Below are 230,686 nucleotides of genomic sequence, written 5' to 3'. Positions count from 1 at the left end.
GGCGCGCTCATCCCGTTGCCGATCTGGCGCGCGGTCTCGAGCAGCTCCGACGACACGATGGCGTCGAGCGCGCCCGGCACCGGGCTCAGGCTGAACACCGGGCGCCGGCCGGCCAGCTGCGCGAGCGGCACCGGGAACACCTCGATGTAGTAGGTGGTGGCGCCGGTGCGCTGCGCCACGCCGGGAATCGACGTGCTCTGCGCGGCATGGCCGGCATGGCGGGCGATGTCGACCAGCCATTCGGTGAGCACGCCGCCGCCTTCGCCGCCAAGGGCGCAGACGAGCAGGGTCGTGGGACGGTTCTGTTCCATGTGGTCGTCTCTCATGCGGGTTGCAGCACGCGCACCACGGCGCCGCGCAGCGCGTGCAGCAGGCGCTCGTGCCACTTCGGGTTCTGCACCACCTCGGCGCGGTAGAAGCTCGGGCACAGCGTGGCCGCATGCGCGTTCTCGCCGCACAGGCCGCAGCCCACGCAGCCGTCGATCACGGTGGCCACCGGGTCGACCTTGAGCGGGTCGGGGTTGTCCCTGAGCGTGAGCGTGGGACAGCCCGACAGCCGGATGCAGGCATGGTCGCCGTTGCACACGTCTTCGTCGACGCCGTACTTCACGCGCACCACGCGCTCGCCGCGCTGAAGGAGGCCGGCAATCCAGGGCTTGATGCGGCGCTGGCGCTCGAGCTGGCATTCGCCCTCGGCAATCACCACCTTGAGGCCGTTGAAGTCGCTGGTGAGCGCTTCGGTCAGCGTCTTGCGCATGCGCTCCACCTCGTAGGTGGTGACGGTGCGCATCCACTGCACGCCCAGGCCTTTCAGCGTGGCCTCGATGGTCTGGTTCTTGTCGACCAGGCTCTGCTGCTTGTCGACGGCGCGTTCCTTCATCTCGTCGTCGGGCGTGGAGATGATGTCCTGCGTGCCGGTGGCCGAGGTGTAGCCGTTCTTGAAGATCAGCAGCACCGCGTCGTCGCCGTTGAAGAGCGCGCTCTGCACGCCCGTGAGCAGGCCGTTGTGCCAGAAGCCGCCGTCGCCCATGATCGACAGCGTGCGGCGGTTCATCATGGGCGCCACGCCCGCGCGGCTCGCCAGGCTCATGCCGTAGCCGAGGATCGAATGCCCCATCGAGAAGGGCTCGAAGGTGCCGAAGGCATGGCAGCCGATGTCGGCCGCGATGTGCACCGGCCCCGTCTCCTGCTGCGCGAGCTTCAGGGCCGAGAACACCGGGCGCTCGGGGCAGCCGATGCAGAAGCTCGGCGGCCGGTTGGGCAGCAGCGTCTCGAGCTGGCGCGCCACGGCCTCGCGGCGCTCGCAGTTGCCGGCCAGCCAGGCCTTTGCGGAAGACGAAGCCTCGCCGCTCTCGATGTACTTCGCGGCGAAGGCGCCGAGGCCGCCTGCGAGCACCTCGACGCCGTATTCGCCGGCTGCGGGCAGCATGTCCTTGCCGTGCAGCGGCGTCTGGATGTCGCGCCGGCGCAGCAGGGTGGCGATGTCCTGCTCGATGTATTCGGGCTGGCCTTCCTCCACCACCAGCACGGCGCGCTTGCCCAGGCAGAAGTCGGCCACCTGTTCGGGCACCAGCGGGTAGGTCACGTTGAGCACCAGGATCGGAATGTCCGTCTCGCCGAAGGCATCGGCCAGGCCTTGCTGCTGCAGGCTGCGGATGAGCGCGTTGTAGAGCCCGCCCTGCACCACGATGCCGAGATCGGCATGCCGGCCGCCCGGAATCAGCTCGTTGAGTCCGTGCTCCACGATGTAGCGCCGCGCGGCCGGAATGCGCTCGTCGCCCTTGAGCTTCTCGTGGCGGAAGGTAACGGGCGGATGCGCGAGCCGCATGTAGTCGAAGCCCGCGGGCTCGCTCATCAGCGCGCGGGTCGAGACGGCGGGTGCGATGTTGTCCTTGCACTCGAAGCTGCCGCGCACGTGGCAGGTGCGGATGCGCAGCTCCATCAGGCAGGGCATGTTCGAAGTCTCGGACAGGCGAAAGCCTTCTTCCACCATGCGCACCATCACGCCCAGCTCGGGCCGCGGATCGAGCAGGCACATGCTCGACTTGAGCGCATAGGCGTGCGTGCGCTCCTGGATCACGCTCGCGCCTTCGCCGTAGTCCTCGCCCACCACCACCAGCACACCGCCGGTCACGCCGGGCGACGACAGGTTGGAGAGCGCATCGGCCGCCACGTTGGTGCCGACGATTGACTTCCAGGTGACGGCGCCGCGCAGCGGGTAATGGATGGACGCGCCGAGCATGGCCGCGGCCGAGGCTTCGTTGGAGCAGGCCTCCACGTGCACGCCGAGCTCGTCCATGTAGGCCTTGCCCTGCACCATCACGTCGAGCAGGTGCGACACCGGCGCGCCCTGGTAGCCGCCCACGTAGGCCACGCCCGACTGCAGCAGGCCCTTGGTGATTGCGAGGATGCCCTCGCCGTGGAAGGTGTCGCCGGCGCCCAGGCGCAGCATCTCCACTTCCTTGCTGAATGAAACTTCCAAGAGATTCGACTCCGTTGATGGATGGGTTGAGTGATGGCGATGGCGCGATGCGGCAAGCGCTCTGCCCGCGCCGCGCTTCGCCGGCGCCATGCCGTGGTGGCGGTCTGCTTACTTGCCGGGCGGCCTCGCGGCTGCGCCGGGAAAGCGCGCCACGTAGTAGGCAAGGGTGTCCAGGTCCTCCGGCGGGATGCCGCTCAGCGCTTCGGTCATGGCCTGCGTGTAGCCCGGGCGCTTGCCCGTGCGAAAGCCGTGCAGGGTCAGCTGCAGATAGTCTTCGCGCTGCTGCGCGATGCGCGGAACCTGCTGGCCGCCGCTCAGGTCGGCGCCGTGGCAGATCACGCAGCGATGCGTTTGCGCCAGCGCCTGCCCGCGTGCCATGCGCGCCGCATCGGGCGGCGCGGCCGGCGGCGCGGCGGGCACTGGTGGCAGCGTGGCGATGAATTCCGAGAAGCCGCGCAGGTCCTCGTCCTTCATGGTCTTTGCCACCGCCGACATTGCGGGGTTGTCGCGCCGGCCTTCGCGGAACAGGAACAGCTGCGTGATCGCGTAGAACGAATGCTGGCCCGCGAGCACCGGCGTTCCCGCCATGTCGCTGCGCCCGTTCGCGCCGTGGCACGAGGCGCACACGGCCGCATAGCGCTGCGCATAGCCGCCCTGCGCCGGCTGCGTGCCCTGCGCACCGGCAGGCGGTGCCGCTGAAGCGAGGAGCGTCATGGCGATGCCCGCAATGGCCTGCGCGATGAAGAGAAAGCCCTTGCTCATCGGCCGCCGTAGCTGATGCGGTAGATCGCGCCGGCGTGGTCGTCGCTCACGAGCATGGAGCCGTCCTTCAGCACCAGGAAGTCCACCGGCCGGCCCAGGTAGTTGTTGTTCTCGACGAAGCCCGTCATGAAGGGCTCGACCTTCGCGCCGCCCTTGCCGTCGGGCCAGGCCACGGCGATGTCGGCGTACTTGGTGGTGCGGTTCCACGGACCGTGGCGGGCGATGAACATCGCGCCGCGGTACTTGGTGGGGAACATCTTGCCGTTGTAGAAGGCCAGGCCCAGCGAGGCGGCGTGCGGGCCGAGCAGCGCGGCGGGCCTGGTGTATTCGCCGCAGTTCTTGCCCCAGCCGAACTCGGGGTCGGCGATGTTGCCCTGGTGGCAGTACGGGTAGCCGAAATGCTGGTCGGGCTTGGTCACCACGTTCAGCTCGTCGTTGGGCAGGTCTTCGCTGAGCCAGTCGCGGCCGTTGTCGGTGAACCAGAGGTTGCCGGTCTTGGGGTCGAAGTCGAAGCCCACCGTGTTGCGCACGCCGCGCGCCACGGTCTCGATGCCGCTGCCGTCCAGGTTCATGCGGAAGATGCGCGCATGCGCCTCGTCGGGGTCGCAGATGTTGCAGGGCGCGCCCACGGCGTAGTAGAGCTTGCCGCCGTGCACGCGCAGGTAGCGCCAGCTGTGGTCCTGCCCGCCGGGCAGCTTGTCGTGAAGCACCGCGGGCGTGCCGGGGTTGTCGAGCTTGTCCTCGATGCCGTCGTAGCGAACGATCTGCTTGTGGGTGGCCAGATAGAGCGCGCCCTTGTGATATTCGATGCCGGTGGCGAACTCGGTCTTGTCGACGATGGTCTTCGGCTTGCGGTCGCCTTTCTCCGCAATGGCATAGACCTTGTTGCCCACGAACAGCGTGCTCACGAAGACCGTGCCCTTGTCGCCCTGGCGCAGCGAGCGCGCATCGAGCACGCCCGAGGCCCAGGTCTCCACCTTGAAGCCCGGCGGCAGCTTGAACTTGGCGGTGGGCAGCTGGTCGGGCGCGGTCGGAATCGGGAAGGAGGGCACCGGCGCCATGCGCGTGGCGGCTTCGGTCTTGGGGCGGCCCTTGGCCCAGCCCGGCTCGTCGGCCGGTGGCTGCTGTGCCCAGGCGGCGGTGGCGGCAATGCAAAGCAGGGCGGCTGTTGCCGCATGCGCACGGAGTCTGGCCATGTCTTGTCTCCTTCTCGTTGTGGGGTGCTCTTCTTGTGTTCACCGAACGGAGCGCGATCGGCGACGGCGGCCAGTGTGCGAGCCCGGCGCCCGGTCTTCAATAAAATAATCGAGCTAAGTAATATGCATGCCATGCATATACAGACGATGGACCTCAACCTGCTGCGCCTTTTCGACGCGGTCTACCGCGCCCGCAGCGTGAGCCGCGCGGCCGAGGCGCTGGGGCTCACGCAGCCGGCGGCGAGCCACGGCCTCGGCCGCCTGCGCCTGCTGCTGAAGGACGCGCTCTTCACGCGCGCGCCGGGCGGCGTGGCACCCACACCGCGCGCCGAGCGGCTGGCCAGCGCGGTGCAGGCTGCGCTCAACACGCTCGAAGAAGCGCTGCAGGAGCCCGGCCGCTTCGAGCCGCAGGCCTCGCGCAAGACCTTCCGCATCCACATGAGCGACATCGGCGAGGGCCGCTTCCTGCCTCCGCTCATGGCGCGGCTCGGCGAGCTGGCGCCCAACGTTCACATCGAGACCCTGCCGTTGCAGCCGACGGAAATCGCGCCCGCGCTCGACAGCGGCCGCATCGACTTTGCCTTCGGCTTCCTGCCCAAGGTGCGCGACACGCAGCGCAAGCACCTGCTGAAGGACCGCTACATCGTGCTGCTGCGCAAGGGCCATCCGTTCGCGCGCGGGCGGCGCAGCAGCCAGGCGCTGATCGAGGCGCTGCAGACGCTCGAGTACGTGGCGGTGCGCACGCATGCGGAGACGCTGCGCATCCTGCAGCTGCTCAACCTAGAGGAGCGCGTGCGGCTCACCACCGAGCACTTCATGGTGCTGCCGGCCATCGTGCGCGCCACCGACCTGGCCGTGGTGATGCCGCGCAACATCGCGCGCGGGTTTGCCGAGGAGGGCGGCTACGCCATCGTGGAGCCGGCCTTTCCGCTGCGCGACTTCACGGTCTCGCTGCACTGGAGCAAGCGCTTCGAGGCCGACCCGGCCAACCAGTGGCTGCGGCAGGTGATCACGGCGCTGTTCTCGGAGCGCACGTAGAAGAAGAAAGCTCGCACGGCACAACCAAAGTACGCGGTCCTGCGCGGATGGATTCCCCTACGGAAAATAGCCCAAGTTGCTGCGGCGCAACATGGAAATCCGTGGGTTTTCCGTCGAAATACGATGAAAGCCTTCGCATTTGGCGATCGCGAATAGCGCGTGCTCTCCGCGATGAATTCTTTCGCGCTCAGTGCTTCGCGCGAGGGCTTCCTGCGCCAAAAAACCGTCATCGAAATTGTTGCAACCACTTGTAGAGTGGCTTGGCCATGTGAACGGTTTGTCGCCGCGGGCCGCCGGCATTTCTCCTTGAACGGCGGGTGCATCACGCGTCCATTCACGCGCACATGCATCGTTGCCGAATTCATTCAAGACCCTGGAGAAATGCATGACTACCGCCGATCAGCCGGGCCGCACCGCGCCCCTTACCTCGGGTCAGATGGCGATGTGGCTCGGCGCAAAGTTCGCGTCGCCCGACACCAATTTCAATCTTGCCGAAGCCATCGAGATCGATGGCCCCATCGACCCCGCCATCTTCCTTGCCGCCATGCGCCAGGTGGCCGATGAAGCCGAAGCCACGCGGCTCGGTTTTGTCGACACGGGCGAAGGGCCGCGCCAGGTCGTCGCGCCCACCTTCACCGGCGAGATCCCCTACCTCGACCTGAGCGGCCGCAGCGACGCGCAGGCCGAGGCCGAGCGCTGGATGCGCGCCGACTTCACGCGCAACATCGACCTGGCGACCGGGCCGCTGTGGCTGTCCGCGCTGATCCGGCTCTCGCCCGCGCGCCACATCTGGTACCACCGCAGCCACCACATCGTGCTCGACGGCTTTGGCGGCGGGCTCATTGCGCGCCGATTCGCGGACGTCTACAGCGCCATGGCCAAAGGCAGCGCCGTAGTGCCCGACGAATCGCGCCTGGCGCCGATCTCGCAGCTGGCCGAGGAAGACAACGCCTACCGCGCATCGGGCCGCTTTCCGCGCGACCGCCAGTACTGGGTCGAGCGCTTCGGCGATGCGCCGGATCCGCTGAGCCTGGCCTCGCAGCGTTCGGTCAACATCGGTGGCCTGCTGCGCCAGACGGTGCACCTGCCGGCCGCCAGCGTGCAGGCCTTGCAGGCCATTGCGCAAGAGCTCGGGACCACGCTGCCGCAGATCCTCATTGCCACCACCGCGGCCTACCTGTACCGCGCCACCGGCATCGAGGACATGGTGATCGGCATTCCCGTGACGGCGCGCCACAACGACCGCATGCGGCGCGTGCCGGCGATGGTGGCCAACGCGCTGCCGCTGCGCCTGGCGATGCGCGCGGACCTGCCGATCCCGGAACTGATCCGCGAGGTCGGCCGGCAGATGCGGCAGATCCTCAGGCACCAGAGCTATCGCTACGAGCACCTGCGCAGCGACCTCAACATGCTGGTTGCCAACCGGCAGCTGTTCACCACGGTGGTCAACGTCGAGCCCTTCGACTACGACTTCCGGTTTGCGGGCCATGCCGCGAAGCCGCGCAACCTGTCGAACGGCACGGCCGAGGACCTGGGCATCTTCCTGTACGAGCGCGGCAACGGGCAGGACCTGCAGATCGACTTCGACGCCAACCCCGCAGTGCACACCGCGCAAGGCTTGGCAGATCACCAGCGCCGGCTGCTCACCTTCATGGCCGCGGTGATCCGCGAGCCGGACCAGGCCATCGGCCATGTCGACCTGCTCCGGGCCGACGAGCGCAGGCAGCTGCTGGTGGCGTGGAACGACACGGCGCACCCGGTGCCCGCCACCCATCTCACCGCATTGATCGAAGCGCAGCTTGCAGCCAGCCCGCAAGGCATCGCGCTGCGCTTCGACGGTGAGTCGATGCGCAACGACGAACTGAACCGCCGCGCCAACCGCCTCGCGCACCTGCTGCGCGCACGCGGCGCCGGGCCGGAGCGCACCGTGGCCCTGGCCATTCCGCGCTCGATGGAACTCATGGTGGCGCTGCTCGCCACGCTGAAGACGGGCGCCGCCTACCTGCCGGTCGACCCGGACTTTCCGCAGGACCGCATCGCCTTCATGCTCGGCGACGCGCAGCCGGTGTGCCTGGTCACGACCACCGCGCTCGCAGAGACGCTGCCGGGCGGCGCAGGGCAATTGCTGCTCGACCTGCCGCAAACGATTGCCGAACTGGGGAGTTGTCCGGACACCGATCCCGCCGTGGCGATCGATCCCGACCGTCCGGCCTATGTGATCTACACCTCGGGCTCCACCGGAACGCCGAAGGGTGCGGTGGTGTCGCACCGCGCCATCGTCAACCGCCTGCGCTGGATGCAGCACCGCTACGGCCTGCGTGCCGACGACCGCGTGCTGCAGAAGACGCCGTCGAGCTTCGACGTGTCGGTCTGGGAATTCTTCTGGCCGCTGATCGACGGCGCCACGCTGGTGCTCGCAAAGCCGGGCGGCCACAAGGACGCGGCCTACCTGGCCGGTCTGATTGCCAGCGAAGGCATCACCACGATCCACTTCGTGCCCTCGATGCTCGAGGTCTTCCTGCTCGAGCCCGCCGCCTTCGCCTGCAGCACGCTGCGGCGCGTGATCTGCAGCGGCGAAGCGCTGTCGCCCGCGCTGGTGTCGCAGTTCCAGCAGCGCCTGCCCTGCGAACTGCACAACCTCTACGGACCGACCGAGGCCGCCGTCGACGTGACCTCGTGGGAATGCCCGCGCGAGCCGCAGGCCGCAGCGGCACTGGCGAGCGTTCCCATCGGCCGCCCGATCTGGAACACGCAGATGCATGTGCTGGACAGCGGCCTGCAGCCCGTGCCGCCGGGCGTGACTGGCGAGCTCTACATCGCGGGCGTCGGCCTGGCGCGCGGCTACCTGAAGCGGCCGCTGCTGAGCGCCGAGCGCTTCATTGCCAACCCGTATGGCGAGCCCGGCAGCCGCATGTACCGGACCGGCGACCTCGCGCGCTGGCGCAGCGACGGCAGCCTCGACTTCCTGGGCCGCGCCGACCAGCAGGTGAAGATCCGGGGCCTGCGCATCGAGCCGGGCGAAATCGAATCGGTGCTGCTGAAGCACCCGCAGGTGGCGCAGGCCGCGGTGCTTGCACGCGAGGACGTGCCGGGCGAGAAGCGCCTGGTGGCCTACGTGGTGGCCGCCGATGCGGCCGACCCGCAGGCCGCCGAGCTGCGCACGCACCTGGCGCAGGCCTTGCCCGAGTACATGGTGCCCTCGGCCTTCGTGAGCCTGCCGGCGCTGCCGCTGGGCCCGAGCGGCAAGCTCGACCGCAAGGCGCTGCCGGCGCCCGAGCTGCAGGCCGCCACGCCGTATGCGGCGCCGCGCACACCCACCGAAAGGATATTGGCCGGCCTCTGGGCCGAGACGCTGCACCTGCCGCGCGTGGGCATCCACGACAACTTCTTCGAGCTGGGCGGGCACTCGCTGATGATCGTGCAGCTGATCTCGATGATCCGGCAGCAGTTCATGATCGACCTGCCGCTGGACACGCTGTTCCAGGTCTCCACCATCGCCGGCCTCGCGGAGCTGCTCGACCAGGAGACGGTGGCGCGTCCCAGCCTCGTGCCGATGCCGCGCCCGGCGCGCATTCCGCTGTCGTTCGCGCAGCGCCGCCTGTGGCTGATGAACCAGCTAGCGGACGCCGACCCGGCCTACAACATGCCGCTCGCGCTGCGGCTTTCCGGCCTGCTGGACCGCGCGGCGCTGCACGAGGCGCTGGGCGACCTGGTGAAGCGCCACGAGAGCCTGCGAACCATCTACCCGAACGAGGACGGGCTGCCCTACCAGCACATCCTCGATGGTGCCGAGGCGCGGCCGGCGGTGATCGAAGCCGACAGCAGCGAGGAAGACATCGCCGCGCAGCTGCACGCGGCTGCGCACCGCGGCTTCGCGCTCGGCATCACGCCGCCCCTGCGCACGCACCTGTTCAGGCTGGCCGCCGACGAGCACGTGTTGCTGCTCTTGACGCACCACATCGTCGGCGACGGCGCCTCGCTGCTGCCGCTGGCGCGCGACCTGAGCGTGGCCTATGCCGCACGCTGCGAAGGCAAGGCGCCAGGCTGGGCGCCGCTGCCGCTGCAATATGCCGACTACGCGCTGTGGCAGCAGGAGCTGCTCGGCAGCGAAGACGACCCCGAGAGCATGGCCGGCCGGCAGCGCGAGTTCTGGCGCGAGACCTTGCACGGCCTGCCCGAGCGGCTGAGCCTGCCGGTCGACCGCCCGCATCCGGCGGTGCCCAGCTACCGCGGCGACGTGGTGCCGATGCAGATCGCGCCGCGCGTGCACGAGCGCATGCTGCAGCTGGCGCGCGACGGCCAGGCCAGCGTCTTCATGGTGCTGCAGGCCGCGCTCGCGGGGCTGCTGCAGCGGCTGGGTGCCGGCGACGACATCGCCATCGGCACGCCGGTGGCCGGGCGCAGCGACCACGCGCTGGACGAGCTGATCGGCTGCTTCGTCAATGCGCTGGTGCTGCGCACCGACCTTTCGGGGCAGCCGAGCCTGCGCGAGCTGATCGCGCGGGTGCGCACCACCAACCTGGCGGCCTACGCCAACCAGGAACTCCCGTACGACCGCATCGTGGAGCTGCTGCGGCCGGGCCGCTCTGGCGCCAACCTGCCGCTGTTCCAGGTCATGCTGGGCTTCCAGCAGGGCGGCAACCGGCTGTCCTTCAGCCTGCCGGGCCTGTCGATCACGCCGCAGCCGGTGGCCGTGGACACCGCGAAGTTCGACCTGTCCTTCATCCTCGACGAGCAGCGCGGCGCCGACGGCCTGCCGGGCGGCATTGCCGGCGGCATCCAGTACAGCACCGACCTGTTCGACCGCGGCACGGTCGAGGCCATCGCCATGCGGCTCGCGCGCCTGCTCGAAGAGGCCTGCGATGCGCCCGACGAACCCATCGGCAGCCTGGCCATCCTGAGCGCCGAGGAAAACCGCCGTGTGCTGGAAGACTGGAGCGGCCGCACGCGCGAGCTGGCGCCGCTCACACTGGCCGCCATGGTGCAGGCCCACGCCGCCGAGCGCCCGCATGCGCCGGCGGTGGTGCTCGACGATGCGACGGTGAGCTATGCCGAGCTCGACCTGCGCGCCAACCGGCTCGCGCACCTGCTGCGCGACCGGGGCATCGGCGCCGGCGCCATCGTGGCGACAGTGCTGCCGCGTTCACTCGACCTCGTGGTGGCGCACCTCGCCATCGTCAAGGCCGGCGCAGCGTACCTGCCGATCGACCCGGGCCACATGGCCGGGCGCAGCGCCTTCGTGTTCGAGGAAGCCGCGCCCGCCGCCGTGCTGACACACGCCGCGCTCCTGCCGCAATTGGCCGGCGTGCCGCACTGCATGGCGCTCGACGGCGACGAGACGGCCGCCGCGCTGGCGATCCAGCCGGACGGCCTTCCGGTGCCGACGCAAGCTGCCGATCCCCAGCAGGCCGCCTACGTCATCTACACCTCGGGCTCCACCGGCGTGCCCAAGGGCGTGGTGGTGCCGCATGCGGGCCTCGCCAGCCTGGGCGCCGCGATGATGGAGCGGCTTGCGATCACGCCGGATTCGCGCGTGCTGCAGTTCTCTTCCAGCGGCTTCGATGCTTCGGTGATGGACCAGTTGATGGCCTTCTACGCCGGCGCCGCGCTGGTGGTGCCCGCGGCGCAGCAGCTGCTGGGCACGGACCTGGCCGAGCTGCTCGAAAGGCAGGCCGTCAGCCACGCGCTGATTCCGCCCGCCGCGCTGGCCACCGTGCCGCCCGGCGAATTTCCGAACCTGCAAACGCTGGTGGTCGGCGGCGACGCCTGCCCCGCCGCGCTCGCCGCGCGCTGGTCGCAGGGCCGCCGCATGATCAACGCCTACGGCCCGACCGAGATCACCATCTGCGCGAGCATGAGCGCGCCGATGAATGCGACGGAGCCGCCCTCCATCGGCCAGCCGATCTGGAACACGCGCATGTACGTGCTCGACGACAGCCTGCGGCCGGTGCCGCCCGGTGTCGCGGGCGAGCTCTATATCGCCGGCACCGGCGTGGCGCGCGGCTACCTGAAGCGGCCCGTGCTGAGTGCCGAACGCTTCATCGCCAATCCGTATGGCGAGCCCGGCAGCCGCATGTACCGCAGCGGCGACCTCGCGCGCTGGCGCAGCGACGGCAGCCTCGACTTCCTGGGCCGTGCCGACCAGCAGGTGAAGATCCGCGGCTTCCGCATCGAGCCCGGGGAGATCGAGTCGGTGCTGCTGAAGCATCCGCAGGTGACGCAGGCCGCCGTGGTCGTGCGCGAGGACCTGCCGGGCGACAAGCGCCTGGTGGCCTACTTTGCCGCCGCGCCCGATCCGCAGCCGGTCGAGCTGCGTGCGCACATGGCGAAGGCGCTGCCCGACTACATGGTGCCCTCGGCCTTCGTGCACCTGCCGTCGCTGCCGCTGACGCCAAGCGGCAAGCTCGACCGCAAGGCATTGCCTGCGCCCGAGCAGCCGCAGGCCGGCGCGCAGTACGTGGAACCGCGCACGCCCACCGAGAAGCTGCTCGCGGGCCTGTGGGCCGAGACGCTGCAACTGGAGCGCATCGGCATCCACGACAACTTCTTCGAGATCGGCGGGCATTCGCTGATGGCCATTCAGCTGGGCATGCGCATCCGCCAGCAGGTGCGCGCGGACTTTCCGCATGCCGAGGTCTACAACCGCCCCTCGATTGCCGAGCTGGCCGCATGGATCGACGACAACGCGGGCGGTGGGGCCGAGGCGCTGGACCTGTCGCGCGAACTCGAGCTGCCCGCGCACATCCGCCCGCAGGGCACCGCGCCGGCGCTGGCACCGAAGCGCGTGTTCCTCACCGGCGCGAGCGGCTTCGTCGGCAGCCACCTGCTGGCCGCATTGCTGCGCGACACCGCGGCCTGCGTGGTGTGCCACGTGCGTGCCGAGGACGCGCAGGCCGGCGCGCTGCGCCTCAAGCGCACGCTGGCCCAGCGCCGGCTGGGCGCGGTGTGGGACGAAGCGCGCATCCAGGTCGTGACCGGCGACCTCGGCAAGCCGCGCCTGGGCCTGGACGAGCGCGCCGTGCAACTGGTGCAGGACGGCTGCGACGCCATCTACCACTGCGCCGCACAGGTCGACTTCCTGCATCCCTATGCGAGCCTCAAGCCCGCGAACGTCGACAGCGTGGTCACGCTGCTCGAATGGACAGCGCAAGGCTGCGCGAAGAGCATGCACTACGTCTCCACGCTCGCAGTGATCGACCAGAACAACAAGGAAGACACCATCACCGAGCAATCGGCGCTGGCTTCCTGGAGCGGGCTGGTCGACGGCTACAGCCAGAGCAAGTGGGTCGGCGATGCGCTGGCCCGCGAGGCGCAGGCGCGCGGCATGCCGGTGGCGATCTACCGGTTGGGCGCAGTCACCGGCGACCACGCGCATGCGATCTGCAATGCCGACGACCTGATCTGGCGCGTGGCGCACCTCTATGCCGACCTGGAAGCGATTCCCGACATGGACCTGCCGCTCAACCTGACGCCGGTCGACGACGTGGCGCGCGCCATCCTCGGCCTGGCGGGACAGCAGGCCTCCTGGGGCCAGGTGTTCCACCTGACGAGCCAGGAGGCGCTGCGGGTGCGCGACATTCCGCCGGTCTTCGAACGCATGGGCATGCGGCTGGAGCCCGTGGGACTCGAGCCCTGGCTGCAGCGCGCGCACCAGAGGCTGGCCACCGTGCAGGACCGCGACCTGGCCGCGGTGCTCGCGATTCTCGACCGCTACGACACCACGGCCACGCCGCCGCAGGTGAGCGGCGCGGCCACGCATGCGCAGCTCGAAGCCATCGGCGTGCCGATCCGCCCCGTGGACCGCGAGCTGCTGCAGCGCTACTTCGTCGACCTGGGCATCGACACCAAGGCGCGCCGCGCCGCGGAAACCACCACTTCATAGGAAGGAGCAAGAACGCAAATGGCAAGCTATCTCATCGCCGCCACCGCCTTGCCGGGGCACGTGTTGCCCATGCTGGCAATCGCGCAGCACCTCGTGGGCCTCGGGCACGAGGTGCGGGTGCACACCGCGAGCCAGTTCAGGGCGCAGGCCGAGGCCACCGGCGCCAGCTTCACGCCCTTCGCACCCGCGATCGACTACGACTACCGCGACCTCGACCAGCGCTTTCCCGAGCGCCAGCGCCTGTCGTCCGCGCATGCGCAGCTGTGCTTCGGCCTCAAGCATTTCTTTGCCGATGCCATGGCCGCGCAGCACGCGGGGCTGCGTTCGATCCTCGAGGAGTTCGAGGCCGATGCCATCGTGGTCGACACCATGTTCTGCGGCACCTTCCCGCTGCTGCTGGGCCCGCGCGACAAGCGCCCGGCTGTCGTCGCCATCGGCATCTCGGCGCTGCCGCTGTCGAGCTGCGACACCGCCTTCTTCGGCACCGCGCTGCCGCCGTCGAGCACGCCGGAAGGGCGCGCGCGCAACCGGGCGATGAACGCCAACCTCAAGCAGGCGATGTTCGGCGAGGTGCAGCGCCACTTCGACGGCTTGCTGGCGCGCTCGGGCTCGCCCGCGCTGCCGGAGTTCTTCGTCGATGCGATGGTCAAGCTGCCGGACCTGTACCTGCAGCTCACCGCGCCTTCCTTCGAATACCCGCGCAGCGACCTGCCCGCATCGGTGCGCTTCGTCGGGCCGCTGCTCGCGCCCGCGAGCCGCGGCTTCACCCCGCCCGACTGGTGGCCCGAGCTGGACGACGGCCGCTCGGTCGTGCTGGTGACGCAGGGCACGCTGGCCAACCAGAACCCCGCGCAGCTGATCGGCCCGACCCTGCAGGCACTGGCGGGCGACGGCAAGCTGCTCGTCATTGCCACCACCGGCGGCCCGGTGCCGCCCGCGCTGGCTGCGAACCTGCCCGCCAATGCCCGCGTGCTGCCGTTCCTGCCCTACGACCGGCTGCTGCCCAAGGTGCATGCGATGGTCACCAACGGCGGCTACGGCTCGGTCAACCATGCGCTGAGCCTCGGCGTGCCGCTGGTGGTGGCCGGCACCAGCGAAGAGAAGCCCGAGATCGCCGCGCGCGTGGCCTGGTCGGGCGCGGGCATCAACCTGGGCAGCGGCCAGCCGGGCGCGCGCCAGATCGGCGACGCCGTGCGCAAGGTGCTGGGCGAGTCCAGCTACCGGCAGCGTGCGGCCGCATTGCGCGAGGACTTCGCGCGCCACCAGGCGCTCGCCGGCGTCGCCGAGGCGCTGGCGGCGCTGCGACGCACCACCACCTCCGCATCCGCAGCAATGGCCTGAACTCCCGAGGAAATACAGACATGAGCAATCCCTTCGACGACAAGAACGCCAGCTTCCTGGTGCTGGTGAACCACGAGGGCCAGCACTCGCTGTGGCCCGCCTTCATCGCCGTGCCCGCCGGCTGGCAGGTGGCGCTGGCAGCGACCGACCGGGCCGCCTGCGATGCATTCATCGAGGCGAACTGGGTCGACATGCGGCCGCGCTCGCTGGCGGCGGCCGGCGGCGGCTGACGGCACCCGGCGCTTGCCACCATGGGCGCGCTCACGCCCATGGCCCGGGAATTGCTCTCGCTCTCCAGGGTTTCCCCTTAGGCCGCATACCCGCGTCCACATACGCAATATGGCTCCTGCGGTATGTGGGCACCGGCACAAGCGGCTAACGTCCAGGCTTGGCCGGGAAACCGAGCCGCCCACGAGGCCAAAGAGCATGAGCACAGAGAGCAGCAGCAACAACAACACGCAACCCGTCCGCTTCTTCCACCGCGGCAGGATCGTCGACGTCAGCGGCGTCCATCCGACCCGTTCGGTGCTCGACTGGCTGCGCGAGGACGCGCACTGCACCGGCACCAAGGAAGGCTGCAACGAGGGCGACTGCGGCGCCTGCACGGTGGTGATCGGCGAGCTGGCCAGCGACGCCAACGCGCCGGGCACGGTCGGCGGGCTGCAGCTGCAGACGGTCAACGCCTGCATCCAGTTCCTGCCCACGCTGCACGGCAAGGCGCTGTTCACGGTCGAAGACCTGAAGGCGCAGTGCGCGGCGGCCCAGCCGCAGGACAGCGGCAAGAAGCACGCCGTCCACACGCTGCACCCGGTGCAGCAGGCGATGGTCGATTGCCACGGCTCGCAGTGCGGCTTCTGCACGCCGGGCTTCGTGATGTCGCTGTGGTCCGCCTACGAGCACCACCAGGCCGAGGGCACGCAGCCCACGCGCCAGCAGCTGGCCGACGAGCTCTCGGGCAACCTGTGCCGCTGCACCGGCTACCGGCCGATCCTCGATGCGGGGCAGCGCATGTTCGACCTGCCGGCCGTGCGGCTCGACACGAAACCCGTGGTGGCGGCGCTCACCGCCTTGCAGAACGATGGCCTGGACTACGCCGCGCCGCTCGGTGCCCGTATCGACCACTTCCACGCCCCCAGGACCATCGCCCAGCTCGCCGCGCTGCGCGAGCAGAAGCCGCGCGCCCAGCTGCTGGCCGGCTCGACCGATGTCGGCCTCTGGGTCAACAAGCAGTTCCGCGACCTCGGCGACATCATCTACGTGGGCGACGTGGCCGAGATGAAGACCATTGAAACGCGTGCCGATGAGCTCTACATCGGCGCCGGCGCCTCGCTCGAAGCCGCCTTCGAAGCGCTGGTGCAGCGCGTGCCCAGCCTCGCGGACGTGTGGCTGCGCTTCGCCTCGCCGCCGATCCGCCATGCCGGCACCATGGGCGGCAACGTGGCCAACGGCTCGCCCATCGGCGATTCGCCGCCGGTGCTGATGTCGCTCGACGCCGAGATCGAGCTGCGCCGCGGCGACGCGGTGCGCCGCATGCCGCTGCCCGATTTCTACATCGACTACATGAAGAACCAGCTGCAGCTTGGCGAGTTCGTGCAGGGGCTCGCGGTTCCATTGGCCGCGATGCGCCGCCAGGTGCGCGCCTACAAGATCAGCAAGCGCTTCGACTGCGACATCTCGGCGCTTTGCGCGGGCTTTGCCGTCGAACTGGAAGAGGGCAGCGACACGGTGAAGGCCGTGCGCCTGGCCTTCGGCGGCATGGCCGCCATCGTGAAGCGCGCCGCAAATGCCGAAGCGGCGCTGGTCGGCAAGCCGTGGACGCAGGCCAGCGTCGCCGCCGCCAAGCTCGCGCTCGCGCAGGATTTCAAGCCGCTGTCGGACATGCGCGCGTCGGCCGACTACCGGCTGCAGGTGGCGCAGAACCTGATCCAGCGCCTCTGGCTCGAAACGCGCACCGAAGACGCGCTGTCGCTCGAAGAGACCAGCGTCTGGAGCGTGATGCCTCATGCCGTCGTCAAAGCCGCGGCCGAAGGAGCCTGACCATGAACAAACCCATCGACGCCCGCCTGCTGCAGCCCGCCGAGGCCTTTGCCGATTACCTGAAGAACACCGCCGCGCGCATCGACCCCGTGGCCGAAGCGATCGCGCACGACCTCGGCGCACGTGTCGGCATCAGCCGGCCGCATGAATCGGCGCACCTGCACGTGGCCGGTGAAGCGACCTACATCGACGACATTCCCGAAATCACCGGCACGCTGCATTGCGCGCTCGGCCTTTCGCCCGCTGCCAACGGCCGCGTGACGGCGCTGTCGCTCGACGCGATTCGCGCCATGCCCGGCGTGGTGGCGGTCATCACCGCTGACGACATTCCCGGCACCAACGACTGCGGCTCGATCGTTCACGACGACCCGATCCTGCTGCCCGTGAAAGACGGCGGCGAGATCCGCTACCTCGGCCAGCCCGTGTTCGCGGTGATCGCCGAGACGCGCGAAGCCGCGCGCCGCGCCGCTTCCAGGGCGAAGGACGCGATGACCATCGAGGCGCAGCCGCCCGTGCTCACGCCGCAGGACGCGCATGCGCGCGGCCAGTACGTGGTGCCGCCGATGCACATCGTGCGCAGCGGCGGCGCGGCCAACGAGGGTGACGAGGCCGCCGTGCGCGCGGCCATCGCGAAGGCGCCGAACCGACACGCCGCCACGCTCGACGTCGGCGGGCAGGAGCAGTTCTACCTCGAAGGCCAGATCAGCTACGCCATTCCCAAGGAAGGCGGCGCGCTGCACATCCATTGCTCGACGCAGCACCCGAGCGAGATGCAGCACCTGGTGGCGCATGCGCTGCACCTGCAGTCGAACGAAGTGCATGTGGAATGCCGGCGCATGGGCGGCGGCTTCGGCGGCAAGGAATCGCAGTCGGCGCTGTTCGCCTGCGTGGCGGCCATCGCGGCGCGCCAGCTGCAGCGCCCGGTCAAGCTCAGGCTCGACCGCGACGACGACTTCATGATCACCGGCCGCCGCCACTGCTTCTGGTACGAGTACGAGGTGGGCTACGACGACGAGGGCCGCATCCTCGGCGCGGAGATCACGATGGTCTCGCGCGCCGGCCACTCGGCCGACCTCTCGGGCCCGGTCATGACGCGCGCGCTGTGCCACTTCGACAACGCCTACTGGCTGCCCAACGTGGCCATGCACGGCTACTCGGGCAAGACCAACACGCAGAGCAACACCGCGTTCCGCGGCTTCGGCGGGCCGCAGGGCGCGATTGCCGTCGAGAACATCATGGACTCGGTGGCGCGCGCGCTGGGCCGCGATCCGCTCGATGTGCGCCGCATCAACTTCTACGGCACGACGCAGAACAACGTCACGCCCTATCGCCAGACCGTAACCGACAACATCGTCCACGAACTGGTGGCCGACCTGGAAACCAGCAGCGGCTACCGCGCACGGCGCGAAGAGATCGCAGCGTTCAACGCAAAGAGCGTGGTGCTCAAGCGCGGCCTCGCGCTCGCGCCGCTCAAGTTCGGCATCTCGTTCAACGTCAAGCATTTCAACCAGGCCGGCGCGCTGGTGCATGTGTACACCGACGGCTCGATCCTCGTGAACCACGGCGGTACCGAGATGGGGCAGGGCCTCAACACCAAGGTGGCGCAGGTGGTGGCGCACGAGCTGGGCGTGAGCTTCGAGCGCGTGCGCGTGACGGCGACCGACACCACCAAGGTGGCCAACACCTCGGCCACGGCCGCATCGACGGGCGCCGACCTGAACGGCAAGGCCGCGCAGGATGCCGCGCGCCAGATCCGCGAGCGCCTGGCCGAGAGCGCGGCCGAGCGCCATGGCGGGAAGGCGAGCGAGGTGCGCTTTGCCAACGACAAGGTCGAGGTCAACGGCCGCTCGCTGGCCTTCAGCACCGTGGTGGGCGAGGCCTACCTCGACCGCAAGCAGCTCTGGTCCGACGGCTTCTACGCCACGCCCGGCCTCAGCTGGGACAAGGACAAAATGCAGGGCCGCCCGTTCTACTACTACGCCTACGGCGCGGCGGTGAGCGAGGTGATCATCGATACGCTCACCGGCGAATGGAAGCTCTTGCGCGCCGACATCCTGCACGACGCGGGCAAGTCGCTGAACCCGGCCGTGGACATCGGCCAGGTCGAAGGCGCCTTCATCCAGGGCATGGGCTGGCTCACCACCGAGGAGCTGGTGTGGCATCCGCAAAGCGGCAAGCTCACCACGCATGCCCCCAGCACCTACAAGATCCCGACCGCCAACGACTGCCCGCCCGTCTTCAACGTGCGCCTGTTCGAAGGCCAGAACTTCGAGGACTCGATTCACCGCAGCAAGGCCGTGGGCGAGCCGCCGCTGCTGTTGCCGTTCTCGGTGTTCTTCGCGATCCGCGACGCGGTGTCGGCGGCCGGCGGCCACAGGGTCGATCCGCCGCTGAAGGCGCCGGCCACGAGCGAGTCGATCCTTCGCGCCATCACGGCCGTCCAGTCCGCCTAGCCACTCGTAGACTTTGGCGCATGTCCAAAGTTTCCTTAATGCCCTACTCCCTGAATTCCTTCGCGAAACACCGCGGAACCGGCTTTGCCGGGCCGCTGGTGTTGCCCCCGGTAGGGGGTTGGCGAAGCGACACGCAGTGCGCGAAGACTGGGGGCGAGCCCAGTTTTCGCCGCGGAACCGGCCTCACCGCCGTGGTGGGAGAACGCCATGCGTGATCAGGCGCTGTTCGACAAGATCGACTTGCACCTCATCCGGGTGTTGCACACCGTGCTGACCGACCGCAGCGTCTCGCGCGCCGCCATTCGCCTGGGCATGTACCAGCCGGCCGTCTCGGCCGCGCTGAAGCGCCTGCGCGAACTCTCGGGCGATCCGCTGCTGGTGCGATCGGGTTCGGGCATGGTGCCGACCGATGCGGGGCTGCGGATGATCGAGCCGGCCGCGAGCATCCTGCGCGCGGCCGAGATGCTGTTCTCCGATGCGCGCGGCTTCGAGCCGCAGTCGGCGGCCACCACCTTCCGCATCGCCGCAAGCGACTACATGGACCCGCTGTTCCTGCCGATGCTGGTGGCGCATGTGAAGCGCGAGGCGCCGCTGTGCCAGATCGAGATCCATGCGCTCACGCCCGATTCCGACTACCACGGCCACCTCGCGCTCGGCCAGGTCGACCTCGTGATCGGCAACTGGCTCAAGCCGCCGGAAGACCTGCACATGGCGCGGCTCTTCGGCGACGAGGTGGTGTCGCTGGTCAACCAGGACCATCCGGCCGTGCGCCGCGGCTGGGACCTGGAGACCTGGCTCGCGGCCGAGCACATCGCGCCCACGCCCATGCACCCGGGCGGGCGCGGCATCATCGACCAGATGCTCGACGAGCTGGGCCGGCAGCGCAACATCACGGCGCGCTGCGCGCACTTCAGCCTGATCCCGGACATGGTCGCGTCGAGCTTGCTGGTGCTCACCACCGGCCGCCAGTACTGCGAGCGTTTTGCCGCGCGGCTGCCGGTGAAGATCCTCGAGTGCCCGGTGGCGCTGCCGCGCCTCATGTACTACCAGCTCTGGCACGAGCGCACCCATTCGTCGAGTTCCGCGCGCTGGCTGCGCGAATGCATCAAGGAGGTGGCGGCGTCGCTGCGGCCCGCCTTCACCACGCCGGCCTCGCGGGCCGTCGCGGCCGAGGCGCCCGACCCGCCTTGACGAATCCTCCGGCCGCGCCGGCGTCGCGGCCGAGGCCACGTTTGAACGAACCGCCAAATACAACAGCTGGAGACAAGCGACATGAACAGGTTTGAAGAGGTGCCCAAGGTCACCGATCCCCACGCCTCGGGGACAGCCGCGCACGTCGCGCCGCAGGGCGCGAACTGGCTTGAACGCATGTTCAAGCTGACCGAGCACAACACCACCGTGCGCACCGAAGTCATCGCAGGGCTCACCACCTTCCTGACGATGGCCTACATCATCTTCGTGAACCCGTCGATCCTCGGCGACGCGGGCATGCCCAAGGGCGCGGTCTTCGTGGCCACCTGCCTGATCGCGGCGATCGGCACGCTGATCATGGGCCTGTATGCCAACTACCCGATCGCGATGGCGCCGGGCATGGGCCTGAACGCCTACTTCGCCTACGTGGTGGTGCTGGGCATGGGCTACACGTGGCAGGTGGCGCTGGGCGCGGTGTTCATCTCGGGCTGCCTGTTCCTGGTCGTCACGGTCACGGGATTGCGGGAGCTGTTCATCCGGGGCATACCGCAGTCGCTGCGAACGGCGATCACCGTGGGCATCGGCATGTTCCTGGCGCTCATCGCGCTCAAGAGCGCGGGCGTGGTGGCCGCCTCGCCGGCCACCTTCGTCACGCTGGGCGACCTGCACTCGGCACCGGTGGTGCTGGCGACGCTGGGCTTCCTGGTGATCGTGGCGCTCGACCGGCTCAAGGTGCGCGGCGCCATATTGATCGGCATCCTGCTGGTGACGGTGCTGTCGTTCTTCTTCGGCGGCAACAAGTTCCACGGCGTGTTCGACGCGCCGCCGTCGATCGCGCCCACCTTCATGCAGCTCGACATCATGGGCGCGCTCAAGGGCGGCATCCTGAACGTGGTGCTGGTGTTCTTCCTGGTCGAGATGTTCGACGCCACCGGCACGCTGATGGGCGTGGCCAAGCGCGCGGGCCTGCTGGTGCCCGGCAAGATGGAGCGCATGAACAAGGCACTCTTGGCCGACAGCGGCGCGATCTTCGCGGGCTCGCTGCTCGGCACCTCGAGCACCACGGCCTACGTGGAAAGCGCAGCCGGCGTGCAGGCCGGCGGTCGCACCGGCCTCACGGCGGTGGTGGTGGCGGCGCTGTTTCTCGCCTGCCTGATGATCTCGCCGCTCGCGAGCTCGGTGCCGGCCTATGCCACCGCACCGGCGCTGCTCTTCGTGGGCTGCCTGATGCTGCGCGACCTCGTCGAGCTCGACTGGGAAGACACCACCGAGGTGATCCCCGCGGCCGTGACCGCGCTGGCCATGCCTTTCACCTACTCGATCGCCAATGGCCTGGCCTTCGGCTTCATCACCTACGCGGTGCTCAAGCTCTTCACCGGCCGGGCACGGGAAGTGCATGCGATGGTCTGGGTGATCGCGGCGATTTTCCTGTTCAAGTTCGCCTACATCGGCGGACACTGAGGGGCGCGCCGTCGGGCGCCGATGGTCGCGGAAGCCGCTATTAAACTCATAGCTGCCTCCGCTTGTTGCTGTTGAACGAGACAAACCCACGAAACCCGGCATGACAACCCCCAGACTCCAGCTCGCGAACATCACCAAGCGCTACCCCGCGGTGGTGGCGAACAGCGACATCTCGCTGGCCGTGGCGCCCGGCGAAATCCATGCCGTGCTCGGCGAGAACGGCGCCGGCAAATCGACCCTGATGAAGATCATCTACGGCTCGGTCAAGCCCGACGAAGGCACGGTGGTCTTCGACGGCCAGGCCGTCAGCCTGCGCAACCCGCAGCAGGCGAGGGCGCTGGGCATCAGCATGGTGTTCCAGCACTTCAGCCTGTTCGACACGCTGACCGTGGCCGAGAACGTGTGGCTGGGCCTGGACAAGTCGCTGCAGCTGGCCGAGGTGGCGCGCAGCATCACCGCCAAGGCCAGCGAATACGGCCTGGACATCGATCCCTCGCGGCCGGTGCACACGCTGTCGGTGGGCGAAATGCAGCGCGTGGAGATCATCCGCGCACTGCTCACCAACCCCAAGCTGCTGATCCTCGACGAGCCGACCTCGGTGCTCACGCCGCAGGCCGTCATCAAGCTCTTCGGCGTGCTCAACAAGCTGGCGTCGGAGGGCTGCAGCATCCTCTACATCAGCCACAAGCTGCACGAGATCCGCGAGCTGTGCACGGCCTGCACGGTGCTGCGCGGCGGCAAGGTGACGGGCGTGTGCAATCCGCAGAACGAAAGCAATGAGTCGCTCTCGCGGCTGATGATCGGCAGCGAGCCGCCGCCGCTGCAGCACCGGCCGGTGCATGCGGGCGCGGTGGCGCTGCGCGTGAACGGGCTCACGCTGGCGCGCGAGGACCAGTTCGGCGTCGATCTCGACGGCATCTCGTTCGAGGTGCGCGCCGGCGAGGTGGTCGGCATTGCGGGCGTGTCCGGCAACGGGCAGAAGGAACTGCTCTACACGCTCTCTGGGGAGGACGTGCGCGCCGAGTCCGCCATGGTGCAGGTGTTCGGCAAGCCGGCCGGCCGGCTGCGGCCGCGTGCGCGGCGCGCAATGGGCCTGCACTTCGTTCCCGAGGAGCGGCTGGGCCGCGGTGCGGTGCCCACGCTCGGGCTCGCGCACAACCTGCTGCTCACGCGCGGCAATGCGGTGGGCAAGGGCGGGTGGATCCGCACGGCGGCGCTCGAAAAGCATGCCAGGGCCATCATCGAGCGCTTCAACGTCAAGGCCGGCGGCCCGAATGCCGCGGCGCGCTCGCTCTCGGGCGGCAACCTGCAGAAATACATCGTCGGCCGCGAGATCGACGCCAACCCCAAGCTCTTCATCGTCTCGCAGCCGACCTGGGGCGTGGACGTGGGCGCGGCCGCGCTGATCCGCGGCGAGATCCTTGCGCTGCGCGATGCCGGCTGCGCGGTGCTGGTGGTGAGCGAGGAGCTCGACGAGCTGTTCGACATCAGCGACCGGCTGCACGTGATCGCCAAGGGCCGGCTGTCGCCTTCCGTCGACCGCGCGGCCGCCACGCTGCCGCAGATCGGCGAATGGATGAGCGGCCTCTGGGAGAAGAAGAACAACAACATCAAGGAGGCGACCCATGCTTAAGCTCGAACCGCGCCCGGAGCTGTCGCGCTTCTGGACCTTTGCCTCGCCGATCCTCGCGCTGCTGATCACCGTGCTGATCGGCGTGGCGCTGTTCGCCGCGCTCGGCAAGGACCCGGTCAAGGGCCTGCTGGTGTTCTTCTACGAACCGATCAAGAGCGGCTACGCGATCGGCGAGCTCACGATCAAGGCGACACCGCTGCTCATCATCGCGCTCGGGCTGGCGGTGTGCTTCCGCTCCAACGTCTGGAACATCGGCGCCGAAGGCCAGTTCGTGTTCGGTGCCATTGCCGCGGGCGGCGTCGCGCTGATGGCCGACAAGACCACGGGCTCGTGGATCGTGGTGGCCATCCTGGTCGCGGGCACCGTCGGCGGCATGGTGTGGGCGGGCATCGTGGCCTTTCTGCGCGACCGGTTCAACGCCAACGAAATTCTCGTGAGCCTGATGCTGGTGTATGTGGCCACGCTGCTGCTGGGCTACATGGTGTTCGGTCCGTGGAAGGATCCGCAGGGCTACAACTTTCCGCAATCAAAGACCTTCGAGGCCGTGACGCAGATTCCGCGGCTCTTCAAGGGTTCGCGCGTGAGCATCGGGCTGATCATCGCGCTGCTGGGGGTGGGCGCGCTCTGGGTGTTCCTGTTCCGCACGCGCGCTGGCTTTGCGCAGCAGGTAGGCGGGCTCGCACCCGCAGCCGCGCGCTATGCGGGCTTCTCGGCACGCCGCGCGATCTGGATCGCGCTGCTGACCTCGGGCGGTGCGGCGGGCCTGGCCGGCGCGCTAGAAGTGGCGGGACCGCTCGGCCAGCTCACGCCCTACGTGCCGGCGGGCTACGGCTTCGCGGCCATCATCGTGGCCTTCGTCGGCCGGCTGCATCCGGTGGGCATGGTGTTCTCGGCCATCCTCATGAGCATGTTCTACATCGGCGGCGAGCTCGCGCAGTCGCGCCTGGGCCTGCCGAAGTCGCTGACCGGTGTGTTCCAGGGGCTGCTGCTCTTCACGCTGCTGGCCTGCGACACCTTGATCGCCTACCGCATCCGCCGCAAGGCCGCTGCAAAGGCCACCACTCTCTCGACGAGTTCGCTGCAGGTCAGCACGCCGTTGACTGCGCCCGTTGCGCGATCGAACGAAGGAGCGCTCTAGGATGACCTCTTGCTTTTCTTTTTGTCGTGTCGTCCGTCGTTCAGGGCGCGCTCCCGCCGACGGGGTACCTTGCTCCGCGAATGTCCCCCGGCCTGCGGCCTCCTCCTTTATTTCGCTGCGCAAGGCACCCCATCAGCGGGAGCGTCGGACAGAGCGGTCGTTGATCAGCGATGCACAACGAGCGTGCCCAGGTGCACAGGACATCGGGTACTCCCCGCAGCGAAATAAAGGAGGAGCCGAAGGCGGGGGACATTCGCGGAGGGGAGTACCCGGTGGCCTGTGCACACGCCCTGAACAACAACGCCCGAAAACAGCCGAACAACGAAACGCACGGGGAAGCCACTGACATGGACAGCTACGCACTCCTGCTCGGCTCGACGCTGAGCGCCGGCACCGTGCTTGCAATCGCCGCATTGGGCCTGCTCATCAACGAGAAAGCCGGCATCGTCAACCTCGGCGCCGAAGGCCTGATGCTCTGCGCCGCCATCGCCGGCTTTGCGACGGTCGTCATCACTCACAACCCCTGGCTCGGCTTCCTGGCCGGCATGGCGGCCGGCGCCTTGCTCGCCGCCTTCTTCGGCGTGCTGGTGATCTGGCTCAACACCAACCAGTACGCCACCGGCCTCGCGCTCAGCCTCTTCGGCGTCGGCTTCTCCGCCTTCGTGGGCATCAACTTCGTGCAGGCCAGGCTGCCCGAAAGCGTGTCGTACGCGGTGCCGGTGCTCGGCGACATTCCACTCGTCGGGCCCGCGCTTTTCCGCCACCACCCCATGGTGTATTTCGCGGTTGTCCTGACCTTCGGCCTCATCTGGTTTCTCTACCGCACCCGCGCCGGGCTCGTGCTGCGCTCGGTGGGCGAGTCGCCCGAGTCGGCGCATGCGCTCGGCTATCCAGTGCGGCGCATCCGCTTCATGGCTGTGATCGCGGGCGGCGCGCTCTGCGGGCTGGCGGGGGCGTACCTCTCCACCGTCTACACGCCCCTGTGGGTCGAGGGCATGGTCGCGGGCCGCGGCTGGATCGCGCTGGCGCTCACCACCTTCGCCACCTGGCGGCCGATCCGCGTGCTGCTGGGCGCCTACCTGTTCGGCGGCGTGTCGATGCTGGGCTTCCACCTGCAGAGCAGCGGCGTCGATGTGCCGCCGCAGTTCCTCAGCATGCTGCAGTACATCGCGCCCATCGTGGTGCTGGCGCTGATCTCGCGCAACCCGGCATTCATTCGCATCAACATGCCCGCTTCGATCGGAAAACCGTTCTACCCCGGCTCATAATCTCGCTTCTCGATTTCCGCCAACCTGTCCTTTTTGAGGATTTCCGACAATGAATGATCTGAACAAGCGCTCCCTGCTCAAGCTGGCCGCCCTCACGGCGGTCGCTTCGGCGGCCCTGATCGGCTGCGGCAAGAAAGAGGAAGCGGCTGCACCGGCTGCAACCCCCGCACCGGCGCCGGCACCCGCTGCCGCCGCACCGGCACCGGCTGCGCCGCTCAACATCGCATTCGCATACATCGGCCCGGTGGGCGACGGCGGCTGGACCTTCGCGCACGACAACGGCCGCAAGGCGCTCGAGAAGGAATTCGGCGACAAGATCAAGACCACCTTCGTCGAGAGCGTGCCCGAGGGCGCCGACGCCGAGCGCGTGTTCCGCGACATGGTCGGCCAGGGCAACAAGCTGATCTTCGGCACCACCTTCGGCTACATGGAGCCGATGCTCAAGGTGGCCACCGACAGCAAGGACGTGAAGTTCGAGCATGCCACCGGCTACAAGACCGCCGAGAACATGCGCACCTACGACAGCCGCACCTACGAAGGCGCCTACATGGCCGGCATCATTGCCGGTGCCATGACCAAGAGCAACACGCTCGGCGTGGTCGGCTCGGTGCCGATTCCCGAGGTGCTGCGCAACATCAACAGCTTCACGCTGGGCGCGCAGTCGGTCAACCCGAAGATCACCACCAAGGTGGTCTGGGTGAACGAATGGTTCAGCCCGCCGAAGGAAACCGAAGCCGCCACCGCCCTCATCAACGGCGGCGCCGACGTGCTGTTCCAGAACACCGACTCGCCGGCCGTGCTCAAGACCGCGCAGGAAAAGGGCAAGCGCGCCTTCGGCTGGGATTCCGACATGACCGCCTACGGTCCCAAGGCCCACTTGGCCTCGGCCACCATCAACTGGGCGCCGTACTACATCAAGGCCACGCAGGACGCGCTCGACGGCAAGTGGGCCACGGGCCAGAGCTGGTGGGGCGTGAAGGAAGGCGCCATCGACATCGTCTCGATCGCCGAGGACGTGCCGGCCGAAACCAAGGCCAAGGTCGAGGAAGTGAAGAAGGGCCTGAAGGACGGCAGCTTCGCGATCTGGAAGGGCCCGATCCTGGGCCAGGACGGCAAGGAAGTGGTCGCCAAGGATGCGGTGGCCGACGACAAGTTTCTCTCGGGCGTGAACTTCTACGTCAAGGGCGTGGAAGGCAAAGTTCCGGGCGGCGACAAGAAGTAAAGCGCTGCGCCCTTGCGCGTATGAAAGGGTCGCCTGCAGGCGACCCTTTTCATTTGTGGTTCGTGCCGCGCGGCTTTCCTTCGGTCACCATCCGCGCGCTGTCGACAAAGCCCTGGATCAACCGCAGGCGCGGCGATGCGCGCTGCCACAGGACGCCGAAGCGCCGCGGTTCCGAAGGCAGCGGCAGCGCGATCTTCACCACGCGCTGGCCGTCGAGCAGCGGCGAAGCGATGTCGGGCACCAGTGAGACGCCCAGGCCGCGGTCGACCATCATGGCAATGGCCAGCAGCGAGCTGAGTTCGAAGCGCTCCTGCGGCACGATGCCCGCGGCGCGCAGGTAGCGGTCGGCCTGCTTGCCGCCGCCCAGGTTGCGGTCGTAGCGGATCAGCGGCGAGGTGCGCAGCAGCTCGTGCGGATCGCGGCGCGCGAGGCGGCTGGGCGCCAGCAGCACCAGCGGCTCCTCGCGCAGCAGCGACCAGTCGAAAGTCTTGGCAAGCACATACGGTGGATAGAGGCACACGGCCGCGTCGAGATCGCCCTGCTGCACCGCCTTGTAGAGCGTGGCCGTGGTGCCCGACTGCAGGAACACCTTGACGCCGGGATGCGTCTTCACGAAGCGCGCGAGGATGTCGGGCAGCAGGCTGTGGATGGCCGTGTTGATGGTGCCGACCAGCAACTCGCCGCCGGCCGCGTCGCTGCCGAGCAGCGCCTTGATGTCGCTCACCTCGCGCAGCAGGTTGCGGGCCCGCTGCACCAGCTGGTGCCCGGCCTCGGTGGGCTGCACCGTGCGGCCGGCGCGCGCCAGCAGCGGGGCGCCAAGTTCGCGCTCCAGCGTGCGGATCTGCTGCGCCACGGCCGCGGGCGTCAGGTCGAGGCGGCGCGCGGCCTCCGACATGGAGCCCGACTCCACCACCAGAAGAAAGCTTTGCAGATAGGCTGTTTCCATGAAAGACAGATTTTCTATCATCTGATCATAGGAGGCATGTGTTTTTCCGATCTCGTGAACCGCACACACTGCGGCGCATGAGAAGCAAACTCTTCGTTCCCGGCACGCGCCCCGAGCTGTTCGCCAAGGCGCTGGGCAGCGCGGCGGACGGCGTCTGTCTCGACCTGGAAGATGCGGTGTCCGAACCGCGCAAGGGCGAGGCACGCGACGCCGTGCGGCAGCTGCTGCAAAGCGGCGGCACGGTTGCGTCGGGCAAGACGGTGATCGTTCGCGTCAACGCGATGGACACACTGCATTTTGCGGACGACATCGCGGCGGTGGCCCAGCCCGGCGTGCACCTGATCAATATCCCGAAGCCCGAGAGCCCGGCCCACGTGCGCAGCGCGGTCGAGGCGATCGAACGTGCCGAACGCGCCAACGGCGTGGGCACGCCGATCGGCCTGCTGCTGAACATCGAGGCGCCCGCGGCCTTGCGCACTGCGGCCGAGCTTGCGCTCGCGCATCCGCGCGTGGCGGGCCTGCAGCTGGGCCTGGGCGACCTGTTCGAACCGCTGGGCATTGCGCGGCGCGAGCCGGCCGCGATCCAGCAGGCGATGTTCGCGGTGCGCATGGCGGCAGGCGAAGCGGGCGTCTATGCCTACGACGGCGCGTTCGCGGACATCCGCGACGCCGAGGGATTCCGCGCCGAAGCCATGCTGGCGCGCAACCTCGGCTTCCTCGGCAAGACCTGCATCCACCCGAGCCAGATCGCGATCGCCAACGAGGTGTTCCGTCCCACCGACGAGGAGATCGCGCACGCATGCAAGGTGGTCGAGGCCGCCCGCACGGCCGATGCCGGCGGCGTGGGCGCCTATGTGGTGGACGGAAAGATGATCGACATTCCCTTCGTGATCCGCGCGCGCGCCATCGTCGCGAGCGCGCGCAGCCTCGGCCTGCTGCCGGGCTGAGCCTTCTTCAAACAAGACCAGGAGACAAGACAGATGCACATTCACTCTCACTCGCCCCTTCGCCTGCGCGCGCTCGCCGTGGCCGCCTTTGCCGGCGGCCTGCTGTCGAGCGGCGGCGCGTTCGCGCAGGCCGCGGCCTACCCGAGCAAGCCCGTCACCATCGTGGTGCCCTATCCGGCGGGCGGCTCGAACGACACCTTCGCGCGCCAGGTGGCCAAGGAGCTGGGCGACGAGCTCAAGCAGCCGGTGATCATCGACAACCGCCCCGGCGCCAGCGGCAACACCGGCACCGGCCAGGTCGCCAAGGCCGCGCCCGACGGCTACACGCTGGTGGCCGTGTCCTCGAGCATGACGACCAACGCGGCCGTGCAGTCGAAGCTGCCCTTCGATCCGATCAATGGGCTGGCACCCGTGGCCATGTTCGCCAAGGGCCCCTTCATCGTCGCGGTGAACAACGAGTTTCCCGCCAGGACGCCCACCGAGCTGATCGCCGCCATCAAGGCGAAGCCGGGGCAGTACAACTATGCGTCGTCGGGCTCGGGCAGCGTCAACCAGTTCGGCACCGAGCTGCTCAAGGCCAAGGTCGGCGACATGCAGATCACGCACATCCCGTACAAAGGCATGGGCCCGGCCGTGACCGACCTGGTCGGCAACCAGACGCAGCTGCTGATCTCCAGTGGTCCCTCGCTGCTGCCGATGGTGCGCGCGGGCAAGCTGCGCGCCGTGGGCATCACGAGCCTGAAGCCGAGCCCGATCGCGCCCGAGCTCATCCCGATGTCCACCGCCGTGCCGGGCTACGAGTTCGAGCTCTGGTGGGGCCTGCTGGCACCGGCCGGCACGCCGTCCGACGTGGTCGCCAAGCTCAACGCCACCGTCAACAGGATCCTGGCCAAGCCCGAGATCGCGGCCAACTTCCTGCGCGAAGGGGCCATCGCCACGCCGCTTGCGCCAAAGCAGTTCGCCGCCGTCATCGCCGAGGACGTGGAGCGCTGGAAGAAGCTCGCCAAGCAGCAGAACATCACCGCAGACTGAGGAAGAAAGAAAGATCCATGAGCTTCGACGCCCCGAACGACGACGCACGCCTGCCCGCACGCAGCGGCCCCACCGGCCCGCTCAGCGGCCTGCGCGTGCTCGACCTCAGTGCCTACATCGCGGGCCCGTACGGCTGCTCGCTGCTGGCGGATCAGGGGGCAGAAGTCATCAAGATCGAGCCGCCCACGGGCGACAACCTGCGCAAGTACCCGTCGACGCTCGAGGCCGAGAGCCGCGCCTTCATCGGCGTGAACCGCAGCAAGCTCGGCGTGGTGCTCGATCTGAAGAAGGCCGACGATCTTGCCGCGCTGATGGCGCTGGTGCGCACGGCCGACGTGCTGGTGCACAACTTCCGGCCCAGCGTGCCGCCGCGGCTGGGCATTGCCTACGAGCAGCTGAAGGCCGTCAATCCGCGCCTGATCTATTGCAGCCTCACGGGCTATGGCGAAACCGGTCCGCTGCGCGAGAAGGCGGGCTACGACCAGGTGCTGCAGACCATGACCGGCATGTGTGCACTGCAGGGCAAGCGCGGCGAGCCGCCCGAGATCATCTACGGCTCGGTGGTCGACTACTACGCGGCCGCGCTGGTGGCCGCGGGCGTGGCCTCCGCGCTGTACGAGCGCGAGAAAAGCGGCCAGGGGCAGTTCGTCGGCGTGTCGCTGCTGCGCTCCGCGCTCACGATGCAGTCGGCCCGCATGGTGTGGGCCGAAGGCGAGCCCAAGGACGTGGGGCGCGACATGCGCTCGGGCGGCATCACGGGCATCCACCCGACACGCGAAGGCCATCTCTACATCTCGGCCAACACGCCGCATTTCTGGCGCGCGCTGTGCGACAAGGTGGGCCTGCCCGAACTCGCGGCCGACGAGCGCTACGACTCGGTGCGCAAGCGCGCGCAGCATTTTTCCGAGATCGTGCCTCGGCTGCGCGAGGCGCTGGCCGCGCGCAGCGCGCTCGAATGGGAGGAACTGTTCGGCGAGGACGTGCCCTGCGCCGCGGCCCGCACGGTCGAGGACATGTTCGACAACGAGCAGGTGCTGGCCGAGGACATGGTGGCGACCTTCGCGCATCCCACGCTCGGCGCCTACCGCGGCTTCACGCGGCCGGTGCAGTTCGGCCGCACGCCGGGCCCCGAGCCCTTTGCGGCACCCACGCTGGGGCAGCACACGCAGGCGGTGCTGGCGGCGCGCAAGGCCGCGGACGCGGCCGGCTGAGCAACGCGCATGCAAGTCCCCCACAGCAGCGGCACGCGCAAGCCCGCCAGCGTGGCACCGGAAGGCGCCTGCGATGCGCACATGCATGTCTACGATCGCCGCTTCGCGCTCCACGGATCGCCCGATGCGATGGTCGACGACGCCACGGCCGCCGACTATCGCCTGCTGCAGCAACGCATCGGCACCGAGCGCACGGTCGTCGTGCAGCCGCGCGTGCACGGCACCGACAACAGCGTGACGCTCGATGCCATCCGCACGCTCGGCGCGGCGCGCACCCGAGGTGTCGCGGTGGTCCGGCCCGACGTGAGCGATGCCGAGCTCGAGCGCCTGCATGCGGGCGGCATTCGCGGCATCCGCTTCACGCTCTACACGGCAGCCAACGCGGCGACCGGCTTCGAAATGGTCGAGCCGCTCGCGCAGCGCGTGCATGCGCTGGGCTGGCATGTGCAGCTGCACTGGAACGCCGACCAGATCGCCGGGCATGCGGCCCTGCTCGCGCGGCTGCCCTGCACGATCGTGTTCGACCATCTCGCGCGGCTGCCGCTGCCCGATGCGCAGGCGCATCCCGCATTCGGCGTCGTGAGCCGGCTGCGCGACAAGGGCCGCACCTGGATCAAGCTCTCCGGTGCCTACCTCGACTCGAGGACGGGCGCCGCTGGCGGCTATGCAGACACGAGCGCCATCGCGCAGGCCTGGGTCTGCCAGGCGCTGGAGCGCGTGGTGTGGGGCAGCGACTGGCCGCACCCGACCGAGCCTACGGCCGCCAAGCCCGACGACGCGGTGCTGTTCGACCTGCTGGGCCAATGGGTTCCTGACGAGGCCCAGCGCCGCCGCGTGCTCGTCGACAACCCCGCGCTGCTCTACGACTTTCCTGAAACGACAAAGACCGAGACGACCGAATGACGAAAAGACCTGTCCTGAAATCACTGGCCGCACTGGCCGCCTGCGTTCCGCTGCTGGGCTGGGCCGCATGGCCCGAGAGGCCGATCCGCATGGTGGTTCCGTATGCCGCGGGCGGCGGCGCCGACAACACCGCGCGCGTCGTCGCGCAGCAGATGAGCATCGCGCTCGGCCAGCAGATCGTCATCGACAACCGGCCGGGCGCGGGCGGCGTGATCGGCGAGGACAACGTGGCCAAGGCGCCCGCCGACGGCTACACCGTGCTCTACGACGCCTCGGCGTTCTCGGTGAACCCGTCGCTGCGCAAGCTGCCTTTCGATGCCGCGAAAGACTTCATCCCGGTGTCGCTGGTGGCCACCGCGCCGCAGATCCTCGTGGTGCCCGCCACGGCGCCGTACCAGACGGTGGCGCAGTTCCTGGACTTCGCGCGCAAGAACCCCGGCAAGCTGAGCTTTGCCTCGGCGGGCGGCGGCACCGGCTCGCACCTGGCCGGCGAGGCGCTGAACGAGCAGGCCAGGCTCAGCCTCATGCACGTGCCCTACAAGGGCGGCGCGCCCGCGCTGACCGATGTGATGGGCGAGCAGGTGTCGGCCTACTTCGGCAACGTGGCGTCGACGCTCGGCTACGTGCAGTCGGGCAAGCTGCGCGCGCTGGCCGTGAGTTCCGCCAAGCGCGTGCCCGGCCTGCCCGGCACGCCGACGCTCGCTGAGTCGGGCCTGCCGGGCTATAACGTGGTCGAGTGGAACGGCGTGTTCCTTCCCAAGGGCACGCCGCCCGACATCGTGCAGCGGCTCGGCAAGGCGGTACAGGCGGCCGTCAACGAACCCCAGGTCAAGCAGAAGCTGCTGCAGCTCGGCCTGGAACCCGCCGGCACCACGCCGGAGGTCTTCGCGAAATTCGTGCAGAACGAGACGGGGCGCGTGGGCGCGCTGGTGAAGGCGCGCAACATCCGGGTCGATTGAATCCGGGCCTTCACGCAGCCGGCCGGTCAGCCCGTACAGGCTGCCGCAACCGGCCCGGGATATTCCATCTCCAGCATGACCCAGTCGCGCCGCGCCGCGCCATAGCGTTCGCCGATCTCGCACAGCGTGCGGTCCAGCTGCGGCACCGGCTTCAGCGAAGAAGAGAGCGGCAGGCGCTCCGCTCCTTCGCGGGGCGGCTGCGCCAGCAGCACCAGCCCGCTGCGCAGCCTGACCGGGCCCGAGGCCGATGCGGCATCGACCGCGATGTGCCCGGTGCGCGTCCACGCGTCGACGGCCAGTGCAAGGGCGATGTCGTCGGCGCCGTCCTGCACGTCCACGCGCCAGCGCTCGCCGCGCCAGAACGCGGCCTTGTTGAGCAGGAAACCCGCCCTGCGGCCGGTGTCCAGGTAGAACGGCGAACTGTCGTGCACCGGCGTCCATGAGGCCACGCCGAGTTCCGTTGCAAGGGCCCTGGCTTTCTCCTGCCCGCCGATCGCCTCCACCAGCGCCAGCATCGCCGGTACCGAGGCGGTGATGCCGGTGGTGGTGGCGACGCCGCGGTCCGCCACGTAGCGCTGGTGCGGCACGTAACTGGCGCCGGGGTGGCGCGCGAGCAGCGTGCCGCGGTCGTACCAGTGGCCCGCGAAGCGCCGGCCGTCGAGCAGGCCGGCGCGGCCGACCACGCGTGCGCCCGAGCAGACGCCGATCACCTGCGCGCCGCGCGCCGCCTGCTGCTTGAGCCAGGCCGCCACCTGCGGGTTGTCGTCGGCGATCATCGCCGGCACGATCACGTAGTCGGCGCCTGCGGGATGAAGCCTGTCGAAGCCGGCGAAGTCCTGCGCGCCATCGACCTCGAGTGCGGGATACAGGCTCACCCGCCCCGCGCGCGGCGCCACGATCCGCACCTCGGCCACATCGGCACGCCGGAGCACCGCATGCGGCAGCAGCAGGTCGGTCATCTCGGTGCCTTCGTTCAGCGCGAGCACCGCCACCACGGGCCGGCCCGCGCGATGCGGCTTCAGCGCCTCGACAAAAGCCTGCTTCTCGCGCTCGCTGCGCGCCGCATCGGCCTGCGCGGTCGGCAGCGGCGGCGCGCCCCCCGTGCAGCCCGCCAGCGCAAAGGCTGCAATACTTGCGCCGATCAGCGCTCCTATCGATCTCCACATGGACGGTCCCCTGTCGACTTGATGATGACGATGCCCAGAGACTACGAATGCCCACCCTGACCCGCAAGGACGAAGAAACCGCGGTTTCTGCCAGCGACGTGGTGCTGGTGGTGTTCGACGGCGTCGAGGTGATCGACGTCGCCGGCCCGGCCAGCGTGTTCAGCAAGGCCGAGCAGATGCATCCCGGCAGCTACCGCCTGCACATCGCATCGCCGGCCGGCGGCACCGTGTCGACGAACGGCGGCCTGAGCTTTTCGGGCACCTGCAGCCTGCAGCAGCTGCCCGCGTCGATCGACACGCTGATCGTCGCCGGCGGCGACGAGCCGGCGGTGCGCGCGGCCATCCTCGAACAGCATATCGGCGCCTGGCTCAGGCAAGCGGCGCCGCGCACGCGCCGCATGGCGAGCGTGTGCAGCGGCGCCTTCGCGCTGGCCGCGGCCGGCCTGCTCGACGGCCGCGAGGCCACCACGCACTGGCGCGTGTGCGACCAGCTGCAGGCGCTGCGGCCGCAGGTGCGGGTGCAGCGCGAGCGCATCTACGTGCGCGACGGGCCGGTGTGGACCTCGGCCGGCGTCACCACCGGCATCGAGCTTGCGCTTGCGCTGGTGGAGGACGATCTTGGCCACGCCGTGTCGATGGAAATTGCCCGCACGCTGGCGCTGCCGATGCTGCGGGGCGGGGCGCAGCCGCAGCTGACGCAGGCGCTCCAGGCGCAGGCCTCGGCCAGCCACCGGCTGCGCGAGCTGGTGGCGTGGATCGGCACGCATCCGCAGGACGACCTGTCGGTCGAGGCCCTGGCCGAGCGCGTGCAGATGAGCCCCAGAAACTTCGCGCGCGCCTTCGCGGCCGAGACCGGCTGCACGCCGGCGCGCTTTGTCGAACAGGTCCGCGTGGCCGCCGCCGCGCAGCTGCTGCGCCAGACGCGGTGGCCGCAGGACCGCATCGCGAGCCGCAGCGGCTTCCGCTCGGTGGACGCGCTGCAGCGCGCCTTCGCGCGGCAGCACGGCCTCACGCCGCAAGCCTATCGAACCCATGACGACACCTGATGCCACTTCCCTTGCACTGATCGACGACTGTTCCCAGGCTTCGCTGCAACTGCTCGAACGCAACCTCACGCCGCACGGCATCCTGGCCGCCACCCGCACCGAAGCGGCCGTTGCGCGGCGCTACACGCGCATCTTCGGGCGCGACGCGGCCATCTGCGTGATGGCCATGTGCGGCAGCGGCGTGCCCGCGCTGGAGCAGGGCGCCGTCGCCAGCCTCGACGCGCTGGCCGCGCAGCAGGCGGCCAACGGCCAGATCCCCAAGTACGTCGACCCCGACGGCCAGGATGCCGACTTCTGGTACCTGGGGTGCATCGACGCCACGCTGTGGTGGCTGATCGCGGTGGACCACGTGCGCCGCCACGGCCAGGTCGGCACCACGCACTGGCGCGCCGAGGTGCAGCGCGCGATCGGCTGGCTGCTGGCGCAGGAGCACCAGCACTTCAGGCTGCTGCAGCAGAACGAGGCCAGCGACTGGGCCGACATCATGCCGCGCTCGGGCTATGTGCTCTACACCAACGCGCTCTGGTACGAGGTGAAGCGCCGCTTCGCGCTGGACGATGCCGAGGCGACGCAGCACCACTTCAACCACCTGTTCAATCCGTTCCAGCAGGACCTGCCCGAATACCACCGCGCCCGGTTGCTGCGGCACTACGCGCGCCGCGGCCGGACCGATCCGGGCCTGTACCTGAGCTTCGTCAACCTGTCCTTCGTCGGCAACGAGGGCGACGTGTTCGGCAACGTGCTGGCCATACAGGGCGGGCTGGCCGATTCGGAGATGGCGAACCGCATTGTCCGCACCATTGCCGCGGCGCGCGCCTGCGAGCCGTACCCGGTGCGCGTGGTACTGCATCCGCTGACGCGCGAGCATGCGCTCTGGCGGCCGTACATGGCGCGCCACCAGCAGAACGTGGTGCACCAGTACCACAACGGTGGCATCTGGCCTTTCGTGGGCGGCTTCTGGGTGATGGCGCTGGCCCGCCTCGGGCTGCATGACATGGCCTGGCCCGAGCTCGCCCGCCTTGCGCATGTGAACCAGCTCGGCGGTTGGCGCTTCACCGAGTGGTTCCACGGCCGCACGCTGGCGCCGATGGGCATGGCGGGCCAGAGCTGGAATGCCGCGGCCTTTCTGCTGGCCCGGCGTGCGCTGGAGGGCAGCGAGGCGGCCTGGTGACGGCTTGCGCTCTGGTTTGATCGATCAGACCGTGAGCACGATCTTGCCGATGTGTCCGGCGCGTTCGAGGTACTCATGGGCTTGCACCACCTCGTCGAACGCAAAGCGGCGGTCGATGCGCATCTGCAGGGCACCGCTGGCCAGGCCTTCATCGACGAAGGCCAGCGCGCGGCCCAGCGCAGCTTTGTCGCGCGGCAAGCCCATGGTGGCCGAGCCGGTGAATTCCAGCACCGTGTAGACGTGGAAGCGCCAGCTCTTGCGGAACTGCGCAAGCACGGGGTAGCTGAACGCCGCGCCGCCGGAGAGCCCGTACAGCACGTACCAGCCGCGCTGTGCGACGGCGCCGCCGAGCTGCTCCAGCTGCGGCCCGCCCACGCCGTCGTACACCAGGTCGGCGCCGCGGCCACCGGTCAGCGCCAGGACGCGCTCCACCACGTCTTCGTCTTGCGTTACCACCACATGCGATGCGCCTGCGTCCAGCAACGCCTGGCGCTTGGCTGCCGTGCGTGTGGTGGCGATGGCGAGGAGGCCCGCCGCGCGCGCCATCTGCAGCGCCGCAATGCCCGTGCTGGATGACGCACCCGTCACCAGCACCGTCTGGCCGCGCTGCAGGCGGGCCATCTCGAACATCGGGAAATAGCCCGTCAGGTAGGCCATGTAGGCACCGGCGGCCTGCTCGGCCGAAAGCTTGCCGGGGTAGCGCACCACATGCGAGGCGGGAAACAGAATGCTCTCGCCATAGGTGGGGTACAGGCCCTGGTTGGCGCCGGGCAGCAGCGCGACGCGGTCGCCCACGCTCAGGCTATCGACACCCGCGCCCACCGCTTCGATGAGGCCGGCGGCCTCGTTGCCCAGGCCGGCCGGCAGCGTCGCGTCCTCGATGTACTGGTTCTGGCGCCACAGTGCGTCGGCCCGGTTCAGACCGATCGCCTGCACCGCGATGCGCACTTCGCCGGCGCCAGGCTCCGGCGTCGCAACCTGTTCGACCTTCAGAACATCGGCGCCGCCGAAGCGGTGAAAGCGAACCATCCTGCCCATACAAGAATCTCCTTGGAAAAAAGCCGGCAGCCCCGGAATGAAGCGGCCCAAGGCATCAATCTAGAAGCCGCAGGGCCATCAAGGAAATCGATTCATACGATATTCGCTATGCATGGAATCGATGACTTCAAGGCGCGTGGATGAAACCGATCGAACTCAGCCGGATTGACCTCAACCTGCTCACCGTGCTGGCGGCCCTCATGCGCGAGCGGCACGTCAGCCGGGCTGCGCAGCGGCTGCACCTGGGACAGCCGGCGGTGAGCCACGCGCTGGCGCGGCTGCGGGAGCTCACGGGCGATCCGCTGCTGGTGCGGCAGGGGCGGGTGATGGAACCGACCGAACGGGCACTCGCGCTGATGCAGGGACTGGGTCCGGCGCTCGAGCAGATCGAGGCCACGTTCCGGGCGCAGGCGGATTTCGAGCCCGCGCGCGCCGCGCCGGTGTTTCGCATCGGGCTCACCGACGACCTGCAGATCGCGATGCTGCCGCGGCTGCTTCGCGCGCTCAGCGTGGAAGCACCCCGCGCCCGACTGGTGACCTTGACGGTCTGCTACCGCAACGCCACGCGCTATCTCGACGAAGGGCGGGTCAGCGCGGTCATGACCTTCCTGAAGGACCTGCCGGCAGGCGCCAAGATGCGCAAGGTCCGCACGGCACGCTTTGCGCTGCTGCGTGCCGACACCGCAACCGCAAGACTGACGCTCGACGACTATTGCCGGCGGCGGCACGTGCTCGTGACCTACGCGGGCGACCTGTGCGGCACTGTCGATGAAACATTGAACGAGCTCGGCCGGCAGCGCGAGGTGGCCTTCTCGGTGCCGCAGTTTGGCAGCCTGCCGGCCGTGCTCGCGGGCACCGAGCTGCTGGCCACGGTGCCGGAGCATGTGGCGCTGGCGCTGTCGGCGCAGGGCGGGCTTCGCTGTGAGGCGCTGCCGTTCGAGAGTCCGAGCTACCAGATCAAGCTGGCCTGGCGCGCCGTGACCGACAAGGACGCGGCAGAGACATGGCTTCGCAGGGCGATGCTGCGGGCCTTCAACGACTGACGCGCTGCTTCATGGCGGCGGCTGCGAAAGAACCCACCCGGCCAGGGCCTTCGCCTCTTCATCGCTCAGCTGCGGCTGGCGGGGCATGATGACGCGTCCCCAGGTGCCCACGCTGCCGCCCTGGATCTTGCCGGCCAGCCGGGAGGGCGCCGCCGCGTCGCTGCGGTAGCGCTCGGCGATCTGCGCGAAGCCGGGGCCGACCTGCTTTCGGAGCATGCCGTGGCAGGCGAGGCAGCCGTGGTCGCGGGCCAGTGCCTGCGCCCCGTCGACAGCGGCAGCGCCAGCGAATGCCGGAGCGGACATCAGCAGCGAGACCCGCAGCGCGAGCGACAGAAGTTTCCGTCCGTTGCGCGATGGCCGTTTTGAAATGAGAGGCATGGGCCCTATACGTTCTGGCGCATCTCCCACGGGGCGGCTGCGCTTATGCTGTGCGGAAATCACAACGCCGATTTTCCCACCATGACCGACTACCGCCCCGTCTTCGACCAGAGCTTCGTCAAGATCGCCGCCGAGCGCCTGCCCGAACTGCTGCGCGCCATGCCCAAGGCCGAGCTGCACATGCACATCGAGGGCTCGCTCGAACCCGAGCTGATCTTCGCGCTCGCGCAGCGCAACGGCGTGGCCATTCCCTATGCCAGCGTCGAAGAGCTGCGCCGTGCCTACGCCTTCACCAACCTGCAGAGCTTCCTCGACATCTACTACGCCGGCGCCAGCGTGCTGCTGAAGGAGCAGGACTTCTACGACATGGCCTGGGCCTACCTGGAGCGCGCCGCGGCCGACAGCGTGGTGCGCACCGAAATGTTCTTCGACCCGCAGACGCACACCGCGCGCGGCGTGCCGATGGAGACGGTCGTCCACGGCCTGCACCGCGCGTGCGCGGATGCCGAGGGGAAGCTCGGCGTGAGCGCGGCGCTCATCCTGTGCTTCCTGCGCCACCTGAGCGAGGAAGATGCCTTCGAAACGCTGGAGCAGGCGCTGCCCTTCCGTGACAAGTTCATCGGCGTGGGCCTCGATTCGAGCGAGGTCGGCCATCCGCCCGAGAAGTTCGCGCGCGTGTTCGCGCGCTGCCGCGAGCTGGGCTTCCACCTTGTCGCACACGCGGGCGAGGAGGGGCCGCCGGCCTACGTGTGGAGCGCGCTCGACGTGCTCAAGGTCGAGCGCGTCGACCACGGCGTGCAGAGCGCAAAGGACCCGGCGCTGATGAAGCGGCTCGCGCAAGACCGCATTCCGCTCACCGTGTGCCCGCTGTCCAACCTCAAGCTCTGCGTGTTCCCCGACCTGGCGCAGCACAACCTGGGCGCGCTGCTCGACGCAGGGCTGGTGGCCACCGTCAACTCGGACGACCCGGCCTATTTCGGCGGCTACATGAACCAGAACTTCACGCAGACCTTCGGCGCCACCGGCCTTGGTGTGCAGCAGGCCTGGCAGCTCGCGGCCAACAGCTTCGAAGGCAGCTTCATCGACGCGGCCGCCAAGCGCGCCTACGTCGATCGGCTCAACGCCGTCTTCGCGAGCTTCTGACCGGCCGCGGGGCCTCGCGGCACCAGCAGCAGCATCGCCACCAGCGCGCAGGCGCTGGCCGCAAGCCACACCAGCGGCCAGCCCTGCAGCGCGAGCAGGTGCGGGATGGAGAAGGGCGTGATGAAGCACACCAGGAACACGCTGGTGTTCGCCATGCCGAGCGCGGTGCCCGCGCGCGCCGCGCCGGCCAGCGTGGCCAGCTCCGTGTAGGCCACGCCGTGCCATGCCGACACGCAGACACCGCTGGCCGCGAGCAGCGCCACCAGTGCCATGCGCAGCGCCGCTGAATCGGCCGCGTGCGTGCCCGCCGCCATCACCAGCATCGCGAGCCCTGCGAACAGCAGCACGCTGAGGGCGCTGCAGGCGCGCAGGTAGGCGGGGCGGTTGCGGCGGCGGTCGGTCCAGCGGCCGCTCCACACGCGCATCACCATCGCGCCGACCTGCACGAACACCATGGTGGCCGTGATGGTTGCGAGGCCCGCATGGCCGAAGTCGTGCAGGAACACCGTGCCGAAGGACAGCACCGCGAACTGCGGCGCGCAGAGGATGCCGATGCCCAGCACGATGCGCCAGACCCGGGCATCGCGCAGCGGGCCGCTCTTCGATGCGATCGCCGACTCGGCGACGTTGGCCCTGGTGCGCGGCGTGTCCGGCGCAACAGGCGGCTCGTGCACCCAGGCCCAGCTCATGGCCGCGCTCAGCGCGCACAGCAGTGCCAGCAGGCCGTAGAGCGCGGCAAAGCCGAAGTGCAATGCGACGAACGGCAGCACCAGCGCGCCAATGCCGCCGCCCAGCGGCACCGCGGTCTGGCGGATGCTCATCGCGAGCCCGCGCTCGCCGGCATCGAACCACGTCATCACCGCGCGGCCGCTCGCGCCGTTGACGCTGCCGCCCAGCAGGCCCACCAGCAGCAGGCCGGCGCCGAGCCAGCCGAGGCCGGGGATGTGCTGCGCGCTGGGCGCGGCCCAGAGCGCCATCGCCACGAGCGCGATCGCCGTGCTGCCAAGGCCCGTGAGCAGCACCGGCCGGTCGCCCCAGCGATCGGTCAGCAGGCCCCACGGCAGTTCGCTGACCGCGATGCCCAGGCCCATGAGGCCAAGCACCAGGCCGAGCGTGGCGTTGTCGAGCTGGTAGCCGGTGCGCATCAGCACCGCGGTCATCGGGATGCCGCTGAAGGCCACGGAAAACGCCGCATTGGCGGCCACCCCGGCGGCCAGCACCTTCCAGCGGTGGCGCGGAGAACAGGAAGGGGAGGAGGTCGAATGGATCATGTTACGGCGCAGTGTCCGCCGTTGCAAAGCTTTTGAAAATCAGAAAATAATGAGCCAATCGTCCCGAAAATCAGGACGATCAACGAAGGATGGATCCATGTCCCAGGTGATGTTCGATCTCGACGTGCTGCGCAGTTTTTCCACCGGCATCGCGCTGGGCAGCTATGCCCGCGCGGCCGACCGGCTGGGCCGCTCCACGTCAGCCGTGAGCGCGCAGCTCAAGAAGCTGGAGGCGCAAGCCGGCACCGCGCTGTTCCGCAAGGCCGGCCGCGGGCTGGAGCTCACCGACGCGGGCGAAACGCTGCTGGCCTACGCCCACCGCATGCTCGAACTCAACGAGGAAGCGAGCGCCGCCATGCGCGGTGCGGACCTGCAGGGCTGGGTGCGGCTCGGCCTGCAGGAAGACTTCGGTGAAACGCTGCTGCCCGCCGTGCTCGGCCGCTTTGCGCGCGCGCATCCCAAGGTGCGCATCGAGGCCTGCGTGGCGCGCAGCGCCGAACTGCGCGAACGGCTCGAGCTGCGGCAGCTCGACCTGGCGCTGGTGTGGGACACCGGCGAGCAGATGACGCCGCACGGCGAGCGCGTGGCGCGCCTGCCGCTGCAATGGATCGGCCCGAGGTCGCCCGATGCGCTCGACGCGGCCTGGTGGAAGGAGCGCGAGCGCCGCGGCAATAGCGCGCGCAAGTCGAAGGAGCCGCTGCCGCTGGTGCTGCTCGATGCGCCATGCCCGCTGCGCGAGATCGTCGTTGCCGCGCTCGACCGCGCCGGCACGCCGTGGCGGCATGCGTTCACCAGTGCCAGTCTGGCCGCGCTGTGGGCCGCCACCTCGGCCGGCCTGGGCCTGTCGGTGCGTACGCCCTTCGGCCTGCCCGCGCATGTGCGTGCCATCGACCGCACGGCCATCGGCCTGCCGGCGCTGCCGCAGATGTCGCTCATGCTCTATCGCGCGCAGGCCGTGGCCGAGGCGCCGGTCGCACGGCTCGACGCGCTGCTGCTGGAGGCCGTGCGCGAGCATGTGCAGGCGGAGTCCGCGCAGCTTCATTGAGCCGCACCGGGCACAATCCCGTAGCCCCTGCGCCGTGCCGATGCCTGAGAATCCGTCGCCGTAGACAAGACAAAAAAAGAGACACGGCATGACCTCGCAGCAAAACTTCCTGCACCTCTGGGACGACAGGTTTCTCTACATCACGCCGGCGATCCAGTCGGGGCTCACGGCACGCTCGTCGGCGACGCTGCTGGCGTCGGTCAGCGGCCATCCGTTCATGCTCGAGGCGCTCGACGGCACGCGCGTGCACTGCACCGCCGCGCTGGTGGCCCCACATGTGTCGCGCCGGCTCGACGTCGATGGCTGCGGGCTGCTGTCGCTCAACCTCGATCCGGCATCGGGCGCCTACCGCATGCTCGCGCGGTGCATGGGCGGCCACGGCATCCAGCCGATAGATGCGCGCTGCTTCGGCAAGCTGCGCGACGACTTCGACCCGGCGCAGCGCGGGCTGCTCGACGATGGCCGGCTGCAGTCGCTCAGCGCGAAGATGGTCGAGGCGATCACCGGATGCCCGGAACTCGCGCCGCCGATCGACCGGCGCATCGAACGCGTGCTGCAGGCCATCCGCGAACACGCCGGCCAGATCCCGCTGAAGAAACTCTCGGCCGTGGCCTGCCTATCGCCCGACCGGCTGACGCATCTCTTCGCCGAGCAGGTGGGTGTGTCGGTCAAGCGCTATGCGTTGTGGACCAAGGTGCGGCGCACGGTGCAGCAGTTCACCGGCCACCGGCCGCTCACCGACGTGGCGCTGGTCAGCGGCTTCACCGATGCGGCGCACATGAGCCGCACCTTCCAGCGCTACTTCGGGTTGCCTCCGTCGTTTCTCGCGAGCCGGGTGCATGTGACGGCCGACGCGCAGGCGTCGCACGCCTGGGGCCACGCGACCGTCCACTGAGCCGCCCGCATGACAGCGGCTGCGTTCAAGCCGCGGCCTGTCTCCCTGCGTAGGCTGCAAGGTGCTCCATCAAGAGAGCATCAACCGGAGACATCCATGAGACAGACATCCTCGCGCGGCGCCGTGCCGCTGTCCCTGCTCGCGTTGGCCACCGCGGCCGCGCTCACCGCCTGTGGCGGCGGCAGCGGTGGAGGCGGCACCGGCTTCTCGTTCCCGCCCGTCGCGGGCAATCCGCCCGGCAGCCCGCCGGCCGAAGGCGCCTACAAGGCCGAGATCCGCCGCACCGCGATGGGCGTGCCGCACATCAAGGCCGACACCTGGTCCGGCGCGGGCTACGGCTACGGCTACGCGCAGGCCGAGGACAACCTCTGCACCATGGCCGACTCGTTCCTGACCTACCGCGGCGAGCGTTCGCAGCATCTCGGCGGCGACGCGCAGCTGGTGGCCAGCAGCACCATCGGGCGGCCGAAGAACATCGACTCCGACTTCTTCCACCGGCACGTGATCTCGGCCGACGTGCTCGAGAAGATGATCGCCGCGCAGCCCGACAACCTCCGGCAGCTGGTCGAGGGCTTTGCCGCGGGCTACAACCGCTATGTGCGCGACCTGAAGGCCGGCGGCGCGGCGCACGAGGCCTGCCGCAACGAGGCCTGGGTGAAGCCCATCGCGGCCGAGGACATCTACCGCCGCATGTACGCGGCCAATCTCGCGGGCGGCTACAGCAACTTCCTGCCGAACATCGCCAACGCGATCGCTCCGGCCCCGGCGGCGGCCACCAAGACCGCCGCACGCGGCAAGCTCGGCAAGGCCAGGCTGCAACTCGCGGCAGCCGGCATGCGCGTGCCCGAGCTGCAGGTGGGCGGGCACGAAGGCGTCGGCAGCAACATGATCGGCTTCGGCACCGCGGCCACCGGCGACGCGAGCCCGCTGCTCTTCGGCAACCCGCACTGGTACTGGCGCGGGCCCGACCGCTTCTACCAGGCGCAGCTCACGATCCCGGGCCAGCTCAACATCAGCGGCACCTCGTTCCTGGGCATTCCGGTGATCCTGATCGGCTTCAACGACAACATCGCATGGAGCCACACGGTGTCGACCGCGCGCCGCTTCGGCTTCTTCGAACTCAAGCTCGCGGCGGGCGACCCGACCCGCTACATGCGCGACGGCAGCGCCGTGAAGATGCAGGCGCTCGACATCACGGTCGACGTGAAGCAGGCCGACGGCAGCGTGGCGCCGGTGACGCGCACGCTCTACAAGTCGGAGTACGGGCCGATGGTCAACCTGGCGCCGCTGAATGCCGCGCTGGCATGGAGCCAGACCACGGCCTTCGCGATCCGCGACATCAACGGCGAGAACTACCGCACCTTCCGCAACTGGCTGCGCTGGAACCAGGCGAAGTCGCTCGACGAGTTCATCGCCATCCAGCGCGAGGAGTCGGCCATTCCGTGGGTCAACACCGTGGCCGTGGGCCGCGGCGCGCCCAAGGCCTGGTATGCCGACATCGGCGCGGTCCCCAATGTGTCGCCCACCCAGGTGGCGAGCTGCACGACGCCGCTGGGCGCGGCGATCGGCACCTCGCTGCCGCGCGTGCCGGTCTTCGACGGCTCCAGGAGTGCGTGCGACTGGCAGACCGATGCCGATTCGGCCCAGCAGGGCGCGCTCGGCGCCTCCCGCATGCCGAGCCTGATGCGCGAGGACTACGTCGAGAATTCGAACGACAGCTACTGGCTCGCGAACCCCAAGGCGCCGATGACTGGCTACCCGGACATCATGGGTCCCGCGGGCACGGAGGCCGTGAGCTTCCGCACGCGCCTGGGCAACCTGATGGCGCAGGGGCGGATCGACGGCACCGACAACTACGCCGGCAAGGTGGCCACGGCCGACACCGTCAAGCAGATGGTGCTCAACAGCCGGGTTTTGACGGCCGAGCTGTTCAAGGACCAGGCGCTGGCCATGGTGTGCGCGGCGCCGACGATCAGCGTGGCGACCGATCCGCAAGGCGGCGCCGCCATCGGACGCGACGTGGACACCGGCCCGGCCTGCGCGGCGCTCCAGGCCTGGAACAACACCGGCGTGACCGGTGCGCGCGGCGCCCACGTCTGGGACGAGTTCTGGAGCCGCGCTGCACTGCTGCCGTCGGCCACGCTCTACAACCTGCCCTTCAGCGCGAGCGACCCGATCCACACGCCGCGCGACCTGAAGGCGGGTGCCGCGAGTGCCTTGCAGCAGGCCTTCGGCGCGGCCGTCGCGCGCGTGGAGGCCAGCGGCTTCGCGCTCGATGCGCAGCGCGGCGACTACCTGTTCGCCACGCGCGGCGGCCAGAAGATTCCGCTGTATGGCGGCTGCCACGGCCCGGGCTACTTCACCATCGCCTGCTCGGAGAACCGGCTCGACAAGGGCGGCTACACGATGGACCGCAACCCGAACGGCAACAGCTACATGCAGGTGGTGCGGTTCCCCGAAGGCGGCGTGGAGGCGCACACCTTCCTCACGTTCTCGCAGTCGGACGACCCGGCCTCGGCGCACAACGCCGACTACACGCGTGCCTACAGCGCGGGGCAGTGGCTCCGGGTGCCGTTCTCCGAAGCCGAGATCAAGGCCGACGCGGCCTACCGCAGCGCGGTGGTCAGCGAGTAGCCGGAAAACCGCCGCATTAGAATCCGCACCCCGCAGCCGGGCGTCCCGGCCGGCTGCGGGTTCTTGCTTTTCCGGGGCCATGTAGAGGACCACCATGTACAAAAACCTCGCGGGCCGCGCCGTTCTGGCGTGGGCGGCCGCCTGTTTTCTATCTCCCGCCGTTGCACAGGCACCGCCACCGAAGCCGCCACTCGCCAAGGACACGCTGAAGATCGGCTTCGTCTACGTCACGCCGGTCACCGATGCCGGCTGGGTGCGCCAGCACGAGGAAGGCCGCAAGGCGGTCGACGCGGCGCTGGGCCCCCGCGTGAACACCACCTTCGTCGAGAACGTGCCCGAGGGCGCCGACGCCGAGCGCGTGATCCGCGACCTCGCGCAGCAGGGCTGCCAGCTGATCTTCACGCCCAGCTTCGGCTACATGGAGCCGACGATGAAGGTCGCGAAGGACTTCCCCGGCGTGAAGTTCGAATCCATCACCGGCTACAAGACCGCGCCCAATGTCGCCACCGCCAACGCCCGCTACTACGAAGGCCGCTATCTCGCGGGCATCGCGGCCGGCCGCATGACCAGGACGAACATCGCAGGCTACGTGGCGGGCTTTCCGATTCCGGAGGTGCTGCAGGGCATCAACGCCTTCACGCTCGGCATGCGTTCGGTGAACCCGGATGCAAAGGTGGCCGTGGTGTGGCTCAACGAGTGGTTCGATCCGCCGAAGGAGCGCGACGCGGCCATGGCGCTGTTCAACCAGAACGCCGACGTCGTCGCCTTCCATACCGGCTCCACGGCCGTCATGGCCGCGGCGCAGGAACGCGGCAAGCTGGCCGTGGCCTACCACTCCGACATGCGCAAGATCGCGCCCGACGCGCAGATCGTCGCCGTCACGCACCAGTGGGGCGGCTACTACACCGAACGTGCACGGGCGGTGCTCGACGGCAACTGGAAAAGCGGCAATGTGTGGGGCGGCGTGAAGGAAGGAATGATCCGCGTCGGCGACTTCGGCAGCAAGGTGCCCAAGGCGGTGCAGCAGGAAGTTCTGGCGCGGCAGAAGGACATCGCGGAAGGCAGGCTGCAGCCGTTCCGCGCGGTGGCCGGCGACGTGCGCGACAACGAAGGCCGCACCGTCATCGCCAAGGGTGCGCAGCTGAACGATGAGCAGATCCTGAAGATGAACTGGCTGGTCGAGGGCGTGCAGGGGCGTGTGACGCGCTAACCGGCCGGGCGCTCGCCGAGTGGCTTGGGCATATAGCACTCATACGCACATGGAAATTGCGGCGGCCCGGGCCTGGATTACCCTCGGCAGCCACGATGAAAAAAGCCTACCGCGCCTCCCTCCTGCGATTCGACGACGCCGGCCTGCCCGTTTTCGATGAAGACGGCCTCTTGGTCGTCGCGCCCGACAGTGCCGGCCGCCAGCGCGTGCTCGATGCCGGCAGCCATGCCGCCGTGTCGCCGCGCCACCCGGATGCCGAGCTGACGCACCTGCCGGGCCGCATCCTCGCGCCGGGCTTCGTGGACATGCACATCCACTTTCCGCAGACCGACATCATCGGCTCGCCCTCGCCGGGCCTGCTGCCCTGGCTCGAGAACTACACCTTCCCGGCCGAAGCCAGGTTTGCCGACCCCGCGCATTCGAACGAAGTGGCCGACGTGTTCTTCGGCGAGCTGCTGCGCAACGGCGTCACCACCGCGCTGGCCTTCGCGACTTCGCACGTGGCCTCGGTCGATGCCTTCTTCGAGGGCGCCCAGCGCCGCGGCCTGCGCATGATCAGCGGCAAGGTGCTGCAGGACCGGCATTCGCCCGACGGCGTGCGCGATGAAACCGAGCAGAGCCTCATCGACTCCGAGGCGCTGATCCGCAAGTGGCACAACACCGGCCGCCTGGGCTACGCCATCACCCCGCGCTTCGCGCCCGCGAGCACCGACGCCCAGATGCGCGGCGCGGGCGAGCTGGCCGCGAAGTACGCCGACACCTGGATCCAGTCGCACGTGGCCGAGAACCGCGACGAGGTGGCGTGGGTGCGCGAGCTCTATCCCCAGGCGCGCTCCTACCTCGACGTGTACGCCGGCTTCGGGTTGATGCGAGAGCGCGCCGTGTACGCGCATTGCATCTACCTGGACGACACCGACCGCGCGCTGCTGCGCGACACGAAGACGGCCGCGGCCGTGAGCCCGACCAGCAACCTGTTTTTGGGCAGCGGCTTCTTCGACTTTGGCGCGGCCGACCGCGTGGGCTACCCCTACGGCCTGGCCAGCGATGTGGGCGGCGGCACCAGCTTCAGCCCCTTCCACACGATGATGGCGGCGTACTACGTGGGCCGCGAGGGCCAGACCAAGGCCGGCCTGAGCATCGCGCCTTCCGAGCTCTGGTGGCGCCATACCGGCGGCGCGGCGCGCGCGCTGGGGCTGGATGGCGTGGTCGGCAACCTGCAGCCCGGCTGCGAGGCCGACTTCCTCGTGCTCAACCCCCAGGCCACGCCCCTGCTGGCGCGCAAGGCCGCGCGCGCGAACAGCCTCGAGGAGCTGCTGTTCGCGATGATCGTGCTGGGCGACGACCGGCTGGTCGAGCGCGCGGTGATCTCGCAGGCGGGATAGCCGCAGCTGAGGGGCGAGGCATGGCGCGTGCCACAATTCGCGCCATTCCTCCCCGCAGCAGCATCAGCGACCGCATATGAGCATCAAGAGCGACAAATGGATCCGGCGCATGGCCGAGCAGAACGGCATGATCGAGCCCTTCGAGCCCGGACAGGTGCGCGAGGCCGCCGGCCACAAGATCATCAGCTACGGCACCTCGAGCTACGGCTACGACATCCGGTGCGCGCCTGAATTCAAGGTTTTCACCAACATCCACAGCACCGTGGTCGACCCGAAGAACTTCGACGAGAAGAGCTTCGTCGACATGCACGGCGACTACTGCATCATCCCGCCCAACAGCTTCGCGCTGGCGCGCACGGTCGAGTACTTCCGCATTCCGCGCAACGTGCTCACCATCTGCCTGGGCAAGAGCACCTATGCGCGCTGCGGCATCATCGTCAACGTGACGCCCTTCGAACCCGAATGGGAAGGCTACGTGACGCTCGAATTCAGCAACACCACGCCGCTGCCCGCCAAGATCTATGCGGGCGAGGGCTGCGCGCAGGTGCTGTTCTTCGAGAGCGACGAAGTCTGCGAGACCAGCTACAAGGACCGCGGCGGCAAATACCAGGGGCAACGCGGCGTCACGCTGCCCAAGACCTGATCCGCGCATTCTGCTGACCGCCGGTTACGCAGCCGGCGGCCGGGCCAAGTACCATCCAGAGGCGATCCGGCAAACCCGCAAGGCCGGCAAGGAGACTGCGATGAGATGGGAAGGCAACGAACAATCAGAGAACGTCGAAGACCGCCGCGGTGAAGGTGGTGGTGGCCGTGGCGGCGGCGGTTTCATCGGCGGGCGGGGCATCGGCATCGGCACCATCGCCGTCGCGCTGATCGCAGGCTGGATTTTCGGCATCAATCCGCTGACCGTGCTCAGCCTCCTGAGCGGCGGCGGTGGCGAACAGGTCCAGGTGCAGCAGCAACAGCAGGGCCCCGCACCCAAGCCGCCCTCGGGCGACCGCGAGGCGGCCTTCGTCTCGACCGTGCTGCGCAATACCGAGGTGGTCTGGACGAACATCTTCCGGCAGAACGGCGGCACCTACCAGCCGCCGCGGCTCGTGCTGTTCCGCGGTGCCACGCCCACGGCATGCGGCACCGGCCAGGCGGCCATGGGGCCGTTCTACTGCCCCGGCGACAAGAAGGTCTACATCGACCTCGCCTTCTACGACACGCTCAAGAACCAGCTCGGCGCGCCCGGCGAATTCGCGCAGGCCTACGTCATCGCGCACGAGGTCGGCCACCACGTGCAGGACGAGCTCGGCGTGACCGCTAAGGTCGACGGCATGCGCGGGCGCCTGAGCCAATCGCAGAACAACGCGCTGAGCGTTCGCGTCGAGCTGCAGGCCGACTGCTTTGCCGGCATCTGGGCGCACCATTCGCAGGAGTCGAAGAAGTGGCTCGACCCGGGCGACATCGAGGCCGCGATGAACGCCGCGCAGAAGATCGGCGACGACGCCCTGCAGCGTTCCGCGGGCCGCGCCGTGGTGCCCGACAGCTTCACCCACGGATCGAGCGCGCAGCGCCAGCGCTGGTTCGGCGCGGGCTATCAAAGCGGCGATGTCAAGTCCTGCGACACCTTCAATGCACGCAATCTTTGAGCACTGATGGCGTACGGGCCGCGCGAACATTGAGTTCGTTGCTATAAAATAAATAGCAATACCGTCGGCACGGAGTTTGTCGCGCCGCTGTCACTGCCATTTTTTGCGGCAGTGCGACAATAGAAGGCTTAATGACAAGCTCCTTCTCCAATCTATCGCTGGCGGAACCGCTGGCGCGCGCCGTAGCCGAAATGGGCTACGAGACCATGACTCCCATCCAGGAGCAGGCCATTCCGGTCGTGCTTTCGGGGCAGGACGTGATGGGGGCCGCGCAGACCGGCACCGGCAAGACCGCGGCGTTTTCGCTGCCGCTGCTGCAGCGCATGCTCAAGCACGAGAACGCCTCCACTTCGCCCGCGCGGCATCCGGTGCGTGCGCTGGTGCTGCTGCCCACGCGCGAACTGGCCGACCAGGTGGCCCAGCAGGTCAAGCTGTACGCCAAGTACACCAACCTGCGCAGCACGGTGGTGTTCGGCGGCATCGACATGAAGCCTCAGACGCTCGAGCTCAAGAAGGGCGTCGAAGTGCTGGTGGCCACGCCGGGCCGGTTGCTCGATCACATCGAGGCCAAGAACGCGGTGCTCAACCAGGTGGAGTACGTGGTGCTCGACGAGGCCGACCGCATGCTCGACATCGGCTTTTTGCCCGACCTGCAGCGCATCCTGAGCTACCTGCCCAAGCAGCGCACCACGCTCCTGTTCTCGGCCACCTTCTCGCCTGAGATCAAGCGGCTTGCTGGCAGCTACCTGCAGAACCCGGTCACCATCGAGGTGGCGCGGCCGAACGAAACGGCTTCCACCGTCGAGCAGCACTTCTACAGCGTGACCGACGACGACAAGCGCCGCGCGCTCAAGCAGATCGTGAAGCAGCGCGGCATCACGCAGGCCTTCGTGTTCGTCAACAGCAAGCTCGGCTGTGCGCGCCTGGCGCGTTCGCTCGAGCGCGACGGCCTTCGCACCACTGCGCTGCACGGCGACAAGAGCCAGGACGAACGCCTGAAGGCGCTCGCCTCGTTCAAGGCCGGCGAGGTCGACCTGCTGGTGTGCACCGACGTCGCGGCCCGCGGTCTCGACATCAAGGACGTGCCCGCGGTCTTCAACTTCGACATTCCGTTCAACGCCGAAGATTACGTGCACCGCATCGGCCGCACCGGCCGCGCCGGCGCCTCGGGCCTGGCCGTGAGCTTTGCGAGCGGCGGCAACGACGCGCGCCTGGTGGCCGACATCGAGAAGCTGATCAAGAAGAAGATCGAGCTCGAACCCGTCGAGTTCGAGGAAGACCGCCCGCGCGGCCGCATCAACGACGGACGCCGCCACTGGCGCGAAGAAGGCGAAGCCGGCGACGCACGCGACGTGCTCGACCAGCCGCGCGAGCGCCGCGAGACCGAAGCCCGGCGCGGCGGCGGACGCCCGCACCGCGCACCCTCCGCACCGCGCGATCCCTTCTTCGACAAGCCCTACGAACCGGGCCAGGCCGACGCCACGCCGGCCTGGGAAGCTGCTGCCAAGGCAACGCCTTCGCGCGGCATCTCGAGCAACATCAAGACCAAGCGCAAGGTCGCGGCCCTCTTCAAGAGCGCTGAAACGAACTGACCGGCGCGCAGGCTTCGCCTTGGCGAGGCCCGGGTTTCAGGCAAGGCCGGGGGACCCCCGGCCTTTTCTTTTGGCGGGGCGCCGGGCGCTCAGATCACGCTGAAGTGATGCGTGCCGTCGCGCGCCAGTTGCGCCACCAGTCCGAACTCCCAGTCCAGGTAGGCCTGCATGGCCTCCGCCGGTGCATCCGTGCCTTCGTAGGGCCTGCGGTAGCGGTCGGTGCGCGGTGTCGCGAGCCGCGTCTCGCCCGATTCGGCGTCGAGGCCTTCAGCGAACCATGCCGCATTGCCGCCGGCCAGCACCAGCACTTCGGCGTCGCGCTGGCCGCGCGCATCGAGCAGCAGGCGCAGGTCGGCCGCGGCGTAGCGTGCGAGCAGGCTGCTGCCGCAGGTCAGCACATAGCGCTGCGATGCAGGAATGACCGCATCGATCGCACCCGCGAGCTGCGCACGGATGGCGTACCAGGCACCCGGGATGTGGCGCTTCACGTAGTTGGCGCTGGTGGTCACGTCGATCACCGCCGTGCCGATCTGCTGCTTCAGCAAGGTCGCCAGTTCCGTGGGCGAGATCTCTGCCACGGCGGCCGCGGCGGGCGGATGGGCGGGCGGCGGCGGAGCCGTCTCGGTGAAGGCCGAAGCGGGCGGCACCGTGTCGGGCACATAGACCTCCCAGCCCATCTGCGCGAGCCAGGACGCGCTCATCCACGCCCGCACGCCGTCGTCGTCAGCCAGCACGATGCGCGCGCCGCGCACCGGCACCTGGTGATCGGTTTCCTGCACCAGCTGCCCGCCGGGCGCGCTCGCAAAGCCGGGCAGGTGGCCGGCCACGTATTCCTCGGGCGTGCGCACGTCGAAGCGGTACACGGTGCGACCTGGGGCTTCCAGCGCGTGCAGCGCATCGAGCGCGATGCGGCGCACGCCGGCCTGGTCGGCCACGCGCCGCGCATCGGCCTGGGCCTGCGCGCGGTGCGCATCGGACACCGTGGCCGGCGCCTTCCGGCCCGCGCCGTGGTCGAGCACCTGCCCCGCGAGCTTCCAGCCGATGGTGCCGTTGCGCAGCGCCGCCACCGGGTTCGGAATGCCCGCATTCACCAGCGATTGCGTGCCGATGATGCTGCGCGTGCGGCCCGCGCAATTGACGATCACCTGCGTGGCCGGATCGGGTGCCAGCTCGCGCACGCGCAGCACCAGCTCCGCGCCGGGCACGCTGGTGGCCGAGGGAATGCTCATGGTGCGGTATTCGTCGAAGCGGCGCGCGTCGAGCACCACCACATTGGCCTTGCCATCGACCAGCGCCTTCACCTCGGGCGCGGAGAGCGAGGGCGTGTGCCGCTCGTGCTCGACCAGCTCGCCGAAGGCCTTGCTCGGCACGTTCACGTCGCGGAACAGCTCGCCGCCGGCCGCGCGCCAGCCCTCGAGGCCGTCTTCGAGCAGGTGCAGGTTCGTGTAGCCGAGTGCAGCCAGCATGCGCGCGGCGAGCGGCGCCAGGTCGATGCCGTCATGCGTGCCGTACAGCACGATGAAGGTGTCGCGCCGCGGAATGCGCCGCCAGGCCTCGATCTCGATGCGCGAGAGCGGCAGATTGGCGGCCCACAGCGGATGCTCCTGCGCGAAGGGGTCTTCCTCGCGCACGTCGAGCAGCGCGGTTTCCTCGCGTGCGAGCAGGCGCGCGCGCACGGCGGCAATGGGCAGCAGGGGGAAGGTGGTGGTCGTCATGCGGATGTCGTCGTCGATCTGGGTTCGGATGAGCGGTCCCACAGGTTGGGAAGCAGCGTGTTGGAGTAGCCCGAGACAAAGGGCTTGCGTGCGCCCTCGGCCGGGTAAGTATGCCGCCGCACGGCGCCGATGTTGGCGCCGTACACGTGGATGCTGATCGATACGCGGTCCGCATGCGCGTTGTGCACGCGATGCAGGTCGCCGATGGCGGGCGACACGGCCTCCACGTCGCTGGCGTCCAGCCGCACTGCTTCGCCTTGCGGCCGAGCCAGTCCGTCGCTGCCGACGGCGTAGGCCTGGCTGTATTCGGCGCCGCGCAGCATGCCGACCAGGCCCCACACCGTGTGGTCGTGCACCGGCGTCGCCTGCCCCGGTCCCCAGACAAAACTCACGACCGAGAAGCGTTCGGTGCTGTCGGCATGCAGCAGGAACTGCTGGTAGCGCGCCGGGTCGGGTTGGGCAAAGGCATCGGGCAGCCAGTCGTCCTGCGCCACCAACCGGCGGAGCAGCGCGCCGCCTTCGGAAAGAATGCGCGGCTCGCCGGGGCCGCTGTCGAGCAGGCGGCCGAATGCAACGACGAGTTCGCGCAGCGGTGCGATGGCGTCAAACGCGCGGCTCACGCGGGACGCTTCCACAGCTGCGCATCGGTGATGGCGCGCACGTCCACGCGCAGCGGCAGGATGCCGTCGCGCGCCGAGCGGTCGGCCACCGTCTGCAATGCGGCAATGTCGGCCTCGGACACCGGCCGGCCCGTGACCGAGGCGCGCGCCGTGATGATGCGGGCCGATTCGATCGGCAGGCGCGTGAGCTGGCTGTAGGCTTGGGCATAGGCCTCGGGATTGGCCAGCGCCCATTCGCCCGCGCGCGCCAGCCGGTCCAGAAACTGCACGATGGCGGCGCGCTTGGCGGGATCGGCCAGCGAAGGCTCGCTCGCGGTGATGAAGCCCAGCGCCGTGTTGATGCCGCGCCCGTCGCGCAGGATGCGCCCGCCCTGCTGCAGCGCGATCGTGTAGTAGGGGTCGAACACGGCCCAGGCATCGATCTGCCTCGACGCGAAGGCCGCGGCCGCATCGGTCGGCATCACGAACTTCACCGTGACCTCGTCGCGCCGCACGCCGGCTTCTTCGAGCGCGCCGTAGAGCTGGTATTGCGAGATGCTGCCGCGCGCGGACGACACGATCACGGTCTTGCCGCGCAGCTCGGCCACCTTGCGCAACGGCGAATCGGGCTGCACCACGATGCCCAGCGCATCGGCCTTGCCGACGCGCGTGGCGACGATCTTCAGCGGCGTCCGGCCGACCGCTGCCGCCAGCACCGGCAGGTCGCCGGCCACCGCGGTATCGACGGCCGCGCTGCGCTGCGCCTCGAACAGCGGCGCCGCGCCCTGGAAGTTGGCCCAGCGGTAGGCGAAGGGCGCACCCTCGAGGGCCTTCGAGGCTTCGAACAGCGCGCGCAGGCCGCCGGCCTGGTCGCCGAGCACCAGCGTGGCTTGCGGCTGGGCCCATGCGCGCAGCGGCGCGGCGGCTGCGAGCGAAAGCGCCGCGCCCTGCTTGAGCCAATGGCGGCGCGAGGCTTTGGAGAACAGCAGGTCGGTCATGCGGCGGCTCCCTCGGAAGCCAATGCGCGCCTGCCCGCCGCGACCAGGACCGCGTCGTTCTGCGGCGTGTGGATGCGGCTGCACAGCACGTCGCGGTAGTGCCGCTCCAGCGGGTTCTGCCGCGCGAGGCCGTGGTTGCCGCTCAGCTGCAGTGCGAGTTCGACCGCGCGGATGGCGTTGCCCGTCACGCTGTACTTGAGCAGGCCGCTGTCGGCGGCTGGCTGTGCGCGACCTTCGTCGACGGCACGCGTCGCATCGTCGAGTAGCACGCGGTTGGTGCGCAGCAGCGCCTCGATTTCTCCCACATGCTCCTGCACGCGCGCAAGGCTTGCGAGCGGCGCGCCCAGGCTGCCGGGCGCACGATGGTTCAGGAAGTCCACCAACCAGCCGCGCGCGGCCTGCGCCACCGCGTCGTAGAGGCTGCCGAGCAGCACCGTCATCCAGGCCTGCTGCGCGGCGTGGGCGTCGATGTCGGTCTGACTGCCGGCATCGGGTGCCCAGTCGGCCGGTGCGCGAAGGTCGACCGCGTGGTCGAGCTCGATCGCCACGTTCTCGAACACCACTTCGTGGCTGCCCGAGGCGCGCAGGCCCAGGTGGTCCCAGCTTGCGATCACGCGCACGCCGGGCGCATTGCGAGGCACCAGGAACGTGCCGGTGCGTGGTGTGGTCTCGTCGGTGCGGGCCCACACGGCGAGCCACGACAGGCCTTCGATGCCTGTCGTGTAGAGCTTGTGGCCGTCGATCTTCCAGCCGCTGCCTTCGCGGCGCGCGACCGTCGCGGGCAGCCCGCCGCGCGCGGGCGAACCGAGCGCGGGCTCGACGCGCAGTGCATTGATGAGCGCGCCGCGTTCCACCGCACTGCGCAGCACTTGTTCGCGCAGGTGCGGCGGCCACCGGCTGTCGCTGCGTGCGAGTGCGTGGTGCTGCAGGTAGGTCATCGTGAGGATCAGCGCGGTGGCCGGCTCGCCGCGCGCCACGGCCGCGATCACGCGCCGCGCCGTGGCCAGCGTGGCGCCGCCGCCGCCGTGCGCCGCGGGCGCCACCAGGCCGACGAGGCCGTGCGACTGCAAGGCCGCGAAGTTCGGATGCGGAAAGGCGCCGCTGCGGTCGTGGTCGGCCGCGGTGGCGGCGAACTGTGCCGACAGATGCGCGAGCAATGCGGCATCGACGGTGGCAGGCGTGGGGTCTTCATTCGTGGCCGGCGGGCGGCGCAAGGGGAGTGCACTCATGGTTGCGCACGGTACCGGGGCCGGGCCGCGCCGGAAACGACGCATCCCGCATATGCAAACTCGTTTTTCTGCGTTCGCTTTTCCCGCCGGCCTCGGTACGGTCCGGTGCATGACATCTGACTTCCCCATCGACAGGCGACGCCTGCTCCAGGCCGCCGCGGGCTGGAGCGCCCTGGCCGCGGCCGGCGCGGCACCGGCACGCGACCTCTCTGGCGTCACGCTGCGCGTGGGCACCTACAAGGGCCTCTGGCGGCCGCTGCTGCAGGCGTCCGGCCAGGCCAATACGCCGTACAAAATCGACTGGCGCGAGCTCAACAACGGCGTGCTGCACATCGAGGCCATCAACGGCGATGCGCTCGACCTGGGCTCGGGCAGCGAGATCCCGCCGGTGTTCGCGGCGCGCCAGAAATCCAGCGTGCGGCTGGTGGCCGTGACGCATGAAGACCTCAACAACCAGGCCACGCTGGCGCGCAAGGATTCGCCGATCCGCCGCATCGCCGACTTCAAGGGCAAGCGCGTGGGCTACGTGCGCGCCACCACTTCGCACTACTACCTGGCCAGGCAGCTGGCCGAGGCGGGCCTGTCGTTCAGCGACATCCAGGCCGTGAGCCTCACGCCCTCGGACGGCCTCTCGGCCTTCGCGCGCGGCGACCTCGATGCCTGGGCCATCTACGGCTACAACGGCCAGCTGGCGCGCACGCAGTACGGCGCGCGCACCATCAAGACCGGCGTGGGCTACCTTTCGGGCAACTTCCCCATCTACGCCAACCCGCGCGCGCTCGACGACGAACTGCGCCGCGCGGCGCTGGGCGACCTGCTGCAGCGCCTGCAGCGCGCCTTTGCATGGATCAACGGCAACTTCCTGGCCTATGCGCGGGCGCAATCGGCCGAGACGCGTGTGCCGGTCGGCGACCTGGTCGAGCTCTTCAACGGCCGCAGCGGCGACTACAGCCTGGGCCCGGTCAGCGATGCGGTGGTGCGCAGCCACCAGGAGGTGGCCGACACCTTCCTGAAGATCGGCGTGCTCGACGGACCCGCCGACGTGAAGCCCCTGTGGGACCGCCGCTTCGAGAGCGTGCTGCGCCTGCCCGCCGCCTGAACAACACACACATCACCCTGAAAACACGAGGACACCATGAGCCAGAACGACATCGAATTCATCGGCATGATCCAGGGCCAGAAGGTCTCGGAGATCCACGCGGCCAAGGGCCCGGCCATCGACCGCGACTACGTGCGCGCCTTTGCGCAGGCGCATGAGAACGCGGGCTTCGACCGCGTGCTGGTGCCGCACCATTCGACCGGGCCCGACGCCACGCTGACCGTGGCCCATGCCGCCTCGGTCACCGAGCGCATCCACTTCATGCTTGCGCACCGCCCCGGTTTCGTCGCACCCACGCTGGCGGCGCGGCAGTTCGCCTCGCTCGACCAGTTCAGCGGCGGCCGGCTCGGCGTGCACTACATCTCTGGCGGTTCCGACGAGGAACAGCGCCGCGACGGCGACTGGCTCGGCCACGACCAGCGCTATGCGCGCACCGACGAATACCTCGACGTGCTGCACAAGGTGTGGACCGCCGACAAGCCCTTCGACCACGAAGGCGCGCACTACCGCTTCCAGAACGCTTTCTCCGAAGTGAAGCCGGTGCAGACGCGCAATGGCAAGCCGCATGTGCCGGTGTACTTTGGCGGTGCCTCGGAGGCGGCGATTCCCGTGGCCGGCAAGTACGCCGACGTGTATGCGCTGTGGGGCGAGTCGCTCGACCAGGCGCGAGAGCTCACGGCGCGCGTTCGCGCCGAGGCCGCGAAGCACGGGCGCAGCGTGCGCTTCTCGGTGTCGTTCCGCCCGATCCTCGCGCAGACCGAAGAGGCCGCATGGGCGCGCGCCGACAGCATCCTGGCCGAAACCCGGCGCCTGCGCGTGGTGCAGGGCTACAACCGCGGCGGCCCGCAGCAGAGCGAGGGCGCGAAGCGCCTGCTCGCCGCGGCCGAGAAGGGCACGCGGCTCGACAAACGGCTGTGGACGGCGGTGGCGCAGGAGATCGGCGGCCGTTCCAACAGCACCGCGCTGGTCGGCACGCCCGAGCAGGTCGCCGATGCGCTGCTCGACTACTACGACCTGGGCGTGACCACCTTCCTGATCCGCGGCTTCGATCCGCTGGAAGACGCGATCGACTATGGACGCGAGCTGATTCCGTGCACGCGCGAGCTGGTCGCGCGGCGTGCGGCTTCGATTCGCAAAGCAGCGTGACTTGACTTGCTCCCTCCCCTTCCGGGGGAGGGCAGGGGTGGGGGCAAGCGGCCTCGAACACCGCCACTGCATTTGAAGCCGTCGTGCCCCCATCCCAGCCTTCCCCCGGGAGGGGAAGGAGCAATACCCAATACCCCGAGAGATCTCCGATGAATGCCGTACTTTCCATCGACCGCAACGCGGTCCAGCCGCTCAAGCTCAACCCCAACCCGCAGCAGAAGTACTGGTTCGACCCCATCCCCCCGCGCACCAGCGTGCAGGCCGAGCGCCGGCACCGGCAGGAGCGCCTCGCAGGTGCATTCCGCCTGTTCGCCCGCTTCGATTTTGCCCAAGGCTTGGCCGGCCACATCACCGCGCGCGACCCGGAGCTCAATGATCATTTCTGGGTCAACCCGCTCGGCATCCACTTCTCGCGCATCAAGGTCTCCGACCTGCTGCTCGTCAACGCGAAGGGCGAGACGGTGATCGGCGACCGGCCGCTCAACAAGGCCGCGTTCGCGATCCACGCCGCGATCCACGAGCACAACCCGAAGATCGTTGCCGCCGCCCACACGCATTCGACCTACGGCAAGGCCTGGTCGACGCTCGGCCGCAAGCTCGACACGATCACGCAGGACAGCTGCGTGTTCCACGGCGACGTGGCACTGTTCGACGACTTCACCGGCATGGTGGTCGACACCAGCGAGGGCGAGCGCATCGCGCGGGCGCTGGGCGACAAGAAGGGCGCGATCCTCAAGAACCACGGCATCCTGACCGCGGGCCCCACGGTCGAGGCCGCCGCCTGGTGGTACATCGCGCTCGACAACGCCTGCCACACGCAACTCCTCGCCGAGGCCGCCGGCAAGCCGCAGCCCATCGACGAGGACACCGCGCGCCACACACACAGCCAGATCGGCGGCCCGGAGGGGGCCATCCATTCCTTCGACAGCCTTTATCAAGGCCTGGTCGAAGCGGAACCCGAACTGCTGCTCTGAAGAAAAACCACTGGAGTTCTCGATGACCGCTTCTTTCTCCCGCCCCGTATCGCGCCGGGGTGTCCTGCGCGCAGGCGGCGCCGCCGCCGTGGTCGCCTCGGGCGGCCTGATCGCCTCGCAGGCCTTCTCGCAGCAGGCACGCAAGCTCACCTTCGCATGGAACGCCGCCGCGTTCTGCCTCTCGCCCGTCGTCGTCGCGCAGGAGCGCGGCTACTTCGAGCGCAACGGCTTGCAGGTGGACCTGATCAACTACACCGGTTCCACCGACCAGCTGCTGGAGTCGCTGGCCACGGCCAAGGCCGATGCGGCGGTGGGCATGATCCACCGCTGGCTCAAGCCGCTGGAGTCGGGCTTCGACGTGAAGATCGTCGGCAGCTCGCACGGCGGCTGCGTGCGGCTGGTGGGTGCGAGGAGCGCGGGTGCGACCAGTCTTGCGAGCCTCAAGGGCAAGATCATCGGCGTGTCGGACATCGCGAGCCCGGGCAAGAACTTCTTCTCGATCCTGCTCGCGAAGAACGGCATCGACGCCGACAGGGACGTGACCTGGCGCCAGTACCCGGCCGACCTGCTCGACATCGCGGTGCAGAAGGGCGAGATCCATGCGATTGCCGATGGCGACCCGAACATCTACCTGATCGAGAAGCGCAACAAGGGCGCCTTCGTGGAGATTGCGAGCAACCTCTCGGGCGAATACAAGGATAAGGTCTGCTGCATCGTCGGCGCGCGCGGCGAACTCGTTCGCAAGGACAAGCCGACCGTCGCGGCCCTCGTGCGCGCCATCGCGCAGGCCTCCGACTACGTGGCCGAGAACCCGAACGAATCGGCCAAGCTGTTTGCGAAGTATTCGCCCAAGGTGCCGATCGAGGACCTGCGCGCACTGCTGGGCACGCTCACGCACAACCACCATCCGCTCGGCAAGAACCTGCGCGACGAGGTGGAGTTTTATGCGCGCGATTTCCGCGGCGTCGGCGTGCTCAAGAAGACCACCGATCCGGTGCGCTTTGCCGAGCACGTCTCTTTCGATCCACTCGCATGAGCACCCCCGACCCCGCATTGGGCTTCGATTCCCTCCCCTTCCGGGGGAGGGCCAGGGTGGGGGCCGCGGCGCCCGAACGCGCCACGGCTCCCGCCTCGACACCGGCCCGCATTCCAGCAGCTGCGCCCCCATGGCGCATCGGCTTCGCCGCCGCAGCCGCATGGTTCGCCCTGGGCCTGCTCACGCTCTACTGGCCGAACAAGGCCGTCGGCTTCAGCGACTGGGCCTACACCGACGAGTTCGGCATTGCCGCCATCGCGGTGGGCACACTGCTGCTGGCCGTTGCATCGCTCGGGCCGCGCGCCGGCCGCGTCGCGCTTGCACTGCGGCCCGCTGGCCCGTGGCTCGTCGCGCTGCCCGTGCTGTTCGCGATCTGGGAGATCGCGACCGCCAAGCTCGCGCTGCTGCCCACGCCGTTCTTCGCGCCGCCGCAAAGCCTGGTCGAGACCTATATCGACGACTGGCGCCGTCTCGGAGAAAGCCTGCTGCATTCGACCCGGCTGCTCGCACACGGCTTCGTGCTGGGCGCGCTCGCGGGCTTTCTCACGGGCGTGACCATCGGCTGGTCGCGCACTGCGGGCTACTGGGTGCATCCGGTGCTGCGCTTCGTGGGGCCGGTGCCGGCTTCGGCGCTGCTGCCGCTGGCGTTCTTCTTCTTTCCATCGAGCTATGCGGCCGCGGTGTTCCTGATTGCGCTGGCGACCGGATTTCCGGTGGCGGTGCTCACCTGGTCGGGCGTGGCAGGCGTCAACCGCAACTACTACGACGTGGCGCGCACCATGGGTGCGAGCGAGCGCTTCCTGGTGCTGCGCGTGGCCATTCCGGCTGCCTTGCCGCAGGTGTTCGTGGGCCTTTTCATGGGGCTGGGCGCGGCCTTCTCGGTGCTTGTCACGGCCGAGATGATGGGCGTGAAGGCCGGGCTGGGCTTCTATCTTTCGTGGGCGCAGGGCTGGGCCTCGTACTCGAACATGTATGCCGCGCTGATCGTGATGGCGGTGCTGTGCTCGGGCCTGATCACGCTGCTCTTCAAGGTGCGCGACCGCGTGCTGTCGTGGCAGAAGGGGACCGTGAAATGGTAGCCGCCGCAACAACGGCAGACGCAGGCGTGCGCCAGGCCGGCGCGCACATCGGCATCCGCGGCGTGAGCCACTGGTTCGACGTGCCCGCGGGGCCGCTGCAGGTGCTCGACGACATCGACCTCACGGTGAAGCCCGGCGAGTTCGTCGCGCTGCTGGGGCCGAGCGGCTGCGGCAAATCGACGCTGCTGCGCCTGGTGGCCGGGCTCGAGCCCGCCACGGCCGGCCGCATCACGCAGGACGATGCGCCCATCACGCGGCCCGACCCGTCGCGCATCGTCGTGTTCCAGGACCCGACGCTCTACCCCTGGCGCAGCGTGTGGGACAACGTGGCGCTGGGCCTGCAGGCGCGCGGCGTGCTCAAGGCGCAGCGCGGGCGCGTCGACGAGGCGCTGAAGCTTGTCGGCCTCAGCGACTTTGCCAAGGCCTTTCCGCACCAGCTCTCGGGCGGCATGGCGCAGCGTGTGGCGCTGGCGCGTGCGCTGGTCAACGATCCGCAGCTGCTGGTGCTAGACGAACCGCTCGGCAAACTCGACTCGCTCACGCGCATTGCGATGCAGAGCGAGCTCGTCAACCTCTGGCAGCGCGCGGGCTTCTCGGCGCTGCTGGTGACGCACGATGTGGAAGAGGCGCTGTTCCTCGCCAACCGAGTGATCGTGCTGAGCGACCGGCCGGCGCGCATTGCGGCGGAGATCGTGGTCGACCTGCCGTATCCGCGGCACCGCGGCCATGCGCGCTTGGCGGAATTGCGGCACGAGGCGTTGAGGCACCTGGGGCTCGACGCCACCTGGTGAGATGAACAGCACGCCCGAGGCCGATTGGCTCAACCTGCTGATCGGCCTGCTGCAAGGCGCCCAGCTGCAACTGCTGCGCGTGCTTGATGCGCTCGGCCTCGCGCAGCATGTGCACGGCCAGCCGGCGTGGCCATGGGCACGGCGGCTGTCGGGCGAGAACCTGCTGATCGACCTGGGGCAGGCGCGCAGCCTCGCGTGGACGCTGGTGTTCGTCGCCGTGGCGGTGCTCGCGTTGCTGCTGGCCCTCTTGTGGCGGCGGCCGCGCTACTACCTGCTGGCGCTGGTGCCGATGCTGCTGATCGCCGCGCCCTGGCCCGAGTCGCGCGTGGTGCTGGTGCCCGCGACGCCCGCGAGCTTCCACGCATCGCCGACCGGTTTCACGGCCGAATCCATCGCCCAGGGCCGCGTGCTCTACCAGCAGAACTGCGCGGCCTGCCACGGCGCTGACGGCAAGGGCGAAGGCCCGCTCGCCGCCTCGCTGGCGGTGTGGCCGCCGGACCTCAGCGGCCCGCTGCTGTGGCGGCGCGCCGATGGCGATCTGCTCTGGCGCATCCTCCACGGCACGCGCGATGCGCAGCAGGGCGGCCAATCCACGATGCCCGGCTTTGCCGGAAAGCTCGGCGAGGCCGATGCCTGGGCGCTGGTCGACTACATGAAGGCGCAGGGCGCAGGCCAGAGCCTGCGTGTGCTCGGCAACTGGCCGCAGCCCATCGGCCTGCCCGGAATGACGGTGCGCTGCGGTTCACAGCCGCCGCGCTTGCTTGCGAGCTGGCGCGGGCAGCGCGTGCGCATCGTGGCGGGCGATGCGGCGCCCACCGAAGACCCGCGCCTCGTCACCGTGCTGCTGCGGTCGCCTTCGAGCGCGGTTGCAACATCCGCCGATTGCGTGGCCGACTCCGCTGCCGCATGGGAGGCGCTGTCGCTCATCGCCGGCACCGATCAACTCGCCGGCACCCAGCTGATTGCCGACCGCGACGGCTGGCTGCGCGCACGCGGTGCGCCCGGCAAGGCAGGCTGGTCGGACGACGACCTGCTGTGCCGCAGCGAGCGTGCGCCTGCTGCGACGGCGGTGGAGCAGGGCGTTGCCGCACTGCCTGCCGATGGCCTGGGCGCGCTGATCGCCCGCATGGACGCGCAGCCGGTGCGCTTCGTCAAGGGCGGCTTCATCCATTGACCTATTTTTTGAACAAGGAGAACCCATGAACCCACACCACAACCCATCACGCCGACAGCTCCTCGCGCGCGGCCTCGCCGCCGCCGTGGCCTTGCCCGCGTTCTCATTGCAGGCCCGCGCACAGGGCCGCCCCGTTCTCAAGGCCGGCGACCAGAAGGGCGGACTGCGTGCGCTGCTCGAAGCAGCCGGCGGACTCGAGGGCCTGGGCTACGACATCCAGTGGTCCGAATTCCCTGCGGCTGCGCCGTTGGCCGAAGCGCTGAATGCCGCGGCCGTCGACTCCGGCCCCATCGGCGATGCGCCGCTCATCTTTGCGCTTGCGGCCGGCACGCGCGTCAAGGCCATCGGCGCGAACCGTTCGGATTCGTACGGCACGGCCGTGCTGGTGCGGCCCGACTCGCCGCTCAAGACCGCGGCCGACCTCAAGGGCAGGAGCATTGCCACCAACCGTGGCTCCATCGGCCACTACGTGACGCTCAAGGCCATCACCGCGGCGGGCCTCAAGCCCGAGGAGGTGAACATCCGATTCCTTGCGCCGGCCGATGCCAAGCTCGCGCTCACGCAGGGCTCGGTCGATGCCTGGGCCACCTGGGAGCCCTACACCGCGCTGGCCGAGGTCAGCCGCCACGCGCGCGTGCTCGTGAGCGGACGCGGGCTGCTGCCGGGCCTCAGCTACCTCGCGGCCACCGACGCCGCCATTGCCGCCAAGCGGCCGGTGCTGCAGGACTTTCTGCAGCGCGTGGTGAAGGCCCAGCTCTGGTCGTACCGCAACGTCGATGCCTACTCGGCCGCACTGGCCCGCATCATCGGCATTCCCCCCGAAGCGGCCAAGCTGCAGTTCGAGCGCCGCCAGCAGAGGTGGATACCCATCGATGCGCTAGTCATCGCTGACCAGCAGGGCACGGCGGATTTCTACCGCCAGGTGGGGCTCATCAGGCAGCCGCTGGATGTGAAGGGGACCTTCGACACGGGGTTTGGTGTGGCGGGTTGAGTGATGGCGCGGCCATAGACCGACGCCCGCTATCGGCTATGGCTCACGAGGCAGGTGATTCAGGGTCGCTGCAGCCAATGGTCGCGGCGTTGCGACGTGCCTTTGCCTTCACGATGGCCGCCTTGATCTTCACGCCGAGCCATATCGCCACTCCCAGCAAGAAGAGAATGGGTCCACCGAGCAGGAAACCCATCATCATTGGCTCCGGGAGCAGGTCATGCCCTCCGCCTCCACCAGAGATCGAAGCGGCAGCCCCTAGAAAGACGACAAAGCCGATTTTCGCCAGGATGGCGCCAATGACAGCGAGAACGATCCCGACGGTAGACAAACGCATAACGATAGATTCCTCACATTCAGGTTTCCGTATGGCCCACATTGGCCTGCTGCGACATCGTTTCTTGCACCGCCTTGGCCGTTCCCCAGTGCTGCAGAAATTCGATCTCGTCGGCCTTGCTCAGCTTGCCCTGTGACCGGTAGACGAGAGCCGTCATCACAGCGCCCGTCTGCACAGGCCTGTCTTCCGGTTCGCCCATCCCTGAATCGCTTTGCCATTCCTTCGGGAATGCCGGCCATGAGCAGGTGACTTGGCTGATCATGTGGAAGCTCGTCTCCATGAAGCCCGGCTTCTGTTCCAACCCGTACTGGCGCGCGCCGGGCTTGCCGCAATAGGTCGTGTAGTCCGGATGCAGGTAGCGGGCGATGCCCTTGTAGGTGGAAGAAGCATCGGCGGGCACGTGATCGACGGTGGGGCCGACTTCCATGTATTGGCGGATGTACTCCCACAGGAACGCCGCCTCCTGCGGACCCGACAGCCCCGGGCCGACGAAGATGCAGTCTTCGCCCTTGGCGCTCGGATCGGTCCGGTCGAACGGCGGGTGGTAAAGCGCCAGCGCCTTGATGGTCTGCTTGGCGCCTGCGCTGGAGCCTTCGGGTTCGAACAGCGCCACCAGGCGCTCCCAGTCCAGCACCACGTTGCCTCCGCAGCAGCCAGGACGCAGCACATACACCTTGCGGGTGAGCCGGTTGAAGCGGATGCGGCCCCGGGCAAGGGTGAAGAAGCAGGTGCGCATGCCCATGTAGTGGAACCACGCGAAGATCATGAAGGCGCTGGCTAACGCAAGGGGAAATAGCAGGAGCCAGCCAAAGGCGACATAGGGCCAGTCGTCCTGCCCATGGGGCATGGTCGGCCAGAAGAAGATGATCGTTTCGAAGAGAAGAGGATGGACCGCGAATCCGTACCACATCCATATCAGCACGAGAGCCGGCAGCACAACATAGAGATTCCCCATTCCGGCACGCCACTGCAAATCCCACCCCGGGTTGCACAGTTCCAGGTACGCATCGTTCTGCGCATAGGCAGCCCGACTCGGAATCTCGACACCGCGCGCACCGGAGCGCTGGGTGGGCCAGTGTTTTTGCCCTTCCAGGTTGATGTGGACGCGGCCTTTTTCGGGGGAGCGGCGCCAGGCCAGCCGGTAGCTGTTTTCGCGAACGAACATGAGTCCTCAGGCTGATCGCAGTTCGACCTGCAAAGCCGAAGCCGTGAGTACACTCGCGGGCCTTCGGCTGCTGGTGGTGGTACTCATGCCTTGCGCGACATCGCTTCTTGCACCGCCTCGGCCGTTCCCCAGTGTTGCAGGAATTTGATCTCGTCGGCCTTGCTCAGCTTGCCTTGTGCCCGGTAAACGAGGGCTGTCATTACGGCCCCGGCCCGCACCGGTTTGTCCTCGGGCTCTCCAACACCTGAATCGCTTTGCCATTCCTTCGGGAACGCCGGCCACGAGCAGGTGACTTGACTCATCATGTGGAAGCTTGTTTCCATGAAGCCCGGCTTCTGCTCCAACTGGTACTGGCGTCGGCTCGGCTTGCCGCAATAGGTGGAGTAGTCCGGATGCAGGTAGCGTGCGATGCCCTTGTAGGTGGAAGAAGCATCGGCTGGCACGTGATCGACGGTGGGTCCGACCTCCATGTACTGGCGGATGTACTCCCACAGAGACGCCGCCTCTTGCGGTCCCGACAAGCCTGGGCCCACGAAGATGCAGTCTTCACCTTTGGCTGTTTGATCCGAAGGATCGAAGGGAGGGTGGTAAAGCGCGAGCATGGCGATGCTTTGTTTGTCCCATCGACTGGTGCTTTGCGGATCGAAAAGGGCGACGAGTCGCTCCCAGTCCAACACAACATTGCCGCCGCAGTAATCAGGGCGCAACACGTACACCTTACGAGTCAGTCGATTGAACCGGATACGGCCTCTTGCATAGGAAAAAAAGCATGTGCGCATTCCCATTCGATAGAACCACATATAGATCAAGAATGCGCTACCTATCGCCAACGGAAACAGCAGTAGCCAGCCCATCAACAGGAAAGGCCAGTCCCTTGGCCGATAGTCGACTACAGGAAAGAAAAAAATAATCTTTCCAAACAACACAGGGTGAACTGCGAATCCGTACCAACACCAGATAACCAGAATAGCTGGCAAGATGACGTAGAGATTGCCGATCCCTGCACGCCACTGCAAATCCCACCCGGGATTGCACAGTTCCAGGTACGCGTCGTTCTGGGCATAGGCAGCTCGACTCGGCATTTCGATGCCGCGCGCTCCGGAACGGTCAGTCGGCCAGTGTTTCTGGCCTTCCAGATTGATGTGTGCTCGACTCTTGCTTATTTCCGAGCGACGCAGTCGCGCATAACCTTCTTCTCGTATGAACACATCCGTTCCTTTATGCAGGCTGCAGCTCAGCTTGCACGTTGCTTAGCGTTTGCAGTGTTTCCTGCAGGTTGTCGTGAATAGGTTTTTGTCCTTTGCGATCCTTGTTCAAGGGAATGTCACGAAGCCATGTGATCCAACTGTCCTCACTCAGCAGAAGAATTGCAATGGCTGCTCCAATGACAAGCACTGCGCCGATAAGTCCAAACACCGTAGCTGCGATGGCCCATCCAGCAGCGCCAGCACCCGTTCCAACTGCAAATACGGCTGCCGCTGTTCCCGCGATTGTGAATAGAGTACCGACTGCGCTGGCAACTTGAAACGCTGCCAAGCCAATTTGCCCCCTCTCTCTCGACTTCCACGCATCCAGAGCATCCAGCACCGCCGACACCGCCGCTGCTGGCCCCAGAAACTTGAAAGCCGCCAGCCGCAGGCTCGTCAGATGCGCGGCATTGATCGAGTCGAGCCCTTTTTCCAATGCCTTGTATTTGTAGATATTTGCACCCTTCACACCGTTGAAGATCGTGTCCTCGTAGGCTTTGGCTCGCCAGTCGTACAGGCTGCCGATGCCTTGAAGGATCTGTCCCATCAGGTCGGCGCCGCTGCGCGCATCCAGCTTGGTGCCGAACTGATTGCCCTTGATGATGGCGCTGGCCACATCGAACAGTCCACCCAGCATGGCAGCGCGTGTGCCGGGTGCAGCCTTGCGAGCGCGGCGCAGCGCCTCTGCTTTGCCTGCGCGGGTGGTTGGTGCGGCGAGACCCTGCAGCTTTTTGGCCCGCAGCTCGATTCGTTTGGCGTTGTCGGCGACGTCGCTCCTGAGCTGTGCGACTTCATTCTGCACGGTGCTGCCCATGGTGCTCATGCCTGCAAGTGCCAAATGCTGTGTCAGCCGGGCGCCGACAGCCGAGGAGGGCAGAGCGTTGATACCGGTCATCGCTCGCGCGCTCAGCAGAGAGAACACGTGGCCGACCCAGGCCGATTTGCGCAGCAAGGCCGGCGCATCGGGTCGGTTCGCTTGGTCGATGAAAGCCAATGCCTTGTCTCCCAGCGCCAAACGACCTGCGACGAGCTTGAGGGCATTGGCCAGCCCGTCGGCGAGCGCGGTTTCGGGGTCCGGTGCCGGCAGAGGCTTCGGGGCACTGTCGATTTCCTTGTAGGTGGCCTTGAGCGTGGCATTGTTGAATGACAGCATGCGAGACAGCGCGTGATCGTCCCATAGAGCGATCTTCTGAAGCCACGTTCGTCCCCAGGTGTGGCTCTCCAGGTTGCCCATGCATTGGGCAAGCTGCAGACTCAAGCTGGCGCCACCGCCCTGCTTGTCGATCTTGTTGTCCTTGCCGCTGTAGCGGTCCATTGCCTTCTTGATTTCCGCGCTGGCGAGCCAATTGCCGTGATCGTGACCAAGCCGGTCGCGCAAGGCTGAAAGTCGGTCGTATGCTTGCTTGTGCGTGCGCTCCAAGAAGGTCTCGGCTGTGGCGGCATCGAAAAGCTCCGTGAACTTTCCGTCGATTTCCTTGATGGATTCAGCCAACGCTCTCGTTCTGTTGTACTCCCGGTTCTTGTTGCGCGTAGCAAGTGCCGCCTCCCGCTCGCGTGGGTCGCGCGGCAACGGGGCGTGGAACATCTTCGATTCTTCGTAGCCCCTGTTCACGGATATGGCTGCCCCTTTCTTGATCAGGTCGCGCAGGCTTTGCGCACCGATCGCCGTCTGGAGCACCCATTCGTTCGTGACGTCCGCGGCAAATCCTTCCGCTTGGTGCACTTGCCAATGGGTGTAGGTGACCTGCACTTCGGATTGCAATTGCCCCAACTCCTGGCAGATGCCAATCGCATCGCTGCAGGCCACCACCGCTCCCTTGTGGGTCTGCAGGAACTCGGCCATCTTCCTCAGCCGCTTGCCATGGGCTTTGTCGTAAGTTGGACCGATGCGTTTGCGGGTGTCGTAGGACACGTCCTCAGTCCCGGTGAAGTCGCCCATGGCCGTTACCGCCGGCGTCCGGACTTCCACCTGTTCCTCGTAGTCTCCCCACCCCCGCTCTTGCGCATTGCTGCCCATCAAGCCGTACATGAGGGGTTCGCACGCATCGCGGACCGCCTCGCTGCTCAATGCGCTGAACTCCACCACCTGCCCATTCAACTGCCCAGGCTGCAGCGTGTCCTTCTGGCTCGTGCTCCCGCCCGCCCATCCCGCAACGTCGAAGCCCTGCATGTACTTGCCCAGGTTCGGCTCGATCTCTTTCTTCAAGTGTTCGTAGTCGATCGGGTCGGGATGGAACATGTAGTCGAGTTTGGTGACGTTCTTTGCGTCACCCACCCACACCATCGAGCTGTTGGCCCCGCGGAACTCCATCTCGCACGCCGGATGGGAAGCCGCCGCTTGAGGCAATCCCACCGGGAATTCGCCGAGGTAGCCATGCGGATGCACGATGTAGCCCTGCCACTCGGGGCCGACGCCTTTGCGCTCGATGCGCAGGTAGAGGTAGCCCGCGCGCAGCATGCGCACGTTGTACAGCGCCGTCTGCATTGCGACGCCCCCGGGCCGGGCTTGCAACTGGCCCATGGGTTGCAGCGGCTTCAGGGCGTTCATGCCTTTGGCCTGCGCGCTGTAGGCCGCCGCATAGCGGACGAACAGGATGGGCAGGCCTTTGCGGTCGCAGTTCTTGCACGGTGTGGCGCAGGGCATCGGAGCTTTCTTTCTTCCTATCTTTCCGAAGGCTGGGCTTCGGCGTAGAGGGTGCCGAAACGCGCTTCAGGCTGTTGACGCAACGCGCCCAGGATTCGAGCGAGCAGGTCGGCTTCGCGCGCCGACTGCCAGAAGCCGTCGCGGCTCATGCCTGCGGATGCGTGTGCCCTCCAGGTGACGGCCACGAAGTCCTCCAGGTTGTCGTCGTTCAAGCCCAGGCTCTGGCCCAGAGCCAGCATGCGGCTCATGGCAGCGCCATCGGGCTGCCGGTCGGGCGGCACATCGTTGCCAGCAAGGCGTGCCCAGACACGGTGGCCCGCGGGAGCGGAATGGGCAGCGTGCCATTGGGCAAGCTCGAAGCTCAGGCGGCCCGCAGCCGATGACGAGAGCGCTTCGGCGTTGTCCGGCCGGACGAACGCACGGAACCATTCAGGTTCGCGGGATGTGGCGGTGACGTCCTGCTGCACCAGGTCGGCAAAGGACCATGGTCCCCATGGCTGCTCGAGCGCCCACCATTGGCGCACGGGGCCCAGCCATGCCTGGCGCTGCGCGTCGGACAGCAGGGGCCATGCGCGCTGCATCACGCGCGCGTCCTGGTACCGGAAGAGGCGCGCTCTGCCATCCGCGGGCGACACTTGATCGCCCAGGCCGGCCCAGTGGTCGGCAATGGCGATGGGGCTGGCTTCGCTGAAGAGCACGCCGCACAAAGGTTGCCGCATCTGGCGTTGTTCGGCATGCAGCCAGGCTTGCGTCAACCATTCGGGAAGATCGTTTGCGATCAGGCCGACAACCACAGGGTCCGTGGACGGCGTGGTCCAGTCCTCCGGCAGCGGCACAAGGCAGGGCGCATCGTCTTCGCGGTGTTTGAAATGGCGATCGGGCACGGCCACGCGTTGTTCCGCCATGGCGGGGTAGCGTTGCTCGATGGCGGCGGTCAACGCATTGGCGTGCCAGTGTTCGAGCGCGAGGCAGGCGCGCAGGGGGCGCCCTCCGGCGGCGGCGAGCACATGAGCCGCCGCGTTGAATGCCGCGCTCAGTTGTCGAACCAGTGCGGCGCAGCGCGGGTCCGCAGAGGGCGCGTCGGCGTATGTCATCGGATCAGCGCGCCAGAGAGCCGGCGCCCTCGTTGGACGCGCCGCCTTCCCTGAGCTTGCAGTCCGACTCGCTGTGCGGCTTGACCGGCAGGCTGGCCGGCCCCACGAGGCTGTGAGAAGCCGCATGCGCCCGCCACACCCCATTGGTGCCGTGCTCGATGCCATTCGCATTCCACCGGGTGTAGCTGGAGCCGCCGTTGATCAGCACCTCGTCCCTGGCCGTGATGGTGATGCGGTTGGCCTCCAGCTTGATGTTGAGCTTGGCCAGCGCATTGATGCTGGCCTTCATGGCCGTGATGTCGATGTCGTCCTTCGCGGCGGTCATGCGGATGCCGGCGTTGGCCGCGGACAGGCGCACCGCGTTCTTGGCGCTCACCAGGAAGCTGTTGCCGGTGGCCACGCTGGTGTGCGCGCCGCTGGTGATGGCGGTGTGTTCGCCGCTCACGATGTGGGTCGAGCCCTGCGCGGTCGTCTGGATGCCCGCGGGACTGGCCAGCGTGAGGTGCGGCTCCTGGAATTCGGGGAAGAGGCCGTGCGCCTTGTCTCCGCCGCTGCCCTTGATGGCGTCGTTCTGCGCCTTCAGCGCCTTGGTCACTTCGTCCTGGTCGCCGGGCTCGTGCGCCTTCGCCGCCTGGGCGGCCTGGCTCAGGCTTTCGTGCAGGTCGCGTCCTTGCGTGAGCCGGGCGACCGTCTCGGGCATGTCGGTGATGTGGCCCTGGGCGTTGGGGCGTGCCTCGGTGCTCAGCAGCAGGCCCTGGCCGGCCCGCAGGGCGCCGTGGCCATCGGTGCGCAGTTCGGCGCCCTGGCCCCGGTCGTCCCGGCGGCCGGAGACATCGTCGATGCGCCCGATGTGGCCCAGGCTCAGGCTGGTGCTCTGGTGGTCGCTCTTGAGCTGGGCTTGTACCTTGCCGCTCGAATCATCGAGAGCGAGGTGGTTGCTCTTGCCACCACCGAGCTCGCGGCTGCGCAGGCCTGACAACTGCTTCTGATGCGGCAGTTCCCACGCGGGCATTTCGTCGGCGTTGTGTACCCGGCCGGTGACGATCGGGTGGTCGGGGTCGCCGTTCAGAAAATCGACGATGACTTCCTGCCCGATGCGCGGCAGCGCGGCCGCGCCGAAGGTGGCGCCGGCCCAGGCCGTGGACACGCGCACCCAGCAGCTCGAGTTCTCGTTGCGTTCGCCGATGCGGTCCCAGAAGAACTGCACCTTGACGCGGCCATACTGGTCAGTCCAGATTTCTTCGCCGGCCGGGCCGACCACCAACGCGGTCTGCGGGCCATCGCTCCACGGCTTGGCCGTGGTGCGCGGGGGACGCCAGGCGTAGCTCGTGGGCTGGGCCTCGAAGGCGAAGCGCTGGACCGAGCCTTCGGAGGCATTGGCGCCTTCGCTGGCCTGCAGGTTTTCCTGAAGGTCGTACTCAACAGCCAGCAGCAGATGCTCCCTGTTCTGATCTTGACGCGGATGGTGCGTGAGCGTGAAGGTGCAGCCCGGGGCCAGATCGCGCCGGTTGGCGCGGCCTGTGACCCGGCTGCGTTCGCTCAGCTGTTCCTCGGTACGGAGGCGCGCATAGGTCTCGCCGTCGTCGTGCTGGGTGAAGCCGCCGGGCCATTCGTAGCGCTCGGAGTCGTCGTGGTCGTGCCCGGGCGGCATTTGCCGCAGATGCGACAGCTCGGCCCTTGGTTTCTCGAAGTCGTAGTCGTCGTTGAAATAGTGACCTGGGCGCACTTCATCCGCGGACGCCCATTCGTAGATGCGCTCGCTGGCCTCCAGCCCGCCGGTCATGCCGGCTTTCTCGTGCGGGTGGTAGCGCACGGTCTCGCCGCCGGGCAGCGGGGCGTGCGAGCTGGCGATGTCGTCCGCGAAGACGAGCACGTGCTGCTCGGCCTCGTGGCGGAAGTAGTAATAGATGCCTTCGTGCTCGCAGAGACGGGACACGAAGGAAAAGTCGTCCTCCCGGTACTGCACGCAGTAGGTCCAGGAGCGGTAGCTGCGGCTGAGCTTCTGTTCGAGGGGATAACCGTAGTGCCCGAGCACGGCCGCAACGATCTCGGGCACCGTCTGGTCCTGGAAGATGCGGAAGTCGGAGCGGCGCGTGGCGAGCCACAGCCACGGGCGCAGCCGCATCTTGTAGAAGGCTTGGCGGTCGTCTTCGTGCGACAGGCCGAAGCGGGTGACGAGGCCGGCCAGGTAGCGCGGAGCGCCGCTCTCGGTCTCCATCACGACGGTGGCGGGCTTGCCCAGGATGGATTTGGGGTCCAGCGCATTGCTGCTGCCCAGCAATTCCAGGTCGAAGGCGTAGGCCTGGCTGAGCGCCTCGCGCCCCGCCAGCCGGTGGAATTGCAGTGCCTCGCCCAGCGGCGTCTGGATGGTGACGCGGCGCTTCATGGATGGCGTCTCCACGCGATCGGCAAGATCGCCGGGGACGCGACGGATGATGTCGCAATGGCGTGTTTCACGCGGACTCCCTGCAGTCGCTTTTGTTGATTACTTTTTGCTTAAGAGAGCGATGTGGGCCGCTCTCGATGCGTCGTCGTACGTTGCGACAAGACGTTTCAAGCGATCGCAATTATGCGATTTCAATGCATGGCGATGAACAAGTTCTCTTTCGATTTGGGGGATTTTGTTGCAGTTGCACCGGCGATTTGAATTGCCGGAAAAACGCACTCATACGACGTATGTAGTCACTGGATCCGCGATCCGGTTTTTATTCAAACAAAAGAACTCTCAAGCACGTTCCGCCGCACGCGCCAACTGCGACAGCCTTTTGACCAGCGGCTCGAAGAGCTCCGCCGAGGTGTTGCCATAGCCCAGCACCAGCCCGTTGTCCGAAGGCTGCGGCCGCATTGCAAAGCTCGACAGCGCAGTGGGCGCGAGCCGGTGGCGCAGCGCGTCGGCCGCAATGCGCTGGTCGTCGAAGCGCGGTGGCAGCCGCACCGTGAGGTGCAGTCCGCAGTGGCCGCCGTCGATCTCGTGCGGCACCTTGAAGTGCCGTGCGAGCGCCAGCCGCAGCGCCTGTTGCCGCTCGCGATAGAGGCGCCGCATGCGGCCCAGGTGGCGGCTGAACTGGCCGCTCTCGATGAAGTCGGCCATCGCAAGCTGCTCGTGGCGGTGTCCGCCGCGCAGCATTTCCTCGAGCGGCTTCTGCACCGCGGCCATGAGCGGCGCGGGCAGCACCACGAAGCCCAGCCGCAGCGACGGAAACATCGTCTTGCTGAAGGTGCCCACGTAGAGCACCGGCGCGTCGTCCACCAGCCCCTGCATTGCGCCGATGGGTTCGCCGGTGTGGCGGAACTCGCTGTCGTAGTCGTCCTCGATGATCCACGTGCCATGGCGGCGGGCCTGCGCGATCAGCGCGAGGCGGCGCGCAATGCTCAGCACCGCACCGGCCGGGTACTGGTGCGAGGGCGTCGTGTAGACCAGCCGCGGCGGGTGTTTGTGCCAGTCGCGTTCGCTCGTGCACAGGCCTTCGGCATCGACGCGCATCGGCACGATGCGCATGTCGCCGGCGTGCATGGCCGCCTTCGCGCCGCGGTAGCCCGGGTCTTCGACCCAGCCGGTGTCGCCGGGGTTCGACAGCAGCCGCACGCACAGCGCAATGGCTTCCTGCGCGCCCTCGGCGATCACGACCTGGTGCGGCTCGCAGCGCACGCCGCGCGCAATGGCCAGGTGCCGCGCGATGGCCGCGCGCAGTGGCGGTTCGCCGAGCGGATCGCCATAGCCGAGCGTGGCGGGGCTGGCGCCGCGGATCGCTCGGTCGACGGCGCGACGCCATGCGGCCGCGGGAAAGTGCGAGAGCGCGGGCATGCCGGGCCGCAGCGCGGCGTCCATCTCGGCGCGCGGCGCGCCGGGCTGGATGCGTGCGAGCCGCCGCGCCGTGGCCGGCACGGCGCCGGATCTGGCGGCGCGCATGCCCTTTGCGGGCGGTGCCAGTTCGGTCACGCGCGTGCCCTGCCGGTCGGGCTGCACATAGCCTTCGGCCGCCAGGTGCTCGTAGGCCGCGGTGACGGTGTTGCGCGAGATCGAGAGCGCCTCGGCCAGCGCGCGCGAACCGGGCAGCCGGCTGCCCGGCGCCAGGCCGCCATCGAGAATGGCGCGCTTCAGGCGCTCGTGCAGCTGGCGCTGCATCGGGCCGGCCTCGCGCTCCCTGGCGAGCGGGGATTCGAGCCATGCGGTGGCATTGCGGGTCGATGGGCTCATGGGAGAAGAGGGCGCGTGGCACCATGAAATGAACGGGCCGTGGCGCTTCCTGCGGCGCCACGCAAAAGGTACTTTAGCGCTTCCCCGGCCGTGCCGCGTCATCCATCTCCTCCCCTGAAAGCTCTTCTTCATGCCAGATCGCCACAACGCATACGGCCAGCCGGTCGGTCCGCTGCTGCCCGGTTGGACCGCGCGCCCGCTGCCGCCGCGCCGCGCCATCGAGGGCCGCCATTGCACGCTCGAACCGCTGGACGCGGCGCGGCATGCGGACGATCTGCATGCGGCCTATGCGCAGGCACCCGACGGCCGCGACTGGACCTATCTGTTCGTCGAACGGCCCGCAGACCTCGCGGGCACCCGCGCCCACATCGAGCGCGCTGCGCAAAGCACCGACCCGATGCACTTCGCGGTCGTCGACCGGCAGAGCGGCCGCGCCATAGGCACGCTCGCGCTGATGCGCATCGACCCCGCGAACGGCGCGATCGAGGTCGGCAGCGTCACTTTTTCTCCGCTGCTGAAGCAGACGCCGATGTCGACCGAAGCCCAGTACCTGCTGATGAAACTGGCCTTCGACGAACTCGGCTACCGGCGCTACGAATGGAAGTGCGACAACTTCAACGAACCATCGAAGCGCGCAGCCGCGCGCCTGGGGTTCCAGTTCGAAGGCATCTTCCGGCAGGCGCTGGTCTACAAGGGCCGCAGCCGCGACACCGCGTGGTTCTCGATCACCGATGGCGAGTGGCCGATGCTGCGCACGGCCTTCGAGCGCTGGCTCGCGCCCGCGAACTTCGATGCCGAGGGCCGGCAGCGCATGGCGCTCGACCGCTTCAGGCTGCCGCGCGGCTGAGGCCGCTCAGTCCGGCTTGCCGGGCTTTTGCGACTGCTCGCACTTCACCTGGATCAGCTCGCGCTCGTCCAAGGTGGCGCCGATGCGCACCGCGCTCAGGCAGCCGCCCCAGACGCAGCCGGTGTCGGTGGAGAGCAGGTCGGGCCGCGAGAGCCAGCCCAGCGTCGACCAGTGGCCGAAGGCGATGGTGGCATTGGCGGTCTTGCGACCGGGCACGTCGAACCAGGGCATGAAGCCTTCGGGGCCGGGCAGCATGCCGTCCTTGCTCTCGAACTCCATCACGCCCTCGGCGGTGCAAAAGCGCAGCCGCGTGAGCGCGTTCACGATGACGCGCAGCCGCGCGCTGCCGCTGAGCGTGTCGCTCCACTGCGCGGGCTCGTTGCCGTACATGCCGAGCAGGAATTCGCCCAGCGCCGGGCCGCGCAGCACCGATTCGACCTCCGACGCCAGTGCGAGCGTGTCGCCGACCGTCCACTGCGGCAGCACGCCGGCATGCACCATGAGCAGGTCGCCGCCGTCGATCTGCATGTGCAGCGCCATGTGCTGCCGGCGCACCCATTCGAGCATGGCTTCGCTGTCGGGTGCTTCGAGCAGGCCGGCCAGCGTGTCCTTGCGGCTGGACTTGCGCGCGCCGTGCGCCACGCCCAGCAGATGCAGGTCGTGGTTGCCCAGCAGGCTGAGCGCCGAGGCGCCGTAGCCCTGCACGCGCCGCAGCACGGCGGCCGAATCGGGACCCCGGTTGACCAGGTCGCCCAGCAGCACGATGGTGTCGCGGCTGGGTGAAAAACCGATCTTGTCGAGCAGTTTCTGGAGGGCGGCGTCGCAGCCCTGGATATCGCCGATCAAGTAAAGTGCCATGTCCTCATTTTCACCCCCCGTTCATGGATGTTCTCCTGCTGGCCTTGCTGACCACGCTGAATGCGTTGTTTGCGATGTCCGAAATGGCCCTTTCAACCAGCCGGCGCGCGCGCCTGGCAGCACTGGCCGAGACGGGCGATACCGGGGCGGAGGCCGCGCTGCGGCTGATGGAGGAGCCGACCCACTTCCTGTCGACCGTGCAGATCGGCATCACCTCCATCGGCATGCTCAGCGGCATCGTGGGCGAGGCCGCGTTCGCGGCGCCGCTCGCGGTCTGGATGGAGAACCTGGGGCTGGGCCGCGGCACGGCCAGCGTGGTATCCACTGCGGTGGTGGTGACCGGTATCACCTTCTTCACCATCATCTTCGGCGAGCTGGTGCCCAAGCGGATCGGCCAGCTCTACCCGGAACCCGTGGCGCGCTGGGTGTCGCGCCCGATGCGCGGGCTCGCCAAGGGAGCCAAGCCGTTCGTCTGGCTGCTGGCGGGAGCCACGGCCACCGTGCTGAAGCTGCTGCGCATCGACGCCAATGCCGCGCGCTCCATGACCGAAGAAGAAATCTCGGCCAGCCTGGAAGAGGGCGTGGACGCCGGCGTGATCGAGCAGCACGAGCACCAGATGGTGCGCAACGTGTTCCACCTGGACGACCGCCGGCTGTCCTCGCTGATGATCCCGCGCGCCGACATCGAATGGCTCGACGCCTCCGACACCGTGGCCGAAGCGCTGCAGAAGGTGGCCGACGCGGGCGCGCTCAACCTGGTGCATTCCTGGTACCCGGTGTGCCGCAACTCGCTCGACGACGTGGTCGGCGTGATCAGCGTGGCGCACCTGCTGCGCCTTGGCACCGGCCATGTCGGCGTGCTGGGCCAGGAGGCCGCGCCTGCCGTGTTCGTGCCCGAGACGCTCACCGGCATGGAGCTGCTCGAGCAGTTCCGCGAACGCGGCGGCCGGCTGGTGTTCGTGGTCGACGAATACGGCGTGGTGCAGGGCCTCATGACGCCGCGCGACATGCTCGAAGCCATCACCGGCGAACTGCAGCCCGGCACGCTGACCGACGCCTGGGCGCGCGAGCGGCCCGACGGCGTGTGGGAGCTCGACGGCCTGATGCCGGTGTCGGAACTGCGCGCCAGGCTCGGCATCCGCGAGCTGCCGGAAGAGGAGCGCGGGCGCTACAACACCGTGGCCGGCCTGCTGATGGCCGTGTCCGGCCACCTGCCCAAGACCGGCGAAGTCATCGACTGCGCGGGCTGGCATTTCGAGATCGCCGCGCTCGAGGGGCGCCGCATCGACCGGGTGCTGGCCTCGGCCGACAAGTCGGCATCGAAGAACGACTAGGGCCCGTTCACCCCATCAGAAATCAGAAGAAGTCCACACACCATGAACCCCACCGAAGACATCTACACCGAGCCCAACGCCGACCCCGACACGCTCGCCAACCTCGGGCCGCTGCGCGCCATGGCCGGCATCTGGGAGGGCAGCCGCGGCGTGGACGTCAAGCCCAAGCGCGAGGGCCCTAAGACGCAGGTCTATGTCGAGCGCTACGAACTGCAGCCGATCGATCCGCAGACCAACGGCCCGCAGCTGCTGTATGGCCTGCGCTATCACACCTACATCCACAAGCCCGGCCTCACCAAGATGTACCACGACCAGGTGGGCTACTGGCTCTGGGAGCCGGCCACCGGCACGGTGCTGCACACGCTGGCCATTCCGCGCGGGCAGGTGGCCATGGCCAGCGGCCATGCCAAGGCGGACGACACGCGCTTCACGCTCAGCGCCGAGCGCGGCAGCCTGGTGAACGGCATCGTCTCGAACCCGTTCATCGAGCAGGCCTTCACCACGCTGGCGTGGAACATCACGGTGACCATCAACGCCGACGGCACATGGTCCTACGACCAGGACACGGTGATGCAGATCCAGGGCCAGGCCGAGCCCTTCCATCACACCGACCGCAACACGCTGACGCGCGTCGAAGGGCCGGGGCGCAATCCGCTCGCAATGCCCGATGCGCCGGCCGCCGCGGCGGTGCAGCGAAAGTAGCCGCACCGCCCGCTGCGCTCACCAGCGGATCTTCAGGCCCACGCTGCCGTTCAGGCCGCTCTTCGTGCGGGCGCCGCCGCCCGATGCCCAGAACTTGCCGACCTCGCCATACAGGCTCATGTTCTGCGTGAGCTGCAGCGTGGCGCCTGCCGCCAGTTCGGTGCTCGTGCCGCCGGTGCGGGTCGTAATGTCGGTGTAGCCCGCGGGGCCGATGAAGCGCGTGACGTCCGTGCCGCTGCTGCTGCGGTAGAGGTTCAGCCGCGCATAGGGCTGCAGCGGCCCGGCGCTGGTGGTCATCTCGCCCTTGACCCGCACGCCGGCGCGCACCAGCCAGCCGCTGTGGCTGTGCTGCTGCACCACGGCGCCGATGATGCCGGCGTCGTCCAGGCTCACGCGCTGGTGCACCAGCTGCAGCTGCGGCTCGACGATCCATTCCGGCGAGATGCGAAAGCCCTGGCCCACCTCGACGGAAGCCAGCAGGCTGTGGCCCTTGCCCGAGCCGGCCGAGCCCAGCGTCGTGGCCGCGGTGTAGCGGTGGCGCCCGGCCTGCAGCACGCCGTCCACGTACAGGCCGCTGTCGTTCTTCCAGGTGGCGTAGGCGCCCAGGTACTGGCTGCGCAGGTCGCTGGAGCCGACCCCATAGCCCTGCACGCCGCGGGCAAAGCCGTTCACGCGCATGTCGCCCTCGAGCTGGCCGATATAGATGCCGACGCGCCAGTTGGGATTGGCCCACAGGTCGTTGCCGGCCTGGAAGCCCGTCAGGCGCCCCTCGCTGGTGGGGCTCACGGTGCCGCCCTGGCCGATGGTGCGGTCCATGCTGATGATGCGGGCCCAGCCCTGGCGGTAGCCCTGCTGCGGCGTGGCCGTGGCGAGGCCGGCCGCGCCGTCGTCGCCCACGCGCTGGTGGAGGTTGCCCACCATCGCCAGGTTGGACTGGCGGAACTGCTCGGGCAGCGCCGCGTACAGCGGGACCTCGGCACGGTAGGTGGGCACCGTCACGCCGGCAGGCGGGGAGCCACCGTCGCTGCTTCGCGGGGGGCCACCGTCGTCCGGCGCAGGTGCAGGTGCCGGTGGTGCAGGCGGTGCAGGCGGTGCGGGTGGTGCCGGCGGTGCAGGCGGTGCAGGCGGCCCCGGTGGTGCCGGTGGCGGAGGTGGTGGGGGCGGTGGGGGAGGAGGCGGTGGAGGAGGCGGCGGCGGCGCGACGATGATGCCGGAGCGCAGGTACCAGTTCTCGCCCGCGCCGCTCGCATCGGCGGCGTGCAGCCGGTACTCGTAGGCGCCGGCGTCGACGTGGCCGCCCGCCAGGCGGAAGGCGTCGCGCGTGGTCTGCGCCGTGGTGGTGGCGCCGTTCATCGCGGTCACCACTTCGATGCCGTTGCCGATGGTCAGCGCGCCCAGGCCGCCCAGGTTGGTGATCTGTATGTTGGTGCTGCCGCTGGCAATGGCGGTGCAGCCGCTGAGGATCAGCCGGTCGCTCAGGCTGGCGCTGGTGCCCAGCGCCGTGCCCAGGCGCAGCGTGCCGTCGTTGCCGACCCAGGGGCCCTGCACCGTGAGGGTGGCGCCGGGCGTGCCGCTCAGCAGCGAGACGATGCCGCTGTTGGCCATCGACGCGATGGTCTGGCTGTGGCCCGCCAGGTCGAGCGTGGCGCCCGCGTTGACCGTGAAGGCGCTCGCGCTGCTGAAGGTGTCGGCCGCGCCGGCGCGCAAGGTGCCGGCCGCGACGTTGGTGGCGCCGGTGTTCGTGTTGGTGCCGCTCAGGGTCAGCGTGCCTGCGCCCACCTTCACCAGGTCGCCGGCGCCCGAGATCGGGCCCGACCAGCCCATGCCGTTGCCGTTGGTGTCGATGGTGCCCGTGCCGCCCAGCAGCAGTGCGTTGTCCAGGCTCAGGCCGTCGGCTCCCGCGATCACGCTGGCGCTGGCACCGCTTTCGATGGCAATGGCGCCCAGCATCGACGAGCCCGTGTTCACGGTCAGGCCGTTGCTGCCGCCGGTGAATGCCACGGCCGATGCGCGCATGGCACCGTCGCCGCCAAGGCCGCCTGAGATGGTGCCGCTGTTGGCGATGTTCAGGTTGGCGCCCGCGATGCCGGCACCGCCGGCGCCGTGCGCACCGCTGGCGCCGCCGTTGCTGTTGGCCCCGCCGATGCCGCCCGCGCCACCGGCGATGGTGCCGCTGTTGGCAATCGTCGCGCCGCTGCCGGTGGACAGGAGGCCCGCGCCGCCGCCGCCGCCGCTGCCGGGCGCGCCGGTGCCGCCCGCGCCGCCGCCGCCCGCACCGCCAGCGCCGCCGGCGCCGCCGGTGATCTGGCCAACGTTGGTCACGGCGAGGGTGCTGCCGGCCAGCGTGGCACCGGCGCCGCCCGCACCGCCGCCACCGCCCGAGGCATTGCTTCGGGCCGGCAGCAGTTCGGACCCGCCGGCGCCGCCGGCACCGCCCGCGAGCGTGCCGCTGTTGCCGAAGCCGAGCCCGGGCGTTGCCGCGCTGATGAAGAATCCGCCGCCGCCACTGCCGCCGCCGCCGGCCTGCGAGTAGGCGTCGCCGCCCTTGCCACCGGCGCCGCCGGTGGAAATACCGGAGGCGTTGTAGTTGCCGACCAGGCCGATCAGCGTGGATCCATAGCCGCCGGCGCCGCCGCCGCCGGCCGCCCAGTAGCCGTTGCCGCCCGCACCGCCGTTGCCGCCGGTGTAGCTGCCCCAGGACGCGATGGTGCTGGAGCCCATCGGAAAGCCGTGGTAGCCGCCCCCGCCACCGCCGCCATAGCCGTTGCCGCTGCTGAGATCGCCGGTCTGCGATTCGCCCGCGCCGCCGTCGGCTCCCTGCAGCACGCCGGGAGTGACTTCGCTGTTGGAGCTGCCTGCCGCGCCGCCCGCGCCTGCCGTGGCGCCAGCGAAGGCGCCCACGTCGGCGGCGGAGCCCGCGGTAACGCCTGCATCGGTCGACGACCCGCCGTCGCCGCCGTGCGCGGCGATGGAGCTGTCATTGAGACCGCCCGCGCCGCCGCCGCCGTTGCTGCCGCCGGAACCGGCGTGCAGCGCGGCGCTGTCCACGGGCTGGCCGCCCGCGCCGCCCTCGGCCAGGGTCGGGCCGGCACCCAGGCACAGCACCGCCATGGCAACGGCATGCAGGCCGGTGGTGCGCGCATGGCCGCGTGCGATTTCGGGCGCGGCCACCCATGCGCCGAGCGCCGGATTCCAGAGGGTACGGAAGGTCTTGTTCATGGTCTTACCTTTTTCACGGCTTGTTTCCCTAGGTGATCTCCCGGGCATTTGCCCGTGAAATCACTGTAGGAATTGCGCCGCCCGCGCACATGAGCGGTGCGTCCCTTCTGCGGGGAGACAAGCGTCCCGCCCGCGCGCGCCGCAACCATGACAAAGCGCCTGCCGGCCGGGCTGCCTCTTGTCCTACAGGCAAGGCGCGGCCCAGCCGCGAGGATCGGGAGCATGAGCAAATCGAAATCGATCTTTGCGTGGGTGAGCGCGGCCGCGTGCTGCGCAGCCGCCACCGCCGCGATGGCGGAGCCGGTGAAAGTGCCCCTGGACAGCGACGACAAGGGCACCATCTACGTGGCACCCAACGTCAATTCCACCGAAACCTCGGCCTACACCAAGGGTGCGACCGTCGGCGTGCAGCGGCCCGACGGCAGCGGGAGCTACATCGGCACCGACACCTCCACGCCGCGGCCCACCTACTCGCTGGGCGCGAGCACGGGCGGCAACGTGTCGCTCACGGGCGGCGTGCTGACGGATGGCAAGAGCAACAACGGCGTGAAGGCCGGTGTGACCATCAAGTACTGATCAGCTACCGGTCTTCTTCAGCAGATGTTCAGACGAAGGTGCCGTACACGATGAAGCCGTCGTGCGTGGCCACCTTGTCATAGAGCGCGCGCCCGGCGATGTTGGTCGTGTGCGTCTGCCAGTAGACGCGGTGTGCGCCCACGCGTTTCACATGCGCGTACACGCCTTCGACCAGTTGCCGCCCCACGCCGCGCCCGCGCTCCGACGGCAGCGTGAACAGGTCCTGCAGGTAGCAGTTCGGCTCGATGCGCGTGGTGCTGCGGTGAAAGAGATAGTGGGTGAGGCCCACCAACTGGCCGTCGCGCTCGGCCACCAGCGCGTGCACCGGCTCGTAGGCATCGAAGAAGCGCTGCCAGGTGACCTGCGTGATCTCGTCGGGCAGGGCCGTGGGGCCCTCGCGCTGGTAGAAGGCGTTGTAGCCGTCCCACAGCGGCTTCCATGCCATGTAGTCGTCGGGCGTCGGAGGGCGGATCAGGAGCGAAGAAGTCGTCATGCGTCGATGGCCTGCACGTTGAAAACATGCGATTGCAACACGGCCCGGCTCAACGCGCGAAGAAATGCTCCAGTGCCTGCGTGGGCAATCGATGCCGCAGGCCGATGGCGACCACGCCGGCGCGCGCCTCCCGCGGCGGCTGGGCCTTGCGCAGCGAGCCATGGCGGCCGGCGAACTGGATCTCGGACCATTCGTCGCCGTTCGTGCCATGCCCGGTGCGCAGCAGACCCTTGAGCCGCAGCACGCCCGGCGGCATGTCGCGCAGCCACGCGCGCAGCAGTTCGGCGGGAATGGCGGCCGCGGGCTGTGCGCTCCAGGTCTGGAACATCGCGCCGTGGTCGGGGGCGTGGTGCTGGCCGTGATCGTGGCCGTGTCCGCACCCGCCCGCGCAAAGCCCGCGGCCCGCGGCCGGCAGCGGCAGGCCCGACAGCAGCGCGAGCGGCACCGCCGACTGGGTGGCTTCGATGCGCGGCGTGCCGGGCGCGGTGGCCTCGGCCCACGCGTTCGCTTGCGCGAGCGCGGCGGCGCCTGCGAGATCGGCCTTGTTGAGCACCACGAGATCGGCGGACTTCAACTGCCGAACCAGCGTGTCCGCCAGCAGCACGTCGCGCGATTGCTGCGCCACCGCGGCCGCATCGACCAGCACGATCACGCCCTCCAGGCTCAGCTCCGGCGCGGCCATGGCGATCTGCGCAATGCGCCACGGATCCGAAACGCCGCTGGCCTCGATCACCACCGCGTCGAAGGGCGTGGCCGACTCGATGACCTGCACCAGCGCGCGGCCCAGGTCGTCGCCGATCTGGCAGCAGACGCAGCCGTTGGTCAGGGCCAGCGTCTCGCCGTGCGTGGCGGCGATCAGTTCGGCATCGATGTTGAGCGCGCCGAAGTCGTTGACCAGCGCCGCGATGCGCAGGCCCTGTGCCTCGCGCAGCCAGCGGTTAAGCAGCGTGGTCTTGCCCGCGCCCAGGAAGCCGCCGATGACGGTGAGCGGCAGGCGCCTGGTCTCTTGCGTCACGCCGTGCTCAATTTCTTTGCGCCTCGAACACGCGGCCCGACAGCACCGTGCCCCAGACGCGCGCATCCTTCAGCGCCATCGGGTTCATCTCGAGCGGATCGTCTTCCAGCACGCAGAAGTCGGCGCGCTTGCCGCATTCGATGCTGCCGATCTCGCCGTCGAGCTTCAGCGTCCAGGCCGCGCCGAGCGTGATGGCATGCAGCGCCTGCGGCACCGTGATGCGCTCCGATTCGCCGAGCAGCCGGCCCTTGGGCGTGATGCGGTTCACGGCGCACCAGGCGGTGAAGAGCGGCCCGAGCGGCGTGACCGGCGCATCGGAATGGATGGCCAGCGGCACGCCGGCCGCCAGCGCGCTGCCGCAGGCGTCGAGCCGGTTCGCGCGGTCGGGGCCCATGGTCATCTCGTAGTGCTGGTCGCCCCAGTACCAGATGTGGTTGGCGAACAGGTTCGCGCTGAGGCCGAGCGATGCCATGCGCCGGAACAGCGGCGCGTCGATCATCTGGCCGTGCTGCAGCGTGTGGCGGTGATCAAGGCGCGGCGCGCGCGCCAGCACGCGCTCGATGGCGTCGATGGCCACCTCGCTCGCCTCGTCGCCGTTGGTGTGCGTGTGGATGGTGAGCCCCGCGCGGTGATAGGTCTCGAAGTCGGCTTCGTACTGCGCGGGTGCCGTCACCCAGATGCCGTTGGGCGCGCCGTTGAAATGCCCCGGCCAGCGCAGCCGCGCCGAGAAGCCCTGGATCGAACCGTCGAGCATCATCTTCACGAGGCCGTAGCGCAGCCGGTCGGTGCTGCGCGGCACCAGCGCCCTCACATGCTCGGCGCCCTGCGCCGCGCCGTGCGTGCCGTGAAAGGCCTGGAACGCCGGCAGGATGCGCACGCCAAAGCCTTCGTCGCGCGTCGCGCTCTCGAGCACGCCGCAGTCTTCGTCGCTGAGCTTGTTGACGAGGTCGGTCGCGGTCGTCACGCCCTGCATGCAGGCCAGGCGCGCGAAGGAGCGCACGCCGGCCTCGGTCATCGGCGCGAGCAGGCCGGCATTGCCGATCCTGCGCAGCACCAGGAACATCGCGGCCGGCTCCTGCAGCTCGCCGGTGGGCTCGCCCGACATCTCGCCGGCAGCGAACTTGACCACGCCCTCGACCTCGTTGTCGCGCGTGATGCCGGCGATGCGCAGCATGGCGCTGTTGACGTTCATCAGGTGCCCGTTGGCGTGGCCGATGACCACCGGCCGCGTGGCGCTGGCGCGGTCGACGTGCGCCACCGTCATGCGCTCGCCGCCGAAGTAGATGGGGTCGAAGCCCCAGGCGATCAGCGGCTCGGTGTCGGGAATGCCGTCGGCCGCCATCTGCGCGGCCACTTCGCGAAGGCGCGCCACCACCTCGTCCATCGAGCGCAGGCCGCTCCAGACCTTGCCTTCGGGGTCGCGTCGGTCGAACCAGCCGAGGTACGTCCAGTCCCACATGCTGCCTTCCTTCAGGTGGCAGTGGCCCTCGACCAGGCCCGGCATCAGCACCTTGCCGGCAAAGCGCTCGTCGAGCGTGAACGCGCCCCAGGCCTGCATGTCGGCGAGCGTGCCCACGGCGAGCACGCGGCCGCTGCGCACCGCCACGTGCGTGGCGTGCGGCTGCATCGGGTTCATCGTGATGATCCTGCGCGCGGGGTAGACGGTGGTGGTGGGCGTGCTCATGGCAGTTCAGGCATCGAAAGAGGAGGAAGGGCCACGCCGTCGGCGATGTCGACGCGCCTGCAGCGTACCCAATGATCGGGCGCCACTTCGCGCAGCGGCGGCAGCTCGGCCGCACAGGCCGGCTCGGCCACCGGGCAGCGGCCGGCAAAGCGGCAGCCGGGCGGCGGGTTGATCGGGCTCGGCGGATCGCCCGAGAGCTTGATGCGGCCGGCGGCGCGGCGGCGGCCGCCGCCCACGGTGGGCACGGCCGACATCAGCGCCACGCTGTAGGGGTGCAGCGGCCGCGCGAAGAAGCTGCGCCGCGGGGCGCGCTCCACGATCTGGCCGAGGTACATCACGGCGATGTCGTCGCAGATGTGCTCCACCACCGCCATGTCGTGCGAGATGAAGAGGTAGGTCAGCCCCAGTTCGCGCTGCAGCCGCACCAGCAGGTTCAGTATCTGCGCGCGTATCGCAATGTCCAGCGCCGACACCGGCTCGTCGCACACCACCAGCTCCGGGTTGGTGGCCAGCGCGCGCGCAATGTTGATGCGCTGGCGTTGCCCACCCGAGAACTGGTGCGGGAACAGGTGCTGCTGCTCGGGCCGCAGGCCCACTGCCTCGAACAGCTCGGCCACGCGGCGCGTGCGCTCCTCGGGCGTGCCCACCTGCATCAGCTCGAGCGGGGCGCGCACCGTGGCACCGGCGCGCTCGCGCGGATTCAGCGAGGAGAACGGGTCCTGGAAAATGATCTGCATGCGCGTGCGCGCCCGGCGCAGCGCCTCGCCCTGCAGCGCGCCCAGGTCGGTGTCGCCCAGCCGCATGCGGCCCGAGGTGACGGGCGAAAGCCGCATCACCGCGAGCGCGGTCGTGGTCTTGCCCGAGCCCGATTCGCCCACCACCGCCAGCGTGGTGCCGCGCCGGATCTCGAAGGAGACGCCGTCCACCGCCTTCACCACTTCCGCGGGCTTGCCCCAGCGCGCCTTGCCGCGCGCGAAGTGCACCTTGAGATCGTCGACCGAGAGCAGCGTGTCGGTCTTGCCGATGAATGTCATGCCGCCTCCTTCATGCGCGCCTGCGGCACCTCGGCATGCAGCCAGCAGGCGGCGCCGTGCGGTGCGCCTGCGCCTTCGCCTGCTGCAGCGCCTTCGAGCGCGAACATCGGCGGTACCTCCGCGGCGCAGCGCGCCATCGCATGCGGGCAGCGCTCGCGGAATGCGCAGCCCCGGCCCAGCTCCCAGATCGACGGCACCACGCCCGCGATCTCGGCCAGTTCCGGCCGCGCGCCGTCGCCGAAGGCCGCGCTGCTGCCGAGTTCGGGCAGGCAGTCGATCAGGCCGCGCGTGTAGGGATGGCCCGGCTGCGAAAGCACCTGTTCGGTGCTGCCCTGTTCGATCACGCGGCCCGCATACATCACCATCACGCGGTCGGCCATTTCGGCGACCGCGCCCATGTCGTGCGTGATGAGCATGATGGCCGTGCCTTTCTCGCGCTGCAGCTCGCGCAGCAGGTCGAAGATCTGGGCCTGCACCGTCACGTCGAGCGCGGTGGTGGGCTCGTCGGCAATCAGTATGTCGGGCCGGCAGGCCAGCGCCATGGCAATCATCACGCGCTGGCGCATGCCGCCCGAGAGCTGGTGCGGATATTCGTCGACGCGCCGCTCCGGCGCCGGAATGCCCACCTGCCGCAGCATCTCGATGGCGCGCTCGCGGGCCGCCTGGGCGTTCATGCCCGCATGCAGCCGCAGCGATTCGCCGATCTGGTCGCCCACGGTGAACACCGGGTTCAGCGAGGTCATCGGCTCCTGGAAGATCATCGAGATGCGGTTGCCGCGCACCTCGCGCATGCGGGCGTCGCTGGCCTGCACCAGGTCTTCGCCCTGGAACATCACGCGCCCTGCGCTGATGCGGCCCGGCGGCGAGGGAACGAGCCGCAGCAGCGCGAGCGCCGTCATGCTCTTGCCGCAGCCCGATTCGCCGACCACGCAGAGCGTCTCGCCGCTGCGGATCTCGAAGTCGACGCCGTTGAGCACCAGCGCCTGGCCGCGGCGGGTCTTGAATTCGACGTGCAGGTCCTGCACGCGCAGCAGGGGGTCGCCGCTCATCATCGCTCCCTCAGCTTGGGGTTGAGGGCATCGTTGAGCCCGTCGCCGATCAGGCTCACGGCCAGCACGGTGATGAAGATCGCCGCGCCCGGAAAGGCCACCGCCCACCAGCACGACAGCACGTACTGCCGGCTGGAGCCGATCATCAGCCCCCAGCTCATCTGGTTGGGGTCGCCCAGGCCAAGGAACGACAGCCCCGCCTCGAACAGGACCGCCGCGCCGATGGCCAGCGTGGCCGACACCACCAGCGGCGGCAGCGCGTTGGGAAGGATCACCTTCCAGATGATGCGGGCGTCGCGTGCGCCGATGGCGCGCTCGGCGCGCACGAACTCCAGGCCGCGGTACTTCATGAATTCGGCGCGCGTGAGCCGCGCGGTGCCGGTCCAGCTCACGATGCCGATGGCCAGCGTGACCGTCACCAGCGTGGGCGAGAACAGCGTGACCACCACCATTGCGAACAGCAGCGCGGGCAGCACCTGGAAGAACTCCGTCACCTTCATCAGCGCTGCGTCGACCTTGCCGCCGTAGTAGCCCGCGAAGGCGCCCAGCGTGATGCCGATCAGCACCGACAGCAGCGCGGCCACCGCGCCCACCAGCAGCGTGGCGCGCCCGCCGTAGATCAGCGTGGTGAGCACGTCGCGGCCGAGGTAGTCGGTGCCGAGCCAGGCCTCCTCGCTGAACGGCGGCGTGAGCGGCGCGGCCTTGATCTCGAAGGGGTCGGCCGGATGGAGCCAGGGCCCGGCGATGGCCACCGCCAGCATGGCGAGCAGCATCGCCATGCCCGCAATGGCCGCGGGATTGCGCAGGAACATGCGCATCGCCTCCACGCCCGGGTGCTCGACGCGCAGGGCCGGCTTCGCGGGCGAGGCAGGTGCAGCAGGTGCGGCGGAAGCGGATGGCATCGTTGCAAGCTTGTTCATGAGGCCTTGATCCGCGGATCGATGAAGCGATAGCACAGGTCGGTGAGCTGGTTCATCACCACCACCACCACCGATGAAAAGAGCAGCACGCCGAGGATGGTCGGGTAGTCGCGCCGCAGCACCGATTCAAAGGCCAGCCGGCCGAGGCCAGGCCAGTTGAACACCGTCTCCACCAGGATCGCGCCGGCCAGCACGTTGCCGAACTGCAGGCCCAGCACCGTGACCACCGGCAGCAGTGCATTGCGCAGCGCATGCTTGTAGAGCACCACGCGGTCGGCCAGGCCCTTGGCACGCGCGGTGCGGATGAAGTCGGAGCCCAGCACGTCGAGCATCGACGAGCGCGCGAGCCGGCTGTACTGCGCCAGGTACACCAGGCTCAGCGTGAGCGTGGGCAGCACCAGGTGATGCGCCACGTCGAGCACGTCCTTGAGCCCGCCGCCGGTCGAGTCGATGGAGCGCATGCCCGCCACCGGAAGAATCGGGAACACGGAGGCCAGCAGGATCACCAGCATGATCCCGAGCCAGAACACGGGCGCCGCAAAGCCCACCAGCGACAGCACCGTGATGAACTGCGACAGCCAGCCGTTCGGCTTGCGCGACGACAGCACGCCCAGCGCAGTGCCGGCAAAGAAGGCCAGCAGCACCGAGCTCAGCACCAGCAGCAGCGTGGCCGGCACGCGCTCGGCGATCATGCTCGTCACGGGCAGGTTGAAGAAGTACGAGTAGCCCAGGTCGCCCTGCGCCACCTTGCCCAGGTACACGCCCAGCTGCACCGGCAGCGGTTCGTCGAGCCCGTACTGCGTGCGCAGCTGCGCCATCAGCTCGGGCGACATGCCGCCGCTGGCGCCGGCAATGGTTTCCACCGGGTCGCCCGGCGCCGCGTGCACCAGCACGAAATTCAGCACCACCACCGCGAGCACCAGGCCCAGGGCCTGGAGCAGCCGCGAGGCGGCATAGCGCAATGTGCCCATGTCGTGCCGCCTTACTTGAGGTAGACCTCGTCCAGTGGCGACAGCGGCCCCCAGATGCTGGCCGGCACGTTGCCCACCTTCTTGCTGGTGATGGTGTGGTAGGGCACCTGGTTGATGAACTCGATCGGCAGCTCGTCGGTCACGATCTTCTGGAAGGTGGCGTAGTAGGCCTTGCGCTGGGTCGGGTCGGCCAGGCTGCCGGCGGTGTTCAGGAGCTCGTCGACCTTCGGGTTGGCATAGGACTGCGTGTTGGTCCAGACGATCGGCTTGATGTTGGTCGACAGGTAGGTGCGGTGCACGCCGATGATCGGATCGCCCCAGTTGAACACCAGGTCCATCGACATGTCGAAGTCGTGCGAGGCCAGCCGCTTGGCCCAGGCCGGGAAGTCGGCCGAGGCGCGCACCTCCACCGCGATGCCCACCTTCTTGAGTTGGCCGCGGATGTATTCGGCCACGTTCTTCTGCTGGTCGTCGGCACCGGGCAGGTAGTCGATGGTGAGCTTGAAGCGCTCGCCGTTGGCACCGGCCTTGTAGCCCGCGGCGTCGAGCATCTCGGCGGCCTTCTTGAGATCGAGCGGATAGCGCACCAGGTCGGGCACCGCGAAGGGGCTGCTCGCCACCAGCGGGCCGTCGGACACCGTGGCAAAGCCGCCCATCAGCGCCTTGGCGATGAAGTTCTTGTCGATGGCCGCGGCAATGGCCTTGCGCACCTGCACGTCAGAGAGCGGCTTCTTCGCGGTGTTGAAGGCCAGCCAGTTGAGCGCGCCGATGCCGTCGTAGCCCTTGGACGTGAGCGACACCTTCGGGTCATTGGCGAAGCGCTTGAGATCGGTGGGCAGCGTGGCGAAGGGCAGCATCTGCACATCGCCGCGTTCCAGCCCGAGCACCAGGCTGGCCATGTCGGGCGTGACGTTGACGATCACCTTGTCCAGGTACGGCTTGCCGGGCAGGAAGAACTTGTCGAAGCGCTCCAGCACGATGCGCTGTGCCGGCTTGAACTCGGTCAGCCGGAACGGGCCCGAGCCGACCACGTCGGTGGTGTTGCGCGGATGGTTCTTCAGCTCCTGCCCGTCGCCGTAGATGTGCTTGGGAAGAATGGGGCACAGCGCGGGCGACATCGCCAGCACGATGGCCGGGTGCGGCACGCTCATGCGGATGACGGCGGTGTGTGGGTCGGGCGTGTCCACCTTGTCGACCGGGCCGAGCATGGTGGTGAACGGATGGTTGGCCTTGATGGCCATGATCGAGAAGGCCACGTCGGCCGAGGTGACCGGCTTGCCGTCGTGGAACACCGCATTCTTGCGCAGGTTGAGCGTGAGCGACTTGCCGTCCTCCGACAGCTTCCATGTTTCAGCAAGGTAGGGCTGCGGGTTCCACTTGTCGTCGAAGCGCAGCGGGCTCGCGAAGATCTGCGTGGAAGGCAGCGCGGTGGCAATGCCCGATTGCACCGCGCCGTTCAGGTGCCGCGGCGTCTGCGTGCTGCCGATGACCAGCGTGCCGCCGCGCCTGGGCTCCTCGGCGGCGGAGGCGGGCAGCGCAAGCAGCGTGCTCGCGGTCATCAGCGCGGCCGAGAGCAGGGTGGCGCGGCGCGTAAGGCGGAGAAGGGGCATGGCAGGACCTCTGGAGTTCGACACAGGGCAGGCGGACGGATCGATTCGGCCGGTGGGCCTTGCGCTCGAAGATAGGCGCTTGGCCCCTGCACGCGAAGAGCCAGCCGCGCGCGACCTGCAGGGCCAGAAGCCACGGGTTTGCCCCGTTGTGTAGCGGTGCGATGCGCCACTTCGGTGAATGCGCACCGCGCGCGCACAAGCTCGCGGCCCCATCGGCCGGCCGCTGCTCCCTACTTCTCGTCGCGCAGCCAATACCACTTGTAGAGCATGCGCTGGCCGATGCGCCGGAACGGCGCGAAGGCGCGCGATTCCACCAGCCCCATCACATTGGGAAACGGCAGCGCGGACTTGTAGATGGGAAGCTCGAACACGTCCTTGCCCGTGTCCTTGCCGGCCACGCGCTCGGCCAGCCGCTTGCCGGCCCAGGTCGAGAAGGACACGCCGTTGCCGCCGTAGCCCACGGCATACCAGATCTTCCTGTCCGGCTCGGGCTGCGTGATGCGCGGCATCATGTCGTGGCTCATGTCGACCCAGCCCCACCACGAGTAGTCGATGCGGATGCCCGCGAGCGGCGGGAACTTGCGCGCGATGGCATCGGTGAGCAGCTTCAGGTGCACCGGATGCTCGGCATCGGCGCCGCTCACCGAACTGCGGCTGCCGATCTGCAGCCGGTTGCCCTTGAGCAGCCGGTAGTAGAAGCGCAGCGTGCGCGTGTCGGTCAGGAAGGTCAGCGACCTGAAGTTGGTGGCCTGCAGCTCGGCCTCGGTGAGCGGCCGCGTGACCACCGAGTTGGAGAGGATCGGCATGATGCGGTTCTTCAGCAGCGGGCTCAGTGCCTGCCCGGTGTAGCCGCCGGTGCACACCGCCACGCGGCGCGCGCGCACCACGCCGCCGGGCGTCTGCAGGTGGTGCACGCCGTCGATGGTCTGCCAGCCCTGCACGGGGCTCGAGGTGTGCACCTTCACGCCCAGCGCACGGGCCTTGCGCATCAGGCCGAAGGTGAACTTCAGCGGGTGGATGCCCACGCCTTCGGGCTCGAACATGGCGCCGGCGGCCTCGCGCTCGTCGCAGTAGTCGCGCCGCACCTCTTCGGCCGTCAGCATGCGCGTGGCGTAGCCGAACTGCTCGCGCATCACGCGCGACTCGGCTTCGAGCACCGCGAGCTTTTCGGGCCGGTGCGCCAGATAGAGATGGCCGCCGTCGAAGGCGTCGCAGTCGATCTGCGTCGTGAGCTGCTTGAAGTTCTCGAAGCCGCCGCGGATCTCGGCGTCGAGCCGCCTGGCGGTGTCCAGGCCCCAGCGCTGGATCCACTGCGAGCGCTTGAGCCGGCCACTGGCGTTCTGACCCTGGCCGCCGCTGCGGCTGGAGCAGCCCCACGACGCCTGGTTGGCCTCGAGCACCGTGGCCTGGATGCCGTGCTCCTGTGCCAGGTAAAGCGCGGTCGACATGCCGGTGGCGCCCGAGCCGATGATGGCCACGTCGACATCGATGTCGCGCACGAGCGGGCCGTCGTCCTCGGGCGGCGTGCCGGCGCTGGCCACCCACCAGGTGGGCGCGTAGGCGCGGCCGGCGCCGGGGTCGGATGCGACCAGCGGGTCGTAGCGCGGGTCGTAGGGCCGGCTCGGGGGCTGCGGCTGCGGTTGCGGGGCGGAGAAGGAGGCGGTGCCGGACAGGGTCATGATGCGGAGGCTCCGGTACGGCGGGCCTAGCGGGCCGCCGGCAGGTTGGGGCGGGCCTTGCGGAACACGTTCTTCAGGTGGATCTTTCCGCCCCTGAAGGTGAAGACGTCGATGCCATCGGTCTCGATGCGGCTGCCGTCGGAAGCGGTGCCCGTGAAGGTCCACTGCGAGGTGCCGAAATCGCCGTGCACGAAATGCCGGCCGTTGATCCATTGCGCATCGGGCACCGCCTGCCATGCCGCCGCGAAGGCCTGGCGCACCGCCTCGGTGCCCACGTGGCGGGTGCCGCAGGCGTCGGGACCGGCGGCGGTCTGGAAGATGCAGTCGGCGGTCATGAAGCCCATCAGCGCGTCGATGTCGTGGCGGTTCCAGGCGTCGCTGAACGCGGCGAGGGTGTCGGTGGTCACGGAAGTGGAGGAAGGCATTGCGGTCACGCGGAAACTCCGGAAATTGATGCGGCAAGCGTAGGCAGCCGCCTGCCGGCGCGATAGGGCCAGTTGGGAAGATTCGACCGAGCCAGAGCACCACGAACCGTGTGCGCTGCCCTAAACTGCGGCGCACCATGCCCCCGAATCCGCGAGCCACCCAGTGGGCGCAGCTCTTCGCGCTGCCCGATCAACCGGCGCTGCCGCTGCAGGCCCGTCTGCGCGCCGCCGTGGTGCAGGCCATTCTTGAAGAACACCTGTCGCCCGGCGCGCCGCTGCCTTCGTCGCGCGAGCTTGCAGCCCTGCTGGGACTGAGCCGCAACACCGTGACCTCGGCCTACCTGCAACTGATCGACGAAGGCTTTCTGGAAGCACGTCCGCGCAGCGGCGTGTTCGTGGCGCACGATGCCCGTCCGCTGTCAGCCGTGCACGCCGAGCCGCTGGTGGGCCGCAGCGGCCAGGCGAGCCAGCCGCCCGACTGGTCGAATCGCGTGCTGCGTTCGCTGGTCGACAAGCCCACGCTGTCGAAGCCCGACCGGTGGCGCGACTATCCGTACCCTTTTGTCTACGGCAACTACGACCCGCAGCTGTTTCCCACCGAAGACTTCCGCGAGTGCTGCGCCCGCAGCCTGGCGCGATCGCAGCTGCCGCACTGGACGCCGGATTTCGAGACCGACGACGTGCCCGACCTGATCGAGCAGATCCGCACGCGCCTCTTGCCCAAGCGCGGGGTATTTGCGCTCAAGGAAGAGATCCTGGTGACGATGGGCGCGCAGCATGCCTACTACCTGCTGGCGGAGGCGCTGTTCGACGAGCGGACGCGCGTGGGGCTGGAGGAGCCGGGCCATCCGCATGCGCGCAACAGCTTCTCGCTGCGGCAGCCGAAGTGGGTGGAGGTGGATGTCGATGAAGACGGGCTGGTGGTCGATGCGCTGCCGGCGGCAGACTACCTGTTCGTGACGCCCTCGCACCAAAGCCCCACCACCGCGACGCTGAGCCTCGAACGCCGGCAGTGGCTGCTGCGCAAGGCCGAGCTGCAGGACTTCGTGATCATCGAGGACGACTACGAGGCCGAGAACCTGTACGAAGGCACGCCCATGCCCGCGCTCAAGAGCCTGGACAAGACGGGGCGGGTGATCTACGTGGGGTCGGTGTCGAAGAGTTTGTCGCCGGCCTTGCGGCTGGGCTTCATCGTGGCGCCGCGTGCGTTGATCAAGGAACTGCGCGTGATCCGGCATGCGATGGTGCGGCATCCGAGCGCCTTCCTGCAGCATGCCTATGCACTGTTTCTCTCGCTGGGGCACCACGAGTCGCATGCGCGGCGGGTGAACCATGCAATGCAGGAACGCCTTGCGCTGGCCGCGCAGGCGCTGCGCGAGCACCTGCCCGATTTCGAGTTCCGGCTGCCTTCGGGCGGAGCTTCGATCTGGGTGCAGGCGCCGACGTGGGTGGATGCGACGGAGCTGTCGTTGATGGCACGCAGCCATGGGGTGCTGATCGAGGCGGGCGACGTGTTCTTTGCGAAGCCGCCTTATCCGTGTCCGTTCTTTCGGCTGCGGTTGTCGTCTATTGCGGCTTCGCAGATTCCGGCTGGGATTCAGGCCTTGGGGATGGCTGTTGAGGAGTTGGCGTTGGCTCGAGGGGAGGTTAGGGCGCATTGAGGTCGGGGGCCGGGTCTCGCCCCGGCGGGCGACCTACTTTTCTTTGCTTCGCCAAAGAAAAGTAGGCAAAAGAAAGGCGACCCCACTGTCTGCGACCCTTCGCTTCGCTGCGGGCAACCTGCGGTGCTCGCGTTTCGCGGGGTCTCGCAGAACTCGCTTCGCTCAAACAGCTGCGAGCCCTGATCCGCGAAACGCTGCGCTCCTCGGCGCATACAGAGGGGAGGGCAAACCACACGGGCCTTTGCTTCGCTCGGCCACCAGGCCACCGCGGCGCATAGCGCCGCGGTGGTTGGTATTGAGTTGGGCTTTTGGTATTGGGGCCGAGCGAGAGCGAAGGCTGCCCGCTCCCACCCCTTCTGTATGCGCCGAGGAGCGCAGATGGAGGCGGGATCAGGGCCGCAGCTGTTTGAGCGAAGCGAGTTCTGCGGACCCCCGCCGGAATCGAGCACCGCAGGTTGCCCGCAGCGAAGCGGAGGGACGCAGACAGTAGGGGTCGCCTTTCTTTGCTTACTTTCTTTGGCGAAGCAAAGAAAGTGAGTCGCCCGCCGGGGCGAGACCCGGCCCCGGAAAACAAGAAAACGCACCTCCCCCGTGCACACCAAACAGCCACCGCACCAGAACAAGGGTATTCACGGACAGGCTGGCTCCATACCCACCCCGGTGCTGGTACTTCCTGGCTGGATGCGATGAGTGCAAAGTCGCTGCGAGATTCACCTACCGGAGAAACCCGATGACCATGTCCCGCCGTCTCCCCCTGCAACTCGCCGTGCTGGCCACCACGCTGGCAGCCCTGTGCGGCACTGCTTCCGCACAGCAGGCCAAGGAACTCACCTTCGCCCACCAGGACATGCTGGTCCCCCTGCGCCTCGTCATGGAATCGGGCGAGGTCGAAAAGGCCACCGGCTACAAGATCAACTGGCGCATGTTCTCCGGCGGCGGCGACGTGATCCGGGCCATGGCGTCGGGCGACGTGCAGATGGGCGAGACCGGCTCCAGCCCGCTCACGGCCGCGGCCAGCCAGGGGCAGGACATCAAGCTGTTCTGGATCTCGGCCGACATCGCCAACGCCGAGGCGCTCATTGCGCGCAATGCCTCGGGCATCAACAGCATGAAGGACCTGGCCGGCAAGAAGGTGGCCACGCCGTTTGTCTCGACCGCGCACTACCAGCTCATGGCCGGCATGAAGATGGACGGCGTCGACCCCAGGAGCGTCAACGTGATGAACATGCGCCCGCCCGAGATCGCGGCGGCCTGGGAGCGCGGCGACATCGACGCCACCTTCATCTGGGATCCGGTGCTCTCCAAGATCAAGGGCACGGGCAAGACCATCGCCACCTCGGGCAGCATCGGCAAGCGCGGCGCGCCCACCTTCGAGGGCATCGTGGTCAACGCCAAGTGGGCCGCGGCCAACGAGCCGTTCATGATCGCCTTCGTGAAGGCGCTCAACCGCGCGAACGAGGAATACAAGGCCAGCGGCAAGAGCTGGACGCCCGATTCGCCGCAGACCAAGGCGATGGCCAAATGGACCAAGGCCGATCCAAAGGACGTGTCGGCGGCGATGTCGCTCTACACCTTCCCGACCATGGCCGAGCAGGTCTCGCCCACGTGGCTGGGCGGCGGCGCGGCCAAGGCGATGGCGGGCACGGCGGCGTTCCTGAAGGAGCAGGGCCGGGTGCAGGAGGTCAAGCCCGACTACAGCGCCTTCGTGACCACGGCCTACGTCGAGAAAGCCATGGGGAAGTAAGCCGCATGCCCACGCTCGACATCCGCGACCTCACGGTCAACTACGCCGTCAAGGGCGGCACGCTGCAGGCGCTGGCGCCGGTCAACCTCACGATGCGCGACGGCGATTTCGTCGTGGCGCTCGGCGCCTCGGGCTGCGGCAAGACCACGCTCCTCAACAGCATTGCGGGCTTCCTGCCGCCTTCCACCGGCCAGATCCTGCTCGACGGCAAACCCGTGGTCGGCCCCGGCGCCGATCGCGGCGTGGTGTTCCAGAAGCATGCGCTGATGCCCTGGCTCAACGTGCGCGACAACGTGGCGCTGGGCCTGCGCCTGGCCGGCGCCGGCAAGGCCGAGCGCGACCGCGTCGCGGAAGAAAAGCTCGGGCTGGTCGGCCTGCAGCAGTACGCGGACCGCGCGGTGTACGAACTCTCGGGCGGCATGCAGCAGCGCGTGGGCATTGCGCGCGCGCTGGCCAGCGACCCGGCCGTGCTGCTCATGGACGAGCCCATGGGCGCGCTCGACGCATTCACGCGCGAACAGGTGCAGGAGATCCTGCTCAAGGCCTGGTCCAAGTCGAACAAGATGGTGTTCTTCATCACCCATTCGGTCGAGGAGGCGCTGTTCCTGGCCACGCGGCTGATCGTGATGAGCCCGAGCCCGGGACGCATCTCGCACGTGTACGACGAGGTTCCGTTCTCGCGCCAGTTCCTGTCGCATGGCGACTCGCGCAAGGTGAAGTCGGAGCCCGAATTCATCCGCATGCGCGAAGAGGTTCTTTCGATCATTCATCATCGCGAGGCTGCACATGCCTGAGGCCACCATCGCAACGCCTGTCGCCATGACACCGCCCTCCAAGCCCGCCGCACCGCCGCCTCCACCGGCCGGCGCCAAGCTCAAGACCAGCGCCTTCAAGGTGCCGGGCGAGGGCTCGAGCGTGGCGATCAGCGTGGTCACGGTGGCAGCGCTGGTCGCGCTGTGGTTCCTGGTGACCAACATGGGCTGGGTCAAGCCGCTGTTCCTGCCGACGCCGCAGGCGGTGTTCCAGCAGTTCTACGAATACCTCACGGGGCAGGCCAACGACAAGCCGCTGTGGCAGCACTTCCTCGCGAGCATGTTCCGCGTGTTCTCGGCCTTCCTGCTGGCCTGCGCCACGGCCATCCCGGTGGGCATTGCGATGGGCATGAGCCGCTTCTGGCGCGGCATCTTCGATCCGCCGCTGGAGTTCTACCGGCCGCTGCCGCCGCTGGCCTACCTGCCGCTGATCATCATCTGGTTCGGCATCGACGAGCTGCCCAAGGTGCTGCTGATCTTTTTGAGCTGCTTCGCGCCGCTGGCGCTGGCCGCGCGCTCGGGCATGCGCAGCGCCTCGCAGGAGCAGATCAACGCCGCGTATTCGATGGGCGCCAGCTACATGCAGGTGATCCGGCACGTCATATTGCCGTCGGCGCTGCCCGACATCCTGGTGGGCATGCGCATTGCCATCGGCTTCGGCTGGACCACGCTGGTGGCGGCCGAGATGGTGGCGGCCAACATGGGCCTGGGCCAGATGGTGCTGAACGCGTCGAACTTCCTGCGCACCGACATCGTCATCATGGGCATCATCGTGATCGGCGTGGTGGCCTATCTGTTCGACCTGCTGATGCGGTGGCTCGAGCGGCGCCTGGTACCGTGGAAAGGGCGCATGTAGCAGCAGGAGCAACAGAAGAAGAAGGAGAAGCCAGCACCTGCAATGCGGGCGGCAGCGGCGGCATCGCGGGCGGGTTGCCGTGCCGGGCCATCGACTGCTCCAGAAAGTCGAGCATGGTGCGCATCGCGGCGCTGTTGTGGCGGCGCTGCGAGTAGGCGGCGTACAGCCAGTGGTCGCTCGGCATGTGCTCGCGCAGCACCGGTACCAGCGCCCCGCGCTCCAGGTGCGACTGCGCCAGCGGCTCGGGCACGTAGGCCACGCCCGCGCCGCGCAGCGCCAGCTCGATGAGCGCAACGGCGTCGTTGGCCTCCATGCGGCTGTGCACCGGCACCTCGACCGCCTTGCCGTCGGTCTCGAAGGGCAGGTGGGTGGTGGGCTTGGCCGAGTAGGTGAGCACGTCGTGGCGGCCCAGGTCTTCGGGCACCGTGGGAATGCCGCGCCGGGCCCAGTAGGCCGGGCTCGCGCAGACCACCATGTCGAACGGCACCAGCCGGCGCACGATCAGGTTCATGTCGTCGATGCGCCCGCCGGTCAGGTGGATGTCGATGCCTTCCTCGATCAGGTCGAGGTCGTCGTTGGTGAACACCAGGCTCACGTACACGTCAGGGTAGAGCTGGATGAACTCGGCGATCACGTCGGACAGCCAGCCCGCGATCAGCCCGTGCGGCGCGCTCATGCGCAGCCGCCCCTGGGGGTGCGAGCCGTGGGCCTGCAGGTCGTTGAGCGTGTTCTCGGCCATGGCCACCAGTTCGGTGCTGCGGTCGAGCAGCACCTGGCCGGCGTCCGTCAGGCTCAGCGAACGGGTGGAACGGTTGAGCAGGCGCACGCCGCTGCGGGTTTCGAGCTCGGCCACGTAGCGGCTGACCGTGGCCTTCGACATGCCGAGCGAAATGGCCGCGCGGGAGAAGCTGCGCCGGAACGCCACTTCCCGGAATGTTTTGATGAGATCGAGGCCGTCCATGGTGGCCGCATTGTTCCAGCATCGGGGTTGGGGGCGCGGGCCGTAGGGGCATCGCCCTTTTCCCCGGTTCGCGGATGCCGGCTTCCGGCGGCGCTCGAAAGCACCCGAAGGTGTTCATCGCCGCGCACGGCGGCGGCGGTGATCGGGGCCAGGCAGCCTCAGGCGGGGGTCGCCTGCGCGGGCGCCTGCAGCGGCGGCGTGCCGGTCTTGAACATGCTTGCGAGCTGCGTGCGCAATTCCGGCGTGTCGGTATGGCCGTGCACGGCCACGGCGTGCTGGACGGCGGCTTCGAGCAGTTCGCCCTCGGTGTCGGCGGTGAGCGCGACACTGCAGTTCATCGTGCTTGGAAACTCGCGGCAGTCGATGTATTGGCGTGACATGGTGGCTCCTGGAATGTCCTTTCGGACGTGATTCGAAGGTCAGGCCGGCCGGAAGAGGGCTGGCCGGGGGCTACCCATGCAGGCGTTAAGCCGTGTTTCGTCGATGGCCATGTGTATCCCCTCCGCCGGCAGGCGGCCTGCGCGCCCCCTGCCTGCCTATACTGCTTTGGTGGTAAAGGGCCTGCGAGCATCGTGCGTCTCGATGCGTGCAGGCGCCATACGCAGCAATGCGTATGCACCGTGAAAGGGGCATGCCATGACACATCTCACGCGCAACGACCGAGCGGGCGCGCTTCGCCTGCTGGAGCAGCTGGAGTCCGGGCATTCGCCGATACGGCCTCATGGCGCCGGCAGCAATGGCCTGCGCGCAAGCCTCCGCAACGCCACCAGGGCGCCGGGCCGCAGCGAGTTCCGCCGCGCCGCGTGGCAGGCCGACCGCTACCGGCGCGCGGGGCTGGAGCATGCGGTGGCAGTGGCCTTCCTGTATGGGCTCGCCTGCCGCGCTGCGCCGCCGCTGCAAGATGTGCCGCTCCCCGATGCACCGCTGGCCGGCCTCACGCCGCGCGAGGGCGATGTCATGCACTGGCTCTCGCGCGGCAAGACCGACGCCGAGATCGCCGCTTTGCTGGAGATCAGCCCGCGCACCGTCCACAAGCACCTGGAGCATGTGTACGTGAAGCTGGGCGTCGAGACGCGCACCGCGGCAGTGGTGCGCGCGCTCGCCATGGGCAGGAGCTCCTGAGAGCCTGTCTGCGGTCTGTTGGGGGGCGCGTTGTTCAGGGCGCGCTCCCGCCGACGGGGCACCTTGCTCCGCGAATGTCCTCCGGCCTGCGGCCTCCCCCTTGATTTCGCTGCGCAAGGCACCCCATCGACGGGAGCGTTGGACAGAGCACTGGTTGATCAGCGGTGCACAACGAGCGTGCCCAAGTGCACAGGGCATCGGGTGCTCCCCGCAGCGAAATCAAGGAGGAGGGGCGTAGCCCCGGGGGACATTCGCGGAGGGGAGTACCCGGTGGCCTGTGCACGCACCCTGAACTGACGACGTCAGCGCGACGCCACCGCCACCGGCGCATCCGCCGGCGACGGCGAGCGCCCGATCATCCACGCGCACGCCGCCGACACCACGCCCGCGAACAGCACGTACATGCAGATCTGCCACGGCTGGCCGCCGCCCGACTTGAGCAGCGCGGTCGCGATGATCGGCGTGATGCCCGAGGCAAAGATGCCCGAGAACTGGTAGACGAAGGAAATGCCGGTGTAGCGCACCTTGGCGTCGAACAGGTCGCAGAACAGCGCCGCCTCCGGCCCGTACACCGAGGCATACAGGATGCCGAAGGGAATGATGATCGCGAGCCACACCAGGAGCACGCTGCCGCCGCTGTTCGTCATGAGCCAGAAGCCCGGGAACGCCGACACCGCCGTGATCAGCGAACCCCACATGTAGACCTTGCCGCGCCCCATCCGGTCGGACAGGCGGCCGAAGAAGGGGATGAAGAAGATCATCACCACGGCGGCGGCCATCACGCCCAGCAGCGCGTCGGTGCGGCTGATCTTGAGGGTGCTGGTCAGGTAGTTGATGGAGAACACGCCGAAGATGTTGAAGAACACCCCGTCGATGTAGCGCGCGCCCATGCCCTTGAGCACGTTGCCCGGATAGCGCCGCAGCATGTCCATGAACGGAATGCGCAGCTCGGCGTTGCGCGCCTTCACGGCCGCGAACTCCGGCGTTTCCTGCACGTGCAGCCGGATGTACATGCCCACCCCCACCATCACGCCGGAAATCAGGAACGCGATGCGCCAGCCCCAGGAGAGAAACTGCTCGTCGGTCAGCAGCCATGACAAGAGCGCCACCACGCCCGAGGCCATGCACAGGCCGATCGCCAGCCCGATCTGCGGCAGCGACGCATAGAAGCCGCGCTTGCCCTTGGGCGCGTATTCGTAGGCCATCAGCACCGCGCCGCCCCATTCGCCGCCCAGGCCGATGCCCTGCGCAATGCGTAGCAGAAGCAGCAGCAAGGGCGCCGCGATGCCGATCTGCGCATAGGTGGGCACCAGGCCGATCAGGAAGGTGGCCACGCCCATGATCATCAGCGTGATGATGAGCATGCTCTTGCGGCCGATCTTGTCGCCGAAGTGGCCGAAGATCACGCCGCCCAGCGGCCGCGTGACAAAGCCCACTGCGAAGGTGGTGTAGGCCAGCAAGGTCGACACCACCGGGTCGCTGCCCGGGAAGTAGAGCTTGTTGAACACGATGCCGGCCACCACGCCGTACAGGAAGAAGTCGTACCACTCGATGGTGGCGCCCACCAGGGCTGAAACCACCACCCTGCGAATCGCTTTCTCGTCGCTTGTGCTCATGTCTTTGTCTCCGATGTGGTTGTCGCGGCGGCTGCCGCCCTCATGTCCTCCCTGATCATGTCGACGGCCTTCTCGGCCATCATCACGGCCGGTGCGTTGGTGTTGCCCGACACCAGCGTGGGCATGGCCGAGCAGTCGATCACGCGCAGCCCGGCCACGCCGTGCACGCGCAGGCGCGCATCGACCACCGCGAGCGGGTCGCCGCCCATGCGGCAGGTGCCCGTGGGGTGGAAGATGGTGGCGCCGTTGTTGCGGCAGAACTCCAGCAGCTCGGCATCGCTCGCGGCTTCGGGGCCGGGCTTCACCTCGCGCTTCACGTAGGGCCGCATCGCGGGCGCCTCTGCAATGGCGCGCGCTGCCTTCACGCCGGCCACGGTGGTGGCGCGGTCGAGCTCGGTGGCCAGGTAGTTGGGCTGCATCTCGGGCGGCTCGGCCGCGTCGAGCGAGCGGATGCGTACATGCCCGCGCGACTCGGGCCGCAGCTGGCACACCGACATCGTGAAGCCCGAGTACGGATGCACCTTGCCGCCCGCCATGTCGGCCGACAGCGTGGCCACGTGGAACTGGATGTCGGGCGTGGCCGCCACCGGCCGGCCGTTTGCGTCCTTCAGCGCGCGCATGAAGCAGCCGCCCTGGTTGATGCCCACCGCGAGTGGGCCAGTGCGGCGCATCAGCCATTCCAGGCCCATGCTCGCCTGACCGAACCAGGAGTTGAGCTGGTCGTTGGTGGTGATGGGCTTGCTGCACTCGTAGCCCAGCCGGATCTGCAGATGGTCCTGCAGGTTCTCGCCCACGCCCGGCAGCACCTGCACCGGCGCAATGCCCATGCGCTCGAGCAGCGTACGCGGGCCGATGCCCGAGAGCTGCAGCAGCTGCGGCGACTGGATCGAACCGGCCGACAACAGCACCTCGGCGCGGCAGCGCGCGGTCTTCATCTCGCCGCCCTGGCGGTAGCTCACGCCCACGGCGCGCCGGCCCTCGAACACCAGCCGGCTGGCCAGCGCATCGGTCTCGATGCGCAGGTTCGGCCGGTGGCGCGCCGGCACCAGGTAGGCCTTGGCGGTGCTGCAGCGCCAGCCCTTGTGCGTGGTGAGCTGGTAGTAGCCCGCGCCTTCCTGCGCGGCGCCGTTGAAGTCGTCGGTGCGCGGCACGCCGATCTGCTGCGCGCCGCCGATGAAGGCCTCGATGAGTTCGTGCTTTGCCGCGATGTCCGACACCTTCAGCGGCCCGTCGCCGCCATGGAAGGCGCTCGCACCGCGCTCGTTGCCCTCGCTGCGGATGAAGTAGGGCAGCACCTCGTCGTAGCCCCAGCCCGCATTGCCGAGCGCGGCCCAGTGGTCGTAGTCCTCGCGCTGGCCGCGAATGTAGATCAGCCCGTTGATCGAGCTCGAGCCGCCCAGCGTCTTGCCCCGGGGCCAGTAGATGCGCCGGCCGTTCATGTTGGGGTCGGGGTCGGTCTCGAAGCGCCAGTTGTAGGCCGGGCTCCACATCGTCTTGCCGTAGCCGATGGGCAGGTGGATCCAGAGCGACCGGTCCACCGGGCCCGCTTCGAGCAGCAGCACGCGCGTGGCCGGGTCTTCGCTCAGCCGGCCAGCCAGCACGCAGCCGGCCGATCCGGCGCCGACGACGATGTAGTCGAACTCTTCATCACGCATGCAGGGCACCCGGGGAGTGGAACAATCGCTTCGCTTGCTTGCATCCTAGGTTATTGTTTTTCGGAACGCAATGTTCCATTTTTAAGGTTTACCCGCATGCCACGTCCCGCGCGCCCCGCAGCCGCCGTGTCTTCGCCATCGCTTTCCGTGCCCGCCGCGGAGGAGCCAGCCTCCGCTTCGTCGGCCGAGCGCAGCCTGCGCCTGCTGGCCCTGCTGGCCAGCGAAGGCCGCGCCCTCACGCTTGCCGACCTGGCCGCGCAGCTGGGGCTGCCCAAGGGCACGGCGCACCGCATCTGCACCCAGCTGCTGGCCACCGGCTTCCTGGCGCGCGACGTGGACGAGCGCTCGTTCAGCGTCGGCCCCGCGCTGCGCAAGCTGGCCTTCGACACCCTGAACCACGGCACGGTGCGCGGCCTGCGGCACGAGGTGCTGTCCGAACTCGTGCGGCAGGTGGGCGAGACCTGCAACCTCACCACGCTCGACGGCGCCCAGGTGCTCTACCTCGACCGCGTGGAGGCGCAGTGGCCGCTGCGGCTCACGCTCGATGTCGGCTCGCACGTGCCGCTGCACTGCACCGCGAGCGGCAAGCTGTTCCTCGCGCAGATGCCGAAGAAGGAGCGCGACGCGCTCATCGACCGGCTGCCGCTTGCGCGCATGACGGCCAACACGCTCGTCAAGGCCGATGCGCTGCGCACCGAATGCGATGCGATCGCCAAGCGCGGCTACTCGCGCGACTGCGAGGAATTCATCGCGGGGCTGGTGGCCGTGGCGGTGCCGGTGCGCGACGCGGCCGGGCAGGTGCGCGCGGCGCTCGCGGTGCATGCGCCGACCGCGCGCATGTCGATGGAAGAAGCGGTGAAGCGCATCGATGCGCTCAAGGCCGCCGCGGAACGCATGGGCACGCTGCTCTGAGCGCGGGCCCTCGGCTTGCGGTGCGACGCCTCAGCGCCACTGCAGCAGAAGCGACCATGGCTGCCAGCTCATGTGGCGGTCGGTACAGCCCGCCGCGCCGATGGTGCAGCCGGCGGGCAGGTAGTAGCTGGGATCGAGGGTGCGCGTGCCGGGCGCGAAGTCGAGCCGCCTGCGCGTGACCGACTGCAGCACGTTGCCGCCGATGGTGTCGAAGCCCCGCTCGTCGACCTTCACCACCACGTCGCAATGCATCGGCAGCGGCTCGCCGCCCGTGGCCCGCGTCGTCAGCACGCCGCCGATCCTTTCGAAGCTGTCGAGCTCCGATGCCGCGCCGCGCGTGTGGCAGGCCAGGTCGCCCACGCGCGGCGGCGTGCGCGCGAGGTCGCAGGCGCGCATTGCGTAGCGTGTCTCGCGGCCGGCGGCCTCGGCCGCGCCGGCCTGCCAGGCGGCGCCTGCGTAGTCCGCATGCGCTTCCGAGAATGCGAACTCGTCCGCGCCCAGCCCCGCCTGCTGCGCGAGCCAGCTCACGAAGGCCGCCGACCATGGCGTGTCGATGGCCGCGACGCGGTTCACCGCGGTGGCCATTGCGCGCAGCTCGGCCGCGTCGAGGCCCTGGTCCGGTCCCACGCCCAGGCCCCGCAGGTGCGAGGCGCTGGCCTGGTTGAGCGCCTGCAGCAGCAGCGTGCGGTCGGCCGGCCGCAGCGCGCCGAAGCGCACCAGCGAGGGCAGCGGGGTGCGGGGCTGCGCCACCGCCTCCCAGTAGCCGAGCACGCGCTGCCACGGCGCGGGAGTGGCCAGTGTGGGGCGCGAATCCTCGCCTTCGGAACGGCCCGACTCGAGGAGACGGCCTTCGGCGTCCATCGTCGGCGCGCCGAAGGCCTCGTGCTCGCGCTGCGCGGCGGCGGCCATCGCCAGGGCGCGCGGGGGCGGCGGAATCCGCGCGGCCGCGTTGAGGCAGGCCGATTCAGCGGCGCTGCCTGCCGATGCGAACAGGAGCACCATGGCCACCGCCAGCGTGCGTGCCGGTGGCGGCGCGGCAAAGAATGAAGAAGAAGTCAGCATGACGCGCGCAGCATAGCCAGGGCGGGGCCTTGCCATGCGGAATCTTGCCGGTCAGGCCATTGCCAGCGAGGCCACCGAGCGCACCACGCTCACCGCCGCCAGCGCCACCAGCAGATTCAGCACATGCCGGCGGAACTGTGCGGGCGACACGCCCTTGAACGAGCGCTGGCCCCACCAGATGCCGGCCAGCATCGCGGGTGCGAGCCACAGCGCCCACTTCAGCGTGCCGGCCCCGAGCAGGTGGCCCGACGAGGCATGCGCGGCCGTGGGCATGAGCGCGGCGCTTGCGAGCGACACCACGTCGCTGAAGAGCAGCAGCGCGATCATGGTGGCGCGCAGGGCAGCCGGCGCCATCGCGGTGGTGCTCAGCAGCACCGCAATGGCAATGCCGCCGATGGCCGCCACGCCGTTGATGAAGCCCGAGGCCAGCCCGGCCGCGAAGCGCACCGCGCGCGTGGGCACGAGCGTGGCACGCGTGCCGGCGCGCAGCAGCAGGGCGGCGGCCATCAGCAGCGCGCCGATCAGCAGGCGCAGCGGCGTCTCGGGCAGCCAGGCCAGCAATGCGACCCCGAGCGGAATGAACAGCAGGTTGCCCAGCATCAGCCAGCCGAGCCAGGGCAGGTCGACGTCGCGCGCAATGCCGCGCAGCTGGCTCAGGCTCGCGAGGATCTCGAGCATGAAGATGGCCGGCACCACGAGCGCGGGCGACACCACCAGCGAGAGCCCCGCCACGGTGACGGCCGAGAAGCCGAAGCCCGCGAAGCCGCGCACCACGCCGGCCGCGAACACCACGCACAGGCTGTAGGCGAGCAGCGCCGGTGCCAGCGGCGGCACCAGCAGTTCCGCCAACGTCATACGTCGAAAAGCGGCAGCAGCTTCAGCCGTTGCACCTTTCCCGAAGGCCCGCGCGGCACGTCCGTGACAAAGCGGTAGTGGCCCGGCGCCTTGTAGCGGCCGAGCGCCTCGGCGCTGAAGGCGCGCAGCTCGTCTTCTGTGCAGGCGCAGCCATCGCGCAGCACGATGCACACGCCGATCTCCTGGCCGTAGTGGCGGTCGGGCACGCCCACCGCCGCGGCCTCGAGCACGGCGGGATGCCGCAGCAGCGCCTCGTCGATCTCGCGCGGGGCGATGTTCTCGCCGCCCTTGATGATCAGTTCCTTGATGCGGCCGGTCACGAAGAAGAAGCCATCGGCATCGCGGTGGCCGAGGTCGCCGGTGCGCAGCCATCCGTCGGGCGTGAAGCTGGCGCGCGTGGCTTCCTCGTTCTTGTAGTAGCCGCGCATCACGTTGGGGCCGCGGATGGCCAGCTCGCCGGTGCTGCCGTCGGGCACCTCGGCCAGTGCGGCATCGATGACGCGCGCCTCGCAGCCCGAGGCGCGGCCCACCGAGCCCAGCTTGCGCAGCGCGGGGTCGAGCGGGTTCGAAAAAGACGGCGCCGCGGTTTCGGTGAGGCCCATGGTCTCGACGATGCCGATGCCGAACTTCTGCTCGAAGGCCCGGTGGTGCTCCGGCGGCAGCGCGGCCGATGCCGAGCGGCAGAAGCGGATGGAAGCAGTTTGCGAGGGCGGCGGCTGCTCGCCTTCGAGCAGGTACGAGATCATGGTGGGCACCACGTTGATCCAGCTGCATTGCGTGTCCGCCGCCTGCTCCCAGAAGCGGCCGGCCGAGAACTTCGGCGGCATCGCGAGGCTGCCGCCGTGGGCGAGCGGCGCGAGCATGGTCACGGCGAAGGCGTTGATGTGATAGAGCGGCAGCACGGCCAGCACGCGGTCGGCGGGCTGCAGCGCATGCTCGGCGCTGATCGCATGCGCGTTGGCCGCGAGGTTGCCTTGCGTGAGCATCACGCCCTTGGGCATGCCGGTGGTGCCCGAGGTGTACATCAGCAGGGCCACGTCGCCGGCAGCGGGGGGTGCAACCTCATGCACAGGCGTTGCCTGCGCCTCGCCCGGCAGCGCATCGGCGTCGGGGCCGGCCACCAGCACCTCGACCGGCCGGCCGATGCCTTCGAGCATCGCGCGCACGCGTGCTTCCCACTCGGGTGCGACGCAGACCACGCGGCAGTCCGAATGCGCGAGCACATAGCGCATCTGCTCGGGCTGCGACAGCAGGTTGACCGGGTTCACGCACAGGCCGCCATGCATGGCGCCGAGCAGCAGGCGCAGCGTCTGCAGGCCATTGGGCATGACCACCGACACCGTGTCGCCCGGCCGCGCGCCATGCGCGTGCAGCACCGCCGCCACCGTGCGGCAGCCGCGCGCGAGCTCGCCAAAGCCGATGCTCTTGCGCGCGCCTTCGGTGGAAAGCGCATACACCGCCTGCGGCCGTGCCGCCGCCTGCAGTTCGATCAGCTCATGAACGGTGGAGGCCGCCACGTTCAGCTTGCACCGTATTCGGCGAAGAAGGCGCCGAAGATGTCGTCCTCGCTGGGCACCCGCTCCGGAATCGGCCGCGACACGCGCGTGATGTTCAGGTAGTGCCGGTAGTTCATGTTGTCGGAGAAGTTGTTCTTGCCCCAGGTGCCGCAGCCCATCGACAGCGAGAACGGCAGGCCGTTGTCGAAGCTGCCGCCGGTGGCGATGCAGTGCGCCTGGTCGACGATCACGCGCGACACCGGCAGCGTGAGGCCGAGCCTCAATGCGCGCTCGGGCACCGTGCTGTGCAGGCCGACCGAATGGCCCGCGCCTTCGTAGGCGTAGATGCGCTCGACGGTCGCGGCGGCTTCATCGAAATCGTGCGCCGAATAGATCGCGAGCACCGGGCTCAGCTTCTCGCCCGAGAACGGATGCGCGTGGCCCACGCCGTCCTCGGCCACCATGAGGATGCGCGGGTCCCTCGCCGCAATGGCCAGCCAGCCCTCGCGGTTGGCACCGTCGAGGGCCGCCGCGCGCTCGGCAATCACGCGCGCCGACTGGCCGATGACGGCAGCAGAGAGCTTGCCTTCAGGCCACATCAGCGACTGCAGCGTGGCCTTCTGCGCGGCCGCGAGCATGAACGCGCCGCGGTCCTTCAGCGCCGAGAGCATCTGCGCGCGCACCGCGTCCACGATCACCAGGCTGTTCTCCGATGAGCAGCTGGTCGCGTTGTCGAAGGTCTTCGAAAGCAGGATGCGATCGGCCGCCGCATTCACGTCGGCCGTTTCGTCGACGATGCCCGCCACGTTGCCCGCGCCCACGCCGAAGGCCGGCGTGCCGCTGGCATAGGCCGCGCGCACGTTGGCCTGCGAACCGGTGGCCACCACCAGGTCGCACAGGCGCATCAGCTCGGCCGTCGACTGCTTGTTGACCGGCGAGGGCAGCAGCTGCACCAGGTCGCGCGGCGCGCCGATGCGGTCGAACTGCGCATGGATGAATTCGATCAGCCGCGCCGCCGTCGACCAGCCCTTGGGCGAGGGCGCGACGATGACCGCGTTGCGCCCCTTGAGCGCGTTGATGATCTTGTTGGCCGGCGTGGCGCCCGGGTTGGTGGACGGCGTGACCGCGCACACCACGCCCACGGGCCGCGCAATCTCGACGATGCCGCGCGACGGGTCTTCGGAGATGACGCCCACCGAGCGCGCGCCGCGCAGGTCGCGCAGCAGGCCGAAGGTCTTGCGGTGGTTCTTGCGCACCTTGTCTTCGACGTTGCCCACGCCGGTGTCGGCCACCGCCAGCTCGGCCAGCTCGCGGTTGCGCGCCGGCTCCATGATGGCCCAGCCCGCGGCCACCACGGCGGTGTCGACCTGCGCCTGCGACCAGGTTTCGTAGATGCGCTGCGCGGCGCGGGCGCGCGCCACGAGCTCGGCGATGGGGGAAGGGGGGGCGGATGAGTTGTCCATGGATCTGTCTGTTGAGAGTCAATCGACTTTGATGCTGGCTTCCTTGGCAAGCTTCTGCCAGCGCACGAGTTCCGTCGTCACCACCTTGCCCAGCTGCTCCGGCGTGCCGCCGACGCCTTCGCTGCCTTGCGCCAGCAGCTTGTCGCGGATCTCCGGTTCCTTGACCACCGTGTTGATGACGCGGTTGAGCTTGTCGATGGTGGGCTGCGGCGTCTTCGCGGGCACGAACACCGCGTACCAGGAATCGACGTCGAAATCGGCAATGCCCGCTTCCTGCATCGTGGGCACGTCGGGGAAGGCCGCGCTGCGCTTGGTGGTCGACACGGCCAGCGCCTTGAGCTTGCCGGCCTTCACGAACTGCGCGGCCGCGGGAATCGACACCCACAGCAGCGGCACCTGCCCGCCCATCACGTCGGTCACGGCCGGGCCGCCGCCGCGGTAGGGGATGTGCGTCATCTGGGTGCCGGTGCGCAGCTTCAGCAGCTCGCCCGCCAGGTGCCCGGGCGAGCCGTTGCCCACCGAGGCGAAGGAAAGCGAGCCCGGCTTGGCCTTGGCGAGCGCCACCAGTTCGGCCACCGTGTTGGGTGCGAACTGCGTGTTGGCCACCAGGATCTGCGGCAGCGAAGCGACCAGGCCCACGGGCGCGAAGTCTTTCGCGGTGTCGAACGAGAGCTTGGTGTAGATCGCCGGGTTGATGGTGTGCGAGGACAGCGTGAACAGCACCGTGTAGCCGTCGGGTGCGGCCTTGGCCACGATCTCGGTGCCGATGGAGCCGGCCGCGCCGCCGCGGTTGTCGATGAGCACCTGCTGGCCGAGCAGCGTCGAGAAACGCTCCTGCACGATGCGCGCGATCACGTCGGTGCCGCCGCCGGGCGGGTACGGAACGATGAGCCGGATCGGCTTGTTGGGATAGTCGGTGCCGTTTTGCGCCTGCGCGGCAAAAGGCGCAGCCAGGGTGGCGGCGGCCAGCAGCGCGGCGCGCAGCCAGGGGGCGGGGAACAACAGGTTCATTCGAGTCTCCTTCTCCTTGTGGTGGATGCCGGCAGCGGCGCCGATGCCGGCACCGGGCTTGCCCGGTAGCCCAGCGTGACGCTCGCGTCGCGCGCGCAGGCCATGAGGCGGTCGGCCAGTCCGCGCGCCTGCGTCCGCGCAAAGCGGATCGAGGGCACGCTCATGCCGACGGCCGCGACCGCCTCGCCGCGCGCGTTGAACACCGGCACGCCAAGACCGCAGACGCCCAGGCGCCACTCCTCGCGGTTTTCCGCATAGCCGCGAACGCGCGTGCGTTCGAGTTCCGAGAGAAGTGCATCGAAGCTGGTGATGCTGTTCTTCGTGTGCGCCGCGAGCGTGCCGAGGCGCTCGTGCAGCGCGGGAAGGTCCGGTGCGGCCGCGGCGAGCAGGGCCTTGCCCGAAGCAACGCAGTACGCTGCCGCCCGGCCGCCGATGCGCGAATAGGCAGCCACGGGCAGGGGGCTGTCGAACTTGTCGAGGTAGACGATCTCGGCGCCGTCGAGCACCGCAAGGTGGATGGTCTCGCCGGTCTGCTGCGCCAGCGCCGCGAGGTGCGGCCGCAGCAGCGAACCCATGTCGGTGGCCTCGGAAACCAGCGCGCCCAGTTCGAACAGGCGCAGGCTCGGGCGGTAGGCGCTGGTGTCGGGGTCCTGCACGGCCCAGCCGCAGTCGACCAGGGTCTGCAGTGTGCGGTGCGCATTGCTGCGCGCCATGCCGAAGGCCTGGGCCAGGTCGGTGACGCGGCAGTCGCGCTGTTGCCGCGTCATCCATTCGATGGCGGCAAGGCCTTTGGCGAGGGTGGAATCCATGAGGCTTTCGGTGTTCCAAATATTGGAACGTTGTTCCTGGATATGAGACGCGATGTTTGGACTGATCGGTTGTTTTGTCAATCGGGGACTTGGATGTAGGTCTAAATGTTTCGGTTCTTTCAGGGCGGGTGCACAGGCCACCGGGTACTCCCCTCCGCGAATCTCCCCCGGGGCTACGCCCCTCCTCCTTGATTTCGCTGCGGGGAGCACCCGATGCCCTGTGCACTGGGCACGCTAGGGGTGTACCGCTGATCAGCGACTGCTCTGATCACGCTCCCGCCGATGGGGTGCCTTGCGCAGCGAAATCAAGGGGGAGGCCGCAGGCCGGAGGACATTCGCGGAGCAAGGTACCCCATCGGCGGGAGCGCGCCCCGAACAGCAGCGCTCAGGCAGCCTCAGCGCCGATGCCGCCCCGCCATCAAATCGATCACCTCGCGAAAGATGGTGTTGCCGGCAGAGGCAGCAAGGTCCAGCACATGGCTGCGGCTGTAGTACGGACTCAGATCGAGACCGACACCAATACCGGCTATCTCGATGTCGCGCCGCTGCTCTTGCCGCGCCACCACGTCGCGCAAATGGTGGTCGAGGTAGTGCGCATCGTTCGCCAGGTGCGTCGCGCTGTCCATCGGCGAGCCGTCGGAAATCACCAGCAGCAGCTTGCGCGCCTCCGGCCGCTCGCGCAGGCGTTCGCAGGCCCAGTCGACCGCTTCGCCGTCGATGCCCTCGCGGAACAGGTCGGCCTTCAGCAGCGCTGCCATCGCGGGCCGCGCGCGGCGCCAGGGCGTGGCGGCGGCCTTGAAGACGATGTGGCAGCGCTCGTTGAGGCGGCCGGGGTGAGGCGGCCTGCCGGCGCGCACCCACTCGCGCTGTGCGCGCCCGCCATTCCAGGCGCCGGTGGTGAAGCCCAGCACCTCGCTGGCCGCGCCGGCCTGCTCGAGCGCGCGCGCGAACACGTCGGCCATCATCGCGACCGATTCGGCGTGCTCCTTCATCGAGCCCGAGCAATCGATCAGGAAGGTCACCATGCAGTCGGCCACCGGCTCCATGCGCTCGGTGCGGAACAGGCGGCGCTCGGTCGGCGAGGCCACCAGCCGCGCGAGCCGGCGGCCGTCGATCAGGCCTTCTTCTTGGCCGCTGTCCCAGCCGTCGCGCGTGGGGTCGGCCAGCAGCGCCCGCAGCTCGCGTGCCAGGCGCGCGATGTTCACGCCCTGCGCGGCGATGCGGCGGTCGAGTTTTTCGCGGTGACCGGCCAGCACTTCCTTGCGCGCGAGCGCGGCGGCATCGTGCTCGCGGTCGTAGGCGGCGGTGAAGGCGCGGTAGGCACCGCCCGCGCCGTCGAGCACGGCGCTGCGGCCCGACTCGGCCGTGGTGAAGCGCTCGACGATCTCGCGGTCCATGTCGGCGACGAGCATGAACACGCTTCGCTTGTCGTCCACATGCGGGTCGCGCGCGGCGCTGCTGTCTTCGCCGGCCTCGTGCAGCATCGCGGCGACGGTGCGCGCGATGGCGAGCGCATGCACGGCATAGGCGGCCTGGTCGGCGCGGTCGCGGCGCAGGCCCGCGAGCGCGTGGCCGATCAGCGGCGCAAGGTGAAAGCGCGTCGCTTCGAGCATGTCCTCGGCTTCTTCCACCACCTGCTGGCCGCTCACGCGGGCGCGGCAGATCTGCGCCACGGCGTAGAGCAGCAGGCCGCGCGCCGTGTCGGTCAGGCCCGAGTGGTGGAAGGCGAGCGACCACTGTTCATGGCGGTGCCGCAGGTTGCGCCGCATGCCGGCCATGATCTCGGGCGCCATGGCTTCGGCGCGGAACTGCTCGAGCATCTCGAACAGCATGCGTTCGACCGGTTCTTCGGGCCGCAGGCTTTCGTGCAGCGCGGCGTCGGACGCCGTGAGCCGCAGCGCGAGCCCGTCGGCCACGCCGCGGAAGGAGGCGAAGTCGTCGGTCTCGGGCGAGGGATGCAGGTGCGGCGCGAACCACGGCAGCGCGACGCGGCCGCGGTGCAGGCGCCTGCCGCGAAAGTGCAGTTCGCGCTCGCCGCTGAAGGCCCGCACCACGCCCGCGCAGAGTTCGGCGACCTGCTCCTCCTGCCGCACGCGGCGCTGCATGGCGCTCGCGGGCATGTCGGTCATTCTTGCGAACCCGACGACAGCTGGTGCGACTCCTTCAGTTCCTGGTCGAAGCAGCGCTGGAAATACTCGGCCACCAGAGGCCGCTCCGCGTCGTCGCACTTGTTGACGAAGGACAGGCGAAACGCGAGCGCCGGGTCCTTGAAGATCTCGACGTTCTCGGCCCAGGTGATCACGGTGCGCGGCGACATCAGCGTCGAGAGGTCGCCCGCCGCAAAGCCCTTGCGCGTGAGATCGGCCACGGCCACCATCGATGCGACCAGCCGGCGCCCCGCATCGCCCGCGAGCGAAGGCACGCGCGCCTGCACGATCGCGATCTCTTCATCGGCCGGCAGGTAGTTGAGCGAGGCGACGATGTTCCAGCGGTCGATCTGCGCATGGTTGAGCCGCTGCGCGCCGTGGTACAGGCCGTTGAGGTTGCCCAGGCCCACGGTGTTGGCGGTGGCGAACAGCCGGAAGAAGGGGTGCGGGCGCAGCACCCGGTTCTGGTCCATCAGCGTGAACTTGCCGCCCTGTTCCAGGATGCGCTGGATCACGAACATCACGTCCGGCCGGCCCGCGTCGTACTCGTCGAACACCAGCGCCACCGGCCGCTGCAGCGACCACGGCACGATGCCTTCCTGGAACTCGGTGACCTGTTTTCCTTCGCGCAGCACCACCGCGTCCTTGCCTACGAGGTCGAGCCGGCTGATGTGGCCGTCGAGGTTCAGCCGCACGCAGGGCCAGTTCAGCCGCGCCGCCACCTGCTCGATGTGGGTCGACTTGCCGGTGCCGTGCAGCCCCTGCACCATCACGCGCCGGTCGCGCATGAAGCCCGCGAGGATGGCGAGCGTCACGTCGGGGTTGAAGCGGTAGACGGCATCCACTTCGGGCACGTGGTCGTCGCGTTCGCTGAAGGCGGGCACCTGAAGATCGGTGTCGATGCCGAACACCTCGCGCACGCTCAGCATGCGGTCGGGCCGAAGGTCTGCGATGTCGGTCACGATGGGTTTTCCAGAGTGGGTGAGTCAGGCCTGCGCGCGGCTGGTGGTGCCCGCGTCGGCATCGATGCGGCTCAGTGCCTCGGCGGCGCGCTGCAGGGCGGGCAGCAGCGCCTTCGCCTTCGCGGCATCGAGCCGCATGACCGGCGCCTGCACCGCGATGCACAGGTTCGAGGGGCCGTCGTCGCCCGAAGGCACCAGCGCGGCAATGCACAGCAGGCCGGGCAGGAACTCTTCGTTGTCGATGGCGTAGCCGTCCTTGCGCACGCGCTGCACTTCCTTCTCGAGCGCGTCGGGGTCGGTGAGGGTGCGGGCCGTGTAGGGCTCCAGCGGCGCGTTGGAGAGCAGGCGGCGGCGCTGCGCTGCGCTCATCTGCGCGAGAAAGATCTTGCCGCTGGCCGAGCAGTGCACCGGCACGCGCGAGCCCGAGTGCAGGTAGAAGCGCAGCGGCGCGGCGGTTTCCACGCGGTCGAGGTACACCACCTCGCTGCCCGAGAGCGCGGTGAGGTTGCAGCTCTCGCCGATTTCTTCCACCAGTTGACGCAGCACCGTATGGCGTGCACCGTGGAGGCTGTCGTTGAGCAGCAGGTTCTCGGCCAGCCGCCGCAGCCGCGTGCCGATGCCGTAGTGGCGGCCGTCGCCCTCGCGCTGCAGCAGGCCCGCGCCTTCGAGCTGCTGGAGCATGCGGTGCAGGGTGGGCTTGGGCATGCCGGTCTCTTCCACCAGGCCCTGCAGCGAGTAGCGCTGGTCCTTGGCGGCCATGACTTCGAGCAGCCCGAAAAGGCGCATGGTGGGCGTGTCGCCCGGCGCCGGCTCCAGGGTTTCGGGCGTGGGCCCCTTGACGATCTTCATGGGCCGGATCATAGTCTTTTTACAAAAAACAAGACAAGACGTACCGGTTTTTGTAAATTGTTTGACGCGAGAGCCCTGCCGCCCTATATTCCGGCGGAGAGAAATCGGAACAACCCGTTCCGTCTTTTGAAACCCGCCGACCGCCCCATTCCTTCAGGAGACGCCTTCCATGAGCCAGAAGCAACCCGCCGCACCCACCCGCGAAGCCGTCGCCGGCGTGCAGAAGATGACGCCCTCCGAGGCCTTCGTCGAAACCATGGTCGCCAACGGCGTGACCGACATCTTCGGCATCATGGGCTCGGCCTTCATGGACGCGATGGACATCTTCGCGCCCGCCGGCATCCGCCTGATTCCGGTGGTGCACGAGCAGGGCGGCGCCCACATGGCCGACGGCTATGCGCGCGTGTCGGGCCGCCACGGCGTGGTGATCGGCCAGAACGGCCCCGGCATCAGCAACTGCGTGACGGCCATCGCGGCCGCCTACTGGGCGCACAGCCCGGTCGTGATGATCACGCCCGAGACCGGCACCATGGGCATGGGCCTGGGCGGCTTCCAGGAAGCCAACCAGCTGCCGATGTTCCAGGAGTTCACCAGGTACCAGGGCCACGTCAACAATCCCAAGCGCATGGCCGAGTACACGGCGCGCTGCTTCGACCGCGCCATCTCCGAGATGGGCCCGACGCAGCTCAACATTCCGCGCGACTACTTCTACGGCGAGATCACCACCGAGATCCCGAAGCCCCTGCGCGTGGAGCGCGGCGCGGGTGGCGAGATGAGCCTGAATGCGGCCGTCGAGCTGCTGGCCTCGGCGAAGTTTCCGGTGATTCTTTCGGGCGGCGGCGTGGTGATGGGCGATGCGGTCGAAGAGTGCAAGGCGCTGGCCGAGCGCCTGGGCGCACCCGTGGCCAACGGGTACCTCCGCAACGACTCGTTCCCCGCGAGCCATCCGCTTGCCGCGGGCCCGCTCGGCTACCAGGGCTCCAAGGCCGCCATGAAGCTGATCGCGCAGGCCGACGTGGTGCTGGCGCTCGGTTCGCGCATGGGCCCCTTCGGCACCTTGCCGCAGCACGGCATGGACTACTGGCCGAAGGACGCGAAGATCATCCAGGTGGAAGCCGACCACACCAACCTCGGCCTCGTGAAGAAGATCACCGTCGGCATCCACGGCGATGCCAAGGCCACGGCCAATGAACTGCTCAAGCGCCTGCAGGGCAAGACCCTGGCCTGCGATGCCACCAAGGCCCAGCGCGCCGACAAGATCAAGGCCGAGAAGGCCGCGTGGGAAAATGAGCTCGATGAGTGGACCCACGAGCGCGACCCCTTCAGCCTCGACGCCATCGAGGAAGCCAAGGGCGAGAAGACGCCCACCGGCGGCACCTACCTGCACCCGCGCCAGGTGCTGCGCGAGCTCGAGAAGGCCATGCCGCCGCGCGTGATGGTCTCCACCGACATCGGCAACATCAATGCCATTGCCAACAGCTACCTGCGCTTCGAGGAGCCGAGGAGCTTCTTCGCGCCGATGAGCTTCGGCAACTGCGGCTACTCGCTGCCGACCATGATCGGCGCCAAGTGCGCGGCGCCCGACCGCCCGGCCGTGGCCTATGCCGGCGACGGCGCCTGGGGCATGAGCATGGTCGAGATCATGACCGCCGTGCGGCACGACATTCCGGTGACGGCCGTGGTCTTCCACAACCGCCAGTGGGGCGCCGAGAAGAAGAACCAGGTCGACTTCTACAACCGCCGTTTTGTCGCGGGCGAGCTCGAGAGCGAGAGCTTCGCGGGCATCGCCAAGGCCATGGGCGCCGAAGGCATCGTGGTCGACAGGCTCGAAGACGTGGGCCCGGCACTGAAGAAGGCGATCGACCTGCAGATGAACCAGAAGAAGACCTGCGTGATCGAGATCATGTGCACCCGCGAGCTCGGCGATCCGTTCCGCCGCGATGCGCTGTCCAAGCCGGTGCGCTTCCTCGACAAGTACAAGGACTACGTCTGACCGATTCTCTGTTCACCCTCAACGCCGGGTCGTCGTCGATCAAGGTGGCGCTGTTCGAGGCGCCGGCCGAGGGCGGCGCGCTGCCCGCCGCCCGCTGGTCGGGCCAGGCCGATGGCCTGGGCGCGGGGCTGAAGGCGCGGCTGCGCGTGCGCGATGCCGAGGGCCGCACGCTGCACGACGCGGCGCTGGAAGGCGACAGCCGCTCGCACCAGGGCGCGCTGGCCGCGCTGCTCGAATGGCATGCCCGGCAGGGCGGCGGTGGCCGCATCGCAGCGGTCGGCCATCGCATCGTGCATGGCGGCGCGAACTTCGTGGCACCGGTGCGCATCGACGAGGCAGTGCTTGCCGAACTGGCCGCGCTCGAGCCGCTTGCGCCGCTGCACCAGCCGCACAACCTCGCGGGCGTGCGTGCCGCCATGAAGGCTTTCGACGGCGTGCCGCAGGTGGCGTGCTTCGACACCGCCTTTCACGCGACCCAGCCCGATGTGAACCGCCGCTTCGCGCTGCCGCGCGCGCTGCACGATGCGGGCGTGCGGCGCTACGGCTTCCACGGCCTGTCCTACGAATCGATCGTGACGCAGTTCGCGCAACTGGCGCCGCAGCTCGCGCAGCAGCGCGTGATCGTCGCGCACCTGGGCAACGGCGCGTCGATGTGCGGCATGGCCGAGGGCCGGTCGGTCGCAACGACGATGAGCTTCTCGCCGCTCGACGGCCTCACCATGGGCACGCGCTGCGGGCACCTCGATGCGGCCGTGGTGCTGTACCTGATGCGCTCGCAGGGCATGTCGGCGGACGATGTCGAGAAGCTGCTGTTCCGCGAGTCGGGCTTGCTCGGCCTGTCGGGAATTTCCAGCGACATGCGCGAGCTCGAGGCTTCGGCCGCGCCTGCCGCCGCCGAAGCCATCACGCATTTCATCGAGCAGGTGGTGCAGCACATGGGCATGCTGGCCGCGGCGCTGCGCGGTGTCGATGCCATCGTGTTCACCGGCGGCATCGGCGAGAACGCCGCGGTGCTGCGCGAGCGCGTCCTTGCGCAGTGCGGCTGGCTCGGCCTGCGCGTCGACGCGGAGGCGAACCGTGCGGGCAAGGCGCAACTCACCACGCCAGAAAGCCCCGTGAGTGCCTGGGTGCTGCGCACCGACGAAGAGGCCGTGATCGCGCGGCACACCGCGCGGCTGCTGCGGCTCAACCAGGCTGGATAGCCGCCGCCTTGATGACGTGCGCCCAGCGCGCAATCTCGTCGGCCAGGAACGCCGCAAAGCGGTCCGGCCCGCGCGCATCGATCACGAAACCCTGCTGGCGCATGCGCTCGTCGAGGCCGGGCTGCGCAAGGATCTTCACCACCTCCGCGCCCAGCTTCTGCACCGCGGCATCGGGCATGCCGGCCGGCGCCATCATGCCGGTCCAGTTCTCGACCTGCAGCGCGGGCATGCCGGCTTCGGCAGTGGTCGGCACATCGGGCAGCAAGGGGTAGCGGTCCTTGCTCGCGATGGCAAGCGCGCGCAGCTTGCCGCCCTTCACATGCGCGATCGACTCCGGGATGTTCGAGAACACCACGTCGAGCTGGCCGCCGATGAGGTCGGTGATGCACGGCGCGCCGCCCTTGTAGGGCACGTGCTGGATGTTGGACTTGTTGAGGTCGTTGAAGAGCGCGAGCGTCAGGTGGGGTGGCGTGCCGTTGCCGCTGGAGCCCGCATTGAGCTTGCGCTCCTTCGCGGCTGCGACCAGGCCTTTCATGTCCTGGATGGGGCTGGCCACGGGCACCACGATCAGCATCGGGCTGCCGGCCAGCAGCGCCACCGGCCGCAGGTCCTTCTGGAAGCTGAACGGCGACTTCGGAAACAGCGTGACGTTGGCCGCGTGCGTCAGCGTGACCGCGAGCAGCGTGTTGCCGTCGGGCGGCGCCTTGGCCACCAGGTCGGCGCCGATCTGCCCGTTGCCGCCGGGCCGGTTGTCCACCAGCACGTTGACCTTCCAGCGCTCGCCCAGCTGCTGGCCGATCTGCCGCGCCATCACGTCCGTCAGGCCGCCCGGCGGAAAGGGCACCACGTAGCGCAGCGTGGCGTCCGGCCTGGGGTAGTCGCCGCCTTGCGCCCTGGCAAGCATCGGCATGAGCGCGCCCAGCGATCCCGCCGCAGCCAGGGCGGTGGTCCCTTGCATCCATTCGCGTCGTTTCATCGTGTTGTCTCCTGTTGTTGTGTGGGGTCGTGGCGCTTGGTGGCGCCTAGCTTCGCCACTGCGCGAGCAGCGCCTCGGGCACCTCGATGCCCTGCGCCTCGGCGCGCAGCCGCAGTTCCTCGCGTCGCGCGCCGGGCAGGCGCACGCCGTCGTCGCGCAGCATCTCGCCCACCAGCACCTCGACACGGTCGAGGTAGCCCGCAGAGCCCGCGAGCGCGCCGGGGTCGATGACGATGAAGGCCTGGCCGATGCGCGGTCGGTTGCCGGCATCCTCGAAGAAGCTCGATGCCTCGAAGCCGAACTGCGCACCGATCAGCGCCGTGACCAGCAGTTCGACCACCAGCGCCAGCATCGCGCCCTTGGGGCTGGTGGTCGCGCCGATGGGCAGCATCGAGCCTTCGAGCGCGGCCTGCGCATCGGTGGTCGGCTGGCCGTGGCGGTCGACGGCCCAGCCGATCGGTATGGCCTTGCCCTGCTTCGCGGCCACCATGACCTTGCCGCGCGCCGCTTCCGAAAGGCTCAGGTCGATGGCGAGCGGCAACGCACCGCGGCGCGGGAAGATCGCCGCCACCGGGTTGGTCCCGAAGATGGGATGGCGCCCGCCGGCCGCCGGCATTGCGGCCGGCGAATTGGCAAAGCCGAGCCCGACCATGCCGGCCTCGGCCACCGGCCGCAGATGGTCGACCACCACGCCGCAGTGGTGGCTGTCCGTGACGCCCGCAATCGCAATGCCGAAGTCGCGCGCGCGGCCGATGGCTTCGGCAACGGCCATCTCGCAGGCGGCGAAGGCCAGGCCCTCGTGCGCATCGATCAGCGCGGCCGCGCCTTTCTGGCGGCGCAGCGTCGGCACCGCACTGCCATTCACCCGGCCATTGCGCAGGTGCGTGGCGTACTGGGCCACGCGGGAGAGGCCGTGCGAGCCCAGGCCCTGCGCCTCGGCCAGCACCAGGGCGCGTGCGGCGGCCGACGCCATCGCCTCGTTCGCGCCGGCCGCGCGCAGTGCCGCGGCCACGGCGTCCCGCGCTTGTTCAAGGCTCATCGTCGTCATGGCTCCAGCGCCTCCAGCACCTTCTGTGCAATCAGGTTGCTCACGCGCTCGTTCGACTCGGCCGTCACGCCCGCGATGTGCGGTGTCAGCAGCAGGTTGGGGCAGCCGTCGAAATGCGGGCTGGCCGCGAGCGGCTCGGCCTCGAACACGTCGAGTGCCGCGCCGCCGAGCCGGCCTTCGCGCAGCGCAAGCGCCACGGCGGCTTCGTCGACGATGCCGCCGCGCGATGTGTTGACGAGCACCGCGCCGCCCTTCATGGCCGCGATGCGCGGCGCATGGAAGAGGTTGCGCGTGCCGTCCACCAGCGGCAGGTGCAGGCTCACCACGTCGGCCTGCGCCACCAGCGCATCGAGGCCCAGCGGCTGCGTGCCCGTTGCGGCGAAGGCCGGGTGGCTGCCGTCCATCATGGCGTCGAAGGCCGCCGTGCGCATGCCGAGCGCCTGCGCGAGCCGCGCCGTCAGTTGCCCGATGGCGCCGAAGCCGACCAGCCCGAGCGTCTTGCCCGCGAGCTCGCGTCCGTTCGACAGCGCATTGCGCGGCCAGCGCCCCGCCGCCACCGCGGCGGTGGAGCCATAGGCGCCGCGCAGCAGCAGCATGGCGCTCGCAATCACGTACTCGGCCACGCTCAGTGCATTGGCGCCCGTGGCCGGAATCACCCGGATGCCGCGCGCTTCGCAGCCCGCCACGTCGATGTTGTCCAGGCCCACGCCCAGGCGGCCCACCACCGTGCACTGCGTGAGCGCATCCAGCAGTTCGCCGCGCACCTGCGTGCGGTTGCGCACGATGAGCGCATGGGCCCACTTCGCTTCCTTGTAGAGCCGGGCGCCGTCGTCCACCAGCGCCACGTCGTAGAGAACGTCGTGCCGCTCGCGCAATTGCGCAACCGCGGCGGCGTCCATGAACTCCGCAATCACTATCCGCTTCATGATGCTTGCGCGGGCGCCGTCAGGCCGACTCGTACAGCCGCGTCAGCACGAACTCGCGGTGGCCCAGCGCTTCCGCCGCGGTGAGCCGGCCGTTGGCGGTGCGCAGCATGCATTCGAGCAGCTGGTCGCCGGCCTGGTCGAGCGTCATTTCGCGCTGCAGCAGGCCCGAGGTGTCGACGTCGACGTGCTCGCTCATGAGCCGCACGGTGCGCGGGTTGGCGCAGATCTTGATGACCGGCAGGATCGGGTTGCCGATCACGTTGCCCTGGCCCGTGGGAAAGAAGTGCACCGCGTAGCCCGAGGCGGCGCACAGCGTCACCATCTCGGCCGCCGCGCTGGACGAGTCCATGAACCACAGGCCCGGGCCCGTGGGCACCTCGGCCTTGTCGAGCACGCCGTCCACCATGCACTTCTTGCCGATCTTCTGGATGTTGCCCAGCGCCTTTTCCTCGATGGTCGTGAGGCCGCCCGCGATGTTGCCCTTGGTGGGCTGCGAGTCCGACAGGTCGCTGGTCTTGTGGCGGTTGATCATGTCCTGGTAGCGGTTGAACATGAACATGAAGCGCTCCTTCACGTCGGGCGTGCGGCAGCGGTCGGCCACGATGCGCTCGCCGCCGGTGATCTCGGAGGTCTCGCCGAACACCAGCGTGTTGCCGGTCTCGTAGAGCTTGTCGAAGGCGTTGCCCACGGTGGGGTTGGAGCCGCAGCCCGAGGTGGTGTCGCTCTCGCCGCACTTGGTGGACACCCACAGCTCGTGGATGCCGCAGGGCTCGCGCTGCTTCTCGCTGGCGGCCTGCACGAACTCGCGCGCCACCTTGCTCGCGCGCAGGATGGTGTCGTGGTCGCCGTGGCCCTCGATGCCGAAGCCGGCCACCGGCTTGCCCGTGGTGGCGATGCCGTCGACCACCTTCTGCGTCCAGCTGTCCTCGATGCCGATGACGACGACCGCCGCCACGTTCGGATTGCAGCCCGCGCCGATCAGCGTGCGGAAGTGCAGCTCCAGGTCGGCGCCGAACTGCAGGCGGCCGTAGGGATGCGGAATGGCGAGCGCGCCCTTGATGTTGTGGGCCACCGCTTCGGCGGCCGCGTTGGAGAGATCGTCCAGCGGCAGGATGATGACGTGGTTGCGCACGCCGACGCGGCCGTTTTCGCGGCGGTAGCCGAGGAAAGTGGTGTCTTTGGAAATGATGGACATGCGGTTCTTTCGGATTCGTGGGTGATGTGGAATGGGCGAAGCGGGGGCGGTGTCCTACCAGCGCTTGGTCTTGATGTTCTGCACGTGCGCGTGCTCGCCGGCCTTGATCGGCGCCACCACCTTGCCCATGTCGATGCCGTACTTCCACACCGTGTCGCCGGGCGCCATGTCCTTGAGTGCGACCTTGTGGCCGATCGGGATGTCCTGGCGCGCATCGACGCTGGTCATGCGGTCCTCGTCCATGATCCAGCCGCTGAGCGACATGCCGGCCTTGACGCCTTCCACCACCACGACCGCGACCGTGTCCTTCGCGTCGTGCAGAACGAAATGAATCATCGTTGTCTCCTGTTGTGACTCGCTGAGAATTTGCAGCCGGGCCAGTGTCCGAGTGCGCGTCTCCGCATGTCAAACAGGTCATATGAATGACTTGGATGAATCGCGATGCGGCCGCCACAATGCGCCATGCCCCGCTCGACAGACATCTCCGCGTTCGAACCGATTCCCGCCGAGTCGGCGGGTGCGCCGCTCTACCGGCTCGTGAAGCGCTCGCTGCTGCGCGCCATCGAGTCGGGGCGCTGCGCGGCCGGCAGCGTGCTGCCGAGCGAGAGCGAGCTGGCGGCGGCGCTCGGCGTGTCGATCGGCACGCTGCGCCACGCGACCGACGATCTCGTGGCCGAGCACATCCTCGTGCGGCGGCAGGGGCGCGGCACCTTCGTTGCGGTGCACAACGACGACCGCTTCATGTTCCAGTTCTTCCACGTGGAGCGCAGCGACGGCCTCAGGCAGGCGCCGCAGGTGGAGTTCGTCGCCTTCGAGCGCGTGCGCATGGACGAGGAGCCCGCGCAGGCGCTGGGCCTGCGAACCGGCGAGCCCGCCATCCAGATCGACAACCGGCTGCTGCTGCAGGGCAGGGCGGTGATCCACGACCGGCTCACGCTGCCGGCGCTGCTGTTCAAGGGCCTGACCGAGAAGCGCTTCCGCGAGCGGCCGAGCACCATCTACCACCTCTACCAGACCGAGTTCGGCATCACCGTGACGCTGGCGCGCGAGCGCGCACGCGCGATGGCGGCCGACCGCAGCGTGGTGCGCATCCTGGGCGTGGCACCGGGCGCGCCGGTGATGGAGGTGCGGCGCACCGCGCTCACCTTCGGCGACAAGCCGGTGGAGTACCGCGTGTCGACCATCAACACGGCGCAGTACGAATACGTGCACCTGCTGTCGCGGCCGGCCTGAGCGCCGCGCTCAGTTCACACCGTGTGTGCGCCCAGGCCGGAGGAGGTGTCCACCGGAAAGCTGTCCCATTGCACCGACGGATCGAACGCGGCGCCTGCGTCGGCATCGCCCGCGGTGATGCCGGCCTTGCGGCGCAGCGTCTGGTCCTGCGTGCCGACACCGCCGCCGGTCCAGGCCGTTCCGGGGTCCACGCCGAGTTGGCCGAAGCGGTCGACGACCACGCCCGATTTTTCCAGCGTCAGCGCATCGTCGCCGTTGAAGTTGGCGACGCCGCTGGTGATGGTGCCGGCCGGCTTGAAGGCCGCCGCGGCACTGGCGTTGGCCAGCACCAGCACGCCGCCGGCCGGCAGCGTGCCGGTCAGCGGCAGCGAGTTGGTCGGTGCGACCGCGCCGTTGGCATACAGCTTGACGGTGTACAGGCTCAGGTCCACGGCCGCGGCGGTCGGGTTGTAGATCTCGATCACCTTGTTGTTCGACGTGCCTTCCACGTATTCGCTGAAGAACAGCTCGTGGTCCGCCGGCGGCGTCACCACCACAACGGTGCTGACGTTCACGCTGCCCGATTGCGTGGCGGTCTGGCTGGCGGAGTTGGTCAGCGTGACCACCACGTTGAAGCTGCCGGCAGCCGCATAGGTGTGCGTGACGGTGCCCGTGCCAGGCGCCGTGGTGGCGGCGCTGCCGTCTCCCCAATCGATTGCAAGGGAAGACAGCGTGGTCGAGCCGCCGGGCAGCGCTTCCGAAATGTTCACGCTGTAGGTTTCGCCGACCTTGACGGCCGCCGGGATCGATGCGGTGACGATGGGCAGCGTCACTGCCGCATCGGCCGCCAAGGTGAGGCCGACAAGCACGGGATCATGGTCCGATGCCCGGAAGGGCGTGGGCGCATAGCGGTCGTCGGTGGTGAAGTCGGTGTTGTAGTCGAGCGCGGTCGGCTCGTCGGCGTTGATGTGCCACACGCTCACGCCGCTGACCTGCGCGCCCAGCGACGCCGAGGCATAGGCATGGTCCAGCGCACCTGTCTCGCCGCCGAAGACGTAGGTGTAGCGGTCGTTGGCGGCCATGCGCTTGAGCAGGCTTTCGTTGCCGGCTGCTTCCAGTTCCTTGGTCGGGTCTTCCAGCAGGTAGCTGTTGAAGTCGCCCATCATCAGCACGTCCGATTCGCCCATGAGCTTGAGCTTGCCGACAAAGCTGTTCAGCGCCTTCGCCTGCTGGATGCGCGCCAGGTTGAAGCAGCCCTGGCCCAGGTCGATGTCGCCCGTGGCGGGGCAGCTGCCCTTGCTCTTGAAGTGGTTGACCACGAACCAGAAGCCGCCGTTGTTGCCCACCGCGCTGAAGCGCTGGGCCAGCGGAGGCCGTCCGCTGGCGGCGGTGTAGTCGGCCAGGTCCGTGCCCGTCGGGAGAACGGCGTTGCCGATGCGCTGGACCTTCGCGGGCTTGTACAGGATGTCGACCTTGATCGCGTCCGTGCCGAACACGCCGCTGTTGACCGCGGCATAAGTGCCCGCGCCCACCTTGGCGTTGAGGGCCGCCAGCAGGTCGTTCGTTGCGACGTCGGTGTTCTGGATTTCCATCAATCCCACCACGTCGGCGTCCAGGCCCGCGATGGCGGCCACGATCTTGGCCTGCTGCCGATCGAACTCGTTGCGGTTGTTGGCACCGCGGCAGTTGGCCGCGGATGCGGGGCCGGTGCCGAACGAGCAGCCCTGGCCGGTCTGGCCCGAGGAAGTTTCCCCGTTCTGGAAGGTGGTGAAGTAGTTGAGCACGTTGAAGCTGGCCACCTTGAGCGAGCCGCCGACCACCGGCGCGGTCGCCGGGCGCGCATTGGCCTGCGCGAACTCGGGCGCCACCGTGGGCTGGATGCGGTAGGCGCCGAAGTTGTGGCTCAGGATGCCGGTCAGCTTCTGCGTCGTGTCGCCCATGCGCCGGGTGCCGTCGGTGCCGGCCGCGCTCAGGTAGGGAATGGGGCTCGGGTTCTGGCGCGAGGAGCCATCGTCGAGCACGATGCGCGAGAGCAGGTTCTGCGCATGCGTGGCCGCCGTGTTGCCGTTGGTGGCATTGAACTGCCGCCCGTTCAACGCCAGCACCATCTGGCCATAGCGGCCCAGCTCGAATATTTCCGTCACGGCCAGGGGCTGCGAGATCTCGACCAGCATGCCTTCATATCGCTCCAGCGTGGCGTCGTCCGCCACCGGCAGCGTGACCTGTGTCGGGGCGAGGGCAATGCCGCTGCCGCAGATGCTGACGGCCACCGGGTCCTGGGCCGTGCCGGCAATCTGCGTGATGCTGTCGGGCTTGGCCCCGGCACCCGCGGTCTGGCCGAATTCGGTCACCACGCCGGAGACCTGGACGAAGTCGCCCGCGGCCACGCGGGTGGCGTTGCCCGGCGCGTAGACGAAGATGCCTTCGGAGGTCAGCGGGTCGGCATCGGGCACGAGCTGCTGCACGAAAAAGCCGTTCAGCTTCACGCTCGTCGAGCCGGTGTTCTGGAAGTCACCCACGACCACGCCACGCACGGTCACGGCTTGCGTCGCCAAGGGGCTGGTGTCGCCCGTGCCCTGGATGGATGAGATGGGCGCGAGGGGCGCGTTGGCCGGGACGGCGGCGGCGCATGTGGGCGCGACAGGCGGCTCCGCGACCGGCGGTGGCGTGTCTGGCGATGGCGGGGTGCCGGGCGGCGCGCTGCCTGCCGGTGGCGGGGGGATCAACGGGAAGGAGGCCCCGCCGTTGCCGCCGCCGCCGCAAGCGGTCAGTGCGACGGCCAGTGCCAGGGCCAAGGCCTTGAGCTGGCGGAACGATCTCGATGCTGGAGATGTCATGGGAATTTTCTGGATGAAAGAGGGGAACAGCGCGCGGATAGCCGGCGTTTTACGGTTCTTGTGTGTAGCCCCCGAGACACCCCCGCCCGGCCCGGGCAAATTGCCGGGTCGGCGCAACGCGCCCTTGCCGCCGGCGGCCGGCTAACGCACCGACGAGGCGCGCGGCACGGTCGCCCCGCAATGCCGAAGGAAGTCGGCGGTGGCGCGGCCGAGCAGCTTGTCGCGGTGCATCACCGTGGCCAGCCGCCGCATGCCGGCCGGCAGCCGCGTGCGCAGCTCGATCAGGTGGCCGTCTTCCAGCGCCTGCGCCACCGTGTAGCGCGAGAGGCAGGCGAGGCCCGTGCCCGAGGCCACCACGCGCTTGATGGCCTCGGTGCTGCCGAGCTCGAAGCCCACGCGCACCTGCTCCAGGTTCTGGATCAGCCACGCATCGGTGACCTGCCGCGTGCCCGAGCCGTGCTCGCGCAGCACCCAAGTGGCCTGCGAGAGCTGGTGGTGCGTGGCAATGCGCTTGGCGAGCGGATGTCCCGGTGCGGCGACGATCACCAGCTCGTCTTCGCGCCAAGCGCGCACCACCAGGTCGGGGTGGGTTTGCGGCCCCTCGATGAAGCCGACGTCGACGTCGAATCCCGCCACCGCCTCGATCACGTCGCGCGTGTTGGCAATGTGCAGGTGCACCTGGCTCTGCGGGTGCAGCGCCGTCCATTGCGACACGCGCTCGGGCAGCAGGTACTCGCCGATGGTGAAGCTGGCCGCCACGCGCAGCGGCGCCGCATGCTCGCCGCTGAAGAGCGCCTCCACCTCGCCGGCCTGGTCGAGCAGGGCCTGGGCCCTGGGCAGCAGCGCGCGTCCGTTCTCGTTGAGCACCAGCCGGCGGCCGAGCCGGTCGAACAGCAGCGCGCCCACGGAAGACTCCAGGTCGGCCAGCGCGCTGCTCGCGGCCGACTGCGAGCGCGCGACGCGGTCGGCCGCGGCGCGCGTGCTGCCGCCCCGCGCCGTGGCCACGAACACCTCGAGCTGGCGCAGGTTGAGCCGAAGCCGCTGCGCGGTGTGCTGTGGCCGCTGATCTGTTTTTCCGGTCATCGTGAGCGATATTCTCCGCTTTTTCGTTTGATCGAGGCTCTCTAACATCGGCGCAGCCCCGCATGAAGACAAAGGACCGCCAGTGTTCAGTTTCCTGTCCCGAGAGCCCGTCCACGATCCGCTCGCCGCCCCCACGCCCACGGCGGACACCGAGGTCAAGACCACCACCTGCTACATGTGCGCCTGCCGCTGCGGCATCCGCGTGCACCTGCGCGAGGGCGAGCATGGCCCGGAGGTGCGCTACATCGACGGCAACCCCGAGCATCCGCTGAACAAGGGCGTGATCTGCGCCAAGGGCTCGTCGGGCATCATGAAGCAGGTGTCGCCTGCGCGCCTCACGCAGCCGCTGCTGCGCAAGGCCGGCAGCGAGCGCGGGGCCGGGGAGTTCGAGCCCATCAGCTGGGAGCGTGCCTTCGACATGCTGGCCGAGCGGCTCGGCAAGATCCGCGCGACCGATCCGAAGAAGTTCGCGCTCTTCACGGGCCGCGACCAGATGCAGGCGCTCACGGGCCTGTTCGCGCGCCAGTTCGGCACGCCCAACTATGCGGCGCACGGCGGCTTCTGCTCCGTGAACATGGCCGCGGGAATGATCTACACCATCGGCGGCAGCTTCTGGGAATTCGGCGGGCCCGACCTCGACCGCGCCAAGCTGTTCGTGATGATCGGCACCGCCGAGGACCATCACAGCAACCCGATGAAGATCGCCATCAGCAAGTTCAAGCGCGCGGGCGGCCGCTTCATTTCGATCAACCCGGTGCGCACGGGCTATTCGGCCATTGCCGACGAATGGATTCCGATCAAGCCCGGCACCGATGGCGCATTGTTCATGGCGCTGCTGCACGAGCTGATCGCAAGCGACCTGATCGACCACGCTTTTCTCAAGCGCTTCACCAATGCGCCCCAGCTCGTGGTGCTGGACGACTGCGAGCGCCAGGGCCTGTTCGCCTTCGACCCGGACCCCACGCGCGGGCCGCCCGGCGACGGCCGCAATCCGCACAACAAGCTGGTGTGGGACAACAGCAGCGGTGGTGTGAAGAACGCCTACCCCGAAGGCATTGCCGACGGCTGCGATCCCGCGCTCGAAGGCCACTACACGCTGGCCGACGGCACGCGCGTGGCGCCCTCGTTCCAGCTGCTGCGCGATCGCGTGGCCAGCTGCACGCCCGAGTGGGCCGAGGCCATCACCGGCATCGATGCACAGCGCATCCGCAAGCTTGCGCGCGAGATGGGTGAGACCGCGCTCAGGCAGGCCTTCGAGCTGCCCATTGCGTGGACCGATGCCTGGGGCAAGAAGCACCCGACCACGCAGGCACGGCCCGTGGCCTTCCACGCGATGCGCGGGCTCGCGGCGCATTCGAACGGCTTTCAGACGGTGCGCGCGCTGGCGGTGCTGATGAGCGTGCTCGGCACCATCGACGCGCCCGGCGGCTTCAGGCACAAGGCGCCGTACCCGCGCCACATCGTGCCCAACTACCGCGCCTTCAACGATCCCGGCATGATCCAGCCGAACACGCCGCTCAATGCCGCGCCGCTGGGCTTTCCGGCCAACCCGGAAGAGCTGGCCATCAACCCCGATGGCTCGCCGATCCGTATCGACCATGCGTTCTCGTGGGAGCATCCGCTGTCGGCGCACGGGCTCATGCACAACGTGATCACCAATGCGGTGAAGGGCGACCCCTACCGCATCGACACGCTGCTGATCTTCATGGCCAACATGGCGTGGAACTCCAGCATGAACACCATGGCCGTGCGCGAGATGCTCAACCGCAAGGACGAGAAGGGCGAGCACATGATCCCCTTCCTGGTGGTGTGCGACGCCTTCCAGAGCGAGACCGTGGCCTTTGCCGACCTGGTGCTGCCCGACACCACCTACCTCGAGCGCCACGACGTGATGAGCATGCTCGACCGGCCGATCTCGGAGTTCGACGGGCCGGTCGATTCGGTGCGCATTCCGGTGGTGCCGCCCACCGGCCAGTGCAAGCCGTTCCAGGAAGTGCTGATCGAACTGGCCTCGCGCCTGAAGTTTCCGGCCTTCACCACGCCAGAAGGCGGGCGCAAGTTCTCGGGCTATCCGGACTTTGTCGTCAACTTCCAGCCGCAGCCGGGCATCGGTTTCCTGATGGGCTGGCGCGGCAAGGACGGCACCGAGCACCTGCGCGGCGAGCCCAACCCCAAGCAGTGGGAGGCGTATGCAGAGAACAACTGCGTGTTCCAGTACCACATGCCCGAGACCATGCACTACATGCGCAACTGGAACCGCGAGTACCTCGACTTTGCAAAGGACAAGGGCTGGCGCCAGCGCAACGACCCGGTGCAGCTGGCGCTGTACTCCGACACGCTGCAGAGCTTCCGCCTGGCCGCGCAGGGCAAGAGCCCGGGCCGGCAGCCGCCCGACGCGCTGCGGGAGCGCATCGACACCTACTTCGATCCGCTGCCTTTCTGGTACCCGCCGCTCGAGGAGGCCTCGACCGATCTCGACGCCTATCCGCTCAACGCCATCACCCAGCGGCCGATGGCGATGTACCACTCGTGGGATTCGCAGAACGCGTGGCTGCGGCAGATACACAGCCACAACTACCTGCACGTGAACCCGCTCACCGCGCAGGCTGCCGGCATTGCCGATGGCGGCTGGTGCTGGGTCGAGAGCCAGTGGGGCCAGGTGCGCTGCATGCTGCGCTACAGCGAGGCGGTGGAGCCTGGCACCGTCTGGACCTGGAACGCGATCGGCAAGGCCGATGGTGCCTGGCAGCTGGCGCCCGGCGCGGACGAGGCGCGCAAGGGCTTCCTGCTCAACCACCTGATCAGCGAGGAACTCCCCTGCGCGGGTACCGCGAGCGGCCGCATCAGCAATTCGGATCCGGTCACGGGGCAGGCCGGCTGGTACGACGTGCGCGTGCGCATACGGCCCGCGGAACCGGGCGAGCCGGAAGAGAGTTTTCCGCAGATGGCGAGCATGCCGAGTGCACCGGGAGTGCTGGGGAAGGCGGCGAACGTGCTGACGTACTTTGCGGGGAGGGGGAAGAAATGATGCAGTGGCTCAAGGACCTGATGGCCCCCGTTTCTTCGGTCTTGCCCCCTCTCCCTCCGGGAGAGGGTTGGGGTGAGGGCGGTGGGGCTGGAATTGGAAGCAGTGCCGTGATGCGGGCCGCTGCACCCTCACCCCAACCCTCTCCCGCAAGCGGGAGAGGGAGCAGTATCCGCGCCGAGCCCGGCGAAACCCTCGCCAAGCAACTCGCCCTCGTCATCGACCTCAACGTCTGCGTCGGCTGCCATGCCTGCGTCACTTCATGCAAGCAGTGGAACACCTCCGGCAGCGCCGGCCCGCTCGCGGACGCGCAGCCCTACGCTGCCAACCCCACCGGCACTTTCTTCAACCGCGTGCAGACCTACGAGGCCGGCACCTTCCCGGCCACGCAGACCGTTCACTTTCCCAAGAGCTGCCTGCACTGCGAAGACCCGCCCTGCGTGCCCGTGTGCCCCACGGGTGCCAGCTACAAGCGCAAGGAAGACGGCATCGTGCTGGTCGACTACGACAAGTGCATCGGCTGCAAGTACTGCGCATGGGCCTGCCCGTACGGCGCACGCGAGCTCGACGAAGAGCGCCAGGTCATGACCAAGTGCACGCTGTGCGTCGACCGCATCTACGACGAGCACCTGCCCAAGGAAGACCGCAAGCCAGCCTGCGTCAAGGCCTGCCCGACCGGCGCGCGCCTGTTCGGCGACGTGAAGGACCCGGACTCCGAAGTGTCGAAGGCCATCCGCGAACGCGGCGGCTACCAGCTGATGCCCGAGTGGGAGACGAGCCCGGCCAACCAGTACCTGCCGCGCCGCGTCACGCAGCAGACCACCCCTTCGATCGAAACGCAGGAGTAGCCGCATGCATCCCGCGTTCTCCATTCTTTTCTTCACCACGCTGGCCGGCGCCGCGCAGGGCCTGGTCGTCGCGCTTGCGCTCGCGGTGCTGCTGGGCCTCGCGCTCGCGCCCGGCTTTCTCACGCTGGCGCTGGGCGTGGCCGAAGTGCTGCTCGTGGCCGGCCTCGCGGCTTCGTTCATGCACCTGGGCCGCAAGAGCCGCGCATGGCGCGCCGTGCTGATGTGGCGCACCTCGTGGATGTCGCGCGAAGTCATCGTGCTGCCGGGCTTCATCGCGCTGGTGGCGCTGTGGTGGCTGTCGCTGCGCTTCGGCGCCGGTGCGCCGTGGTCGTGGCTGCTGCCGGTGCTGGTGCTGTGCGGCGCGGCCGCGCTCTGGTACTGCACCGCCATGATCTATGCGTGCCTGCGTTTCATCGAGGAATGGGCGCATCCGCTGACTGTCGTCAACTTCACGCTCATCGGCCTGTCGTCGGGGCTGGTGCTGGCCTGTGCGATGGCGGTGCTGTCGGGCGAGTCGCGCTTCGTGCAGTTGTTCGGGCCCTGGGCCCTTGCCGCCACGCTCGCGGCATGGGCCGCACGCGGTGGGGCGCTCAGGCGCAACGCGGCGATTCGCCACAAGTCGACCTTGCAATCGGCCACCGGCATCCGCGCCGAGAAGCTCGTGCAAAAGTCGATGGGCATGTCGGCCGGCTCGTTCAACACGCGCGAGTTCTTTCACGGCGCCACGCTGGCCGCGCTCAAGAACATGAAGCTCGGCTTCCTGCTGCTGGCCTTTGTGCTGCCTTCACTGTTGCTGCTGTGGGGCGTTGCCAGCGGCGCCGTGTGGCCGTGGCTGCTGGCGGTGCTGGTGCAGGCACCGGGGCTGCTCGCGGAGCGCTGGTTCTTCTTTGCGCAGGCGAAGCACCCGCAGAACCTGTACTACCAGGTGGTGTCCTGAGGATCGGACCAAGGGTTTCGTTCAGGCCTGGAAGTTCAGCTTCAGCCCCGGCGTCGGCCAGTCGTCGATGGCAATCAGCCGCCCGCTGCCCGACAGCGTGATGTAGGCCGTGCGCATGTCGCGCCCGCCAAAGCAGATGTTGGTGGTGTAGCGGTCGGGCAGCGGCACGTGCTCGCAGCTGCTGCCGTCGGGTGCGACGATGGTGATGCCGCCGTGCAGCAGCGTGGCCACGCACAGGTTGCCGAGCGCATCGGCAGCCATCGAATCGAAGCGCTGGTAGTCCCCGCCCGGCGATGCGCACAGCATGCGCCCGCCGTGCGGCGAAGGCCAGCCATCCTTGCGCACGCGCCCTGGCGCCGTGATGTCGAAGGCCCAGAGTCGCGCGCCCTCGGTCTCTGCGTAGTAGAGCATGCGGCCGTCGGGTGAAAGGGCGATGCCGTTGGGCGTCATCACCGGCCGCGCCACTGCATGCACGCCGCTGCCGTCGGCGTGGCCGTAGAACAGGCCGCCGCGGTCCATGTCGCATTCGCGCGTCTTGCCCAGGTCGGTGAAGTAGAAGCCACCCTGCGCGTCGAACACAATGTCGTTCGGCCCGCACAGCGCAGCCCCGTCGGCCGTGTCGTAGAGCCGCTCGGCCTGGCCCGTGGCCAGGTTCACGCGCTCGATGCGGCCGCCCGAATAGTCGTCGGCCTGGCCCACCGGGCGGTGGCAGCCGTCGGCCTCGGTGTGCCAGCGGAAGCCGCCGCTGTTGCACACGTACACCGCGCCGTCCGGGCCCATGGCGGCGCCGTTCGGCCCGCCGCCCAGGTCGGCAACCACCTGCACCAGCCCGTCGTGCCGCACGCGCGTGAGCGTGCCGCGCGCAATTTCGACCAGCAGCACGGAGCCATCGTCCATGGCCACGGGCCCTTCGGGAAACTGCAGGCCGGTGGCGAGTTCGCGGATGTCCATCGGAAGCCCCTTTTCTTCTTTGCAGGGGTTCCGAGTTTGCTTCTTCTTGCCTGTTTCGTCATGCCTGGATCGGCGTCAGCAGTTTGTCGGGCGTGATGGGCAGGTCGCGCACGCGGCGTCCGGTGGCGTTGTAGACCGCGTTGGCAATGGCGGCGGCCACGCTGGTGATGCCGATCTCGCCCACGCCCTTCACGCCCATGCGATTGACCCGGGTGTCGGTTTCGGGCGCGAAGAGCACCTGCACGTCGCCGATGTCCGCGTTCACGGGCACGTGGTAGTCGGCCAGCGTGCGCGTGACGAAGTGGCCGCTGCGCTCGTCGAGCACCGACTCTTCCATCAACGCGTTGCCAATGCCCCAGACGATGCCGCCGATGATCTGCGACGCCGCGGTCTTGGGGTTGAGGATGCGCCCGGCCGCAATCACCGCCATGTAGCGCGGCACGCGCACCAGGCCCAGGTCTTCGTCGACCCACACTTCGGCAAAGTTGGCGCCGAAAGCGTAGTGCGACCAGGCGGCGATGTCCGCGCCCGGCGTGGCCGTGTTGCTGGCGCGCCATTCGTTCAGCTGGGCCGCCTGCAGCAACTCCGCCACGCTGGGTTCGCGCACGAAGCGCAGGTTGACCTTCTCGCGCAGCTGCTGCTTGGCCGCTTCGCAGACCGCGAGCGCCGCGGTGCAGAAGGTGCTGGCGCCCCAGGAGCCGCCCGAGCCGGGCGTGGGCGGCAGGGCCGAATCGCCGAGCCGCACCTGCACCTTGTCGAGCGGCAGGCCCAGCGTCTCGGCAGCGGTCTGCGCAATGATGGTGTAGCTGCCGGTGCCGAGATCGGTCGCGCACATCTCGACCACCGCGCGCACGTCGCGGCCGCTGCGCGTGAGCAGGAGGTTGGCCGAGGCGCCGCGATGCGGTGCGCCGCGCGATGCCGCGCTCATGCCGTAGCCCACGAGCCAGTGGCCCTGCCTGCGGCTGCGCGGCATGGCGCTGCGGTTGCTCCAGCCGAATTTCTCGGCGCCGATGCGCATGCATTCGACCAGCGAGCGGCTGCCGAAGGGCTTGCCCGTGTCGAGGTCGGTCCTGGCGTCGTTCCTCACGCGCAATTCAACGGGGTCGATCTTCAGCTGCTCGGCAAGCTCGTCCATTGCCGATTCGAGCGCAAAGCTGCCGGGTGCCTCGCCCGGTGCGCGGGTCCACTTCGGCGTCTGCACGTTGAGCCTGAAGGCGCGGTGGGTGACCTGCGAGTTCGGCACCTCGTACATCATTCGCGAGATGACGCCGGTCTGCTCGACGAACTCCTCGTGCACCGAAGTGTGGGTGACGGTGTCGTGGCCCAGCCCCGTGAGCCGGCCGCTCGCATCCGCACCCAGCCGCATGTGCTGACGGTTGTGCTGGCGCAGGCCGACCACCATGAACATCTGCTGCCGCGTGAGCACATGCTTGACCGGCCGCTTCACGAGGCGCGCGGCCAGCACTGCCAGCATCGCGTTGTCGCGCGTGAGGATCTTGCTGCCGAAGCCGCCGCCCACGAACGGGCACACCACGCGCACGTTCTCGCGCGGAATGTCGAAGGTGGCGGCAATCGCCGGAGCGGCATCGCTCACCATCTGCAGCGAGTGGTGCACCGTGACCTTGTTGTCGCCCTCCCATGCGGCCACCGTGGCGTGCATCTCCATCGGGTGGTGGTGCTCGATGGGCGTGTTGTAGACCGCATCGACCGTGCCCGCCGCGGTGCGCAGGCCCTGGTCGAGATCGCCGCGCCGCGTGTCGGTCTTGTAGCCGGCGTTGATGGCCGCCGGCGCATAGGCGTTCTTGACGTTGGCGTCGAAGCCGATGCGGGGCTGGGCCGCGTCGTAGCTCACCTTCACCAGCGTGGCCGCATGGCGCGCCTGCTCGAGCGTTTCGGCCACCACAAAGCCGATGAGCTGGCCGTGGTGGTGAATGGCCGTGTCCTGCAGCAGCGGCGTGGCGCGCGTGAAGCGGTTCTGCGGCGTCTCGGCCGCGGGCGGCGCCATCCTGGGCACGTTCTTGTGCGTGAGCACCAGCAGCACGCCGGGCAATTTTTCCGCCGCCGCCGTGTCGATGTCGCGCACGCGCCCGGCCGCCACGGTGCTGCCCAGCGCAACGCCGTACACCAGCCCCGGGTAGGAAAACTCGGCCGCATAGCGCGCCTGGCCGGTCACCTTGAGGCGGCCGTCCACGCGGTCGACCGGCTGGCCGATGAGGGAAGTCGCTTGCCTGTTCATGCCGTGCTCCTGCTCGTGGTTTCCAGTGCGCGCACGATGCTCCGCTTGGCCAGTTCGATCTTGAAGCGGTTGTGCTCGAAGCCCGTGGCGCCGGCCAGCGCGGCATCCGCCGCCTGGCGGAACAGCGCCATGTTGGGCTCGGCGCCTTGCAGCAGGGCCTCGGCCTCGCGCGCGCGCCAGGGCATGTGGGCCACGCCGCCCAGGCAGATGCGCGCCTGCCGGATGCGGTTGCCCTCTATGTCGAGCGTGGCCGCCACCGACACCAGCGCAAAGGCATAGCTGGCACGGTCGCGTACCTTCAGGTAATGCGAGCGCTGCGCGAAGCGGGCGCTCTCGGCCGGCAGGTCGATGGCGGTGATCAGCTCGCCCGGCGCAAGATTGGCGTCGAGTTCGGGCGTCTCGCCCGGCAGGCGGTGGAACTGCGCAATCGGAATGGTCCTGCGGCCCGATGGCCCCTGCAGTTGCACCACCGCATCGAGCGCATGCAGCGCCTGCGCCATGTCGCCCGGATAACTCGCGATGCACTTCGCGCTGGTGCCCAGCACCGCGTGGTTGCGGTTGAAGCCCTGCAGCGCGCTGCAGCCCATGCCTGGCTCGCGCTTGTTGCAGGGCTGGGTCACGTCGTAGAAGTAGGGACAGCGCGTGCGCTGGCGCAGGTTGCCGCCGTTGGTGGCCGCGTTGCGCAGCTGGCCCGAGGCGCCCGCAAGAATGGCCTGCGCCACCAGCGGGTAGCGCGTGCGCAGCACGGGGTGGTTGGCCGTGTCGCTGTTGCGCGCCAGCGCGCCCAGCCGAAGCCCGCCCCCGGGCTGCGCCTCGATGGCCGCCAGCGGCAGGCGGTTGATGTCCACCAGCTGGTCGGGCGCTTCCACGCCTTCCTTCATCAGGTCGACGATGTTGGTGCCGCCGGCCAGAAAACGGGCGCCCGGCTGCGTGGCCGCCCGGACGGCCGTGTCCACGTCGGTGGCGCGGGTGAATGCAAAGGGCTTCATGCGCGGCTCCTCCGGGTGTTGCCCGCGCGCGGCATCAGGCTCACTTCGCGCACCGCGGCCACGATGCCCGGGTAGGCGCCGCAGCGGCAGATGTTGCCCGACATGCGCTCGCGGATCTCGGCGTCGCTCAGCTGCGCCACCGGCCCGGTGCGCCGCACATCGGCCGTGACATGGCTCGGCGCACCTTGCTCGGCCTCGCGCAGCATGCCCACGGCCGAGCAGATCTGCCCCGAGGTGCAATAGCCGCACTGGAACCCGTCGTGCTTGATGAAGGCGGCCTGCATCGGATGCAGCTCGCTGCCGCGCGCCAGCCCTTCGATGGTGGTGATCTCCGCCCCGTCGTGCGAGAGCGCAAGCGCCAGGCAGGAATTGATGCGGCGGTTATTGACGAGCACCGTGCATGCGCCGCATTGGCCGTGATCGCAGCCTTTCTTCGTACCCGGCAGCGCCATCTGCTCGCGCAGCAGATCGAGCAGGGTCGTGCGCGGATCGACTTGCAGCGCATGCGGCTTGCCGTTGACGCGCAGCGCGAGGGCCATGGAAGAAGAAGAGGGCGGCGCTGCATTGGCATCCGCCGGTGCGGCCGTTGCCACCGACGCCGCCATGGGCGCGGACGCCAGGATGCCGGCAATGCCGGTCGTTCCGCTTTCCGCAAGGAAGGCGCGGCGGGTCAGCTGGCTGGCGGGGGAGGGGAGAAGAGGATTACTGTTGTTTTCGTCGTCAGGCAAAGCATCGGCCTGCCGTTCATCGGAAAGGAGGGATGTCATCGTGGGTGGCACCTGGGGTGGATCGATCGATGAAGGAGCCTCGCCGCGCGGGCTGTGGCCCAAGCGCTGTCGAGGGGCGTCGATTCCCCAGCTTAGCTATCGATAACTTGTTGCAGGCATCGGTTTTTTTTATACCTGCGGGGTCTGCTCAAGCGCATCCTGCGCTGCGTGTCGGTCGATATGATTCAGCAGGGGAGAGATATGCCGACAAATTCAAATGCCGCGGCGCGAGCCCAGCATACGGAGCCAAGCAAGGCTCCCGCATGCGAGGCGATTCGATGAAGACAGTCTTGCGCCTCGTGCTGAACGTGTTCGCGTGGTTCCTGGCCATGCCCGCGCTTTTCGTTTCAGTGGCGGCACTCCATCACCACAAGATCGTCTCGATCTCCGAGAACATTGTTCCGATGACCGCAGCCGTGCTGTCACTGTGGGCCGGCGTGATCTACTGGCGTTGCGTGCCGAGCACGCCAAGCGCATGGCGCCGCGCCGGCTACCTTGTGGCCTTCCTGGCCGCCATGTTCCTCCTGGGCTGGGCGGCGATGTGGGTGACCTTCGTCGTCATGCTGGCAATCTACGGCGCGTAGCAGCCGTCAATCCCCTCCACACCCCCCGCGCTCCAGCACCGGCAGCAGCTGCGGCCCCAGCGACTTCAGCAGCTGCGTCGGCAGCGCGCTCGTGAACCGGTAGCGCGCGGCGTAGGGTTCGTTCACGTAGGCCATGATGGTGCCGAAGTAGCGGTCGCCGATCGTGAACACGAAGGTGGCCGAGCGGCTGATCTTGCGCTCGGTGCCCGGCCGTCCGCCGCGGCCGGTGTGCCCGTAGCGATGGTCGCCGGTGCCGGTCTTGCCGCCGATCTCCATCGCGCGGCCGTTCGCGTCCACCAGTGCGCCCTTCAGGCGCCGCGCGGTGCCGTCCTGCACCACCTGCACCAGCGCGCGGCGCAGCGTTGCGGCCACCTCGGTGGGCAGCACCTGTTCGGCGCCCGCGTTGCGCGGCTCGAGCCGTGTCTCGTAGGGCGTGTCGCGCGCGAAGTGCAGCGCGTCGACCCGTTGCACCCGCCGCCGTACGCCGTCGCTGGCGATGATGCCCATCAGTTCCGCCAGGGCGGCCGGCCGGTCGCCCGACGCGCCGATGGCGCTCGCGTAGGACGGCGTCAGCGATTCGAAGGGGTAGCCCAGGCGCTGCCACGAGCGGTGGACCTCCGCGAAGGCGTCGAGCTCGACCAGTTCGCGCAGGCGCTTGTCCTGCGCGCTCTTGTGGCGCGTCTTGAAGAGCCAGGCGTAGACCTCCTGGCGTTCGCTTGCGCTCGCGTCCAGCACCTCGGTCAGTGTTGCGCCGGGATGGCGCCGCAGGTATCCCACAAGCCACAGCTCCAGCGGATGCACGCGCGCCACGTAGCCGCGGTCCGCAAGCGAGAGGCCCGCGTAGGTGGTGCGCAGCGCCCGCAGTGCACGCGGCGAGCCGGCGAAGCCCTTGCCCAGCCGCTGCGTGAGCAGCTCATTGAGCCGCTCTTCGCTGGCCTCGGGCTCGATCGTGAACAGCACGCTCGCCAGGCGCGGCGCCGATGGCTTCAGGCCCCGCAGCAGCAGTGCCTCGGCACCCGCGGCCGACTGGCGCTGGTACTTGCGATAGAAGCGGATCAGGTAGGCCGAGCCTTCGCGGTCGGCAAAGCGCCGGAGCATCTCGCGGCGGCGCGGGTCGGCCGGGTCCTTCAGCAGGCGCTCGGCGTCCGACGCGCCGCCGAACATGCGGTGGCGCACCACGTCGCGCATCAGGCGGATGAACACCAGGTTGATCGAATGCTTGAAGCCCTCGCGCACCGTCATCGATTCGCTGTTGCGCGAGCGCTCGAAGTTTTCGAACTGGTGCAGGCCGCCGCCGGTGAAGAAGGATTCGCCCGGGTTCGCCGAATACTTTCGCTCCATGGCCGCCTCGAGCATCGGCGTGAGGCGGCGATCCTTGGCGCGCAACAGGTACTGCCGCGCCCACATGCCCAGCGGATCGCGCGGGTTGTTCGCCAGCGCGGCGAGCTGGGCGGGGCTCAGGCCGGACCAGCGTTCGTGCAGCTCGGCCACCAGTTCGAGGTAGCTCACCAGCGTGCGCAGCTTGGCGGTCGAGCCCAGGTCCAGCCGCGCGCCCTGGTTCACGTCGAAAGGCTGGTTGATGTTGTCGGCCTGCACGCGCAGCAGGTTGGCCTGGGCGCCGCGCTCGAACAGCGTGAAGCTGTAGATCAGCGGCGCCGGGTCCGCACCCGGGTCGAGCATGTGCGGGCCGAACAGTCCCGCGGCCTTGGCCGCGGCGGGCGTCCGCAGGCCGGTCAGCACCCGCGCCGCGAGCGCCTGCGCTTCGCCGTCCAGGCTGGTTTCGGCCTCCAGGTCGAGCCGCTCCAGGTCGTAGGCGCGCGGCACGTCGAGCAGCGTGGAGATGTGGGTGCGCAGCGCGGTCGTAGCCTTGCGCTGCACGAAGTCCGGACGCGGTGTCGACGGCAGTTCGGGCCGCAGGTGCAGGGGCAGCGGCAGTGCCGCATCGCGCAGCGAGGGCGCGATCAAACCCGCCTCGGCCATCAGCCGCAGGTAGCTGTCGGTCAGCCGGGCCAGGCCCGTGCCGTCGCCGAGCAGGTGCTGCGACGGGCGGCGCTGCGCGATCATCAGCGACAGCGCCTGCTTGAAGGCCTCGGCCTGGCGCTGGAGCGCCTCGGGCGTGGGCGTTGCCGCCCCTTCGGCGTTGTCGGCAAGCAGGCGGTTGACCTCGCGGAAGTCGCGCCCGTACCAGGCCCACAGGCCGTCGCCCAGGCCGTGCACCTCGCCGATGCCCGGGCGTGCGGCCAGCGGCACCGTGTCGAGGTAGTCGACGACGATCTGGCGGCGCCGCGCCAGCGTGTCCTCGCCGTCCTGGTAGGCGCGCACCGAGGCCGAGACCATCTGGCGCAGCTTCTCGCGCACCGAGCCGGTGCGGCCCTGCGGCGAGTGGCGGTACTTTTCGATCTGCGTGGCCAGGGTGCTGCCGCCCGTTGCCGACCCGCGTGGGTTGAACACCCGCAGCCCCTGCTCGACCGCGGCCTTGGCAAAGCGTTCCGGATCGAGCGCGGGGTTGCGCTGCGTCGGCTCCGCGTCGAGCAGGTGGCGGTCCTCGACGAACAGCAGGGCGCTCACCAGCAGCGGCGGCACGTCTTCGAAACGCTCGTAGGCGCGCTGGGGCACGCGCGTGTGCAGCAGCGCCGCGCTGCGGCAGTCGCGCACGGTCAGGCCGGCCTGGTTCTTCTCGCGGTAGGGCGTGAAAAGCCCGTGCTCCTGCAGCTCGACCAGCCGCGGCGACATGCGCGCCTGGCGCGTGATGGCAAAGCCCTGGGGCTCCAGGCGGTCGATGAAGTGGGGAAGATCGTGGTAGCCCAGCCGCTCGTCGTACGGCCCGGTCTGGGGGAAGCGGATGGCATCGCTGGCACCGGCCTCGACGCTGAAGCCCGCGCCGCGGGAAAAGTCGCGCCAGAAGGCCGATTGCCATCGGGAGGTCTTCAGCTCGTTGACCACTGCGAATGCGGCAAGCGCACCCAGCACGGCGAGCCCGCCGCTGATCCAGAAGACCTTCTTGAACCTTGTCATGCTGCCTCGCACAGTCTGAACCGGGGGTCCGTCCATGGCGATGATGCGCTTTCCGCGGGCAGTTGACTCGTGCGCCCGGTGCTCTTCTGTGCGGGACAACTACCTATGGCGGATCATCGATGCATTGGCATACAAAGCGTAGTTCTTTTGTTTCCAGTGGCAACGGGGCCGGTCTTCCTCAGCCCACCGCCTTGATCAGCCGTTCGCGCCCCGCCTTGGCCAGCATCGAGGCCACCGCGCAGGAGGCCAGGCGCGCCGGCTCCGAGTCGGCCCGGCTCGTCAGGATCACCGGCACCCGGGTGCCCAGCACAATGCCCGCCGCATAGGCCCCGCCCAGGAAGCTCAGGCTCTTGGCCAGCATGTTGCCCGCGTCCAGGCTGGGCACGATCAGCACGTTGGCGCGGCCCGCCACCGGCGAGACGATGCCCTTGATGCGCGCCGCCTCGGCGTCGATGGCGTTGTCCATGGCCAGCGGCCCGTCGAGCTGCGCACCGGTGATCTGGCCGCGGTCGGCCATCTTGCACAGCACGGCGGCGTCCAGCGTGGAAGGCACCTTGGTGTTGACCGTTTCCGTGGCCGAGAGAATCGCCACGTGCACCGCCGGCATCAGCAGCGCATGCGCAAGGTCGATCGCGTTCTGCACGATGTCGACCTTCTCTTCGAGCGTGGGCGCGATGTTGATGGCGGCGTCCGAAATGATCAGCGGCTGCGAGTGGCCCGGAATGTCCATCACGAAGCAGTGACTGATGCGCCGCGACGTGCGCAGCCCGCCTTCGCGCCGCACCACCGCGCCCATCAGCTCGTCGGTGTGCAGGCTGCCCTTCATCAACGCATCGACCTCGCCGCGCAGGGCCATGGCGACGGCGGTGTCGGCTGCGGCGTGGCTGTGGGGGGCGTCGACGATGGGGATGTTCGAGAGGTCTGCGCCGGCTTCGCGTGCTGCGGCCTCGATCTTTGCGCGCGGGCCGACCAGCGTGGGGGCGATGAGGCCCAGTGCGGCTGAAGCCAAGGCGGCTTCGAGCGAGACGGCGTTGGCGGGGTGGACGACCGCGACGCGCAAGGGTGGGAGGGCGCGGGCGGCGGCGATCAGGCGGTCGTAGTGGGGGTGGGTGGCGGAGGGAGAAGAGGGGGCCATGCGGGCTCCGGAAGATGGGCGGTTCTTAGATCACGACATTGTCTTGATCAACTCGAGCGCGCGACCCCGCGCATCGGGCGCGAGCGCATAGAAGGCGAGCAGCAGCTCTGCCGCATCGTCATCCGTGGCGTAGAAGTACGCGACCGGAACATTGAGCACAGCAGCCAATCTCTCTACGGTCAACCAATCCGGCGCGTGTTTGCCCCGTTCATATTGGTTCATTCTGGCGCTCGATGACATCTCGTCGATGCCGGCCATGATTCCCAACTTCTCCTGCGACAAGCCGGCTCGAAGTCGAGCGGCCTTCAGGCGCTTTGCAAGTACCGACAAAAAAAGCACCCCTAACAATTTTGATCAGGGATGCTCAAAGTTTCTGGCGCGGGCTACACTAAGGATTGCTTAGTAAAACGGGGGATTGTCTTGGACGCGTCAGACATTCTTGAGAGCAAGTTGTCCCAATTGCAATCTCTGTTGAGTTGCTGCTATGGCGATGGGGGCGAGTGGTTCGAAGTGATTGGGGCGAGGCATCGGGACAACATCATGTGGATTGCGGCGGATCTGGCGACTGAAGTCAGCCGGCTCTCTCAGGAGATCTTGAAAGGAAACCACGTGATGGACTTGCCGAAGGCGCAAACAAGGCCGCCGCTGTAGAGCGCGATCCCCCGTTGCAAGCGCGGCGCGCGCCGGACCGCCGGGTGGCACCGAGTTGGGTAGCTGGCCTGAATGTGTCACCACGCTGCTGGGGCCATGGATGCCGGGCGAAGGCATGGATCGGCAGCGTATAGGCGCCTTGCGCTTGGCGGCAGCAGCTATTTTGCTGGTGAGAATGAACTGGCAACACTGGCGCGGCAGAAGCTTTGCGCAGGTATCGACCGGAACTGAGGCTCCTTTTAGAGCCGTCAGTTCATCAACATCACTGTGTATGGCAGGTGAGAGAGCAAGTGCGGCAGCCGTTCACTTGGTGGAAGTGGGCGCGAGCAGCTTGCACAGCTGGTTGGCATGACGAATGCCAGCCGAGTGATTGCACGTTCTGCGGCTGAGGCCAGTAGACACAGCCCTCGGCGTGAACTTCGTGGTCGCCATTTGCTTGCACTGTTCGATTAACACAGTATTGCGGCATCTCGGTCTCCTCTAGTTGGAAGCGCAATCTAGATTGAAGGAGCGCCTTCACCAATCACGAATTTGAGTGATTGACATCTTCTTGTGTCAGTGGCGTTTCCGGAAAATCCCACAACTGTTTCGACCACCATATGCACCGGTGCCAACGTCTGAGGCCATGCAAAGTGCTGCTCGGCCGAAACCTTGCCTATCGGTCCCTTTCTGAGTATGAGGTCTTTCAACGACTCCGTCATGAGCGATGGGCTATGAAAAAACAACCGATGCCATGCAGCGCATCTTGACTGCGGACGGTTTGTTTCACGACCAGCGCAACCAATCAGATCGCGCTTCCCGCTAGTGGGGCGTACACAGTCAAGGAATGGTGGTCGCTCGAAAGCAGGGCAGTTCGGCCAACTCTAAACACTGGGAGATTTCGCTCGGCGCCTACAGAGATACCACAGCCGCAAGTGCGGTAGTTGTCGGCACCGCGACTGTCATCACCATCGCGGTGTCTGCTGGCGCTTCCGGCTAGCTCGTCGAAGCTGTGGCAGCCCCAACGAACGGCTGTATCTCCATCCATGGAACGGGCGCAGCAGCCACAAACATCCGATGGCTCTTTTCCGCTCAGACGGATGAGCTCGAGTTCCCGCAACCGACGCCGCCACTACCATCCGATGGTTGGCGAGCGTCAAGCTCACAGAGATCGTTGGCTAGGATTTTGGATCGAAAGCTTTTCGTCGGGACAGCCAGCGATGGAGCATCAGTGTTGGCTTAAATCTCTCACGGCCGCCTTGACCTCCGCCATGGCTGATTGCACCTGTTCGAATGTGATCAGGCTGAGGCGGCGGAATGCATCAAGGTCGCTTGAGAGCTCGAGTTCATCTCGCATTGCCACGAGCAATCGATCCAGTTTGTCTGTCACTTCCTCTTTAAGCGCGGTCATCAGGAATTGCGCTATATCGAGTTGCATGGCCGCTAGTTGTGCCTGAGCCGAAGCCGCCTGCGAGGTATGCCGATTTGCCTCCTCTTGGCTGGCATCGAACTGTTTTCTGATGGAGCCAAATTCATCCTGATCGACCCGCTGCGAGAGGTTGAACTGACGCATCAATTCCACGTAACTATCTGCTCGTTCTCTTGCCTGGCGGTAGAGATCGTTGTGCACCTTCGCTGTTGCTCGCAGGCCCGCAAGGGGAATGACTTTGGCCAGGCTACGCATCAATAAGCTTCCATAGACGTTTAACGTCTCACGAGCCAATTCGGCCGTGTGCTGCTCTGCAACGATGGAGACACGATAGACCGCCAACGAGAGATTCCCTATCTCGCTCCTCAGATCAAGGTCGGCTATTTCCTTCTCAGTTACGGCACCAAGAAATGTCTGAAATTTGACCATCTCACCTACCGCTGCAAGGTAGACCTCTCGACGCATTGCTACCAACCTGCCGTGTCTGTCCTTTTGGGCGTCGAGTTCTCGTTCCTTCGCCGCTTCGGTCCTGGTGTGCTCGCGATTGCGGTTCTCTTGATCGACTGAGTGAGCGAGCTCGGCCTTCGTTTTCGCCTCGCTGGAACCAAGTGATAGCTCCACGCCATGTAGCGTGGTGCGAGTTGCCACAATCGCTACGACGCCGGCGATTGCCGCGGCGATGATGGTGGGGTTGTCGACTAGATAACGCCCAGACGCCTGTGCTATTTGCAGCCAATCAATCGGCATCTTCTCTCTCCTCGTTTATCCCCAGCATGGTAGCCGCAGAAGCCCGGCGGTTGGTTGGTGCGACACCTTGCCGCCAGAATTGGCTGAGCTCGAAACCGCTCCCGTCGTCGGGCCAACGCAGGTCTTTCACACAAGCTTTGAATGGCTGCGACCTCGACATCTCGCGGTCGACATCCGAACATATTTACGCATGAAGGATAAAAGCGAATATTTCCAGCGCGACTGGCCTGCGGGATGCGCAGCACCTGATAACTGAGGCTCAGAAGGCGAAGTTGGCGCGTGGGACGCGGTGGGTGCGCGAAAAGATCGACAAAGCAAAGCTGCCGAAGGAATGACGCCGCACCTCATGGCGAGTGAGGTCGAACGATGCGACCGCATAACTGAGGCAAAAAAAAGCGACGGCTTGGGGGTACGAACCCTGCAGTCGTCAATCTGCGCGCTGACGAAGTAGGGAGCGACGTGGCAGGAGGCGCGGGAAGCTGCTGGCGAGCTGTACCTGTTCCCGCCCGAGGAACCCGAGCAAACGCCAAGAATGAAAAGGACGGCGGGGTATCTGGCGCACGTGGAGCTGATGCAGGGCCTAGCGAATCTGGGGATGCCGGAGGACGACTCGGAGGCCTGAACCCGGCCGACGGCGCCAACTAGGCACCGAATGCGCCGCCCATCGCAGCGCCGCAGATCAAGGCCGACAACTTCACCATCGACGACGGTAAGCGCTGCTGCCTACCAATCATCGCAGCTCAGCACTTTAGGTCGAAGAACTGTTTGCGGGCCTTGTAGAGGTCGACATCGGCACGAGCCTTCGCATCGCCCGACGCGCCCGCCGCGTCCGATTCCAGGTGGAGTAGACGGTTGTCGAGATTGGCGCATTGAGCCTGGTCGCCCCTGGGCAGTTTGACGCGACGGCGCATCACGTCCATGTCCGCATGCGAGCGGCCATGGAGCGGACGGAATGCGTTGTCGAAGGTCGCGTTGAACTCTTCGCGCTGTACGTCGCGGCCCTTACGGGACTGCCCAGTCATTTTGTCCATGCCTTGCGTGGGCGTCGCGTCGATCACCTTGGCTCCGACGCATGGGGCGTCCGAGTAGCTGACCTTGCCGTTCGTCTCGCAGCGATAGACCGGGTGTTGCGCCGCGACTGGGAAGATCGCGATGGCCAACAGGGCAGGGGCCAAGTGCAGCGGGCGCCAAAGCGCATGGCGGGTAGGAATCGGCGTGGAATGCGACAGCATCAGAGTCATGCCTCAAATCCTCTTACATCGGCGATTACATCGCCTAAGACAAAAGCCCCGTCGCTATCGTCTTGATAGCAACGGGGCTTTTTATTTGGTGCCGGAGAGATGAATCGAACACCCGACCTTCTCATTACGAATGAGCTGCTCTACCGACTGAGCTACACCGGCGAAGCCTCGGATTATAGCAACACCGTCAGGCCTTTTCGGCGTGGTACTTGGTCAAACGCTCGACTTCGTTACGCGAACCCAACATCACGCTCACGCGCTCGTGCAGTTTGGTGGGCTGCAGCTCCAGGATGCGCTGCTTGCCGTTGGTGGCGGCGCCGCCGGCCTGCTCGACCAGCCAGCTCATGGGGTTGGCCTCGTACATCAGGCGCAGCTTGCCGGCCTTTTCGGGCTCGCGCTTGTCCCACGGGTACATGAAGACGCCGCCGCGCATCAGGATGCGGTGCACGTCGGCCACCATGCTGGCAATCCAGCGCATGTTGAAGTCCTTGCCGCGGGGGCCTTCCTTGCCGGCCAGGCATTCGTCGATGTAGCGCTTCATGGGCTCGTCCCAGTGGCGCATGTTGCTCATGTTGACCGCAAATTCTTTTGTATCGGCCGGAATCTGGATGTCTTCCTGCGTGAGCACGAAGCTGCCTTGCTCGCGATCGAGCGTGAACATGGCCACGCCGTTGCCCACGGTGAGCACCAGCGTCGTTTGCGGGCCGTAGATGCAGTAGCCGGCGGCCACCTGCTGGGTGCCGGGCTGCAGGAAGTCGGCTTCCTGCACGCCGGGGGTGTCGTCGGGCTTCTTCAGCACGCTGAAGATGGTGCCGATGCTCACGTTCACGTCGATGTTGCTGCTGCCGTCGAGCGGGTCGAACATGAGCAGGTATTCGCCCTGCGGGTAGCGGTTGGGCACCACGTAGATGCTGTCCATTTCCTCGCTGGCCATGGCCGCAAGGTGGCCGCCCCATTCGTTGGCCTCGATGAGCACTTCGTTGGCGATGATGTCCAGCTTCTTCTGGATCTCGCCCTGCACGTTCTCGCTCTCGGCGGTGCCGAGCACTCCCCCCAGCGCGCCCTTGTTGACGGCCTGGCTGATGCTCTTGCAGGCACGGGCCACCACTTCGAGCAACAGGCGCAGTTGGCCGGGAATGAGGCCGTCGGCGCGTTGCTGTTCGACGAGGTAGCGGGTGAGGGAGATCTTCTGTTGTTGGGCCATGTGCTTCCTGTGTTCCTTGTTTGCTTGTCAGTTACCGGCGAGGGCGCGGGTGACGACTTCGTGCGTGTCCTTGCTCAGGTCGGGCTTGGCGGCCACGCGGGCAATCGCTTCGCGCGCGGCGCTGCGGTAGGGTTCGGCCAGCTTGCTCCAGCGGTCGAGCGCGCGGGCGAGGCGGGCGGCCACCTGGGGGTTGATGGCGTCCAGCTCGATGACGCGCTCGCTCCAGTACACGTAGCCGGCCGCGTCGGGGCGGTGGAAGGCGCCGGGGTTGGCGCTGCAGTAGCTGAAGATCACGCTGCGGGCGCGGTTGGGGTTCTTGATGGAGAAGTCCGGGTGCTTCATCAGCTGCTTGACCAGCGGCAGGATGTCGCCGCCGCGGTCGGGCGCGCCGGCTTGCAGCGAGAACCACTTGTCGATGACCAGCGCCTCGTCCTTGAAGATGGCGTGGAAGCGCGCAAGCGCCTGCGCGGCCAGCGTGTGGCCCGACGCCACCAGCGCATTGAGCGCGTTGAAGCGGTCGGTCATGTTGCCGGCGTCCTTGAAGCGCTGCAGCGTCTTGCCGGGCCACACGGTGTCGCCCGAAGCGCGCGCCGCCAGGCACAAGAAGTTGAGCGCCATGCCGGCCAGCGCGCGGCGGCCCGACGAGGTCGGGTCGGGCGTGTAGGCGCCGGTGTCGTGGTTTTCTTCGTAGACCTGTTGCCAGTCCTGGAAGAGGGCGGTGGCCAGTTGCGCGCGCATGGCTTCGCGCACCAGGTGCACGCGCTGCGGGTCGACCACGTCGAGCTGCTCGGAGATGTAGGTTTCCGAAGGCAGCGTGAGCACCAGTTCCTTGAAGGCGGCGTCGAGCTTGGGGTTGCGCAGCACGCTGCGCATGGCGTCGAGGTAGGCGTCGTTCAGCACCGGGGTGGTGTCGGTGGCCAGCGCGGCAATGCCTTGCAGCGCGGCGCGCAGGCCCAGGCGCTGGCCGGCTTCCCATCGGTTGAAGGGGTCGGGGTCGTTGGCCAGCAGAGTGAGCAGCTGGGCGTCGGTGTATTCGAAGTCGAGGATCACCGGCGCGCTGAAGCCGCGCAGGATGGAAGGCACGGGCTCGGCGTCGAGGCCGACGAAGGTGATCTGCTCACCGGCGCGCGAGAGCACCACGGTGCGCGTGCAGGGCGTGCCCGGCGCGCCGCGGGTCACTTCGCTTTCGCCTTCGAGCTGCAGCGGCAGTTCGCGCCCGCTGGCGTCGAGCAGGCCGATGTTCACCGGAATGACGAAGGGTTCCTTGGCCGCCTGGCCCGGCGTGGGCGGGCAGCTCTGGACGATGCTCAGGGTGTAGCTGCGGTTCTGCGCGTCGTACACGCCGTGGGCGGCAAGACGCGGCGTGCCGGCCTGGCTGTACCAGCGCTTGAACTGGGGCAGCAGGCGGGTGAGTTCCGAATCGGGGTTGGCGTCGGCAATGGCCTGGGCGAAGTCGTCGCAGGTCACGGCCTGGCCGTCGTGGCGTTCGAAGTAGAGCGTGATGCCCTTCTCGAAGCCCTTGCGGCCGACCAGCGTCTGCATCATGCGCACCACCTCGGCACCCTTTTCGTAGATGGTGACGGTGTAGAAGTTGCTGATCTCGATGTAGCTGTCGGGCCGCACCGGGTGGGCCATGGGGCCGGCGTCTTCGGGGAACTGGGCGGTGCGCAGCACGCGCACATCCTCGATGCGCTTGACGGCGCGGGCCGAGGCGTCGGCGCACAGGTCCTGGCTGAATTCCTGGTCGCGGAAGACGGTGAGGCCTTCCTTCAGCGAGAGCTGGAACCAGTCGCGGCAGGTCACGCGGTCGCCGCTCCAGTTGTGGAAGTACTCGTGGCCGACCACGCTTTCGATGTTGCTGTAGTCGGCGTCGGTGGCGGTGGCCTGGTTGGCCAGAACGTACTTCGTGTTGAAGATGTTCAGGCCCTTGTTCTCCATGGCGCCCATGTTGAAGTCGCTGGTGGCCACGATCATGAAGCGGTCCAGGTCCAGCGGCAGGCCGAAGCGGGCTTCGTCCCACAGCACGGAGTTGACCAGCGAGTTCATCGCATGCTCGGTCTTGTCGAGGTCGCCGGCGCGCACGTACACCTGCAGCAGGTGTTCCTTGCCATTGCGCGCGGTGATGCGCTGCTCGCGCGCCACCAGCTTGCCGGCCACCAGCGCGAACAGGTAGCAGGGCTTCTTGAAGGGATCGACCCACTTGGCAAAGTGGCGGCCTTCGGGCAGCTCGCCCTGCTCGACGAGGTTGCCGTTCGACAGCAGCACCGGATACGCAGCCTTGGCGGCGCGCAGCGTCACGGTGTACATCGCCATCACGTCGGGACGGTCGAGAAAATAGGTGATGCGGCGGAAGCCCTCGGCCTCGCACTGCGTGAAGAAGGTGTCTTCGCTCACGAACAGGCCCATCAGCTTGGTGTTCTTGATGGGGCAGCAGGTGGTGAAGATCTCGAGCTCGAAGGCATCGGGCAAGCCGTCGATGACGAGCTGGTCGCCTTCCATGCGGAACGATGCGCCCTGACCGTTGACCAGCACGCGCGCCAGGTTCAGCTCGTCGCCGTCCAGGCGCAGCGGCTGGGCCGGCGCGTCGGGGTTGCGGCGCAATTGCATGCGGTTGAGCACGCGGGTCTTGGCGGGGTCGAGGTCGAAGGTGAGGTCGACGGTGTCGATCCAGAATGCCGGAGCGGCATAGTCTTCGCGGCGAATGGCAATCGGTTGCCCTTGGGCGTCACGCTGCAGCAGCATCGAGTGTCTCCAGAAAATTCGAATGGGCGAGTTCGTCGTAGTCGCGAACCGCGGCAATCACATGGGGGCCGGCAAGCTCGGCGGCGGTATGGGTGCTGCACACGGCCACGGCACGCATGCCGCCGCGGCGCGCGGCCTCGATGCCGAAGGGCGCGTCTTCAAAGACGATGCAGCGCTCGGGCGCCACGCCGATGCGGCGCGCGGCTTCCAGAAAGATCTCGGGCGTGGGCTTGCCGGCAAAGCCTTCGTCACCGCCGACGATGGCCAGTGGCAGCGGGTCCATCTTCAGGCGCGACATCGCAAACTCGATGTTGTGCCGGTCGCCGGCGGTGCCCACGGCCACCTTCAGGCCGCGCGCCACGGCGGCCTTGGCAAAGGCAGTGAAGCCGGCCACTTCGGTGAAGTTGTCGTGGAAGAGGGCGCGGTAGATCTCTTCCTTCTCGTGCACCATGGACTGGCACTCTTCGTCGGAAAGCTCGCGCTCGAACAGCTCGCGCATGCACTCGGCGCCGGTGCGGCCCGTGGTGCGCGCAAGAATGTCGGTCACGTCGAGCTCGAGGCCGTGGCGTTCGACAAACTCCACCCATGAGCGCGCATGCCACGGCATGGAGTCGATCATGGTGCCGTCCATGTCGAAGATGAAGGCTTCGACCTTCCCGTGCGTCAAGCTCATCGCTTACACGCCCTGCTTGAGCGAGGCTTCGATGAACACATCGAGGTCGCCGTCGAGCACCTTCTGCGTGGCCGAGACTTCGACGTTGGTGCGCAGGTCCTTGATGCGGCTGTTGTCCAGCACGTAGCTGCGGATCTGGTGGCCCCAGCCCACGTCGGTCTTGCTGTCCTCGAGCTTCTGCTGCTCTTCCTGGCGCTTGCGCATCTCGTGGTCGTACAGGCGCGAGCGCAGGCGCTTCCACGCCACGTCGCGGTTGCTGTGCTGGCTGCGGCCGTCCTGGCACTGCACCACGATGCCGGTCGGGATGTGAGTCAGGCGCACGGCCGAGTCGGTCTTGTTGATGTGCTGGCCGCCGGCGCCGCTGGCGCGGAAGGTGTCGGTGCGCACGTCCGAAGGGTTGATGTCGATCTCGATCGAATCGTCGATTTCCGGGTACACGAAGATCGAGGCGAAGCTGGTGTGGCGCCCGCCCGACGAGTCGAACGGCGACTTGCGCACCAGGCGGTGCACGCCGGTTTCGGTGCGCAGCAGGCCGAAGGCGTAGTCGCCCTCGACCTTGATGGTCGCGCCCTTGATGCCCGCGGTGTCGCCCGGGGTTTCGTCTTCGATCTGCGTCTTGAAGCCCTTGCGCTCGGCGTACTTCAGGTACTGGCGCAGCAGCATGCTGGCCCAGTCGCAGGCCTCGGTGCCGCCCGCGCCGGCCTGGATGTCGACGAAGGCGTTGAGCGGATCGGCCGGGTTGTTGAACATCCGGCGGAATTCGAGCTGCTTGATGTCGGCTTCGAGCGCGGCGGCGTCATCGGCGATGGACTGCAAGCCGTCCATGTCGCCGTCTTCCTTCGACATCTCGTAGAGCTCGGTGTTGTCCGACAGGCCGCTGGTGAGGCGGTCGAGCGTGACGACCACGTCGTCGAGCGACTTTTTCTCGCGGCCCAGTTCCTGGGCCTTCTTGGGGTCGTTCCAGACGTTGGGATCTTCGAGCGACGCGTTGACCGTCCTCAGGCGTTCGGCTTTGGCATCGTAGTCAAAGATACCTCCGTAAATCCGCAGTCCGGGCGCTCAGGTCTGCAAGCGTTGCGCCGATCTGGTTGATTTGTTCTGCGTCCATGGGGTGTCCTGACTGTGTTCGGGGGAAACCCGGCATTTTCTCACGGACCGATAACCCGCCCCGCAGATGCCCCGTATTGCTCCTTCCCCCTCCGGGGGAAGGCTGGGATGGGGGCGGTTCCCGCATTCGGCGCGGCTTGAGAAATTCAGAGCTGCCGGTATGAATTCCGGTTGAGATGCCGCCTGCTACAGGCTGAAAGTCTTTACCGATCAATGAGTTATGGGGCGAGAAGACGCCCGACTACTACCTGAACGTGGTGGCCTTGAAGAGCGCGGACAAGAACGCGCCCTGGGCCAAGGACATTGCCGAGGCCTACCGCTCCAAGGAATTCAAGGCGGTGGTCGACAGCAAGTTCCAGGGCTACGCCAAGCCCGGCTTCCTGCAGTAGATCCCGCCAAGCCCGGCGCGCAATCAGGGCGAGAGAATCATCACCTTGCACTGGCTCGGCACGATGCGCATGCCCACCATGTTGTTGCGGTTCTGCGTGCTCAGGCTGGTCATGCGCGTGGCCGGCGTGCCCTTGATGAGCACCGTGAACGCGCCGGTCAGGTGTCGCGACTGGCTCATGAAGGTCTGCGAGACGATGCCGCCGCCGGCACCGGTGGTGTCGCCCAGCGTGATGGGCGTGGTGGTGGCCATGTTGTGCGCGGGCATGCCCATGAAGAGGATGTTCCATGCATTGGGCACCGCCGTGGGACCGAAGGCCATGTTCGGGTACGGAATGGGCGCCATGGCCGCGGGCGGCGTCTTGCAGACATCGGGGAAGGCCAGGTCCATTCCCATCAGCTGGCAGTTGGCAAACATCGGTGGTTCTCCTTTGGATCGGGCCGTGCATCAGCCCATGTGAATCTGCGCGCCGTCGACCTTGACGAGCTCGCTGGCCGTGAGCACCGTGTGCCTGGCATGCAGCCGCGTGGTTCCGGTGGCCTCGCAGTCCAGGTGGCCCACGCGCACCTGTTCGGTTTCGTCCACCACGCGCAGTGCGCTGCGCGCCATCTGCACGACGCGGTCGGCCACCGATTCGAAGACCCGCCCGACCAGCCGCAGGCGGCCGACGGTGGCGTCGAATGCCTGGCCGGTGTAGCGCATGTCGTCGACGCGGCAGCTGGCGCCGGCGGCTTGCAGGTTCCATTGCGCGGCCTTCATCAGCAGCTGGCTGCCGCTCTGGAGGCGCACATCGCCGGGGCTTTCGATCGAGACTGCGCCGGGCGCATCGATGCGGCTGAGCGTGTCGTCGGCCTGTTCCAGCACGGCGATCAAGTAGACCTTGTGGCTGTCGGGGCCGGAGAGCAGCACGGTGTCCCCCACCTCGGGCTTGAGCAGGCAGCTGGCAGCGCGCCGGCAGCGCCAGGCAGCGCCGTCTTCGTCCTGGACTTCGAAGAAGCGCGGGTCAGGCAGCGCCGCAGTGAGGCGGCCCATGAAATGAACCGGGGCGGCCGCCGGTGTGGCGGCGGGGCGGAGTGGAACGACATTCATCGGGATTCCCTTCTTGCTGTTGATCTGTTCGCCGGCCTTCAACGCGCGTCGGACCATGCCTGGGCCTTGAAGAGCTCCGGCTCGCTGTCGATGATTCCGCCGCGGCTGGTGAAGCGGGCGCCTTGCTGCAGCGCGCGATGAAAGCGGGTGCGCAGGAAGTGGGCGCTGCCCAGGTCGGCGCCGCTCAGGTCGGCGTATGAGAGGTCCGCGTCCTGCAGGTCGGCGCCGCGCAAGTTGGCGCCGGCGCAGCGCGCACGGTGAAAGACGCACAGCGGCAGCCGGGCATGGTTGAAATCGGCGTGTTCCAGCACCGCTTCCACCCAGATCGACTGGTCGAAGCGTCCGCTGCCGCAGTTCGCGCCCGTGAGGTTGGCCTGGAAGAACAACGCCTGGCAGGCGTCCGCATGCGAGAAGTTCGCGCGCAGCAGCGTTGCCCCCTTGAAGTTGCCCTGCGTGAGCGTGGCGCCGCTGAAATCGGCGTCGTCGAGGCGGCTGTCGGTGAACTGGCACAAGCGCAGCAACAAGCCCGCGAAGCGCTGCCCGCGCAGGTCGCACTCCAGGAACATGACGCTCAGGCATTGCGCCTGGGCAAACACCGCCGTTCTCAGGTCGAGGCGGTGAAAGGTGACGAAGTTCAGCGCGGCGCCGCTGAAGTCGACCCGGTCGAGCTGCGATTCCAGGAAGCTCGCGCGTTCGAAGCGCTGCGACTGCAGAAGGCTTTCGGTCAGCTCGCAGCGGAAGAAGCTGGACAGGTCCAGCCGGGTTTCGCGAAAGCTTGCCTGCCGCGCCTGGCACTCGACGAAGGCTGCGCCTTCGAGCGTGGCCGCATCGAAGCGCGCGCCGTTCATGCGGCAGCGAAAGAACTGCAGCTCCTTCAGGTTGCCGCCGGAAAACTCGCAGTCCGACAGGTTGCAGTGCGACAGCGCACTGCCTTCGAGCTTGGCCTTGGCAAAGCTGGCGCCGCTGAAATCGACGTCGTCCAGCAGCGCGCCCGAGAGGTCCAGGCCGCTCAAGTCCCATCCCCTGCAATCGGCGCTGCCGATCTGTATGCCGTGGCGGATCTTGTCGACGAATTCATCGCGCGTCATTCGTGGGTCATTCGGGCGCCTCGGCGCGGCGCGCCGGCCAGACCTTCGCCTGCTGCGTGTAGGCGCCCTGCAGATGGGTGGTGCCGTCGATCAGGCTCTGCGACACGTCGGTGCGGAACAGGTTGGCGCCGCTCAGGTCGGCCTGCGTGAAGTCGGCCTTGGAAAAATTGGCATCGATGAGGTTGGCGCCGCGCAGCGACGCGCCCCGGAGGTCGGCGCGCACGAAAAGGCTTTCGCCGGCCGCCATGCGCTCGAGCCTGGCGCCGCGCAGGTCGCACTCGGAGAAGTCGCAGTTGTCCAGCCGCGCCTCGCCAAGATCGGCGCCGGCGAGCGGCGTGGTGCGCAAGCCGCATTGCTTGAGCGCGGCGCGGTGGAACACGGCGCCGGCCAGCGAGCTCCCATGCGCGAAGCTGCTGCCGTCGATGCGGGCATCGGAGAAATCGACCGCGTCGCTGCAATCGGTGGTGACGAAGCCGCAGCGCACCAGTGAGGCGTTGACAAAGCGCACGTCCTGCAGCGTGCATTCGAGCCACACCACCTGGTTGAACGAGGCGCCGTCGAAAGCCATGCCGTCCATGCGCAGTTTCATCAGGAAGACCTGCTGCCAAGTGGAGCCGCGAAAGTCGCATTGGCTGAGTTCGGCGTCGGTGAGCCGCGTCTGGTCGAGGCGGGTGTTGGTCATGTTGCAGGACTTGAAGCGCGTCTTCTCGCAAAGCGCACTGCCCAGGTCGGCACCGGCGAAGTTGGCAAACTCGCATTGCGCGCCGCCGAGGTTGGCGCCCCTGAACGTGGCGCCCGCCAGCGAGGTGCGCGAGAGCCTGGCGCGCGCCAGCACCGCACCGCTGAAATTGGCACCGTCGAGCAGGGCTGCGTCGAGGTTGGCGTCTTCGAGGAGGGCGCCCGAGAAATCGGCCCCGCGCAGGTCCATGCCCGAGAGATCGGCGCCGACGAGGCGCATGCCCGCGAATTTGCGTTCACCGGCGGCGGCCTCGGCCAGGCGGCGCCTGATCTTGGCGGATCGGTAGGAGGGCATCGGCGGCGCGGCGTCGAACAGGTGCGCTCCGTAGAGATACCCGAGCTTGATCTGCGCGCCCATGCGCTCCTTCGCGTTGGCGGCAATGAGCGCAGGCGCGGCCGCGGGGCCGGCCGGGCTCTGCGGGGCGGGTGCCGCGAGCTCCTCGAGCCGAAGCAGCAGCTCGTCCGGGTCGAAGCGCTGCGGCCGGCTGCGGCTTTGCTGCCGCAAGGCCGGGTCGATTTCTTCTTCCTGCTCCCGGTGCATGCGTTCGGCATGCGCCTTCAGCTCTTGCCGCGTCTTTGTCATGTCTTCCTGCATGTGCTCGAAATAGGCCGGGACGTCGTCGAATGCCAGCGATTCGAGCGGGGGCGGTGGCGCGGGCAGGTATTTGTCGGGATCGACATCCAGCGCCAGCAACTCGGCGCGGCGGCTTTCGTGGTCGCGCTGCTGGCCGGTGCGCAGGTTGCGCAGCAGCGGCCGCGCCATGGGGTCGGGCGTATCGATGGCGCTCCAGCGCCCGAGAACGGACTTGGGAGCGAGGTCGCTGTCGCGAAACGCCAGCAGGGCGCCGCGCGCCGGGTCGAGCCGCTGCAGCAGCACCGACTGGTAGTGCGCAAGCGTCCGGGGCTCATGCCGGAGTTCGAGCGCCGGCATGATGTGCCGAATGTCGGCCGCATCGTCCTCGCGCACCGGCAGCGTTCCGTGCCAGACCAGTGCCACGCGCTCGCGGTGCGGAAAGAACCAGGCGGTGGTGAGCCGCAGCGCAAGCTCCTGCAGCTCGCGGCCCTGCTTGTCGAAGCTCACGAAGCAGCGTGCGAGCCAGTCGGGCAGGTGCCCGCAGAGCACAGGCTGTCCGGGGTGCATGTTGAGAATTTCGTAGGCCGCGCCGGGCGGGAGCTCCCGGCGGCTGGGCCATTGCTGGTCGGCGGGAGCGGCGTTGAAGAAGCGCCAGTCCATGTCCTCGGCGAAACCGGGGAACTGGTGCTGCAGCCAGTCCTTGCCGTAGTTGCTGCCCATCAGGGCCATGCGCTGCGGGCTCTCCACCGGTACGGCGCCAAAGCTGGCGGGGTGCACGGCCTGGCCGCGCGACGTCACGCGTGCGCCAATGGCTTCCACGTTGGGCGCGCGGCGCGTGTGAACCCCATTCACCAGTTCGTCGAACGCGCCGATGCCTTCGGGGTTCTCGGGGATGCCGGGTCCGCCATAGGCATGGGCCCAGTCCAGGCGCACCTGCTCGAAGGGTTGGGGCGCCGTGAGCCGGCCGTCGAGCCAGTAGCGGTCGCCGGAAACGAACAGCGACTTGTCGATGTCGGCAACGCGGATGCGCACCGCGCACGCGGTCTTGTCCTCTTGATGGCAGGTGTAGCCGTAGCCGCTCGCCAGGATTTCAGGTGCGCACTTGGGAATGCCCATGTCGAACACGCCCGAGCTGCCGATCTCCTCGCCCACGGTCTGCCACAGCTCCTGGTCGGCCATGAGGCGGGGCTCGGCGCCCATGCTGGCCAGCGCCGTGACGGAAACGCCCAGGTGATCGGCGCCCTGCCAGCGATAGGGCCGCGTGAGAATGCCGAGCCGCAGCGGCTTGACGGTCTTCATGCGTCCGCCATCTCTTTGGCGGCCGCGCACGGCCTGGATACATCGGCGCCGAAGTAGGCGGGCGAGCCAGCGCGGCGCTCGACGGCCAGCTCGCGGCTTGCGGGGTCGAAGCGCACCGCAATCATCTTGCCGGGGGCGTGGTCGGGCAGGTCGGCAAGGGCGATCGAGGTGGTCTGCTCCACGTCGAAGGGCTCGGCTGCACCGGCGGGCCGCACGCGAAGCCCGAGCCTTGCCACGGCCCAGACGGTCCCGCTCGCGGAGCGGCGCTGGCCGGTGTCGGCGAATGCGATCACCTCCGCCATGGCGGGCTCGCCGCGGTCGAGCAGCTCGGCGGCGCGTTGCGCGCGTGACGACTGGACCTGGTGCCGCCGGTATTCGCGCAGCAGCGTGACGCCCAGCGAGAACACGATCCATGCAAGCACCGGAACAAGGATCCACCAGACCGGGAAGCCGGAAGTCGCCATGAAAGATGGTGCATTCAGCCGAACAGCACGAAGCCCTTGAGTGCGCCCCAGAAGCCGCCGGCATGCGTCGAAGCCACCACGTTCGAGAAACTCACCTGTCCAAAATTGGCCTGGTGCGCGTACATGTTCAGGATCTGCGCCGTGGCATCCATCTTCTTGGCGTTGGACGTGAACGTGAGAAGCGCATTGCTGTTGTTGACACCGTAGGTGGCGCTGGAGGCACCGAAGGCCGTGACGGCCGTGGGCGCCCAGTCCCACAGCAGCACGCGGTTCACATGCTTGACCTTGTTGCCTTCGAAGGTGAAGTCGCCGCTGGCCTTGACGTTGACGTCGCCGGCCGTGGCCTCGATGGTCACGGCCTTGGCCTTGCCCGTGTAGTTGCCATCGGACACGGTGGAAAGGTGGTCGCCGGTCTTGATGGTTTCCGTGAGCCCGCCCGTGATGGTGTCGGAGCCGCCACCGCCCACGATGGTCCGCTGCCAGCCGGTCTGGTAGGTTTCCTGCCGGTTGCCCGCCAGCGTCTTGAGGATCGAGTCGCCGGTGTGCACCTCTTCGTCCATGCCGAGCTTGACATCGACGAGCAGCCCCTTGTCGAAGGTTTCGTGGCGCAGGCCGGCATTGACGATGACTTCCGAATCTCCCGTGAGCACGGTTTCCCTGGAGCCCATCCTGGTGGTGGTCTCGATGCGGTTGTCGAAGAAATGCTCCGTGAGCGCGCCCGAGACGGTGAGCTTGGAGCCATCGCGGTATTCGGCCGTGTCCTTCTTCACGATGGTGGTGTCGCGCGTCTTGTCGACGGTGAGGGTGTCGGTGCCCTGGATGTGGGTGGTGCGGTTGCCTTCGACCGTCTCGGTTTCGTTGCCCTCGACGTGGATGTCGAAGTCGTTCTCGACGTCGATCTCGAAATCCTTCTCGGCATGGATGCGCACCAGCTCGCACCCCGGCGCGTCGTCCAGGATGAATTCGTTCGCGTTGGCCGGCGAGCCGTCCTGGCTGCGGCTCACGAAGCCGCTCACGGTCACCTGTGCCGGCAGATCGAGCGGGGGCATCTGGTCGGCGTTGTAGACCCGGCCGATGATGATGGGCCGGTCGGGGTGGCCGCCGATGAAGTCGACCACCACCTCCTGTCCCTTGCGCGGATGGTTGACGGCGCCGTAGTTGGAGCCGGCCCATGCGCTGGAGACGCGCACCCAGCAGGAGCTGTTCTCGTCGCTCTTGCCGTAGCGGTCCCAGCGGAACTGCACCTTCACGCGGCCGTACCGGTCGACCCAGAACTCCTGGCCCGCCTTGCCGACCACGGTGGCTGTCTGCGGCCCGTTGGTGCGCGGCAGCGGTGTGACGCGCGGCGCGCGAAAGACATAGGCGCTGGGCTGCACGGCAAAGTCGAAGCTGCAGTGGCTCTCGGCGCCGCCGCTGGCGTAGCCGCCCTCGCGCAACGCATACGACACCGACACCACGAGGTATTCGCGGTTGTCTTCCTGCCGCGGGCAGTTCTGCATGGTGAAGCGGTAGCCGGGCGCCATGCCGCGCACGTTGGTGTGGCCGATGTCGCGCTCGGCCTGCGCCTGCGCTTCCTCCAGGCGGATGCGCGAGTAGTGCTCGCCCTGTTCCGCCTCGCTGAAGCCGCCGAGCCATTCGTACATCTCGTACTGGCCGTGATCGTTGCCGCGCGGCTGGCTGCGCATGTTCATCAGGTCGGCGCGGGGCTTCTTGAAGTCGAAGTCGTCCACCACGTAGGTGCCGGGGCGGATCTCTTCGGTGACCTGCCACTGGTCGATCACTTCCTGCCACGCGTCGGCGCCGCGGTCGGTGGACAGGTAGCCGATCTTCGCGTAGCCGGGCAGGGTCTCGTGCGCGCCGATGTCGTCGGCCAGCACCAGCGTGTGCTGGTCCTTGCCGTGCGTGAAGTAGTAGTAGATGCCTTCGTGCTCCATCAGGCGGCTCACGAAGGCGAAGTCGGTCTCCTGGTATTGAACGCAGTACTCCCACTGCCTGTAGCTCGCGCTGAGCCTTTTCTCGAAGGCAAAGCCGTAGTCCGCAAACACCTCTTCAAGGATGTCGACGACCGACTTGTTCTGGAATATCTTGCAGTCGCTGGTGCGCGTGAGATACCAGAGCCATGGCCGCACCGTGGCGCGGTAGACCACGTAGCGCGAGGCGCCGTCCTCCTTGCCGATCATCGTGAAGCGGACGATCTGTCCGTTCAGGAAGCGTGGCGCGCCCGCGGTCTGTATCTCCAGCGCCAGCGGCTTGCCCAGCACGGCCTTCATGTCGATCGACATGCTGGGGCTGAGCAGCTCGACCTCGAACTCGAACAGCTGCGACAGCCCCTCGGTTCCGTGCATCGAACGGAACATGAGCTGGTCTTCGCCCAGCGGCGTGTGTGCGCGTACGACTCGGGGCATGCGAAAAACTCCCTTGCTCAAGAGCGCGCCTCCTGCACCAGCATCGACCACCGCATGGCGGCCGAGGTGATGTTTGCGAACTTATGTTTGAACCGCCTGTTCGCCGGTGAACCCGCATGGGGCCAGGGGTGCTTCATCGTTGTGCCCTTTGCATTGCAGGCCAGCTTCTTTGCAAGTAGCAGGCCAGTGCGCATCGGGCCTCATGCCGCGTTGCGGCTTCGGCGGCGCCGCCTGTAGGATGTGCAGATGACCCAGCACATCGGAATCGTCGGGTGTTCCGCCGAAGGCGCGGCGCTCTGCTACCAGACCATCTGCGTGGAGGGGGCCGAACTGCTCGGCCCGCATGCGCATCCCGAAGTGGCCATGCACACGCCATCGCTTGCGGACTACATGGCGCACATCTACCGCGGCGACTGGCATGGCGTAGGCGAGGTGATGCTGGCCTCGGCGAGCAAGCTCGCGAAGATCGGCGCCGACTTCCTGGTCTGCCCCGACAACACGATCCACCAGGCGCTGCCCTTCATCGAGGCGCGCTCGCCGCTGCCGTGGCTGCATATTGCGGAATGCGTGGCCGACGAGGCCGCGCAGCGCGGCTTTCGGCGCCTGGCCATCACCGGCACGCGCTGGCTGGTCGACAGCGAGGTCTATCCCGAGAAGCTCTCGGCCCGGGGGCTCGAATACGTCCGGCCCACGGCCCTGGAGCGCGAGGAGATCAACCGCATCATCATGGACGAGCTGGTCCGCGGTGTGTTCACGCCCGACGCGGTGCTGGCGTTCCGGCGCGTGATCCAGCGCATGAAGGACGAAGAGGGCTGCGATGCGGTGGTGCTTGGCTGCACCGAGATTCCGCTCATCATGAACGACGTGAATTCGCCGCTGCCCACGCTCGACTCCACGCGGCTGCTGGCGCGCGCGGCGCTGCGGCGCGCCGCGGCCTGAAGCGCCGGCTGCCTCAGCCGGCCAGGAACTGCTCGATCAATCCGGCCACGCGCTGCGGCTGGTCGTGGTGCAGCATGTGGCCCGCGTCGGCCACCTGCTCGATGCGCACCGACGGCACGGACCTCAGCCGCTCGTGGAATTCATCGAGCGTGTAGCGGTTCTTCCACCAGCCGTGCAGGCTGTCGTCGGCGGCCTCGACCATCAGCGTGGGCGCCGAGATCCGCGCATAGAGCGCAAGCGTTTCGTCGACCCTGAAGATGTTCGCGTTGATGATCTTGTGCGCGGCGTCACCGAGGATCTGCCAGCGCTCGCTGCCGTCGGCCTGCACCTGGAGCGCCGACCAGTGGCTCGCGAGCCACTCGGCCTTGTCGGGCGTGAGGCGCGGGTTGGTCTTCATGAGCCGCCGCGCGACGCCGTCGACGGCCGAGTAGCCCGCCAGCGCCATCTCGCCGCGGTGCAGGCGCTTGAGCTCGTCGATCCATTGGCCGTAGCGCGCGGGCGCTTCCTCGGGCTTGCGCGCCGGCATGCCGAAGCCTTCGAGGTTGACGAGGCGGCGGATGCGCCCGGGCCGGGCGCCCGCGTAGTGCATGGCGACATTGCCGCCCATGCTGTGGCCGACCAGGTCGACCGGCCGCGCGGCATCGCCTTCGCCCGCGTAGTGGTCGAGCAGCCATTCGAGATCGGCCAGGTAGTCGGGCAGCCAGTAGTTGTCGACGCCGCCGCCGTCGGTGAGGCCGAAGCCGCGCCAGTCGGGCGCGACGATGAAGCGTTCCTCGGCCAGTGCGTCGACCACGAACTGCCAGGAGGCCGCCACGTCCATCCAGCCATGCAGCAGCACCAAGGGCGGCTTGTGCGGCGAGGGCTCGCCCCAGAGGCGCACGTGGTAGCGGAGGTTGCGCACGGGCACGAATTCGCTGCGCGAGGGGCGGATGGCTTGGTACATGGGCGCCGATGATACGGAGCCCGGCGGCAGGCCGCAGTCCGGCGCACGACAGCGCGCGCCCGGGTTTTGGCTGCGCTGCCAGCGCGCCGCGGAGGAGGGCGGTAGCATCCCGCGCATGAAAAAAATCCAACTCGGCCAGAGCGACCTGCACGTCACCCCCATCTGCCTGGGCACCATGACCTTCGGCGAACAGGTGGACGAGCCCACGTCCCACGCCATCCTGAGCCGCTCGCTCGAGCGCGGCGTCGACTTCATCGACACGGCCGAGATGTACTCGGTGCCCACGCGGCAGGAAACCTACAGCATCACCGAAACCATCATCGGCAACTGGTTTGCGGCCAACCCCGGTGCGCGGCAGAAGCTCGTGCTCGCCACCAAGGTGGCCGGCCCGCTGCGCAACACGCCGTGGGTGCGCGAAGGCGTGGGCATGACGGCGGCCGACATCGTGGCCTCGTGCAACGCGAGCCTCAAGCGGCTGAAGACCGACGTCATCGACCTCTACCAGATCCACTGGCCCGAGCGCCACGTGCCGGCCTTCGGCAACATCTACTACGACCCGGCCAAGGAGGTCTCGCAGACGCCGATTCTCGATCAGCTCGAAGCCCTCGGCGGCCTGGTGAAGGCCGGCAAGGTGCGCGCGATCGGACTGTCGAACGAAACGCCCTATGGCGTGCACGAGTTCGTGCGGCTGGCCGAGCAGCACGGGCTGCCGCGCGTGGCCACGGTGCAGAACGTCTACAACCTGGCGAGCCGCGGCGTCGAGAACGGCCTGGACGAGACGATGCACCGGCTGGGCGTGTCGCTGCTGGCCTATTCGCCGCTGGCCTACGGCCTGCTCACCGGCAAGTACGACCAGAGCGGCATCACCGGGCCCGATGCGCCCCAGGCCGCGCGCATCACGCGCTACGAATCGGTGCGCAAGCTGCGCTGGGGCCGCCCCGATGCGCTGAAGGCCGCGCGCCTGTACAACCAGCTCGCGCGCGACAACAGCCTCACGCCCGCGCAGCTTGCGCTGGCGTTCTGCTACACCAAGTGGCAGGTGGCGAGCACGATCCTCGGCGTGACGACGGTGGCACAGCTCGACGAAGACATCGATGCCTACGGCACCACGCTCTCGCCCGAGGTGCTGGCCGAGATCGACAGGATCCGGTGGGAGATCCGGGACCCGGCGGCGTGAGCAAGAATAAAAATTCCCACGTTTCCGAAACCCCCGCGACGCAGTTGCTGCGCGCGAACCTGGTCGCCTTCACCGAGCATCCGTACGAGTACCTGGAGCACGGCGGCGCCCAGCACAGCGCCGCCGTGCTGGGCCTGGACCCCTTCACGGTGGTGAAGACGCTGGTGATGCAGGACCAGGACGCCAGGCCGCTGATCGTGCTGATGCACGGCAACCGCACGGTGTCGACCAAGAACCTCGCGCGGCAGATCGGCGCCAAGTCGGTCGAGCCCTGCAAGCCCGAGGTCGCGCAGCGCCACAGCGGCTACATGGTGGGCGGCACCTCGCCCTTCGGCACGCGGCGCCAGATGCCGGTGTACATCGAGTCGACCATCCTCGAGCTGCCGAGGATCGCGATCAACGGCGGGCGGCGCGGCTACCTCGTGGGCATCGGCCCGCAGGTGTGCGTCGCCTTGCTCGGCGCCACGCCGGTGCAGTGCGCGCTGGCAGAATAGCCGGCGCGGCGCAGTCCGGCCCGGGCCGGCGCCGCCGAACAAGAACAACCATTTCCTCCCCGCGGAGCGCCGCCTTGAGCTTTCACCTGCCGTCTTTCATCGCCATCGTGGCTTCGTACCTGATCGGCTCGCTGTCCTTTGCGGTCATCGTGAGCAAGGCGCTCGGCATGGCCGATCCGCGCAGCTACGGCAGCGGCAATCCGGGTGCCACCAACGTGCTGCGCTCGGGCAACAAGGGCGCGGCGCTGGCCACGCTGCTGCTCGATGCGCTCAAGGGCTGGCTGCCGGTGTTCCTGATCCGCCATTTCGGCGCGCAGTGGGGCCTGGGCGAAGGCGTGGCCGCGCTGGCGGGCCTGGCGGCCTTCCTGGGCCACCTCTACCCTGTGTTCTTCGGCTTCCAGGGCGGCAAGGGCGTGGCCACGGCGGCCGGCGTGCTGGTGGGCATCGCGCCCTGGCTGGGGCTGGCCACCGGCGCCACCTGGCTGATCATCGCGGTGTTCTTCCGCTATTCGTCGCTGTCGTCGCTGGTGGCGGCCTTCTTTGCGCCGGCCTATTACCTGCTGGGCGGAAACATTGCGTGGCCGCTCGACCGCACGGTGCTGATTGCGATCATCATCATGAGTCTGCTGCTGGTCTGGCGGCACCGCGAAAACATCCGCCGGCTCGCGGCCGGCACGGAGTCGAAACTCGGCTCGAAGAAAAAGGCTTGATAAACACCATGGCATCCATTACCCGCTTCCACGTCGGCCCGCGCCTGTCCGAGACGGCCGTGCACAACGGCACCATCTACCTCGCGGGCCAGGTGCCCGACGACACCACGCAGGACATCCGCGGCCAGACCTCCCAGGTGCTGGCCATGGTCGACCGCCTGCTGGCCGAGGCCGGCAGCGACAAGTCGCGCATCCTCATGACGCAGATCTTCCTGGCCGACATCACCGACATCACGGCCATGAACGAGGTGTGGGATGCGTGGATTCCCGCCGGCAACACCCCGCCGCGCGCGACGGTGCAGGCCAAGATGGCCAATGCGGCCTACAAGATCGAAATCGTGGTCACGGCCGCCCAGGCCTGACGCGGACCGTCAATAGCGTTTCTCCAGGACCATCTGGTCCGCGTCGCGGCGCATCGAGAAACGGTTGATGAAGCTGTTGCCCAGCAGCACGAAGGGCATGGGCTGCGGCGAGACGATGGCGTCGATATCGTAGACCTCGACATCGCCCACGCGCACCGAGCGCAGCCGCAGCCTGTAGCCGCTGGACATGCCGTTGGCGGTGCTGATCTGGATGCGCTGCCCCTTGCTGTAGTCCAGCCCGATGCGCTGGGCGTCGTCGGCCGACAGGGCGATGGACGTGGCGCCCGTGTCGAGCATGAAGGTGACGGGGCGGCCGTTGATGGCGCCCTGCGTCATGAAATGGCCGCGGCTGTCGGCCGGCAGCACGATGCGGCTGCCGCCGCCGGTGCCTCCCCCGCCGCCGATGCTGACTGGCGTGTCCATGCGCAGGTTGACGCGCTTGCCCTCGAGTTCGACCACCGCCTGCTCGGCCTGCAGCGACACCAGCTTCACGCCCTGGAAAGTCTCGCCGACCGCCACGGTCTTGGGCGGCGCGCCGTTCACGATCAGGATCGCGCGGCTGCCGATGGTGCCGGTCAGCATCACGGAGCTGGCCGCATGCGCCCCTGCAGCGGCAGCCAGGAGCTGCGCTGCGACGACGAGGGCTTTCATTCGCGGCTCAGTCGCGGAAGTTGTTGAAGGACAGCGGCATGTCGGGCACGTCCTTCTTGATGAGTGCCATGGCCGCCTGCAGGTCGTCGCGCTTGGCGCCGGTGATGCGCACCGCGTCGCCCTGGATGGCGGCCTGCACCTTGAGCTTGCTGTCCTTGATGATGCGGGTGATCTTCTTGGCCTGCTCGGATTCGATGCCGCTCTTCACCTTGATGACCTGCTTGACCTTGTCGCCGCCGATCTTCTGAACGTCGCCCTTGTCGAGGAAGCGCACGTCGACGCTGCGCTTGGTGAGCTTGGCGCGCAGGATGTCCTCGACCTGCACGAGCTGGAACTCGGCGTCGCCGATCATGGTGATTTCCTTGTCCTTGAGCTCGACGGCGGCGGCCGTGCCCTTGAAATCGAAGCGCGTTGCGATTTCCTTGGCGGTGTTTTCGACCGCATTCTTCACTTCGGGCAGATTGGGCTCGCAGACGGTATCGAAAGACGGCATGGGCTCTCCTGAATTCACGGGTGCTGGATGCGACAATTCTCCCATGATCGTGGAGAACAACGTCCCGCTGCAGCCGTACAACAGCTTCGGCATCGTCGCGCGCGCGCAGAACCTCGTGCGCATCGCCAGCGAGGCGGACGTGACCGAGCTGCGGGCCGACCCCCGCTGGCGCGATGCGCCGCGCTTCGTGTTGGGCGGCGGCAGCAACATCGTGCTCACCGGCGATGTCAAGCCGCTGGTGCTGAAGGTCGAGATCAAGGGGCTGCGGCTGGTCGAGGAAACCCCGCGCGCCTGGATCGTGGAGGCCGGCGCGGGCGAAATCTGGCACGACGCGGTGCAGTGGATGCTCGAGCACGGCTATCCGGGGCTGGAGAACCTGGCGCTGATCCCGGGCACGGTGGGCGGTGCGCCGGTGCAGAACATCGGCGCCTACGGCGTCGAGCTGCAGGACCGCTTCGATTCGCTCGACGCCATCGACCTGGACACCGGGCGCAGCTTCACGCTCGACGCCGCGCAGTGCGCCTTCGGCTACCGCGACTCGGTGTTCAAGCATGTGCGAAGCGGCCCCAACGATTTCGGCCTGTCGGGCCGGGCGCTGATCACCCGCGTGCGCTTCCGTCTGCCCAAGCCCTGGAAAGCCGTGGTGGGCTACCTCGACCTCGCGCGCAAGATGGAGGAAACTGGCAACTTCACGCCCAGCGCCACCGACGTGTTCGACTGGGTCTGCGCCATCCGCCGCGCCAAGCTGCCCGACTGGCGCGTGCTCGGCAACGCCGGCAGCTTCTTCAAGAACCCCACGGTCACGCCCGAGCAGTGCGCCGACATCATTGCGCGCGACCCCAAGATCGTGCACTACCCGATGGACGACGGCAGCATCAAGCTCGCGGCCGGCTGGCTCATCGATGCCTGCGGCTGGAAGGGCAAGTCGGTCGGCAATGCCGGCGTCTACGAACGGCAGGCGCTGGTGCTGGTGAACCGCGGCGGCCTCGAGAACCCGGTCACGGGCGGCGAGGTCATGACCCTGGCCAAGGCCATCCAGACCAGCGTGTACGAGCGTTTCGGCATCCGGCTGGAGCCGGAGCCGGTGGTCGTCTGACTGCATGGATCTCGACTTCCTTCACCTGAATTTCCGCCGCCGCATCGGCGCGCTGCTATGGGCCCGGAGGGCGGTGCCGCTCATTGCGCTGATTGCGCTGTTCGTGGGCTCGCGCCGCTGGGGCTCGGTGGTGGCTGTGATTGTGGTGGCGCTGCTGTTTTCGGCGGTGCTCAAGTTCCTCGAAACCAGCTTGCGGCGCCAGTTCATTCGCGAGGCCCGGCTGCCGCCCTTCCTCGCCGGCAAGCTGCGCGCGGCCCATCCGGGGCTCAGCCAGCGCGACGCCGAACTGGTGCTGCGCGGGCTGCGCCAGTTCTTCATGGCGCACCTGCGCAGCGGCCGCAAGTTCGTCGCCATGCCGTCCAAGGTGGTCGACACGGCCTGGCACGAGTTCATCCTGCACACGCAGGGCTACCAGAACTGGTGCAAGGCGGCCTTCGGCGGCATGCTGCACCACAGCCCGGCCGAGGTGCTGGGCAAGGACCCGAAGCGCAACGACGGCCTGCGCCGCAGCTGGTACTGGGCCTGCAAGGAAGAAAGCATCGATCCGCGCACGCCGGTGCGCCTGCCGCTCCTGTTTGCGCTCGACGTGAAGTTCGGCATTCCGGGCGGGTTCGACTATGTGCCCGACTGCAGGGCCGTCGACCGGCACGCCGGCTCCGGCGCCCATTGCGGCACCAGCTTCGGCGATTCCTCGTCGGATGGCGGCGGCGCGGGCGATGCCGGCGGCTTCGGCGGCAGCGAATCGAGCGGCGGCAGCGGCGATGGCGGCAGCGGGGGAGGGGATTCCTCCGGCGGCTGCGGTGGCGGGTGTGGCGGAGGCGGCGGCGGCGATTGACCGACCGCCGACCGCGCATGGCGCGCCAATGCAAACGGGCCCGCGAGGGCCCGTTTGCATTGGAGGAAGCGCGCTGGCTTACTTGGTCTCGTCGTCGTTCGAGAGCCGCGGCACCGAGGTGCCCTGGCCCGGCGACAGCAGCCCGGTGCGGGTGTAGATCGCGAGCTTCTCGCGCGTGTCGACGATGTCGAGGTTGCGCATCGTGAGCTGGCCGATGCGGTCCAGCGGCGTGAACGCGCCCGCGACCTTCTCCATGCTCAGGCGCTCGGGCTGGTACGTGAGGTTGGGCGAGACGGTGTTGAGAATCGAATAGTCGTTGCCGCGGCGCAGCTCGATCGTCACTTCGCCGGTGATGGCGCGCGCCACCCAGCGCTGTGCGGTCTCGCGCAGCATGATGGCCTGCGGGTCGAACCAGCGGCCCTGGTAGAGCAGGCGGCCGAGCTTGCGGCCGTGGTCGCGGTACTGCTCGATGGTGTCTTCGTTGTGGATGCCGGTCACCAGGCGCTCGTAGGCGATGAACAGCAGCGCAAGGCCCGGAGCCTCGTAGATGCCGCGGCTCTTGGCCTCGATGATGCGGTTCTCGATCTGGTCGCTCATGCCCAGGCCGTGGCGGCCGCCGATGCGGTTGGCTTCGAGGATCAGGTCGACGAGGTTCGCGTGCTCGACGCCATTCAGGGCGACCGGGCGGCCTTCCTCGAAGCGCACGCTGACGGTTTCGCGCTTCACCTCGACTTCGTCCTTCCAGAACGCCACGCCCATGATCGGCTGCACGATCTGCATGCCGCTGTCGAGGTTCTCCAGGTCCTTGGCCTCGTGCGTGGCGCCGAGCATGTTGGAGTCGGTGCTGTAGGCCTTCTCGGCCGACATCTTGTAGCCGAAGCCGGCCTTGGTCATGAACGCCGACATCTCGGCCCGGCCGCCGAGCTCGTCGATGAACAGCTGGTCGAGCCAGGGCTTGTAGATCTTGAGGTTCGGGTTGGTGAGCAGGCCGTAGCGGTAGAAGCGCTCGATGTCGTTGCCCTTGTAGGTGCTGCCGTCGCCCCAGATGTGGACGTCGTCTTCCTTCATGGCCGACACCAGCATGGTGCCGGTCACCGCGCGGCCGAGCGGCGTGGTGTTGAAGTAGGTGACGCCGGCGGTGGTGACGTGGAAGGCGCCGGCCTGCAGCGCGGCGATGCCTTCGTTGGCGAGCTGCGCGCGGCAGTCGATCAGGCGCGCGTTCTCGGCGCCGTAGAGCATCGCCTTGCGCGGGATCTCGTCGTAGTCGGGCTCGTCGGGCTGGCCGAGGTTGGCGGTGTAGGCGTAGGGAATCGCGCCCTTCAGCTTCATCCAGTGCAGTGCCGCACTGGTGTCCAGGCCGCCCGAAAAGGCAATGCCGACCTTCTGGCCGGCGGGAACGTTTTGGAGAATGGTCGACATGTGGGTGTTCCGTTTGTGGTGGCGCTGTTCAATGACTCATGGCGCCGGTGGCGCGCTCCGTGCCGGGGATACCGTGGAACCGGCTTTGCCGGGCCACTGGTATCGCCCCCTGCAAGGGGGTTGGCGAAGCGACACGAAGTGCGCGAAGCTTGGGGGTTTATCCAAAGTGGCAGATGTAGCTGTAGGGCTCGCCAGTGACCCGGATCTGGAAGCTCGAATTGCCCGGCACGCTGAACTTCTGGCCGGCGCCCGAGGCGATCCATTCGGTGGTTCCCGCCAGCTGGTATTCGCAGCTGCCGGCGGTGCCTTCCATGATCTCGGGCGCGCCGGTGTTGAAGGTCAGGGTGGACGGAAGGATCACGCCGACCGATTTCCTGGTGCCGTCGGCCAGCGTGAGGCTGTGGCTCACGCACTTGCCGTCGAAATACACATTGGCCTTGGTCGCCACTGCGGCGCTGTTGAGAGTGTCGGTAGTCGTCGTCATTGGATGGCGCCGGCGCATGCGCGGTCGGCTTGTCGAGGACGCGCCACCGCGGCGGCGCACCCCTTTGGGATTGGAAAAGTCCTCGATTTTAGGGCTTGGCGGGCACCAGCCGTCTCCCGCCCCTCGCTTGCGCGCGCTTCAGCGCCAGTGGCGATGGCCCCATCCGCCGCGATAGCCGCCGCCCCAGCCCCTGGAGTAGCCGAGGTTCAGCGAGATGCCGACCGGCGGGTAGACGTACGGCTGCGCATAGGGATAGGCGTAGCCCGGCTGCACATACACCGGCGGCGCATAGACGGGCGCCGGTTGCACATAGACGGGCGCGGGCCGCACGTACACCGGCGCGGCCGGCGCATTGGAGACCACCACGCCAGGTTCGGGCACGACGTTGTCCCAGGCCGAGCCGCCTGGCTGCGCGTATTGCGGCTGCTGCTGTTGGTACTGCTGTTGGCCGCTGTTGTTGGCCTCGACCGGGTAGGGCTGCAACTGCGGCTGCGGCGTGACCGGCGACGTCGTCACGCCATAGGCATTGACCTCGACCGGGATGGTGGCGCCCGGCCGGCTGTCGGTGCGGGTCGTGTACTGGCGGCCGTTGTATTCGTAGGTAACGTTGTAGCTGACGTCGCTGCCGGTCGTCTCGCGGAGCGGGGTCGCGGAAATCACCCGGGCCTGGACCACTTGCTGGGCCTGCACCACGCCGGCGCCCGTCGCCAGCAGGCCGGCCACGGAAAGACCCGCAAGGGTGCGAAAAACGTGCTTGTTCATGGTGTTCTCTCCTGCAGATCGAGGTTGGAGGCCGGCCGGCGAGGCGGGGTTCCGGCGTTTACACGGCGTTCACGGAGGCCCACGCTTCGGCGTCGAACCCCGTCGTAACGCCGGTTTTCGGCCCCCAGTTGACCACCGGCCGCTTGATCAGGCTCGGGTTGGCCAGCAGCACGGCCCGCGCCGAAGCGGCGTCGACCACCGCGTTGCGGGTGGCTTCGTCGAGCTTGCGCCAGGTGGTGCCGCGGCGGTTGACCAGCGCCTCCCAGCCGGGCTTCTTGAGCCACTGGTCGAGCTCGGCCTCGGGCACGCCCTGTTTCTTGAAGTCATGGAAGGTGTAGGCGACGCCGTGGTCGTCGAGCCAGCTGCGGGCGCGCTTGACGGTGTCGCAGTTCGGAATGCCGTAGAGGGTTGTCATGGACGCCAATGATGCCGATAAAACGTGGGGCGCCGGGCGCTTTGCGGGTCGGCGACAATGCCGGGCTCCATGGAAACCCTTAACGACTGGCTCGCACGCGCCGAGCAACTCCATCCGAAGAACATCGAGCTCGGCCTCGACCGCGCCAAGGAAATGGCCGCCCGGATGGGCCTGCGCTTCGACTGCCCGGTGATCACCGTGGCCGGCACCAATGGCAAGGGCTCGACCTGCGCCATGCTCGAATCGATCCTCACGCATGCCGGCTACCGCACGGCGGTGTTCACGTCGCCGCACCTGGTGCGCTTCGAGGAACGGCTGCGGCTGGCGGGCGAAACGGTCGATGCTTCCAAACTGATAGCAAACTTCGAGGCGGTGGAAGTGGCCCGGGGCGACATGCCCCTGACGTACTTCGAGTTCACCACGCTGGGCATCCTGCGCTGCATGATCGAAGAGAAGCCGGACGTGGCCATTCTCGAAGTCGGCCTTGGCGGCCGGCTCGATGCGGTCAACATCATCGACACCGACTGCGCGGTCATCACCAGCATCGACCTCGACCACATGGACTACCTGGGGCCCGACCGCGAAAGCATCGGCTTCGAGAAGGCCGGCATCATGCGCGCGGGCAAGCCGGCCATCGTGAGCGATCCGATGCCGCCGCAAAGCGTGATCGACCATGCGGCAGCCATCGGCGCCGACCTCTGGCGCTTCGGGCACGATTTCAATGTGTCGGGCGACAAGCAGCAGTGGGGCTGGTCGGGCCGCGGACGGCGCTACAGCGGGCTGGCCTATCCCGCGCTGCGCGGTGCCAACCAGCTGCTCAATGCGGCGGGCGTGCTTGCGGCGCTCGAAGCGCTGCGGCCCCGGCTGCCGATCACCGCGCAGGCGGTGCGCACGGGGCTCGCGATGGTCGAGCTGCCGGGCCGCTTCCAGATCGTTCCGGGCGAGCCCACGCTGGTGCTCGACGTGGCGCACAACGCCCATGCGGTCGCGGCGCTGGCCGAGAACCTCGACGCGATGGGTTTCTACCCCACCACGCACGGCGTGTTCGGCGTCATGGCCGACAAGGACCTGGCCCCGATCCTCGCGCGCATCGGCCCGATGATCGACCGCTGGTACTTCACCGACCTGCCGACCCAGCGCGCCGCCAAGGCCGGCGATCTGCTCGCGAGCTGGCAGGCGCAGAACACGCGCACCGACGTGTCCGGCAGCGTGCACGCGGACCCGATGGAGGCGCTGCGCGCAGCCATCGAGCACGCGGACCCCGCTGATAGAATCGTGGTCTTCGGATCGTTCTTCACCGTGGGTGGCGTGCTGGAGCATGGCACTCCGCGGCTGCAAGCCAAACACCTGCTGCCCGGCGGCTGATTGCCGGCCCGTCCGCACCACCTGGCACACACCTCGCTGCACTCCTTCAGGGATCGAACTCCATGGCGTTTTTCAAGTTCCGCACGCGCGGCCAGCAAGGCAACGAAGGACGCAGCGCACCGGCCGCCGTCCCCGCGGAAAGTGTCGAAACCATGCGTCGCCGTGCGCGCCACCGGCTGGTGGGCGCGGCGGTCCTGGTGCTGCTTGGCGTGATCGGATTTCCGCTGCTGTTCGACACCCAGCCGCGCCCGGTCGCGGTCGACATTCCCATCGAAATTCCCGACCGCAACAAGGTCAAGCCATTGCCCGTGCCCGCCACGCCGGCACCCGCCGCACCGACCACCAGCGCGGCCGACCCCGGAGCCCGCGTGGCGGCGGCGCCGTCCACCGGCGGCGGCATGATCACCGAGAGCGCCGACGGCACCGAAATAACCGATCCCGGCAAGCCTGCGGCCAGCACGCCTGCGGCCGAGACCCGGCCCGCGGCCGAAGCCAAGCCGGAGCGCAAGCCCGAGCCAAAGCCGGAACCCAAACCCGAGCCCAAGCCGGAACCCAAACCCGAGCCGAAGCCCAAGCCCGAAGCCAAGCCGGAAGCCAAACCCGAACCCAAGCCCGCGGCCCCCAAACCGGCCTCGGCCGACGACGGCAACCGCGCGCGCGCCCTGCTCGAAGGCAAGCCGTCCAACACCAGCACCAAGCCTGCCGCGGCCGAAGACAGCGGCCGCTTCGTGGTGCAGGTCGGCGCCTTTGCCGATGCCGACAAGGCCCGCGAAGTGCGGCAGAAACTCGAGAAGGCCGGCCTCAAGACCTATGTGCACGTGGCCAAGACGGCCGATGGCGAGCGCACGCGTGTGCGTGTCGGCCCGTTCGGCTCGCGTGCCGAGGCGGACAAGGCCGCCGAGAAGGTCAAGGGCTTGTCTTTGTCGGCCGCCATCCTCACGTTGTAGTAGCCATCGTCCGCCGCCGTGGCCCTGCTCGACTGGATCGCCGTCACGCTCGTCGTCGTGTCGATGCTGTTCGGCCTCATGCGGGGCCTGGTGTTCGAGGTGATTTCGCTGGCGGGCTGGGTGGCTGCATTCATCGCCGCCCAGTGGCTGGCGTCGGATGTGGCGGGCTGGCTGCCGTTCGGCGACCCGCAGGCCACCTGGCGCTATCCGCTGGCCTTCGTGCTGGTGTTCGTCGGGGTGGCGTTCGGCGTGGGCCTGGTGGCTGCGCTGACGCGAAAGCTGATTGCGGCTGTCGGCCTCAGGCCGGTGGACCGGATATTGGGTGGGGCCTTCGGAGCGGCGCGGGGTGCGGTTGCCCTGCTCGTGCTGGCGGTCATTGTTCATTTGCTGGCGTTGAGCGACCGTGCCTGGTGGCACGAATCGCACAGCGCCAATGTTCTCGATGCGGCATTGCAGGGCCTGAAACCCGCGCTGCCTGAAAAGTTGGCAAGCTACCTGCCCTGAGAGGAATCGTTCATGTGTGGAATCGTCGGCGTTGTCAGCAACGCACCCGTCAATCAGCTGCTTTATGACGCCTTGCTGCTGCTGCAGCACCGCGGCCAGGATGCGGCCGGCATCGTCACCCTGCTGGAACGCAAGTTCTTCATGCACAAGGCCAAGGGCATGGTGCGCGACGTGTTCCGCACGCGCAACATGCGCGCGCTGCCGGGCAGCGTGGGCCTGGGCCAGGTGCGCTACCCGACCGCGGGCAACGCCTACAGCGAGGAAGAGGCGCAGCCCTTCTACGTGAACGCGCCCTTCGGCATTGTGCTGGTGCACAACGGCAACCTGACCAACGCGCATGCGCTGCGCTCGGAACTGTTCTCCACCGACCACCGCCACACCAACACCGAGAGCGACTCCGAAGTGCTGCTCAACGTGCTGGCCCACGAGATCGAGCGTTCCTCGCGCGGCGTGCCATTGCATCCGGCCGAGGTGTTTGCCGCCGTCAAGAACGTCTACAAGCGCCTGCGCGGCTCGTACGCCGTGGTCTCGCTGATCGCCGGCCACGGCCTGCTGGCCTTCCGCGACCCCTACGGCATCCGTCCGCTGTGCATGGGCCGCAGCGCCGACGGCACCGTGATGGTGGCGAGCGAATCGGTGGCGCTCGAAGGCTCGGGCCACGTGTTCGAGCGCAACATCGAGCCGGGCGAAGCGGTGTTCATCGACCTCGAAGGCAACGTGCACTCGATGCAGTGCGCCGAAGGGGCGACGCTCAACCCGTGCATCTTCGAATTCGTCTACCTCGCGCGGCCCGACTCGGTGCTCGACGGCATCTCGGTCTACCAGGCGCGGCTCAACCTGGGCGAAACGCTGGCCAAGCGCGTGGTGTCCACCGTGCCGCCGAACCAGATCGACGTCATCATTCCCATCCCCGAATCGAGCCGGCCGAGCGCCACGCAGCTCGCGCACCTCCTGGGCGTGCCGTACCGCGAAGGCTTCGTGAAGAACCGCTACGTGGGCCGCACCTTCATCATGCCGGGGCAGGGCGTGCGCAAGAAGTCGGTGCGCCAGAAGCTCAACGTGATTGCCAGCGAGTTCAAGGGCCGCAACGTGCTCCTGGTCGACGATTCCATCGTGCGCGGCACCACCAGCCGCGAGATCGTGCAGATGGCGCGCGACGCCGGTGCGCGCAAGGTCTACCTGGCCAGCGCGGCGCCGCCCGTGCGCTATCCCAACGTCTACGGCATCGACATGCCCACCAAGGACGAGCTGGTCGCGCACGACCGCACCGTCGAGCAGATCCGCGAGCTGATCGGCTGCGACGCGCTGATCTACCAGGACGTGGACGCCATGAAGCGCGCCATCGGCTCGCTCAACCCCAAGCTAGACGGCTTCGATGCCTCCTGCTTCGACGGCGTGTACGTGACCGGCGACATCGACACCGAAGCCATCTCGCGCATGAACGGCAACCGTCCGCGCGTCGAAGAGACCGAAGAAGATTCTTCGCGCCTGGCGCTTCCCAACCACAGCGAGTGAGAGTCGACGAAGTGACCGATGAACGAACCCTGCCGCCCGGACTGCACCGCGACACGCTCGCGCTGCGCACCGGCCTGGCGCCGAGCCAGCACGGCGAGCACTCCGAAGCGCTGTTCCTGACCAGCGGCTTCGTGCAGCCCGATGCCGAGACCTCGGCGCGCCGCTTTGCCGGCACCGAGCAGGGCTTTACCTACTCGCGCACTTCCAACCCCACCGTCACCAGCTTCGAGCAGCGCCTGGCCGCGCTCGAAGGCACGGAAGCCGCCATCGGCGCCTCCACCGGCATGGGCGCGATCCTCATGATGTGCATGGGCCTGCTCAAGGCCGGCGACCACGTGGTCTGCTCTCGCTCGGTGTTCGGCTCCACGCTCAACCTGTTCGGCAAGGAGTTTGCCAAGTTCGGCGTCGAGACCACCTTCGTCTCGCAGACCGACGTGGCCGAATGGCGCGCGGCCCTGAAGCCCAACACCAGGCTGCTGTTCGCCGAAACGCCGACCAACCCGCTGACCGAGGTGTGCGACATCCGGGCGCTGGCCGACCTGGCGCACGGCGCCGGCGCGCTGCTCGCGGTCGACAACTGCTTCTGCACGCCCGTGCTGCAGCGGCCGGCCGAACTGGGGGCCGACCTCATCATCCATTCGGGCACCAAGTACCTCGACGGCCAGGGCCGCGTGATGGCCGGCGCGATCTGCGGGCCGTCGAAACTCATCGTCGACGTGTTCGGCCCGGTGGTGCGCACCGCCGGCATGGCGCTCTCGCCGTTCAACGCGTGGGTGGTGCTCAAGGGCCTGGAGACGCTGGGCATCCGCATGCAGGCGCAGTGCGCCAACGCGCTGGCTGTCGCACAGTGGCTCGAAACGCAGCCCGGCATCGCACGCGTCTACTACCCCGGCCTGGCCTCGCATGCGCAGCACGAACTGGCCATGCGCCAGCAGTCGGGGCAGGGCGGGGCGGTGCTGTCGTTCGACGTGGTCGGCGACACGCCGGAGGCGGCGCGCGCCAATGCCTTCCACGTGATCAACAGCACGCGCGTGGTGAGCATTGCCACCAACCTCGGCGACACCAAGACCATCATCACGCACCCCGGCACCACCTCGCATGGCCGCCTGACCGAAGCACAGCGCCAGGCCGCCGGCATCAGCCAGGGGCTCATCCGCCTCGCGGTCGGCCTGGAGCACATCGACGACATCAAGGCCGACCTGCTGCGTGGCCTCGGCACCCTGAAATCCTGATTGATCCATGACCGGCAAAGTTCGCACCCGCATCGCTCCGTCTCCCACCGGCTTCCTTCACCTGGGCACGGCCCGCACCGCGCTTTACTCGTGGGCCTATGCACGCCATCACGGCGGCGAGTTCGTGCTGCGCATCGAGGACACCGACGTGGCCCGCTCCACGCAGGACTCGACCGACCAGATCCTCGCCTCGATGCACTGGCTCGGGCTGGACTACGACGAAGGCCCGATCTACCAGATGCAGCGCCTCGAGCGCTACCGCGAAGTCATCGCGCAGATGCTCGCGGCCGGCACGGCCTATCACTGCTACTGCACGCCGGCCGAGCTCGACGAAATGCGCGAGGCGCAGCGCGCGCGCGGCGAGAAGACCCTGTACGACCGCCGCTGGCGCCCCGAGCCCGGCAAGGTGCTGCCGCCCGTGCCCGAAGGCGTGCCGCCGGTGGTGCGCTTTTGCAACCCGCCCGAAGGCGACGTGACCTGGAACGACCTCGTCAAGGGCGAGATCACCATCAACAACCGCGAGATCGACGACCTCATCATCCTGCGGCCCGACGGTGTGCCCACCTATAACTTCGCGGTGGTGGTCGACGATTGGGACATGGCCATCACGCACGTGTTCCGCGGCGACGAGCACATCAACAACACGCCGTGGCAGATCAACATCTTCCGCGCGCTTGGCGCACCGCTGCCTGCGTTCGGCCACGTGCCGGTGATCCTGGGCGACGACGGGCAGAAGCTCTCCAAGCGCCGCGGCGCCGTGAGCGTCACAGCCTACGAAGAGAGCGGCTACCTGCCCGAAGCCATGCTCAACTACCTTGCGCGCCTGGGCTGGAGCCATGGCGACGACGAGCTCTTCACGCGCGAGCAGATGGTGAGCTGGTTCGACGGCTCGCACCTGTCGAAGAGCCCCGCGCAATGGGATGCGGCGAAGCTCGCATGGGTCAACGCGCAGTACATCAAGGCCAAGCCCGATGCGGAGCTTGCACCGCTCGTGGCCGTGCAGTTGAAAAAGCGCGGCATCGAGGCCGACGAGCGCCTGCCCGCCATCTGCGCGCTCTTCAAGGACCGCTGCGAAACCACGGTCGCGCTGGCCGACTGGGCCGCCGCGTTCTACGCGGACGTGGCGCCGAGCGAAGCCGATCTCGCGCAGCATGTCACCGATGCAGTGAAGCCCGTCATCGAAACGCTCGCCGAGAAGCTCGCGAGCGTGGCGTGGGAAAAAGTTTCGATCGCCGCGGCCATCAAGGAAGTCCTGGCCGCGCATTCGGTGAAAATGCCCGTGTTGGCCATGCCGGTTCGCGTCCTCCTGATGGGAACACCGCAGACGCCATCCCTCGATTCGGTGCTCGCGATCTTTTCTCGTGAAAAAGTTATCGAGCGTTTGAAAAGGGCCTGATTTTTCGGTCTATAATTTGAGGCTCGACAGCGACACAGGGTGATTCTGAAAAGAAAAGCCTGAAAGTCAAATGGGGGTATAGCTCAGCTGGGAGAGCGCTTGCATGGCATGCAAGAGGTCATCGGTTCGATCCCGTTTACCTCCACCATCAAAGTGTCGAGAAGATAAGTGCTGATCGCAGCACGGTTCCTAAGGTTTTGACCCTATCGTCTAGAGGCCTAGGACACCACCCTTTCACGGTGGCTACCGGGGTTCGAATCCCCGTAGGGTCGCCAGTTTCGCGCAAGTGAAGCAGGCACAAGTCGTCAGCACTTGGCTCCGCAAGGAGTGAACGTTGTCTACCAGGAGTGGTAGTTCAGTTGGTTAGAATACCGGCCTGTCACGCCGGGGGTCGCGGGTTCGAGTCCCGTCCACTCCGCCAGTCAAAGAACGGGTTGCATCAGAAATGGTGCAACCCGTTTTTCTTTGGGCTTCGCGCTAGGCATAAGAGCGCGCGATGCCGCTGACAGCCGAATCCCGGCTCCCGCCCAGCCGCGCCTGCAGGATGGCCAGGAGCGCCAGGACCGGCAGGGCCAGTTCCAGGATTTCCTCGAAGCTGAGCATCAGGTAGCCGCGAAAGGCCGCAGAAGCAGAGCCAGCGGTGAACAGGTCTGGCCGCTGTCCTGCGAGGGAAGCGGGCAGCTGGTCGAGGATGATCGCGGCCCCGATGACCGCGGCGAAGGTCAGCAAGGTCGTGGCTTCGGGCCGCCATTGCCGCCAGGCGCGCATCGCACGGCTTGCGGACCAGGCGCGCCTGGCCAGCCACCCGGCCGCGATGGCGAGGGGCGCGAGGGCGGCCATCGCAGCAAGAATGCGCGAGAGCGGCGCTTCCAGCAGGCTGGTGCCCAGATGCGCAAGATGCCAATCCGCCTCCCGGGCTGCGAAGGCAAGAAGCAGGACGCAGATGGCCAGCCGGTCCGGCCGCGAGAGAAACGCCACGCGAACCGTCAAGACGCAGAACACCGCGGCCAGGTACAGGAGAACCGTGCTTTTCTCGACGGGCCCGTTTTCCTCCAGCACCTCCAGTCCGATCGCCTGCGGCGTGTTCAAGCCGACCCAGGTGGCGGCGAAGACGAACAACAGCACCAGGCATGGCCCGGCCCTGCCGTCGGCCAAGGCGCGCAACGGCCGCGCCAGGGTTGCCGCAGCCTGGGGCGCGAGCCTCGGCGCAATCGCCTGCATCGCAAACAGCGCCGCGGCAATGGCCGCACCCAGCAGCGCACCTGCCGCGACATCGAACGGAAAATGAATGCCGACATGGATGCGAGCCCAGCCCGTGGCCACGGCGGCGGCAAGAATGACGAGCCCGACGTCGCGCATCGAGCGTCGCAGCAGCAGCATGAAGGCCATGGTGAACATCACCGAAGCGTGCGTGCTGGGCAGCCCCGCGCGCAGGCCGTGGGGAACGTGCGCAGGGCTCAGCCCCATCATGAAGGGACGAGGCATGCCCACGGAGGCAGCGATCTCCTGCGAGATCAGGGAAGCCGCTCCGCCGGCGGCCAGCACCGCCAGCACGCAAGGCCGCTGCGCCGCGCGGCGCCATGCGGCCCAGGCAAGAACCGCTGCACATGCCCACGACGAACCCAGCGCGATGGCCGATGCCAGCTGGAGCACCGCGGGCGATGGAGAAAAGCCCGCCGCAAGTGCATCGAAGAGGGCGAGATTCAGCGGATGCATCCTTTTTGATTCACTTTCCTTGCGGGTCGAGTCGTCCACGCGAACGACGTGGCGTGCATCGTAAAACGACCTTCGCCAGTGGGTGTGACACGACGCTTCTTCGGTCTCGGTCAATCGATGCGGTCGACGCCGCACCAGCGCGCCATGAACACCGCCAGCACGGCGGTCACCTGCACCAGGCTGTCGATGGAAACCCACTCGTCGATGCCGTGGATGCTGGAGCCCGTGGGGCCATAGCAGACCGCCGGCGTCTGCCCATAGATGTTGAAGAACTTCGCGTCCGTCGTGCCCGTGAAGGCCGTGGGTTCGAGTGCCTGCCCGACGATGTCCTGGTGGCACTTCGAGAGTTCGGTGACGATCGGCGAATCCAGGTCGAGGTCGAAGCCGTCGGCCTGGAAGCCTTCGTAGATCAGCCGGTAGCGCAGGCTCTCGCGGGCCGGATGCGCGGCGTAGGCAGCAGCCAGCACGGCCTCGACTTCGGCCTTGGCGCGGGCTACGTTCATGTCGGGATAGAAGCCGATGCGAATGTCGCTGCGGCAGGCCGAGGGCACCGACGAAGCCCATTCGCCGCCCTGGATCTTTCCGAGGTTGAAGTTGATCGGATGCGCGTGATGCGCGTAGCTGCGATAGCGATTGGCGGGCTCGTTCCAGCGCTGCTCGAGCTTCTTGAGTTCAGAGAAAAGGTACAGCGAGAAGTCGATCGCGCCGACACCGGTCTGGGCCACCGAGGCATGCACCGGCTTGCCCAGCACCTCGAGCGCGAACCACAGCACGCCCATCTGGCAGGTCATCACGCCGCCGAGCGGTTCCGGGATGATGGCCGCGTCGGCGCGATAGCCCTCGACCAGGCAGGCCAGCGCACCGTTGCCCGTGCACTCCTCTTCCACCACCGACTGAAAATACACCGGCGATGCCGGTTCGAGCCCGAGCGACTGCAGCGCCGCATACGCCATCGTGTAGGCCACAATGCCGGCCTTCATGTCGGCCGCGCCGCGGCCGTAGAGCCGGTCTCCCTCGATCACGGGTTGGAAGGGCGGGTGCTTCCAGAGCAGTTCGGCGCCGGTCGGCACCACGTCGATGTGGCCGTTGAAGATCAGCGACCGGCCCTTCTGCGGCCCGCGGGGCTGATGAACGCCCACGACGTTGGTGCGCCCGTCGTACGGGACGATGGAGGGCGAGTAGCCCGGGTGCTGGCGGATCTTCTGCTCGTCGATCTCGAACTGGTGCACGCGCAGGCCCAGCTTCGCGAAGGACTCGGCCATGAAGGCCTGCGCGCCTTGCTCATGTCCCAGCAGCGAAGGATGCGCAACGAGCTGCTCGAGCATTCGAACGGCCGGCTCGCGCAGCGCATGGGCGGCCTCCACGATGGCGGCTTCGCTGATCGGGTCTGCGGTGGAGTTGGGCATGGAGTCGGGGTCGCCTGCGTTGGCGGCGCTGGAAGAAGGAGATTCATTCTTCCACGCCGCGCAGGCGCCGCCCCGGCAATGCCCTAGAAGTCCAGCTTGGCGCTCAGGCTGAAGGTGCGCGGATCGCCGGGCTTGATGTAGTTGTCGTACTGGTATTCCCAGTAGCGCCTGTTCGTCAGGTTGTTCACCGCCACGCGGAAGGTGGTGTCGTGCCCGTGGATGCGCGTGGCGTAGCTTGCGCCGATGTTGGCGATGGCATAGCCGGGAAGCTTCAGCCGGTTCGCCGCATTGAGCATGGTGCTGCCCGTGTACTTGGCGTCGGCCGAGAGTTTCAGGCCCGGCACCTGCGGCACCGCATACGACACCTGCGCCGTGGCCACGAAGTTCGGCGCGCCCGCCACGCGGTTGCCGATGTTCTCGGCGCCGCGCCGGTACGAGGTGTCGAGGAACATCAGGTTGCCGCCGATCTGCCACTGCGATCCGAGGCGCGTGGACGCGGCCAGTTCCAGGCCCTGGTAGATCGACTGGCCGTCCCGCACCAGCACGTTGGCGCTGTTGGCGTACTCGGCGCCGCGCTCGATGCGGAACAGCGCGGCGGTTGCGCTCCAGCGCTCGCGGTCGGTCTTGATGCCCAGTTCGTACTGCTTGCTCTTGAGCGGCTTGAGCAGTTCGCCTTCGTTCGCGTAGAGGTTGCCGACCGAGCTGCCCTGCTCGAGCGATTCGACATAGCTCGTGTAGAGCGTGGTGTCGGGGGCGGGCTTGAACATCAGCGCCAGCGTCGGCGTCACCACGCCCTTCTTGGCGTACCCGGAGGTCTTGACGCCGTCGGTGCCGTAGCCGCGCTGTTCGTAGTTGGTGCTGCGCAGGCCGGCCAGCACCGACCAGCGGTCCGACAGCTTCATGGTGTCGCTCGCGAAGACCGCGCGCTGCGTGATGTCGCTGTTGCGGTAGAGCGCGAGGTCGGTCGTGCTGGCGTACGCGTTGGTGTTCTGCCCGAAGATGCTGCCGGTGCCGATCCACTGGTAGACGCTGTTGCTGCTGTAATCGTTGACCTGCTTCTGCCACGATGCGCCCAGCGTCAGCTGGTGCTCGATGCTGCCGGTGCGCAGCTTGCCCTCGGCCATGGCCTGCCACTGGTCGAAGCGATGGCCCTCGCGGGTGTCGGAGCGGTAGTCGTCGTAGCTGCCGCTCGCATCCTGCAGATAGAGGATGCCTTCGTTGCGGCTGCGCTTGGAGGTGCTGTGGCTGTAGCTGGTGCTCAGCGTCCAGTCGGGCGTCAGCTTGTACTGCAGGCCCGTCGAGTAGAGCTGCAGATCCGTGGTGAGGTGCTGCCCGGGGCCCACGAGCTTCTGGTCGTCCTCGCGGATCGTGGCGGGCAGGCGCGTGCCGGTATAGGCGCTGGTGACGATCGACGGCGTCTGGTCCGTGGACTTGCGCTTCTGGTAGAGCGCGTCGAAGGTCCAGGTCAGGTCGCGCGTCAGCCTGGCGTCGAGCGCCAGCGACACCGAATCGCGGCGGATCCCGCCGTCGTTGAAGGTCTTGCCTTCCTCGTGCGTGGCATTGAGCCGGTAGCCGAAGCGGTCGTCCGCGCCGAAACGCCCGCCCAGGTCGAGATGCTCGCTCCAGATGCTGCTGGACTTGTAGCCGATATCGATGCTCCTCACGGGCTGGTCGGTCGGCTTCTTGGTCACGTAGTTCACGATGCCGCCCGGCGAGCCGAAGCCGTACATGAAGCCCGACGATCCCTTGAGCAGTTCGATCTGCTCGAAGTGCTCGTAGGGCAGCGTGATGGCGTAGCTGAGAAAGGGCTTGCCGTCCATCCGGTAGCCGTTCTGCCAGTCCAGCGGCAGGCCGCGCACGGTGATGTAGCTGGCCCAGCTGCTGTAGGCGCCGCTGTTGTCGGAGACCGAGGCATCGAGCGCGAACACGTCGCCCAGCTTGGACACCTGTCGCTCCGCCAGGTCTTCGCTCCTGACCACGGTGGTGGAAAAGGGCGTTTCAAGCTGCGTGCGCGCGCCCAGGGCGCCGCTGCTCACCTTGGCGCCGAGGTGCTGGGACGTGGTCTCTTCCGCGGCGGTGGCCGTGACCGTCGGCAACGCGGCGGCTGCCTTGTCCGTGGCCTCCTGGGCATGGGCGCGGCCGCTCTGGGCGGCTGCGCACAGGACCAGCAGCGTGGCGCCGGTGCCCAGGCCGAGCGTCGAGCTTTTGAAGGAGGGGAGGGAGGCGGTTCCTGGTGCCGGGCGAGCGGCGGCTGGCGCAGCGCCCTTGAGTCTTGCGTTCAACAATTGCTATCTCTGGGAGTAAATAACAATCATTATCATTCACGAGTTAGGAGGAATCTTGCAGAACTTTCGGAGGATGCGGGGTTTTCCGGCGCGTCAACGCAGCAGGCCGGCCACCATGTTGGCTGCGCCCTGGTAGTTCTCGCGCGCATGGCGGCGCTCGAATTCATGCAGCCGCGCAGCGAGCCCGGCTTGCTGCGCCGTCACGCCCGCCGGCAGTGCACGCACGGCCGACGCCTGCGCCAGCGCATGCGCCAGATCCCTGGCCATGTGCTGCGAAAGCGGCCAGCCGGCGCCCAAGGGCTCCAGCCGCCAGTCGGCCCAGTCATGGATGCGGAAGCTGCCATCCTCTTCCCTGAAGATGGCGTTGCTGGAGAGATGGGGCTGTATCAGCTGCAGCGGCATGGCCTGCATCGCCTGCACGAAGGAGGGCCAGGCGAGCCGCAGCGACTCGATGGCGTCCGCTTGCGCCTTGTCGGCGGCGGCTTCCCGCAGCGCGTCGAAGCGGATGTGCGGGAGTCGCTCCGGCAGAAGGGCGCGCGAGCGGCGATAGCGCTCGACAAGGCCGGCCGGCGGCTCGAACCCCATCAGCCGGGCGCGCAATGCCGAGACGCCCTGCGCATATTCCGCTCCGTTCGTGCGCCGCGATTGCGTGTTCCAGCGCATCAAGTGGCAGGCAAAGCCGTTCACGCGCGTCTTGCCGAGCCATTCGAAGGCGGGCAGTCCGGCCGCGCCAAGGTCCAGCAGATCGGCTTCCTGTTGCGCTGCCGCGTCGCGTGCGTGATCGAAGAGCTTGAAGAGAAAGCCATGGTTCGAGGCAGCCCCGTCGTCGTGCAGCTTCACGAACAGTGCCTTGATGTTGCCGGCACCCAGGGTCCGGGTCTGCACGTCCAGCCGCATGCCTTCGAGCGGCAGGCCGAGCTGCGAGTGGAGGACCTCGCGCATCCATTGCTCGCGCCGGGCCGGCTCCAGCAGCTCGTCGAAGGGGCTGCGAACCGCCGCGGGTGCCTGCCACCGCACGTCGGGCAGGAAGAGCGCGCGAACCTGGCTGCGCTGCCTGTCGAGCGCGGCGAAATGAAGCACCACGAAAGCGATCTGCTGCAGCGCCTGGCGCAGAAGAATCAGCGCCACCAGCACCACCAGGAGCGGCGGCAGCGCATCGCGCCAGTATTGCCACACCACGATGGCCAGCGCGCAGAAGAACCCGCCTTGCACGAACCCGCCCATCAGGCGGTTGAGCGAATCGCGCACGCCGTGCGCGAGGCTTGGCCGCCACGCGATGGCGCCGTGCAAGGCCAACGGCACGAGGCCGCACCACAGCAGCGCCGCCAGCAGCATGGCGGGGTACAGGGCGGCCAATGCCATCATGGCCAGGCCGGCGAACACCAGGGCCGCGGCGCTGCGCAGCAGGCGTTGATAGGCCTGCCGTGCGGTCTTCGACTGGTTGTTGAAGAGGCCCGTTTTCTCGCTGGCCTGCCATTGCTTTTGCGCGCCGTGCTCGCACAGCCAGTCGATGAGTTTTTCGGCCGCCAGATGCAGCACATAGGCCGCGACGATGGCGCCGCCGACGACCAGCACCTGGGTCTTCTGCGGCATGTGGGAAAGGGCCCGCGGCAGCAGCGTGGGCCCCTGGGAACCGGTCAGCATGACGACCAGCTTCCACGGCAGCCAGAGCGTCATCAGCAGGCTCAGCTGCGATGCGAGGACCGTTCCCACGACCAGGACCACATGGCCGGGCGTGTGTGCCAGCAGGATGCGGTAGACCGGCAGGCATGAGCGCACGGCGCGCAGCATGGCGGGGTAGACCCCGGCAGGCCGGTCAGGTGCCTCGACCGCGACGCCCATCAGTGCAGGGCCTGGCGCGGCCTGGAAGGTGCAGACAAGGCGTCTCGCGAGTGGTTCATGGCGGCTTCGCTGGAGGTGGTTCCGGCCGGCCGGGACTCATCCGTTGCAGGGGGTGGCGTGGCGGCGCGCCAGTATGCCATCGGCCATGCCGGGCGGCCGATCGGCCCATCGTTCTTCGATGGCTCGACTTCGCGTAGGCCGTTTTCCCAAGTCGGCTTCAGCGGTATTTTGCGGTCTTAGCATGAGTGTTCGAACAGGCCGCCGGGGCCGCGAAAGAAAGCGCCTCGGCCTTTCCATCGTTCCAGCCAGCAAAGGAGAGCGTCATGCGATCCATCCAGTTCCGAAGCCTTGCGCTCGCGTGTGCCGTTGCAGTGGGCGGCGCCGCGGTGGTGGGCTGCACCACCACGCGGCCCCAGGACCAGGCCAGCACCACTTCAACGCGTGCATCGATCGATGCCCAGGTCGACGCCGCATTGTCCAAGCTGTACGACACGGTCAAGGGCTCGCGCGAGGTTGTTGCCTCATCCAGCGGCGTGCTGGTGTTTCCCGCCGTGGTCGGCGCCAGCATGGGCATCGGTGCCGAATACGGCCGGGGGGCGCTGCGCGTGAACGGGCGCACGCAGGCCTACTACAGCACCACCGCGGGCTCGATCGGCTTCCAGGCCGGCGCGCAGTCGAAGGCCGTGATCTATGTGTTCACCACGCAGGCCGCGCTCGACAAGTTCCGCAACAGCAGGGGATGGACGGCAGGCGCCGATGCCACCGTGGCCGCCGCAACCATCGGCGCGAATGGCAGCATCGACACCAACACGCTGCGCCAGCCCGTGGTCGGCTTCGTGCTGACCAACGTGGGGCTCGAGGCGGGCGTTTCGCTGTCGGGCGCGAAGATCACAGAGATCCGGCTGTAGCCAGCTGAGCCCGCAGTTCGGCGAGTTGCCTGCGCAGGCTCTCGTTCTCGGCCGTCAATTCGGCCACGCGCCGTTCCAGCATTTGAACGGCGTCGGGCTGCTGCCCCGCGGATTGATCGGATGCATCCGATTCGCCCGATTCCTCGCGCGGCTTGCGCTTGGCCTCACGAACCCGCTTGGCGGCCTGCTTGAGTTCGTCCTTGCCCGCGTTCGCCGCCGACACCTGCTCTTCGGCAGGCAGGCTGGCCACGGCCGCTGCCGTGTTGATGGAGATCACACCCGACTTCACGGCCGCCACCAGTTCGGGCGCGGCCTGCTTCTGGATCTTCTCGATCATCACGACCTGGTTGCTGCTCAGGCGCGCGGCCCTTGCGATGGCTTCGCGACTGCTCAAGGGGGCGGGCGGGGGCAGGGCCGCGGTGCTCTCGGCAGGCGACTCGGCAACGGGCGTGTCGGCGTCGAAGGGCGCGTCGTCGTCCGGCCGAGCCGCTTCGGCCAGCGCACGCGCACGGCGCTCGTCGACGATGTCCTTCTTTCTGAGCGCCAGCACGCCGCGCAGGAAGTCCGAGATGCTGCGCCGGCCAAGGTGCTGGTCGATCATCCACAGGTGCACGTCCTCGATGGTCTTGAAGCGCGTGTTCTGTACCGTCTGGAACGGCAGCCCGTGCTTCTGGCAGATGCCGTAGCGGTTGTGGCCGTCCACCAGCACATCGCCCCACAGCACCAGCGCGTCGCGGCAGCCTTCGGTGAGGATGCTGCGTTCCAGCGCTTCGTGCTCCTCCGGAGTCAATGGATCGATATAGGCTTTGAGTTCTTCGTTGACGACGATGTTCATGGGGACGGGATCGGGGAAAGGGGCGGGATTCTAGATGCACCCGCTGGCACGCATCGTGCGGACCGCCAGCGGCTTCTCCCATTGCAGCGGTGCAACTTCGCGGCACACGATGCGTGCGGGGGTCGAATGGCCGGGCGCGGCGCACACCGACACGAGATGCTCGCGCGTGGGCTGCAACTGCCAGAAGCGCCAACGCTGCGCGCTGTCATCGCCCGGATCGGCGAGTGCAAATTCGATGCCGCCGCGGTCGTCCAGCGCAAAGCTGAAGCTGTCGAGCGGTATCTGCAGCCCCATGCCGCGTGCCTTGATGTAGCTCTCCTTCAGCGTCCACAGCTCGAAGAAACGCTCTGCCTGCAGCGAAGGCGGCAGTGCATTCAATGCGGCCGATTCGGACGGCGAGAAGAAATGGCCAGCCACCTCCAGCGCAGCCTTGCGCCCGAGGTTTTCTGCATCGACACCCAGGTCGATTCCGCGCGCAACAGCCATCACGACGAGGCCGTCGGTGTGGCTCAGGTTGAAGTCCAGGCCATGGGCTTCTTCTGCGAGAGGCGCCTCGATCCGAGGTCGGCCGAAGAGGCCGGTGGCGAAGCGCCAGGCCTGCGCCTGCACCGCTGCATAGCGCGACAGCACCGAGCGCGCCAGCACCCGCGTCAACAGATAGCGGTGCCGGTCGCGGGCGAAGTGGAAGCGGTCGTGCCTCGATCGATCTTCCGGTGTTAACAAAGAGAAATATTCCGCCGTCAACGCGGGGTTGCCGGCGTCACCGTGAAAGCAGAACCAGAGGTGGATGTCGCCCGCGGGCAGGGAGATGAGAGGGGCGGCGCTTGGCATGGAATGGCCGCGGCGCATGGGCCGCGGACGGAATTTTTTGCGGATGATGGCACGAAGCGAAGTGGTCTATCATTGCGCTCCCCCGCATGAGCGAAGCCGGATTCCGCATTTCTTCGCGGATCTTCAGGCCGCACGCATCGCCGCCCGAGACCATCTCGGAGCCTCAATCCACTTGTTTGAACGTTGATCTGGAAGGGTCATCAGGGTGACTCGAAATCCAACTATAAATAGAAATGATTCTTATTTAGATTATTACGGGGAAAGTAGTAATTCGGACCTGCGGCCCGCTTCGGCTCGCTCACTGGAGGAAGAGGTGTTGAACATGCCATTGCACACGTCCGAGCCTTCGCTCGGGGAGGTCTTCATCGCCAATCGCGCCCAGCTTTGGCGGGTTGCCCGCAAGATCGTGAACACGGCGGATCTGGCCGACGACGTCGTGCAGGACGCCTATTTGAAGATCGTCGACGGCCCCTGCGTCCGGCAGGCCGACCGTCCCATCGGCTACTGCTGCCAGGTTGTGCGCAACATGGCGCTCGACTACTGCCGCCGCCATCGCGTCGAGGCCAGCTACCGCACGTTCGATGTCGACGTGGAACTGCTCGATGTGCCGGCCGCCGCCACGCCGGACCGCATGATGTGCGAGCGCCAGGTCATCACCGCAATCGACAAGGTCCTTTCCGGGCTCGCGCCAAGAACGCGCCTGGTGTTCGAGCTTTACCGGCTCGAAGGGCTGACGCAGCGCGAGATCGCGGCGCGCCTGGGTTGTGCGCTGGGGCTCGTGAATGGCCTGATCGCCGAGGCCGCTACGGCCATCAAGTCGTGCGGCCATCTGTTGTTCGACAGCGGCTCTCGCTAGAAGCTGTAGAGGGAACGGGAAAGAAGCCGCCCGGTTTCCCGCGAGAATGCGCGTTGTTCTACACGGGCAACCGCCAGCAGCTTCGAGAATGACACACGAACAAGACGATCCCATCTGGAACACCGCCTGGGACTGGGTACAGCGCGAACACGACCGCGAGAGCTTCGACGAAGCTGCGCGCGCCGAAATGACGGCCTGGCTGGTGGCGGAGCCTTCGCATCGCCGCGCTTATGACAAGGCCGCGCAACTCTGGCTGCTTGCGGGCTTCGTGCCGCCGGCCAATGATTTCGGCGACGGCGACGAATCGCCCGGCAACGGCACCGGCGCCGCGCCTCGGGCCGGCAAGTAAAGCCAGGCTTTTCCCGCCAACGCGCGCCATGCCGCGCGTTTTCGCAATGGCCCCCGCCGGCCCGGTCCGGCGGATGCAGCCGTCTTTCCCGCAAGCACCTCGTGAAATGAACAGATTCGCCTCCGAAGCGTCCTGTTGGCAGGGGCGCTGCGATCCGATCCGGTCCGCGACCGGCCATTCGGCGCTCCTTCTGTTCAATCACACAAGGATGCATCGATGTCGACGAGCTGTTTTGACCGTGAAGACGAGACCTTCATTGTTCTGGTCAATCACGAAGACCAGTACTCCATCTGGCCCCACTGGAAAGCCGTTCCCGGCGGATGGACCGCCGTCGAAGGCGTGCAGGGCGACAAGAAAACCGTTCTGGCCTATGTCGAGAGCCATTGGACCGACATGCGGCCGCGCTCCCTGCGCGAATGGATGCAACAGCAGGAAGAACGGCAAGGCGCGCAGTCCACGGAGCATGCGGCCGGCTGATGGCGATGCAGGCGCCTCTTTCGCTTCTGTGCCTGCCGTGCGCCGGCGCGAGCGCAGCCATGTACCTGCGCTGGCGCCGCTTTCTTCCGCCCTGGACTCGTGTCGTGCCGGTGGAGTTGCCGGGACGCGGCGCACGGATGGGCGAGGCCTTCGTCGAAGACTTCGATGCCCTGGTCGCGCGGATCTGCACCGAGCAGGCCGAGGCGATGCGCGGCGACTTCGCGATCTTCGGCCACAGCATGGGCGCGCAGCTGGCCCATGGCGTGGTCCGCCGGCTGCAGGCGTCGCGGCGGCCGTTGCCGCGCGCGCTGCTGGTGTCCGGCAGTGCGGCCCCTTCGCGGCGCGATCCTGAGCGCTTCGCCGGCGGGGAAGACGACGCCTCGCTGATCGCCGAACTGCGCAAGCAGGGCGGCACGCCCGAGGAGGTGTTCGCCAGCGACGAACTCATGCGCATCACGCTCGACACACTGCGCGCCGATCGCCGCGTCTGCCGCAGCCACAACGCGCACGCTGCGGCGGGCGCGCCTCCGCTGCCGCTGCCCGTGCATGCCTTCGCGGGGCGCCAGGACGACATCGAAGTGCCGGCCATGGCTGCATGGGCCAAAGAGACCGCAGGCGTCTTCACGCTCGACTGGTTCGAAGGCGGCCACTTCTTCCTGCGGCAGCGCGAGACCGAATTCCTCGCGGCGCTCGCACGGCATCTGCCGACACATCTTTCCGCGCACTAGAGACTCGATATGAATGAACTGTTCGCGACGCAATCCGGCGGTCCGCGCCCGCGCAATTTCGTGGCCCACCTGCGCGCATTGGCCGAACGGCGTGCGGACGACGTCTGGCTCACCGTCGTCGACGAGGTCGATGGCGTCCACAGCGAGCTGACCGTCACCTATGCCGTCTTCGAGCGGCGCGTGCGAGCGCTTGCCGCGCGCTTGCAACAGCAGTTCGCCAAGGGCGACCGCGCGCTCGTCATGCTCGACAACGGCGACCACTATGCCGTGAGCATGCTGGCCTGCTTCTACTGCGGCGTGATCGCGGTGCCCGTGTTCCCGCCGGAGTCGACGCGGCCCCAGCACCTGGCACGGCTCACCGGTGTGGCGGCCGATTCGCAGGCGCGCTGCGTGCTGACCTCGGCCGCTTTCAGTGAAGCGATGGCCATGGCCGGCAGCCAGTTCGGCGAGGTGGCCATCGTCGCAGTCGATGCGGTGGACGCAGCGCTCGCCGATGCATGGCAGCCCTTCGAGCCGGCCGACGACGTCGTCGCCTTTCTGCAATACACCTCGGGTTCGACCTCGGCGCCCAAGGGCGTCATCGTCACGCACGGCAACCTGATGGCCAACGAACATGCCATCCAGGTCGGCATGGGCATCGGCCTCGAGGACAAGTTCGTCTCTTGGGCGCCGCTGTACCACGACATGGGCCTGATCGGTGGCCTGATGCAGCCGCTTTACAGCGGCATCCCGCTGGTGCTGACCTCGCCGCGCTACTTCCTCGAGCGCCCGGTACGCTGGCTCGAACTGATCTCGCGCCACCGCGCCACGCTCAGCGGCGGGCCCGACTTCTCGTTCCGCCTTTGCCTCGAACGCGTGAAGGATGCGCAGATCGCGCAGCTCGACCTCTCGAGCTGGCGCGTGGCCTACACCGGTGCGGAGCCGGTGCGCGCCGACACCGAGTTCGAGTTCATCGAGCGCTTTGCTCCGGCCGGCTTCGATCCTGGCGCGGTCTATCCGTGCTATGGCCTCGCCGAGGCTACCTTGTTCGTGACGGGCGGCCGGCGTGGCGGCGGCATGGTCGCGCGCGGCTTCAGCGCCGACGGCCTGGCCAGCGGTGCCGGTAGGCCGAGCGAAGACGGCACGCTGCTGGTCGGCTGCGGCGGCGTGGCAGTCCACCATGAAGTCGAGATCGTCGACCCCGCCACGCTGTCGGCCGCGGCGCCCGGTCGCATCGGCGAGATCTGGGTCCATGGGCCGAGCATCGGGGCCGGCTACTGGGGCAAGGAACTCGAATCGCGCGAGACCTTCGTCGAGCGTGCGGGCCGCCGCTGGCTGCGCACCGGCGACCTCGGCTTCGTCTGCGACGGCGAGCTCTACGTGACCGGCCGCATCAAGGACCTGATCATCGTCCGCGGCCACAACATCTATCCGCAGGACATCGAGCGCGTCATCGAGGCCGAGGTCGATGCGGTGCGCAAGGGCCGTGTCGCGGTCTTCGCGGCCAGCGGTCCCGATGGCGAAGGCATCGGTGCGGCGGCCGAGGTGTCGCGCAGCATGCAGAAGCTGGTGCCTGCGCAGGTGCTGGTCGAGGCCCTCAGTGCCGCGGTCAGCGAGGTGTTCGGCGAGCCGCTTTCGGCCGTGCTGCTGCTCAACCCGGGCGGCATGCCCAAGACCACGAGCGGCAAGCTGCAGCGCAGCGCCTGCCGCGCCGGTTGGCTGGACCGCAGCGCCGATGCCTATGCCATCTACGAGCGCGGCGCCTTCGTCAAGGGTGGCCCTGTCCAGGCGCCGGCCGAAGCGCGGGTGCTCGACGAGACCGAGCGCGCCGTCGACGCCATCTGGCGCGAAGTGCTGCGGCCCGCCGATGCGAAGCCGTTTGCGCGCGATGCGCATTTCTTCACGCGCGGCGGCAGCTCGCTCACTGCCACGCAGGTTGCGGCACGCATCTCCGGTCATTGGGACATCGACTATCCGGTGCGGCTGATGTTCGAGCACCCACGGCTGCACGAGAGCGCGGCCGCCGTTCGGGAGCGGTTGGCTCAGGGCGCGCACGCACGGCCGGCGCCCATCGCGCTGCTGCCGGCCGAACGCCGGCTGCACGCGCTGCCGCTGTCCCATGCGCAGGAGCGCCAGTGGTTCCTCTGGCAGCTCGATCCGGCGAGTGCGGCGTACCACATGAGCGGCGCGCTGCGCCTCACGGGCGCCTTGCAGGCCGATGCGTTGCAAGGCGCGCTGGACGATCTTGTCGCGCGCCACGAATCGCTGCGCACCGTGTTCCGTGCGGGCAGCGACGGCATCGCCGCGCAATGGATCCAGCCCTCGAGCACGCTCGCGCTGGAGCGTGTCGACTTGCGTGACGTGCCCCTCGCCGAGCGCGAAGTCCGGCTCGAGAGCGAAACCCGCCGCATCAAGAGCGCGCCCTTCGACCTCACCCAGGGCGGCCTGCTGCGTGCGGCGCTGATTCGCCTGGCGGACGACACACACGTGCTCGCCGTGGTGATGCACCACATCGTGTCTGACGGTGCCTCGATGCAGGTGCTGATCGACCAGCTCGCTGCCGGCTACGCGGCGCGCCTGCAGGGGCGCGCTGCGGCGCTGCCCGTGCCGCGCGTGCAGTACGCCGACTATGCCGTGTGGCAGCGCGAGTGGCTGGCCGCCGGCGAAGCGCAGCGCCAGCTCGACTGGTGGCGCGCGCAGCTCGGCGACGAGCATCCGGTGCTCGAACTGCGCACCGACCATCCGCGCAAGCCGCAGGCCAGCTATCACGCGGCGCGGCATGCCTTCGAACTCCCCGCGCCATTGCTCGGCCAACTGCGCAATCTCGCGCAGGCCGAAGGTGCCACGCTGTTCACGGTGCTGCTGGCGGGCCTCCAGGCGCTGCTGCACCGCTACACGGGGCAGGAAGAAATCCGCGTCGGTGCCGCCATTGCGAACCGCAACCGCGTGGAGTTCGAGAACGTGATCGGCCTGTTCGTCAACACGCTGGTGCTGCGCAGCCCGATCGATGGCCGCACGCCTGTGTCGCGCGTGCTGGCGCAGGCCAGGGAAGCCGTGCTCGGCGCGCAGGCGCACCAGGACCTGCCCTTCGAACAGCTGGTGCAGCGGCTGCAGCCCGAGCGCAGCATGAGCCACAGCCCGCTGTTCCAGGTGATGTTCAACCACCTGTTCGAGGACCACCGCGCGTTGCAGCGCCTGGACGGCATCGAGGTGAGCGACCACGCGCTGCCCGACCTCCAGACCCAGTTCGACTGGGTGCTCGAAGCCCGCGAGCGGCCCGACGGGCGCCTGCTGCTCGACGTGATCTACGCCGAAGACCTGTTCGAGCGAGAGACCATTGCGCGCATGGCGCAGCACTACGTGGCGGTGCTCGGCGCGCTCTGTGCCGATGCGGGTTGCGCAGTGGGCGACATCGACCTGCTGGCCGCGCCCGAGAAGCTGCAACTTGCGCAATGGAGCGTGAACGCGCGCCGCGAACCGCAACCGGAACCCGTGCACCACGCCATCGCGCGGCATGCCGCACAGCAGCCCGACGCCGTCGCGCTGCTGTTCGGCGACGAGGTACTGAGCTTTGCCGAACTCGACCGCCGCGCCAATCGCCTTGCGCACCGGTTGATCGCACTCGGCGTCAGGCCCGACATGCGCGTGGGCATCGCGATGGAGCGCTCCGTCGAGATGGTGGTGGGCATCCTGGGCATCCTCAAGGCGGGCGGCGCCTACCTGCCGCTGGACCCCGAATATCCGGTGCAGCGCCTCGACTACATGGTGGAGGACAGCGGCATTGCGCTGCTGCTCGTGCACCGCGCCACGCGCGATCTCATCACGGCCCGCCCGGGCCTGGCCAAGCTGGAGCTCGACGGCGGCTACTTCGCCGACCAGCGCGAAGCCGATCCGCAGGTCGCGCTGCATGCGGAGAACCTCGCCTACGTCATCTACACCTCGGGCTCCACCGGCAAGCCCAAGGGTGCGGCCGTGCGCCATGCGGCGCTGCACAGCTGCATGGCCTGGATGCAGCAGACCTACGGCCTGACCCGCGACCACACCGTGCTGCACAAGGCGCCGTTCGGCTTCGACGTGTCGGTGTGGGAAATGTTCTGGCCGATGACCGCGGGTGCGCGGCTGGTCGTCGCCAACCCCGGGGATCACCGCGACCCCGAGCGGCTGGTTCAGCTGATCCAGCGCCACCAGATCACGACACTCAACTTTGTGCCCTCGATGCTGCAGGCCTTCCTCGCGCATCCGGGCATCGAGGCGAGCACGCGGCTGAAGCACATCATCGTCGGCGGCGAGGCGATGCCCGCCGAGACGCAGAAGGAAACCCTGCAGCGCCTCGGCGGCGCCACGCTGCAGAACCTGTATGGCCCGACGGAGACCACCATCCACGTCACGCGCTGGACTTGTCGCCTCGAGCGCGATGGCAGCGGCCAGAGCCTGGTGCCCATCGGCCAGCCGATCAGCGACACCCAATGCCACGTACTCGACGCGGCGCTCAACCTGGTGCCGCGCGGGGTGGCCGGCGAGCTGTACCTCGGCGGCGTGAGCCTCGCGCGCGGCTACCTCGGCAAGCCCGGCCTGAGCGCCGAGCGCTTCGTGGCCAACCCCTTCGGCAATGGCGACCGGATCTACCGCACCGGCGACCTCGTGCGCTGGAATACCGAGGGCCAGATCGAATACCTGGGCCGCATCGACCACCAGGTGAAGATCCGGGGCTTTCGCATCGAGCTCGGCGAGATCGAGGCGCAGATCCTCGCGCAGCCCGCGGTGCGCGAGGCCGTCGTGGTGGCTCGCGAGGGCGCGGGCGGCGCCTCGCTCGTTGCCTACATCGCGGCACATGCGGAGGCGGCCGTCGACACCGCCGCGCTGCGCGAACGCCTGGGCCGGGTGCTGCCCGACTACATGGTGCCACGTGCCATCGTCACCTTGGCGGCGCTGCCGCTCAATGCCAACGGCAAGGTCGACCGCAAGGCGCTGCCTGAGCCCGAGGGGCTGGGCCGCGCGACGGCCTACGAGGCGCCGCAGGGCCACGTGGCGCGCACGCTCGCGGCCATCTGGTCCGAGGTGCTGCAGATCGATCAGGTCGGCCTGCACGACAACTTCTTCGACCTGGGCGGGCATTCGCTGCTGCTCATCCGCGCGCACCGGCTGCTGGAAGACCGGCTGCACGCCACGTTTCCGCTGGTCAATCTCTTCAAGTACCCCACCGTCGAATCGCTGGCCCGATGGATCGAGCAGGGCGGGGCCCAGGCCGCGCCATCGTCCACGGCCGGCGACGAACGCGCGCTGCGCCAGCGCGCCGCCATGCTTCAACGCCGCAAGCCTGCGGAGAGAGTCAACTGATGATGTCCACCTTCAACGAATCCGCAGAGCCCTCGGGACTCGAGATCGCCATCGTCGGCCTGTCCGGGCGCTTCCCCGGCGCCGACGACGTGGATGCCTTCTGGCGCAACATCCGCGATGGCGTGGAGTCGGTCTCGCGCTTCAGCGACGATGAGTTGCGCGAACGCGGCGTGCCGCAAGCCCTGCTGGACGACCCCGACTATGTGAAGGCCGGCGTGCTTTTCGAAGGCTTCGACCAGTTCGATGCCGGCTTCTTCGGCTACACGCCCCGCGAAGCCGAGAACCTCGATCCCCAGCAGCGCATCTTTCTCGAGTGCGCCTCGGCGGCGCTCGAACACGCCGGCTGCGACCCCGAGCGCTGGCCGGGCAAGGTCGGCGTGTATGCGGGCGAGGGCGCCAACGTCTACCTGATCCGCAACCTGCTGCCGTCCTTCGGGCTCGGCGCGCACACCGGCATCGCCGATCTGCTCGGGCTCATGAGCGGCAATTCCGGCGGCTCGCTGTGCACGCGCGTGGCCTACAAGCTCAACCTGCGCGGTCCCGCCGTGACCGTGCAGACCGCCTGCTCGACATCGCTCACGGCAGTGCACACCGCCTGCCAGGCCCTGCTCGGCCACGACTGCGACATGGCGCTTGCCGGCGGCGTGTGGCTCAACCTCTTGCAGGAAGGCGGCTACCGCTATCAGGCCGGCGCGATTCTTTCGCGCGACGGCCATTGCCGCGCCTTCGATGCCGATGCCAACGGCACCGTGATCGGCAGCGGCGCCGGCGTGGTCGTGCTCAAGCGCCTCGACGAAGCACTGCGCGACGGCGACACCATCCACGCGGTCATCAAGGGCACCGCCGCCAACAACGACGGGTCGGCCAAGGTCGGCTTCACCGCGCCCAGCATCGACGGGCAGGCCGAGGTCATCCGCGCGGCGCAGCTGATCGCAGGCGTCTCGGCCGACACCATCGGCTACGTCGAAGCACACGGCACCGGCACCACGCTGGGCGACCCGATCGAGATCGCAGCGCTCACGCAGGCCTTCCGCGCCGACACCGAGCGGTGCGGCTTCTGCGCCGTCGGGTCGGTCAAGACCAACATCGGCCACCTCGATGCCGCCGCCGGCGTCGCGGGCCTTATCAAGGCCGCGATGGCGCTCAAGCACCGCATGCTGCCGCCGAGCCTGCACTTCACCAAACCCAATCCGCAGATCGATTTCGCGGGCAGCCCGTTCTATGTGAACGCGCAATGCCAGCCCTGGCCGGAAAGCAGCACACCGCGCCGCGCGGGCGTCAGCTCGTTCGGCATCGGCGGGACCAACGTGCACGTGGTGCTCGAAGAAGCGCCGGTGACCCGTCCGTCCATACAGGCGCCCGGCTGGCAGGTCTTGCCGCTCTCGGCCCGCAACACCACAGCCCTGCAGCAAACCGCGCAACGGCTCGCCAGCCATCTCGAAGAGGTCGAAGCCGGCACATCGCTCGCCGATGTTGCGCACACCTTGCAGACCGGCCGGCGCGCGCTGGCAGTGCGCGGCGCGGTTGTCGCCGACGGGCTGGCGACCGCCGTGCAGGCGCTGCGCGCGCCCGAGAGCGACTTCGACCTGGCAACCGGCGTTCCCGCGTCGGCGCCCGAGGTTGCGTTCCTGCTCCCGGGCGGCGGCACGCAGCACGCGAACATGGGGCTCGCGCTGTACCGCGACCATCCGGTGTTCCGGGAAGAGGTCGATCGCTGCTGCAACGCGTTGCGCGAGGCGATGGGCATGGACCTGCGGCAACTGCTCTACCCGGCGGCCGGCAGCGAAGCCGCCGCCGACGAAAAACTCGGGCGCATCGAATACACGCAACCGGTACTCTTCATCGTCGAGTACGCGATGGCCCGGCTCTGGATGTCGCGCGGCGTGCAGCCTGCCGTGATGCTGGGCCACAGCCTGGGCGAGTATGTTGCCGCCTGCCTGGCGGGAGTGTTCAGCCTGGAAGATGCGCTGCGCATCGTCGCCACGCGCGGCCGGCTCATGCAGTCCATGCAGCCGGGCGCGATGACTGCCATTGCACTTTCGGAATCCGAACTCGCGCCTTTCCTCGGTACCGGTTGCGACATCGCGGCGATCAACGGCGAACAGCTGTGCGTGCTCGCCGGGCCGATGGCAGCCATCGAAGCGGCGGAACGCCAGCTGTCGGCGAGTGGGCTGATGCCGCGCCGCCTGCTGGTCTCGATCGCCTCCCACTCGGCGATGACCGAGGCCATCGTGGCCGAGCTGCAGCAGGTGGTTGCCGCCGTGCCCCGGCACGCGCCGCGCATTCCCTTCATCTCCAATGTCACTGGCAAGCCGATCACGGCGCAGCAGGCGGTCGACCCGGCCTACTGGGGCCAACACCTGCGGGGAACGGTGCGCTTTGCGGACGGTTTGGCCGAGCTGCTTCGCGTCGAAGGCCGTGTGCTGCTCGAAGTCGGTCCCGGCGAGACGCTGGCCGGCCTCGCGCGCCAGCACCCGCTGGCCGATGCGGCGGCGGGCATCCTGTCGAGCCAAGCCCATCCGCAGAAGCAGGCGCAGAACGAACGCCAGATGGCGAGCGTGATCGGCCAACTCTGGTGCGCGGGTGTCGACATCGACTGGGCCGCGTGCCATCCGGGGCGGCAAGCCCGCCGGGTGCCGCTGCCGACCTATCCTTTCCAGCGCCAGTCGTACTGGACCGACATGCCCGAGCCGGGTAGCGAAGCGCCGGCATCGTCCGTGCGCACTGGCAGCGATGCGTTCCACGTGCCGGTCTGGCAGCGCACCGAGCCGGCGAATGCGTCGTCGACGGCTGTACCGGTCGAAGGCTGCACGCTGGTGTTCGCGGAAGAGAGCGGCTTCGCGGATGCGTTGATCCGCCAACTCCAGGCCGACGCACCCGGACACGCAGTGGTTCGCGTGACACAAGGCAATGGCTATGCGGAAACAGGCCCCCGTCATTTCACCATTCGCCCCGGCGAACGCGCCGACCATGAACAGCTGCTGCGGAAGGTGCAGGCCGAATCCGGGCCGGTCGCCAAGGTTTATCACTTGTGGAGCTTGGACGAGCAGCCGCTGCCGCCGTCGCAATCCGGACAGGTCATGGAATGCGGCTACTTCAGCCTGCTGGCGTTGGTCCAGGCCTTCGACAGCATCGCCGATGGGCGCACGCGCAAGCTCTCGATCGAAGTCATTGCGAACCAGATCGAAGATGTCTCCGGCCTCGAACCGCTGTGCCCCGAGAAGGCGACGCTGTTCAGCCTGTGCAAGGTGATCGCGCAGGAATACCCGCACATCGCCTGCCGGGTGACCGACGTCGTGCTGCCCGCGCCGGGTAGCACTGCTGAATCGTGGCTTGCAAGTCAACTCGCCGCACCGGCACAGGCGCCGCACGATGAAACGCTCGTGGCCTATCGCGGCCCGCATCGCTGGGTCAAGACCTACGCGCCGCTGCCGTCCGGCTCCGCACCGCAGCAGCGCCTGCGCTTCAAGGGCGTGTATCTGATCACCGGCGGCCTCGGCGGCGTGGGACTCGCGGTCGCACGGCACCTGGCCGAGTCGTGGCAGGCGCGGCTGGTGCTGTTGGGGCGCACACCGCTGCCAGAGCGCAGCCAGTGGGAAGCCCTCGTCGCGGACGAAGTGCAACCCCAGGCACTGCGGACCAAGCTCGCGCAACTGATCGAACTTGAAAATCTCGGCGGCGAAGTGCTCGTGGTCGCCGCCGACGTGGCCGATGCGGCCTCGATGCAGGCCGCCGCCGCGCAAGCCCGCGCGCGCTTCGGCATGGTGCAAGGCGTCGTGCACGCGGCGGGCCACGCGAACAGCGGAATGATCGCAACCCGCACCCGCGTCGCGATCGACGAGGTCTTCGCGCCCAAGCTGCAGGGCACGCGTTTCCTGCTCGACGCGCTGCAAGGCGAGCCGCTCGATTTCGTGCTGCTGTGCTCGTCCATCTCCAGCATGGCCGGCGGCCTGGGCATGAGCGACTACGCCGCCGCCAACGCCTATCTCGACGCGCTGGCCGCGCAGTGGCAGCGCAGTGCGAAGCACCCCGTCATCTCGGTCAACTGGGACGCATGGCGAGACCTCGGCATGGCCGCCGGCCGCGTGCTGCCCGAAGGCATCGGCATGGACGGACCCGAGGGGGCGCGGGCGCTGGAGCGCATCGTCAACGGCCCGGCGTTCGCGCAGGTCGTGATCTCCACCACCGACCTGAACCAACGGCTCGGCAAGCTCGACAACGGCATGCTCGAACTGCTGGAGACCGGCCCGGCCGCGAAGAAGAAGCGCCGCGAGCATCCGCGCCCCGCGCTCGACACGCCCTTCTCCGCACCCGAAGGCGACCTTGAGAGCGGGTTGGCCGCCATCTGGCAGGACATGTTGGGCATCTCCAGCGTGGGCGTCGACGACAACCTGTTCGAACTGGGCGGCGATTCGCTGCTCGCGATCCAGATCCTGGCCCGCACCCGCAAGGCCTATGACGTCGAGCTGCATCCCGCGGCCTTCTTCAAGGCGCCTACGCTGCGCGACCTTGCCGTGCTCGTGGAGACCCGGCTGATCGAGGAGATCGAAGCCGCCGCCGCGGTGGACGCTGCACCCGATGCCTTGCCCGAAACCGCTTGAAGACCCGACATGTCCGAACTCAGAGATATCTCCGCGCGCCGCGCCGGCCTGACCGCCGAGCAACGCACGAAGTTGGCCCAGCGGCTGCGCGGCGCGTTGGCGCCGGACGCGGTGCAGGGCGCTTTCGCCATTGCGCCGCGCGCGCAGCCTGGCAACAGGGCGGAGCTTTCCTTCGCGCAGCAGCGGCAATGGTTTCTGTGGCAGCTCGATCCCGCGAGCACGGCCTACCACGTGAGCGGCGGCCTCGTGCTGGAAGGGCCGCTCGACACCGAAGCCTTGCGCGCCGGCATTGAAGCACTCGTGGCCCGCCACGAGTCGCTGCGCACGGTGTTCGAGGAAGACCGCGACGGCGGGGTGCAACAGGTCATCCTGCCGGCGCACCGCGTCGAATTGCCTTGCATTGCTCTGGGCAGCCTGCCGACCCATGAGCGTGCGCTGCGACTCGGCGACGAGGCACGTGCGGTCTGCGATGCGCCTTTCGATCTGGCGCGCGGCCCGTTGCTGCGCGCGGTGCTGCTCAAGTCGGGCGAGCGCGACCATCGGCTTGTGGTCGTGATGCATCACATCATCTCGGACGGCTGGTCGATCCAGCTGATCCTCGATGAGCTGGCGGTGCTGTACCGCGCCCGCACACTGGGCCACCACGCAGAACTGCCGGACCTGGCGGTGCAGTACGCAGACTACGCCGCCTGGCAGCGGCGATGGCTCGAAGGGGGCGAGGGCGAACGCCAGTTGGCGTGGTGGCGGCAGCACCTGGGTGAAGAGCATCCGGTGCTGGCTTTGGACACCGACCATCCGCGCCGCGGCGATGGCCGCTATTCGGCCGCACGGCACGAGTTCAAGCTCCCCGCCGACCTGCTGGCAGCTCTCAAGCGGCAGGCGCAGGCGCAAGGCGCGACGCTGTTCATGGCGCTGCTTGCGGCGTTCAACGTGGTGCTGTTCCGCCACTCGGGCCAGCCGCTGCTTCGCGTGGGCGTGCCCATTGCCAACCGCAACCGGGCCGAGACGGCCGGCGTGGTCGGCTTCTTCGTCAACACGCAGGTGCTGTCCGCAACGCTGGACGCCCGCATGACGCTGGCCGAAGTGCTGGCGCAGACCCGGGACGCGGCCATCGGCGCGCAGTCGAACCAGGACTTGCCGTTCGAGCAGTTGGTCGAGGCGCTGCGGCCTGACCGCAGTCCGGGAATCAGCCCGCTGTTCCAGGTGATGTTCAACCATCTGCGGCAAGACCACCGCTCGCTCGAGCAGTGGCCCGCGCTGTCGGTCCGGCGAATGCATCTCGACGAGCAGTCCGTGCAGTTCGAGCTGATGCTGCAGACCTGCGAGAACGAGCGCGGCGAGGTCGATGCCTGCTTCAGCTACGCGCCGGAATTGTTCGACGCGCAGACGATCGAACGCATGGCTGGGCACTGGCTGTCGGTGCTGCGCGCACTCGCGCTGCAGCCGGAGCAGGCGCTCGCAGAGGTCTCCCTGATGAGCGCGGGCGAGTGCGGGCAGCTCGACCGGTGGAGCATCGATACGCAGGCGCACGGTGTGCCGGAGCCCGTGCACCGGCTGATCGAGCGCCAGGCGTGGCAGCAGCCCCTGGCGCCTGCGCTGGTCTTTGGCGACAAAATGCTGGGCTATGCCGAGCTCAACAGCCGGGCCAACCGGCTTGCGCACTGGCTGCGCGGCCAGGGCGTGGGCGCCGAGACGCTGGTCGGCGTGGCGCTGGAGCGCAGCACTGAGCTCGTGGTCGCGCTGCTCGCCGTCATGAAGGCCGGCGGGGCCTATGTGCCGCTGGACCCGGAGCATCCCGCCGATCGCATCGCGTACATGATGGAAGACAGCGCCCTGGCGCTGGTGCTCACGAGCAGTGGCGTGCTGCAACACCTGCCTCGCAGGGACGGCGTCCGCCCGGTGGTGCTCGACGCCATCGACCTTGGCAACTCTCCGGCGAGCGACCCCGCAGTGCCGCTGGCGGGCGAGAGCCTCGCGTACGTGATCTACACCTCGGGCTCGACCGGAAAGCCCAAGGGTGCTGCCAACCGGCATAGCGCGCTGCACAACCGCCTGGCGTGGATGCAGCAGGCCTACGGTCTCGGGCCCGGCGACACGGTGCTGCAGAAGACGCCGTTCAGCTTCGACGTGTCGGTGTGGGAATTTTTCTGGCCGCTGATGTACGGCGCGCGGCTGGCCGTGGCGGCGCCCGGCGATCACCGCGACCCGGCACGCCTGGTGGAGCTGATCCGCCGGCACGGCGTGAGCACACTGCACTTTGTGCCGTCGATGCTGCAGGCCTTCCTGGCGCAGCCCGATGTGGAGACCTGCATGAGCCTGCGGCGCATCGTCTGCAGCGGCGAGGCATTGCCAGCCGAAGCGCAGAACGAGGTGTTCCGCCGGTTGCCCGATGCCGCGCTCTACAACCTCTATGGGCCGACCGAAGCCGCCATCGACGTCACGCATTGGACGTGCCGCGACGACGGACGCAGCCAGGTCGCCATCGGCAGGCCGATTTCCGGCGTGCAGGCGCACGTGCTCGACGCCTCGCTGAACCGCGTGCCTCCGGGCGCGGCGGGCGAGCTCTACCTGGGCGGCGCGGGTTTGGCGCGAGGCTATTCAAAGCGCCCGGGGCTGACGGCGGAGCGCTTCGTCGCCGACCCCTTCGACCCCTCGGGCGGCGGGCGGCTCTACCGCACGGGCGACCTCGTGCGCTGGAACCGCGAAGGCCAGCTCGACTATCTCGGGCGCCTCGACCACCAAGTGAAGATCCGCGGCCTGCGCATCGAGCTCGGCGAGATCGAGGCGCAGCTGCTCGCGCATCCGCGTGTGCGGGAGGCCGTGGTGGTCGTGCAGCAGGGCGCCGGCGGGCCGAGGCTCGCGGGCTATGTCTCGCTGCATGCGGGGTCGGACCTGGCATCCGCGGCGTTGCGCGAATGGCTCGGCCGCGAGCTGCCGGAGTACATGGTGCCCACGCTGCTCATGACACTGGAGCGCCTGCCGCTCAACGCGAACGGAAAGATCGACCGCAAGGCGCTGCCCCAGGTGCAAGCTGCCGACGCCGGCAGCTTCGAGGCGCCCATGGGCCCGCACGAAACCAAGCTGGCCGCGCTCTGGAGCGAACTGCTGGGCGCGCGGGACATCGGTCGCCATGCGCATTTCTTCGAGATCGGCGGCCATTCGCTGATGGCGGCGCAGCTTGTCTCGCGGCTGCGCGCGGTCCATGGCCTGCGGCTGCCGCTGCGCGAAGTGTTCGAGCACCCGGTGCTGCATGACATGGCGCTCAGGCTGCGCGGCACCGAGGCGGATGCCGGCCACGCGGCGCCCGTGCCGCCGCTGATGCCGGTGGCGCGCGCCCCGCAGATGGGCTTGTCTCCAATGCAGCACCGCCTTTGGCTGGTCGACCGGCTGTCCGGTGCCGATGCACGCGCGGCCTACAACATGGCGGCCGCGCTGCGCTTCGAAGGCCCGCTCGATCCCGACACGCTGCGGCGTGCGCTCGAGACCGTCGTGTCGCGCCATGAAGCACTGCGTACCGTGTACCCGGAAAACGACCAGGGTGAACCCGTGGCTTCGATCATTCCAGCCGGCGTGTTCGACCTGCCGTGGAGCGACATTTCTCCGGTGCCGCCGGAAGACGAGACGCTGCGCATCGAGAGCGCACTGGACGCGATGGCCGCGCAGCCTTTCGATCTGGCCTCGATCCCGCCGCTGCGCACCGCGCTGCTACGCCTGGGTCCGTCCCGGCATGCGCTGCTGCTGTGCGTGCATCACATCGCCTTCGACGGCTGGTCGCAAGCCATCTTTGCGAGCGAGTTCGTCGCAGCGTACGAGGCCCTGCGGACCGACGGCTCCTCGACGCTGCCACCGCTGCGCGTGCAGTACGCCGACTACGCGGTATGGCAAGACAGGCTGCTCGAAGCAGCGCATGCTCAGGACGCGGTCTTCTGGAAGCACTACCTTGCCGATGCGCCGCAGCACTCCCGCTTTCCGGTCGACTGCGGGCTGCCGGCGGCATCGGCGCGCACCGCCGGCAGCGTTCGCCTGCCGGTCGAGAGTGCGCTGGTGGACGCGCTCGCACCGTTGGCCCGCAGCGGCAAGACCTCGCTGTTCACCGTGATGCTGGCGGCCTTCCTGATGCAGCTCCACCGCGAAGCCGGCACCGAGGACCTGGTGGTCGGAACCGACGTCGCCGGGCGTGACCACCCCGAGCTCGAGAAGCTGATCGGCTTCTTCGTCAACGTGGTGCCGCTGCGCTCGCGCCGCGGCGCGGCTGCGGGCGGCTTCGCGCAGTGGCTGGCCCAGGTGCACGAGAGCACGCAATCGGCCCTGGCGCACGCGGCAGTTCCGTTCGACCGCATCCTCGACGCCGCCGGCCTGCCGCGCGCACAAGGGGGGCCGGTGCGTCTGCTGTTCGTCATGCAAAACACGCCCGCCAGCCGTTTCGAAATTCCCGGCCTGTGTATCGACGTGCTGCCACAGCGCGTGCGGCAGGCCAAGTTCGACATTGCCGTGTTCATTCACGAAGCCTCGGGGGACTGGAGCGCCGAGTGGATCTATGACACCGGCCTGTACCGCCCCGAGTCGATCGGCCGCTGGGCCGCCGGCTGGTGCGCGCTGCTGCGGCAACTGGTCATAGCGCCCGATGCGGCCGTCGAACAACTGTTTTCATCACCTGATCGCAAGGAATTCCCAATGAATCCGATGCCGTCGCCCCAGCTCGGCAAGCTGGACAAGCTCAAGAAATTCGCCCCCAGGCCTGCGGCTGCCGCAATGGCCGCGAATACCGCCGCCAGCCCCGCGGCCGCCAAGCCGCGCTCGCAGGTCAAGACCTCGTTCCTTTCCGAAGGGCGCGAGTTTCCGCTCGTGATCGAGCCCGCGAGCGACGGCTTTGACGCCATCGCCTGGGTGCGCGAGCACCGCGGCTTCGTCGACGATGCACTGGCGCGCCACGGCGGGCTCTTGTTCCGCAACTTCGGCTTGGCAACGCCGCAGGACTTCGAGGCCTTTGCCGAGAACGTCGAACCCGAGCTCTACGGCAACTACGGCGACCTGCCGAAGAAGGAGGGCGGGCGCCGCACCTACCGGTCGACGCCGTATCCGGAGCGGCAGATGATCCTGTACCACAACGAGAGCTCGCACATGGAGCGCTGGCCGCGCAAGCAGTGGTTCTACTGCGAGCTGCCGTCGCCGGTGGGCGGCGCGACGCCCATCGTCGACTGCCGCGAGATGCTGCGCCGGCTGCCGGCGGACATCGTCGAGGCTTTCGAGCGCAAGGCGCTGACCTACGTGCGCACCTTCACGCCGCACCTGGACGTGAGCTGGCGCGACTTCTTCAAGACCGACCAGCGCGCCGAGGTCGAGGCGCGGCTGGCGGCGGGCGGCATCGAATGGCGCTGGCTCGACGAAGACACGCTGCAGACCCGCACCCATTGCCCCGCCGTCATGAAGCACCCGCTGACCGGCGAGCGCGTGTTTTTCAACCAGGTGCAGCTGCACCACCCCGCCTGCCTCGAAGCCGACGTGCGAGAGGACCTGCTGGCGCTGGTCGGCGCGGAGCGCATGCCGCGCCACGTCTGCTACGGCGACGGCACTCCCATCGACGACGAGACCATGGCCGTCGTGGGCCGCACCTACGAGGCCTGCGCCGTGCGCTTCGACTGGCGCAAGGGCGACGTGGTGATGCTGGACAACATGCTCGCAGCGCATGCGCGCGATCCCTACGAGGGCCCGCGCAAGATCGTGGTGGCCATGGGCGCGATGTTCGAGCGCTCGGCGCTGCTGGCTGCCGAGACGGTGGGGAGCGAATGACGATGGAAGACCGGTTCGAGAATTTCGAGGCGGCCCTGCCGCTGAGTCCCGAGCAGCGCGCCGTGTTGGCCATGCACGGCTCGGACGCGATGCAGCCGCTCGCAGTGTCTGCGGAGATCGAAGGCGCGTTCGACGAAGCGCGCCTGCGCGGCGTCGCGGCCGGGGTGCTGCAGGCGCACGAGTCGCTGCGGCTCGCAGTGCGCGAAGCGGCCGACCCGCTTGCGTGGCGCCAGCAGCCGCGCGCCACGCTGCCCGCCGGCCATGCGCAGGCCGAGGAGCCGATGCTGCCGCATGAAGGGGGCATGGTGCGCATCGGGTTGGAGCGCATCGCCACGGCGTGCCACCGGCTCACGCTCTGCGCCCATCCGCTGGCAGCCGATGCGGCCAGCCTCGCGGCGCTGCTCGCGCGTATCGCCAAGGGTTGCGGCGGCGCGGGCGCGCCCGAAGGCGAATCGGCGGAGCCGTTCCAGTACACGCAGTTCGCGGCGTGGCGCGATGCACTCGCGCACGACGACGAGGAAGACGCCGTGCAGGGCCGCGCCTATTGGGCCGGCTACATGGCTGGCGCCGAAGCCATCGCGGCGCCGCGCCTCGCGTTGCGGCAGGACCACGCAACGGCCGGCTCTTCGGCACGCGGCGTGGCGCGGCGCACGCTCGATGCGAAGCTGCTGGAGCGCCTCGACGCACTGGCCCTTTCGCACGGCGTGCAGGCCGCCGACCTGCTGCAGGCCGCATGGTGGGTACTGCTCGCGCGGCTGACGGGGTTCGCGCCTTTCATCGGCGGTTGGCAGCACGATTGCCGGCACGACTACGAGGTGATGCAGGGCGCCATCGGCGTCTACGAAAAGGTGATGCCGCTGCGCGTGGAGGTCGGCGCCGAAGAGCCCTTTGCCGACTGGCTGGCGCGCTTTGCGCTACAGGCCCGTGCGCACATCGAGGCGCAGGAATACGTCGTGCTCGACGCGCAGGCCGATGCGGCCCATCTTGCCGTCGGCTTTGCGCTGCGCACGCCCGACGACCTGCCCGCCTCCTGGCGCGTGGTGCAACGCCCCGGTCCGCTGGTGTGCTTCGAACTTGCGCTCGAAGCCGAATGGTCGGCGCAGCGCGCCGTGCTCGCGCTGCATGCCGGAAAGGGCTGCTACACGCAGGCCGCGCTGGAACGCATGCTGCAGCAGTTCTTCGCGCTGTTGCAGGCCGTGGCCGACAGCCCTTCGACACCCGTGCAGGACCTGCCGCTCGTCGATGCGGACGAGCGCCGGGCCCTTCTTGCGCTCGAAGGCGCGCCGTTGGATCTGGGCACGCAGCGGATCGCCGATCGCATCGCGCACTGGGCGCAGGCGACGCCGGACGCCCCCGCCATCGAGGACGGCGAGCAGTGCCTGAGCTACGCGGCGCTCAATGTCCGTATCAACCGCATGGCCCGCTGGATGCAGGCGCAGGGCGTGCGGCGCGGCGCGTTGGTCGCGCTCGCGCTGCCGCGCTCGCTCGAACTGCTGGTCGCGATGTTCGCGGCCTGGCGCGCAGGTGCGGGCTATCTGCCGCTCGACCCCGAGTGGCCCGAGGCGCGCCGTGCCGCGGTGCTGGCCGATGCGCAGCCCGCGCTGCTGCTGCAGGCCGGACCGGTGCAGGATGCCGGTGCGCAGGCATGGCGCACGGCAACGGCGGGCGGCATCGACCTGTCGGCGTTCGATGTCTCGGCACCCGACGTGCCGGCCGGTCCGCAAGACCTGGCCTACGTGCTCTACACCTCCGGCTCCACCGGCAAGCCCAAGGGCGTGGTGATCGAGCAGGCGCAACTGCTCAACTATGTGATCGCCGTTTCCGCGGCCATGCAGCTCGAGCGTTACGGCCGCTGGGCACTCACCAGCACCGTGGCGGCGGACCTGGGCAATACCGCGCTGTTCGGCGCCTTCTTCAACGGCGCATGCCTGGTGGTGGCGGATGCCGAGGCCATGAACGATGCTGCCGCCTTCACCCGCTTCATGCAAGCGCGCCGCATCGACGCACTGAAGATCGTGCCTTCGCACCTGGAGGCGCTGCTGGAGGCCGAGGCGCCGGTGCTGCCGCGGCTGCTGGTGCTCGGCGGCGAGGCGGCTTCGCGTTCGCTGCTGGCGCGCATCGCGCAGGTGGCGCCCGATTGCACGGTCTACAACCACTACGGCCCGACCGAGACCACGGTCGGCGTGATGGTGCACCGGGTTGCAGCCGGCGCGTCCTTCCCCGGGCAGTTGCCGCTGTCGCAGGTGCTGGCCAACAACCGGGTGCGTGTGCTCGACCGAGCGCTGCGGCTCGTGCCCACCGGTGTGCTGGGCGAGCTCTACATCGGCGGGGCGCAGCTGTGCAGGGGGTATCTCGGTGGCGTGGCTTCGGAGGCGTTCATCGACGACCCCTTCGCACCGGGTGAGCGGCTCTACCGCACCGGCGACCTCGCTTGCGCGCTGCCGGACGGCGCGGTGCGGATCGCCGGGCGGGCCGATCACCAGCTCAAGGTGCGCGGCTTTCGCGTCGAGCCGGGCGAGGTCGAAGCCGTGATGCTCGCGCAAGAGGGTGTGCGCCAGGCGGCGGTGCTGCCCGTGGCGGTGCCGGCCGGCGGCGTGGAGCTCGCGGCCTTCGTGGTTGGCGAAGCGGTTTCGGTGGCCGGATTGCGCGAGCGGCTGGCCGCGCTGCTGCCCGCACACATGGTGCCGGCGCGCTGCATCGAGGTGGCGGCCTTCCCGCGCCTGGCGAACGGCAAGGTCGACCGTCTCACGCTGGCATCCGCCATGCCCGTGGACGCATGGGAGGGCGCGCAGGCGCCGGTCGATGCGCTGGAGCAGTTGCTCGCAGCCGGCATGGCCGAGCTGCTCGGGCGTGCATCCATCGGGGTCGACGACGACTTCTTCGATCTCGGCGCGCATTCGCTGCTGGTGATCAAGCTGGCTGCCCGCATCCGCCGGCTGCTGCGCGTGGAGATTGCGCCGGGGCTGGTGTTCGACCACCCGAGCGTCTCCACGCTGGCACATGCCGTGCGCGCCGCGAGCACCGACCCCGCGCAGACCGAACAGCTCGCCGACGCTTGGCGCCTCGAGGCCGAGGCCACACCTTCTTGAACGGAAACGCTTGATGAACGAGATGACGAAGATGCCGCAAATGCCGCAGCAATTTGAAGCGGGCGCGGACCCGGAATGCATTGCCGCATGCACGGTGCCCGGGGAGGCGGTGGCGATGTCCTTCGCTCAGCAGCAGCTCTGGTTCCTGCAGAACCTGGAGCCGCAGCTCACGGCCTACAACCTGCCGCGGGTGTTCCGCCTGAAGGGGGCGCTCGACGCCGACGCGCTGGAGCGCGCGTTCCAGGCGCTGGTCGCGCGCCATGCGGTGCTGCGCACGCGCTTCTTCAGCCGCGACGGCGCGGTGCTGCAGGCCGTGCAGGCAGAGGCGGCCTTCGCCATCGAGCGCATCGACTTGCGGGACGAGGCGCCCGCATCGCGCGAGGAAAAGCTCGGCGAGGCGGTGCGTCGCACGGTCTTGCACGTCTTCGATCTGGGCGTAGCGCCGGCACTGGTGGCGCGCTTGGTTCGGCTCGGTGAAGAGGAGCACGTGCTTGCGATCTGCCTGCATCACATCGTCTCGGATGCGTGGTCGAACCCGATCCTCGCCAAAGATCTGGCTGCCGCCTATGCCGCCGCGCTGCGCGCAACCGGCGCGGTGCGCCTGCCAGCCATGCCGCTGCAGTACGCGGACTACGCCCGCTGGCAGCGCGAGCGGGCGGCCTCGGGCGGAATGCAGCGCGACCTGGACCATTGGAACGCGCACTTAGGCCCCGAAGTGCCCGCTCTCGAGCTGCCGACCGATCATGCCCGGCCCGAACAACTGGGCTTCGAGGGCGCGGCCACCTACTTCGCGCTCGAAGCGCCGCTGTGCGACGCGCTGCTCAAGCTCTGCCGCACGGAGCGCAGCACGCCCTTCGTGGTTCTGTTCGCCGCGTGGCAGGTGCTGCTTGCACGCTACAGCGGACAGTACGACTTCGCGGTGGGCGTGCCTTCGGCGGGCCGGCACCGGGAGGAACTGCACGGGCTGATGGGTTTTTTCGTCACGACGCAGGTCTTCCGCGCGCGGCTCACGCCGAGGATGTCGCTGCGCGAGATCTGCCGTCAGGTGCGCGGCGATGTATTGGCCGCGCTCGACCATGCGGACCTTCCTTTCGACGTGCTGCTTGCAAGCCGCACCGATCGGCGCGAGCCGGGCCGCAGCCCGCTGTTCCAGGTCATGTTCGGCCTGCAGATGGAAGACGGCACGGCCGGACCGAGCTTCGAAGGACTACAGGTAGAGCCGGTGCCGGCACCGGATCGCACCGCGAAGTTCGAGCTCTCGCTCGACCTCACGATCACGGGCACGCAGGTGCGTGGGCGGCTCGAATACAACACAGGGCTCTACGACAAGGCCACCATCGAGCGGATGGCGGGCGCCTACCTGGAGGTATTGCGGCACATGGCGCTCGATATCGAGCGCCCCGCCGGCAGCTTCGCGCTGATCGATGCCGCCGACCGCCAGCGGCTCGCCCAATGGGAAGGCGAGGCCCGGCAGCACCATGCTGTCGAGCCGATCCACCGCCTCTTCGAGCGCCAGGCCGCCGCGCAGCCCGATGCGAGTGCGCTGGCCTTCGGCGAGCAGGTGCTGAGCTATGGCGAACTGAATGCGCGGGCCAATCGACTGGCGCACATCCTCCTGGCGCGCGGTGTGAAGCCCGAGACGCTGGTCGGCATCGCAGTGGAGCGCTCGGCCGATACGGTGGTCGGCCTGCTCGCGATCCTGAAGGCCGGTGCGGCCTACCTGCCGCTGGATCCCGACTACCCGCGCGACCGTCTGGCCTACATGATCGAGGACAGCGGCACCGCGCTGCTGCTCACACGGCATGCGCTGCGCGAGAAGATCCCCGCGCGGCACGGCGTGGCGGTGCTCGAACTCGACAGGCTCGATCTGTCCGCCGGTCCGGCGCACGATCCGTGCGTCCCGGTGGGGCTGGATAACCTGGCCTACGTGATCTACACCTCGGGCTCCACCGGGCGGCCCAAGGGGGCGCAACTGTGCCACCGCAACGTGACCCGGCTGCTCGCCGCCACGGATGCATGGTTCGGCTTCGGGCCGGACGACGTCTGGACGCTGTTCCACTCCTACGCCTTCGACTTCTCGGTGTGGGAAATCTTCGGCGCGCTGTGCACCGGCGGCAAGCTGGTGGTGGTGCCGTTCTGGGTCAGCCGCTCGCCGGAAGACTTCCTGTCGCTGCTGTGCACGGAGCGCGTGACGGTGCTGAACCAGACTCCTTCGGCATTCGGACAGCTCACGCGCCTGCCGGCGCTGGCAGAGGGCGGCCTGGCGCTGCGCTGCGTGATCTTCGGCGGCGAGGCACTGGAGCCCGAGACCCTGAGGTCGTGGATGGACCGTTTCGGTGACGAATCGCCCAGGCTGGTCAATATGTACGGCATCACCGAGACGACGGTTCACGTCACCTACCGCCCCATCACGCGAAGAGACCTCGATGGCGGGCGCAGCCCCATCGGCGTGCCTATTCCGGATCTGGGCCTGCGGGTGCTGGACGGCGAACTGAACGCCGCGCCGATCGGCGTGCCAGGCGAGCTCTACGTCGCGGGCGAAGGGCTCGCGCGCGGCTACCTGGGGCGCGCGGCGCTGACCTCCGAGCGATTCGTCGCGGACCCGCTCGACGTGCGCGGCGGCCGCTTGTACCGTACCGGCGACCTGGCGCGCTGGAACTGCAAGGGCCAGCTGGAGTACCTGGGGCGCATCGACCATCAGGTGAAAGTGCGGGGGTTTCGTATCGAGCTGGGAGAGATCGAGGCGCAGTTGCTGGCGCAGCCGGAAGTGGGCGAGGCGATCGTGGTTGCAAAGGACGGCCCCGGCGGTGCCTGGCTGGCCGGCTACGTGTCGGCGAAGCCCGGGCAGGCCCTGGAGGTTGCTGGCTTGCGCGAACGGCTGGCCCGGCAGTTGCCGGAGTACATGGTGCCCAGCGTCATCGTCGAACTGCAGGCCTTGCCGCTGAATGCCAACGGCAAGGTCGACCGCAAGGCGCTGCCGGCGCCGGAGTTCGCAGCGAGCGCCGCGTACGAGGCCCCGCAGGGCGCGTTCGAGGAAGCCCTGTCGGCGATCTGGGCGCAGGTGCTCGGCGTGGAGCGGGTGGGGCGCAACGACAATTTCTTCGAGTTGGGGGGCCATTCTCTGATGGCGCTCGGCCTGCTCGAACGCATCCGCGCGAAAGGCTGGACGGTGCAGGTCCGCACGCTGTTCCAGTGGCCGCAGTTCGCGCGCTTCGCGCAGGCCGTGGAACAGGAGCAACTGCAGGCTCGTCGCGAAGTGGTCGTGCCGCCCAACGGCATCCCCGAAGGCTGCGAGGCCCTCCGGCCCGAGATGGTCACGCTCATGGCGCTCGACGCCTCGCAACTGCGGCGCATCGAAGTGTCGGTACCCGGTGGTGCGGCCAACATTCAGGACATCTATCCGCTGGTGCCGTTGCAGGAAGGAATGCTCTTTCACCATCTGCTGCAGACCGAAGGCGATGCGTATGTCACGTCGAGCGCGCTGGGCTTCGACAGCCGCGAGCGACTGGAACAGTTCGTGGAGAACTTCAATGAAGTGATCGCGCGGCACGACATCCTGCGAACCGCTGTGCTGTGGGAGGAACTGCCCGAACCGGTGCAGGTGGTATGCCGGCATGCGCGAATACAGCTGCGGTGGCTCGACGAAGTGGCGCCGTCCGAAGGCGTCCCGGCTTCGTCGGATGCTGCAGAGCGCCTGGCGTTCCATGCAGCCCCTGGCCGCTACCGCATCGACGTGCGGCAGGCGCCGATGATCCATGCCGTCGCAGTGCACGACACCGCGCGGCAGCGCTGGCTCTTGCAATTGCTCAATCACCACCTGGTGGACGACAACACCACGCTGAAGCTGGTCGTGGAAGAGATCGCATTGATCCAGCAGGGCAGGCGCAACGAGCTGCCGGTGCCTGTTCCGTTCCGCCGGTTCGTGGCGCAGGCCAGGCTGGGCATGAGCCGGGCCGAGCACGAGACCTTCTTCGAAAAGCTGCTGGGCGACGTGGAGGAGACCACGGCACCGTTCGGCCTGCTCGATGTGCAGGGGGACGGCTCGCTGGCCGAAAGCGTGCGGCAGCCGCTGGAGCCAGCGCTCGCCGCGCGAGTGCGGCAGCAGGCGCAGCGTCACGGCGTGAGCGCCGCAACGCTGTTCCACCTGGCGTGGGCGCTTGTGGTGGCAAGAACCACGGGTCGCGACGACGTCGTGTTCGGCACCGTGCTGTTCGGCCGCATGCAGGGCGGTGAGCGGGCATTGGGCCTGTTCATCAACACGCTGCCGCTGCGCGTGCGGCTGGGGGTCCAGACCGTCGAGGAGTGCCTGCGGCAGACGCACGCAGCGCTCAGCGGGCTGCTGCATCACGAGCATGCCAGCCTCTCGCTGGCCCAGCGCTGCAGCGGGCTTTCCGGCGGCGCACCGTTGTTTACCGCGCTGCTCAACTGCCGCCATGCGACGCAGGGCCGGAGCGAGCCGTCGGACGCATGGGCCGGCGTCGAGATGGTCGGCAGCCGCGAGCGCAGCAATTACCCGCTCGCGATGTCGGTGGACGACATGGGCGAGGGATTCGACATCGGCGCGCAAGTGACGGCCACAGTCGGTGCGCGGCGCGTCTGCGGCTTCATGCAGGAGGCCGTGCGCGCGCTGGTGGCGGCGCTGGCAGCGCGTCCGTCGCAGCGCATGTCCGAACTCGACGTGACTACCGGCGACGAGAAAGTGCTGTTGCGCCAGTGGGGCGTGAACCCCGCCGGCGCGGTGGAAGAGACCGGTGCGACCGACAATGCACAGACCGTCATCGGTGCCTTCGAGCGTCGCGCACGGACCCAGCCCGATGCCGTGGCGCTGCTCTTCGATGAGCTGGCGCTGAACTACGGTGAACTGAACGAGCGTGCCAACAGGCTGTCGCACCGACTGATCGCGCTGGGTGTGCGGCCCGAGACCAAGGTCGGGATTGCCGTGGAGCGCTCGGTCGAAATGATGGTCGGGTTGCTCGCGATCCTGAAGGCGGGCGCCGCCTATGTGCCGCTGGACCCTGAATACCCCGAACAGCGGCTGGCCTACATGCTCGAGGACAGCGGCGTTGCGTTGCTGTTGACGCAAGGGCGCATTCGCGCGCGCGTGCCCGGCAGCGAGGGGTTGATGGTGCTGGAAATCGACACGCTGGACGTCAGCGGCGAGCCCGGCCACGATCCGTGCGTGCCGTTGCATGGCGAGAACCTGGCCTATGTGATCTACACCTCGGGCTCGACCGGCAAGCCCAAGGGCGCAGCGGTTCGCCACGGTGCCTTGTACAGCTGTATGCGCTGGATGCAGGACACCTATCACCTCACTGAGGCCGACACGGTGCTGCACAAGGCGCCGTTCGGCTTCGACGTATCGGTGTGGGAGATGTTCTGGCCGCTTACCGCGGGCGTGCGGCTGGTGGTCGCCCGGCCGGACGATCACCGCGACCCGGCACGGCTGGTGGAACTGATCCAGCGCCACCAGATCACGACGTTGAATTTCGTGCCTTCGATGCTGCAGGCCTTTCTGGCGCACGACGGCATCGAGGCCAGCACGCGGCTGCGCCACATCATCTGCGGTGGCGAGGCCATGCCTGCGGCCACCCAGAAAGAGGCGCTGGAGCGCTTGCAGGGCGCGAGCCTGCAGAACCTGTACGGCCCGACCGAGACGACGATCCACGTCACGCACTGGGCCTGCCGCAACGACGGACAGAACCAGGTGCCGATCGGCCGGCCGATCTCCCAGACGCAGACCTACGTGCTGGACGCCGGGCTGAACCTGGTGCCGCAAGGAGTGGCTGGCGAGCTTTACCTGGGCGGCATCAGTCTGGCGCGGGGCTACCTGAACCGCCCGGGCCTGACGGCCGAGCGCTTCGTCGCCGATCCGTTCGACCCGCAGGGCGGCCGCCTCTACCGCACCGGGGACCTCGTGCGCTGGAGCGCAGAAGGGCAGATCGAGTACCTGGGCCGCATCGACCACCAGGTGAAGATCCGTGGCCTGCGGATCGAACTGGGGGAGGTCGAGGCGCAACTGCTGGCCCAGCCCGGCGTACGCGAAACCGTGGTCGTGGCGCGCCAGGGGCAGGGCGGCACACGGCTTGTGGGCTACGTCGGCAGCAGCGATGCCATCGACGTCGCACAGCTCAGGGCGGCGCTGGGCCGCGCACTGCCCGACTACATGGTGCCCGCCGCCATCGTGGTGATGAAGAAACTGCCGCTGAACGCCAACGGCAAGATCGACCGCAAGGCGCTCCCCGAGCCCGAGCTCACGGGTGCAGACGATGCCTACGAGGCCCCGGAAGGCGATGTCGAAGCGGCGTTGGCACGTTGCTGGGTCGACGTGCTGGGTGTGCCGCGCGTGGGCCGCAACGACAACTTCTTCGAACTCGGCGGCGATTCCATCCTCAGCCTGCAGATCGTGGTGCGCATGCGCAGGGCGGGCTGGCGCATCACGCCGCGGCAACTGTTCGAGCGGCAGACGGTGGCGCAACTGGCGGCGGTAGCGGAAACGCTGCAGGATGCGCCACGCCGCCGGGCCAGCCAGCTTGACGGCGAGGTGCCGCTGTTGCCGATCCAGGCCGACTTCCTGGGCAAGGGCCTGTCTGTGCCCAGCCACTGGAACCAGGCCATCCTGCTGCAGCCTCGCCGCAGGATCGACCTGACAGTCCTGCGCCGCGCATTGGAAGCCGTGGTCGCGCACCACGATGCCTTCAGGCTGCGCTTCACGCCGGGCGCCGGCGGCGAATGGACCCAGCGCTACGAAGACATTTCGGCGAACCAGTTGCAGGAGTTGCTGTGGGTGCGCAAGGCAAGGGACGGCGCGCAGGTCGAGGCGCTGTGCGACGAGGCCCAGCGCAGCCTGGACATCGAGCGCGGCACGCTGTTGCGCGCTCTGGCGATCGAGGTCGAGGACGGCAGCCAGCGGCTGTTGCTGGCCATCAATCACCTGGCGATCGACGGCGTGTCGTGGCGCATCCTTCTCGAAGACCTTGGCGCCGCCTACGAAGCTGGTGCGCAAGGAGCCGCCATCGTGCTGCCCGAAAAGACCAGCAGCTACAAGGACTGGGCGCTGGCGCTGCAGGGCCATGCCGCGCAATTGCTGTCCGGCGGCGCTGAATTGGCGCATTGGCAGTCGCTGGCCGGCGTGCCTGCGGAGCTGCCTTGTGACCGTCCGCACGGTGCAGCCACCGTGGCCGAGCAGGCCGAAATCGAAATGCGCCTGGACCGCACCGCGACCGACGCTTTGCTGAGGGATGCACCGGCCGCATATCGCACGCAGGTCAACGACATTCTGCTGACGGCGCTTGGTCGTGCGTTGTGCGCATGGAGCGGGCAGCCCCGCGTGCTCATCGACCTTGAAGGGCACGGGCGCGAAGACCTGTTCGAGGGCATCGATCTGACACGCACGGTGGGCTGGTTCACCAGTGCATATCCGGTGGCGCTGGCGCCGCTGGGTGAACCGGGAGATGCGCTCAAGCGGGTGAAGGAAAGCCTGCGCGGCATTCCGGGCAAGGGGCTGGGCTTCGGGCTGCTGAACCAGCGCGATGCATCGCGCATGGCTTCATTGCCCAAGGCGCAGGTGGTCTTCAACTACCTGGGGCAGTTCGACGGCGAGTTCGACGAGCAGGCCCCGTGGACCCCGGCTGCCGAGGGCATGGGCGTGACGGTAAACGCGAGTGCACCGCTCGGGCATGAGTTCCTGGTCAACGGCCAGGTGTATGCCGGCGAACTGGCCTTGCGCGTGATGTACAGCAAGGCGCGCCATGACGCGGCCAGCGTGCGGCAATGGGTGGAGGCGTTCAAGCGGGAACTGCTGGCCCTGATCGCGCATTGCACAGGCGGTCTTGCGCAGGCGCAGGGCGTGACGCCCAGCGACTTTCCGCTGGTGGCATCGATGCCGATGCCGACCCTGGATGCGCTGGTGTCGCGGCTGCCCGTTGCCGCGTCGGAGATCGAGAACATCTACCCGCTCACGCCGGGCCAGCAGGGCATGCTGGTCGAATGCACGATCGCGCCGGCTACCGAGGTCGACGTCGTTCAGACGCTGGTGCAGATGCAGGACCTCGATCTCGCGAAGCTGCGCGCGGCCTGGCAGGCCACGGTGGCGCGCCATGCGGTGCTCCGCACCGGGTTCCACTGGTTGCCCGATGCCGAGCCGGTGCAGGTGGTGCTCCGCCAGGCGGAAGCGGTCATCGAGCTGATCGATTGGCGTGGCCGCCACGTCGACGAAGCCAGCCTGGAGACCGCATGGGAGGCGCTGTGCGAGCACGAGCGCGTGCGCGGCTTCGACATGGCGCGTCCACCGCTGGCGCGCTGGACCGTGGTGCAAGTCGACGAACAGGCCTACCGCTTGGCATGGACCTGGCATCACGTGCTCTTCGACGGCTGGAGCGGTTCCCGGGTGACGGGCGAGTTGTTCGCGTTCTATGCGGGCGAGCGCGTGTCGTCGGCATTGCAGCCCTATGCGGACTTTGTCGGTGCCGTGCGCGCTGCCCGCCATGCCGGTCCGGACGAAGTGGCCTACTGGCGCGGCCGCTACGATGACATCGGCGGGGCACCTACGCTGTTGTCTGACGTGCCGATGCAGCAGTGGGCGCGCCACGGATGCGGCAGCACCAAGGCAAGGCTCGGCGCAGACACCGTGCGCGCGTTGCGCGCGATGGCCCAGGCCGAGCAGGTGACGATGAACACGGTGATGCAGGCCGTGTGGAGCCTGCTGCTGATGCAATGCACGGGCCGCGCGGCAGCCTGCTTCGGTGTGACGATGTCGGGCCGCTCACTGGAGATGCGCGGCATCGACGACGTGGTGGGCCTGTGCATGAACAGCCTGCCGCTGATGCTGAGCCCTGAGCCCGCGCTGGGCGTGGGTGCGTGGTTGAGGCAGATCGTGTCTGCCAACCTCGAGCTGCGCCAGCGCGAACATGCATCGCTGCCTGCCATCCAGGGGTGGCTCGGCCGCCCGGGGCAGCCGTTGTACGACACGCTGATGATCTTCGAGAACTACCCGGTCGACGAAGCGGTGGCACGCGGTGCGGGTGCCAGGCTGGGCATCCGTGCCTCGTCTGACCGCGGGATCCTGGGCGTGCCGCTGTTGCTGATCGTCGAGACCAAGGGCGACGAGCTGTTGCTCACGCTGGAGTACGCGCGTGATGTGTTCGACGCCGACGGCATGGTGGCACTGGCCGAGCGGATGCGCAGCGTCATCGATACGCTGCTCGAAAGGATGGGCGGAACGGTGGCTTCGCTGCTGGAATCGATGCCTTCGGCTCGCCTCGGACTCTTGAAGTCACTTGGGCCCACTGCGGCCAACCCGGCCGTGCTCCTGAAAACGGAAGCCGATGCACTGGTGTCGTCGATGGGCGAACTCTGGCAAGGCCTGCTCGCCGGGGCTGGCGAACCCGGTCCTGCATCGCTGTCGCGCGATGCGAACTTCTTCGAACTGGGTGGCGACTCGCTGCTCGCCGCCCGCCTCGTCCTGCAATGGAACGAGCAGGCTGCGCAAACAGCGCTGCCCGTGCGGAAGATGCGGCTCGCCGATGTGTTCGAGCATCCCGTGATGGGCGAACTGGTCGCCGCAATTCGCGCCTGAACGTCCGGCGCACAGGAAAAAGCGCCCGTTGCCGATTCGGCAACGGGCGCTTTGCTTTTTACTCTGGCGTGGGGGACGCTGAAATCAGAACTGGTACTTCGCGGTGGCGACAAGCGTCCGCTCGTTGCCGGCGTAGTAGTTGTTGTACGCGCGCGAAGCGGTGTACTTGCGGTTGGCCAGGTTGGTCGCGGTCAGCGCAAAGCGCCACGGGCCGGTCTTGTAGTGCACCGTGGCGTCGAGCAGCGCAACGCCGCCTTCGGCCGAGGTGTTGGTCACGTCGTTCCAGCGCTTGCCGATGTAGCGCACGCCGCCGCCGAAGCCGAAGCCGTTGTTCATGGTGTAGTCGAGCCATACCGAGGCTGAGTGCTTGGGCACCTGGATCGGCATGTTGCCGATTTCGCTCGTGTTGGCGCTGTCCAGCACCTTCATGTCGAGAAAGGTGTAGGCAGCCGTGAGGTTCAGGTTGCGCGCCAGCTCGGCCTTGGCTTCGAGTTCGAGGCCGCGCGAGCGGATGCGCCCGATCTGGCGTGCCTCGAAAGTGTCCTGATTGTAGGTCACCACATTCGATTTGCGCAGGTCGAAAACTGCGGCCGTGACCATGGTGCGCGAGCCTTCGGGCTGGTACTTGAGGCCTGCTTCGACCTGCTTGCCGCGACTCGGTCGGAAGGGCTGGCTGTTGGCGTCTGCACCGCTGTTCGGCATGAAGGATTCCGCGTAGCTGATGTATGGGGCAAAGCCGTTGCCGATCAGATAGCTCAGGCCCGCGCGGCCGCTGAACTTGTCGTCGGATTGCGTCGTGCGGCTGCTGTCCAGGCGGTTAAAGCTGCGGGACTTGACGTGATCCTGGCGGCCGCTCAGCGTGACGATCCAGCGCTGGTCGATCTTGATCTGGTCTTGCGCATATACGCCGATCTGCTCCGAGGTTTGTGTGTAGTTGGAGTCGGGGTTGAAAGGCTCCGGCACCGGCTGTCCGTTGATGGGAAAGCGCAGGTCAAGGCTCGGTGCCGGCCCCGAGAACTGCTTGGCTGTGTAGCGGGAGCGGGTCCAGTCGACGCCAAAAAGCAGTGTGTGCTCGACGATGCCCGAGCGCACGCGGCCCTGCAGTTGCACATCGGACGTCCACTGGTTGACGCGCTCCGGCGCAAAGCGTGCCGTGCGCGAGAGCGTGTAGTTGTCCGGCTCGAGCGTCGTGACCATGTGGTGCTTGTCGGTGTCGAAGCTGAAGTAGCGCATGTTCTGGCGCACCGTCCAGTCGTCGTTGATGTGGTGTTCGAACAGGTAGCCGATCGAAGCCTGCCGTTGCTTGATGCGGCTGTAGTTTGGCTCGCCCTGGAGCAGCCCGGTGTTGCGTCCGTTAAGGTCAGTCACGTAGAAGGTGTCGTCGCCGGCTTTGCTGTCGAGGAATTCGCCGAGCAGGGTGAACGACGTGGCGGCCGAGGGCCGCCAGCGCAGAGAAGGTGCCAGGTAATGGCGCTTGGCTTCCACCGGTGCGCCGTTCGCGTAGCGCTGTTGCGAGTTGCTGTCCAACTCGACCCCGACCAGGCGGTAGCTCAGCGTGTCACTGATGGCGCCGCCCACATCGACCGCCACCTGCTTGCGCTGGAAGCTGCCGTACTGGACTTCGATTTCACGGACCGGCGTGGCGCTCGGCATCTTGCTCACACGGTTGACTATGCCGCCGGCATCGCCCTGGCCGAAGGTCACGGACGAGGGGCCGCGCAGCACTTCGACACGCTCCACCCCATAGGGTTCGGTCATCGAATAGGCGGGCAGCACAAGGCCGTCGCGGTACATGGCATTGCCCGCGGTCGCGTCGAAACCGCGGATCAGCAGCCAGTCGATACCGCGCGGGTCGTAGCCCCAGTTGCTGACGGTCACGCCGGGTGTGTAGCGCACGGCTTCCATGATGTTCTGGACGCCGCGTGCCTCGAGTTCCTCGCGCCCGATCACGGACACGGACTGGGGCGTTTCGATCAGCGGCGTGTCCGTCTTGGTGGCCGTGGCGCTGCGCCGGGCCACATAGCCCCGGACAGGTCCGGTGGCGGTTTCCGGCTGTTCGCCGCTCACCGTGACCTCTGGCAGGGTGCTGGATGCACTGGGCGCTTCCGGTGTGCGGGCGGTCTGGGCCGAGGCGGAAAAGCCCAGCAGGGCGGTGGCGGTTCCGAAGGCCGCCGCAAGCGAGGCGTTCAGCAAACGTTGGCGAGGCAAGGGGAGAGTGCGCATGAAAAGGACTCGTTGGTGAATGAACCGCGGAGAGTGTAATGAGAATGGTTCTTATTTTGGTGTATGCGCCGCAACACATGGTCGTGTTTTTGCGACAGTCCGCGGCGGATGCCTGCACTTGGAGGCGCAATCGCTGCACGCAAAGGCGGTCGCGCCTGCCTGGAGCAGGTCCGGCGGCGCTATTGGCTAGGAGGCCGAGGCTCGCCGGACATGCGGCGCCAGCAGGGCCAGGCCCTGGTGCAGTGCCGGGAAGAGACTGCGATTGAAGTTGTTCCAGCGCAGCTCGAGGATGGTGTCTTCCGGCGCGATGTCGGTGCCGAGCACGTCGAAGATGACTTCGCCCGAATCGATGCCGTTGTCCACGTAGTGCAGCGAGGCGCCGGTCTTGGTGACCGTGGGCGCCGGCACCTTTTGCATGGTGGTCCAGTTCACCACCTTGCTGCCCTGCACGCCATGGAGGGCGTCCAGCGTCGCGCAGGCGCCGCGGCGTTCGTAGGGCGACTCGATGCGCGTGATGCCCGGGTGGATGTTGACCATCTTCCGATGAAAGTGCGCGCCGGGCCGCACCAGTTCGTCCAGGATGATCAGGAGGCCGTCGAGCACGACCACGTCGGCCTGCAGCGTCAGCAGCTTGTCGAGCAGGGTGCGCTCGTAGGCGCTCTTTGCCGCCACGCGGTCGGCCGAGTCGCGCGGCAGCCGCCGATAGGTCGACGGAACTGCGTGGAGCATGTCGCGCAGCAGCCGACCCTGGGCCTGCAGGTCCTTCGGGAAGATCCATTTCCGGTCCGGATGCCATGCGAAGCCGTAGTCCGCCAGCACCGCCTGGTCGCGCGGAGAGTGCGCGTCATCGTCGTACACGATGCCTTCGAGCGAGTAGGCGTCGCCCAGCGGCGTGCCGTTCAGCGCCTCGGCCAGGTATTCGAGCGGCGACTTCATGTAGCGCTGCTCCCCCTTGAAGTCGATGTACTGGCCGGCCTTGTCGGCGGCGGCGTTTCGGAGGGAAAGGATGTAGACGAGCTTTGCCTTGGACATGGGAGCTGAGGATGTGAGTGGATGAAGGCCGGTTCGGCGAACGGGCGCGGATGGACCCAAGCTGCCGCGGCACCTTCAGGACAAGACGGGACAGCGCGCGATCTGTTCATCGCGGCCGCGCTCAGGCTGCCGGTGTCCCGATCGCGCCTTCGCCTTCGCCTTCGCCCTCGTCTTCCTCCTCGCCTTGCCGGTGGTGCGGCGCAAGGGGGCAGGCACCGCAATATGTTTCGCCGGGCAGCAGGTGGTAGAGGCAGCATTGCCGGTGCAGCTTCAGGGGCGTGCGCTCTCCGTCGTGCAGCCGGTGGATCACGCGCCGGCGGCCGTGCAGGGGGTTGGCGCACGGCCGGCCATCGCCGTCCGCCGGCCACTCGGGGCTGTGCAGCAGGTGCTCGCGGTCCCGCAGGATCGGCGCTGCACCGCCGGTGAGCGCCAGGGCCTGGTCGAAGATCGGCTCGAGGCTGCGCGACGCATTGCCCCACAGGATCTTCGGGGCCACGCGCGTCAGCTCGCCGAGCGCCGCGAAGAGTGGCCGCAGGTGCAGCCACAGCAAGGGGCCATACCGTTGTGCGGTGCTCGCGCCGGCGCGGGATTCACCCATGTTCCGGATGTGAAAGACAAGCGGATTGCCATGGCCGTCCAGCTGCACCCGGACCTGCGATGCCGCCATCGGAAAAACGTGCTGCAGCACGCTGGCCGCGGCAACCACCGGCGGCAGCAGGGCGCCGAGGTATTCCAGGGTCCATGCGGAGGCCACGGCCCGCAGGTCGTTGCCCGTGCTGCGCCTGAACCTGGCCTGGCGGTGCAGCAGCGGGAGCAGCGTATCGGGCTGCAGCAGGTCCTCGATGCGCACGGCGTCGGAAGGGCTGGCCGCTCCGCACTGCAGTCGTTCGCCGAGCGGTGCCAGCGCGCTCTGGAAGATGGGCTCCAGCAGCGCGATCAAGGGCCGGCCTGCGAAGGAATGTCGAAGCAATGCGCGCGGTGCATCCAGACAAGACGCTTCCGCACGCCGGATGTTCACCGGAAGTTCGTGCGCCATGTCCCTGGCTGCGGCCGGCGATGAACATCGGCGAAGCCCAATCGTCTACCCAATGGGCGGCGTCGTGCTGCCCGGAGCCTTGTCCGCCGGACGGAGTTCCTGCAGCCAGTTCCGGCCCGGCCGCGGATGTTCCGCGCTGCCGGGCAGCAGTAGTCGCCTCCAGGGCGGAAAGAGTCCTTGCATGACATCCAAGAGCGGCAACGCCGCAGAAGCCACGCACCTGCTGAAACCCTTCGCTCCGTGGATCGTGCTGTCCATGGTCACCGGCATCTGCTCGGGCATCGCCACGGTCGCGTTGCTGCGCACCATCAACGAGGTGTTGAACCAGGAAGGCGGCATGGCCGGTGGGCTGCTGCTGACCTTCATCGGCCTGTGCCTGGTGGCGCTGTTCGGCCGCATGGCGTCGGACGTCTCGACCAATTTCGTCGGCCAGCGGCTGGTGGCCCAGGTGCGCAAGAGCCTGGCCCAGAAAATTCTTTCGGCGCCCATCGACGCGCTGGAGCGCTACCGCACGCACCGCCTCATGCCCGTGCTGTCGCAGGACGTGGACATGATCAGCGACGCAGCCTTCGTGCTCTCCTCCACGCTGATCGCGGTGGCCGTCGCGCTGGGATGCCTGGCCTACCTGGCCTGGCTGTCGCTGCCGCTGTTCGGCCTGCTGACGGTGGCGCTGGTGATCGGCGCCAGCATCCAGGTCGCGGCACAGACCCGGGCCGGGGTCGGCTTCTGGAAGGCGCGTGAGCACGAGGACCAGCTTCACAAGGCCTACCGCGCAATCAGCGATGGCGCCAAGGAATTGCGCATGCACCGCGAGCGCCGCACCCGCATGTTCGGCGGCCAGATCGAGCACATCGTCGACAAGATACGCATCGTCAACGGCCGTGCCATCAATACCCATGTGATTGCCACCGCCTTCGGCTCGGGCCTGTTCTTCCTGCTGATTGCGCTGATCCTGGGCTGGGCCGCGTTTCGCAGTACGGAGCCCTTGGTGCTCAGCGGGTTCGTGCTGGTGATGCTGTTCCTGAAGGGGCCGATCGACCAGATCGCCGGCACGCTGCCCAACGTGGGGCGCGCCAGGGTCGCGTTCCAGCGCATCGCCGACCTGTCGGAGCGCTTTGCCACGCCCGAGCCCCACCTGCACCTGGCGCAGGCCGGCAGCGGCGCCACGGTGAGCAAGGACATCGGCATGCGCGGCGTGCGCTATGCCTTCGATGCGCCCGATGGCGGCGAGCCCTTCGTGCTGGGGCCGATCGACCTGCAACTGCGCCGCGGCGAGATGGTGTTCGTGGTGGGCGACAACGGCTCCGGCAAGACCACGCTGATCAAGCTGCTGCTGGGCCTTTACGCGCCGCAGCAGGGCGAGGTGCTGGTCGATGGCGCCGCCGTCACGCCCGAGTTCCGCGACGACTACCGGCAGCTGTTCACGACGGTGTTTTCCGACTTCTACCTGTTCGAGGACCTGGTCGCGAACGAAAAGGGCGAAGAGGGCGCGCACGCCCTGCCGCAAGCCGCTCTGCCTTACCTGCAGCGCCTGGAGATCGCCCACAAGGTGAGCATCAAGGACGGCTCGTTCAGCACCGTCGACCTGTCGACCGGCCAGCGCAAGCGGCTGGCGCTGGTGCATGCCTACCTCGAAGGCCGCCCGGTGCTGGTGTTCGACGAATGGGCGGCCGACCAGGACCCGGCCTTCCGCCACCTCTTCTACACCGAGCTGCTTCCCGAACTGCGCGCCAAGGGGCACCTGCTGGTGGTCATCTCGCACGACGACCGCTACTTCCACCTGGCCGACCGCGTGATCACCATGAAGGCCGGCCGCATCGCGGAAGACCGGGCCCGTGCACCGGCGAGTCTCGCCGCGTGAAGCCGGCGCCTTTTTCGATCGCGTTCCACACACAGAGGAGTTGACATCCCATGCAGCACATCCATGACCTGATCGGGATCGGATTCGGCCCGTCGAACGTCGCGCTGGCCATCGCGCTCGACGAGAAGCGCCACGGCGGCAAGCCGCTGGACGCCGTTTTCATCGAGCGGCAGCCCAGCTTCGCCTGGCATCCGCACATGCTGCTGGACCAGGCGCACATGCAGATCTCGTTCCTGAAGGACCTGGCGACGCTGCGCAATCCCACGAGCCGCTTCACTTTCGTGAACTACCTGCATGAGCAGGGGCGCCTCACGGACTTCATCAACCTCAAAAGCTTCTTTCCGAGCCGCCACGAGTTCAACGACTACCTGCGCTGGGCCGCGGGCCAGTTCGAGGAGGCCTGCCGCTATGGCGAAGAGGTTTTCGAGGTGCTGCCCGAGAAGCAGGGCGGCGAGGTGTCGCTGCTGCGCGTGCGCTCGCGCGGCGCGGACGGCCGGGTGCAGGAGCGGCTCGCGCGCAACCTGGTGGTGGGCATCGGCGGCGTGCCGAATATTCCCGAGGGCTTCCGGGGGCTGCGCGACGATCCGCGCGTGTTCCATTCGAGCAGCTACCTGAGGGACATGGCGCGGCATCCGCAGGCGCGCCGCGTTGCCATCGTCGGCGCGGGCCAGAGCGCGGCCGAAATCTTCATGGACCTGCAGGGGCGCCCAGGCGCGCCGCAGGTCGACCTCATCATGCGCGCGCGTTCCATCCGGCCATCGGACGACAGCCCCTTCGTCAACGAAGTGTTCAATGCCGACTTCACCGACTACATGTACAGCCGCGGCAGCGACGAGCGCGCCGCGCTGCTCGACGAGTTCTCGCAGACCAACTATGCGGTGGCCGACCTCGACCTGATCCAGCAGATCTACAAGGTCTTCTATGACCAGAAGGTGGCGCGCGGTTCCCGGCTGCGCATGCTGCGCCAGCACGATGTGCGCGCGGTCCGTGCCGCAACGGACGGGGTTCATCTCACATTGCTGGACCGCGACGTGCAGCGCGAGAGCACGGTTCGCTACGACGCCGTGGTGCTCGCCACCGGCTATGCGCGCGACCAGCATAAAGACCTGCTGCAGCCGCTCGCGCCCTACCTCGGCGATCACGACGTCGACCGCTACTACCGCCTGAAAGGCACGCCCGACTTCCATCCGGGCATCTACCTGCAGGGCGCCTGCGAGGACAGCCATGGGCTGAGCGACACGCTGCTTTCGGTGACCTCGGTTCGCACCGGGGAAATCGGCAACGCACTGCTTGCCGCCCAGTCCCGTGCGCGCAGCGCGGTGCGCGACGCGTCGCAGGCCGTGCAGATCTAGCTCCAGCCCAGCCGTGGGTTTCTTCCCCTGTCCGGGGCGTGCCACGCTCCGGCGGCGGGGGCGCCCGAACGTCCCGCTTCCCCCTCCATGCGCAGAATCGTCCCCTTCGTTCTTGTTGTTCTTCTGGTCACCGCCGGTGGCGGGCTCCTTTGGGCGCGCCGTCCCGCCACGTCGGTCGATGCCATGACCGTGACGCGCTCGACCATCGAATCCAGCGTCACCGCGCTCGGCACGCTCCAGCCGCGGCGCTATGTGGACGTCGGCGCCCAGGTGTCGGGGCAGATCCAGCGCCTGCTGGTTCAACCCGGCGACGTCGTGATCAAAGGGCAGTTGCTGGTCGAGATCGACCCCAGCGTGCAGCGCGCCACGGTCGATGCGGGTCGGGCCTCGCTGGCCGGCCTGCGTGCGCAGCTTGCGGAGCAGCGCGCCCAGCACCGCCTGGCGGAGCAGCAGCATGCGCGCCAGCGGCGGATGGCCGCCGACGGCGCCACGCGCGAGGAAGACGTGCAAAGCGCCGAGGCCGCGCTGGCGTCCGCTGCGGCCCGCATCGACAACCTTGGCGCGCAGATCGCGCAGACCCAGGCCACGCTCAAGGCGGACGAAGCCCGCCTCGGCTATACGCGCATTTATGCGCCGATGGCCGGCACGGTCGTCTCCGTGGAATCGCGTGAAGGGCAGACCCTCAACGCCACCTACCAGACGCCCAACGTGCTGCGCATCGCGGACCTGTCGTCCATGACGGTGTGGTCCGAGGTGTCGGAGGCCGACGTACGGCGCGTGAAGGCGGGCATGCCGGTGTACTTCACCACGCTGGGTGCGGACCAGCGCCGCTGGCACGGCACGGTGCGCCAGCTCCTGCCCGCGCCGCCGACGCCCGCGGGCAAGCCCGGAGGCGGCGAAGGCAACGCCAACCCGTCGGCCGCGGGCAGCAAGGTCGTGGTCTACACGGCGCTGTTCGATGTCGACAACAACGACGGCGCGCTCATGCCGCAGATGACGGCGCAGGTCGCCTTTGTCGAAGCTTCTGCGAAAGACGTGCCGGCAGTTTCGGTGGCGGCGCTCGTGCCGGTGTCCGGCGGCGGCGGCGAACGTTTTGCCGTCCGGGTGCTGCGCGCCGACGGAACGCTTGAGAACCGGCAGGTGCGCATCGGCGTTCGCAACCGGCTCATGGCGCAGGTTCTCGAAGGCGTGGAGGTGGGCGATCGCATCGTCGCCGGCAGTGCCAACCACACGCCTCCGCAACCATGACGCCGATGGCCGCCCTGCCGCTGATCGAACTGCAGGACATCCGCAAGTCCTACGGCCGACCCCATGGTGCCGGCGAGGGCGAGGCACCGCCCGCGGCACTGGTATTGCGGGGCATTTCGCTGCGCCTGCATGCGGGCGAGTTCGTCGCCATCGTCGGTGCTTCGGGGTCGGGCAAGTCCACGCTGATGCACATCCTCGGCTGCCTCGACCGGCCCAGCAGCGGCCGCTACCTGTTCGAAGGGCAGGACGTGTCCACCTTCGATGCCGACGCGCTGGCCTGGCTGCGGCGGGAGGCCTTCGGTTTCGTGTTCCAGGGCTATCACCTCGTGCCCACCGAATCGGCCCGGGAGAACGTCGAGATTCCGGCGCTCTATGCGGGCATGCCGGAGACCGAACGCCGCGCACGCGCCACCGCGCTGCTCGAGCGCCTGGACATGGGCGCGCGCCTGGACCACCGGCCCAACCAGCTGTCGGGCGGGCAGCAGCAGCGCGTCGCGATTGCCCGCGCGCTCATGAACGGCGGCCGCGTGATCCTGGCCGACGAACCGACCGGCGCACTCGACAGCCGCAGCGGCGCAGAGGTCATGAAGCTGCTGAATGAACTGGCGGACGCGGGCCATACCGTGATCCTGATCACGCACGACCGCAACGTGGCGGCGCAGGCGCGGCGCATCGTGGAGATCCGCGACGGGCAGATCGTGGCGGATTCGGGCAGCGACCGTGTGCCGCCGCAACCGGCGGCCGATGCCGCGGCGCCCATGCCGACGCCCGGCCTTCGCCAGGGCCGAAACACCCACGCATCGCTGGCGGCCGACCTGCGCGAGGCGGCGCGCGCGGCCTGGCGCGTGATGTGGAGCAACCGCTTTCGCACCGGCCTGACGCTGCTCGGCATCGTCATCGGCGTGGCTTCGGTGATTGCGATGCTCGCAGTGGGCACGGGCTCGCAGCGGCAGGTGCTCGCGCAGTTCGAGACCTTCGGCGTGCGCACCATGTTCGTTGCCGCGCGCGAAGGCAGCGTGCGGTCGCCGAGCGCGCCGCTGACGCTCAGCGACGCCGAGACCATCGCCAGCCTGCCGAACGTGGAAGGGATCGCGCCCTACATCGAGGAACGCGTCGTCGTGCGCCGGGGCAACGTCGACCATTCGACCGAAGGTGGCGGCACGACGCTCGGGTTTGCCGACGTGCTGGGATGGACGATGAGCGAGGGCCGCATGTTCGACCAAGCCGACGAGGCGGGCGCGGCCAAGGTCGCGGTCATCGGCCAGACCGTGCGCAAAGCCTTGTTTGCCGATGGCAGCGATCCGATCGGGCAGGACATCCTGGTCGACAAGGTGCCGTTCCAGGTGGTCGCCGTGCTCGCGGCCAAGGGAACGAGCAACAGCGAAGACCAGGACGACCGCGTCGTCGTGCCGTTCTCCGCCGCTGCCGCGCGGCTGTTCGGCCATCAGAACCCCACCTGGATCGGCGTGAAGGTCCGGGACATGGAAAAGGCCCTCGCCACCGCCGAGGAGATCGAGACCCGGCTGGCCGAACAGCGGCGCGTGCGCGACGTGCGCGTATGGAACCGGGTCGAGGCGATCCGCATGCAATCGGCCACCGCGCGCACCATGACGATGATGCTCGGCCTGATTGCCGCAATCTCGCTGGTGGTCGGCGGCATCGGCGTGATGAACGTGATGCTGATGACGGTGCGCGAGCGCACCCGCGAGGTCGGCATCCGCATGGCAACCGGCGCGCGCCAGGTCGACATCCTGCGCCAGTTCATGACGGAGGCCGTGCTCGTGACCTCCGTTGGCGGCACGGTGGGCGTGGCCGCGGGGCTGGTGATTGTCGCGGTGCTGATGCTGGCCGGCGTGCCGGTGGTGTTCTCGCTTCTTGCCAGCCTCGGGGCCTTCGGCTGCGCCGTGCTGACCGGCCTGATCTTCGGTTTCATGCCCGCAAGGAATGCGGCCCGACTGGACCCGGTCGTGGCACTCGCATCGCAATAGCCGCAATTCGCACCATGCCGACAGAAGAACTTCGCCACCCCCGTCTTTCGCTCGCCTGCTGGGCTTGCATGTTGTCGCTTGCGGGCTGTGCCGTGCCCGCGGACCCGCCGCCGCATGCGGTGAATCCACCCGCGTCCTGGCAGGGCGATGGTGCGCAGGCCGATGCCAGTGCTCCGGCGTTCGATGCGCATTGGTGGCGGCACTTCGGCAGCAGCGAGCTCGACGCGTTGATCGCACAGGCGCAAGCGCACAACCAGGACCTCGCGAGGGCGCTGGCCCGCGTCGAAGGCGCGAGGGCACAGGCGCGAATTGCGGGGGCGCAGCTTCTGCCCGAATTGACGGGCCAGATCGACGCAAGCCGCGAGGCCCGCCTCGGCGGCCGCGCGGAAGTCGATGGCAATGAAAGCTTGGCCGGATTCGCGGCCCGCTACGAGCTCGACCTCTGGGGGCGCCAGGGCGCGCTGCATCGGGAGGCGCGGCAAGGCTTGCGTGCCAGCGTCTTCGAGCGCGATGCGGTGCGGATCGGCGTCGCGGCCGAGGTCGCATCGTCGTGGCTGCAACGAGTGGGCTTGCGCGAGCGCGCGGCCATTGCGCGGCACAGCCTGGAGAACGCGCAGCGCGTCTTGCGGCTGGTGGAGTCGCGCGGCCGTGCCGGTGCGGCTGCGCCGCTGGAGCTGGCCCAGCAGCGCGGCCTGGTGGCCATGCGGGAGCGCGAGCTTGCGCGCCTTCGGCAGGAGGCCCGCAATGCCGAAACCGCATTGGCCTTGCTGCTCGGCCTGCCTGCGCCGGAGCCGGCGGCGGCAGAGATGCGGCTCGACGCAGTGCAGGTTCCCGTCATCTCGGCCGGACTGCCGTCCCAGTTGCTGGTGCGCCGCCCCGACATCGCACAGGCCGAGGCCCGGCTCGCCGCCGCCAATGCGAACGTGCAGGCGGCACGTGCCGCGCTTCTGCCGCGCGTCACCTTGAGCGCGTCCATCGGCGTGCAGGGGCAGGCGCCCGGCGCGCTGTTCGACAACCCGCTCTACAGCCTTGCCGCGGGACTCGCGGCACCGATCTTCGACGGCGGGCGTATCGCGGGTGCACGCGATCTTGCCGAGGCGCGGCGCGCGGAACTGCTCGGCGCCTACCGCGGCGCGGTCATTGCCGCTTTCG

170 protein-coding genes, 4 tRNA genes and 1 pseudogene (2 of these 175 running past the window's edge) are annotated in these 230,686 nt (G+C 68.2%); 86 read left to right on the top strand and 89 right to left on the bottom strand.

The window, feature by feature from the left end; translation table 11 throughout:
- From RZE77_RS20365 to RZE77_RS20350, 4 genes are all read right to left on the bottom strand, one after another.
- Window positions 1-311 carry the beginning of an indolepyruvate oxidoreductase subunit beta family protein gene (locus RZE77_RS20365; RefSeq protein WP_319442389.1) on the bottom strand. It extends 1,312 nt beyond the left edge of the window, so only the first 311 of its 1,623 coding nucleotides appear in the window; its start codon is at window positions 309-311; the stop codon falls past the left edge of the window.
- Window positions 312-322: 11 nt separating this feature from the next.
- Window positions 323-2,482, bottom strand: a complete 2,160-nt coding sequence (locus tag RZE77_RS20360; RefSeq protein ID WP_319439000.1) for an indolepyruvate ferredoxin oxidoreductase subunit alpha — start codon at window positions 2,480-2,482, stop codon at window positions 323-325.
- A gap of 108 nt (window positions 2,483-2,590) precedes the next feature.
- Entirely contained in the window at window positions 2,591-3,244 is a 654-nt protein-coding gene (locus RZE77_RS20355) for a c-type cytochrome (protein WP_319438999.1), read from the bottom strand.
- Window positions 3,241-4,440: a PQQ-dependent sugar dehydrogenase gene (locus RZE77_RS20350; protein ID WP_319438998.1), complete on the bottom strand. Its 1,200-nt coding sequence runs from the start codon at window positions 4,438-4,440 to the stop codon at window positions 3,241-3,243. The genes RZE77_RS20355 and RZE77_RS20350 overlap by 4 nt, the downstream gene beginning before the upstream one ends.
- A gap of 123 nt (window positions 4,441-4,563) precedes the next feature.
- Between RZE77_RS20350 and RZE77_RS20345 the strand changes: the two genes are divergently transcribed.
- The gene (locus RZE77_RS20345) at window positions 4,564-5,478 is read left to right on the top strand and encodes a LysR family transcriptional regulator (protein WP_319438997.1); all 915 of its coding nucleotides are present in this window, start codon (window positions 4,564-4,566) and stop codon (window positions 5,476-5,478) included.
- Window positions 5,479-5,535: 57 nt separating this feature from the next.
- Here RZE77_RS20345 and RZE77_RS20340 read toward each other — a convergent pair whose 3' ends face one another.
- Complete coding sequence (locus tag RZE77_RS20340) at window positions 5,536-5,865, bottom strand: hypothetical protein (RefSeq protein ID WP_319438996.1); 330 nt, start codon at window positions 5,863-5,865, stop codon at window positions 5,536-5,538.
- Here RZE77_RS20340 and RZE77_RS20335 point away from each other — a divergent pair.
- The 11 genes from RZE77_RS20335 to RZE77_RS20285 all read left to right on the top strand — a co-directional run bounded on the left by RZE77_RS20335 (window position 5,864) and on the right by RZE77_RS20285 (window position 27,104).
- Entirely contained in the window at window positions 5,864-13,360 is a 7,497-nt protein-coding gene (locus RZE77_RS20335; RefSeq protein ID WP_319438995.1) for a non-ribosomal peptide synthetase, read from the top strand. The two genes, RZE77_RS20340 and RZE77_RS20335, sit on opposite strands and share 2 nt — an antisense overlap.
- 18 nt (window positions 13,361-13,378) lie before the next feature.
- Window positions 13,379-14,701 (top strand): glycosyltransferase, encoded by a 1,323-nt coding sequence (locus RZE77_RS20330; protein ID WP_319438994.1) that lies wholly within the window; start codon window positions 13,379-13,381, stop codon window positions 14,699-14,701.
- A 20-nt stretch (window positions 14,702-14,721) separates the two neighbouring features.
- Window positions 14,722-14,931, top strand: a complete 210-nt coding sequence (locus tag RZE77_RS20325) for an MbtH family protein (protein ID WP_124956301.1) — start codon at window positions 14,722-14,724, stop codon at window positions 14,929-14,931.
- A 196-nt stretch (window positions 14,932-15,127) separates the two neighbouring features.
- Window positions 15,128-16,738, top strand: coding sequence for a xanthine dehydrogenase small subunit (gene xdhA, locus RZE77_RS20320; RefSeq protein WP_319438993.1), 1,611 nt, complete (start codon window positions 15,128-15,130; stop codon window positions 16,736-16,738).
- 2 nt (window positions 16,739-16,740) lie between these two features.
- Entirely contained in the window at window positions 16,741-19,191 is a 2,451-nt protein-coding gene (gene xdhB, locus RZE77_RS20315; protein WP_319438992.1) for a xanthine dehydrogenase molybdopterin binding subunit, read from the top strand.
- A 207-nt stretch (window positions 19,192-19,398) separates the two neighbouring features.
- Complete coding sequence (locus RZE77_RS20310) at window positions 19,399-20,382, top strand: LysR family transcriptional regulator (RefSeq protein WP_319438991.1); 984 nt, start codon at window positions 19,399-19,401, stop codon at window positions 20,380-20,382.
- A gap of 177 nt (window positions 20,383-20,559) precedes the next feature.
- Complete coding sequence (locus RZE77_RS20305; protein WP_405547639.1) at window positions 20,560-21,843, top strand: NCS2 family permease; 1,284 nt, start codon at window positions 20,560-20,562, stop codon at window positions 21,841-21,843.
- 100 nt (window positions 21,844-21,943) lie between these two features.
- Window positions 21,944-23,476 carry an ABC transporter ATP-binding protein gene (locus RZE77_RS20300; RefSeq protein WP_319438989.1) on the top strand — a complete coding sequence of 511 codons (1,533 nt, stop codon included), beginning with the start codon at window positions 21,944-21,946 and terminating at the stop codon, window positions 23,474-23,476.
- A complete protein-coding gene (locus tag RZE77_RS20295) occupies window positions 23,469-24,614 on the top strand; it encodes an ABC transporter permease (RefSeq protein WP_319438988.1) in 1,146 nt (381 codons plus the stop codon). The genes RZE77_RS20300 and RZE77_RS20295 overlap by 8 nt, the downstream gene beginning before the upstream one ends.
- A gap of 347 nt (window positions 24,615-24,961) precedes the next feature.
- Window positions 24,962-25,882: an ABC transporter permease gene (locus RZE77_RS20290; RefSeq protein ID WP_319438987.1), complete on the top strand. Its 921-nt coding sequence runs from the start codon at window positions 24,962-24,964 to the stop codon at window positions 25,880-25,882.
- A gap of 49 nt (window positions 25,883-25,931) precedes the next feature.
- Entirely contained in the window at window positions 25,932-27,104 is a 1,173-nt protein-coding gene (locus tag RZE77_RS20285; protein ID WP_124956286.1) for a BMP family ABC transporter substrate-binding protein, read from the top strand.
- Between the two features lie 49 nt (window positions 27,105-27,153).
- Here the strand turns inward: RZE77_RS20285 and RZE77_RS20280 are convergent, their stop codons facing one another.
- Window positions 27,154-28,050, bottom strand: coding sequence for a LysR family transcriptional regulator (locus RZE77_RS20280; RefSeq protein ID WP_319438986.1), 897 nt, complete (start codon window positions 28,048-28,050; stop codon window positions 27,154-27,156).
- A gap of 77 nt (window positions 28,051-28,127) precedes the next feature.
- Here RZE77_RS20280 and RZE77_RS20275 point away from each other — a divergent pair, with 77 nt between their 5' ends.
- Genes RZE77_RS20275 through RZE77_RS20255 form a run of 5 tightly spaced genes read left to right on the top strand, consistent with a single transcriptional unit; the run spans window position 28,128 to window position 33,102 of the window.
- Window positions 28,128-28,997, top strand: coding sequence for an HpcH/HpaI aldolase/citrate lyase family protein (locus tag RZE77_RS20275; protein ID WP_319438985.1), 870 nt, complete (start codon window positions 28,128-28,130; stop codon window positions 28,995-28,997).
- Window positions 28,998-29,030: 33 nt separating this feature from the next.
- On the top strand, window positions 29,031-30,029 hold the full coding sequence (locus RZE77_RS20270) for a tripartite tricarboxylate transporter substrate binding protein (RefSeq protein ID WP_319438984.1): 999 nt from the start codon (window positions 29,031-29,033) through the stop codon (window positions 30,027-30,029).
- A 17-nt stretch (window positions 30,030-30,046) separates the two neighbouring features.
- On the top strand, window positions 30,047-31,240 hold the full coding sequence (locus RZE77_RS20265; RefSeq protein WP_319438983.1) for a CaiB/BaiF CoA transferase family protein: 1,194 nt from the start codon (window positions 30,047-30,049) through the stop codon (window positions 31,238-31,240).
- Between the two features lie 9 nt (window positions 31,241-31,249).
- Entirely contained in the window at window positions 31,250-32,143 is an 894-nt protein-coding gene (locus RZE77_RS20260; RefSeq protein ID WP_319438982.1) for an amidohydrolase family protein, read from the top strand.
- Window positions 32,140-33,102, top strand: coding sequence for a Bug family tripartite tricarboxylate transporter substrate binding protein (locus RZE77_RS20255; RefSeq protein WP_319438981.1), 963 nt, complete (start codon window positions 32,140-32,142; stop codon window positions 33,100-33,102). Before RZE77_RS20260 ends, RZE77_RS20255 begins: the two co-directional genes overlap by 4 nt.
- Window positions 33,103-33,128: 26 nt before the next feature.
- Here RZE77_RS20255 and RZE77_RS20250 read toward each other — a convergent pair whose 3' ends face one another.
- A complete protein-coding gene (locus RZE77_RS20250) occupies window positions 33,129-34,268 on the bottom strand; it encodes a DJ-1/PfpI family protein (RefSeq protein ID WP_319438980.1) in 1,140 nt (379 codons plus the stop codon).
- Window positions 34,269-34,315: 47 nt separating this feature from the next.
- On the opposite strand from RZE77_RS20250, the gene RZE77_RS20245 reads away from it, so the two are divergent.
- Window positions 34,316-35,314, top strand: a complete 999-nt coding sequence (locus RZE77_RS20245) for a GlxA family transcriptional regulator (protein ID WP_319438979.1) — start codon at window positions 34,316-34,318, stop codon at window positions 35,312-35,314.
- The gene (locus RZE77_RS20240; protein ID WP_319427198.1) at window positions 35,301-36,485 is read left to right on the top strand and encodes a glycoside hydrolase 100 family protein; all 1,185 of its coding nucleotides are present in this window, start codon (window positions 35,301-35,303) and stop codon (window positions 36,483-36,485) included. Before RZE77_RS20245 ends, RZE77_RS20240 begins: the two co-directional genes overlap by 14 nt.
- 24 nt (window positions 36,486-36,509) lie before the next feature.
- Here the strand turns inward: RZE77_RS20240 and RZE77_RS20235 are convergent, their stop codons facing one another.
- Window positions 36,510-37,523, bottom strand: a complete 1,014-nt coding sequence (locus RZE77_RS20235) for a zinc-dependent alcohol dehydrogenase family protein (protein WP_319438978.1) — start codon at window positions 37,521-37,523, stop codon at window positions 36,510-36,512.
- A gap of 140 nt (window positions 37,524-37,663) precedes the next feature.
- Here RZE77_RS20235 and RZE77_RS20230 point away from each other — a divergent pair, with 140 nt between their 5' ends.
- On the top strand, window positions 37,664-38,566 hold the full coding sequence (locus RZE77_RS20230; RefSeq protein WP_319438977.1) for a LysR family transcriptional regulator: 903 nt from the start codon (window positions 37,664-37,666) through the stop codon (window positions 38,564-38,566).
- Between the two features lie 9 nt (window positions 38,567-38,575).
- On the opposite strand, the gene RZE77_RS20225 is transcribed toward RZE77_RS20230, so the two are convergent.
- The gene (locus RZE77_RS20225; protein ID WP_319438976.1) at window positions 38,576-38,944 is read right to left on the bottom strand and encodes a c-type cytochrome; all 369 of its coding nucleotides are present in this window, start codon (window positions 38,942-38,944) and stop codon (window positions 38,576-38,578) included.
- Window positions 38,945-39,025: 81 nt separating this feature from the next.
- Here RZE77_RS20225 and RZE77_RS20220 point away from each other — a divergent pair, with 81 nt between their 5' ends.
- A complete protein-coding gene (locus tag RZE77_RS20220) occupies window positions 39,026-40,087 on the top strand; it encodes an adenosine deaminase (protein WP_319438975.1) in 1,062 nt (353 codons plus the stop codon).
- On the opposite strand, the gene RZE77_RS20215 is transcribed toward RZE77_RS20220, so the two are convergent.
- A complete protein-coding gene (locus RZE77_RS20215) occupies window positions 40,048-41,358 on the bottom strand; it encodes an MFS transporter (protein WP_319438974.1) in 1,311 nt (436 codons plus the stop codon). The genes RZE77_RS20220 and RZE77_RS20215 overlap by 40 nt on opposite strands.
- A 97-nt stretch (window positions 41,359-41,455) precedes the next feature.
- Here RZE77_RS20215 and RZE77_RS20210 point away from each other — a divergent pair, with 97 nt between their 5' ends.
- The 8 genes from RZE77_RS20210 (at window position 41,456) to RZE77_RS20175 (ending at window position 51,753) form a co-directional block, all read left to right on the top strand.
- Window positions 41,456-42,403 (top strand): LysR substrate-binding domain-containing protein, encoded by a 948-nt coding sequence (locus tag RZE77_RS20210; RefSeq protein ID WP_319438973.1) that lies wholly within the window; start codon window positions 41,456-41,458, stop codon window positions 42,401-42,403.
- Between the two features lie 88 nt (window positions 42,404-42,491).
- A complete protein-coding gene (locus RZE77_RS20205; RefSeq protein WP_319438972.1) occupies window positions 42,492-43,298 on the top strand; it encodes a helix-turn-helix domain-containing protein in 807 nt (268 codons plus the stop codon).
- Between the two features lie 96 nt (window positions 43,299-43,394).
- Window positions 43,395-45,932, top strand: coding sequence for a penicillin acylase family protein (locus RZE77_RS20200; RefSeq protein WP_319438971.1), 2,538 nt, complete (start codon window positions 43,395-43,397; stop codon window positions 45,930-45,932).
- A 94-nt stretch (window positions 45,933-46,026) separates the two neighbouring features.
- The gene (locus RZE77_RS20195; RefSeq protein WP_319438970.1) at window positions 46,027-47,142 is read left to right on the top strand and encodes a BMP family ABC transporter substrate-binding protein; all 1,116 of its coding nucleotides are present in this window, start codon (window positions 46,027-46,029) and stop codon (window positions 47,140-47,142) included.
- A gap of 95 nt (window positions 47,143-47,237) precedes the next feature.
- Window positions 47,238-48,524 carry a guanine deaminase gene (gene guaD, locus RZE77_RS20190; RefSeq protein WP_319438969.1) on the top strand — a complete coding sequence of 429 codons (1,287 nt, stop codon included), beginning with the start codon at window positions 47,238-47,240 and terminating at the stop codon, window positions 48,522-48,524.
- Window positions 48,525-48,600: 76 nt separating this feature from the next.
- Window positions 48,601-49,167, top strand: coding sequence for a dCTP deaminase (gene dcd, locus RZE77_RS20185; protein WP_015866656.1), 567 nt, complete (start codon window positions 48,601-48,603; stop codon window positions 49,165-49,167).
- Between the two features lie 100 nt (window positions 49,168-49,267).
- Entirely contained in the window at window positions 49,268-50,161 is an 894-nt protein-coding gene (ypfJ, locus tag RZE77_RS20180; protein ID WP_319438968.1) for a KPN_02809 family neutral zinc metallopeptidase, read from the top strand.
- A gap of 131 nt (window positions 50,162-50,292) precedes the next feature.
- Window positions 50,293-51,753: a DEAD/DEAH box helicase gene (locus tag RZE77_RS20175; RefSeq protein ID WP_319438967.1), complete on the top strand. Its 1,461-nt coding sequence runs from the start codon at window positions 50,293-50,295 to the stop codon at window positions 51,751-51,753.
- Window positions 51,754-51,842: 89 nt separating this feature from the next.
- On the opposite strand, the gene RZE77_RS20170 is transcribed toward RZE77_RS20175, so the two are convergent.
- From RZE77_RS20170 to RZE77_RS20155, 4 genes are read right to left on the bottom strand one after another with little or no spacing between them, the layout of a single operon-like run.
- Window positions 51,843-53,468: a rhodanese-related sulfurtransferase gene (locus RZE77_RS20170; RefSeq protein ID WP_319438966.1), complete on the bottom strand. Its 1,626-nt coding sequence runs from the start codon at window positions 53,466-53,468 to the stop codon at window positions 51,843-51,845.
- Complete coding sequence (locus RZE77_RS20165) at window positions 53,465-54,088, bottom strand: cysteine dioxygenase family protein (RefSeq protein ID WP_319438965.1); 624 nt, start codon at window positions 54,086-54,088, stop codon at window positions 53,465-53,467. The genes RZE77_RS20170 and RZE77_RS20165 overlap by 4 nt, the downstream gene beginning before the upstream one ends.
- Entirely contained in the window at window positions 54,085-55,065 is a 981-nt protein-coding gene (locus tag RZE77_RS20160; protein WP_319438964.1) for an ABC transporter substrate-binding protein, read from the bottom strand. The genes RZE77_RS20165 and RZE77_RS20160 overlap by 4 nt, the downstream gene beginning before the upstream one ends.
- Window positions 55,062-56,294: an acyl-CoA dehydrogenase family protein gene (locus tag RZE77_RS20155; protein ID WP_319438963.1), complete on the bottom strand. Its 1,233-nt coding sequence runs from the start codon at window positions 56,292-56,294 to the stop codon at window positions 55,062-55,064. Before RZE77_RS20155 ends, RZE77_RS20160 begins: the two co-directional genes overlap by 4 nt.
- A gap of 109 nt (window positions 56,295-56,403) precedes the next feature.
- On the opposite strand from RZE77_RS20155, the gene RZE77_RS20150 reads away from it, so the two are divergent.
- From RZE77_RS20150 to RZE77_RS20115, 8 genes are all read left to right on the top strand, one after another.
- Window positions 56,404-57,393: an ABC transporter substrate-binding protein gene (locus RZE77_RS20150; protein WP_047786305.1), complete on the top strand. Its 990-nt coding sequence runs from the start codon at window positions 56,404-56,406 to the stop codon at window positions 57,391-57,393.
- A gap of 36 nt (window positions 57,394-57,429) precedes the next feature.
- The gene (locus RZE77_RS20145; RefSeq protein ID WP_319438962.1) at window positions 57,430-58,539 is read left to right on the top strand and encodes an LLM class flavin-dependent oxidoreductase; all 1,110 of its coding nucleotides are present in this window, start codon (window positions 57,430-57,432) and stop codon (window positions 58,537-58,539) included.
- A gap of 149 nt (window positions 58,540-58,688) precedes the next feature.
- Window positions 58,689-59,513, top strand: a complete 825-nt coding sequence (locus RZE77_RS20140; protein ID WP_319438961.1) for a class II aldolase/adducin family protein — start codon at window positions 58,689-58,691, stop codon at window positions 59,511-59,513.
- Window positions 59,514-59,535: 22 nt separating this feature from the next.
- Window positions 59,536-60,549: an ABC transporter substrate-binding protein gene (locus RZE77_RS20135; protein WP_319438960.1), complete on the top strand. Its 1,014-nt coding sequence runs from the start codon at window positions 59,536-59,538 to the stop codon at window positions 60,547-60,549.
- Window positions 60,546-61,628, top strand: a complete 1,083-nt coding sequence (locus RZE77_RS20130) for an ABC transporter permease (RefSeq protein ID WP_319438959.1) — start codon at window positions 60,546-60,548, stop codon at window positions 61,626-61,628. Before RZE77_RS20135 ends, RZE77_RS20130 begins: the two co-directional genes overlap by 4 nt.
- Window positions 61,622-62,419 carry an ABC transporter ATP-binding protein gene (locus RZE77_RS20125; protein WP_319438958.1) on the top strand — a complete coding sequence of 266 codons (798 nt, stop codon included), beginning with the start codon at window positions 61,622-61,624 and terminating at the stop codon, window positions 62,417-62,419. Before RZE77_RS20130 ends, RZE77_RS20125 begins: the two co-directional genes overlap by 7 nt.
- Before the next feature lies 1 nt (window position 62,420).
- Window positions 62,421-63,593, top strand: a complete 1,173-nt coding sequence (locus tag RZE77_RS20120; RefSeq protein ID WP_319438957.1) for a c-type cytochrome — start codon at window positions 62,421-62,423, stop codon at window positions 63,591-63,593.
- A 25-nt stretch (window positions 63,594-63,618) separates the two neighbouring features.
- The gene (locus RZE77_RS20115) at window positions 63,619-64,584 is read left to right on the top strand and encodes an ABC transporter substrate-binding protein (RefSeq protein ID WP_319438956.1); all 966 of its coding nucleotides are present in this window, start codon (window positions 63,619-63,621) and stop codon (window positions 64,582-64,584) included.
- Window positions 64,585-64,627: 43 nt separating this feature from the next.
- On the opposite strand, the gene RZE77_RS20110 is transcribed toward RZE77_RS20115, so the two are convergent.
- The 7 genes from RZE77_RS20110 to pdxR (RZE77_RS20080) all read right to left on the bottom strand — a co-directional run bounded on the left by RZE77_RS20110 (window position 64,628) and on the right by pdxR (RZE77_RS20080) (window position 75,266).
- Window positions 64,628-64,918, bottom strand: a complete 291-nt coding sequence (locus RZE77_RS20110) for a hypothetical protein (RefSeq protein ID WP_319438955.1) — start codon at window positions 64,916-64,918, stop codon at window positions 64,628-64,630.
- 19 nt (window positions 64,919-64,937) lie between these two features.
- Window positions 64,938-66,083: a hypothetical protein gene (locus RZE77_RS20105; protein ID WP_319438954.1), complete on the bottom strand. Its 1,146-nt coding sequence runs from the start codon at window positions 66,081-66,083 to the stop codon at window positions 64,938-64,940.
- 83 nt (window positions 66,084-66,166) lie between these two features.
- Window positions 66,167-67,291 (bottom strand): DUF6708 domain-containing protein, encoded by a 1,125-nt coding sequence (locus RZE77_RS20100; protein ID WP_319438953.1) that lies wholly within the window; start codon window positions 67,289-67,291, stop codon window positions 66,167-66,169.
- A 10-nt stretch (window positions 67,292-67,301) separates the two neighbouring features.
- Window positions 67,302-69,974, bottom strand: a complete 2,673-nt coding sequence (locus tag RZE77_RS20095) for a T6SS effector BTH_I2691 family protein (protein WP_319438952.1) — start codon at window positions 69,972-69,974, stop codon at window positions 67,302-67,304.
- A 17-nt stretch (window positions 69,975-69,991) separates the two neighbouring features.
- Window positions 69,992-71,068, bottom strand: coding sequence for a DUF4123 domain-containing protein (locus RZE77_RS20090; RefSeq protein ID WP_319438951.1), 1,077 nt, complete (start codon window positions 71,066-71,068; stop codon window positions 69,992-69,994).
- A gap of 4 nt (window positions 71,069-71,072) precedes the next feature.
- On the bottom strand, window positions 71,073-73,454 hold the full coding sequence (locus tag RZE77_RS20085) for a type VI secretion system Vgr family protein (protein WP_319438950.1): 2,382 nt from the start codon (window positions 73,452-73,454) through the stop codon (window positions 71,073-71,075).
- Window positions 73,455-73,793: 339 nt separating this feature from the next.
- Entirely contained in the window at window positions 73,794-75,266 is a 1,473-nt protein-coding gene (gene pdxR / locus RZE77_RS20080; RefSeq protein ID WP_319438949.1) for a MocR-like pyridoxine biosynthesis transcription factor PdxR, read from the bottom strand.
- Window positions 75,267-75,396: 130 nt separating this feature from the next.
- Here pdxR (RZE77_RS20080) and RZE77_RS20075 point away from each other — a divergent pair, with 130 nt between their 5' ends.
- Window positions 75,397-76,113: a GNAT family N-acetyltransferase gene (locus tag RZE77_RS20075; RefSeq protein ID WP_319438948.1), complete on the top strand. Its 717-nt coding sequence runs from the start codon at window positions 75,397-75,399 to the stop codon at window positions 76,111-76,113.
- 6 nt (window positions 76,114-76,119) lie between these two features.
- Here the strand turns inward: RZE77_RS20075 and RZE77_RS20070 are convergent, their stop codons facing one another.
- Window positions 76,120-76,971 carry a symmetrical bis(5'-nucleosyl)-tetraphosphatase gene (locus tag RZE77_RS20070; RefSeq protein ID WP_319438947.1) on the bottom strand — a complete coding sequence of 284 codons (852 nt, stop codon included), beginning with the start codon at window positions 76,969-76,971 and terminating at the stop codon, window positions 76,120-76,122.
- Between the two features lie 23 nt (window positions 76,972-76,994).
- Here RZE77_RS20070 and RZE77_RS20065 point away from each other — a divergent pair, with 23 nt between their 5' ends.
- Both RZE77_RS20065 and RZE77_RS20060 read left to right on the top strand, forming a co-directional pair.
- Window positions 76,995-78,305 carry a hemolysin family protein gene (locus RZE77_RS20065; protein WP_319438946.1) on the top strand — a complete coding sequence of 437 codons (1,311 nt, stop codon included), beginning with the start codon at window positions 76,995-76,997 and terminating at the stop codon, window positions 78,303-78,305.
- Between the two features lie 42 nt (window positions 78,306-78,347).
- Window positions 78,348-79,007, top strand: coding sequence for an FABP family protein (locus RZE77_RS20060; RefSeq protein WP_319438945.1), 660 nt, complete (start codon window positions 78,348-78,350; stop codon window positions 79,005-79,007).
- Between the two features lie 18 nt (window positions 79,008-79,025).
- On the opposite strand, the gene RZE77_RS20055 is transcribed toward RZE77_RS20060, so the two are convergent.
- Window positions 79,026-82,226 carry an autotransporter outer membrane beta-barrel domain-containing protein gene (locus RZE77_RS20055; protein ID WP_319438944.1) on the bottom strand — a complete coding sequence of 1,067 codons (3,201 nt, stop codon included), beginning with the start codon at window positions 82,224-82,226 and terminating at the stop codon, window positions 79,026-79,028.
- A 222-nt stretch (window positions 82,227-82,448) separates the two neighbouring features.
- Here RZE77_RS20055 and RZE77_RS20050 point away from each other — a divergent pair, with 222 nt between their 5' ends.
- Window positions 82,449-82,802, top strand: a complete 354-nt coding sequence (locus tag RZE77_RS20050) for a hypothetical protein (RefSeq protein ID WP_319438943.1) — start codon at window positions 82,449-82,451, stop codon at window positions 82,800-82,802.
- Window positions 82,803-82,830: 28 nt separating this feature from the next.
- Here the strand turns inward: RZE77_RS20050 and RZE77_RS20045 are convergent, their stop codons facing one another.
- The 10 genes from RZE77_RS20045 to RZE77_RS20000 all read right to left on the bottom strand — a co-directional run bounded on the left by RZE77_RS20045 (window position 82,831) and on the right by RZE77_RS20000 (window position 93,682).
- Window positions 82,831-83,295 (bottom strand): GNAT family N-acetyltransferase, encoded by a 465-nt coding sequence (locus tag RZE77_RS20045; protein ID WP_319438942.1) that lies wholly within the window; start codon window positions 83,293-83,295, stop codon window positions 82,831-82,833.
- A gap of 49 nt (window positions 83,296-83,344) precedes the next feature.
- Window positions 83,345-84,310 carry a CobW family GTP-binding protein gene (locus tag RZE77_RS20040; RefSeq protein ID WP_319438941.1) on the bottom strand — a complete coding sequence of 322 codons (966 nt, stop codon included), beginning with the start codon at window positions 84,308-84,310 and terminating at the stop codon, window positions 83,345-83,347.
- Between the two features lie 7 nt (window positions 84,311-84,317).
- Window positions 84,318-85,994, bottom strand: a complete 1,677-nt coding sequence (locus RZE77_RS20035; protein WP_319438940.1) for an amidohydrolase — start codon at window positions 85,992-85,994, stop codon at window positions 84,318-84,320.
- Window positions 85,991-87,028 (bottom strand): ABC transporter ATP-binding protein, encoded by a 1,038-nt coding sequence (locus RZE77_RS20030; protein ID WP_319438939.1) that lies wholly within the window; start codon window positions 87,026-87,028, stop codon window positions 85,991-85,993. Before RZE77_RS20030 ends, RZE77_RS20035 begins: the two co-directional genes overlap by 4 nt.
- On the bottom strand, window positions 87,025-88,080 hold the full coding sequence (locus tag RZE77_RS20025; protein WP_319438938.1) for an ABC transporter ATP-binding protein: 1,056 nt from the start codon (window positions 88,078-88,080) through the stop codon (window positions 87,025-87,027). The genes RZE77_RS20030 and RZE77_RS20025 overlap by 4 nt, the downstream gene beginning before the upstream one ends.
- Window positions 88,077-88,997: an ABC transporter permease gene (locus RZE77_RS20020; protein WP_319438937.1), complete on the bottom strand. Its 921-nt coding sequence runs from the start codon at window positions 88,995-88,997 to the stop codon at window positions 88,077-88,079. The genes RZE77_RS20025 and RZE77_RS20020 overlap by 4 nt, the downstream gene beginning before the upstream one ends.
- Window positions 88,994-89,968 carry an ABC transporter permease gene (locus RZE77_RS20015; RefSeq protein WP_319438936.1) on the bottom strand — a complete coding sequence of 325 codons (975 nt, stop codon included), beginning with the start codon at window positions 89,966-89,968 and terminating at the stop codon, window positions 88,994-88,996. Before RZE77_RS20015 ends, RZE77_RS20020 begins: the two co-directional genes overlap by 4 nt.
- A gap of 11 nt (window positions 89,969-89,979) precedes the next feature.
- Window positions 89,980-91,578, bottom strand: coding sequence for an ABC transporter substrate-binding protein (locus RZE77_RS20010; RefSeq protein WP_405546229.1), 1,599 nt, complete (start codon window positions 91,576-91,578; stop codon window positions 89,980-89,982).
- A gap of 230 nt (window positions 91,579-91,808) precedes the next feature.
- On the bottom strand, window positions 91,809-93,257 hold the full coding sequence (locus RZE77_RS20005; protein ID WP_319438935.1) for an NAD(P)/FAD-dependent oxidoreductase: 1,449 nt from the start codon (window positions 93,255-93,257) through the stop codon (window positions 91,809-91,811).
- A 26-nt stretch (window positions 93,258-93,283) separates the two neighbouring features.
- Window positions 93,284-93,682, bottom strand: coding sequence for a nuclear transport factor 2 family protein (locus RZE77_RS20000; RefSeq protein WP_319442387.1), 399 nt, complete (start codon window positions 93,680-93,682; stop codon window positions 93,284-93,286).
- 137 nt (window positions 93,683-93,819) lie between these two features.
- Between RZE77_RS20000 and pdxR (RZE77_RS19995) the strand changes: the two genes are divergently transcribed.
- From pdxR (RZE77_RS19995) to RZE77_RS19980, 4 genes are all read left to right on the top strand, one after another.
- Window positions 93,820-95,343: a MocR-like pyridoxine biosynthesis transcription factor PdxR gene (gene pdxR, locus RZE77_RS19995; RefSeq protein WP_319438934.1), complete on the top strand. Its 1,524-nt coding sequence runs from the start codon at window positions 93,820-93,822 to the stop codon at window positions 95,341-95,343.
- A 730-nt stretch (window positions 95,344-96,073) separates the two neighbouring features.
- On the top strand, window positions 96,074-97,087 hold the full coding sequence (gene tauA, locus RZE77_RS19990; RefSeq protein ID WP_319427166.1) for a taurine ABC transporter substrate-binding protein: 1,014 nt from the start codon (window positions 96,074-96,076) through the stop codon (window positions 97,085-97,087).
- Between the two features lie 5 nt (window positions 97,088-97,092).
- Complete coding sequence (locus RZE77_RS19985) at window positions 97,093-97,881, top strand: taurine ABC transporter ATP-binding protein (protein ID WP_319438933.1); 789 nt, start codon at window positions 97,093-97,095, stop codon at window positions 97,879-97,881.
- Window positions 97,874-98,755: an ABC transporter permease subunit gene (locus RZE77_RS19980; protein WP_405546226.1), complete on the top strand. Its 882-nt coding sequence runs from the start codon at window positions 97,874-97,876 to the stop codon at window positions 98,753-98,755. The genes RZE77_RS19985 and RZE77_RS19980 overlap by 8 nt, the downstream gene beginning before the upstream one ends.
- Here the strand turns inward: RZE77_RS19980 and RZE77_RS19975 are convergent.
- On the bottom strand, window positions 98,667-99,716 hold the full coding sequence (locus RZE77_RS19975) for a LysR family transcriptional regulator (RefSeq protein ID WP_319438932.1): 1,050 nt from the start codon (window positions 99,714-99,716) through the stop codon (window positions 98,667-98,669). The two genes, RZE77_RS19980 and RZE77_RS19975, sit on opposite strands and share 89 nt — an antisense overlap.
- A 158-nt stretch (window positions 99,717-99,874) precedes the next feature.
- A complete protein-coding gene (locus tag RZE77_RS19970) occupies window positions 99,875-100,096 on the bottom strand; it encodes a DUF1059 domain-containing protein (RefSeq protein WP_319438931.1) in 222 nt (73 codons plus the stop codon).
- A 256-nt stretch (window positions 100,097-100,352) separates the two neighbouring features.
- Between RZE77_RS19970 and RZE77_RS19965 the strand changes: the two genes are divergently transcribed.
- Window positions 100,353-100,838, top strand: a complete 486-nt coding sequence (locus RZE77_RS19965) for a helix-turn-helix transcriptional regulator (RefSeq protein ID WP_319438930.1) — start codon at window positions 100,353-100,355, stop codon at window positions 100,836-100,838.
- Window positions 100,839-101,140: 302 nt separating this feature from the next.
- Here RZE77_RS19965 and RZE77_RS19960 read toward each other — a convergent pair whose 3' ends face one another.
- Complete coding sequence (locus RZE77_RS19960; protein WP_319438929.1) at window positions 101,141-102,454, bottom strand: MFS transporter; 1,314 nt, start codon at window positions 102,452-102,454, stop codon at window positions 101,141-101,143.
- On the bottom strand, window positions 102,451-104,109 hold the full coding sequence (locus tag RZE77_RS19955; protein ID WP_319438928.1) for a GMC family oxidoreductase: 1,659 nt from the start codon (window positions 104,107-104,109) through the stop codon (window positions 102,451-102,453). Before RZE77_RS19955 ends, RZE77_RS19960 begins: the two co-directional genes overlap by 4 nt.
- Before the next feature lie 96 nt (window positions 104,110-104,205).
- On the opposite strand from RZE77_RS19955, the gene RZE77_RS19950 reads away from it, so the two are divergent.
- Window positions 104,206-105,021, top strand: a complete 816-nt coding sequence (locus RZE77_RS19950) for an IclR family transcriptional regulator (protein WP_319438927.1) — start codon at window positions 104,206-104,208, stop codon at window positions 105,019-105,021.
- 30 nt (window positions 105,022-105,051) lie between these two features.
- Here the strand turns inward: RZE77_RS19950 and RZE77_RS19945 are convergent, their stop codons facing one another.
- The 9 genes from RZE77_RS19945 to RZE77_RS19905 form a co-directional block, all read right to left on the bottom strand.
- A complete protein-coding gene (locus RZE77_RS19945) occupies window positions 105,052-106,119 on the bottom strand; it encodes a DUF2272 domain-containing protein (protein WP_319438926.1) in 1,068 nt (355 codons plus the stop codon).
- Window positions 106,120-106,134: 15 nt separating this feature from the next.
- The gene (locus RZE77_RS19940) at window positions 106,135-106,938 is read right to left on the bottom strand and encodes a sulfite exporter TauE/SafE family protein (RefSeq protein WP_319438925.1); all 804 of its coding nucleotides are present in this window, start codon (window positions 106,936-106,938) and stop codon (window positions 106,135-106,137) included.
- The gene (locus tag RZE77_RS19935; RefSeq protein WP_319438924.1) at window positions 106,935-108,455 is read right to left on the bottom strand and encodes an AMP-binding protein; all 1,521 of its coding nucleotides are present in this window, start codon (window positions 108,453-108,455) and stop codon (window positions 106,935-106,937) included. The genes RZE77_RS19940 and RZE77_RS19935 overlap by 4 nt, the downstream gene beginning before the upstream one ends.
- 2 nt (window positions 108,456-108,457) lie before the next feature.
- Window positions 108,458-109,897 (bottom strand): acylating sulfoacetaldehyde dehydrogenase, encoded by a 1,440-nt coding sequence (gene sauS / locus RZE77_RS19930; RefSeq protein ID WP_319438923.1) that lies wholly within the window; start codon window positions 109,895-109,897, stop codon window positions 108,458-108,460.
- 18 nt (window positions 109,898-109,915) lie between these two features.
- Entirely contained in the window at window positions 109,916-110,908 is a 993-nt protein-coding gene (locus RZE77_RS19925; protein ID WP_319438922.1) for a tripartite tricarboxylate transporter substrate binding protein, read from the bottom strand.
- Window positions 110,905-111,717, bottom strand: coding sequence for an IclR family transcriptional regulator (locus tag RZE77_RS19920; RefSeq protein ID WP_124956143.1), 813 nt, complete (start codon window positions 111,715-111,717; stop codon window positions 110,905-110,907). Before RZE77_RS19920 ends, RZE77_RS19925 begins: the two co-directional genes overlap by 4 nt.
- 395 nt (window positions 111,718-112,112) lie before the next feature.
- Window positions 112,113-113,846: a cobaltochelatase CobT-related protein gene (locus RZE77_RS19915; RefSeq protein ID WP_319438921.1), complete on the bottom strand. Its 1,734-nt coding sequence runs from the start codon at window positions 113,844-113,846 to the stop codon at window positions 112,113-112,115.
- Complete coding sequence (locus RZE77_RS19910; RefSeq protein WP_319438920.1) at window positions 113,843-114,826, bottom strand: AAA family ATPase; 984 nt, start codon at window positions 114,824-114,826, stop codon at window positions 113,843-113,845. The genes RZE77_RS19915 and RZE77_RS19910 overlap by 4 nt, the downstream gene beginning before the upstream one ends.
- 24 nt (window positions 114,827-114,850) lie before the next feature.
- The gene (locus tag RZE77_RS19905; RefSeq protein ID WP_319438919.1) at window positions 114,851-115,687 is read right to left on the bottom strand and encodes an IclR family transcriptional regulator; all 837 of its coding nucleotides are present in this window, start codon (window positions 115,685-115,687) and stop codon (window positions 114,851-114,853) included.
- A gap of 157 nt (window positions 115,688-115,844) precedes the next feature.
- Between RZE77_RS19905 and xsc the strand changes: the two genes are divergently transcribed.
- Together xsc and RZE77_RS19895 are read left to right on the top strand one after the other, a co-directional pair.
- Window positions 115,845-117,668 (top strand): sulfoacetaldehyde acetyltransferase, encoded by a 1,824-nt coding sequence (xsc, locus tag RZE77_RS19900; protein WP_319438918.1) that lies wholly within the window; start codon window positions 115,845-115,847, stop codon window positions 117,666-117,668.
- A gap of 44 nt (window positions 117,669-117,712) precedes the next feature.
- A complete protein-coding gene (locus RZE77_RS19895) occupies window positions 117,713-118,870 on the top strand; it encodes an acetate/propionate family kinase (RefSeq protein ID WP_319438917.1) in 1,158 nt (385 codons plus the stop codon).
- Here the strand turns inward: RZE77_RS19895 and RZE77_RS19890 are convergent.
- The 5 genes from RZE77_RS19890 to RZE77_RS19870 are packed head-to-tail and all read right to left on the bottom strand — an operon-like array spanning window position 118,854 to window position 123,351.
- Window positions 118,854-119,846: a Bug family tripartite tricarboxylate transporter substrate binding protein gene (locus RZE77_RS19890; protein ID WP_319438916.1), complete on the bottom strand. Its 993-nt coding sequence runs from the start codon at window positions 119,844-119,846 to the stop codon at window positions 118,854-118,856. The two genes, RZE77_RS19895 and RZE77_RS19890, sit on opposite strands and share 17 nt — an antisense overlap.
- 46 nt (window positions 119,847-119,892) lie before the next feature.
- Window positions 119,893-120,894, bottom strand: a complete 1,002-nt coding sequence (locus RZE77_RS19885; RefSeq protein ID WP_319438915.1) for an Ldh family oxidoreductase — start codon at window positions 120,892-120,894, stop codon at window positions 119,893-119,895.
- Window positions 120,891-121,820: a hydroxyacid dehydrogenase gene (locus RZE77_RS19880; RefSeq protein WP_319438914.1), complete on the bottom strand. Its 930-nt coding sequence runs from the start codon at window positions 121,818-121,820 to the stop codon at window positions 120,891-120,893. Before RZE77_RS19880 ends, RZE77_RS19885 begins: the two co-directional genes overlap by 4 nt.
- 19 nt (window positions 121,821-121,839) lie before the next feature.
- Window positions 121,840-123,015, bottom strand: a complete 1,176-nt coding sequence (locus RZE77_RS19875) for a UxaA family hydrolase (RefSeq protein WP_278880077.1) — start codon at window positions 123,013-123,015, stop codon at window positions 121,840-121,842.
- 54 nt (window positions 123,016-123,069) lie between these two features.
- Window positions 123,070-123,351: a UxaA family hydrolase gene (locus tag RZE77_RS19870; protein WP_015866594.1), complete on the bottom strand. Its 282-nt coding sequence runs from the start codon at window positions 123,349-123,351 to the stop codon at window positions 123,070-123,072.
- A gap of 126 nt (window positions 123,352-123,477) precedes the next feature.
- On the opposite strand from RZE77_RS19870, the gene RZE77_RS19865 reads away from it, so the two are divergent.
- Window positions 123,478-124,248: a GntR family transcriptional regulator gene (locus tag RZE77_RS19865; RefSeq protein WP_021008462.1), complete on the top strand. Its 771-nt coding sequence runs from the start codon at window positions 123,478-123,480 to the stop codon at window positions 124,246-124,248.
- A gap of 14 nt (window positions 124,249-124,262) precedes the next feature.
- On the opposite strand, the gene RZE77_RS19860 is transcribed toward RZE77_RS19865, so the two are convergent.
- Both RZE77_RS19860 and RZE77_RS19855 read right to left on the bottom strand, forming a co-directional pair.
- Entirely contained in the window at window positions 124,263-127,064 is a 2,802-nt protein-coding gene (locus RZE77_RS19860; RefSeq protein WP_319438913.1) for an ExeM/NucH family extracellular endonuclease, read from the bottom strand.
- 141 nt (window positions 127,065-127,205) lie between these two features.
- A complete protein-coding gene (locus tag RZE77_RS19855; RefSeq protein ID WP_319438912.1) occupies window positions 127,206-128,147 on the bottom strand; it encodes a LysR family transcriptional regulator in 942 nt (313 codons plus the stop codon).
- Window positions 128,148-128,229: 82 nt separating this feature from the next.
- Between RZE77_RS19855 and RZE77_RS19850 the strand changes: the two genes are divergently transcribed.
- From RZE77_RS19850 to RZE77_RS19840, 3 genes are read left to right on the top strand one after another with little or no spacing between them, the layout of a single operon-like run.
- Window positions 128,230-131,175 (top strand): molybdopterin oxidoreductase family protein, encoded by a 2,946-nt coding sequence (locus RZE77_RS19850; protein WP_319438911.1) that lies wholly within the window; start codon window positions 128,230-128,232, stop codon window positions 131,173-131,175.
- Window positions 131,172-132,020 carry a 4Fe-4S dicluster domain-containing protein gene (locus RZE77_RS19845; protein ID WP_405546221.1) on the top strand — a complete coding sequence of 283 codons (849 nt, stop codon included), beginning with the start codon at window positions 131,172-131,174 and terminating at the stop codon, window positions 132,018-132,020. Before RZE77_RS19850 ends, RZE77_RS19845 begins: the two co-directional genes overlap by 4 nt.
- Before the next feature lie 4 nt (window positions 132,021-132,024).
- A complete protein-coding gene (locus RZE77_RS19840) occupies window positions 132,025-132,957 on the top strand; it encodes a dimethyl sulfoxide reductase anchor subunit family protein (protein ID WP_319438909.1) in 933 nt (310 codons plus the stop codon).
- Window positions 132,958-132,978: 21 nt separating this feature from the next.
- Here the strand turns inward: RZE77_RS19840 and RZE77_RS19835 are convergent, their stop codons facing one another.
- From RZE77_RS19835 to RZE77_RS19820, 4 genes are read right to left on the bottom strand one after another with little or no spacing between them, the layout of a single operon-like run.
- Window positions 132,979-133,908, bottom strand: coding sequence for an SMP-30/gluconolactonase/LRE family protein (locus tag RZE77_RS19835; RefSeq protein WP_319438908.1), 930 nt, complete (start codon window positions 133,906-133,908; stop codon window positions 132,979-132,981).
- A gap of 58 nt (window positions 133,909-133,966) precedes the next feature.
- Complete coding sequence (locus RZE77_RS19830) at window positions 133,967-136,144, bottom strand: xanthine dehydrogenase family protein molybdopterin-binding subunit (RefSeq protein ID WP_319438907.1); 2,178 nt, start codon at window positions 136,142-136,144, stop codon at window positions 133,967-133,969.
- Complete coding sequence (locus tag RZE77_RS19825) at window positions 136,141-137,133, bottom strand: FAD binding domain-containing protein (protein WP_319438906.1); 993 nt, start codon at window positions 137,131-137,133, stop codon at window positions 136,141-136,143. Before RZE77_RS19825 ends, RZE77_RS19830 begins: the two co-directional genes overlap by 4 nt.
- Entirely contained in the window at window positions 137,130-137,900 is a 771-nt protein-coding gene (locus RZE77_RS19820) for a 2Fe-2S iron-sulfur cluster-binding protein (RefSeq protein WP_319438905.1), read from the bottom strand. Before RZE77_RS19820 ends, RZE77_RS19825 begins: the two co-directional genes overlap by 4 nt.
- Before the next feature lie 278 nt (window positions 137,901-138,178).
- On the opposite strand from RZE77_RS19820, the gene RZE77_RS19815 reads away from it, so the two are divergent.
- Window positions 138,179-138,484, top strand: coding sequence for a hypothetical protein (locus RZE77_RS19815; protein ID WP_319438904.1), 306 nt, complete (start codon window positions 138,179-138,181; stop codon window positions 138,482-138,484).
- A 6-nt stretch (window positions 138,485-138,490) separates the two neighbouring features.
- On the opposite strand, the gene RZE77_RS19810 is transcribed toward RZE77_RS19815, so the two are convergent.
- The 10 genes from RZE77_RS19810 to prfB form a co-directional block, all read right to left on the bottom strand.
- On the bottom strand, window positions 138,491-141,499 hold the full coding sequence (locus tag RZE77_RS19810; RefSeq protein ID WP_319438903.1) for a transglycosylase domain-containing protein: 3,009 nt from the start codon (window positions 141,497-141,499) through the stop codon (window positions 138,491-138,493).
- Between the two features lie 178 nt (window positions 141,500-141,677).
- Window positions 141,678-142,634, bottom strand: coding sequence for a bifunctional enoyl-CoA hydratase/phosphate acetyltransferase (locus tag RZE77_RS19805; RefSeq protein WP_319438902.1), 957 nt, complete (start codon window positions 142,632-142,634; stop codon window positions 141,678-141,680).
- Window positions 142,635-142,664: 30 nt separating this feature from the next.
- On the bottom strand, window positions 142,665-142,973 hold the full coding sequence (locus tag RZE77_RS19800) for a helix-turn-helix domain-containing protein (protein WP_319438901.1): 309 nt from the start codon (window positions 142,971-142,973) through the stop codon (window positions 142,665-142,667).
- Window positions 142,974-144,492: 1,519 nt separating this feature from the next.
- Window positions 144,493-145,440 (bottom strand): hypothetical protein, encoded by a 948-nt coding sequence (locus RZE77_RS19795; protein ID WP_319438900.1) that lies wholly within the window; start codon window positions 145,438-145,440, stop codon window positions 144,493-144,495.
- Window positions 145,441-146,180: 740 nt separating this feature from the next.
- Complete coding sequence (locus RZE77_RS19790) at window positions 146,181-146,681, bottom strand: DUF4124 domain-containing protein (protein WP_319438899.1); 501 nt, start codon at window positions 146,679-146,681, stop codon at window positions 146,181-146,183.
- An 86-nt stretch (window positions 146,682-146,767) separates the two neighbouring features.
- Window positions 146,768-146,843: transfer RNA gene (locus RZE77_RS19785), tRNA-Thr, on the bottom strand.
- A gap of 25 nt (window positions 146,844-146,868) precedes the next feature.
- On the bottom strand, window positions 146,869-147,885 hold the full coding sequence (locus RZE77_RS19780; protein ID WP_018905443.1) for a class 1 fructose-bisphosphatase: 1,017 nt from the start codon (window positions 147,883-147,885) through the stop codon (window positions 146,869-146,871).
- A 27-nt stretch (window positions 147,886-147,912) separates the two neighbouring features.
- Window positions 147,913-150,627 (bottom strand): aminopeptidase N, encoded by a 2,715-nt coding sequence (gene pepN, locus RZE77_RS19775; protein ID WP_319438898.1) that lies wholly within the window; start codon window positions 150,625-150,627, stop codon window positions 147,913-147,915.
- The gene (locus tag RZE77_RS19770) at window positions 150,611-151,300 is read right to left on the bottom strand and encodes an HAD family hydrolase (protein ID WP_319438897.1); all 690 of its coding nucleotides are present in this window, start codon (window positions 151,298-151,300) and stop codon (window positions 150,611-150,613) included. The genes pepN and RZE77_RS19770 overlap by 17 nt, the downstream gene beginning before the upstream one ends.
- A gap of 3 nt (window positions 151,301-151,303) precedes the next feature.
- Window positions 151,304-152,408, bottom strand: a protein-coding gene (prfB, locus tag RZE77_RS19765) for a peptide chain release factor 2 (protein ID WP_155248082.1) whose coding sequence is annotated in 2 segments (ribosomal slippage) — window positions 151,304-152,326 and window positions 152,328-152,408 — 1,104 coding nt in all. Because the reading frame shifts where the segments join, the coding sequence is not laid out codon by codon here.
- A 226-nt stretch (window positions 152,409-152,634) separates the two neighbouring features.
- Here prfB and RZE77_RS19760 point away from each other — a divergent pair.
- Window positions 152,635-152,796: pseudogene (locus RZE77_RS19760) on the top strand (MetQ/NlpA family ABC transporter substrate-binding protein); the annotation flags it as partial.
- 23 nt (window positions 152,797-152,819) lie between these two features.
- Here the strand turns inward: RZE77_RS19760 and RZE77_RS19755 are convergent.
- From RZE77_RS19755 to RZE77_RS19730, 6 genes are read right to left on the bottom strand one after another with little or no spacing between them, the layout of a single operon-like run.
- Window positions 152,820-153,212, bottom strand: coding sequence for a DUF4150 domain-containing protein (locus RZE77_RS19755; protein ID WP_307657261.1), 393 nt, complete (start codon window positions 153,210-153,212; stop codon window positions 152,820-152,822).
- Window positions 153,213-153,242: 30 nt separating this feature from the next.
- Window positions 153,243-153,884 (bottom strand): DUF3540 domain-containing protein, encoded by a 642-nt coding sequence (locus tag RZE77_RS19750; protein WP_319427121.1) that lies wholly within the window; start codon window positions 153,882-153,884, stop codon window positions 153,243-153,245.
- 38 nt (window positions 153,885-153,922) lie between these two features.
- Window positions 153,923-154,972: a pentapeptide repeat-containing protein gene (locus RZE77_RS19745; protein WP_319438896.1), complete on the bottom strand. Its 1,050-nt coding sequence runs from the start codon at window positions 154,970-154,972 to the stop codon at window positions 153,923-153,925.
- A gap of 7 nt (window positions 154,973-154,979) precedes the next feature.
- Window positions 154,980-157,583, bottom strand: coding sequence for a DUF2169 family type VI secretion system accessory protein (locus tag RZE77_RS19740; protein WP_319438895.1), 2,604 nt, complete (start codon window positions 157,581-157,583; stop codon window positions 154,980-154,982).
- A complete protein-coding gene (locus tag RZE77_RS19735; RefSeq protein ID WP_319438894.1) occupies window positions 157,580-158,047 on the bottom strand; it encodes a hypothetical protein in 468 nt (155 codons plus the stop codon). Before RZE77_RS19735 ends, RZE77_RS19740 begins: the two co-directional genes overlap by 4 nt.
- A gap of 14 nt (window positions 158,048-158,061) precedes the next feature.
- Window positions 158,062-160,452 (bottom strand): type VI secretion system Vgr family protein, encoded by a 2,391-nt coding sequence (locus RZE77_RS19730; RefSeq protein ID WP_319438893.1) that lies wholly within the window; start codon window positions 160,450-160,452, stop codon window positions 158,062-158,064.
- 246 nt (window positions 160,453-160,698) lie between these two features.
- On the opposite strand from RZE77_RS19730, the gene RZE77_RS19725 reads away from it, so the two are divergent.
- Window positions 160,699-161,391 (top strand): aspartate/glutamate racemase family protein, encoded by a 693-nt coding sequence (locus tag RZE77_RS19725; RefSeq protein WP_319427116.1) that lies wholly within the window; start codon window positions 160,699-160,701, stop codon window positions 161,389-161,391.
- Window positions 161,392-161,404: 13 nt separating this feature from the next.
- Here RZE77_RS19725 and RZE77_RS19720 read toward each other — a convergent pair whose 3' ends face one another.
- A complete protein-coding gene (locus tag RZE77_RS19720; RefSeq protein ID WP_319438892.1) occupies window positions 161,405-162,334 on the bottom strand; it encodes an alpha/beta fold hydrolase in 930 nt (309 codons plus the stop codon).
- 115 nt (window positions 162,335-162,449) lie between these two features.
- Between RZE77_RS19720 and RZE77_RS19715 the strand changes: the two genes are divergently transcribed.
- The 4 genes from RZE77_RS19715 (at window position 162,450) to RZE77_RS19700 (ending at window position 165,077) form a co-directional block, all read left to right on the top strand.
- Window positions 162,450-163,511 (top strand): aldo/keto reductase, encoded by a 1,062-nt coding sequence (locus RZE77_RS19715; RefSeq protein ID WP_319438891.1) that lies wholly within the window; start codon window positions 162,450-162,452, stop codon window positions 163,509-163,511.
- Window positions 163,508-164,005, top strand: coding sequence for an aminoacyl-tRNA deacylase (locus RZE77_RS19710; RefSeq protein WP_319438890.1), 498 nt, complete (start codon window positions 163,508-163,510; stop codon window positions 164,003-164,005). Before RZE77_RS19715 ends, RZE77_RS19710 begins: the two co-directional genes overlap by 4 nt.
- A gap of 74 nt (window positions 164,006-164,079) precedes the next feature.
- A complete protein-coding gene (gene plsY / locus RZE77_RS19705) occupies window positions 164,080-164,715 on the top strand; it encodes a glycerol-3-phosphate 1-O-acyltransferase PlsY (protein WP_015866550.1) in 636 nt (211 codons plus the stop codon).
- Window positions 164,716-164,723: 8 nt separating this feature from the next.
- Window positions 164,724-165,077, top strand: coding sequence for a RidA family protein (locus tag RZE77_RS19700; RefSeq protein ID WP_124956067.1), 354 nt, complete (start codon window positions 164,724-164,726; stop codon window positions 165,075-165,077).
- Window positions 165,078-165,086: 9 nt separating this feature from the next.
- Here RZE77_RS19700 and RZE77_RS19695 read toward each other — a convergent pair whose 3' ends face one another.
- Complete coding sequence (locus RZE77_RS19695; RefSeq protein WP_319427111.1) at window positions 165,087-165,728, bottom strand: retropepsin-like aspartic protease family protein; 642 nt, start codon at window positions 165,726-165,728, stop codon at window positions 165,087-165,089.
- A gap of 7 nt (window positions 165,729-165,735) precedes the next feature.
- Entirely contained in the window at window positions 165,736-166,221 is a 486-nt protein-coding gene (locus RZE77_RS19690; RefSeq protein ID WP_015866547.1) for a YajQ family cyclic di-GMP-binding protein, read from the bottom strand.
- Between the two features lie 43 nt (window positions 166,222-166,264).
- Between RZE77_RS19690 and murB the strand changes: the two genes are divergently transcribed.
- On the top strand, window positions 166,265-167,317 hold the full coding sequence (gene murB, locus RZE77_RS19685) for a UDP-N-acetylmuramate dehydrogenase (protein WP_319438889.1): 1,053 nt from the start codon (window positions 166,265-166,267) through the stop codon (window positions 167,315-167,317).
- A 4-nt stretch (window positions 167,318-167,321) separates the two neighbouring features.
- The gene (locus RZE77_RS19680; RefSeq protein ID WP_319438888.1) at window positions 167,322-168,152 is read left to right on the top strand and encodes a glycine-rich domain-containing protein; all 831 of its coding nucleotides are present in this window, start codon (window positions 167,322-167,324) and stop codon (window positions 168,150-168,152) included.
- A gap of 78 nt (window positions 168,153-168,230) precedes the next feature.
- Here RZE77_RS19680 and argG read toward each other — a convergent pair whose 3' ends face one another.
- From argG to RZE77_RS19660, 4 genes are all read right to left on the bottom strand, one after another.
- On the bottom strand, window positions 168,231-169,571 hold the full coding sequence (gene argG, locus RZE77_RS19675; RefSeq protein ID WP_319438887.1) for an argininosuccinate synthase: 1,341 nt from the start codon (window positions 169,569-169,571) through the stop codon (window positions 168,231-168,233).
- Between the two features lie 157 nt (window positions 169,572-169,728).
- Window positions 169,729-170,055: a pyrimidine/purine nucleoside phosphorylase gene (gene ppnP, locus RZE77_RS19670; RefSeq protein ID WP_015866543.1), complete on the bottom strand. Its 327-nt coding sequence runs from the start codon at window positions 170,053-170,055 to the stop codon at window positions 169,729-169,731.
- A gap of 138 nt (window positions 170,056-170,193) precedes the next feature.
- Window positions 170,194-170,817, bottom strand: coding sequence for a hypothetical protein (locus tag RZE77_RS19665; RefSeq protein ID WP_319438886.1), 624 nt, complete (start codon window positions 170,815-170,817; stop codon window positions 170,194-170,196).
- Between the two features lie 58 nt (window positions 170,818-170,875).
- The gene (locus tag RZE77_RS19660; protein ID WP_319438885.1) at window positions 170,876-171,232 is read right to left on the bottom strand and encodes an ArsC family reductase; all 357 of its coding nucleotides are present in this window, start codon (window positions 171,230-171,232) and stop codon (window positions 170,876-170,878) included.
- A 57-nt stretch (window positions 171,233-171,289) separates the two neighbouring features.
- Between RZE77_RS19660 and folC the strand changes: the two genes are divergently transcribed.
- From folC to RZE77_RS19615, 9 genes are all read left to right on the top strand, one after another.
- Complete coding sequence (gene folC, locus RZE77_RS19655) at window positions 171,290-172,597, top strand: bifunctional tetrahydrofolate synthase/dihydrofolate synthase (protein WP_319438884.1); 1,308 nt, start codon at window positions 171,290-171,292, stop codon at window positions 172,595-172,597.
- 62 nt (window positions 172,598-172,659) lie between these two features.
- The gene (locus RZE77_RS19650) at window positions 172,660-173,544 is read left to right on the top strand and encodes an SPOR domain-containing protein (protein WP_319438883.1); all 885 of its coding nucleotides are present in this window, start codon (window positions 172,660-172,662) and stop codon (window positions 173,542-173,544) included.
- Between the two features lie 18 nt (window positions 173,545-173,562).
- Window positions 173,563-174,048: a CvpA family protein gene (locus RZE77_RS19645; protein WP_319438882.1), complete on the top strand. Its 486-nt coding sequence runs from the start codon at window positions 173,563-173,565 to the stop codon at window positions 174,046-174,048.
- Window positions 174,049-174,060: 12 nt separating this feature from the next.
- Window positions 174,061-175,563: an amidophosphoribosyltransferase gene (purF, locus tag RZE77_RS19640; protein WP_015866537.1), complete on the top strand. Its 1,503-nt coding sequence runs from the start codon at window positions 174,061-174,063 to the stop codon at window positions 175,561-175,563.
- Between the two features lie 11 nt (window positions 175,564-175,574).
- Window positions 175,575-176,795, top strand: coding sequence for an O-succinylhomoserine sulfhydrylase (locus RZE77_RS19635; RefSeq protein WP_278877849.1), 1,221 nt, complete (start codon window positions 175,575-175,577; stop codon window positions 176,793-176,795).
- A gap of 7 nt (window positions 176,796-176,802) precedes the next feature.
- Window positions 176,803-178,191: a glutamate--tRNA ligase gene (gene gltX, locus RZE77_RS19630; RefSeq protein WP_319438881.1), complete on the top strand. Its 1,389-nt coding sequence runs from the start codon at window positions 176,803-176,805 to the stop codon at window positions 178,189-178,191.
- Window positions 178,192-178,263: 72 nt separating this feature from the next.
- Window positions 178,264-178,339, top strand: a tRNA-Ala gene (locus tag RZE77_RS19625).
- 51 nt (window positions 178,340-178,390) lie between these two features.
- Window positions 178,391-178,466, top strand: a tRNA-Glu gene (locus RZE77_RS19620).
- A 69-nt stretch (window positions 178,467-178,535) separates the two neighbouring features.
- Window positions 178,536-178,612 (top strand) — tRNA-Asp (locus tag RZE77_RS19615).
- Between the two features lie 56 nt (window positions 178,613-178,668).
- Here the strand turns inward: RZE77_RS19615 and RZE77_RS19610 are convergent.
- The 4 genes from RZE77_RS19610 to RZE77_RS19595 form a co-directional block, all read right to left on the bottom strand.
- Entirely contained in the window at window positions 178,669-180,021 is a 1,353-nt protein-coding gene (locus tag RZE77_RS19610; RefSeq protein ID WP_319438880.1) for a phosphatase PAP2 family protein, read from the bottom strand.
- Window positions 180,018-181,313 (bottom strand): ArgE/DapE family deacylase, encoded by a 1,296-nt coding sequence (locus RZE77_RS19605; protein ID WP_319438879.1) that lies wholly within the window; start codon window positions 181,311-181,313, stop codon window positions 180,018-180,020. Before RZE77_RS19605 ends, RZE77_RS19610 begins: the two co-directional genes overlap by 4 nt.
- Window positions 181,314-181,396: 83 nt before the next feature.
- On the bottom strand, window positions 181,397-183,502 hold the full coding sequence (locus RZE77_RS19600; RefSeq protein WP_405547637.1) for a TonB-dependent siderophore receptor: 2,106 nt from the start codon (window positions 183,500-183,502) through the stop codon (window positions 181,397-181,399).
- Between the two features lie 189 nt (window positions 183,503-183,691).
- Window positions 183,692-185,440, bottom strand: coding sequence for a hypothetical protein (locus RZE77_RS19595; protein WP_319438878.1), 1,749 nt, complete (start codon window positions 185,438-185,440; stop codon window positions 183,692-183,694).
- 323 nt (window positions 185,441-185,763) lie between these two features.
- On the opposite strand from RZE77_RS19595, the gene RZE77_RS19590 reads away from it, so the two are divergent.
- A complete protein-coding gene (locus tag RZE77_RS19590) occupies window positions 185,764-186,348 on the top strand; it encodes a BPSL1445 family SYLF domain-containing lipoprotein (protein ID WP_319438877.1) in 585 nt (194 codons plus the stop codon).
- Here RZE77_RS19590 and RZE77_RS19585 read toward each other — a convergent pair.
- Both RZE77_RS19585 and RZE77_RS19580 read right to left on the bottom strand, forming a co-directional pair.
- Window positions 186,329-187,183, bottom strand: a complete 855-nt coding sequence (locus tag RZE77_RS19585; protein WP_319438876.1) for a plasmid replication/partition related protein — start codon at window positions 187,181-187,183, stop codon at window positions 186,329-186,331. The genes RZE77_RS19590 and RZE77_RS19585 overlap by 20 nt on opposite strands.
- Window positions 187,184-187,213: 30 nt before the next feature.
- The gene (locus tag RZE77_RS19580) at window positions 187,214-188,014 is read right to left on the bottom strand and encodes a 4'-phosphopantetheinyl transferase family protein (RefSeq protein ID WP_319438875.1); all 801 of its coding nucleotides are present in this window, start codon (window positions 188,012-188,014) and stop codon (window positions 187,214-187,216) included.
- A 322-nt stretch (window positions 188,015-188,336) separates the two neighbouring features.
- Here RZE77_RS19580 and RZE77_RS19575 point away from each other — a divergent pair, with 322 nt between their 5' ends.
- From RZE77_RS19575 to RZE77_RS19535, 9 genes are all read left to right on the top strand, one after another.
- On the top strand, window positions 188,337-188,870 hold the full coding sequence (locus tag RZE77_RS19575; protein ID WP_319438874.1) for a sigma-70 family RNA polymerase sigma factor: 534 nt from the start codon (window positions 188,337-188,339) through the stop codon (window positions 188,868-188,870).
- 88 nt (window positions 188,871-188,958) lie between these two features.
- Complete coding sequence (locus RZE77_RS19570) at window positions 188,959-189,219, top strand: DUF4880 domain-containing protein (RefSeq protein ID WP_319438873.1); 261 nt, start codon at window positions 188,959-188,961, stop codon at window positions 189,217-189,219.
- 216 nt (window positions 189,220-189,435) lie between these two features.
- The gene (locus RZE77_RS19565; RefSeq protein ID WP_319438872.1) at window positions 189,436-189,696 is read left to right on the top strand and encodes an MbtH family protein; all 261 of its coding nucleotides are present in this window, start codon (window positions 189,436-189,438) and stop codon (window positions 189,694-189,696) included.
- Window positions 189,697-189,701: 5 nt separating this feature from the next.
- Window positions 189,702-190,424, top strand: a complete 723-nt coding sequence (locus RZE77_RS19560) for a thioesterase II family protein (RefSeq protein ID WP_319442384.1) — start codon at window positions 189,702-189,704, stop codon at window positions 190,422-190,424.
- A gap of 9 nt (window positions 190,425-190,433) precedes the next feature.
- Entirely contained in the window at window positions 190,434-195,740 is a 5,307-nt protein-coding gene (locus RZE77_RS19555; RefSeq protein WP_319438871.1) for a non-ribosomal peptide synthetase, read from the top strand.
- Entirely contained in the window at window positions 195,740-200,341 is a 4,602-nt protein-coding gene (locus RZE77_RS19550; RefSeq protein ID WP_319438870.1) for a type I polyketide synthase, read from the top strand. The genes RZE77_RS19555 and RZE77_RS19550 overlap by 1 nt, the downstream gene beginning before the upstream one ends.
- A gap of 9 nt (window positions 200,342-200,350) precedes the next feature.
- Window positions 200,351-206,131, top strand: coding sequence for a non-ribosomal peptide synthetase (locus RZE77_RS19545; RefSeq protein WP_319438869.1), 5,781 nt, complete (start codon window positions 200,351-200,353; stop codon window positions 206,129-206,131).
- Window positions 206,128-209,220 (top strand): non-ribosomal peptide synthetase, encoded by a 3,093-nt coding sequence (locus RZE77_RS19540; RefSeq protein WP_319438868.1) that lies wholly within the window; start codon window positions 206,128-206,130, stop codon window positions 209,218-209,220. The genes RZE77_RS19545 and RZE77_RS19540 overlap by 4 nt, the downstream gene beginning before the upstream one ends.
- 40 nt (window positions 209,221-209,260) lie before the next feature.
- Window positions 209,261-218,794: a non-ribosomal peptide synthetase gene (locus RZE77_RS19535; RefSeq protein WP_319438867.1), complete on the top strand. Its 9,534-nt coding sequence runs from the start codon at window positions 209,261-209,263 to the stop codon at window positions 218,792-218,794.
- Between the two features lie 84 nt (window positions 218,795-218,878).
- Here the strand turns inward: RZE77_RS19535 and RZE77_RS19530 are convergent, their stop codons facing one another.
- The 3 genes from RZE77_RS19530 to fhuF form a co-directional block, all read right to left on the bottom strand.
- On the bottom strand, window positions 218,879-221,017 hold the full coding sequence (locus RZE77_RS19530; protein ID WP_319438866.1) for a TonB-dependent siderophore receptor: 2,139 nt from the start codon (window positions 221,015-221,017) through the stop codon (window positions 218,879-218,881).
- Window positions 221,018-221,203: 186 nt separating this feature from the next.
- On the bottom strand, window positions 221,204-222,049 hold the full coding sequence (locus RZE77_RS19525) for a formyltransferase family protein (protein ID WP_319438865.1): 846 nt from the start codon (window positions 222,047-222,049) through the stop codon (window positions 221,204-221,206).
- 121 nt (window positions 222,050-222,170) lie between these two features.
- Window positions 222,171-222,989 carry a siderophore-iron reductase FhuF gene (gene fhuF, locus RZE77_RS19520; RefSeq protein WP_319438864.1) on the bottom strand — a complete coding sequence of 273 codons (819 nt, stop codon included), beginning with the start codon at window positions 222,987-222,989 and terminating at the stop codon, window positions 222,171-222,173.
- A 277-nt stretch (window positions 222,990-223,266) separates the two neighbouring features.
- On the opposite strand from fhuF, the gene RZE77_RS19515 reads away from it, so the two are divergent.
- The 5 genes from RZE77_RS19515 to RZE77_RS19495 all read left to right on the top strand — a co-directional run.
- Complete coding sequence (locus RZE77_RS19515) at window positions 223,267-224,946, top strand: cyclic peptide export ABC transporter (RefSeq protein ID WP_319438863.1); 1,680 nt, start codon at window positions 223,267-223,269, stop codon at window positions 224,944-224,946.
- A 50-nt stretch (window positions 224,947-224,996) separates the two neighbouring features.
- Window positions 224,997-226,298, top strand: a complete 1,302-nt coding sequence (locus RZE77_RS19510; RefSeq protein WP_319438862.1) for a lysine N(6)-hydroxylase/L-ornithine N(5)-oxygenase family protein — start codon at window positions 224,997-224,999, stop codon at window positions 226,296-226,298.
- A gap of 87 nt (window positions 226,299-226,385) precedes the next feature.
- Window positions 226,386-227,546 (top strand): efflux RND transporter periplasmic adaptor subunit, encoded by a 1,161-nt coding sequence (locus tag RZE77_RS19505; RefSeq protein WP_319438861.1) that lies wholly within the window; start codon window positions 226,386-226,388, stop codon window positions 227,544-227,546.
- Window positions 227,543-229,534, top strand: coding sequence for a MacB family efflux pump subunit (locus RZE77_RS19500; protein WP_319438860.1), 1,992 nt, complete (start codon window positions 227,543-227,545; stop codon window positions 229,532-229,534). Before RZE77_RS19505 ends, RZE77_RS19500 begins: the two co-directional genes overlap by 4 nt.
- Window positions 229,535-229,602: 68 nt before the next feature.
- Window positions 229,603-230,686 carry the 5' portion of an efflux transporter outer membrane subunit gene (locus RZE77_RS19495; protein ID WP_319438859.1) on the top strand. Its footprint extends 290 nt past the window's final position, so 1,084 of the gene's 1,374 nt are visible here — the first part of the coding sequence; its start codon is at window positions 229,603-229,605; the stop codon falls past the right edge of the window.

Source organism: Variovorax sp. SPNA7, from assembly GCF_033807855.1.
Classification (GTDB): Bacteria; Pseudomonadota; Gammaproteobacteria; order Burkholderiales; family Burkholderiaceae_C; genus Variovorax; species Variovorax beijingensis.
Note: the sequence above shows the minus strand (reverse complement) of the source record. Positions and strands in the feature narration are given on the sequence as shown.

Bases quoted from the DNA above. Each gene is read 5' to 3' on its own strand.
- RZE77_RS20200 (WP_319438971.1), top strand. From the start codon at position 43,395: ATGAGACAGACATCCTCGCGCGGCGCCGTGCCGCTGTCCCTGCTCGCG.
- RZE77_RS20340 (WP_319438996.1), bottom strand. From the start codon at position 5,865: ATGCATTTCTCCAGGGTCTTGAATGAATTCGGCAACGATGCATGTGCG.
- RZE77_RS19590 (WP_319438877.1), top strand. From the start codon at position 185,764: ATGCGATCCATCCAGTTCCGAAGCCTTGCGCTCGCGTGTGCCGTTGCA.
- xdhB (WP_319438992.1), top strand. From the start codon at position 16,741: ATGAACAAACCCATCGACGCCCGCCTGCTGCAGCCCGCCGAGGCCTTT.
- RZE77_RS20050 (WP_319438943.1), top strand. From the start codon at position 82,449: ATGAGCAAATCGAAATCGATCTTTGCGTGGGTGAGCGCGGCCGCGTGC.
- RZE77_RS19695 (WP_319427111.1), bottom strand. From the start codon at position 165,728: ATGAAAGCCCTCGTCGTCGCAGCGCAGCTCCTGGCTGCCGCTGCAGGG.
- RZE77_RS20225 (WP_319438976.1), bottom strand. From the start codon at position 38,944: ATGCCTCTCATTTCAAAACGGCCATCGCGCAACGGACGGAAACTTCTG.
- RZE77_RS19780 (WP_018905443.1), bottom strand. From the start codon at position 147,885: ATGGCCCAACAACAGAAGATCTCCCTCACCCGCTACCTCGTCGAACAG.
- RZE77_RS20155 (WP_319438963.1), bottom strand. From the start codon at position 56,294: ATGAGTGCACTCCCCTTGCGCCGCCCGCCGGCCACGAATGAAGACCCC.
- RZE77_RS19730 (WP_319438893.1), bottom strand. From the start codon at position 160,452: ATGCCCCGAGTCGTACGCGCACACACGCCGCTGGGCGAAGACCAGCTC.
- RZE77_RS19720 (WP_319438892.1), bottom strand. From the start codon at position 162,334: ATGTACCAAGCCATCCGCCCCTCGCGCAGCGAATTCGTGCCCGTGCGC.
- RZE77_RS19650 (WP_319438883.1), top strand. From the start codon at position 172,660: ATGGCGTTTTTCAAGTTCCGCACGCGCGGCCAGCAAGGCAACGAAGGA.
- RZE77_RS20070 (WP_319438947.1), bottom strand. From the start codon at position 76,971: ATGGCACTTTACTTGATCGGCGATATCCAGGGCTGCGACGCCGCCCTC.
- RZE77_RS20245 (WP_319438979.1), top strand. From the start codon at position 34,316: ATGCCCACCCTGACCCGCAAGGACGAAGAAACCGCGGTTTCTGCCAGC.
- sauS (WP_319438923.1), bottom strand. From the start codon at position 109,897: ATGGACAACTCATCCGCCCCCCCTTCCCCCATCGCCGAGCTCGTGGCG.
- RZE77_RS20270 (WP_319438984.1), top strand. From the start codon at position 29,031: ATGCACATTCACTCTCACTCGCCCCTTCGCCTGCGCGCGCTCGCCGTG.
- RZE77_RS19595 (WP_319438878.1), bottom strand. From the start codon at position 185,440: ATGGGCGTCGCGGTCGAGGCACCTGACCGGCCTGCCGGGGTCTACCCC.
- RZE77_RS20280 (WP_319438986.1), bottom strand. From the start codon at position 28,050: ATGGAAACAGCCTATCTGCAAAGCTTTCTTCTGGTGGTGGAGTCGGGC.
- RZE77_RS19555 (WP_319438871.1), top strand. From the start codon at position 190,434: ATGAATGAACTGTTCGCGACGCAATCCGGCGGTCCGCGCCCGCGCAAT.
- RZE77_RS19525 (WP_319438865.1), bottom strand. From the start codon at position 222,049: ATGTCCAAGGCAAAGCTCGTCTACATCCTTTCCCTCCGAAACGCCGCC.
- RZE77_RS20015 (WP_319438936.1), bottom strand. From the start codon at position 89,968: ATGGGCACATTGCGCTATGCCGCCTCGCGGCTGCTCCAGGCCCTGGGC.
- RZE77_RS20065 (WP_319438946.1), top strand. From the start codon at position 76,995: ATGGATGTTCTCCTGCTGGCCTTGCTGACCACGCTGAATGCGTTGTTT.
- RZE77_RS20345 (WP_319438997.1), top strand. From the start codon at position 4,564: ATGCATGCCATGCATATACAGACGATGGACCTCAACCTGCTGCGCCTT.
- RZE77_RS20090 (WP_319438951.1), bottom strand. From the start codon at position 71,068: ATGACATACGCCGACGCGCCCTCTGCGGACCCGCGCTGCGCCGCACTG.
- RZE77_RS19680 (WP_319438888.1), top strand. From the start codon at position 167,322: ATGGATCTCGACTTCCTTCACCTGAATTTCCGCCGCCGCATCGGCGCG.
- RZE77_RS19770 (WP_319438897.1), bottom strand. From the start codon at position 151,300: ATGAGCTTGACGCACGGGAAGGTCGAAGCCTTCATCTTCGACATGGAC.
- RZE77_RS19530 (WP_319438866.1), bottom strand. From the start codon at position 221,017: ATGCGCACTCTCCCCTTGCCTCGCCAACGTTTGCTGAACGCCTCGCTT.
- RZE77_RS19805 (WP_319438902.1), bottom strand. From the start codon at position 142,634: ATGGCCCCCTCTTCTCCCTCCGCCACCCACCCCCACTACGACCGCCTG.
- RZE77_RS19905 (WP_319438919.1), bottom strand. From the start codon at position 115,687: ATGATCCGGCCCATGAAGATCGTCAAGGGGCCCACGCCCGAAACCCTG.
- RZE77_RS20005 (WP_319438935.1), bottom strand. From the start codon at position 93,257: ATGACCCTGTCCGGCACCGCCTCCTTCTCCGCCCCGCAACCGCAGCCG.
- RZE77_RS20110 (WP_319438955.1), bottom strand. From the start codon at position 64,918: ATGCGTTTGTCTACCGTCGGGATCGTTCTCGCTGTCATTGGCGCCATC.
- ppnP (WP_015866543.1), bottom strand. From the start codon at position 170,055: ATGACGACGACTACCGACACTCTCAACAGCGCCGCAGTGGCGACCAAG.
- RZE77_RS19840 (WP_319438909.1), top strand. From the start codon at position 132,025: ATGCATCCCGCGTTCTCCATTCTTTTCTTCACCACGCTGGCCGGCGCC.
- RZE77_RS20030 (WP_319438939.1), bottom strand. From the start codon at position 87,028: ATGACATTCATCGGCAAGACCGACACGCTGCTCTCGGTCGACGATCTC.
- RZE77_RS19735 (WP_319438894.1), bottom strand. From the start codon at position 158,047: ATGGCGACTTCCGGCTTCCCGGTCTGGTGGATCCTTGTTCCGGTGCTT.
- RZE77_RS20130 (WP_319438959.1), top strand. From the start codon at position 60,546: ATGAGCACCCCCGACCCCGCATTGGGCTTCGATTCCCTCCCCTTCCGG.
- RZE77_RS19835 (WP_319438908.1), bottom strand. From the start codon at position 133,908: ATGGACATCCGCGAACTCGCCACCGGCCTGCAGTTTCCCGAAGGGCCC.
- RZE77_RS19970 (WP_319438931.1), bottom strand. From the start codon at position 100,096: ATGTCACGCCAATACATCGACTGCCGCGAGTTTCCAAGCACGATGAAC.
- RZE77_RS20235 (WP_319438978.1), bottom strand. From the start codon at position 37,523: ATGGGCAGGATGGTTCGCTTTCACCGCTTCGGCGGCGCCGATGTTCTG.
- RZE77_RS19665 (WP_319438886.1), bottom strand. From the start codon at position 170,817: ATGAACAAGCACGTTTTTCGCACCCTTGCGGGTCTTTCCGTGGCCGGC.
- RZE77_RS19870 (WP_015866594.1), bottom strand. From the start codon at position 123,351: ATGATTCATTTCGTTCTGCACGACGCGAAGGACACGGTCGCGGTCGTG.
- RZE77_RS20355 (WP_319438999.1), bottom strand. From the start codon at position 3,244: ATGAGCAAGGGCTTTCTCTTCATCGCGCAGGCCATTGCGGGCATCGCC.
- RZE77_RS19560 (WP_319442384.1), top strand. From the start codon at position 189,702: ATGCAGGCGCCTCTTTCGCTTCTGTGCCTGCCGTGCGCCGGCGCGAGC.
- RZE77_RS19715 (WP_319438891.1), top strand. From the start codon at position 162,450: ATGAAAAAAATCCAACTCGGCCAGAGCGACCTGCACGTCACCCCCATC.
- RZE77_RS20075 (WP_319438948.1), top strand. From the start codon at position 75,397: ATGCCAGATCGCCACAACGCATACGGCCAGCCGGTCGGTCCGCTGCTG.
- murB (WP_319438889.1), top strand. From the start codon at position 166,265: ATGATCGTGGAGAACAACGTCCCGCTGCAGCCGTACAACAGCTTCGGC.
- RZE77_RS20275 (WP_319438985.1), top strand. From the start codon at position 28,128: ATGAGAAGCAAACTCTTCGTTCCCGGCACGCGCCCCGAGCTGTTCGCC.
- RZE77_RS19725 (WP_319427116.1), top strand. From the start codon at position 160,699: ATGACCCAGCACATCGGAATCGTCGGGTGTTCCGCCGAAGGCGCGGCG.
- argG (WP_319438887.1), bottom strand. From the start codon at position 169,571: ATGTCGACCATTCTCCAAAACGTTCCCGCCGGCCAGAAGGTCGGCATT.
- RZE77_RS19545 (WP_319438869.1), top strand. From the start codon at position 200,351: ATGTCCGAACTCAGAGATATCTCCGCGCGCCGCGCCGGCCTGACCGCC.
- RZE77_RS19980 (WP_405546226.1), top strand. From the start codon at position 97,874: ATGCCTGAGGCCACCATCGCAACGCCTGTCGCCATGACACCGCCCTCC.
- RZE77_RS20025 (WP_319438938.1), bottom strand. From the start codon at position 88,080: ATGATGAGCGGCGACCCCCTGCTGCGCGTGCAGGACCTGCACGTCGAA.
- RZE77_RS19745 (WP_319438896.1), bottom strand. From the start codon at position 154,972: ATGACGCGCGATGAATTCGTCGACAAGATCCGCCACGGCATACAGATC.
- RZE77_RS19825 (WP_319438906.1), bottom strand. From the start codon at position 137,133: ATGAAGCCCTTTGCATTCACCCGCGCCACCGACGTGGACACGGCCGTC.
- RZE77_RS19955 (WP_319438928.1), bottom strand. From the start codon at position 104,109: ATGCGTGATGAAGAGTTCGACTACATCGTCGTCGGCGCCGGATCGGCC.
- folC (WP_319438884.1), top strand. From the start codon at position 171,290: ATGCCGGGCTCCATGGAAACCCTTAACGACTGGCTCGCACGCGCCGAG.
- xsc (WP_319438918.1), top strand. From the start codon at position 115,845: ATGAGCCAGAAGCAACCCGCCGCACCCACCCGCGAAGCCGTCGCCGGC.
- RZE77_RS19945 (WP_319438926.1), bottom strand. From the start codon at position 106,119: ATGGCAAGGCCCCGCCCTGGCTATGCTGCGCGCGTCATGCTGACTTCT.
- RZE77_RS20220 (WP_319438975.1), top strand. From the start codon at position 39,026: ATGACCGACTACCGCCCCGTCTTCGACCAGAGCTTCGTCAAGATCGCC.
- RZE77_RS19570 (WP_319438873.1), top strand. From the start codon at position 188,959: ATGACACACGAACAAGACGATCCCATCTGGAACACCGCCTGGGACTGG.
- RZE77_RS19690 (WP_015866547.1), bottom strand. From the start codon at position 166,221: ATGCCGTCTTTCGATACCGTCTGCGAGCCCAATCTGCCCGAAGTGAAG.
- RZE77_RS19880 (WP_319438914.1), bottom strand. From the start codon at position 121,820: ATGAAGCGGATAGTGATTGCGGAGTTCATGGACGCCGCCGCGGTTGCG.
- RZE77_RS19925 (WP_319438922.1), bottom strand. From the start codon at position 110,908: ATGAACCTGTTGTTCCCCGCCCCCTGGCTGCGCGCCGCGCTGCTGGCC.
- xdhA (WP_319438993.1), top strand. From the start codon at position 15,128: ATGAGCACAGAGAGCAGCAGCAACAACAACACGCAACCCGTCCGCTTC.
- RZE77_RS19985 (WP_319438933.1), top strand. From the start codon at position 97,093: ATGCCCACGCTCGACATCCGCGACCTCACGGTCAACTACGCCGTCAAG.
- RZE77_RS20045 (WP_319438942.1), bottom strand. From the start codon at position 83,295: ATGACGACTTCTTCGCTCCTGATCCGCCCTCCGACGCCCGACGACTAC.
- RZE77_RS19830 (WP_319438907.1), bottom strand. From the start codon at position 136,144: ATGAACAGGCAAGCGACTTCCCTCATCGGCCAGCCGGTCGACCGCGTG.
- RZE77_RS20305 (WP_405547639.1), top strand. From the start codon at position 20,560: ATGTTCAAGCTGACCGAGCACAACACCACCGTGCGCACCGAAGTCATC.
- RZE77_RS19885 (WP_319438915.1), bottom strand. From the start codon at position 120,894: ATGACGACGATGAGCCTTGAACAAGCGCGGGACGCCGTGGCCGCGGCA.
- guaD (WP_319438969.1), top strand. From the start codon at position 47,238: ATGAAAAAAGCCTACCGCGCCTCCCTCCTGCGATTCGACGACGCCGGC.
- RZE77_RS20260 (WP_319438982.1), top strand. From the start codon at position 31,250: ATGCAAGTCCCCCACAGCAGCGGCACGCGCAAGCCCGCCAGCGTGGCA.
- RZE77_RS19500 (WP_319438860.1), top strand. From the start codon at position 227,543: ATGACGCCGATGGCCGCCCTGCCGCTGATCGAACTGCAGGACATCCGC.
- RZE77_RS20300 (WP_319438989.1), top strand. From the start codon at position 21,944: ATGACAACCCCCAGACTCCAGCTCGCGAACATCACCAAGCGCTACCCC.
- RZE77_RS19755 (WP_307657261.1), bottom strand. From the start codon at position 153,212: ATGTTTGCCAACTGCCAGCTGATGGGAATGGACCTGGCCTTCCCCGAT.
- RZE77_RS19535 (WP_319438867.1), top strand. From the start codon at position 209,261: ATGCCGCAGCAATTTGAAGCGGGCGCGGACCCGGAATGCATTGCCGCA.
- RZE77_RS19875 (WP_278880077.1), bottom strand. From the start codon at position 123,015: ATGTCCATCATTTCCAAAGACACCACTTTCCTCGGCTACCGCCGCGAA.
- RZE77_RS20170 (WP_319438966.1), bottom strand. From the start codon at position 53,468: ATGACGACCACCACCTTCCCCCTGCTGCCCATTGCCGCCGTGCGCGCG.
- RZE77_RS19975 (WP_319438932.1), bottom strand. From the start codon at position 99,716: ATGGACGGCCTCGATCTCATCAAAACATTCCGGGAAGTGGCGTTCCGG.
- tauA (WP_319427166.1), top strand. From the start codon at position 96,074: ATGACCATGTCCCGCCGTCTCCCCCTGCAACTCGCCGTGCTGGCCACC.
- pdxR (WP_319438949.1), bottom strand. From the start codon at position 75,266: ATGAGCCCATCGACCCGCAATGCCACCGCATGGCTCGAATCCCCGCTC.
- RZE77_RS19940 (WP_319438925.1), bottom strand. From the start codon at position 106,938: ATGACGTTGGCGGAACTGCTGGTGCCGCCGCTGGCACCGGCGCTGCTC.
- RZE77_RS20035 (WP_319438940.1), bottom strand. From the start codon at position 85,994: ATGAGCACGCCCACCACCACCGTCTACCCCGCGCGCAGGATCATCACG.
- RZE77_RS19700 (WP_124956067.1), top strand. From the start codon at position 164,724: ATGGCATCCATTACCCGCTTCCACGTCGGCCCGCGCCTGTCCGAGACG.
- RZE77_RS20135 (WP_319438960.1), top strand. From the start codon at position 59,536: ATGACCGCTTCTTTCTCCCGCCCCGTATCGCGCCGGGGTGTCCTGCGC.
- RZE77_RS20060 (WP_319438945.1), top strand. From the start codon at position 78,348: ATGAACCCCACCGAAGACATCTACACCGAGCCCAACGCCGACCCCGAC.
- RZE77_RS19790 (WP_319438899.1), bottom strand. From the start codon at position 146,681: ATGACTCTGATGCTGTCGCATTCCACGCCGATTCCTACCCGCCATGCG.
- gltX (WP_319438881.1), top strand. From the start codon at position 176,803: ATGACCGGCAAAGTTCGCACCCGCATCGCTCCGTCTCCCACCGGCTTC.
- RZE77_RS19585 (WP_319438876.1), bottom strand. From the start codon at position 187,183: ATGAACATCGTCGTCAACGAAGAACTCAAAGCCTATATCGATCCATTG.
- RZE77_RS19575 (WP_319438874.1), top strand. From the start codon at position 188,337: ATGCCATTGCACACGTCCGAGCCTTCGCTCGGGGAGGTCTTCATCGCC.
- RZE77_RS19815 (WP_319438904.1), top strand. From the start codon at position 138,179: ATGAAGACAGTCTTGCGCCTCGTGCTGAACGTGTTCGCGTGGTTCCTG.
- RZE77_RS20240 (WP_319427198.1), top strand. From the start codon at position 35,301: ATGACGACACCTGATGCCACTTCCCTTGCACTGATCGACGACTGTTCC.
- RZE77_RS20250 (WP_319438980.1), bottom strand. From the start codon at position 34,268: ATGTGGAGATCGATAGGAGCGCTGATCGGCGCAAGTATTGCAGCCTTT.
- RZE77_RS19565 (WP_319438872.1), top strand. From the start codon at position 189,436: ATGTCGACGAGCTGTTTTGACCGTGAAGACGAGACCTTCATTGTTCTG.
- RZE77_RS20085 (WP_319438950.1), bottom strand. From the start codon at position 73,454: ATGAAGCGCCGCGTCACCATCCAGACGCCGCTGGGCGAGGCACTGCAA.
- RZE77_RS20265 (WP_319438983.1), top strand. From the start codon at position 30,047: ATGAGCTTCGACGCCCCGAACGACGACGCACGCCTGCCCGCACGCAGC.
- RZE77_RS19920 (WP_124956143.1), bottom strand. From the start codon at position 111,717: ATGGATTCCACCCTCGCCAAAGGCCTTGCCGCCATCGAATGGATGACG.
- RZE77_RS19510 (WP_319438862.1), top strand. From the start codon at position 224,997: ATGCAGCACATCCATGACCTGATCGGGATCGGATTCGGCCCGTCGAAC.
- RZE77_RS20105 (WP_319438954.1), bottom strand. From the start codon at position 66,083: ATGTTCGTTCGCGAAAACAGCTACCGGCTGGCCTGGCGCCGCTCCCCC.
- RZE77_RS19860 (WP_319438913.1), bottom strand. From the start codon at position 127,064: ATGACATCTCCAGCATCGAGATCGTTCCGCCAGCTCAAGGCCTTGGCC.
- RZE77_RS20120 (WP_319438957.1), top strand. From the start codon at position 62,421: ATGAACAGCACGCCCGAGGCCGATTGGCTCAACCTGCTGATCGGCCTG.
- RZE77_RS19660 (WP_319438885.1), bottom strand. From the start codon at position 171,232: ATGACAACCCTCTACGGCATTCCGAACTGCGACACCGTCAAGCGCGCC.
- RZE77_RS19855 (WP_319438912.1), bottom strand. From the start codon at position 128,147: ATGACCGGAAAAACAGATCAGCGGCCACAGCACACCGCGCAGCGGCTT.
- RZE77_RS20020 (WP_319438937.1), bottom strand. From the start codon at position 88,997: ATGAACAAGCTTGCAACGATGCCATCCGCTTCCGCCGCACCTGCTGCA.
- ypfJ (WP_319438968.1), top strand. From the start codon at position 49,268: ATGAGATGGGAAGGCAACGAACAATCAGAGAACGTCGAAGACCGCCGC.
- RZE77_RS20215 (WP_319438974.1), bottom strand. From the start codon at position 41,358: ATGATCCATTCGACCTCCTCCCCTTCCTGTTCTCCGCGCCACCGCTGG.
- RZE77_RS19845 (WP_405546221.1), top strand. From the start codon at position 131,172: ATGATGCAGTGGCTCAAGGACCTGATGGCCCCCGTTTCTTCGGTCTTG.
- RZE77_RS19810 (WP_319438903.1), bottom strand. From the start codon at position 141,499: ATGACAAGGTTCAAGAAGGTCTTCTGGATCAGCGGCGGGCTCGCCGTG.
- RZE77_RS19950 (WP_319438927.1), top strand. From the start codon at position 104,206: ATGCCACGTCCCGCGCGCCCCGCAGCCGCCGTGTCTTCGCCATCGCTT.
- RZE77_RS20335 (WP_319438995.1), top strand. From the start codon at position 5,864: ATGACTACCGCCGATCAGCCGGGCCGCACCGCGCCCCTTACCTCGGGT.
- RZE77_RS19915 (WP_319438921.1), bottom strand. From the start codon at position 113,846: ATGACCGACATGCCCGCGAGCGCCATGCAGCGCCGCGTGCGGCAGGAG.
- RZE77_RS19820 (WP_319438905.1), bottom strand. From the start codon at position 137,900: ATGACATCCCTCCTTTCCGATGAACGGCAGGCCGATGCTTTGCCTGAC.
- RZE77_RS19960 (WP_319438929.1), bottom strand. From the start codon at position 102,454: ATGAGCACAAGCGACGAGAAAGCGATTCGCAGGGTGGTGGTTTCAGCC.
- RZE77_RS20095 (WP_319438952.1), bottom strand. From the start codon at position 69,974: ATGCCCTGCGCCACACCGTGCAAGAACTGCGACCGCAAAGGCCTGCCC.
- RZE77_RS20310 (WP_319438991.1), top strand. From the start codon at position 19,399: ATGCGTGATCAGGCGCTGTTCGACAAGATCGACTTGCACCTCATCCGG.
- RZE77_RS20290 (WP_319438987.1), top strand. From the start codon at position 24,962: ATGGACAGCTACGCACTCCTGCTCGGCTCGACGCTGAGCGCCGGCACC.
- pepN (WP_319438898.1), bottom strand. From the start codon at position 150,627: ATGCTGCTGCAGCGTGACGCCCAAGGGCAACCGATTGCCATTCGCCGC.
- RZE77_RS20145 (WP_319438962.1), top strand. From the start codon at position 57,430: ATGAGCCAGAACGACATCGAATTCATCGGCATGATCCAGGGCCAGAAG.
- RZE77_RS20160 (WP_319438964.1), bottom strand. From the start codon at position 55,065: ATGACCGACCTGCTGTTCTCCAAAGCCTCGCGCCGCCATTGGCTCAAG.
- RZE77_RS20325 (WP_124956301.1), top strand. From the start codon at position 14,722: ATGAGCAATCCCTTCGACGACAAGAACGCCAGCTTCCTGGTGCTGGTG.
- RZE77_RS20210 (WP_319438973.1), top strand. From the start codon at position 41,456: ATGTCCCAGGTGATGTTCGATCTCGACGTGCTGCGCAGTTTTTCCACC.
- RZE77_RS20150 (WP_047786305.1), top strand. From the start codon at position 56,404: ATGACATCTGACTTCCCCATCGACAGGCGACGCCTGCTCCAGGCCGCC.
- RZE77_RS20330 (WP_319438994.1), top strand. From the start codon at position 13,379: ATGGCAAGCTATCTCATCGCCGCCACCGCCTTGCCGGGGCACGTGTTG.
- RZE77_RS19740 (WP_319438895.1), bottom strand. From the start codon at position 157,583: ATGAAGACCGTCAAGCCGCTGCGGCTCGGCATTCTCACGCGGCCCTAT.
- RZE77_RS19580 (WP_319438875.1), bottom strand. From the start codon at position 188,014: ATGCCAAGCGCCGCCCCTCTCATCTCCCTGCCCGCGGGCGACATCCAC.
- dcd (WP_015866656.1), top strand. From the start codon at position 48,601: ATGAGCATCAAGAGCGACAAATGGATCCGGCGCATGGCCGAGCAGAAC.
- RZE77_RS19505 (WP_319438861.1), top strand. From the start codon at position 226,386: ATGCGCAGAATCGTCCCCTTCGTTCTTGTTGTTCTTCTGGTCACCGCC.
- RZE77_RS20255 (WP_319438981.1), top strand. From the start codon at position 32,140: ATGACGAAAAGACCTGTCCTGAAATCACTGGCCGCACTGGCCGCCTGC.
- purF (WP_015866537.1), top strand. From the start codon at position 174,061: ATGTGTGGAATCGTCGGCGTTGTCAGCAACGCACCCGTCAATCAGCTG.
- RZE77_RS20175 (WP_319438967.1), top strand. From the start codon at position 50,293: ATGACAAGCTCCTTCTCCAATCTATCGCTGGCGGAACCGCTGGCGCGC.
- RZE77_RS20230 (WP_319438977.1), top strand. From the start codon at position 37,664: ATGAAACCGATCGAACTCAGCCGGATTGACCTCAACCTGCTCACCGTG.
- RZE77_RS20125 (WP_319438958.1), top strand. From the start codon at position 61,622: ATGGTAGCCGCCGCAACAACGGCAGACGCAGGCGTGCGCCAGGCCGGC.
- RZE77_RS20205 (WP_319438972.1), top strand. From the start codon at position 42,492: ATGACCTCGCAGCAAAACTTCCTGCACCTCTGGGACGACAGGTTTCTC.
- RZE77_RS20140 (WP_319438961.1), top strand. From the start codon at position 58,689: ATGAATGCCGTACTTTCCATCGACCGCAACGCGGTCCAGCCGCTCAAG.
- RZE77_RS20115 (WP_319438956.1), top strand. From the start codon at position 63,619: ATGAACCCACACCACAACCCATCACGCCGACAGCTCCTCGCGCGCGGC.
- RZE77_RS20195 (WP_319438970.1), top strand. From the start codon at position 46,027: ATGTACAAAAACCTCGCGGGCCGCGCCGTTCTGGCGTGGGCGGCCGCC.
- pdxR (WP_319438934.1), top strand. From the start codon at position 93,820: ATGCCCCCGAATCCGCGAGCCACCCAGTGGGCGCAGCTCTTCGCGCTG.
- RZE77_RS20285 (WP_124956286.1), top strand. From the start codon at position 25,932: ATGAATGATCTGAACAAGCGCTCCCTGCTCAAGCTGGCCGCCCTCACG.
- RZE77_RS19795 (WP_319438900.1), bottom strand. From the start codon at position 145,440: ATGCCGATTGATTGGCTGCAAATAGCACAGGCGTCTGGGCGTTATCTA.
- RZE77_RS19605 (WP_319438879.1), bottom strand. From the start codon at position 181,313: ATGCCCAACTCCACCGCAGACCCGATCAGCGAAGCCGCCATCGTGGAG.
- RZE77_RS19890 (WP_319438916.1), bottom strand. From the start codon at position 119,846: ATGAAACGACGCGAATGGATGCAAGGGACCACCGCCCTGGCTGCGGCG.
- RZE77_RS20295 (WP_319438988.1), top strand. From the start codon at position 23,469: ATGCTTAAGCTCGAACCGCGCCCGGAGCTGTCGCGCTTCTGGACCTTT.
- RZE77_RS20350 (WP_319438998.1), bottom strand. From the start codon at position 4,440: ATGGCCAGACTCCGTGCGCATGCGGCAACAGCCGCCCTGCTTTGCATT.
- RZE77_RS19865 (WP_021008462.1), top strand. From the start codon at position 123,478: ATGCCCCGCTCGACAGACATCTCCGCGTTCGAACCGATTCCCGCCGAG.
- RZE77_RS19750 (WP_319427121.1), bottom strand. From the start codon at position 153,884: ATGAATGTCGTTCCACTCCGCCCCGCCGCCACACCGGCGGCCGCCCCG.
- RZE77_RS19550 (WP_319438870.1), top strand. From the start codon at position 195,740: ATGATGTCCACCTTCAACGAATCCGCAGAGCCCTCGGGACTCGAGATC.
- RZE77_RS19965 (WP_319438930.1), top strand. From the start codon at position 100,353: ATGACACATCTCACGCGCAACGACCGAGCGGGCGCGCTTCGCCTGCTG.
- RZE77_RS19540 (WP_319438868.1), top strand. From the start codon at position 206,128: ATGACGATGGAAGACCGGTTCGAGAATTTCGAGGCGGCCCTGCCGCTG.
- RZE77_RS20010 (WP_405546229.1), bottom strand. From the start codon at position 91,578: ATGCCCCTTCTCCGCCTTACGCGCCGCGCCACCCTGCTCTCGGCCGCG.
- RZE77_RS20000 (WP_319442387.1), bottom strand. From the start codon at position 93,682: ATGCCTTCCTCCACTTCCGTGACCACCGACACCCTCGCCGCGTTCAGC.
- RZE77_RS20055 (WP_319438944.1), bottom strand. From the start codon at position 82,226: ATGAACAAGACCTTCCGTACCCTCTGGAATCCGGCGCTCGGCGCATGG.
- RZE77_RS19515 (WP_319438863.1), top strand. From the start codon at position 223,267: ATGACATCCAAGAGCGGCAACGCCGCAGAAGCCACGCACCTGCTGAAA.